This window comes from Lentzea terrae (genome assembly GCF_003265345.1).
GTDB classification, from domain to species: Bacteria; Actinomycetota; Actinomycetes; order Mycobacteriales; family Pseudonocardiaceae; genus Lentzea; species Lentzea terrae.
Window position 1 is genome coordinate 149,421 of record NZ_QFWW01000004.1, and the last position, 223,367, is coordinate 372,787.

Annotated in this window: 226 protein-coding genes, 2 tRNA genes, 1 pseudogene and 2 riboswitches (1 of these 231 only partly in view); of the genes and pseudogenes, 121 read left to right on the forward strand and 108 right to left on the reverse strand. The window is 68.5% G+C overall.

Going from position 1 to position 223,367, the window contains the following annotated elements:
• Positions 1 to 257, forward strand: the 3' portion of a protein-coding gene (locus DI276_RS07540; protein ID WP_112262553.1) for a hypothetical protein. Its footprint begins 100 nt before the window's first position; only the last 257 of its 357 coding nucleotides appear in the window; its start codon lies off the left edge, out of view; the stop codon is at positions 255 to 257.
• Between the two features lie 14 nt (positions 258 to 271).
• Complete coding sequence (locus DI276_RS07545; protein WP_112262554.1) at positions 272 to 1,162, forward strand: Gfo/Idh/MocA family protein; 891 nt, start codon at positions 272 to 274, stop codon at positions 1,160 to 1,162.
• Here DI276_RS07545 and DI276_RS07550 read toward each other — a convergent pair.
• Positions 1,159 to 1,584 carry a histidine triad (HIT) protein gene (locus DI276_RS07550; protein ID WP_112262555.1) on the reverse strand — a complete coding sequence of 142 codons (426 nt, stop codon included), beginning with the start codon at positions 1,582 to 1,584 and terminating at the stop codon, positions 1,159 to 1,161. The genes DI276_RS07545 and DI276_RS07550 overlap by 4 nt on opposite strands.
• A 57-nt stretch (positions 1,585 to 1,641) precedes the next feature.
• On the opposite strand from DI276_RS07550, the gene dnaN reads away from it, so the two are divergent.
• Complete coding sequence (gene dnaN / locus DI276_RS07555; RefSeq protein WP_112262556.1) at positions 1,642 to 2,733, forward strand: DNA polymerase III subunit beta; 1,092 nt, start codon at positions 1,642 to 1,644, stop codon at positions 2,731 to 2,733.
• Between the two features lie 57 nt (positions 2,734 to 2,790).
• Here dnaN and DI276_RS07560 read toward each other — a convergent pair whose 3' ends face one another.
• The 3 genes from DI276_RS07560 to DI276_RS07570 form a co-directional block, all read right to left on the reverse strand.
• Positions 2,791 to 4,047, reverse strand: coding sequence for an MFS transporter (locus DI276_RS07560; RefSeq protein ID WP_112262557.1), 1,257 nt, complete (start codon positions 4,045 to 4,047; stop codon positions 2,791 to 2,793).
• Between the two features lie 330 nt (positions 4,048 to 4,377).
• On the reverse strand, positions 4,378 to 5,052 hold the full coding sequence (locus tag DI276_RS07565; RefSeq protein WP_030469453.1) for a Crp/Fnr family transcriptional regulator: 675 nt from the start codon (positions 5,050 to 5,052) through the stop codon (positions 4,378 to 4,380).
• A 206-nt stretch (positions 5,053 to 5,258) separates the two neighbouring features.
• Positions 5,259 to 5,498, reverse strand: a complete 240-nt coding sequence (locus DI276_RS07570; protein WP_109630982.1) for a hypothetical protein — start codon at positions 5,496 to 5,498, stop codon at positions 5,259 to 5,261.
• A 136-nt stretch (positions 5,499 to 5,634) separates the two neighbouring features.
• Here DI276_RS07570 and nth point away from each other — a divergent pair, with 136 nt between their 5' ends.
• Genes nth through DI276_RS07590 form a run of 4 tightly spaced genes read left to right on the forward strand, consistent with a single transcriptional unit; the run spans position 5,635 to position 8,761 of the window.
• The gene (gene nth, locus DI276_RS07575; RefSeq protein WP_232836532.1) at positions 5,635 to 6,342 is read left to right on the forward strand and encodes an endonuclease III; all 708 of its coding nucleotides are present in this window, start codon (positions 5,635 to 5,637) and stop codon (positions 6,340 to 6,342) included.
• Positions 6,339 to 6,902 carry a TlpA family protein disulfide reductase gene (locus tag DI276_RS07580; protein WP_112262559.1) on the forward strand — a complete coding sequence of 188 codons (564 nt, stop codon included), beginning with the start codon at positions 6,339 to 6,341 and terminating at the stop codon, positions 6,900 to 6,902. The genes nth and DI276_RS07580 overlap by 4 nt, the downstream gene beginning before the upstream one ends.
• The gene (locus DI276_RS07585) at positions 6,899 to 7,558 is read left to right on the forward strand and encodes an NUDIX hydrolase (RefSeq protein WP_112262560.1); all 660 of its coding nucleotides are present in this window, start codon (positions 6,899 to 6,901) and stop codon (positions 7,556 to 7,558) included. Before DI276_RS07580 ends, DI276_RS07585 begins: the two co-directional genes overlap by 4 nt.
• A 15-nt stretch (positions 7,559 to 7,573) precedes the next feature.
• On the forward strand, positions 7,574 to 8,761 hold the full coding sequence (locus tag DI276_RS07590; protein WP_112262561.1) for a MarP family serine protease: 1,188 nt from the start codon (positions 7,574 to 7,576) through the stop codon (positions 8,759 to 8,761).
• Here the strand turns inward: DI276_RS07590 and DI276_RS07595 are convergent.
• Positions 8,739 to 9,449 (reverse strand): TetR/AcrR family transcriptional regulator, encoded by a 711-nt coding sequence (locus DI276_RS07595; RefSeq protein WP_112262562.1) that lies wholly within the window; start codon positions 9,447 to 9,449, stop codon positions 8,739 to 8,741. The two genes, DI276_RS07590 and DI276_RS07595, sit on opposite strands and share 23 nt — an antisense overlap.
• Positions 9,450 to 9,518: 69 nt before the next feature.
• Here DI276_RS07595 and DI276_RS07600 point away from each other — a divergent pair, with 69 nt between their 5' ends.
• Complete coding sequence (locus tag DI276_RS07600) at positions 9,519 to 11,003, forward strand: FAD-dependent oxidoreductase (RefSeq protein WP_112262563.1); 1,485 nt, start codon at positions 9,519 to 9,521, stop codon at positions 11,001 to 11,003.
• Here DI276_RS07600 and DI276_RS07605 read toward each other — a convergent pair.
• The 4 genes from DI276_RS07605 to acs all read right to left on the reverse strand — a co-directional run bounded on the left by DI276_RS07605 (position 10,975) and on the right by acs (position 15,603).
• Positions 10,975 to 11,892, reverse strand: coding sequence for an alpha/beta fold hydrolase (locus tag DI276_RS07605; RefSeq protein ID WP_112262752.1), 918 nt, complete (start codon positions 11,890 to 11,892; stop codon positions 10,975 to 10,977). The two genes, DI276_RS07600 and DI276_RS07605, sit on opposite strands and share 29 nt — an antisense overlap.
• The gene (locus tag DI276_RS07610; protein WP_232836507.1) at positions 11,889 to 12,329 is read right to left on the reverse strand and encodes a phage holin family protein; all 441 of its coding nucleotides are present in this window, start codon (positions 12,327 to 12,329) and stop codon (positions 11,889 to 11,891) included. The genes DI276_RS07605 and DI276_RS07610 overlap by 4 nt, the downstream gene beginning before the upstream one ends.
• A complete protein-coding gene (gene nhaA, locus DI276_RS07615) occupies positions 12,326 to 13,492 on the reverse strand; it encodes a Na+/H+ antiporter NhaA (protein ID WP_112262564.1) in 1,167 nt (388 codons plus the stop codon). The genes DI276_RS07610 and nhaA overlap by 4 nt, the downstream gene beginning before the upstream one ends.
• A 128-nt stretch (positions 13,493 to 13,620) precedes the next feature.
• Positions 13,621 to 15,603 carry an acetate--CoA ligase gene (gene acs / locus DI276_RS07620; protein WP_112262565.1) on the reverse strand — a complete coding sequence of 661 codons (1,983 nt, stop codon included), beginning with the start codon at positions 15,601 to 15,603 and terminating at the stop codon, positions 13,621 to 13,623.
• A 259-nt stretch (positions 15,604 to 15,862) separates the two neighbouring features.
• Between acs and DI276_RS07625 the strand changes: the two genes are divergently transcribed.
• Positions 15,863 to 16,591 (forward strand): Fic family protein, encoded by a 729-nt coding sequence (locus DI276_RS07625; protein ID WP_112262566.1) that lies wholly within the window; start codon positions 15,863 to 15,865, stop codon positions 16,589 to 16,591.
• Here DI276_RS07625 and kynU read toward each other — a convergent pair.
• Positions 16,581 to 17,681, reverse strand: a complete 1,101-nt coding sequence (gene kynU, locus DI276_RS07630; protein WP_232836508.1) for a kynureninase — start codon at positions 17,679 to 17,681, stop codon at positions 16,581 to 16,583. The two genes, DI276_RS07625 and kynU, sit on opposite strands and share 11 nt — an antisense overlap.
• Positions 17,678 to 18,493, reverse strand: coding sequence for a tryptophan 2,3-dioxygenase (locus DI276_RS07635; protein WP_112262568.1), 816 nt, complete (start codon positions 18,491 to 18,493; stop codon positions 17,678 to 17,680). Before DI276_RS07635 ends, kynU begins: the two co-directional genes overlap by 4 nt.
• 106 nt (positions 18,494 to 18,599) lie before the next feature.
• On the opposite strand from DI276_RS07635, the gene DI276_RS07640 reads away from it, so the two are divergent.
• Both DI276_RS07640 and DI276_RS07645 read left to right on the forward strand, forming a co-directional pair.
• A complete protein-coding gene (locus tag DI276_RS07640; protein WP_198680504.1) occupies positions 18,600 to 19,040 on the forward strand; it encodes an Lrp/AsnC family transcriptional regulator in 441 nt (146 codons plus the stop codon).
• A 113-nt stretch (positions 19,041 to 19,153) separates the two neighbouring features.
• Positions 19,154 to 20,371, forward strand: coding sequence for a cytochrome P450 (locus tag DI276_RS07645; protein ID WP_232836509.1), 1,218 nt, complete (start codon positions 19,154 to 19,156; stop codon positions 20,369 to 20,371).
• On the opposite strand, the gene DI276_RS07650 is transcribed toward DI276_RS07645, so the two are convergent.
• The 3 genes from DI276_RS07650 to DI276_RS07660 all read right to left on the reverse strand — a co-directional run bounded on the left by DI276_RS07650 (position 20,360) and on the right by DI276_RS07660 (position 22,741).
• Positions 20,360 to 21,271, reverse strand: a complete 912-nt coding sequence (locus DI276_RS07650; RefSeq protein WP_112262570.1) for an N-acetylmuramic acid 6-phosphate etherase — start codon at positions 21,269 to 21,271, stop codon at positions 20,360 to 20,362. The genes DI276_RS07645 and DI276_RS07650 overlap by 12 nt on opposite strands.
• Positions 21,268 to 22,188, reverse strand: coding sequence for a MurR/RpiR family transcriptional regulator (locus tag DI276_RS07655; protein WP_232836510.1), 921 nt, complete (start codon positions 22,186 to 22,188; stop codon positions 21,268 to 21,270). The genes DI276_RS07650 and DI276_RS07655 overlap by 4 nt, the downstream gene beginning before the upstream one ends.
• 106 nt (positions 22,189 to 22,294) lie before the next feature.
• A complete protein-coding gene (locus DI276_RS07660) occupies positions 22,295 to 22,741 on the reverse strand; it encodes a carboxymuconolactone decarboxylase family protein (protein ID WP_198680505.1) in 447 nt (148 codons plus the stop codon).
• A gap of 50 nt (positions 22,742 to 22,791) precedes the next feature.
• Between DI276_RS07660 and pdxR the strand changes: the two genes are divergently transcribed.
• Positions 22,792 to 24,129 carry a MocR-like pyridoxine biosynthesis transcription factor PdxR gene (gene pdxR, locus DI276_RS07665; RefSeq protein ID WP_198680506.1) on the forward strand — a complete coding sequence of 446 codons (1,338 nt, stop codon included), beginning with the start codon at positions 22,792 to 22,794 and terminating at the stop codon, positions 24,127 to 24,129.
• Here pdxR and DI276_RS07670 read toward each other — a convergent pair.
• From DI276_RS07670 to DI276_RS07685, 4 genes are all read right to left on the reverse strand, one after another.
• Positions 24,112 to 25,635 (reverse strand): serine hydrolase domain-containing protein, encoded by a 1,524-nt coding sequence (locus DI276_RS07670; protein ID WP_112262573.1) that lies wholly within the window; start codon positions 25,633 to 25,635, stop codon positions 24,112 to 24,114. The two genes, pdxR and DI276_RS07670, sit on opposite strands and share 18 nt — an antisense overlap.
• Before the next feature lie 7 nt (positions 25,636 to 25,642).
• Positions 25,643 to 26,848: an exo-beta-N-acetylmuramidase NamZ family protein gene (locus DI276_RS07675; protein ID WP_112262574.1), complete on the reverse strand. Its 1,206-nt coding sequence runs from the start codon at positions 26,846 to 26,848 to the stop codon at positions 25,643 to 25,645.
• On the reverse strand, positions 26,845 to 28,503 hold the full coding sequence (locus DI276_RS07680) for a glycoside hydrolase family 3 protein (protein WP_112262755.1): 1,659 nt from the start codon (positions 28,501 to 28,503) through the stop codon (positions 26,845 to 26,847). Before DI276_RS07680 ends, DI276_RS07675 begins: the two co-directional genes overlap by 4 nt.
• A 630-nt stretch (positions 28,504 to 29,133) precedes the next feature.
• Positions 29,134 to 29,928 carry an HAD-IB family hydrolase gene (locus DI276_RS07685; RefSeq protein ID WP_112262575.1) on the reverse strand — a complete coding sequence of 265 codons (795 nt, stop codon included), beginning with the start codon at positions 29,926 to 29,928 and terminating at the stop codon, positions 29,134 to 29,136.
• A gap of 448 nt (positions 29,929 to 30,376) precedes the next feature.
• Between DI276_RS07685 and ssd the strand changes: the two genes are divergently transcribed.
• The 8 genes from ssd (at position 30,377) to DI276_RS07725 (ending at position 36,573) form a co-directional block, all read left to right on the forward strand.
• Positions 30,377 to 31,411 carry a septum site-determining protein Ssd gene (ssd, locus tag DI276_RS07690; RefSeq protein WP_112262576.1) on the forward strand — a complete coding sequence of 345 codons (1,035 nt, stop codon included), beginning with the start codon at positions 30,377 to 30,379 and terminating at the stop codon, positions 31,409 to 31,411.
• Positions 31,412 to 32,446: 1,035 nt separating this feature from the next.
• Entirely contained in the window at positions 32,447 to 33,562 is a 1,116-nt protein-coding gene (locus tag DI276_RS07695) for a TadA family conjugal transfer-associated ATPase (protein WP_112262577.1), read from the forward strand.
• A complete protein-coding gene (locus DI276_RS07700) occupies positions 33,559 to 34,326 on the forward strand; it encodes a type II secretion system F family protein (RefSeq protein ID WP_112262756.1) in 768 nt (255 codons plus the stop codon). Before DI276_RS07695 ends, DI276_RS07700 begins: the two co-directional genes overlap by 4 nt.
• Complete coding sequence (locus DI276_RS07705) at positions 34,323 to 34,850, forward strand: type II secretion system F family protein (RefSeq protein ID WP_232836511.1); 528 nt, start codon at positions 34,323 to 34,325, stop codon at positions 34,848 to 34,850. The genes DI276_RS07700 and DI276_RS07705 overlap by 4 nt, the downstream gene beginning before the upstream one ends.
• 13 nt (positions 34,851 to 34,863) lie before the next feature.
• The gene (locus DI276_RS07710) at positions 34,864 to 35,025 is read left to right on the forward strand and encodes a DUF4244 domain-containing protein (protein ID WP_112262578.1); all 162 of its coding nucleotides are present in this window, start codon (positions 34,864 to 34,866) and stop codon (positions 35,023 to 35,025) included.
• Between the two features lie 10 nt (positions 35,026 to 35,035).
• Positions 35,036 to 35,335 (forward strand): TadE family type IV pilus minor pilin, encoded by a 300-nt coding sequence (locus tag DI276_RS07715; protein WP_112262579.1) that lies wholly within the window; start codon positions 35,036 to 35,038, stop codon positions 35,333 to 35,335.
• The gene (locus DI276_RS07720) at positions 35,332 to 35,757 is read left to right on the forward strand and encodes an Rv3654c family TadE-like protein (RefSeq protein ID WP_112262580.1); all 426 of its coding nucleotides are present in this window, start codon (positions 35,332 to 35,334) and stop codon (positions 35,755 to 35,757) included. Before DI276_RS07715 ends, DI276_RS07720 begins: the two co-directional genes overlap by 4 nt.
• Before the next feature lie 195 nt (positions 35,758 to 35,952).
• Positions 35,953 to 36,573, forward strand: a complete 621-nt coding sequence (locus tag DI276_RS07725; RefSeq protein ID WP_112262581.1) for a bifunctional DNA primase/polymerase — start codon at positions 35,953 to 35,955, stop codon at positions 36,571 to 36,573.
• Between the two features lie 449 nt (positions 36,574 to 37,022).
• Here the strand turns inward: DI276_RS07725 and DI276_RS07730 are convergent, their stop codons facing one another.
• Positions 37,023 to 37,790, reverse strand: coding sequence for an aminoglycoside adenylyltransferase domain-containing protein (locus DI276_RS07730; protein WP_112262582.1), 768 nt, complete (start codon positions 37,788 to 37,790; stop codon positions 37,023 to 37,025).
• Positions 37,791 to 37,969: 179 nt separating this feature from the next.
• Positions 37,970 to 40,267 carry a DEAD/DEAH box helicase gene (locus DI276_RS07735; RefSeq protein WP_232836512.1) on the reverse strand — a complete coding sequence of 766 codons (2,298 nt, stop codon included), beginning with the start codon at positions 40,265 to 40,267 and terminating at the stop codon, positions 37,970 to 37,972.
• Between the two features lie 217 nt (positions 40,268 to 40,484).
• Between DI276_RS07735 and DI276_RS07740 the strand changes: the two genes are divergently transcribed.
• From DI276_RS07740 to DI276_RS07790, 11 genes are all read left to right on the forward strand, one after another.
• Entirely contained in the window at positions 40,485 to 42,794 is a 2,310-nt protein-coding gene (locus DI276_RS07740; RefSeq protein ID WP_112262584.1) for a sodium-translocating pyrophosphatase, read from the forward strand.
• Between the two features lie 67 nt (positions 42,795 to 42,861).
• Positions 42,862 to 43,434, forward strand: a complete 573-nt coding sequence (locus tag DI276_RS07745; RefSeq protein WP_112262585.1) for a hypothetical protein — start codon at positions 42,862 to 42,864, stop codon at positions 43,432 to 43,434.
• Between the two features lie 29 nt (positions 43,435 to 43,463).
• Positions 43,464 to 44,036, forward strand: a complete 573-nt coding sequence (locus tag DI276_RS07750) for a hypothetical protein (RefSeq protein ID WP_112262586.1) — start codon at positions 43,464 to 43,466, stop codon at positions 44,034 to 44,036.
• 83 nt (positions 44,037 to 44,119) lie between these two features.
• Positions 44,120 to 44,725 carry a hypothetical protein gene (locus DI276_RS07755; protein WP_112262587.1) on the forward strand — a complete coding sequence of 202 codons (606 nt, stop codon included), beginning with the start codon at positions 44,120 to 44,122 and terminating at the stop codon, positions 44,723 to 44,725.
• Positions 44,726 to 44,880: 155 nt separating this feature from the next.
• Positions 44,881 to 45,483, forward strand: a complete 603-nt coding sequence (locus DI276_RS07760) for a hypothetical protein (protein ID WP_157984573.1) — start codon at positions 44,881 to 44,883, stop codon at positions 45,481 to 45,483.
• A gap of 61 nt (positions 45,484 to 45,544) precedes the next feature.
• On the forward strand, positions 45,545 to 46,087 hold the full coding sequence (locus DI276_RS07765; RefSeq protein ID WP_112262589.1) for a hypothetical protein: 543 nt from the start codon (positions 45,545 to 45,547) through the stop codon (positions 46,085 to 46,087).
• Positions 46,088 to 46,152: 65 nt separating this feature from the next.
• Complete coding sequence (locus DI276_RS07770; protein ID WP_112262590.1) at positions 46,153 to 46,725, forward strand: hypothetical protein; 573 nt, start codon at positions 46,153 to 46,155, stop codon at positions 46,723 to 46,725.
• A gap of 129 nt (positions 46,726 to 46,854) precedes the next feature.
• Positions 46,855 to 49,620 carry a type I DNA topoisomerase gene (gene topA, locus DI276_RS07775; protein WP_112262591.1) on the forward strand — a complete coding sequence of 922 codons (2,766 nt, stop codon included), beginning with the start codon at positions 46,855 to 46,857 and terminating at the stop codon, positions 49,618 to 49,620.
• Positions 49,621 to 49,811: 191 nt separating this feature from the next.
• Complete coding sequence (locus tag DI276_RS49780; protein ID WP_157984574.1) at positions 49,812 to 50,066, forward strand: hypothetical protein; 255 nt, start codon at positions 49,812 to 49,814, stop codon at positions 50,064 to 50,066.
• A 99-nt stretch (positions 50,067 to 50,165) separates the two neighbouring features.
• Positions 50,166 to 52,172, forward strand: coding sequence for a bifunctional MFS transporter/dTMP kinase (locus DI276_RS07785; protein WP_232836513.1), 2,007 nt, complete (start codon positions 50,166 to 50,168; stop codon positions 52,170 to 52,172).
• A 24-nt stretch (positions 52,173 to 52,196) separates the two neighbouring features.
• The gene (locus tag DI276_RS07790) at positions 52,197 to 53,393 is read left to right on the forward strand and encodes a DNA polymerase III subunit delta' (RefSeq protein WP_112262593.1); all 1,197 of its coding nucleotides are present in this window, start codon (positions 52,197 to 52,199) and stop codon (positions 53,391 to 53,393) included.
• A 159-nt stretch (positions 53,394 to 53,552) separates the two neighbouring features.
• On the opposite strand, the gene DI276_RS07795 is transcribed toward DI276_RS07790, so the two are convergent.
• Positions 53,553 to 54,290: an IclR family transcriptional regulator gene (locus tag DI276_RS07795; protein WP_112262594.1), complete on the reverse strand. Its 738-nt coding sequence runs from the start codon at positions 54,288 to 54,290 to the stop codon at positions 53,553 to 53,555.
• Positions 54,287 to 55,015, reverse strand: a complete 729-nt coding sequence (locus DI276_RS07800; protein WP_198680507.1) for an SDR family oxidoreductase — start codon at positions 55,013 to 55,015, stop codon at positions 54,287 to 54,289. Before DI276_RS07800 ends, DI276_RS07795 begins: the two co-directional genes overlap by 4 nt.
• 138 nt (positions 55,016 to 55,153) lie before the next feature.
• Here DI276_RS07800 and DI276_RS07805 point away from each other — a divergent pair, with 138 nt between their 5' ends.
• Positions 55,154 to 56,362 carry a glycoside hydrolase family 88 protein gene (locus DI276_RS07805; RefSeq protein ID WP_232836514.1) on the forward strand — a complete coding sequence of 403 codons (1,209 nt, stop codon included), beginning with the start codon at positions 55,154 to 55,156 and terminating at the stop codon, positions 56,360 to 56,362.
• Here the strand turns inward: DI276_RS07805 and DI276_RS07810 are convergent.
• Positions 56,316 to 57,668, reverse strand: coding sequence for a hypothetical protein (locus DI276_RS07810; RefSeq protein ID WP_112262597.1), 1,353 nt, complete (start codon positions 57,666 to 57,668; stop codon positions 56,316 to 56,318). The two genes, DI276_RS07805 and DI276_RS07810, sit on opposite strands and share 47 nt — an antisense overlap.
• Before the next feature lie 108 nt (positions 57,669 to 57,776).
• On the opposite strand from DI276_RS07810, the gene DI276_RS07815 reads away from it, so the two are divergent.
• Positions 57,777 to 57,850 (forward strand) — tRNA-Thr (locus tag DI276_RS07815).
• Positions 57,851 to 57,869: 19 nt separating this feature from the next.
• Here the strand turns inward: DI276_RS07815 and DI276_RS07820 are convergent.
• On the reverse strand, positions 57,870 to 58,292 hold the full coding sequence (locus DI276_RS07820) for an NUDIX hydrolase (RefSeq protein WP_112262598.1): 423 nt from the start codon (positions 58,290 to 58,292) through the stop codon (positions 57,870 to 57,872).
• A 23-nt stretch (positions 58,293 to 58,315) separates the two neighbouring features.
• Positions 58,316 to 58,897 (reverse strand): HNH endonuclease family protein, encoded by a 582-nt coding sequence (locus tag DI276_RS07825; protein WP_157984575.1) that lies wholly within the window; start codon positions 58,895 to 58,897, stop codon positions 58,316 to 58,318.
• A gap of 133 nt (positions 58,898 to 59,030) precedes the next feature.
• On the opposite strand from DI276_RS07825, the gene DI276_RS07830 reads away from it, so the two are divergent.
• Together DI276_RS07830 and DI276_RS07835 are read left to right on the forward strand one after the other, a co-directional pair.
• Entirely contained in the window at positions 59,031 to 60,611 is a 1,581-nt protein-coding gene (locus tag DI276_RS07830; protein ID WP_157984576.1) for a DUF885 domain-containing protein, read from the forward strand.
• Positions 60,604 to 62,043, forward strand: a complete 1,440-nt coding sequence (locus tag DI276_RS07835; protein ID WP_112262600.1) for a DUF885 domain-containing protein — start codon at positions 60,604 to 60,606, stop codon at positions 62,041 to 62,043. Before DI276_RS07830 ends, DI276_RS07835 begins: the two co-directional genes overlap by 8 nt.
• Here DI276_RS07835 and dctA read toward each other — a convergent pair.
• Entirely contained in the window at positions 61,933 to 63,267 is a 1,335-nt protein-coding gene (gene dctA, locus DI276_RS07840) for a C4-dicarboxylate transporter DctA (RefSeq protein WP_232836515.1), read from the reverse strand. The genes DI276_RS07835 and dctA overlap by 111 nt on opposite strands.
• An 86-nt stretch (positions 63,268 to 63,353) precedes the next feature.
• On the opposite strand from dctA, the gene DI276_RS07845 reads away from it, so the two are divergent.
• Positions 63,354 to 64,172, forward strand: a complete 819-nt coding sequence (locus DI276_RS07845; protein ID WP_112262602.1) for an endo alpha-1,4 polygalactosaminidase — start codon at positions 63,354 to 63,356, stop codon at positions 64,170 to 64,172.
• On the opposite strand, the gene DI276_RS07850 is transcribed toward DI276_RS07845, so the two are convergent.
• Together DI276_RS07850 and DI276_RS07855 are read right to left on the reverse strand one after the other, a co-directional pair.
• On the reverse strand, positions 64,148 to 64,876 hold the full coding sequence (locus tag DI276_RS07850) for an SRPBCC family protein (protein WP_157984577.1): 729 nt from the start codon (positions 64,874 to 64,876) through the stop codon (positions 64,148 to 64,150). The genes DI276_RS07845 and DI276_RS07850 overlap by 25 nt on opposite strands.
• A complete protein-coding gene (locus tag DI276_RS07855; RefSeq protein WP_198680508.1) occupies positions 64,873 to 65,469 on the reverse strand; it encodes an ArsR/SmtB family transcription factor in 597 nt (198 codons plus the stop codon). Before DI276_RS07855 ends, DI276_RS07850 begins: the two co-directional genes overlap by 4 nt.
• Before the next feature lie 143 nt (positions 65,470 to 65,612).
• Between DI276_RS07855 and DI276_RS49785 the strand changes: the two genes are divergently transcribed.
• A complete protein-coding gene (locus DI276_RS49785) occupies positions 65,613 to 65,786 on the forward strand; it encodes a hypothetical protein (RefSeq protein ID WP_157984578.1) in 174 nt (57 codons plus the stop codon).
• Here DI276_RS49785 and DI276_RS07860 read toward each other — a convergent pair.
• The 4 genes from DI276_RS07860 to DI276_RS07875 all read right to left on the reverse strand — a co-directional run bounded on the left by DI276_RS07860 (position 65,768) and on the right by DI276_RS07875 (position 68,747).
• Positions 65,768 to 66,730, reverse strand: a complete 963-nt coding sequence (locus DI276_RS07860) for a TIGR03617 family F420-dependent LLM class oxidoreductase (protein ID WP_112262604.1) — start codon at positions 66,728 to 66,730, stop codon at positions 65,768 to 65,770. The genes DI276_RS49785 and DI276_RS07860 overlap by 19 nt on opposite strands.
• On the reverse strand, positions 66,727 to 67,458 hold the full coding sequence (locus DI276_RS07865; protein WP_112262605.1) for an alpha/beta fold hydrolase: 732 nt from the start codon (positions 67,456 to 67,458) through the stop codon (positions 66,727 to 66,729). The genes DI276_RS07860 and DI276_RS07865 overlap by 4 nt, the downstream gene beginning before the upstream one ends.
• Before the next feature lie 16 nt (positions 67,459 to 67,474).
• Positions 67,475 to 68,194: an excalibur calcium-binding domain-containing protein gene (locus tag DI276_RS07870; RefSeq protein ID WP_157984579.1), complete on the reverse strand. Its 720-nt coding sequence runs from the start codon at positions 68,192 to 68,194 to the stop codon at positions 67,475 to 67,477.
• Positions 68,195 to 68,294: 100 nt separating this feature from the next.
• A complete protein-coding gene (locus tag DI276_RS07875) occupies positions 68,295 to 68,747 on the reverse strand; it encodes a DUF4442 domain-containing protein (protein WP_112262607.1) in 453 nt (150 codons plus the stop codon).
• A gap of 174 nt (positions 68,748 to 68,921) precedes the next feature.
• Here DI276_RS07875 and DI276_RS07880 point away from each other — a divergent pair, with 174 nt between their 5' ends.
• Both DI276_RS07880 and DI276_RS07885 read left to right on the forward strand, forming a co-directional pair.
• Entirely contained in the window at positions 68,922 to 69,434 is a 513-nt protein-coding gene (locus tag DI276_RS07880) for a MarR family winged helix-turn-helix transcriptional regulator (protein WP_112262608.1), read from the forward strand.
• A 2-nt stretch (positions 69,435 to 69,436) separates the two neighbouring features.
• Positions 69,437 to 71,077 (forward strand): MDR family MFS transporter, encoded by a 1,641-nt coding sequence (locus DI276_RS07885; protein WP_112262609.1) that lies wholly within the window; start codon positions 69,437 to 69,439, stop codon positions 71,075 to 71,077.
• Between the two features lie 49 nt (positions 71,078 to 71,126).
• On the opposite strand, the gene DI276_RS07890 is transcribed toward DI276_RS07885, so the two are convergent.
• The gene (locus tag DI276_RS07890) at positions 71,127 to 71,633 is read right to left on the reverse strand and encodes an inorganic diphosphatase (protein ID WP_109631135.1); all 507 of its coding nucleotides are present in this window, start codon (positions 71,631 to 71,633) and stop codon (positions 71,127 to 71,129) included.
• A 123-nt stretch (positions 71,634 to 71,756) separates the two neighbouring features.
• Between DI276_RS07890 and dacB the strand changes: the two genes are divergently transcribed.
• From dacB to hpt, 4 genes are read left to right on the forward strand one after another with little or no spacing between them, the layout of a single operon-like run.
• Positions 71,757 to 73,808 carry a D-alanyl-D-alanine carboxypeptidase/D-alanyl-D-alanine endopeptidase gene (gene dacB, locus DI276_RS07895; RefSeq protein ID WP_112262610.1) on the forward strand — a complete coding sequence of 684 codons (2,052 nt, stop codon included), beginning with the start codon at positions 71,757 to 71,759 and terminating at the stop codon, positions 73,806 to 73,808.
• Positions 73,809 to 73,836: 28 nt separating this feature from the next.
• A complete protein-coding gene (locus DI276_RS07900; protein WP_112262611.1) occupies positions 73,837 to 74,880 on the forward strand; it encodes a zinc-dependent metalloprotease in 1,044 nt (347 codons plus the stop codon).
• 10 nt (positions 74,881 to 74,890) lie between these two features.
• Positions 74,891 to 75,802 carry a tRNA lysidine(34) synthetase TilS gene (tilS, locus tag DI276_RS07905; protein ID WP_112262612.1) on the forward strand — a complete coding sequence of 304 codons (912 nt, stop codon included), beginning with the start codon at positions 74,891 to 74,893 and terminating at the stop codon, positions 75,800 to 75,802.
• A gap of 17 nt (positions 75,803 to 75,819) precedes the next feature.
• Entirely contained in the window at positions 75,820 to 76,368 is a 549-nt protein-coding gene (gene hpt, locus DI276_RS07910; RefSeq protein WP_109631147.1) for a hypoxanthine phosphoribosyltransferase, read from the forward strand.
• Positions 76,369 to 76,426: 58 nt separating this feature from the next.
• Here hpt and DI276_RS07915 read toward each other — a convergent pair whose 3' ends face one another.
• A complete protein-coding gene (locus tag DI276_RS07915) occupies positions 76,427 to 78,124 on the reverse strand; it encodes a substrate-binding domain-containing protein (protein ID WP_112262613.1) in 1,698 nt (565 codons plus the stop codon).
• Between the two features lie 326 nt (positions 78,125 to 78,450).
• Here DI276_RS07915 and ftsH point away from each other — a divergent pair, with 326 nt between their 5' ends.
• Genes ftsH through DI276_RS07950 form a run of 7 tightly spaced genes read left to right on the forward strand, consistent with a single transcriptional unit; the run spans position 78,451 to position 84,995 of the window.
• Entirely contained in the window at positions 78,451 to 80,643 is a 2,193-nt protein-coding gene (ftsH, locus tag DI276_RS07920; RefSeq protein WP_112262614.1) for an ATP-dependent zinc metalloprotease FtsH, read from the forward strand.
• A complete protein-coding gene (gene folE / locus DI276_RS07925; RefSeq protein ID WP_112262615.1) occupies positions 80,640 to 81,287 on the forward strand; it encodes a GTP cyclohydrolase I FolE in 648 nt (215 codons plus the stop codon). Before ftsH ends, folE begins: the two co-directional genes overlap by 4 nt.
• Positions 81,288 to 81,319: 32 nt before the next feature.
• Positions 81,320 to 82,105 (forward strand): dihydropteroate synthase, encoded by a 786-nt coding sequence (gene folP, locus DI276_RS07930; RefSeq protein WP_112262616.1) that lies wholly within the window; start codon positions 81,320 to 81,322, stop codon positions 82,103 to 82,105.
• Entirely contained in the window at positions 82,098 to 82,487 is a 390-nt protein-coding gene (gene folB, locus DI276_RS07935; RefSeq protein WP_112262617.1) for a dihydroneopterin aldolase, read from the forward strand. The genes folP and folB overlap by 8 nt, the downstream gene beginning before the upstream one ends.
• The gene (gene folK, locus DI276_RS07940; RefSeq protein WP_112262618.1) at positions 82,484 to 82,978 is read left to right on the forward strand and encodes a 2-amino-4-hydroxy-6-hydroxymethyldihydropteridine diphosphokinase; all 495 of its coding nucleotides are present in this window, start codon (positions 82,484 to 82,486) and stop codon (positions 82,976 to 82,978) included. The genes folB and folK overlap by 4 nt, the downstream gene beginning before the upstream one ends.
• Positions 82,975 to 83,427, forward strand: a complete 453-nt coding sequence (locus DI276_RS07945) for a DUF3180 domain-containing protein (RefSeq protein WP_112262619.1) — start codon at positions 82,975 to 82,977, stop codon at positions 83,425 to 83,427. Before folK ends, DI276_RS07945 begins: the two co-directional genes overlap by 4 nt.
• A 50-nt stretch (positions 83,428 to 83,477) precedes the next feature.
• Positions 83,478 to 84,995, forward strand: coding sequence for a DUF6779 domain-containing protein (locus tag DI276_RS07950; RefSeq protein ID WP_112262620.1), 1,518 nt, complete (start codon positions 83,478 to 83,480; stop codon positions 84,993 to 84,995).
• 219 nt (positions 84,996 to 85,214) lie between these two features.
• Here the strand turns inward: DI276_RS07950 and DI276_RS07955 are convergent, their stop codons facing one another.
• The 4 genes from DI276_RS07955 to DI276_RS07970 all read right to left on the reverse strand — a co-directional run bounded on the left by DI276_RS07955 (position 85,215) and on the right by DI276_RS07970 (position 88,144).
• Complete coding sequence (locus DI276_RS07955; RefSeq protein ID WP_198680509.1) at positions 85,215 to 86,300, reverse strand: NADH-quinone oxidoreductase subunit D; 1,086 nt, start codon at positions 86,298 to 86,300, stop codon at positions 85,215 to 85,217.
• Positions 86,301 to 86,313: 13 nt separating this feature from the next.
• Complete coding sequence (locus tag DI276_RS07960) at positions 86,314 to 86,709, reverse strand: hypothetical protein (protein WP_112262622.1); 396 nt, start codon at positions 86,707 to 86,709, stop codon at positions 86,314 to 86,316.
• Positions 86,710 to 86,786: 77 nt separating this feature from the next.
• On the reverse strand, positions 86,787 to 87,209 hold the full coding sequence (locus tag DI276_RS07965) for a DUF1203 domain-containing protein (RefSeq protein ID WP_112262623.1): 423 nt from the start codon (positions 87,207 to 87,209) through the stop codon (positions 86,787 to 86,789).
• A 17-nt stretch (positions 87,210 to 87,226) separates the two neighbouring features.
• Positions 87,227 to 88,144 (reverse strand): SAM-dependent methyltransferase, encoded by a 918-nt coding sequence (locus DI276_RS07970; RefSeq protein ID WP_198680510.1) that lies wholly within the window; start codon positions 88,142 to 88,144, stop codon positions 87,227 to 87,229.
• Between the two features lie 30 nt (positions 88,145 to 88,174).
• On the opposite strand from DI276_RS07970, the gene DI276_RS07975 reads away from it, so the two are divergent.
• From DI276_RS07975 to DI276_RS07995, 5 genes are all read left to right on the forward strand, one after another.
• Positions 88,175 to 89,320: a PrsW family intramembrane metalloprotease gene (locus tag DI276_RS07975; RefSeq protein WP_232836516.1), complete on the forward strand. Its 1,146-nt coding sequence runs from the start codon at positions 88,175 to 88,177 to the stop codon at positions 89,318 to 89,320.
• Positions 89,321 to 89,422: 102 nt separating this feature from the next.
• On the forward strand, positions 89,423 to 90,313 hold the full coding sequence (locus tag DI276_RS07980) for a Rossmann-like and DUF2520 domain-containing protein (RefSeq protein WP_112262625.1): 891 nt from the start codon (positions 89,423 to 89,425) through the stop codon (positions 90,311 to 90,313).
• Between the two features lies 1 nt (position 90,314).
• Entirely contained in the window at positions 90,315 to 91,205 is an 891-nt protein-coding gene (gene panC / locus DI276_RS07985; RefSeq protein WP_232836517.1) for a pantoate--beta-alanine ligase, read from the forward strand.
• Between the two features lie 10 nt (positions 91,206 to 91,215).
• Positions 91,216 to 91,686 (forward strand): aspartate 1-decarboxylase, encoded by a 471-nt coding sequence (gene panD, locus DI276_RS07990; protein ID WP_112262627.1) that lies wholly within the window; start codon positions 91,216 to 91,218, stop codon positions 91,684 to 91,686.
• A gap of 11 nt (positions 91,687 to 91,697) precedes the next feature.
• On the forward strand, positions 91,698 to 92,489 hold the full coding sequence (locus DI276_RS07995; protein ID WP_112262628.1) for a type III pantothenate kinase: 792 nt from the start codon (positions 91,698 to 91,700) through the stop codon (positions 92,487 to 92,489).
• Here DI276_RS07995 and DI276_RS08000 read toward each other — a convergent pair.
• Positions 92,479 to 93,234 (reverse strand): class I SAM-dependent methyltransferase, encoded by a 756-nt coding sequence (locus tag DI276_RS08000; RefSeq protein ID WP_112262629.1) that lies wholly within the window; start codon positions 93,232 to 93,234, stop codon positions 92,479 to 92,481. The genes DI276_RS07995 and DI276_RS08000 overlap by 11 nt on opposite strands.
• Before the next feature lie 233 nt (positions 93,235 to 93,467).
• On the opposite strand from DI276_RS08000, the gene lysS reads away from it, so the two are divergent.
• Both lysS and DI276_RS08010 read left to right on the forward strand, forming a co-directional pair.
• Positions 93,468 to 94,922: a lysine--tRNA ligase gene (gene lysS / locus DI276_RS08005; RefSeq protein WP_112262762.1), complete on the forward strand. Its 1,455-nt coding sequence runs from the start codon at positions 93,468 to 93,470 to the stop codon at positions 94,920 to 94,922.
• A gap of 115 nt (positions 94,923 to 95,037) precedes the next feature.
• A complete protein-coding gene (locus tag DI276_RS08010) occupies positions 95,038 to 95,385 on the forward strand; it encodes a histone-like nucleoid-structuring protein Lsr2 (protein ID WP_030471050.1) in 348 nt (115 codons plus the stop codon).
• A 68-nt stretch (positions 95,386 to 95,453) separates the two neighbouring features.
• On the opposite strand, the gene DI276_RS08015 is transcribed toward DI276_RS08010, so the two are convergent.
• Positions 95,454 to 96,422, reverse strand: a complete 969-nt coding sequence (locus DI276_RS08015; RefSeq protein ID WP_112262630.1) for an ABC transporter substrate-binding protein — start codon at positions 96,420 to 96,422, stop codon at positions 95,454 to 95,456.
• 73 nt (positions 96,423 to 96,495) lie between these two features.
• Between DI276_RS08015 and DI276_RS08020 the strand changes: the two genes are divergently transcribed.
• From DI276_RS08020 to DI276_RS08030, 3 genes are read left to right on the forward strand one after another with little or no spacing between them, the layout of a single operon-like run.
• Positions 96,496 to 97,491 carry a FecCD family ABC transporter permease gene (locus DI276_RS08020; protein WP_232836518.1) on the forward strand — a complete coding sequence of 332 codons (996 nt, stop codon included), beginning with the start codon at positions 96,496 to 96,498 and terminating at the stop codon, positions 97,489 to 97,491.
• 47 nt (positions 97,492 to 97,538) lie between these two features.
• Positions 97,539 to 98,534, forward strand: a complete 996-nt coding sequence (locus DI276_RS08025) for a FecCD family ABC transporter permease (RefSeq protein ID WP_232836519.1) — start codon at positions 97,539 to 97,541, stop codon at positions 98,532 to 98,534.
• On the forward strand, positions 98,531 to 99,325 hold the full coding sequence (locus tag DI276_RS08030; protein WP_112262633.1) for an ABC transporter ATP-binding protein: 795 nt from the start codon (positions 98,531 to 98,533) through the stop codon (positions 99,323 to 99,325). The genes DI276_RS08025 and DI276_RS08030 overlap by 4 nt, the downstream gene beginning before the upstream one ends.
• A gap of 4 nt (positions 99,326 to 99,329) precedes the next feature.
• On the opposite strand, the gene DI276_RS08035 is transcribed toward DI276_RS08030, so the two are convergent.
• Positions 99,330 to 100,115, reverse strand: a complete 786-nt coding sequence (locus DI276_RS08035) for a (2Fe-2S)-binding protein (protein WP_232836520.1) — start codon at positions 100,113 to 100,115, stop codon at positions 99,330 to 99,332.
• A gap of 332 nt (positions 100,116 to 100,447) precedes the next feature.
• Here DI276_RS08035 and DI276_RS08040 point away from each other — a divergent pair, with 332 nt between their 5' ends.
• From DI276_RS08040 to DI276_RS08065, 6 genes are all read left to right on the forward strand, one after another.
• Positions 100,448 to 103,009 (forward strand): ATP-dependent Clp protease ATP-binding subunit, encoded by a 2,562-nt coding sequence (locus tag DI276_RS08040; RefSeq protein WP_112262635.1) that lies wholly within the window; start codon positions 100,448 to 100,450, stop codon positions 103,007 to 103,009.
• 118 nt (positions 103,010 to 103,127) lie between these two features.
• Positions 103,128 to 103,643 carry a hypothetical protein gene (locus DI276_RS08045; protein WP_112262636.1) on the forward strand — a complete coding sequence of 172 codons (516 nt, stop codon included), beginning with the start codon at positions 103,128 to 103,130 and terminating at the stop codon, positions 103,641 to 103,643.
• A 103-nt stretch (positions 103,644 to 103,746) separates the two neighbouring features.
• A complete protein-coding gene (locus DI276_RS08050) occupies positions 103,747 to 104,418 on the forward strand; it encodes a YbaB/EbfC family nucleoid-associated protein (protein WP_332874623.1) in 672 nt (223 codons plus the stop codon).
• The gene (locus tag DI276_RS08055; protein ID WP_112262637.1) at positions 104,415 to 104,729 is read left to right on the forward strand and encodes a WXG100 family type VII secretion target; all 315 of its coding nucleotides are present in this window, start codon (positions 104,415 to 104,417) and stop codon (positions 104,727 to 104,729) included. The genes DI276_RS08050 and DI276_RS08055 overlap by 4 nt, the downstream gene beginning before the upstream one ends.
• A 5-nt stretch (positions 104,730 to 104,734) precedes the next feature.
• Positions 104,735 to 105,850, forward strand: coding sequence for a hypothetical protein (locus DI276_RS08060; RefSeq protein WP_112262638.1), 1,116 nt, complete (start codon positions 104,735 to 104,737; stop codon positions 105,848 to 105,850).
• Positions 105,850 to 106,689 carry a hypothetical protein gene (locus DI276_RS08065; protein WP_157984580.1) on the forward strand — a complete coding sequence of 280 codons (840 nt, stop codon included), beginning with the start codon at positions 105,850 to 105,852 and terminating at the stop codon, positions 106,687 to 106,689. Before DI276_RS08060 ends, DI276_RS08065 begins: the two co-directional genes overlap by 1 nt.
• 30 nt (positions 106,690 to 106,719) lie before the next feature.
• Here the strand turns inward: DI276_RS08065 and DI276_RS51880 are convergent, their stop codons facing one another.
• On the reverse strand, positions 106,720 to 106,884 hold the full coding sequence (locus DI276_RS51880) for a hypothetical protein (RefSeq protein ID WP_232836521.1): 165 nt from the start codon (positions 106,882 to 106,884) through the stop codon (positions 106,720 to 106,722).
• Between DI276_RS51880 and DI276_RS08070 the strand changes: the two genes are divergently transcribed.
• Together DI276_RS08070 and DI276_RS08075 are read left to right on the forward strand one after the other, a co-directional pair.
• Positions 106,874 to 107,893 carry an endonuclease/exonuclease/phosphatase family protein gene (locus DI276_RS08070; RefSeq protein ID WP_232836522.1) on the forward strand — a complete coding sequence of 340 codons (1,020 nt, stop codon included), beginning with the start codon at positions 106,874 to 106,876 and terminating at the stop codon, positions 107,891 to 107,893. The two genes, DI276_RS51880 and DI276_RS08070, sit on opposite strands and share 11 nt — an antisense overlap.
• Positions 107,894 to 107,916: 23 nt before the next feature.
• On the forward strand, positions 107,917 to 109,002 hold the full coding sequence (locus tag DI276_RS08075) for a hypothetical protein (protein WP_112262640.1): 1,086 nt from the start codon (positions 107,917 to 107,919) through the stop codon (positions 109,000 to 109,002).
• Here DI276_RS08075 and DI276_RS08080 read toward each other — a convergent pair.
• Genes DI276_RS08080 through DI276_RS08090 form a run of 3 tightly spaced genes read right to left on the reverse strand, consistent with a single transcriptional unit; the run spans position 108,962 to position 111,544 of the window.
• The gene (locus DI276_RS08080) at positions 108,962 to 109,768 is read right to left on the reverse strand and encodes an SIR2 family NAD-dependent protein deacylase (protein ID WP_112262765.1); all 807 of its coding nucleotides are present in this window, start codon (positions 109,766 to 109,768) and stop codon (positions 108,962 to 108,964) included. The genes DI276_RS08075 and DI276_RS08080 overlap by 41 nt on opposite strands.
• Entirely contained in the window at positions 109,768 to 110,079 is a 312-nt protein-coding gene (locus DI276_RS08085) for an antibiotic biosynthesis monooxygenase family protein (RefSeq protein WP_112262641.1), read from the reverse strand. The genes DI276_RS08080 and DI276_RS08085 overlap by 1 nt, the downstream gene beginning before the upstream one ends.
• A gap of 10 nt (positions 110,080 to 110,089) precedes the next feature.
• Positions 110,090 to 111,544, reverse strand: coding sequence for a M1 family metallopeptidase (locus DI276_RS08090; protein ID WP_112262642.1), 1,455 nt, complete (start codon positions 111,542 to 111,544; stop codon positions 110,090 to 110,092).
• 16 nt (positions 111,545 to 111,560) lie between these two features.
• On the opposite strand from DI276_RS08090, the gene DI276_RS08095 reads away from it, so the two are divergent.
• A complete protein-coding gene (locus DI276_RS08095; RefSeq protein ID WP_232836523.1) occupies positions 111,561 to 112,307 on the forward strand; it encodes an alpha/beta fold hydrolase in 747 nt (248 codons plus the stop codon).
• On the opposite strand, the gene DI276_RS08100 is transcribed toward DI276_RS08095, so the two are convergent.
• From DI276_RS08100 to DI276_RS08110, 3 genes are read right to left on the reverse strand one after another with little or no spacing between them, the layout of a single operon-like run.
• Positions 112,256 to 112,765 carry a 2'-5' RNA ligase family protein gene (locus DI276_RS08100; RefSeq protein ID WP_112262643.1) on the reverse strand — a complete coding sequence of 170 codons (510 nt, stop codon included), beginning with the start codon at positions 112,763 to 112,765 and terminating at the stop codon, positions 112,256 to 112,258. The genes DI276_RS08095 and DI276_RS08100 overlap by 52 nt on opposite strands.
• Complete coding sequence (locus DI276_RS08105) at positions 112,765 to 113,634, reverse strand: HhH-GPD family protein (RefSeq protein ID WP_112262644.1); 870 nt, start codon at positions 113,632 to 113,634, stop codon at positions 112,765 to 112,767. Before DI276_RS08105 ends, DI276_RS08100 begins: the two co-directional genes overlap by 1 nt.
• Positions 113,635 to 113,657: 23 nt before the next feature.
• Positions 113,658 to 114,170 carry a beta-class carbonic anhydrase gene (locus tag DI276_RS08110; RefSeq protein WP_112262645.1) on the reverse strand — a complete coding sequence of 171 codons (513 nt, stop codon included), beginning with the start codon at positions 114,168 to 114,170 and terminating at the stop codon, positions 113,658 to 113,660.
• Between the two features lie 153 nt (positions 114,171 to 114,323).
• On the opposite strand from DI276_RS08110, the gene DI276_RS49790 reads away from it, so the two are divergent.
• Complete coding sequence (locus DI276_RS49790; protein WP_157984581.1) at positions 114,324 to 114,995, forward strand: hypothetical protein; 672 nt, start codon at positions 114,324 to 114,326, stop codon at positions 114,993 to 114,995.
• On the opposite strand, the gene DI276_RS08125 is transcribed toward DI276_RS49790, so the two are convergent.
• Together DI276_RS08125 and DI276_RS08130 are read right to left on the reverse strand one after the other, a co-directional pair.
• A complete protein-coding gene (locus DI276_RS08125) occupies positions 114,992 to 116,095 on the reverse strand; it encodes a LacI family DNA-binding transcriptional regulator (protein WP_112262648.1) in 1,104 nt (367 codons plus the stop codon). The genes DI276_RS49790 and DI276_RS08125 overlap by 4 nt on opposite strands.
• A 124-nt stretch (positions 116,096 to 116,219) precedes the next feature.
• Positions 116,220 to 117,257, reverse strand: a complete 1,038-nt coding sequence (locus DI276_RS08130) for a LacI family DNA-binding transcriptional regulator (RefSeq protein WP_112262649.1) — start codon at positions 117,255 to 117,257, stop codon at positions 116,220 to 116,222.
• Between the two features lie 221 nt (positions 117,258 to 117,478).
• Here DI276_RS08130 and DI276_RS08135 point away from each other — a divergent pair, with 221 nt between their 5' ends.
• The 3 genes from DI276_RS08135 (at position 117,479) to DI276_RS08145 (ending at position 120,613) form a co-directional block, all read left to right on the forward strand.
• On the forward strand, positions 117,479 to 118,735 hold the full coding sequence (locus DI276_RS08135; protein ID WP_112262650.1) for an extracellular solute-binding protein: 1,257 nt from the start codon (positions 117,479 to 117,481) through the stop codon (positions 118,733 to 118,735).
• Between the two features lie 64 nt (positions 118,736 to 118,799).
• A complete protein-coding gene (locus DI276_RS08140) occupies positions 118,800 to 119,717 on the forward strand; it encodes a carbohydrate ABC transporter permease (RefSeq protein WP_408610503.1) in 918 nt (305 codons plus the stop codon).
• Positions 119,717 to 120,613: a sugar ABC transporter permease gene (locus tag DI276_RS08145; protein ID WP_112262768.1), complete on the forward strand. Its 897-nt coding sequence runs from the start codon at positions 119,717 to 119,719 to the stop codon at positions 120,611 to 120,613. Before DI276_RS08140 ends, DI276_RS08145 begins: the two co-directional genes overlap by 1 nt.
• Here DI276_RS08145 and DI276_RS53240 read toward each other — a convergent pair.
• Entirely contained in the window at positions 120,556 to 120,984 is a 429-nt protein-coding gene (locus DI276_RS53240; RefSeq protein WP_332874628.1) for a dihydrofolate reductase family protein, read from the reverse strand. The two genes, DI276_RS08145 and DI276_RS53240, sit on opposite strands and share 58 nt — an antisense overlap.
• A gap of 142 nt (positions 120,985 to 121,126) precedes the next feature.
• Entirely contained in the window at positions 121,127 to 121,471 is a 345-nt protein-coding gene (locus DI276_RS08155; RefSeq protein ID WP_112262651.1) for a winged helix-turn-helix transcriptional regulator, read from the reverse strand.
• A gap of 85 nt (positions 121,472 to 121,556) precedes the next feature.
• Between DI276_RS08155 and DI276_RS08160 the strand changes: the two genes are divergently transcribed.
• The 5 genes from DI276_RS08160 to DI276_RS08180 all read left to right on the forward strand — a co-directional run bounded on the left by DI276_RS08160 (position 121,557) and on the right by DI276_RS08180 (position 126,123).
• A complete protein-coding gene (locus DI276_RS08160; RefSeq protein WP_112262769.1) occupies positions 121,557 to 122,318 on the forward strand; it encodes an NAD(P)H-binding protein in 762 nt (253 codons plus the stop codon).
• A gap of 82 nt (positions 122,319 to 122,400) precedes the next feature.
• Positions 122,401 to 123,495, forward strand: coding sequence for an ABC transporter ATP-binding protein (locus DI276_RS08165; RefSeq protein ID WP_112262652.1), 1,095 nt, complete (start codon positions 122,401 to 122,403; stop codon positions 123,493 to 123,495).
• A gap of 98 nt (positions 123,496 to 123,593) precedes the next feature.
• Positions 123,594 to 124,523, forward strand: coding sequence for a metal ABC transporter solute-binding protein, Zn/Mn family (locus tag DI276_RS08170; RefSeq protein ID WP_112262653.1), 930 nt, complete (start codon positions 123,594 to 123,596; stop codon positions 124,521 to 124,523).
• Entirely contained in the window at positions 124,520 to 125,311 is a 792-nt protein-coding gene (locus DI276_RS08175; protein WP_112262654.1) for a metal ABC transporter ATP-binding protein, read from the forward strand. The genes DI276_RS08170 and DI276_RS08175 overlap by 4 nt, the downstream gene beginning before the upstream one ends.
• A complete protein-coding gene (locus DI276_RS08180) occupies positions 125,308 to 126,123 on the forward strand; it encodes a metal ABC transporter permease (protein ID WP_112262655.1) in 816 nt (271 codons plus the stop codon). Before DI276_RS08175 ends, DI276_RS08180 begins: the two co-directional genes overlap by 4 nt.
• A gap of 152 nt (positions 126,124 to 126,275) precedes the next feature.
• Here DI276_RS08180 and DI276_RS08185 read toward each other — a convergent pair whose 3' ends face one another.
• From DI276_RS08185 to DI276_RS08210, 6 genes are all read right to left on the reverse strand, one after another.
• Positions 126,276 to 127,613 carry a GGDEF domain-containing protein gene (locus DI276_RS08185; protein ID WP_232836525.1) on the reverse strand — a complete coding sequence of 446 codons (1,338 nt, stop codon included), beginning with the start codon at positions 127,611 to 127,613 and terminating at the stop codon, positions 126,276 to 126,278.
• Positions 127,614 to 127,953: 340 nt separating this feature from the next.
• Positions 127,954 to 129,177 carry an MFS transporter gene (locus tag DI276_RS08190; protein WP_112262656.1) on the reverse strand — a complete coding sequence of 408 codons (1,224 nt, stop codon included), beginning with the start codon at positions 129,175 to 129,177 and terminating at the stop codon, positions 127,954 to 127,956.
• A 568-nt stretch (positions 129,178 to 129,745) separates the two neighbouring features.
• On the reverse strand, positions 129,746 to 130,717 hold the full coding sequence (gene rlmB, locus DI276_RS08195; RefSeq protein ID WP_112262657.1) for a 23S rRNA (guanosine(2251)-2'-O)-methyltransferase RlmB: 972 nt from the start codon (positions 130,715 to 130,717) through the stop codon (positions 129,746 to 129,748).
• Between the two features lie 5 nt (positions 130,718 to 130,722).
• Positions 130,723 to 132,117 carry a cysteine--tRNA ligase gene (gene cysS / locus DI276_RS08200; RefSeq protein WP_112262658.1) on the reverse strand — a complete coding sequence of 465 codons (1,395 nt, stop codon included), beginning with the start codon at positions 132,115 to 132,117 and terminating at the stop codon, positions 130,723 to 130,725.
• Positions 132,114 to 132,737 carry an HAD family hydrolase gene (locus DI276_RS08205; protein ID WP_112262659.1) on the reverse strand — a complete coding sequence of 208 codons (624 nt, stop codon included), beginning with the start codon at positions 132,735 to 132,737 and terminating at the stop codon, positions 132,114 to 132,116. Before DI276_RS08205 ends, cysS begins: the two co-directional genes overlap by 4 nt.
• A gap of 24 nt (positions 132,738 to 132,761) precedes the next feature.
• Entirely contained in the window at positions 132,762 to 133,706 is a 945-nt protein-coding gene (locus DI276_RS08210; protein WP_157984582.1) for a toll/interleukin-1 receptor domain-containing protein, read from the reverse strand.
• 53 nt (positions 133,707 to 133,759) lie between these two features.
• Between DI276_RS08210 and DI276_RS08215 the strand changes: the two genes are divergently transcribed.
• Complete coding sequence (locus DI276_RS08215) at positions 133,760 to 134,041, forward strand: DUF6191 domain-containing protein (protein WP_112262661.1); 282 nt, start codon at positions 133,760 to 133,762, stop codon at positions 134,039 to 134,041.
• Here DI276_RS08215 and DI276_RS08220 read toward each other — a convergent pair.
• The 4 genes from DI276_RS08220 to DI276_RS08235 are packed head-to-tail and all read right to left on the reverse strand — an operon-like array spanning position 134,038 to position 136,110.
• A complete protein-coding gene (locus DI276_RS08220) occupies positions 134,038 to 134,430 on the reverse strand; it encodes a PPOX class F420-dependent oxidoreductase (RefSeq protein WP_112262662.1) in 393 nt (130 codons plus the stop codon). The genes DI276_RS08215 and DI276_RS08220 overlap by 4 nt on opposite strands.
• Positions 134,394 to 134,888 carry a 2-C-methyl-D-erythritol 2,4-cyclodiphosphate synthase gene (gene ispF, locus DI276_RS08225; protein ID WP_112262663.1) on the reverse strand — a complete coding sequence of 165 codons (495 nt, stop codon included), beginning with the start codon at positions 134,886 to 134,888 and terminating at the stop codon, positions 134,394 to 134,396. Before ispF ends, DI276_RS08220 begins: the two co-directional genes overlap by 37 nt.
• Entirely contained in the window at positions 134,885 to 135,577 is a 693-nt protein-coding gene (ispD, locus tag DI276_RS08230; protein WP_112262664.1) for a 2-C-methyl-D-erythritol 4-phosphate cytidylyltransferase, read from the reverse strand. The genes ispF and ispD overlap by 4 nt, the downstream gene beginning before the upstream one ends.
• A 44-nt stretch (positions 135,578 to 135,621) precedes the next feature.
• The gene (locus DI276_RS08235; protein WP_065915127.1) at positions 135,622 to 136,110 is read right to left on the reverse strand and encodes a CarD family transcriptional regulator; all 489 of its coding nucleotides are present in this window, start codon (positions 136,108 to 136,110) and stop codon (positions 135,622 to 135,624) included.
• A 230-nt stretch (positions 136,111 to 136,340) separates the two neighbouring features.
• Between DI276_RS08235 and DI276_RS08240 the strand changes: the two genes are divergently transcribed.
• Positions 136,341 to 137,141, forward strand: a complete 801-nt coding sequence (locus DI276_RS08240) for a hypothetical protein (protein WP_157984583.1) — start codon at positions 136,341 to 136,343, stop codon at positions 137,139 to 137,141.
• Positions 137,142 to 137,200: 59 nt separating this feature from the next.
• Here DI276_RS08240 and DI276_RS08245 read toward each other — a convergent pair whose 3' ends face one another.
• Positions 137,201 to 137,623, reverse strand: coding sequence for a DoxX family protein (locus DI276_RS08245; RefSeq protein ID WP_157984584.1), 423 nt, complete (start codon positions 137,621 to 137,623; stop codon positions 137,201 to 137,203).
• Positions 137,624 to 137,734: 111 nt separating this feature from the next.
• Between DI276_RS08245 and radA the strand changes: the two genes are divergently transcribed.
• The 3 genes from radA to DI276_RS08260 are packed head-to-tail and all read left to right on the forward strand — an operon-like array spanning position 137,735 to position 140,169.
• Entirely contained in the window at positions 137,735 to 139,117 is a 1,383-nt protein-coding gene (gene radA / locus DI276_RS08250) for a DNA repair protein RadA (protein ID WP_112262667.1), read from the forward strand.
• Positions 139,110 to 139,667, forward strand: coding sequence for a hypothetical protein (locus DI276_RS08255; RefSeq protein WP_112262668.1), 558 nt, complete (start codon positions 139,110 to 139,112; stop codon positions 139,665 to 139,667). Before radA ends, DI276_RS08255 begins: the two co-directional genes overlap by 8 nt.
• Positions 139,639 to 140,169 (forward strand): hypothetical protein, encoded by a 531-nt coding sequence (locus tag DI276_RS08260; RefSeq protein ID WP_157984585.1) that lies wholly within the window; start codon positions 139,639 to 139,641, stop codon positions 140,167 to 140,169. The genes DI276_RS08255 and DI276_RS08260 overlap by 29 nt, the downstream gene beginning before the upstream one ends.
• On the opposite strand, the gene DI276_RS08265 is transcribed toward DI276_RS08260, so the two are convergent.
• Positions 140,141 to 140,938 (reverse strand): helix-turn-helix domain-containing protein, encoded by a 798-nt coding sequence (locus DI276_RS08265; protein ID WP_112262670.1) that lies wholly within the window; start codon positions 140,936 to 140,938, stop codon positions 140,141 to 140,143. The genes DI276_RS08260 and DI276_RS08265 overlap by 29 nt on opposite strands.
• 106 nt (positions 140,939 to 141,044) lie before the next feature.
• On the opposite strand from DI276_RS08265, the gene DI276_RS08270 reads away from it, so the two are divergent.
• Positions 141,045 to 141,392, forward strand: coding sequence for a VOC family protein (locus DI276_RS08270; protein WP_112262671.1), 348 nt, complete (start codon positions 141,045 to 141,047; stop codon positions 141,390 to 141,392).
• Complete coding sequence (locus DI276_RS08275; protein WP_112262672.1) at positions 141,392 to 141,787, forward strand: SRPBCC family protein; 396 nt, start codon at positions 141,392 to 141,394, stop codon at positions 141,785 to 141,787. Before DI276_RS08270 ends, DI276_RS08275 begins: the two co-directional genes overlap by 1 nt.
• Positions 141,788 to 141,849: 62 nt before the next feature.
• Here the strand turns inward: DI276_RS08275 and otsB are convergent, their stop codons facing one another.
• The 3 genes from otsB to DI276_RS08290 form a co-directional block, all read right to left on the reverse strand.
• A complete protein-coding gene (otsB, locus tag DI276_RS08280) occupies positions 141,850 to 144,378 on the reverse strand; it encodes a trehalose-phosphatase (RefSeq protein WP_112262673.1) in 2,529 nt (842 codons plus the stop codon).
• 48 nt (positions 144,379 to 144,426) lie between these two features.
• On the reverse strand, positions 144,427 to 145,860 hold the full coding sequence (locus DI276_RS08285; RefSeq protein WP_112262674.1) for an alpha,alpha-trehalose-phosphate synthase (UDP-forming): 1,434 nt from the start codon (positions 145,858 to 145,860) through the stop codon (positions 144,427 to 144,429).
• Between the two features lie 69 nt (positions 145,861 to 145,929).
• Positions 145,930 to 147,276, reverse strand: a complete 1,347-nt coding sequence (locus DI276_RS08290; protein WP_232836526.1) for a threonine/serine exporter family protein — start codon at positions 147,274 to 147,276, stop codon at positions 145,930 to 145,932.
• A 260-nt stretch (positions 147,277 to 147,536) separates the two neighbouring features.
• Here DI276_RS08290 and DI276_RS08295 point away from each other — a divergent pair.
• Positions 147,537 to 147,609 (forward strand) — tRNA-Thr (locus tag DI276_RS08295).
• 62 nt (positions 147,610 to 147,671) lie between these two features.
• Here DI276_RS08295 and DI276_RS08300 read toward each other — a convergent pair.
• Positions 147,672 to 149,354, reverse strand: a complete 1,683-nt coding sequence (locus tag DI276_RS08300) for a hypothetical protein (RefSeq protein WP_112262675.1) — start codon at positions 149,352 to 149,354, stop codon at positions 147,672 to 147,674.
• Positions 149,355 to 149,394: 40 nt separating this feature from the next.
• On the opposite strand from DI276_RS08300, the gene mgrA reads away from it, so the two are divergent.
• The gene (mgrA, locus tag DI276_RS08305) at positions 149,395 to 150,423 is read left to right on the forward strand and encodes an L-glyceraldehyde 3-phosphate reductase (protein WP_112262772.1); all 1,029 of its coding nucleotides are present in this window, start codon (positions 149,395 to 149,397) and stop codon (positions 150,421 to 150,423) included.
• Between the two features lie 59 nt (positions 150,424 to 150,482).
• On the opposite strand, the gene DI276_RS08310 is transcribed toward mgrA, so the two are convergent.
• Both DI276_RS08310 and DI276_RS08315 read right to left on the reverse strand, forming a co-directional pair.
• Complete coding sequence (locus DI276_RS08310) at positions 150,483 to 151,886, reverse strand: sensor histidine kinase (protein WP_112262676.1); 1,404 nt, start codon at positions 151,884 to 151,886, stop codon at positions 150,483 to 150,485.
• Positions 151,883 to 152,599 (reverse strand): response regulator transcription factor, encoded by a 717-nt coding sequence (locus DI276_RS08315; protein WP_109631358.1) that lies wholly within the window; start codon positions 152,597 to 152,599, stop codon positions 151,883 to 151,885. Before DI276_RS08315 ends, DI276_RS08310 begins: the two co-directional genes overlap by 4 nt.
• Positions 152,600 to 152,983: 384 nt before the next feature.
• Between DI276_RS08315 and DI276_RS08320 the strand changes: the two genes are divergently transcribed.
• The 3 genes from DI276_RS08320 to DI276_RS08330 are packed head-to-tail and all read left to right on the forward strand — an operon-like array spanning position 152,984 to position 155,342.
• Entirely contained in the window at positions 152,984 to 154,084 is a 1,101-nt protein-coding gene (locus DI276_RS08320) for a ferredoxin reductase family protein (RefSeq protein WP_232836527.1), read from the forward strand.
• A gap of 14 nt (positions 154,085 to 154,098) precedes the next feature.
• Positions 154,099 to 154,599, forward strand: coding sequence for an FMN-binding protein (locus DI276_RS08325; RefSeq protein ID WP_112262677.1), 501 nt, complete (start codon positions 154,099 to 154,101; stop codon positions 154,597 to 154,599).
• A gap of 8 nt (positions 154,600 to 154,607) precedes the next feature.
• Positions 154,608 to 155,342, forward strand: coding sequence for an FAD:protein FMN transferase (locus DI276_RS08330; protein ID WP_112262773.1), 735 nt, complete (start codon positions 154,608 to 154,610; stop codon positions 155,340 to 155,342).
• Between the two features lie 171 nt (positions 155,343 to 155,513).
• On the opposite strand, the gene DI276_RS08335 is transcribed toward DI276_RS08330, so the two are convergent.
• Both DI276_RS08335 and DI276_RS08340 read right to left on the reverse strand, forming a co-directional pair.
• Complete coding sequence (locus DI276_RS08335) at positions 155,514 to 157,031, reverse strand: purine-cytosine permease family protein (protein WP_112262678.1); 1,518 nt, start codon at positions 157,029 to 157,031, stop codon at positions 155,514 to 155,516.
• A gap of 82 nt (positions 157,032 to 157,113) precedes the next feature.
• Complete coding sequence (locus DI276_RS08340) at positions 157,114 to 158,184, reverse strand: ADP-ribosylglycohydrolase family protein (protein WP_332874624.1); 1,071 nt, start codon at positions 158,182 to 158,184, stop codon at positions 157,114 to 157,116.
• Positions 158,185 to 158,250: 66 nt separating this feature from the next.
• On the opposite strand from DI276_RS08340, the gene DI276_RS08345 reads away from it, so the two are divergent.
• The gene (locus tag DI276_RS08345; protein WP_112262679.1) at positions 158,251 to 161,016 is read left to right on the forward strand and encodes an AfsR/SARP family transcriptional regulator; all 2,766 of its coding nucleotides are present in this window, start codon (positions 158,251 to 158,253) and stop codon (positions 161,014 to 161,016) included.
• 139 nt (positions 161,017 to 161,155) lie between these two features.
• On the opposite strand, the gene DI276_RS08350 is transcribed toward DI276_RS08345, so the two are convergent.
• The 7 genes from DI276_RS08350 to DI276_RS08380 all read right to left on the reverse strand — a co-directional run bounded on the left by DI276_RS08350 (position 161,156) and on the right by DI276_RS08380 (position 169,525).
• Complete coding sequence (locus tag DI276_RS08350; protein ID WP_332874625.1) at positions 161,156 to 161,944, reverse strand: SGNH/GDSL hydrolase family protein; 789 nt, start codon at positions 161,942 to 161,944, stop codon at positions 161,156 to 161,158.
• Between the two features lie 855 nt (positions 161,945 to 162,799).
• Positions 162,800 to 163,819 (reverse strand): N-acetylglucosamine kinase, encoded by a 1,020-nt coding sequence (locus DI276_RS08355; RefSeq protein ID WP_112262681.1) that lies wholly within the window; start codon positions 163,817 to 163,819, stop codon positions 162,800 to 162,802.
• A 5-nt stretch (positions 163,820 to 163,824) separates the two neighbouring features.
• Complete coding sequence (locus DI276_RS08360) at positions 163,825 to 165,093, reverse strand: 6-phospho-beta-glucosidase (protein ID WP_112262682.1); 1,269 nt, start codon at positions 165,091 to 165,093, stop codon at positions 163,825 to 163,827.
• Positions 165,090 to 165,983 (reverse strand): carbohydrate ABC transporter permease, encoded by an 894-nt coding sequence (locus tag DI276_RS08365; protein WP_112262683.1) that lies wholly within the window; start codon positions 165,981 to 165,983, stop codon positions 165,090 to 165,092. The genes DI276_RS08360 and DI276_RS08365 overlap by 4 nt, the downstream gene beginning before the upstream one ends.
• Positions 165,980 to 166,954 (reverse strand): carbohydrate ABC transporter permease, encoded by a 975-nt coding sequence (locus DI276_RS08370; RefSeq protein WP_112262684.1) that lies wholly within the window; start codon positions 166,952 to 166,954, stop codon positions 165,980 to 165,982. Before DI276_RS08370 ends, DI276_RS08365 begins: the two co-directional genes overlap by 4 nt.
• Before the next feature lie 11 nt (positions 166,955 to 166,965).
• Complete coding sequence (locus DI276_RS08375; protein ID WP_112262685.1) at positions 166,966 to 168,294, reverse strand: ABC transporter substrate-binding protein; 1,329 nt, start codon at positions 168,292 to 168,294, stop codon at positions 166,966 to 166,968.
• Between the two features lie 16 nt (positions 168,295 to 168,310).
• Positions 168,311 to 169,525 (reverse strand): ROK family transcriptional regulator, encoded by a 1,215-nt coding sequence (locus DI276_RS08380; RefSeq protein ID WP_112262686.1) that lies wholly within the window; start codon positions 169,523 to 169,525, stop codon positions 168,311 to 168,313.
• Positions 169,526 to 169,652: 127 nt separating this feature from the next.
• Here DI276_RS08380 and DI276_RS08385 point away from each other — a divergent pair, with 127 nt between their 5' ends.
• Entirely contained in the window at positions 169,653 to 170,297 is a 645-nt protein-coding gene (locus DI276_RS08385; RefSeq protein WP_112262687.1) for a DUF3159 domain-containing protein, read from the forward strand.
• On the opposite strand, the pseudogene DI276_RS08390 reads toward DI276_RS08385, so the two are convergent.
• Together DI276_RS08390 and DI276_RS08395 are read right to left on the reverse strand one after the other, a co-directional pair.
• Positions 170,294 to 170,806, reverse strand: a pseudogene (locus DI276_RS08390) (DUF3558 domain-containing protein); the annotation flags it as partial. The gene DI276_RS08385 and the pseudogene DI276_RS08390 sit on opposite strands and share 4 nt — an antisense overlap.
• Positions 170,807 to 170,845: 39 nt before the next feature.
• Complete coding sequence (locus DI276_RS08395) at positions 170,846 to 171,004, reverse strand: DUF397 domain-containing protein (RefSeq protein ID WP_112262689.1); 159 nt, start codon at positions 171,002 to 171,004, stop codon at positions 170,846 to 170,848.
• A 73-nt stretch (positions 171,005 to 171,077) separates the two neighbouring features.
• Between DI276_RS08395 and DI276_RS49800 the strand changes: the two genes are divergently transcribed.
• On the forward strand, positions 171,078 to 171,221 hold the full coding sequence (locus DI276_RS49800; RefSeq protein ID WP_157984587.1) for a hypothetical protein: 144 nt from the start codon (positions 171,078 to 171,080) through the stop codon (positions 171,219 to 171,221).
• Positions 171,222 to 171,226: 5 nt separating this feature from the next.
• Here the strand turns inward: DI276_RS49800 and DI276_RS08400 are convergent, their stop codons facing one another.
• The 6 genes from DI276_RS08400 to DI276_RS08425 all read right to left on the reverse strand — a co-directional run bounded on the left by DI276_RS08400 (position 171,227) and on the right by DI276_RS08425 (position 178,110).
• The gene (locus DI276_RS08400) at positions 171,227 to 172,405 is read right to left on the reverse strand and encodes a hypothetical protein (protein WP_112262690.1); all 1,179 of its coding nucleotides are present in this window, start codon (positions 172,403 to 172,405) and stop codon (positions 171,227 to 171,229) included.
• Between the two features lie 101 nt (positions 172,406 to 172,506).
• Complete coding sequence (locus DI276_RS08405; protein WP_112262691.1) at positions 172,507 to 173,679, reverse strand: hypothetical protein; 1,173 nt, start codon at positions 173,677 to 173,679, stop codon at positions 172,507 to 172,509.
• Positions 173,676 to 174,005, reverse strand: a complete 330-nt coding sequence (locus tag DI276_RS08410) for a hypothetical protein (RefSeq protein WP_112262692.1) — start codon at positions 174,003 to 174,005, stop codon at positions 173,676 to 173,678. Before DI276_RS08410 ends, DI276_RS08405 begins: the two co-directional genes overlap by 4 nt.
• Positions 174,005 to 174,526 (reverse strand): YbaB/EbfC family nucleoid-associated protein, encoded by a 522-nt coding sequence (locus tag DI276_RS08415; protein WP_112262693.1) that lies wholly within the window; start codon positions 174,524 to 174,526, stop codon positions 174,005 to 174,007. The genes DI276_RS08410 and DI276_RS08415 overlap by 1 nt, the downstream gene beginning before the upstream one ends.
• 68 nt (positions 174,527 to 174,594) lie before the next feature.
• Positions 174,595 to 175,512, reverse strand: a complete 918-nt coding sequence (locus DI276_RS08420; RefSeq protein ID WP_112262694.1) for an N-acetylglucosamine kinase — start codon at positions 175,510 to 175,512, stop codon at positions 174,595 to 174,597.
• A 51-nt stretch (positions 175,513 to 175,563) separates the two neighbouring features.
• Positions 175,564 to 178,110 carry a S8 family peptidase gene (locus DI276_RS08425; protein ID WP_198680512.1) on the reverse strand — a complete coding sequence of 849 codons (2,547 nt, stop codon included), beginning with the start codon at positions 178,108 to 178,110 and terminating at the stop codon, positions 175,564 to 175,566.
• A gap of 383 nt (positions 178,111 to 178,493) precedes the next feature.
• On the opposite strand from DI276_RS08425, the gene DI276_RS08430 reads away from it, so the two are divergent.
• From DI276_RS08430 to DI276_RS08470, 9 genes are read left to right on the forward strand one after another with little or no spacing between them, the layout of a single operon-like run.
• Positions 178,494 to 179,348 (forward strand): fumarylacetoacetate hydrolase family protein, encoded by an 855-nt coding sequence (locus DI276_RS08430; RefSeq protein ID WP_112262696.1) that lies wholly within the window; start codon positions 178,494 to 178,496, stop codon positions 179,346 to 179,348.
• Positions 179,349 to 179,350: 2 nt separating this feature from the next.
• Positions 179,351 to 180,661 carry an enolase C-terminal domain-like protein gene (locus DI276_RS08435; protein ID WP_112262697.1) on the forward strand — a complete coding sequence of 437 codons (1,311 nt, stop codon included), beginning with the start codon at positions 179,351 to 179,353 and terminating at the stop codon, positions 180,659 to 180,661.
• Positions 180,654 to 181,406: an SDR family NAD(P)-dependent oxidoreductase gene (locus DI276_RS08440; protein WP_112262698.1), complete on the forward strand. Its 753-nt coding sequence runs from the start codon at positions 180,654 to 180,656 to the stop codon at positions 181,404 to 181,406. The genes DI276_RS08435 and DI276_RS08440 overlap by 8 nt, the downstream gene beginning before the upstream one ends.
• A 15-nt stretch (positions 181,407 to 181,421) precedes the next feature.
• Positions 181,422 to 182,456, forward strand: coding sequence for a sugar ABC transporter substrate-binding protein (locus tag DI276_RS08445; RefSeq protein WP_112262699.1), 1,035 nt, complete (start codon positions 181,422 to 181,424; stop codon positions 182,454 to 182,456).
• Complete coding sequence (locus DI276_RS08450) at positions 182,456 to 183,931, forward strand: sugar ABC transporter ATP-binding protein (RefSeq protein WP_112262700.1); 1,476 nt, start codon at positions 182,456 to 182,458, stop codon at positions 183,929 to 183,931. The genes DI276_RS08445 and DI276_RS08450 overlap by 1 nt, the downstream gene beginning before the upstream one ends.
• Positions 183,928 to 184,944 carry an ABC transporter permease gene (locus DI276_RS08455; RefSeq protein WP_112262701.1) on the forward strand — a complete coding sequence of 339 codons (1,017 nt, stop codon included), beginning with the start codon at positions 183,928 to 183,930 and terminating at the stop codon, positions 184,942 to 184,944. The genes DI276_RS08450 and DI276_RS08455 overlap by 4 nt, the downstream gene beginning before the upstream one ends.
• Before the next feature lie 6 nt (positions 184,945 to 184,950).
• Positions 184,951 to 185,262, forward strand: a complete 312-nt coding sequence (locus tag DI276_RS08460) for an L-rhamnose mutarotase (protein ID WP_112262702.1) — start codon at positions 184,951 to 184,953, stop codon at positions 185,260 to 185,262.
• The gene (locus DI276_RS08465) at positions 185,259 to 186,215 is read left to right on the forward strand and encodes an aldo/keto reductase (protein WP_198680513.1); all 957 of its coding nucleotides are present in this window, start codon (positions 185,259 to 185,261) and stop codon (positions 186,213 to 186,215) included. The genes DI276_RS08460 and DI276_RS08465 overlap by 4 nt, the downstream gene beginning before the upstream one ends.
• Complete coding sequence (locus tag DI276_RS08470; protein WP_112262704.1) at positions 186,212 to 187,042, forward strand: amidohydrolase family protein; 831 nt, start codon at positions 186,212 to 186,214, stop codon at positions 187,040 to 187,042. The genes DI276_RS08465 and DI276_RS08470 overlap by 4 nt, the downstream gene beginning before the upstream one ends.
• Here DI276_RS08470 and dapA read toward each other — a convergent pair.
• Complete coding sequence (dapA, locus tag DI276_RS08475) at positions 187,039 to 187,899, reverse strand: 4-hydroxy-tetrahydrodipicolinate synthase (RefSeq protein ID WP_112262705.1); 861 nt, start codon at positions 187,897 to 187,899, stop codon at positions 187,039 to 187,041. The two genes, DI276_RS08470 and dapA, sit on opposite strands and share 4 nt — an antisense overlap.
• A 71-nt stretch (positions 187,900 to 187,970) precedes the next feature.
• Between dapA and DI276_RS08480 the strand changes: the two genes are divergently transcribed.
• Positions 187,971 to 188,849, forward strand: coding sequence for a LysR family transcriptional regulator (locus DI276_RS08480; protein ID WP_112262706.1), 879 nt, complete (start codon positions 187,971 to 187,973; stop codon positions 188,847 to 188,849).
• Here the strand turns inward: DI276_RS08480 and DI276_RS08485 are convergent.
• Both DI276_RS08485 and DI276_RS08490 read right to left on the reverse strand, forming a co-directional pair.
• Positions 188,835 to 189,383: a hypothetical protein gene (locus DI276_RS08485; protein ID WP_112262707.1), complete on the reverse strand. Its 549-nt coding sequence runs from the start codon at positions 189,381 to 189,383 to the stop codon at positions 188,835 to 188,837. The genes DI276_RS08480 and DI276_RS08485 overlap by 15 nt on opposite strands.
• A gap of 3 nt (positions 189,384 to 189,386) precedes the next feature.
• Positions 189,387 to 190,061, reverse strand: a complete 675-nt coding sequence (locus DI276_RS08490; RefSeq protein WP_112262708.1) for a FadR/GntR family transcriptional regulator — start codon at positions 190,059 to 190,061, stop codon at positions 189,387 to 189,389.
• A 189-nt stretch (positions 190,062 to 190,250) separates the two neighbouring features.
• On the opposite strand from DI276_RS08490, the gene nagA reads away from it, so the two are divergent.
• The gene (nagA, locus tag DI276_RS08495) at positions 190,251 to 191,450 is read left to right on the forward strand and encodes an N-acetylglucosamine-6-phosphate deacetylase (RefSeq protein WP_112262709.1); all 1,200 of its coding nucleotides are present in this window, start codon (positions 190,251 to 190,253) and stop codon (positions 191,448 to 191,450) included.
• A 188-nt stretch (positions 191,451 to 191,638) separates the two neighbouring features.
• Positions 191,639 to 192,679, forward strand: a complete 1,041-nt coding sequence (locus DI276_RS08500) for a serine hydrolase domain-containing protein (protein ID WP_112262710.1) — start codon at positions 191,639 to 191,641, stop codon at positions 192,677 to 192,679.
• 40 nt (positions 192,680 to 192,719) lie between these two features.
• Here DI276_RS08500 and DI276_RS08505 read toward each other — a convergent pair whose 3' ends face one another.
• From DI276_RS08505 to DI276_RS08525, 5 genes are read right to left on the reverse strand one after another with little or no spacing between them, the layout of a single operon-like run.
• Positions 192,720 to 193,763 (reverse strand): SIS domain-containing protein, encoded by a 1,044-nt coding sequence (locus DI276_RS08505; RefSeq protein ID WP_112262711.1) that lies wholly within the window; start codon positions 193,761 to 193,763, stop codon positions 192,720 to 192,722.
• A complete protein-coding gene (locus DI276_RS08510; protein WP_112262712.1) occupies positions 193,760 to 195,178 on the reverse strand; it encodes a glycoside hydrolase family 3 protein in 1,419 nt (472 codons plus the stop codon). The genes DI276_RS08505 and DI276_RS08510 overlap by 4 nt, the downstream gene beginning before the upstream one ends.
• 3 nt (positions 195,179 to 195,181) lie before the next feature.
• Complete coding sequence (locus tag DI276_RS08515; RefSeq protein WP_112262713.1) at positions 195,182 to 196,000, reverse strand: carbohydrate ABC transporter permease; 819 nt, start codon at positions 195,998 to 196,000, stop codon at positions 195,182 to 195,184.
• The gene (locus tag DI276_RS08520; protein WP_112262714.1) at positions 196,000 to 197,001 is read right to left on the reverse strand and encodes a carbohydrate ABC transporter permease; all 1,002 of its coding nucleotides are present in this window, start codon (positions 196,999 to 197,001) and stop codon (positions 196,000 to 196,002) included. Before DI276_RS08520 ends, DI276_RS08515 begins: the two co-directional genes overlap by 1 nt.
• 10 nt (positions 197,002 to 197,011) lie before the next feature.
• On the reverse strand, positions 197,012 to 198,286 hold the full coding sequence (locus tag DI276_RS08525) for an extracellular solute-binding protein (protein ID WP_112262715.1): 1,275 nt from the start codon (positions 198,284 to 198,286) through the stop codon (positions 197,012 to 197,014).
• A 223-nt stretch (positions 198,287 to 198,509) separates the two neighbouring features.
• Between DI276_RS08525 and DI276_RS08530 the strand changes: the two genes are divergently transcribed.
• From DI276_RS08530 to DI276_RS08540, 3 genes are read left to right on the forward strand one after another with little or no spacing between them, the layout of a single operon-like run.
• Positions 198,510 to 199,265: a GntR family transcriptional regulator gene (locus DI276_RS08530; protein WP_030470948.1), complete on the forward strand. Its 756-nt coding sequence runs from the start codon at positions 198,510 to 198,512 to the stop codon at positions 199,263 to 199,265.
• A 10-nt stretch (positions 199,266 to 199,275) separates the two neighbouring features.
• Entirely contained in the window at positions 199,276 to 200,736 is a 1,461-nt protein-coding gene (locus DI276_RS08535; protein WP_112262716.1) for an MFS transporter, read from the forward strand.
• Positions 200,733 to 201,515: a class I SAM-dependent methyltransferase gene (locus tag DI276_RS08540; RefSeq protein ID WP_112262717.1), complete on the forward strand. Its 783-nt coding sequence runs from the start codon at positions 200,733 to 200,735 to the stop codon at positions 201,513 to 201,515. The genes DI276_RS08535 and DI276_RS08540 overlap by 4 nt, the downstream gene beginning before the upstream one ends.
• Here DI276_RS08540 and DI276_RS08545 read toward each other — a convergent pair.
• A complete protein-coding gene (locus DI276_RS08545) occupies positions 201,489 to 202,394 on the reverse strand; it encodes a threonine ammonia-lyase (RefSeq protein WP_112262718.1) in 906 nt (301 codons plus the stop codon). The genes DI276_RS08540 and DI276_RS08545 overlap by 27 nt on opposite strands.
• On the reverse strand, positions 202,391 to 203,323 hold the full coding sequence (locus DI276_RS08550; protein WP_112262719.1) for a threonine ammonia-lyase: 933 nt from the start codon (positions 203,321 to 203,323) through the stop codon (positions 202,391 to 202,393). The genes DI276_RS08545 and DI276_RS08550 overlap by 4 nt, the downstream gene beginning before the upstream one ends.
• A 63-nt stretch (positions 203,324 to 203,386) precedes the next feature.
• Here DI276_RS08550 and DI276_RS08555 point away from each other — a divergent pair, with 63 nt between their 5' ends.
• Positions 203,387 to 203,887, forward strand: coding sequence for a hypothetical protein (locus DI276_RS08555; protein WP_112262720.1), 501 nt, complete (start codon positions 203,387 to 203,389; stop codon positions 203,885 to 203,887).
• Positions 203,888 to 204,403: 516 nt separating this feature from the next.
• A complete protein-coding gene (locus DI276_RS08560) occupies positions 204,404 to 205,399 on the forward strand; it encodes a S1 family peptidase (RefSeq protein WP_332874626.1) in 996 nt (331 codons plus the stop codon).
• Positions 205,400 to 205,402: 3 nt separating this feature from the next.
• On the opposite strand, the gene DI276_RS08565 is transcribed toward DI276_RS08560, so the two are convergent.
• A complete protein-coding gene (locus DI276_RS08565; protein ID WP_112262722.1) occupies positions 205,403 to 206,164 on the reverse strand; it encodes a dioxygenase family protein in 762 nt (253 codons plus the stop codon).
• 31 nt (positions 206,165 to 206,195) lie between these two features.
• On the reverse strand, positions 206,196 to 206,837 hold the full coding sequence (gene thiE / locus DI276_RS08570; protein WP_112262723.1) for a thiamine phosphate synthase: 642 nt from the start codon (positions 206,835 to 206,837) through the stop codon (positions 206,196 to 206,198).
• Between the two features lie 26 nt (positions 206,838 to 206,863).
• Positions 206,864 to 206,975: riboswitch (TPP riboswitch) on the forward strand.
• Here thiE and DI276_RS08575 point away from each other — a divergent pair.
• From DI276_RS08575 to DI276_RS08590, 4 genes are all read left to right on the forward strand, one after another.
• Positions 206,970 to 207,926: an FAD-dependent oxidoreductase gene (locus tag DI276_RS08575; RefSeq protein WP_112262724.1), complete on the forward strand. Its 957-nt coding sequence runs from the start codon at positions 206,970 to 206,972 to the stop codon at positions 207,924 to 207,926. It overlaps the preceding riboswitch by 6 nt.
• Positions 207,923 to 208,123, forward strand: a complete 201-nt coding sequence (thiS, locus tag DI276_RS08580; protein WP_112262725.1) for a sulfur carrier protein ThiS — start codon at positions 207,923 to 207,925, stop codon at positions 208,121 to 208,123. Before DI276_RS08575 ends, thiS begins: the two co-directional genes overlap by 4 nt.
• 1 nt (position 208,124) lies before the next feature.
• A complete protein-coding gene (gene thiG, locus DI276_RS08585; RefSeq protein WP_112262726.1) occupies positions 208,125 to 208,880 on the forward strand; it encodes a thiazole synthase in 756 nt (251 codons plus the stop codon).
• 9 nt (positions 208,881 to 208,889) lie between these two features.
• Positions 208,890 to 211,313, forward strand: a complete 2,424-nt coding sequence (locus DI276_RS08590) for an ATP-binding protein (protein WP_112262727.1) — start codon at positions 208,890 to 208,892, stop codon at positions 211,311 to 211,313.
• Here DI276_RS08590 and DI276_RS08595 read toward each other — a convergent pair.
• Positions 211,297 to 212,109: an NAD(P)H-binding protein gene (locus DI276_RS08595; RefSeq protein WP_112262728.1), complete on the reverse strand. Its 813-nt coding sequence runs from the start codon at positions 212,107 to 212,109 to the stop codon at positions 211,297 to 211,299. The genes DI276_RS08590 and DI276_RS08595 overlap by 17 nt on opposite strands.
• Before the next feature lie 159 nt (positions 212,110 to 212,268).
• Between DI276_RS08595 and DI276_RS08600 the strand changes: the two genes are divergently transcribed.
• Both DI276_RS08600 and DI276_RS49805 read left to right on the forward strand, forming a co-directional pair.
• Positions 212,269 to 212,712: a MarR family winged helix-turn-helix transcriptional regulator gene (locus DI276_RS08600; protein WP_232836528.1), complete on the forward strand. Its 444-nt coding sequence runs from the start codon at positions 212,269 to 212,271 to the stop codon at positions 212,710 to 212,712.
• Positions 212,712 to 212,870 carry a hypothetical protein gene (locus DI276_RS49805; protein WP_157984588.1) on the forward strand — a complete coding sequence of 53 codons (159 nt, stop codon included), beginning with the start codon at positions 212,712 to 212,714 and terminating at the stop codon, positions 212,868 to 212,870. Before DI276_RS08600 ends, DI276_RS49805 begins: the two co-directional genes overlap by 1 nt.
• Here DI276_RS49805 and DI276_RS08605 read toward each other — a convergent pair.
• Positions 212,867 to 213,283: an SRPBCC domain-containing protein gene (locus DI276_RS08605; RefSeq protein WP_112262729.1), complete on the reverse strand. Its 417-nt coding sequence runs from the start codon at positions 213,281 to 213,283 to the stop codon at positions 212,867 to 212,869. The genes DI276_RS49805 and DI276_RS08605 overlap by 4 nt on opposite strands.
• Positions 213,284 to 213,341: 58 nt before the next feature.
• On the opposite strand from DI276_RS08605, the gene DI276_RS08610 reads away from it, so the two are divergent.
• The gene (locus DI276_RS08610; protein WP_198680514.1) at positions 213,342 to 213,887 is read left to right on the forward strand and encodes a TetR/AcrR family transcriptional regulator; all 546 of its coding nucleotides are present in this window, start codon (positions 213,342 to 213,344) and stop codon (positions 213,885 to 213,887) included.
• Here the strand turns inward: DI276_RS08610 and thiD are convergent.
• From thiD to DI276_RS08630, 4 genes are all read right to left on the reverse strand, one after another.
• On the reverse strand, positions 213,830 to 214,648 hold the full coding sequence (gene thiD, locus DI276_RS08615; RefSeq protein ID WP_112262731.1) for a bifunctional hydroxymethylpyrimidine kinase/phosphomethylpyrimidine kinase: 819 nt from the start codon (positions 214,646 to 214,648) through the stop codon (positions 213,830 to 213,832). The two genes, DI276_RS08610 and thiD, sit on opposite strands and share 58 nt — an antisense overlap.
• Positions 214,645 to 216,300 carry a phosphomethylpyrimidine synthase ThiC gene (gene thiC / locus DI276_RS08620; RefSeq protein WP_112262732.1) on the reverse strand — a complete coding sequence of 552 codons (1,656 nt, stop codon included), beginning with the start codon at positions 216,298 to 216,300 and terminating at the stop codon, positions 214,645 to 214,647. The genes thiD and thiC overlap by 4 nt, the downstream gene beginning before the upstream one ends.
• A riboswitch (TPP riboswitch) is annotated at positions 216,290 to 216,414 on the reverse strand. It overlaps the preceding gene by 11 nt.
• A gap of 172 nt (positions 216,415 to 216,586) precedes the next feature.
• Positions 216,587 to 216,979: a hypothetical protein gene (locus tag DI276_RS49810; RefSeq protein WP_112262733.1), complete on the reverse strand. Its 393-nt coding sequence runs from the start codon at positions 216,977 to 216,979 to the stop codon at positions 216,587 to 216,589.
• Between the two features lie 145 nt (positions 216,980 to 217,124).
• Positions 217,125 to 217,727, reverse strand: coding sequence for a LysE family translocator (locus DI276_RS08630; RefSeq protein WP_112262734.1), 603 nt, complete (start codon positions 217,725 to 217,727; stop codon positions 217,125 to 217,127).
• A gap of 72 nt (positions 217,728 to 217,799) precedes the next feature.
• Here DI276_RS08630 and DI276_RS08635 point away from each other — a divergent pair, with 72 nt between their 5' ends.
• Positions 217,800 to 218,735 (forward strand): aldo/keto reductase, encoded by a 936-nt coding sequence (locus DI276_RS08635; protein WP_112262735.1) that lies wholly within the window; start codon positions 217,800 to 217,802, stop codon positions 218,733 to 218,735.
• On the opposite strand, the gene DI276_RS08640 is transcribed toward DI276_RS08635, so the two are convergent.
• Positions 218,732 to 219,313, reverse strand: a complete 582-nt coding sequence (locus DI276_RS08640; protein WP_112262736.1) for a peptide deformylase — start codon at positions 219,311 to 219,313, stop codon at positions 218,732 to 218,734. The two genes, DI276_RS08635 and DI276_RS08640, sit on opposite strands and share 4 nt — an antisense overlap.
• A 108-nt stretch (positions 219,314 to 219,421) precedes the next feature.
• On the opposite strand from DI276_RS08640, the gene DI276_RS08645 reads away from it, so the two are divergent.
• A complete protein-coding gene (locus DI276_RS08645) occupies positions 219,422 to 219,700 on the forward strand; it encodes a DUF3263 domain-containing protein (protein ID WP_112262776.1) in 279 nt (92 codons plus the stop codon).
• A complete protein-coding gene (locus tag DI276_RS08650) occupies positions 219,700 to 220,296 on the forward strand; it encodes a LytR C-terminal domain-containing protein (RefSeq protein WP_112262737.1) in 597 nt (198 codons plus the stop codon). The genes DI276_RS08645 and DI276_RS08650 overlap by 1 nt, the downstream gene beginning before the upstream one ends.
• Before the next feature lie 4 nt (positions 220,297 to 220,300).
• Here the strand turns inward: DI276_RS08650 and DI276_RS08655 are convergent, their stop codons facing one another.
• Positions 220,301 to 220,747 (reverse strand): MarR family winged helix-turn-helix transcriptional regulator, encoded by a 447-nt coding sequence (locus tag DI276_RS08655; RefSeq protein WP_112262738.1) that lies wholly within the window; start codon positions 220,745 to 220,747, stop codon positions 220,301 to 220,303.
• A 64-nt stretch (positions 220,748 to 220,811) separates the two neighbouring features.
• Here DI276_RS08655 and DI276_RS08660 point away from each other — a divergent pair, with 64 nt between their 5' ends.
• Positions 220,812 to 221,180: a VOC family protein gene (locus DI276_RS08660; protein WP_112262777.1), complete on the forward strand. Its 369-nt coding sequence runs from the start codon at positions 220,812 to 220,814 to the stop codon at positions 221,178 to 221,180.
• Between the two features lie 3 nt (positions 221,181 to 221,183).
• Here DI276_RS08660 and DI276_RS08665 read toward each other — a convergent pair whose 3' ends face one another.
• Positions 221,184 to 223,337 carry an AAA family ATPase gene (locus DI276_RS08665; protein ID WP_112262739.1) on the reverse strand — a complete coding sequence of 718 codons (2,154 nt, stop codon included), beginning with the start codon at positions 223,335 to 223,337 and terminating at the stop codon, positions 221,184 to 221,186.
• Between the last annotated feature and the right edge of the window lie 30 nt (positions 223,338 to 223,367).

The window sequence follows — 223,367 nt, forward strand, 5'->3', positions numbered from 1 at the left end:
TCGTGCCCGACCGCACGACCGTCAGCAGCGTGGCTCCGACCTCCACCGCACCGGGCGTGTACGTGAAGAAGGTCGAACGGCTCGTCGGCGGCACCTACTACGAGATCTGGCTGGGCCCGACTGCGGACCGCGGCCACGTCGTGACGGTGCCGGCCGGCTGGGAACACGACCCGGACCGCGAGACGACCTCCGACGGCATGCGCCTGAAGTTCGACAACGGAGGCGAGATCTTCGTCCCCAAGGCCAGTTACTCCTGAGGCAGGATGTGCGAGTGGACGAACAACTGCGCGTAGGACTTGTCGGTGCGGGCCCGTGGGCTCAGATGATCCACGCTCCCGGCATCGCGAACCACCCCGGCACGACGCTGACCGGCGTGTGGGCGCGCCGCCCGGAAGCAGCAGCCTCCCTGGCCGCTGCTCACGGCGCCGAACCGTTCGCGGACTACGCCTCCCTTTTGTCCACTGTGGACGCAGTCGCGTTCTGCGTGCCGCCGGACGTCCAGGGCCCCATGGCTCTCGAAGCCGCGCGTGCGGGCAAGCACCTGGTCCTGGAGAAGCCGATCGCGTCGTCGGTGGAGGAGGCTTCGAGGTTGGCTGAGGCGGTGTCCGACGCCGGCGTCGCCTCGCTGGTCGTGCTGACCCGCCGCTACGCCCCGGAGACCAAGGAAATGCTGGCCCAGCTGCACCGCACCGGCGGCTGGACCGGAGCCGACAGCCGCTGGCTGGCGGGCGCACTGCTGGACGGTCCGTTCTCGAACTCCCCGTGGCGCCACGAGAAGGGCGCCCTGGACGACGTCGGCCCGCACGCGTTCGACCTGCTGGACGCGGCCCTGGGCGAGATCACCGACGTGATCGCCGCGAACGTCTCGTCGACCGGCCTGTGGCAGCTGATCCTGCAGCACGAGGGCGGCGCCACGAGCACGGTGTCGCTGTGCCTGTCGCTGCCGATGCAGCCGCCGTTCGCCGATTTCACGATCTTTGGAACCAACGGCCACCGAACGCTGTCCAACCGTGACACCCCTGCTTTGGACTGCTTCACCAACCTGCTCGACGACTTCGTGGCCATGGTGCACAGCGGCACCACGACCCACGAGTGCGACGTGCGCCGCGGCCTGCACCTGCAACGGATCATCGATCTCGCGAGGCGCAAGGCCGCGCGCTAGAAGTACCCGCGAAGGATTGTGCTGAGTGCGTCGGCGTCACCGGTCGGCGCATCCGGCCAATCCTCGTGCCACGCCAACGCTTCCGGCGTCCCGCGATGCCGCACGAACACGTGCTGGTGGAAGTGCGCCGCCACCGCACGCCCCACAACGGCCGAGAACACGAACTCGGGATCCAGCTCGGCCCGCAGCCCTGCCGCCGCCAGCCGTACCGCGCGAGCCACCGCCTCTGCCTCCGCGACCGTGAGCAAGTCCAAAGTCGCGACATGCCGCCGCGTCTCCACGAACAGATGCCCGAGCATCCCCACGGGCCGGTGCGAGACGACAAGCAGATCAGACGACCACACCACTGGTCCGACCAGCGGCCCGAACCCTCGGTGCTTGGCGCAGACCAGGCATCCGTCCGTCACCGACTGAGACGACATGCTTGCGCTCCGTTCCCACGTCCGAAATTGTCAGACCCGCTCGCTAGCGTCCCAGGCATGGATCTCACCGTCACGACTGCCGAGCTGGCCGGTGCCGCCGCCGAGGTGGCGCGGCTGTTGCCCGCTCGCGTGCTCGACCCCGTGCTGGCTGGACTCCGCATCAAGGCCAGCCAGGGCGTGGAGATCGCAGGCAGCGACCGCGAGCACGGCGTGCGGCTGACCGTGCACGCCACCGTCCACACCGAAGGCGAGGTGCTCGTGCCCGCGAAGCCGCTGGCGGCGACCCTCCAGGCGCTGGACGAGCAGCAGGTGCGGCTCAAGGTCGAAGGTCAACGGCTGGCGATCCGCACGCCGAACTCGAGGTTCGCGCTCCCGCTCCTCGACCTGCACGACCATCCCGGCATCCCGGACCTGCCACCGCGACAGGGCTACGTCGAGGCCGACCACCTGAAGATCCTCGCCGCGGTCGCGACAGCCGCGAGCAAAGAGGACGCGTTGCCGATCTTCACCGGCGTCCGGATCCAGTCGGACGAGCACCGGCTGCACGTCATGGCGACCGACCGCTACCGCATGGCCTACGCGACGCTGCCGTGGGAACAAGCAGGCCACCTGGACCTGTTGGTCCCAGCGAAGCCGATCATCGAGGCGGCCCGGCAGGCCCAGGGCAGGGTCGCGCTGCACGCCAACGAGGACCGCATCGGCCTCGCCTGGGACAACAACGAGATCTCCACCGCACTGCTGGCCGCTCCGTTTCCGGACGACCGGGCGCGCCGACTCCTGGAGGCAGTCATCGACAGCACGGTCCTCGTGGACGCGGACGCCCTCGCCCGCGCCGTTCGCCGAGCCACGCCCTACGGAGGCCCGCACCAGGCGGTCACCCTCCAGGTCGAGGACAGCGAGATCAGGGTCAAGGGCAGCGACCCGCAGCAGGGCGAGTCCGAGGAGTTCGTCAAGGCCACCGTGGAGGGCGACCGGCTGACCAAGACGTTCCAGGCCCGCTACCTCGCGGACGCGCTGAAGGCGTTCGCAGGCCGCCGGATCGAGTTGAAGATCCAGGACGGCCTGCGGTCCACCGTGCTCACCTCGACCCCGGGCGAAGACGGCGTAGAGCTGACGTACCTCGTGGTGCCCGTGCGCTCGGTTGCTTAGGAAACGCAGGGCCCCCGCGTTCCCCTGACGGAAACGCAGGGCCCCCGTGTTCCGCGGTCAGCGAGCGGCGAGGTCCATCTCGGCGCGCGACGGCAGCGGCTCCTCGGAGCGAGGCACGCCCCGGCGGACCGTGCCGCGCAGCAGCCACACCGCCGCGGCGATCAGCAGCCCGGCCACGCCGGAGGCGATGAACGCCGGCCGCGTGCCGAAGTGCTCGATCAGCTGACCGGACAGGCCCTGGCCGATGGCGAGGCCGACGGTCACCGAGGTGATCACCCAGCCGAACGCCTCCGCGGCCATGCCGTTGGGCGTGACCTGCTCGATCGCGGCGGAGTGCGCGGTCGACTGCGGCGTGATCAGCGTGCCGACCACGAACAGCGCGATGCCGAGGCCCACGAGCGTCAACGGAATAGCCAGCAGCAGCGACAGCAGTCCGAACCCGGCCAGCAGCACCGGCAGCCGCAGGTGCATCGGGCGCGGCCACGGGCGCATGCCGTAGAGCACGCCGAAGACCACCGAGCTGATCGACCACAGCGACAGCATCAGGCCGCCCATCGAGGCGTGGCCCGCGGCCTTCGCGAACGCCGGCACGGCCACCTCGACGAAACCGATCGTCACGCCGAAGCCCAGCGCCGCCAGTGCGACGGTCCGCATGCCGGGGTAGGCGAACGCACCGAGCAGTGGGCGCGGGGCCTGAACGACGGGACCCCAGGCGCGCACGACGGGGTTGAACGCGAACCACAGCGCACCGAAGACCATCATCACGGCCCCGGCGACCACACCGGTGCCCGCCCACGGCGCCGCCAGCAGCAGACCGGCGAGACCCGGCCCGAGAATGAAGAAGACCTCCATGCTGATCGACTCGTAGGCGTAGGCCGCCATCCGCGTCGCGCCGGCGGGCACCATCCGCTCCCACAGCGCACGAGAGGCCGAGCCCACCATCGGTTCCGAAGCTCCGACACCGAGGGCCAGCGGGACCAGCACGAACACCGAAGCACCAGCCTCGACGGCGAGCACCGAGGTGGTGACGAACAGAGCGAACAGCCCGGTCACGAACATCAACGGCCGGGTGGGGCCGAAGCGGTCCATCAGCCGGCCCTGGACGACGGAGCCGAGAGCAACGCCCACCAGCGCCGCCGCCGAGACCATGCCGGCGACCGCGAACGAACCCGTCGCGCGCTCGACGTAGAGCAGCAGCGAGAGCCCGACCATCGCGATCGGGAGGCGGGCGAGCAGAGACGCGACCACGGGGCCGCGCATGCCAGGGGTCGTCAGGGCGGCACGGTAGTCGGAGAGACGGGCGGAGTGGGACATGCGTACCAGTATGCCAAACTTGGTACGGATGTACCAGATCGGGTGCGCGGGGTCACCATGGTTGCGATTGGGTCACAGGAATGGGATGACCGGGTGAAACATGCAACGAATCGGCCACTCAGGAGGTCCTTGAGGGTGAAAGGGCTTGAGTGGTCGGGGTGGAGACGTGCGAAAGTTGACTCATCCACCGAGACCAACCTCTGGCTTGAGGGTCGGGGCCTGCGCGCCAGAGGGATGGAAGGCACGGTTCGTCGGGGGATGGGCCGTGCAACACAAAGGACCGGTGCGCCACGTCGGGGGTGGCGCCCGGTCCTTTGTGTGTAACCAGCCTTAACGGGCCCGGCGAGCCAACCGCTCGGGGTCCAGGATCAGCACGCTCTTGCCTTCGAGCCGCAGCCAACCGCGGTGCGCGAAGTCGGCGAGCGCCTTGTTCACGGTCTCGCGGGACGCGCCGACGAACTGCGCGATCTCCTCCTGCGTCAGATCGTGCGTGACGCGGAGCAGGCCGGCCTCCTGCGAACCGAAGCGCTGTGCGAGCTGCAGCAACGCCTTGGCCACGCGGCCGGGCACGTCCGTGAAGATCAGGTCGGCCAGCATCGAGTTCGTCCGGCGCAGCCTGCGAGCCAGGGCCCGCAGCAGCTGCTCGGCGATCTCCGGCCGGTTGGTGATCCACTGCCGGAGCGCGGGGCGGTCCATGGACACCGCGCGCACCTCGGTCACCGTCGTCGCGGTCGACGTGCGGGGGCCGGGATCGAAAATGGACAGTTCGCCGAACATGTCGGAGGGTCCGAAGATCCCCAACAGGTTCTCGCGGCCGTCCGGCGACTTGCGGCCGATCTTCACCTTGCCGGACTGGATGATGTACAGGCGATCGCCCGGCTCACCCTCCGCGAAGATCACGTGGCCACGCGGGAACTCCACCGTCTCCAGAGTCTGCGCCAGCGCCTCTGCGGCTGCCGGGTCAACTCCCTGGAAGATGCCCGCTCGCGCCAGGGTCTCGTCCACCTCGTCCCTCCTAATCGACGCGACGGCACGCCTACCACCATCTTTGGTGGAGTCAGCGCCGTGCCGCCGATCACTGCGTTGCAGTCTAAGGGCTGCGTTGTGGATCGCCGCTCGGCTCGCCGTCTTACTAGGAACAACCCGACTGACTCGATCCAGAGCCCGACGAACCAGTTTACGCCATTCGGGTGGCTGTCAGGACACCGCCGTCAGCGGACGCGCTTGCGCACCGAGCCGCGGCCACGCCGACGCAGGCGGAACAGTTCCAGGGCGCGACCGATGCCGTGTCCGTAGAGCGCCTTGACCTCATCGGGCCTGGCGGACTCCAGGAACTCCTCGACCTCGTTCTCCTGCACGGCGACGTGCCGGAGCTTCGCTTCGACGCGCTCCATGAAGAGCGCGAAGAACATGATCACGATCGGGACGACGATCACAAACCAGGCAGTCATGATGCTCCGCAGTGTGGCGCATGTGGGATTCGAGTACGCGTCTAGGGGGTCGTGTCGGCGTGTTGACTACGCTGAATCAGTGCCCGCAACCAAGAAACCGGAAACCAAACTCGGCTTGACCCGCAGGGCCCGCCGGATGGTGCGCGTGCTTGCCGAGGGGTATCCCGACGCGCACTGCGAGCTGGACTTCACGACGCCACTCGAACTGATCGTGGCGGTCGTGCTGTCCGCGCAGTGCACCGACAAGAAGGTCAACGAGGTCACTCCCGCGCTCTTCGCGAAGTACCCGACGGCCGCCGACTACGCCGGCGCCGACCGGGTCGAACTCGAAGAGATGATCCGCCCGACCGGTTTCTACCGGAACAAGGCAACGTCTCTGCTCGGTCTCGGTGCTGCTCTGGTGGAGCAGTACGACGGTGTGGTTCCCGGCACTCTGGAGGAGCTGGTCAAGCTCCCAGGTGTAGGACGCAAGACCGCCAACGTGGTTCTGGGCAACGCGTTCGATGTGCCCGGCATCACAGTCGACACCCACTTCGGCCGGCTCGTCCGCCGCTGGGGCTGGACCGACCTCGAGGACGCGGTCAAGGTCGAGCACGCGGTCGGCGAGCTCATCGAGAAGCGCGACTGGACGATGGCCTCGCACTGGATCATCTTCCACGGTCGCCGCGTCTGCCACGCCAAAACCCCTGCGTGCGGTGCATGTCTGCTGATGAAGGACTGCCCCTCGTACGGCCTCGGCCCCGAGGACCCGGTCAAGGCCGCGAAGCTCGTGAAGGGTGACGAGAAGCCGCACCTGCTCGAGCTCGCCGACCGGGTCCGGTCCGGTGAGAAGCTGGTGGGGTGAACAACCGCAAGCGCTGGCTCGTCCTCGTGCTCGTCGTGGGTGTGGCGGGCGTCGTGGCGCTGTGGCCCCGTGACAGGTCACCGGAACCGCCGCCCACCTCGACCCGCCCGTCCCAGGACGTCGTCGCGTTGCGTCAGCAGGCACAGCTGCGGCCGTGCGTCCCAGGGGGCGAAGGCGGCGTGGACGTGACCTGCCTCGGCGACGGCACCCGGACGGCCCTCGCGCTGAAGGGGCCGCTCCTGATCAACTTCTGGGCGACCTGGTGCCAGCCGTGCCAGGAGGAGCTGCCCGTGCTCGAAACGTATGCGAAGCAACCAGGTGCGGTCCCGGTCGTCCCAGTTCTTGTGGACAGCAGGGAAGCCGACGGCCTGGAGCTGCTCGCGCGGCTCGGCGTGCGGCTGCCCTCGGTCTACGACAGCTCGGACGAGCTGCGCAAGCGCGTCAAGGCGCCGATAACGCTGCCCGCTACGTACTACGTGGCAGCGGACGGTTTGGTCCGGCGGATCACGGATCCGCCGGTCTTCACGGCGCCGGAGCAGGTGGAGAAGGCGGTTCGATGACGGAGGCAACAGAGCCACCCGACTGGATGCAGCGCCTGGCCAAGGCCACCGAGACGATCGACGCTCGATCGTTCATGCGGGACCCGCGGGCGCCGACGCGCGCCTACCGCGAGGCGGCCGTGCTGATGTTGTTCGGCGAGGACGAGGTCCACGGGCCGGACGTGTTGTTGCTGCGTCGCGCGGACACCCTGGGCTCGCATCCCGGCCAGGTCGCGTTCCCCGGCGGGGCGTCCGACCCGACCGACGACGGACCCGTCGCCACCGCATTACGCGAGGCTTACGAGGAGACCGGTGTACTTGCGTCAGGAGTGAGACCGCTCGCCCTGTTGCCGGAGCTGTACGTGCCGGTGTCGGGGTTCGTGGTCACACCCGTGCTCGCCTACTGGGAACAGCCGAGCCCCGTCGCACCTGTCGACCCGGCGGAGACCGCCGCCGTCGCACGGGTGCCGGTCGCGCACCTCGCCGATCCTGCGAACCGGTTCCGGGTGCGCCACCCTGCGGGTTACGTCGGAGCGGCCTTCTCCGCGCCGGGCATGCTGGTGTGGGGCTTCACCGCGGGGTTGATCAACGGCCTGATCGCACTCGGCGGCTGGGAACAGCCGTGGGATGCGACCGATGTGCGTGACCTTGAACTAGCGTTGCGCGCTACACAGTGAGGCGGAGGTTCTGGGTTGAACTGGGTTGACCTGCTGGTGCTGGGCCTTGCCGCGATAGCCGCGGTGTCCGGGGCCAGGCAAGGCATGGTCGTCGCGCTGCCCGCGTTCGTCGGTGTGCTCGTCGGCCTGATCCTCGGCACACAGATCGCGCCGCTGCTGGTGTCCCAGTTCGAGAACGTCGTGACCAAGGTCGTGTTCGCGGTCGGCATCGTCGTGCTGCTCGTGGCGCTGGGCGAGACGATCGGCGTCTACATCGGCCGGACGATCAAGGCGCGGGTCAACGCGTCGCCGTTGAAGGGCGCGGACAACGCGCTGGGTGCGATCGTGCAGGGCCTGGTCGTCTTCATCGTGGCGTGGATGATCGCGCTCCCACTGACCTCGGTCGTCGGCCTGCCGGATCTGTCCAAGTCGCTGAATCAATCGGTGATCCTCGGCAAGGTCAACGACACCATGCCGCAGGCCGCCAGGGTGCTGTCGAACGACCTGCAGAAGCTCTTCGACGTCTCGGGCTTCCCGGCGGCGATGGACCCGTTCAACCGCACGCCGCTCAAGGCGGTCGAGCCGCCGGACGGCAACCTCGCGAACTCCCCGGTGCAGCAGCGGCTGAAGTCCTCCGTGCTGAAGATCCGCGGCCGTGCGCCGTCGTGCTCGCGCGCCCTGGAAGGCACCGGGTTCGTGATCGCGCCGGAACGCGTCATGACCAACGCGCACGTCGTCGCCGGCACCAACGAGGTGACGGTCGAGGTCGGTCGCGGCCAGTTCGACGCGACCGTCGTCGCCTACGACCCGCGCATCGACATCGCCGTGCTCGCCGTGCCGGACCTGGAGGCCACGCCGTTGCAGTTCCGCACCGACGCGGTGCAGCCGGGCGAGGACGGCATCGTGCTCGGCTACCCGCTGGACGGCCCGTACAAGGCTTCCCCTGCCCGTGTCCGCGAGCGGATCGAGCTGCTGCGCGGGCCGGACATCTACGACGCCCAGACGGTGACGCGCGATGTCTACACGGTTCGCGCCGAGGTCCGGTCCGGCAACTCCGGTGGCCCGCTGGTCGACCCGAGCGGCCGCGTGATGGGCGTGGTCTTCGGTGCCGCCGTCGACGATCCGGAGACGGGCTTCGTGCTCACGGCCCAACAGGTGCAGTCGATGGCGCAGAAGGCGCCGACGCTGACCAGACGCGCCTCTACGCAGGGGTGTGCCTCGTAGCGATACCGTCGAGCACGTAGCTCAGGCCGATGTCGAACAACGGCCCGGCGCTCGTGTGCTCTGCCTCGTACATGACCTTGGCGAGCGTCGGAAACCTCCCAGTGGCCAGCATCCGCTGCATGTAGGGGCCGGACGCCGCCTGCCACTGCTCCTCGGTCATACCGCTGGCCTGCTCCTCGCGGGCCTCGGTGATCTCGTTGCGGACCGCGCCGTGGACGAACGCCATCACCGCGCTGACCGCGCCGAGCACGTGGTCGATGGTCGGGAACTCGGGCTTGCCGTCGAGGGTCGCCAGCGTCGCCTCGATGTACGTCAGCGAGTTCGGGCCGCGGTGCGGGCGGCCGCCGAGGAGGTCGACGAACCACGGGTGCCGCTTCGCCGCCGTGCGCATGCTGTGGGCGATCCGGGTGAGGGCGGCACGCCACTCGGTGCCGGGCTCGGGAAGCGCGATCTCTCCGTAGACGTCGTCGACCATGAGGTCGAGCAACTCGTCCTTGGTCTCGATGTAGCCGTAGAGGCGCATCGGACCGGCGTTCAGCGCGGCGGCGACCTTGCGCAACGACACCTCGTCGAGCCCACCCTCGTCGGCAAGCCTGATCGCGGCGCTCACGATCAAATCCCTGCTCAACGGGGTCGGTGACGGCCTGCTGGGCGGCTCTGGGCGGTCCCACACGAGTTCGTTCGACATCGAGCTGGACAATACAACGTCTCGTGGCGATACAGTGTATTGAACGATACGGCGTATCGAGGAGATGAGATGAAGACTTCGGTGTTGATCGTCGGGGGAGGGCTGGCGGGCACGTCGGCCGCGTTGTTCCTGGCCTGGCGCGGGGTGGACGTGACGTTGGTCGAGAAGCATCCGGGCAGCTCACCGCACCCGCGAGCGGTCGGCTTCACGGCGCGGACCGGCGAGTTGCTGCGCGCTCTCGGTCTTACCGCGGAGTTGCCGCCGAGCAAGGTGGCGAAGGGCTTCGGCGTCCGGCGGGTCCGGGTCGAGAGCCTGGTCGGGGAGCGGTTCGAGGAGACCTTCTGGTCGCCGCCCGCGGAGGTGTCGGAGATCGAGTACTCGCCCAGCACGGGCGTGGCGCTGGCCCAGGACCGGATGGAGCCGATCCTGCGGGACAAGGCCCGTGAGCTCGGCGCGGACATCCGGATGAGCACCCGGATGCTGGAGTTCTCCCAGGACGACGAGGGCGTCACGGCGATCGTGCGGGGTGACGGCGAGCCGTACGAGATCCGGGCGGACTACCTCATCGCGGCGGACGGGCATCGCAGCCCGATCCGGGAGGCGCTCGGCATCACCCGCAGCGGCCGCGGCTACATGCACACCTCGCGCAGCGTGCTGTTCCGCGCACCGTTGGAGGAGTACCTGAAGGACGGGATCGGTCAGTTCATCGTCGACGGCGTCGGCTTCCTGACCACGTACGGCGACGGCCGCTGGGTCCTGATGCTCGAAGATCGCGAGTACACCGAGGCCGAGCTGGTGCAGCAGATTCACCGGGCGATCGGCCGCGACGACCTCGATGTCGAGATCATCACCACCGGCCGCTGGACGATCAGCGCGGCGGTCGCGGACCAGTTCTCGAAAGGCCGGATCTTCCTGGCCGGCGACTCCGCGCACACGTTGCCGCCGAGCCGCGGCGGGTTCGGGGCGAACGTCGGCATCGAGGACGCGCACAACCTCGCGTGGAAGCTGGCCGCCGTGCTGACCGGCGAGTCACGTCCGTCCCTCTTGGACACCTACGACGCGGAACGGCGGCCGGTCGCGCTCCTGTGCCACCAGCAGATCTTCGCGCGCAACGACGGCCACAACCGCGACGGCGAACCGGAGGACGCGCCGTTGATCGACAACAACGCGATGCACTACGGCGTGCTCTACCGGTCGCACGCGGTGCTCGGCGCAGGCTCGGAACTGCCGCCGGCCCAACTCCCCGAGCAGTGGCACGGCCAGCCGGGCACGCGGGCTCCGCACGTCTGGATCGAGCCGGGGAAGTCCACTTTGGACCTGTTTCAGCGCAGCTGGGTGCTCGTCGCGGACCACCCGCAGTGGGAGGAAGCCGCTCAACAAGCCGGTGTCCAGTACGAACGCGTCGACCAGTTGGACGTGTTCGGACTGTCCGAAAAGGGCGCTTCGCTGGTGCGGCCCGACGGCTACGTCGCCTGGCGCTCGGTGGACCTGCCGGATGACCCGGCCGGCACCTTGCAGGCCGCGTTCAGGACGTCTTCTGCAGGAACTCGGTGATCAGCCTGCTCGTGGTGTGCGACGCCTCCTGGTTCGGGAAGTGCCCCACCTCGGGCAGGCACCGGAACTCCGACCCCGGCCCGAGCCACGGCCGCGAGTCGCGGGCGGACGACTCCAGGGTGATCGGGTCCAGCGCGCCGTGGATCTGCAGCACCGGCACCTGCATCGGTTTGTCGACGGCCTCGGTGAACCGGCGGCCGTCGCTGCGGATCTGCGAGCGCACCGCCCAGCGGTAGTACTCCATGGCGCTGTGCGCGACGCCCGGCACCATCATCGCCTGTCGGCAGCGGCGGATCACCTCGTCGAACTCGGGCGCCGACCGCCACTTCTGGCCGGACCACGCCGACAGCAGCCGGGCGACCTGCATCGCGTTCTGACCGGTCAGCCAGCGTTCGGGGTAGATCGGCAGCTGGAAGCGCAGCACGTGCGAGTTGACGCGGGGATGCCTGCGGAACGCCCGGCGCATCGCCAGCGGGTGCGGTGCGGCCAGCACCGAGATCGACGAGACCAGGCGCGGGTGGATCGCACCGACGGTCCAGGCCGTGGCGCCGCCCCACGCGTGACCCACCAGGTGTGCGCGTTGGGCGCCGAGCGCCTTGATCAGCCCGGCGATGTCACCGGCGAGCGTGAAGCCGTCGTAGCCGCGCGGTGGTTTGTCCGAGTCGCCGTACCCGCGCAGGTCGACCGCCACCGCGCGGTAACCGGCCTCGGCCAGTGCGGTCAGCTGGTGCCGCCACGACCACCAGAACTCGGGGAAGCCGTGCAGGAGCAGCACGAGCGGTCCCTCGCCGAGCTCGGCGACGTGCAGGCGGATGCCGTTGGCCGAGACGTCGCGGTGCGTCCAGGGACCCGCGACCCGCACCACCGACGGGTCGGGTTTGCGGCTCAGTGGTCGTCGCCCCTGCGAGTCAGGGCCGCGACCGTGTCCCTCGCGGCCGCGATCGACTTCTCCGGCGCCCTGATCTTGCGCACCTTGCGGTAGCCGAGCAGCGCGCAGAGGACGGCGGTCAGGAACATGACCACGAACACCAGGAGGAAGCCGCCCCACGTGTGCCAGCCGAACCACTGGGCGAACCCGTACCCGAGGAACATGAAGAAGAAGAACAGGCTGAAGCACAACACCGTCAGCGCGACGATGAAGAAGACGCTGCCCTTCACGCCCTTCTTGATCTCGGCGGCGATCTCGCCCTTGGCGAGCTCGACCTCTGCTCTGACCAGAGTCGACATGTGCGAGGTCGCGTCACGGACGAGACCGCCGATCGACGCCTCGGCCGTCGGGTCGTCTGCGGTCAGCGGAATCGACGCGATGTGCTCCCTGGTGGTCACCCGGACATGGTGCCATGCGCCCGGCTGCGACGAATGAGCAACACCGCGGCGAGCAGCGACGCGATCATCGAGGCGAGCAGAACGGCGGCCTTCGCGGTCTCGGGCTCCTCGAGGGACAGCTCGGCGATCAACAGGCTGACCGTGAACCCGACCCCGCCGAGCACCGCCACCGCCACGATGTCCCGCGGCCCCGCACCCGACGGCCAGACCGCGGCCTTGAACCACACCGCGAGTGCCGACGCCCCGACGATCCCGATCACCTTGCCCACGACGAGCCCGACGATCACACCGATGGCGATCTTGTCCGCGAAGAGCTTCCCGAGGGCCTCGGCGCCCACCGGCACACCCGCCGCGAACAGCGCGAACACCGGCACGGCCACGCCGGCCGACCACGGCTGCAGCCGGTGTTCGAGCCTGATCGCGGGCGCCTCCTGCTCGTACGGGTCGCGCCTCACCCGCGTCAGCAACGCCAGCGCGACGCCGGCGATCGTCGCGTGGATGCCCGACTCGTGCATGAACCACCACGTGGCCAACGCGATCGGCACGTAGAGGAACGGCGAGGTGATCCTCTTGTGCTGCAGGAACCAGTACAGCGCCAGCAGCAGCACGACCGCGCCCGCCGCGAGCAGGTTGAACTTCGCCGTGAACAAGACCGCGATCACGATGATCGCGCCCAGGTCGTCGACCACGGCCAGCGACAGCAGGAAGACCCGCAGGCTCGACGGCAGCCCGGACGCGGTCAGTGCCAGCACGCCGAGCGCGAACGCGATGTCCGTCGCGACCGGAATCGCCCACGCCTTCTCGATCCCCGGCTGTCCCCAGCCGATCGTCAACGCGATCAGGGCGGGCACGATCATGCCGCCGATCGCCGCGGCCACGGGCAGGATCGCGGCCTTGAACTCCGACAGCTCCCCGACGACGAGCTCGCGCTTGAGCTCGAGCCCGGCGACGAAGAAGAAGAGCGCCAGCAACCCGTCCGTGGCCCACTCACCGACGGACAGCGGTCCAGCGTGGAGGTCCCGTAGTCCGAAGTAGGCGGGAGCCCACGGCGAGTTGGCCCACAACAACGCAATGGCCGTTGCTCCGAGCAGCACATAGCCACCGACGGTTTCCGTGCGGAGGTAACGGGCGAACTCGGCGACAACGGCCTTCTTGCGCGACAACAGGGCTCCCGGGGCGGTCAGCAGGTACGACGAATACTCGTGCCGACCAGACTTCCCGGCTCACCCTGATGGGATCTTAACGCGAACGGGCGCCCTCCACCGAGGGCGCCCGTCACGGTTTGTGCAGATCAGTCTTCGGACTTGCCCGACTGCAGACCCGCGGAGATCAGGTCCATGACCGACGAGTCGGCCAGCGTCGTCACGTCACCGACGGCGCGGTTCTCGGCCACGTCGCGCAGCAGGCGGCGCATGATCTTGCCGGACCGCGTCTTCGGCAGCTCCGGCACGACCATGATCTGACGCGGCTTGGCGATCGGGCCGATCTCCTTGGCCACGTGGTCGCGCAGCGCCTTGATCGCCTCGGCGCCACCGGCGTCGGAACCCGCGCCACCGCGCAGGATCACGAACGCCACGATGCCCTGGCCCGTGGTCGCGTCGGACGCGCCGACGACGGCCGCCTCGGCCACGGTCGGGTGCGAGACCAGCGCGGACTCGACCTCGGTCGTGGAGATGCGGTGGCCGGACACGTTCATCACGTCGTCGACGCGGCCGAGCAGCCAGATGTCGCCGTCGTCGTCGTACTTGGCGCCGTCGCCGGCGAAGTAGAAGCCCTGGTCGGCGAAGCGCGACCAGTAGGTGTCGCGGTAGCGCTCCTCGTCGCCCCAGATGCCGCGCAGCATCGACGGCCACGGCTCGTCGAGCACCAGGTAACCGCCGCCACCGTGCGGAACCTCGACGCCCTCGTCGTTGACGACCTTCGCGCCGATGCCGGGCAGCGGGCGCTGCGCCGAACCGGGCTTGGTCGACACGACGCCGGGCAGCGGCGAGATCATGATCGCGCCGGTCTCGGTCTGCCACCACGTGTCGACGATCGGGGCCGAGCCACCGCCGACGTTCTCGCGGTACCAGATCCAGGCCTCGGGGTTGATCGGCTCGCCGACCGAACCCAGCACGCGCAGCGAGCTGAGGTCGAACTTGGCCGGGATCTCCGCGCCCCACTTCATGAAGGTGCGGATCAGCGTCGGCGCCGTGTAGTAGATCGAGACGCCGTACTTCTGCACGATCTCCCAGTGGCGGCCCTCGTGCGGGGTGTTCGGCGTGCCTTCGTAGACGACCTGCGTCACGCGGTTCGACAGCGGGCCGTAGACGATGTAGCTGTGGCCGGTGACCCAGCCGATGTCCGCGGTGCACCAGTAGACGTCGGTGTCCGGCTTGAGGTCGAACACGTTGTGGTGCGTGTACGACGCCTGCGTGAGGTAGCCGCCGGACGTGTGCAGGATGCCCTTCGGCTTACCCGTGGTGCCCGAGGTGTAGAGGATGAAGAGCGGGTGCTCGGAGTCGAACGCCTCCGGGGTGTGCTGGTCGGACTGCGCGTCCACCAGCTCGTGCCACCACACGTCCTTGTCGGTCCACGCGACCTCGGTGTCGGTGCGCTTGACGACGAGCACCTTCTCCACGGACGGCGCGCCGGCGACGGCCTCGTCCACGGCGGGCTTCAGCGGAGCCGGGGTGCCGCGGCGGTACTGGCCGTCGGTGGTGATGACGAGCTTGCAGGACGAGTCCTCGATGCGGGTGCGCAGCGCCTCGGCGGAGAAGCCGCCGAACACGACGCTGTGCATCGCGCCGAGCCGGGCGCAGGCGAGCATCGCGAAGATCGCCTCGGGAACCATCGGCATGTAGATCGCGACGCGGTCCTCGGCGCCGATCCCCAGCGACTTCAACGCGTTGGCGGCCTTGGAGACCTCGCGCTGCAGCTCGCCGTAGGTGATGGCGCGGGAGTCGCCGGGCTCGCCCTCCCAGTGGATCGCGACCTGGTCACCGTGGCCGGACTCGACGTGCCGGTCGACGCAGTTGTAGGCGACGTTGAGCTTGCCGCCCACGAACCACTTGGCGAACGGTGCGTCCGACCAGTCCAGCACCTGCGTCCACTTGGTGTCCCAGTGCAGCCGTTCCGCCTGCTTCGCCCAGAACGCCTCGCGGTCGGCCTTCGCCTCCTCGTACAGCTCGGGCTGCGCGTTCGCCTGCGCCGCGAACTCCGCGGAGGGCGGGAACGTCCTGCTCTCCGTGAGCAGGTTGTCCAGAGCTTGGCCCTGGCCTGGCGACTGCGTCATGGTGCGAGACCTCCTGGAAAATCCAGACCGGTTGGGGATGCGGGTACTGACCGTAGTGCGAGCCAGTTCACTTCCAACAGGCTCCTCCCCCGAAAGGTTCAGACCAATCTGGGGTGGATGGAAACACGGCTGTCATTGTGTAACCCGTTTTGTCTGGTCTAGGCACGTGTGGCGCGATGAACGGGCGAAGTTGCGCGCTCAACGGTCCGGCGAGTGAGCTGGATCACGCGTTTCACCTGGTCAGGTACTCTGCGCGACCGTGACCGATCCGCTTGCTCCGCTGCTTTCCTTGCCCGGTGTGGCTGACGCCGCCAACGCGGCCAAGGACGCCGTCTTCCAGGTGCACCGCCATCGGGTGAATCTGCGCGGCTGGGCCACGACCGCGGCGGAAGCGTCCGTCCGCGCGGCCCGTGCGTCGGCGGCGCTGGAGGGCGGGCCGACCGAGATTCCATCGTCGGGTGAGGTCTCAGACCCCGTCCTGGCAGGGTCTTTGCGGGTCGCCGAGGCGTTGGGCGGTCTGGTCGGCACGTGGCAGCGCGCGCCGTTGCAGGCGCTCGCGCGGTTGCACGTGCTGGCCGCTGCGGACCTGACGTCCGAGGTCGGCCGGCCGCGGGTGGCCGCGGACGTGTCGCAGCGACTCGACCTGCTCGGGTCGTTGGTCACCGGCGGAACGTCCGTGCCGGCACCGGTGCTGGTCGCGGTGGTGCACGGCGAGCTGCTCGGCCTGGCGCCGTTCGACGTGGCCAACGGCGTGGTGGCACGTGCGGCCGCGCGGCTGACGTCGATCTCCACCGGCCTCGACCCCAAGGGTCTCGGTGTGCCGGAGGTGGCTTGTTTGAGGAGGTCCGCCGAGTACGAGGCCGCGTCCGTGGCGTTCGCGTCCGGGGAGCTGGACGGGCTGGCTCAGTGGATCCTGTTCGTCTGCTCGGCGTTGGAGGCGGGCGCCCGCGAGGCGAAGAGCATCGCGGACGCCGCACTCACCGGGTGATTTCAGCCAGGACCTCGGCCGCCTTGATCGCGTCCTCGTCGGTCACGTAGAGCGGCGCGAACCCGAAGCGGAGGACGTCCGGCGGCCGGTGGTCGCCGATGACTCCGCGTGCGATCAGTTCGTCCATGACGTTCTTCGCGTCCGGGCAGCGCACCGAGATCTGGTTGCCGCGGACCTCTGGCGTGATCACTTCGAGGTTCGTGAGCTTCTCGACGTGCTCGCGGAACAGGGCCGTCAGCGCGAGGCCGCGTTGCCGCAGCTCGGCCAGGTCGACGTCGTCCCACACGTCCAGGGCAGCGTCGAGGGCGAGCATCGACAGGATGTCCGGGGTGCCGACGCGCGCCCGCACGATGCCGGGGTCGGGTTCGTAGCTCGGCTCCATCGCGAACGGCTCGCGGTGGCCGTTCCACCCCGACAGCGGGTTCTCGAAGGTGGCCTGCTTGTGCTTCGGCACGTAGATGAACGCCGGTGCGCCCGGTCCGCCGTTGAGGAACTTGTAGGTGCAGCCGACGGCGAAGTCGACGTTCAGCGCGTCCAGCTCGATCGGCAGCACGCCCGCGCTGTGGCAGAGGTCCCAGACCACCTGTGCCCCAACACCGTGCGCCTGCTCGGTCAGCGCCTTCATGTCGTTGAGCGCGCCGGTCCGGTAGTCGACGTGGTTGACCAGCACCACGGCGGTGTCCTCGGTGAGGTCCAAAGAGGACGGATGCGCGGCCCGGATCTTCAGCCCGCTCAGTTCCGCGACCGACTGCGCGATGTAGCCGTCGGTCGGGAACGTCGACTCGTCGCACACGATCTCGGTGCGACTCGTCCCCTTCACCGCGCCCATCAACGCCTTGAAGACGTTGACCGACGTGGAGTCACCGACGACGACCTGGCCTTCTGCTGCTCCGATCAGCCGGCCGATCCGGTCGCCGATCCGTTGCGGCGCCTCCCACCAGCCCTCGGACCACGACCTGATCAGCCGCGTGCCCCACTGGTGTTGCACGACCTCCTGCACGCGTTCGGCGACGTGCTTCGGCGGTGCGCCGAGCGAGTTGCCGTCGAGGTAGATGACGCCTTCGGGAATGTCGAACAGCTCGCGCTTCACACGTAGCTCCTGGCAGTCCACAGCTCGGGGAACACCGCTCGTTGGGTGCGCTTCTCCAGCCAGGCAACACCAGCGGACCCGCCGGTGCCCACCTTCGCTCCCATCGACCGCCGGGTCGCGAGCAGGTGGTCATAGCGCCACCGCGCGAACTCCTCGGCGATGTCGGTCAGCGCCTCGCCGAGCTCCAGCAGGTCGCGGTCGTCGCCGCGGTAGATCTCCGCCCACACCTGCTCGACCTCTGCCGACGCCTCGTACGCCTTGGTCAGGTCGCGGTCGAGGATCTCCTGCGGGATGGCGAACCCGCGGCGTTTCAACGCAGCCAGCACGTCGTCGTACAGCGAGGGCTTCGCGAGCGACTCCTCCAGCTGCGCGTGCATCGCCGGCACCGCGCGGTGCGGCACGAGCATCGACGCGGACTTCTCGCCGAGCAGGAACTCCATCTCGCGGTACATGCCCGACTGGAAGCCGCTGCCCTCGCCGAGCGCGTCGCGGAACGAGTTGAACTCGGTGGGCGTCATCCGCGCGATCGGCCGCCATGCCGCCGACAGCGCCTGCAGGTGCAGGTCGGACCTCCGCAGCGTGCGGACGGCAGCCCTGAGGTCGTCCTGGCGGAGCTCGGTCTGGGCCTGCCGCCACTCGAAGCAGAGCAGGCCGAAGTACAGCTCCATCACCTGTGTGATGACCAGGAACGACATCTCGCGCGGATCTTTGGACCACTGCTGTTGAAGGGTGTGCAGCACCGACGCGTGCACGTAGTCCTCGTACGGCGTGGTGCCGCCGAAATCCAGCTTGGGGGACACGGGGCAGCTCATGCCGTCAATCCTCCTAGCTGCGCCGCATCACCTGAATGGACGACGAAAGGCGTTCGGCCCGAACTTCTTTCAAACGCAAAGCAAGACGCGGAGTAGCTTTGCGTTCATGCTGGACGACGTCGACAAGGCCCTCTTGGAGGCACTCCAAGAAGATGCGCGCCTGTCGTACAACGAGCTCGCACGCCGCGTGCACGTCTCACCGCCGACGGTCGCCCAACGCGTCCGCAGGCTGGAGAACATGGGCGCCATCACGGGCTATCGCGCCGTGGTCGACCCCACCGTCGTCGGCCGCCCAGTCGTCGCGTTGGTGCGCATGAAGTGCTACGGCCCGCGGTGCATCACGGTCCACCCGGAGCTGCTCGACGACGTGCCGGAGGTCGTCGAGGTGGTGCGGCTGACGGGGGAGATCTGCTCGGTCGTGAAGGTCGTCACGACGTCGATCGTCGAGTTGGAACGGCTGCTGGTCCGATTGGCCGCGCATGGGGAGACGTCCAGCGCAATGGTGCTGTCGACACCCATCCCGTGGCGTCCGGTGCTGCCGGGGTGACGAACCGGATCTTCGTGAGATGCGGATTGACCTGGTTGTCGCGCCACGGTAGCTACAGGAGTGGTGTTGCCCGTCTGTCCTGACAGACGTCGAACCACGAGACGGAGCATATGGTGGGAGATAGTGTCCAGGACCGGATCCGTAGTTTCGATCACCACGATCCTGCTGTCGCACCAACGATTCACACCACCCTGGCCGAGCTGCGCGAGGCTCACCCGGTCGCACGCAGCGACGCCTACGACGGCTTCTACCTCGTGACGAAGCAGGACGACATCGTGGCCGTCGCCAAGGACGGGCAGACCTTCAGCGCGGCGGTGCAGGGTCTGGGTGCGGTGACGATGGTGCCGGACGCCGAGACCACCCGTGCACCGCTGTTCGAGTCCGATCCGCCGGTGCACTCGGCGTGGCGCAAGATCCTCCACGACTACTTCACGCCGCCCGCCGTCCGGGCGCACGAACAGTTCATCCGGCAGGTGACCGATCGGGTCGTCGACGAGCTCGCTCCGCGCGGCGGCTGCGAGGTGGTCGGTGACCTGGCGGCACACATCCCGTCCCTCGTGATCGCCGAGGTGATGGGTGTCCCGCTGGAACGCCAGGACGAACTCGCCGCGTTGACACGCAATCTCGTCGTGCCGCCATCAGGGCCGGACGCTCCCCGGCCAGGTGACGGACTGGTCGAGTTCCTGCGCGACGAGATCGCGGAGCGCCGAGACCGGGAAGATCAGCACGACGTGCTGACCGCGATCGTCCACGCGGAGGTGGACGGGCGCCCGGCAACCGACGCCGAACTGCTCAAGTACGCGTTCCTCATGATCAGCGCTGGATTTCTCACCACCGTCGACACCATCTCCAGCCTGATGCTGCAGCTGGCGCGGGATCCCGGGACGCGCCGCGGAGTCGCCGAGGACCGCGCACTGCTGCCGGCGCTGATCGAGGAGGCCGTGCGCCACGAGTCCGCGGTGGCCGCGACCGGCCGCACCGTGCTCGCCGAGACCACGCTCCGCGGTGTCGCTCTGCAGCCAGGTGACCGGCTGCTGCTGGCCTGGGGTTCGGGATGCCGCGACGAGCAGTACGTCGACGACCCTGACGCGTTCCGGCTCGACCGGCAGCGGCGGGGACGCGATCTCGGCTGGGGCGCGGGCGTGCACCGGTGCCTGGGCATGCACCTGGCCCGCCTGGAACTGGGCATCGTGTTCGACAAGGTCCTGACCACGATCGGTGAGTTCGAGGTGGCGCCCGGAACCGAGCCCACCCGCACCTACGGCGTGCTGCGCGGGGTCCGCAACCTGCACCTGACGTGGCCCACCGGCGCCGACACGTCAGCCGGCTAGTCGATCGAGCGCGTTGCGGACGTGGCCCTTCGTGTCCTCCAGGGCAGCGGCCGCACGTTCGGTCGGCACCCCGGACAGCAGGTGCACCAGCGCCACCTTGAGGTCGCCGGACGCGTCCGCCAACGCCTGCGCGCAGTCGTTCTCGGGCAGCCCGGTGGCCTCGCGCAGGATCCGGACCGTCCGGCCGCGCAGCTTCGCGTTCGTCGCCCGCATGCTGACCATCAGGTTCGAGTAGGTGCGGCCGAGCTTGACCATCACCGCCGTCGAGAACGACGTCAGCACGAGCTTCTGCGCCGAGCCCGCCTTCATCCTGGTCGAACCCGCGATGGCCTCCGGGCCGGTGTTCAGGGTCACGAGCACGTCGGGCGTGATCGGCACCGAGGCGTTGTTCGACACCAGCACCGTGTGGGCGCCAAGCGCTTGCGCCTCTTCCAGCGCGCCGATCACGAACGGCGTGCGTCCGGACGCCGTCACGCCCACGACCAGGTCTTTCGCCGTGGCCGAGCGGCGGATCTGGGACGCGCCGGAGTGGTCCTCGACCTCCTCGACCGCGCGGACGAGGGCCTCGGAGCCGCCCGCGTGGTGGGCGACGAACCACTCGGCCGGCGCGTTGAACGTGGGCACCAGCTCGGCGGCGTCCAGCGTGGCCAGGCGGCCGGACGTGCCGGCGCCGACGTAGTGGACGCGACCGCCCGACATGATCGCGGTGACGCCGAGGTCGACGGCGCGCGCCAGTTCCGGCAGTGCCGCGGCGACCGCGGCCGGGACCGTGCGGTCCTCGTCGTTGATCATCCGCAGCACGTCGATCGTGGGGACCCGGTCGATGTCGGCCGTGCGAGGGTTCCGCTGCTCCGTCGGAGATTCCACGCGCACCACCACACCGTTCCGGGGGGAGATCATTTAGTCGTCTCCCGCGGCCGTCGGCGACCGTCTGGTCTCGCTCCCAGCCGGTGGCCGGACACCGCTTCGTAGGTCGCCTCCAGCGCCGTCTTCGCCGTCTCCACGTGGTGTTGGGCGACGCCGATGAACAGGCAGTCGATCACGGTCAGCTGGGCGATGCGGCTCGCCATCGCGCCGGAGCGGAACGTGGTCTCGCGCGCGGCCGTCGTCAGCACGTGGTCGGCGACCTCGGTGATGGGCGAGCGCGGGAAGTTCGTCAGCGCGACGGTGGTGGCGCCGGTCTCGCGGGCCACCCGCAGCGCCTCGACGGTCTCCGCGGTCGAGCCGGTGTGCGAGATGCCGACGGCGACGTCCGCGCCGGTCAGCACGGCGGCCGAGGTCAGCGCGATGTGCGTGTCGTTCCACGCGAAGCAGGTCAGGCCGATGCGGTGCAGCTTCTGCTGCAGGTCGAACGCGACGAACGCGGAGGCGCCGAAGCCGTAGACGTCGACGCGGCGGGCGCCTGCGACGGCTTGGACGACCTTGTCGAGCGACTCGATGTCGAGCTGCTCCGCGGTCTCCTCGACGGCGCGGGCGTCGGCGTACGCGACCTTGCCCACGACCTGCTTGAGGTCGTCGCCAGGCAGGATGTCGCCGCCCATGTCGTGGTTGGCCCTGGCCTGGCTGCGTGCGGTGTCGGCGGCGAGCGCGATGCGCAGCTCCGGGTATCCACCCACACCGATGGCCTTGCAGAAGCGCGTCACCGTCGTCTCACTCGTGCCCGCCTGCTCGGCGACCTCGGTGATGCTGCGGTGCGCGACCGTCGCCGGGTTCTCCAGGACCACCTTCGCGACGCGCTGCTCTGCGCGTGCGAGACCCGGCAGCAACGACCGGATCTTCACCAGCGGACTGGACTCGGCACTGCTCTCAGTGGACACGTGGGAAACTTACTAACCGCTACTCCTAGGGTCAACGGAGTGTGGGCGCAACTCACCCCAACTGTGTCCGAAAGTCACCCCGTACGGGCGAATCTGCGGCGGCGTGTCACCGGACGTGGAAGGGCTTCCTGGTAGAGACGGCGATCCGGTTCCACGAGTTGATGGTGAAGATCAGCGCGATGAGCTGAGCCAGCTCCTCTTCGTCGAAGTGCTTCGCGGCCCGTTCGTAGACCTCGTCGCTGACGTACTCGTGGCTGCTCATCACCGTGATGGCCTCGGTCAGCAGCAGCGCGGCCTGCTCCTTCTCGGTGTAGACGTCGCCGGCCTCCTCCCACGCGTTGAGGAGGTAGATGCGCGCCTCGGACTCACCACCCTTTCGGGCGTCAGCCGTGTGAATGTTGATGCAGTAGGCGCAGTGGTTCAGCTGGGACGCCCGGATGCGGACGAGCTCAGCGAGCCGCTCGTCGAACCCTTCGCGGGTGGCGGCGTCGAGAGCGATCATGGCGCGGTAGACCTTCGGGGCCTTCTTGGCGAGGTCGATTCGGTTTGTCATGTCTGCAAAGTTAGGCCGCTGATTGGCCCTGGGCATGGTGCAATCTGAGCGTGGAATCGTGGGCCAATCTGGACTTCCACCTGGACCTGTCCGGGCCGGGTGGCCTGCGCCACCGGTTGACGGCGTCGCTGCGGGAAGCGGTCCGTTCGGCGCGCCTGCCACCGGGTACGCGGTTGCCGGCTTCCCGGTCGCTCGCCGCTGACCTGGGGATCGCGCGGAACACCGTCGCCGAGGCATACGCGGAGTTGGTGGCCGAAGGGTGGCTCACGGCCCGTCAGGGCTCCGGAACCGTTGTCGCGCAACGGGTCGCACCACCTCCGCCGGTGAAGCGCTCCGCTCGTGGGCCGGATGTGCGGTTCGACCTGTCGGTGTCCACACCGGACATCACCGAGTTCCCGCGCACCGAGTGGATCCGCTCGACGCGGCGGGCGTTGCTGGCGGCGCCGTCCGAGGCGTTCGGGCCCGGTGACCCGCAGGGGCGGATCGAGCTGCGGACCGCCTTGGCCGAGTACCTGGCGCGGGCGCGTGGGGTGCGTGCGGACCCCGAGCGGATCGTGGTGTGCTCTGGGTTCGCGGGAGCCATCCAGATGTTCAACCAGCTGCTGAAGTCGCCCGTGGTCGTGGAGGAGTACGGGCTGGGCTTCCACCGGTCGTTGTGGAAGTCGACGGTGCCGTTGGCGGTGGACGACCACGGCGCCAATACCGAGCAGCTGCCGGACGACCGGCGTGTTTGTGTGCTCACGCCGGCGCACCAGTTCCCGTTGGGCGGTCCTCTGCACCCACTGCGGCGCGCGTCGGCGGTGGAGTGGGCACGGCGCGTTGACGGCCTTGTGCTGGAGGACGACTACGACGGCGAGTTCCGCTACGACCGGCAGCCCGTCGGCGCGGTGCAGGGGCTGGATCCCGAGCACGTCGCCTATCTCGGGACGTGCAGCAAGGCGCTGTCGCCGGCGTTGCGGATCGCGTGGATGGTGGTGCCGGACCGGTTCGTGGATCCGATCCTGGCGTTGAAGACCGATCGCGAGCAGTACATCAGCATGCTGGATCAGCTGACGTTGGCTGATTTCCTGGAGTCCGGCGCGTACGACAGCCACGTGCGGCGGATGCGGTTGAAGTACCAACGGCGGCGTGACCGCCTCGTGGAAACCGTCTCGCCGTACGCGTCGGTGTCCGGCATCGCGGCCGGGATGCATGCCGTGCTCGACACACCGCACGAGACCGCCATCGTGCAGACGGCGCGCGAACGTGGGATCGAGGTCAGTGCTCTCTCGTGGTTCCGGCACGAGCTGAGCGACGACGACCGCACGGGGATCGTGGTGAGCTTCGGAGCGCCCGCGTTTCCACGGGCGCTTCCGTTGTTCACCGAGGTGCTAGCGGCGTGCCAGTGACCAGCCCACGGCCGTGACGGCGCCGCGTGCGTGCACGTAGACGCCACGGCCGTTGTACTGGCCTGCCTTGGTGTAGACGAACCTGGTCTTCTTCTGTTCTGTGGCAACCCAACGACGTTCAGTGGTGGTGATCGTGCGGACGTCCTGCCACTGCGTGCCGTCCCAGTGCTGGACGGTCAGCTTGTCGCCCTTGTCGACGTCGACGAAGACCTCGACCGGGCGTTCCGCCGTGAGAGTGCCGCCGGAAGTCGTTGCGCGCCACTGCTTTCCACGTGACTTGACCGCGAGCGCGTTGGCCAGGCCGTCGGCGACCACCCGACGGGCGGGGTTGACGCTGCCCCAGTCGCGGGACGGGTGCACGCGGTTGGACAGCAGGATCGCGATCGACCGCGAGACCTTGTCGATCACGAACGACGTGCCCGTGTAGCCGGTGTGGCCGGCCGTGCCCGGACCGCTCAGCCCGCCCATGTACCAGCGCTGGTCGAGCTCGAACCCGAGGCCGTGGGCGTTGTCGGGGAACTGCTGGTTGAAGTTCGTCAGCATCAGCTCGACGGAGTGCTCGGTGAGGATCCGGCGGCCGTTGTACGTGCCGCCGTTGAGGATCGTCTGACCGAGGACGGCGAGGTCCCTGGCCGTGCCGAAGACGCCCGCGTGGCCGGCGACGCCGCCGAGCGACCACGCGTTCTCGTCGTGCACCTCGCCGCGGACCATGCCGCGCGGCGGTGCCGACTGGAACTCCGTCGCGGCGGTGCGGTTCTTGTTCTTGGGGTTGTAGCCGGTGTCCTTCATGTTGAGCGGCCTGGTGATGCCGTCCCGCACGGCTTCGTCGAGGCGCTTTCCGCTGACCTTGTGGACGAGTTCGCCGAGCGTGATCAGGTTCAGGTCGGAATAGACGTACGTGGTGCCGGGCGTGGACTTCGGCTTCACGTCCATGACGGCTTTGATGCGGCTCGGGGCGTCCGGGTACAGCTTCCACAACGCGATGAACGGTTCGAGGCCGCTCGTGTGGGTGAGGAGCTGCTTGACGGTGATGTTCTCCTTGCCGTTCACGCCGAACTCGGGCAGGTAGCGGGCGACCCGCTCATCGATGTCGATCTTGTTCTGCTCGACCTGCTGGATCACCGCGATCGACGTGAAGAGCTTGGAGATCGAGGCGAGGTCGAAGATCGTGTCCTTCTGCATCGGGACGCGGTCTTCTTCCGGCAGCTGGGTTTGCTGGTCTTCGTAGAGGACCGCGTAGCCGGTGCGGTCGTGCGTGACGATCTTGCCGTTGTGCACGTACATCGTGACGGCGCCGGCGAACAGCGGTTTGCCGTTGGCCTGGGGTTTCTGGAAGTCGCGGAGCTGGCGCAGGGTCGCGTTGATCGGCTCCGGATCGAGGTTGGCCCAGTACGGGTTCGAGTCGCGCAGGGTCGTCCACGGCTGCGCGAAACCGTCCTGTGGCTGGTCGAAGTGGCCTGGGACCGCGGTCGTCACGAGTGCGACGGCCAGCGCGGGGATGAGCATGGCGTCCTCACCGGTAGCGCAGGTAGGGCAGGCGGGTGCGGCGGAACTGCTGCAGCTCCTGGTGCCACGCGCCGACGACCTCGTCCAGCGGCGCCTGGGCGTCGATCATCTTGCGCAGCCGGTCGGAGCCGCTGAGCTTGTCGATCCAGAAGTCCTGCCGCCACGCGAACACGCTCGGGTACAACGACTTCGCGGTGATCAGCATGGCCACGGAGGCTTCGATCGCGTCGAACTCGGCCGCGTTGGTGACGTGCAGGGTGACGCCGCCGCAGGTCTTGCCCTGGAACTTGTTGAACGTCGGCGCGAAGTAGGTCTCGCGGAACCTGATTCCCTTGAGGTCGAGCGTGTTGAGGGATTCCGCCCAGCGCCAGTCGATGCCCGGTGCGCCGACGGTCTCGAACGGGCGGGTGGTGCCGCGGCCTTCCGACAGCACCGTGCCCTCGAACAGGCACGTGCCGGGGTAGACGAGCGCGGTGTCCTGGGTGGGCATGTTCGGGCTCGGCGGCACCCACGGCAGACCGGTGTCGAGCTGGTTGCGGCGCCAGCCTTTTACGTTGACCACTTCGAGGTCGGTCTTGAGGCCGAACTCGCCCTTGAAGAACCTGGCCAGCTCGCCGACGGTCATGCCGTGTTGCTGGACGATCGGCTTCAGGCCGACACCGGTGGCGTAGGCGGGGTCGAGCTGCGGGCCGTTGGGGGTTCCGCCGATGGGGTTCGGGCGGTCGAGGACGATGAAGTCGAGGTTCTCCGCCGCCTGCATCGCCGTGTACATCGACCAGATGTAGGTGTAGAAGCGCGCGCCCACGTCCGCGATGTCGAAGACGACCGTGTCGATGCCCGCCTTGGTGAACATCGACTGGAGCTTGGTGGCGTTGGCGCCGTACGCGTCGTACACCGGGATGCCGGTGCGTGGGTCCTGGTAGTCGCCCTCGGAGCCGCCGGCCTGGGCCGTGCCGCGGAAGCCGTGTTCGGGGCCGAAGACGGCGGTCGGCTTGGCGTTGTGCTCCACCATCGAGTCGACGATGTGGGTCTGGTTCTTCAGGACGCCCGTCGGGTTCGTCAGCACGCCGGCCTTGCGGCCCCTGAGCTTGCGCCAGCCGTCGTGCGCGAGTTGTTCCGCGCCGGTGGCGAGCTTCGGGGCCGCGTTGGCGGTCGTGGTGCTGACGAGTGGGACGGACAGTGCGCTTGCCGCGAGGAAGCTCCGCCTTCTCACCAGGTCACCCCGTGTCCGAACGGGTAGGGGATCGGACCTGGCACGTCGACCGGGAGCTTGCCCTGCGGCTTGGTCTCGCCGAGCAGGACCTTGGCCAGTGCCTCCATGGAGACCGTCGTGGCCGAGTAGGTGGCGAGCCACGTCTTGGCGCCGCTGTGGGCCACGTCGTACGGGTTGCCGGTGGCGACCGCGATGACCGGCTTGCCGGTGGCGACGAGCTTGTTGAGCAGGTCGAGCTGGGCAGGCCTGATGGTGAGGTTGTTGGTCAGCACGACGATCTTGTCCGCGTTCGCCGCGGCGGCCAGTGCCTGTTGTGCTTGCGCCGGGGTGGGGCTCGTGGCGGTGACGACCTTGGTCGCCTTGAGCCTGGTCGCCAGAGCCGTGGCCGGGGCGTCACCGGTGCCGACGACCAGGGGAGCTGCGGCGTTCAGCGGAATGGCCTGGCCGTCGTTGCGGACCGCGGTGATCGTGCGGTCGGCGATCTTCTGCGCGCTTTGATTGTTGGAGCCGACGATCTGGTCGACCCGGTTCACGTCGACCTCGGCGTTGAGCATGACGCCGCGCAGGAGCTTCATCTTGAGGATGCGCAGGACGCTCTGGTCGATGCGCTGCTCGGAGATCTCACCGCTGCGGACGGCCTTGATGACGCTGTCGATCGCGAGGCCGAGGTTCGGCGGCATCAGCAGCTGGTCGACGCCCGCCTTGATGGCGAGGACCGGGATCTCCGCGTCGTTGGGGTGCAGCTTGCGGACGCCTTCCATCTCCAGCGAGTCGGTGACGATGACGCCGTCGTACTTCAGCTCTTCGCGCAGCAGGCCGGTGATGATCTTCGGGGAGAGCGTGGCCGGCTCGCCGGACGGGTCGATCTTCGGAACCTGGATGTGCGCGGTCATGATCGAGTCGATCTTGGCGGCGATGGCGGCCTGGAACGGCGGCGCGTCGATCTGGCGCCACTGGTCGAGGGTGCGGTTGGAGACCGGCAGGCTGGTGTGGCTGTCCTCGGACGTGTCGCCGTGGCCGGGGAAGTGCTTGGCCGTGGACGTGACCGAGTTCTGGTCGAACCAGCGGTGGCCTTCGTAACCCGTGACCTGGGCCTTCGTCATTTCGGACGTGAGCTTCGGGTCGCTGGAGAAGCTGCGCACGCCGACGATCGGGTTCGCCGGGTTCGAGTTGACGTCGGCGTCCGGGGCGAAGTTCTGGTTGATGCCCATCGCGCGGAGCTCCTGGGCGGTGATCCGCGCGGCCTCTTCTGCGTCCTGCGTGCTGCGGCCGGCGCCCAGGGCCATGCTGCCCGGCAGCTGCGTGGCGGGCGGGCCGATGCGCGTGACGAGGCCCGTCTCCTGGTCGGTCGAGATGAGCAGCGGGATGCGGCTGGCCTTCTGCAGGCCGTTGGAGAGCTGCGCGATCTGCTTGGGGGTGTCGATGTTGTCGCGGCTCGAGTTGTTGAAGTAGATGACGCCGCCCGGTTGGTACTTGCGCACCATCTCGGCCGGCGTGCCGACGCCGAAGTCGGTCTGGTTCTTGGGGTGCGGGACGTCGGCGGCCTGGCCGTTGACGTACGTGACGAAGAGCTGGCCGACCTTCTGTTCCAGCGACATCCCGCGCAGGGTGGTCACCGAGGCGTCCGCTCTCGCCACCGGCGTGAGGGCGACCATGGCAGTGACCAGCGTCAACGCGGCAATCTTCCGCACTTTGCAGTGCCTCCCGGTGATGTTCCCACAGATAACTGGCGTATTTCGCAAGTTACTCACGGCTGCGTGATGGGTCAACGGGTGGCCATTGTGCCGTTCGGCGGCACTTTTTCACCGGACAAGCAAACGGGGCACCCTCGAAAGGGTGCCCCGTCGACAGCGCGGGCTTGCGAGTTACCAAGCGTGCAACTCTAGTCGTACAACCCTGGCCTCGGCGTCCGGCGTCCCGGTACGCAGGCCCTAGACGACAAGCCTCCCGCGGCGTGCTGCGCGTGGGTACTCGAAGTCCGCGCACGGAGCCCCGCCGGGGTGGAGTCTGGCTTCTCTTCGCCAGGTCCCTGGCCGACCCGAGTTCCGCACCACCCATTTAAGTGCGTGCCGCCGGTCACAGCAAGGGCTCGGACGGGTGCACCGTTCAAGCCACGTTCAGTAGTGAAAGTACTGCCGTTTCAGCGTTTGTGAGGTTTTGTACAGGTTCGGGTACCGCTGACAGGGCGTGCTCGTGCACTCACGCGGGCACCACGTGTGCGCGCGGTTGCCGCTACTCGCCGGTACAGGTCTCTAAGGGCTTTGGTTTTGGTCTGGGACTTGACTTCAGTCGCGGCTGCGCTTGCGCCTGAGGCCGTACCAGGCGGCGCCGGCGGCGGCCACCGCACCGAGGCTGATGGCCGTCACGGCGACCGCCTTGCCCGACGGGGTGGGGATGCGGGAGCGCAGGCTCACCGGGTCGGAGAACTGCTGCACCGGCCAGCTCTTCTGCGCGGCGATCTTGCGCAGGCCGCGGTCCGGGTTCACGACGTTCGGGTGGCCGACGACCTCGAGCATCGGCAGGTCCGTGACGCTGTCCGAGTAGGCGTAGCTCTTGGCGAGGTCGTAACCGTGCTCGGCGGCGAGCTGTTTGATCGCGACGGCCTTGTTGTCGGCCGCGCAGTAGAAGTCGACATCGCCCGTGTAGCGGCCGTCCAGCACCACCATCTTGGTTCCGACGCTGTAGTCCGCACCGATCATCTGTGCAATTGGGGCGACGAGCTCTTCCCCGGACGCACTCACGATGACGACGTCGTGACCCTCCGCCTTGTGGTCGGCGATCAACTGTGTCGCCTCTTTGTAGACAAGCGGGTCGACGATGTCGTGCAACGTCTCGTTGACGATACTGCGGATCTGCTCGACGTCCCAGCCCGCGGCGAGCGCCGTGATGTGCGCGCGCATGCGGTCCATTTGGTCCGCGTCCGCGCCGGCCAGCATGAACACGAGCTGCGCGTATGCGCTCTTCAGCACCGCGCGGCGGTTGATCAGCCCCTCCTGGAAGAAGGGACGGCTGAACGCCAGCGTGCTCGACTTCGCGATCACGGTCTTGTCGAGGTCGAAGAAGGCGGCGATCCGACTCATGTAGCTCAGCTTAGGTGTACTCGTCAGTAGGCCGTTCGGTCGGCATTTCGTTTGTGTACGAAACCGTTGTGCGACACGGTTACCGAAACTTGGCACGCAGCTGTTGCCGAAGTTGCGCGCAGCACTGGCGCATGGGGATACAGTAGGAGAGTCCGGTTCGACGGACGGGTTCAGTCCGACCCCCCGGGACTGAACCATTGACGACCCCCGTCCCTCCCCCCTGGCGGGGGTCGTCCCATATCCAGGCCCGGATTCCGGGTGGGCGTGACTGGACCTCTGCCGCCCTTTGTGCGCCATTTGCCGCCCAACCCCTCAGATTCGCACGCACCCCTGACACTTCCCGGGTTTCAGGTGCTTCAAGATCGCGACTTGTCCACACCCGGCGATTTGTCCACATCTGGATCTTCGCTCGTTGTGTCGTTCATCACGACCCACCAGCGTGGACCCCATGACCCACCCCATCGCCCTGCTCACGGACCCGGACCTCCTCGACGAGGTCCTCCGCATGGCCGCCGCCGCAGACTGCGAACTGCTCCGCGCCCCCGACGTGACTTCGTTGCGCTCGCAATGGCACGACGCCCCTCTCGTGCTGCTGGACCCAGCCGCCGTCTCCGCCTGCCTGGACGCGAACTTCCCACGCCGCTCCGGCGTCTTCGTCGTCCACGGAGGCGACCCGCCCTGGGCGCCCGCAGTGGCCCTGGGCGCCGACGGAGTCCTGGAACTGCCGTTGGACGGCCGCATCCTGGTGAGCGCTCTCACCGACGTGCGCGAGGGCCCACCCTCCGACCGAGGCCGCGTGGTGTCGTTCGTAGGCGGCCGAGGCGGCTCCGGCGCCTCGATCTTGGCCATAGCCTGCGGCCGCGAGGCAGTGGCTCAAGGCGGCGAAGCGATGCTCGTCGACTGCGACCCCCTGGGCGGCGGCATAGACCTGGCCCTGGGCACCGAGTCCGTCGAGGGCGCCCGCTGGCCGGGCGTCCACTGCACCGGCGGCCGAGTCCCGATGTCAGCCCTCCGCGCGGCCCTACCGGTCTCCGGCAGCCTGAGCGTCCTGGCCTGCGACCGCACCGCACCAGACCCAGAACCCGCAGCAGTGGCCGCCGTCCTCGACGCAGGCCGCCGCTCAGGCTGCACCGTGATCTGCGACCTCCCGCGCCACCCCACCTCCGCAGCCTCAGCAGCCCTCGACCGCACCGACTTGACGGTCCTGGTCGTCCCAGCCGAAGTCCGCGCAACCGCAGCAGCCACCCGAGTCGCCTCCCGCCTCCTCACCCAGGCCCGCAACCTCCGCCTGGTAGTCCGCGGCCCCTCCCCGGGCAACCTGCAAGCCCCCGAGATGGCCGAGGTCATCGGCATCCCGCTGCTGACCCAGATGCGCCCAGAACCGGGCCTGCCCGAAACGCTCGAACGGGGCCGCTTCCCACGCAACGCCAAGGGCCCACTGGCAGCCGCAGCCCGCCAGGTGCTGAAGGAGCTACGCCCATGACCCGCCAGTGGCTAGCAGGCGATGGCTGCCTGCCCGGCGCCGAAGGAGTGGCGCGCGGCGGGTTCGGTGGCGGTTCGCCGGGTGTTGAAGTAGCCGCGCCCGCGACGCGCCAGGGGATCGCAGGCGGTGGCTGTCCGCCTGGTGCTGGAGGCGTGGCGCCCATGACCCGCCAGGAGTCCGGAGGCGATCGCAGTTCGCCTGGTGTCGGTGGAAAGGCGCTGGTTCCGCGCCGCAGGTTCGGGGGCGATGGCAGTTCGCCGAGCACTGCGCCCGTGACACGCCAGCGGTTCGATGGCGGTTTGCCAGGTGCTGGAGCAGTGTCGCCGGAGAGCTGTCCCCACTGTGCCCGCAGAGCGGTGATTCTCCGGGTGGTCGAAGGACTCCAGTCCAAGCCGCCGACGGGTCCACAACGAGCCGCAGCCGGCGCAATCGTTCGCGGCATCCTCGCTTGCAGTTGCCAGGCCGACGCTTCCCCAGCGCGGCAGGACCTCGCACTCCCAACACCGTCGCGCGGGAACGCCATGTCCCTGCCCCGCCGAGCCGAGCTGCCCCGCCGCGCGGCAGGAGCGGTGCCCCTGCGCCCGATCGAGGTCCCATTTGCGAGAGCGGAGTCGCAGCCATGATCAACCGCCGTTTCTGGACGACGTGCTGCCAGGGCGAGGTTCCCGTTGCCAGAGCGAAGTTGCAGCCACGACCCACCTCCGCGCCTGCACGACGTGTCGCCGGGCTGGGATTCCCGTCGATGCGAGCAGGGCTGTGGCCATGACCCACATCTGCACGACGCGCCGCCAGACCGAAGTCCCCCTCCCGAGAGCGGAGTTGCAGCCATGACCAACCTCCGCATCCGCGTCGGCATCTGGTTGCGGATGGTGCGCAACCTCTTCGTCTACGGCCGCCCCTTCCCACCTCGCTACATCTTCAAGAAGGAGCCGCCGGAATGAGCCGCTTCCTCGCCTGGTGCCACGAAACCTGGCTGCGCCTGACCGGCCGCGAGATCACCTACGGCCGCCACGCCCAACGCCCGGAGGCCGCGACATGACCGCCACCCTGATCGACCGCGTGAGACACCGGCTGGCGGGCGCGGACAGAGAAATGACCGCCGCGGTCGTGGCCCACGCAGTCCGCTCGGAAGCTGGCGGCGTGCTGGCCGACTCGGATGTCCTGCAAGCCCTCGAGGTCCTCCGCCAGGAGTTCAGCGGCACCGGACCGCTCGACCCGCTGCTCGCCGATCCCGGCACTACCGATGTCCTCGTCACCGCGCCGGACCAGGTGTGGGTAGACGGATCCGCGGGCCTGCGCCGCACCAGCGTCACCTTCCCCGACGAGGACGCCGTCCGGCGGCTCGCCCAACGCCTGGCGGTCGCTGCGGGCAGACGCCTGGACGACGCCTCGCCATGTGTCGACGGCTGGCTACCGGGCAGCGGAGTCAGGTTGCACGCGGTCCTTCCGCCCATCGCCGACAGCACCTGCCTGTCGCTGCGCGTGCTCCGGCCGGCGACGCACGACCTCGAAGCACTCCAGGAGCTCGGCACGTTCGACGCCGAGATCGCCGGAGTGCTGAGAGCCATCGTCAAACGGCGCAAGGCGTTCCTGGTGATCGGCGGGACGGGCTCGGGCAAGACGTCGTTGCTGTCGGCGCTGCTGGGTTGTGTGCCTGCGACCGAACGCATCGTGTGCGTGGAGGACGCCGGCGAGCTGCATCCGGACCACCCGCAGTTCGTGCGGCTGGTGGCGCGGCCGGCGAACGTCGAAGGGGCCGGCGAGATCACCGTCAGGGAGCTGGTGCGGGAGGCGTTGCGCATGCGGCCCGACCGGATCGTGGTCGGCGAGGTGCGAGGTGCTGAGGTTCGGGAACTGCTCACGTCGTTGAACACCGGGCACGAAGGTGGTGCCGGGACCCTGCACGCCAACTCGCCGGCCGAGGTTCCGGCGCGGCTCGAGGCGCTCGGGGCGTTGGGCGGGCTCGATCAGCAAGCGCTGCACAGCCAGGTCGCCGCGGCGGTGCAACTCGTGCTGCACATGCGCCGGGCGGAGAACGGTGCGAGACACCTCGAAGAGATCGGGGCGTTCGCGCGCACCAAAACCGGACTAGGAGTCCGTCCAATCTGGACAAGAGCAGAAGGCTGGCACGAGAAGGAGTTGCTGTGTTGACCCTCGCGCTCCTGGCGGCAGCCCTGCTGGTGTGGCCGCAGCTCAAGCCGATACGTCGGCTCAGGCCGAAAGGCAAGCGGGAAGTCGTTGTGCCGCAATGGCTGTGGCTGATCGCCGCAGTCACGGTCACCTACCTGGTGGCTGGCGTCGGCGGACTGATCGCCGGAACGGTCCTCGCCGCGGTGACTTACCACATCATCAAGCAGGGCAAGCGAAATCGGGCGCTCAGAGCGGCGACCGAAGCGCTCAGCAACGGCCTGGGCGGCGTGGTCGACGAGCTGCGGGCGGGAGCGCATCCCGCCGCAGCGGCAGAAGGTGCCGCCCAGGACACCCCGAAGCCGGCCGACGAAGTGTTGAAGGCGGCCGCGGCCACCGCGCGTCTGGGCGGCGACGTGGAGCGAACTCTGAAAGAGCTCAGACAGCCGCTCCTGAAAACAGCCGTGGACCAGTTGGCCAAGGCGTGGCACGTGTCGGCGAAACACGGTGTGGCGCTGGCTGACGTTCTGGACGCCACAAGAAGTGACCTCGATCAGCGGGCGGCGTTCGCGCGACAGGTGCACGCGCGCATGGCTGGGCCGAGAGCGAGTGCGGCGGTTCTTGCCGGGCTGCCGGTGTTCGCGATCCTGCTGGGCGAACTGAGTGGCGCCCGACCACTTCACACGCTCATCGAGACCACGGCAGGTCAGCTGTTGCTCGTGCTGGGCGCGCTGTTCCTCGCCGCCGGCCTGTGGTGGACGAAGCGGATCACCGAGGTCGAGCCGTGACGTTCCTGCTCCTGGCGCTGGCGATCCTCGTCGCACCGACGCCGCGAGAGGCGATCGACCGCCTGAGACCGAAGGCGCCCGATCCGCCGAACAACAACGCCGAACCAGACGGTCCGTTCGAACGGGCCGCGGCGCTCGACCTGATGGCCGCCTGCCTCAAGGCCGGGTTGCCGGTGCCGACGGCGATCAAGGCGGCCGGCATGGGCGAACTGAGCCAGGTCGCCGAACTCCTGGTGCTCGGCGCGGATCCGAACGCCGCGTGGGCAGAAGCCCTCAAGAATCCCGCGACGGCCGCGCTCGCGAGAGCGGCCAGGCGAACCGCGCGATCCGGAGCCGCGCTGGCCAGGCAGGCGGCCGAACTGGCGGAGCGGACCAGGGCCGAGGCCAGGGACCAGGCCGAGGCGACGGCGCAACGAGCGGCTGTGGCCGTGGCGGCACCGCTGGCGCTGTGCTTCCTGCCGGCGTTCCTGTGCCTCGGCGTGGTGCCGGTGGTGCTGGGGCTCGCCGACCAATTCCTCAACTGAGAAGGACGAAGACATGGAACTGCTGAAGGACGACAGCGGTATGAGCACGGTTGAGTACGCGATCGGGACGTTGGCGGTCGCCGCGTTCGCCGCAGGGCTGTACGCGCTGCTCTCCAGTGACTGGATGCAGAACGTGTTGCAAGGACTGATACAGCGTGCGCTGTCGTCGGTCTGATGACCGGGGCATGGTCACGGTGGAGGCGGCCATCGCGGTGTGCGCGCTGGTGGTGTTCATGGCGCTTGCTGCCGCTGGGCTGACGGCGGTCATCGAGCAGATGCGGTGCACCGACGCGGCGAGAGAGGCGGCGCGGCTTACGGCGCGCGGTGAGCGGCAGCGTGGTGAGGAGGCGGCCGGGCAGATCGCGCCCGGAGCGAACCTCGCGTTCCGGCACGAAGGTGACGCCGTTCGGGTGATCGTCACTAAACGCGGACCGCTGGGCGTGCCGCTCAGCGCGGAGGCGTTCGCCGTCGTGGAGCCGCGATGAACGGCGAACTGCCTGGTGATGAGTGCGGTTCGGCTGCGGTGAGCGGTGTGGTGGCGATGTTGTTGCTGATCATCGTGGCGGTCGTCGGCGCGCAGGTCGGGGCGGCGGTGGTCGTGCGGCATCGGGTGACCGGTGCGGCTGATCTGGCGGCGCTCGCGGGTGCGGCGAGTCTGCCCGACGGCGATGAAGTTGCTTGTGAGCAGGCGAAACGCGTGGCGGAGAGCAATCGGGCCGGGCTCGAGAGCTGCTCGGTGAGCGGTTGGGAGGTGGTTGTGCAGGTGTCGGCCACTACGCCGTTCGGCCCGGTGAGCGCGCGGTCGAGAGCAGGTCCGGCTGAAGATCGAAGCGTTTGGAGCGCGACGAGCGGTCGCCTCGGGGCGGTGAGCGGACTCACACCGGCGCCGGGACATGCTGAACGGTGATCGAACTAAACGCGCGGAGTTCAGTGGCTCTTTCTGGCAACGGACGTTCGCCGTCTCGTAGCTACCAGTTGTCGAGCGGGGGTTACGGAGGCCGGGGCCGGTGTCGTTAGTTGTAGTGGCGGCACCGACGCGGTGTCTCACGAACACCGGCACCACGTCGATGTCGAGTAAGAACTGGGAAGAAGGCGACGGAAGATGGATTGGTCGGACAGCTGGCGCGGGGCCTTCCGCATCGAACTGCGTGCCGAGGCCGTGAGCCTCGCGTACCGCGGTTGGCCTGTACTGCCCGGCACCTACCCGGCCGGTTCTGAGCAGGGCGTGACGCAGTGGGCGGGCCGCAGCGGGCTCGAGCTGCACGGCCCGATCCCGGTGCACCGCGACTGGGTGGACCGCATCGGCACGCGCCCCGACCAGGTCGCCACGTGGTGGACCGGTCGTTCCTACAGCCTGCTCGTCGCCACCGGCCACGTGGTGGACGCGATCGAGGTCGGCACCGACCTCGGCCGCCGCGCGGCCGTCGCACTGCGCTCGATCGGTGTTCCCGTGCCGATCGCCGCGACCCCGTCCGGGCGGTGGATGTTCCTCGTGAAGTCCGGCTCGAAGCTCAACACCGAGCTGGCCAACAACGCGGACGTGCACCTCTACGGCCAGGGCGAGTACATCCCGCTGCCGCCCACCCCGATGGCGCACGGCGTCGTGCACTGGAGGGTCAAGCCGTCGATCTGCGGCTGGAACCTCCCGAACGCGCACGTCGTGCAGGACGCACTGGCCGAGGCGCTGCACGCCCCGGCCGGCTACCAGCTCGAAACCGTCTGACACAACTAAAAGAAGAGCCCGGCCGTGCTGGGTGTCGTCGTGGACTCTCCCCGACAACCCCGAAGGCGATGCCCTGCACGGCCGTTCCACCCCAGCCCGATCCGATGGTCGGCCTCCCCACCCCGCACTTGGGGGGCCACGGAGGAACGGGCGAAAAGCCGAACACGCACCCCGAAGGACAGCCTCCCGCGATAAACGACCGGGCCGAGGAACGTTAGTGGCAGGGCAACCGCTCTGCCGCGGTCGGTGAAGCCGGCTCCTCCCCGGAGTTCGTCCCAAGACAGTCGACACCGTCGCCTCCCGCGTGTCCTGTCGAGACGAACAACCAGATTCCACCGATGTTCCAAGGGATCCGGTCGCGAAGCGGTAGCAGGCGGGAAAACAGTGTTCGGCACGTGGAGAGCGCGCGCCGCAGGTACCCGTGAGCCTGCGGCGCGCGCCCACGAAAGTCAGAGAAGCTCGCAGTAGGCCGCGAAAGCCCTGGTCTGCTCCATGCTTCCCGGACGCGGGGCCACGTCGGCGTCCCAGCCGAGGTCCCGGTCCTCGATGGCCTGCTCGATCAGCGGGTGCCACCGCTGATCGAGCATTTTCAGTCCCCACTCCAGCGCGCCGCGCTTCGACGTCACCTTCGCGGTGTGGAGCGTGTAGAGGGTTCGGCAGTACTGCGACACGATGTAGCGCTGGGTCCACGCGACGTCCATGGGTGCCCACGACTTGATGCCCTCCCACAGGAGTGGCAGGTCGGCTCGCATCGTCGAGCGCAGCACCGATTCCGGTACCTCGTCGACCAGCGAGGTGATCGGCGGGCCGTCCAGCACGATGCCGTGGTTGCGCAGGATCCAGCGGGCGTGCGCCGAGTTGCAGTGGGTGTCCCAGATCAACGTGCGGTGGCCGTGGTCGTTGAACAGCCAAGGAACCCCGAGGCCTGCCACCGAGCGCAGTGACTCGACGTCCGCGTAGGAACCTTCGATCTCGGTTGACCAGTGGCCTGGCCGCAGAGGGATCTCGTCGTGCAGCGCTCGCAAACCAGCCTCCCGCTCGCCGGACGGCAGTTCGGTGCAGGCGACGATGAAGTCGCAGTCGCTGTGGATGTCACCGGCTCCCAGGGCGAACGAGCCCTGGACGTACGTGCCCACGTAGGTGGGGCCGAGGATCTCGCGGACCGACGAGACGAGGTCGGCGAGCAATGCGTTCAGATCAGCAAAAGGCGTGAACATGGCAACTCCTGAAGAACCCGTGACCAGATGGGGACGGGGGCGGCGGAGTGATCAAGCTCGGCCGCGCGAGGGCGCGGCGAATATCCGGCTCAGCCGCACCTAGAGGTGACGGGTCCGGTCAGTTGCGTTGCAGCTGCATGCGTTCACGGCACCACGGTAACCGGGCAGGACCGGACAAGTCAGGCGATTTTGCCGAGCACGACGTCCAGCACCAGCACGGCACCGGCCTTGTCCAGCGGCTCGTTGCCGTTGCCGCACTTGGGCGACTGCACGCACGACGGGCAACCCATCGGGCACGAGCACGCGCTGATCGCCGAACGCGTCGCCGAGAGCCACGCCCGCAACGCTTCGAAGCCGCGGTCCGCGAAGCCCGCGCCGCCGGGGTGGCCGTCGTGCACGAAGACCGTCGGCACGCCCGTGTCCGGGTGCGCGGCCGTCGACACACCGCCGATGTCCCACCGGTCGCACGTCGCGAACAGCGGCAGCAGACCGATCGCCGCGTGTTCGGCCGCGTGCAGGGCGCCGGGGATCCGTTTGCCCTCAACACCTGCGGCGACCAGCAACGACTCGTCGACCGTGTACCAGACGGCGCGGGTGTGCAGCCGTTGTTCCGGCAGGTCGAGCGGGATCTGGTCGAGCACCACGCCGGACGGCAGCCGCCGCAGGTAGCCGACGACCTGCGTGGTCACCTCCACCTCGCCCAGACACACCGACACACCGCCGAAGTCGGTGCGTTCGACCTCGCGCACCACCGTGATGTCCACGCAGTCACGCGGCTGCGTCGTCCACTCCGGGTCTTCGCGGTGCACCATCGCGAGGCCGCTCTCCAGGTCGAGCTCGTCGACCACGTACGCCCGGCCCTGGTGCAGGTAGACGGCACCGGGATGCACCTGCCAGCAGGCGGATCCGGGGTCGACCGTGCCGAGCATCCGGCCGGAGTCGGCCTCCACGACCGCGACCTGGTCGCCGCCGGAGCCGCGGATGTCGACGCCGGCGTGCGGGCGGTCGTGCGACGCCCAGTACCAGCCGGCCGGGCGACGACGCAGCAGCTTCTCCGCCACCAGCTCGGCCAGCACGGACTCGGCCAGCGGACCGCCGAAGTCGTCCAGGCAGGCGTGCGTCAACGGCATCTCGGCCGCGGCACAGGCGAGCTGCGGGCCTAATACATAGGGGTTCAACGGATCCAGCACGGTCGCCTCTACCGGCCGGTCCAACACAGCAGCCGGGTTGTGCACCAGATAGGTGTCCAACGGGTCGTCGCGCGCCACGAACACCACCAGAGCACTGTCACCCGACCGCCCGGCGCGACCGGCCTGCTGCCAGAACGACGCCAAAGTCCCCGGGAAGCCCGCCACCACCACGGCGTCCAGCCCGGCGATGTCGACGCCCAGCTCCAACGCGTTCGTGGTGGCCACGCCCAGCAGGTCGCCCGTGGACAGCGACTTCTCCAACGCGCGGCGCTCCTCCGGCAGGAACCCGCCCCGGTACGCGGCCACCCGCGCAGGCAGCTCACTGTCCACTTCGGACAGGATCCGCTGGGTGCCCAAAGCGGTCAGCTCGGCGCCACGACGGGAACGCACGAAGGCGAGCGAGCGCGCGCCCTCGACCACGAGATCGGCCAGGATCCGAGCCGTCTCCGCACCGGCCGACCGGCGCACGGGCGCGCCGTTCTCGCCCTCCAGCGAGGTGAGCGGCGGCTCCCACAACGCCACGGTGCGCGAGGCACGCGGCGAAAAGTCGTCGACGACCGCGGAAACGGGGACCCCGAGCAGTCTTTCCGCGGACGAAGAAGGATCAGCCACAGTGGCCGATGCCAGCACGAAGATCGGATCCGCGCCGTATTTTCGGGCGACCCGCCGCAGTCTTCGCATCAACAACGCGACGTGCGACCCGAAAACGCCGCGGTAGGAATGACACTCGTCGATCACCACGTACTTCAGCCTGCGGAAGAACCGCAGCCATTTCGGGTGCTGCGGCAGGATTCCGCGGTGCAGCATGTCCGGGTTGGTGAAGACCCAGTTGGCGTGCGCCTTGACCCAGTCGCGTTCGGCCATCGGGGTGTCGCCGTCGTAGGCCGCCGCGCGGATCCCCTTGATCCCGAGCTCGTCGAGCGCGCGGAGCTGGTCCGCCCCAAGGGCTTTGGTCGGTGACAGGTACAGCGCGGTGGCCTTCGTGTCCGCCAAAAGAGTGGAAAGTACCGGCAGTTGGTAGGCAAGCGACTTGCCGGACGCGGTGCCCGTCGCGAGCACGACATGTGATCCAGACCACGCAAGGGATGCGGCCTCGACCTGGTGCCGCCACGGCTCTCGCACACCGCAGTCCACCAACGCGGCGACCACCGCGGGAGCGGCCCACGAAGGCCATTCGACGTGATCAGCTTGCCGCAACGGCAGATCACGTGCGTGTGTGAGAGGCGACTCCCCGGCGGGCACTCCCGCCAGCACGCGGTCCAGCAACCGCCGTCCCTGATCCACCACGAGGTGGAGCTTCGCATACACCACCGACAGTGCCGACCGTGCCGTACTCGACTTCCTGCGCAGATAACGGTGTGTGCACGGATCGGGACAGTTTGTTGCCTCGTTGCAACCACCCCCTAGACTCCCCGCTCATCGCATCCAATGAGGGATGCGTCACGTCGCGCGAGGGCGGCTGGTCTGCCTTGGCGCTGCACATGGCAACTCACCAGGAGGACGGATGTCCCGGCAATTCCTCGCGGAGAGCCTCGAGCTCTCCGGGGGTGATCGCGGCGTCGTAGCCGTGGTCGCCGTGGTCGCCCTGGCTGCTCTCGCCGTCGGGTACGTGCTGCTCAAGGAGGTGCTGGCCGCCGGCCAGGGCACCGACAAGATGCAGGACATCGCCAAGGCGGTTCAGGAGGGCGCAGCGGCCTACCTCAACCGGCAGTTCCGCACGCTCGGCATTTTTGTCGTGATCGTGTTCGTGCTGCTGTTCGCGCTACCGGCAGATGATTTGGCCGAACGAATCGGCCGGTCTTTGTTCTTCATCGTCGGTGCCGCGTTCTCGGCGACTATCGGCTACCTGGGCATGTGGTTGTCCACGCGCGCCAACGTGCGTGTCGCCGCCGCCGCGAACGAAGAAGGCGGTCGCGAAAAGGCGACGCGCATCGCGTTCCGCACCGGCGGCGTGGTCGGCATGACCACGGTCGGTCTCGGCCTCTTCGGTGCGGCGCTCGTCGTGCTCGTGTACGCGGGTCAGGCTCCGAAGGTGCTGGAGGGCTTCGGCTTCGGCGCCGCGCTGCTCGCGATGTTCATGCGTGTCGGTGGCGGCATCTTCACCAAGGCCGCCGACGTCGGCGCCGACCTGGTCGGCAAGGTCGAGCAGGGCATCCCCGAGGACGACCCCCGCAACGCCGCCACCATCGCGGACAACGTTGGTGACAACGTCGGTGACTGCGCCGGTATGGCCGCGGACCTCTTCGAGTCCTACGCCGTCACGCTGGTTGCGTCGCTGATCCTCGGCACCGCCGCCTTCGGCGTGCAGGGCCTGCTGTTCCCGCTGATCGTCCCGGCGATCGGCGTGCTGACCGCGGTCATCGGCGTCTACACGACCAGGGCGAAGGCGGGCGAGGGCGGCCTCGTGGCCATCAACCGCTCCTTCTACATCTCCGCGGTCATCTCCGCAGTGCTGTGCACGATCGCGGCGTTCGCGTACCTGCCGAGCTCCTTCGCGGACCTCAACGGCATCAGCGACTCGGTCAAGGCCACCAGCGGCAACCCGGCGCTGATCGCGTCCGTCGCGGTGATCATCGGCATCGTGCTGGCCGGCGTCATCCTCTGGCTGACCGGCTACTACACCGGCACCGAGCACAAGCCGGTGCAGGAGGTCGGCAAGACCTCGCTGACCGGTGCGGCCACGGTGATCCTGTCCGGTATCTCGGTCGGTTTCGAGTCGGCCGTCTACACCGCGCTGGTCATCGGTGCCGCCGTCTACGGCGCGTTCCTGCTCTCCGGTTCGGTCGTCGTCTCGCTGTTCGCGATCGCGCTGGCCGGTTGTGGTCTGCTCACGACCGTCGGCGTCATCGTCGCGATGGACACCTTCGGCCCGGTCTCCGACAACGCGCAGGGCATCGCCGAGATGTCCGGTGACGTGCACGGCGAGGGCGCGCAGATCCTCACCGAGCTCGACGCGGTCGGCAACACCACCAAGGCCATCACCAAGGGCATCGCGATCGCGACGGCCGTGCTCGCCGCGACGGCGCTGTTCGGCTCCTACAAGGACGCGATCGACCAGGCCGTGATCAAGGTCGGCAACGTCGCGGGCGACCTGCCGATCTCGTTCACCAACGTGGTGTTCAGCCCGAACGTGCTCGTCGGTGTCGCCATCGGCGCGGCCGTCGTCTTCATGTTCTCGGGCCTCGCGGTCAACGCCGTGACGCGCGCCGCCGGTGCCATCGTGTTCGAGGTGCGCCGTCAGTTCCGCGAGAACCCCGGCATCATGGACTACTCGGTGAAGCCGGAGTACGGCAAGGTCGTCGACATCTGCACCAAGGACTCGCTGCGTGAGCTGGCGACTCCGGGTCTGATGGCCGTGCTCGCCCCGGTCGCCGTCGGCTTCGGCCTCGGCGTCGGCCCGCTGGCCGGCTACCTCGCCGGTGCGATCGCGACCGGCACGCTCATGGCGGTCTTCCTGGCCAACTCCGGTGGTGCCTGGGACAACGCCAAGAAGCTGGTCGAGGACGGCAACCACGGTGGCAAGGGCTCCGACGCCCACGCCGCGACGGTCATCGGCGACACCGTCGGCGACCCGTTCAAGGACACCGCGGGCCCCGCCATCAACCCGCTGATCAAGGTCATGAACCTGGTCTCGGTGCTGATCGCGCCCGCCATCGTCACCTTCACCATCGGTGACGCCGCGTCCGACCCGGTCCGCATCGCGATCGCCGTGGTCGCGGTACTGATCATCGTCGGTGCGGTGGTCGTGTCGAAGCGTCGCGGTACCGCCATCGCGGACGCACCCGCGGAGACCGTGAGCAACGGCGCCGCGTAGTTCCACACCTCCGGTCGGGGTACGTTCCGGGTATCCCCCCGACGTACCCCGACCGAGGAGTTACGACATGAGGCTCAGCCTCATCGCCACTGCCGCTGTTGCCGCCCTGGCGCTTGCCGGGTGCACCAACGGCGGCAACTCCGGCACTTCCACGACGCCCACCAGCGGCGCGGCCAGCCCCGAGGCCGTCGCCTACATGGACAAGGTGTGCGGCGCTGCTTCCGAGTTCGCCAAGATCGAGAAGTCGGCTCCCAAGCTCGACGCAGGCGATCCCGCCAAGCTGAAGGCCGAGATGGCCGCCTACATGGGGCAGCTCGCCGACGCGTTCAGCAAGTCGGCAGAGGGCCTCAAGAACGTCGGCCCGTCGCCCGTCGCGGGCGGCGAGGAGGCCGTCAACAAGATGGCCGAGACCTTCACCTCCCTGGGCGCGGTCTTCGCCGACGCCAAGGCCAAGGTCGAGCAGGCCGACGCGAACAACGCCACCGGAGGCCTCCAGGCGGCCGGAGAGGCCATCGCCAAGCTCTCCGAGCTCGCCGACCCGCTGAAGGACCTCAAGGGCGTTCCCGAGCTGCAGAAGGCCACGCAGACCGCGCAGAAGTGCCAGGACATGCAGCGCCTCAACATCACGCCGACGAGCTGAGCGAGGCCGTTCGGAGTAGTTTCCGGGCCATGCGTCACACAATCATCGCGCTGTTGACGAGCCTGCTCGCGCTCAGCGCGTGCACCGGCGGAGGTTCCTCCACGTCCCCGACGTCGGCCACCCCGGACGACGACGCCGACGTCGTGGCGTGGATGGACAAGGTCTGCGGTGCCGTCGGCGGCACCGTCAAGGCCATGTCGGACGAGCCGAACATCGACATGAACGACCCGTCGAAGCTCAAGACGGGACTCTCGGACTGGCTCGGCACCAAGGTCGCCGCGGTCGACAAGTCGATCGCGGACCTCAAGGCGCTGGAGAACGGCCCGCACCCGAAGTCGAAGGAGCTGGTCACGGCCGCGGAGGAGGGCATGGGCCAGATCAAGACCCTGCTCGCCGACACCAAGTCGAAGCTGGACTCCTCCACCGACGCCACGCAGGTCGTCACCGCGTTCACCGAGATGATCACCAAGGCGCCGTCGCTGGAGACGACCGGCGCCGACGTGCAGAAGAAGTTCGACGAGACGGGTCTCGCCCCGGCCGCCCAGAAGGCCGCGAACTGCAAGGAGCTGCAGGCCTCGACGTCGCCCACGCCGACGTCCTGAATTCCCCTCGCAGGCAACGAACCAGATCGCCCGAACGTGTACCGTTCGGCCGATTTGGTTCGACGTTTCTGGGGGAAATCACCGTGAACGCACGTTTGTCGCTCGTCACCGCCTGCGCGGGTGCGGCACTCGCACTGACCGGGTGCTCGGGTGGTGCCGCGCCGTCGACGCAGAGCGCGGCGCCCACGACCACCACCACGACCCAGCCGGCCGGCGACCCGGTCAAGTGGGCCGGCGCCTTCTGCAGCGGCACCACGCCGGTGCTGACGGGCGCGTTCGAGCTCGTCACCCTCGCCGCGGCCAACGCCGACAACCCGGCCGCGCTCAAGGAGGGCATGCTCAAGCTCCTCGACACCGGCTCGAAGTCGCTCGCCGCCGCCGAGCAGAAGCTCAAGGAGGTCGGCGCACCGGGCCCCGACGCCAAGGCCCTGCACGACGAGCTGGTCAAGATGTTCGGCGACGGTGCCAAGGAGTACGTGACGGTCGCCGAGCAGGTGCGCAAGATCGACGCCAACGCGCCCGACTTCCTGGGCCAGGTCGAGAAGCTCGGCGGTGAGTCGGCCGACCCGACGAGGCTCTCCGAGCAGATCAAGCAGCTCGACGCCGACCCGAAGTACAAGGACGCCATCGCGAAGGCGCCGGAGTGCACCGAGATGCGCCAGAAGCTCGGCAAGCTGATCGGCCAGTGACGACGTTTCGCCTGATGGCGGCCGTGCTGCACGGCCGCCAGCCGCGAATCTCGGCAAGTGCTGGCCGAATTTCGTAATAGCACGGAACTTCTCCGTCTCAATCACCCGAATGGGTACCTTTGGGCGTCCCCTCAGATGCTCTTGGGAGAAACACCGTGAACGCACGTTTGTCGGTAATTGCTGCCTGTGCTGGTGTCGCACTTGCCGTCACCGGCTGCTCGGGCGGCGCCGCGCCGTCCACGCAGACCGCGGCACCGACTACGACCACCACCGCGCCCGCCGCCGACCCCGTCAAGTGGGTCGGCACGTTCTGCGGCGGCACCACGCCGGTGCTCGCAGGCGGGGGCGAGCTCACCTCCATCGTCACTGCCAACGCCGGCAACCCGGCAGCGCTCAAGGAGGGTGTGCTCAAGGTTCTCGACGGCGGCGCGAAGTCGCTGGCCGAGTCCGCGAAGAAGCTCACGGACGTCGGCGCGCCCGCCCCCGAGGCCAAGCCGCTGAACGACGAGCTGGTCAAGTTGTTCAGCGACGGCGCCGCGGAGTCCCAGGCGATCGCCGAGCAGGTGCGCAAGCTCGACGCCACCGCGCCCGACTTCATGGCCCAGATCCAGAAGCTGGGTGCCGCGGCGACCGGTCCGGCGAAGCTCTCCGCCGCGATCGCGAAGCTCGACGCCGACCCGAAGTCGAAGGACGCCCTCGCCAAGGCGCCGGAGTGCGTGGAGATGCGCACGAAGCTCGCCAAGCTCATGGGGCAGTGACGATCTTCGTCTGATCGCGGCCGTGCTCAGCGCGGCCGCGATCGTGAGGAAAATAGCCGGAATGAGGATGCGTCTGCTCGCTGTGCTGACCGGTGTCGTCGTGCTGACCGCCTGCGGTTCCGACGAGGACAAGCCGCTGAGCGACGCGCAGGGCCGCTGGGTGGACACCATCTGCGGCGGCCTGCTGCCCGGCGTCAAGGCGGGCGCGGACCTGCGGGCACAGGACCCGGCCAACCCGGCCGCGGTCAAGACGGCCTACCTCGAGCTCATCACCGCCAACACCACCGCTCTGACGGACGCGGAGAAGAAGCTCAAGGAGCTGGGTCCGCCGTCCGACGAGCTGGAAGACGTGCACGAACGGCTGACCAAGTACGTCGGCGAGTCGGCCAGGTCGTACGCGGCGGCGGAAGCACCCGTCAAGGCGCTCGAGCCGAACGCGCAGTTCTGGGAGAACGCCGAGAAGGCGCTGGCTGACACCTCGCAGGTGACCAAACCGGAAGAGCTGCGCGCGACCTTCGACGCGCTGGAGAAGTCGCCCAAGTACGCGGCGGCGATGGGCGAGTCCACCCCGTGCACCGAGCTGAAGAGCGTCGGCAGGGCATAGCTCGACCGGCGTAGTCACACACGCACCACTGGTCACAGTCGAACGTCTGTTCTACTCTGTGGGCCGTGGTTGGGCAGCTGTCCTTCTTCTCGGCCGAAGCGCGCACGCCGGCCAAGGCGGACCTCGCCGGCTTCCTCTGCGGGCCGGGCCAGGCCGTCAGCTTCGCGCGCGGTACGGCGGCCCGCGTGTACGTCGAGCTCAGGGACGAGTGGCGGCACCGGCCGCTCAAGCAGGCCTGCGACGAGCGCGGGGTCACCTCGGAGCTGTGCGTCAACGAGGAGGGCACGCGGTTCGTCCGCACGCCGTTCCGCACGGATCTCACCCCACTGGCCGCCCGCTGGCTGGACGGATCTGTCAAAAAGGTCCCGGACGACTTCGAGCTGAACGGAGCAGTGCTGCGGGTCTGGGCGCTGGCCGCGGGCAGCTGGATGGAGTCGGCGTACCTGCTCGGTTTGGACCCCAACGCACCGCAGACACACCTGCCGTTGCAAAATGCCCTGCTCGCATCCGGACTTCCGTGCACCCTGGTAGGGGCTCCGGCGTTGCGGGTAACCGGCCGACGACGGCTGGCACGGCTCGCTGAGCTGGTCGGAAGCCCTCCGCACGGGGTGGCGTGCAGCACCTGGCCGGCGGCCTGAGCGGGCGGTCCGGCAAGGTTGTGTCACTCTGTCTCGTCGTACAGGCGTCGCGGATGGTGTGCTTTTCGGCCGACGCTGGGCAACACTGGCGGGCCTGGGAACCGGGTTTGGAAGAGAGCGGGACGGCGAGTGGCTGGATCGACACGGACGAGAAAGAGCAGCGGAGGAGCGGGTAGCACCCGACGACTGGTGATCGTCGAGTCGCCCACGAAGGCGCGCAAGATCGCGTCCTACCTCGGCAGCAACTTCGTCGTGGAGTCCTCCAGGGGACACATCCGGGACCTGCCGCGCGGTGCCGCCGACGTCCCCGCGAAGTTCAAGGGCCAGGCGTGGGCCAGGCTGGGCGTGGACGTCGACCACGACTTCGAGCCCCTCTACGTGGTCTCCGCCGACAAGAAGTCGCTGGTCACCGAGCTCAAGGAAGCGTTGAAGGACGTCGACGAGCTCTACCTCGCGACAGACGGTGACCGCGAGGGCGAGGCCATCGCGTGGCACCTGCTGGAGACGCTCAAGCCCAAGGTCCCGGTCCGCCGGATGGTGTTCCACGAGATCACCGAGTCCGCGATCCAGGCCGCCGCCGCCAACCCGCGCGACCTCGACCAGGACCTGGTCGACGCCCAGGAGACCCGGCGCATCCTCGACCGCCTCTACGGCTACGAGGTCAGCCCGGTGCTGTGGAAGAAGGTCATGCCGAAGCTCTCGGCTGGCCGCGTGCAGTCCGTGGCGACGCGTCTGGTCGTGGAGCGCGAACGCGAGCGCATGAAGTTCGTCAGCGCGAGCTACTGGGACATCTCCGCGCAGATGGACGCCGGTGCCGAGGCCACGCCGCGGCAGTTCGGCGCGCGTCTGGTGGCCGTCGACGGCACCCGGCTCGCCACCGGTCGCGACTTCGGCTCCGACGGCAAGCTCACCGGCAAGGCCGACGTCGTCGTGCTGGACGAGCAGCAGGCCAGGGCCATCGCGGCCGGACTGGAGAACGCGCCGGTCAAGGTCTCCTCGGTCGAGGAGAAGCCGTACAGCCGCAAGCCGTACCCGCCGTTCATGACCTCGACGCTGCAGCAGGAGGCCGGTCGCAAGCTGCGGTTCTCCGCCGACCGCACGATGCGCACGGCGCAGAAGCTGTACGAGAACGGCTACATCACCTACATGCGTACCGACAGCACGACGTTGTCGGAGACCGCGATCAACGCGGCCCGCACGCAGGCGACGGACCTCTACGGCGCGCAGTACGTCTCGCCGCAGCCGCGCCAGTACAACCGCAAGGTCAAGAACGCGCAGGAGGCCCACGAGGCGATCAGGCCGGCGGGAGAGGTCTTCCGCACGCCCGGCCAGGTGGCCGCCGAGCTGGACGCCGACGAGTTCAAGCTCTACGAGATGATCTGGCAGCGCACGATCGCGTCCCAGATGGCCGACGCGCGGGGCAACACGACCAGCGTCCGGATCGTCGGCAGGGCCGCGACGGGCCAGGAGGTCACGTTCGCCGCGTCCGGCCGCACGATCACGTTCGCCGGCTTCCTCAAGGCCTACGTCGAGACCGTCGACGCCGAGGCCGGTGGCGAGTCGGACGACGCGGAGTCGCGCCTGCCACAGCTGGTCAAGGACCAGGCCCTGACGATCGCGGAGCTGTCCGCCGACGGGCACACCACCTCGCCGCCCTCGCGCTTCACCGAGCCGTCGCTGATCAAGACGATGGAGGAGCTCGGCATCGGCCGTCCCTCCACCTACTCGTCGATCATCAGCACCATCCAGGACCGCGGCTACGTGTGGAAGAAGGGCGCAGCGCTGGTCCCGTCGTGGGTGGCGTTCGCCGTGGTCGGCCTGCTCGAGGGCCACTTCGGCCGGCTCGTCGACTACGACTTCACCGCCGCGCTCGAGGACGAGCTGGACGGCATCGCCGCAGGTCGCCAGCAGCGCACCACGTGGCTGTCCGGCTTCTACTTCGGCGGCAGCATCGGCCCGGACGGCTCGATCGGCCGTTCCGGTGGCCTGAAGAAGCTGGTCGGCACGGGTGTCGAGGACATCGACCCGCGCGAGGTCAACTCGATCCCGCTGTTCAGCGACTCCGAGGGCCGCACGGTCGTCGTGCGCGTCGGCCGGTTCGGGCCGTACCTGGAGCGCGAGGTCGACGGTGCCGCCCAGCGCGCGAACCTGCAGGACGACCTGCCGCCGGACGAGCTGACCGCGGAGATCGCCGAGAAGCTGTTCTCGACGCCGCAGGAGGGCCGTTCGCTCGGCACCGACCCGGTCTCGGGCAACGAGATCGTGGCCAAGGAGGGCCGCTTCGGTCCGTACGTGACCGAGGTCCTGCCCGAGCCGGCCGAGAACGGGACGTCGTCGAAGTCCAAGGCGCCGAAGCCGCGCACCGGCTCGCTGTTCAAGTCGATGTCGCTGGACACGGTCACGCTGGACGACGCGCTGAAGCTGCTGTCGCTGCCGCGCGTGGTGGGCAAGGACCCGGAGACGGGCGCCGAGATCACCGCGCAGAACGGCCGCTACGGCCCGTACCTGAAGAAGGGCACGGACTCGCGGTCGCTGACCGACGAGGCGCAGATCTTCACGGTCACGCTGGAAGAGGCCCTGAAGATCTACGCCGAGCCGAAGAAGCGCGGTCGCGCGGCCGCCGCACCGCCGTTGCGCGAGTTGGGCAACGACCCGGTGTCCGGCAAGCCGATGGTGATCAAGGAGGGCCGGTTCGGCCCGTACGTCACCGACGGTGAGACCAACGGGTCGCTGCGCAAGACCGACAGCGTCGAGACGATCACCGACGAGCGCGCGGCCGAACTGCTGGCCGAGAAGCGCGCCAAGGGGCCGGTCAAGAAGAAGGCTCCTGCCAAGAAGCCGGCGGCGAAGAAGCCCGCCGCGCCGAAGAAGGCTCCTGCCAAGTCGAAGAGCTGATGGTCTAGGAGGCGGCGGTGCCGACGAACGAGTTCGGTCCGGACGGGACTCAGGCCCCGCCGCCTCCTCGGCTTTTCCCGGATCCGCTGGCGGGATTGGTGACGGCCGACACCTTCATCGCTCCTCAGTGGACTTCCGGATACTCCGCGTCACGTGTGTCGGTGCCTGTTCCGCCGACGCCGACGGAGGAGATGCGGCAGGCCATCTGGTCCGCGATGGAGCAGGAGCAGCGCCGCCCTCGTGGCCGCCGGCAGCGGGCACCTCAGCACGTGCCGCCGCCGCAGGGGCTGCAGCAGTTCATGCCGGCGCAGCAATTCCCTGCGGCGCAACAACAACAGCCGGCCAAACAGGCGAACGGCGTGGCCGCGTTCATCGGCTGCCTGATCGTGATCGGCTTCTTCGTGCTGGTGCTCGTCAACATCCTCGGCGCGATCTTCAGCAGCTGACGCTGAGAGTCCGGCGTCGTGGGCTGTCAGCTCCGGTTACCCTGATTCCACGGGCTGGGCCGATCAGGGGAGATTGAGATTCAGGACGCGGACACATCAGTGACCGAGGCTGGCCAGGCAGGGTCGGCCCAGTCCAGCGTGTCCACGGTCCACCGGCTGCGCTCGGTGCTGGCGATCAGGCCGTTCCGCCGGCTCTGGCTCGTGACCTATCTGTGCAGTGTCGGTGACTGGCTGTCGCTGCTCGCGTTGACCGGTCTGGTCTCCGAGATGATGAACAGCTACCAGTGGCAGTCGTTCGCGCTGTCGCTGGTCGTGCTCACCCAGTTGCTGCCGGGCATCCTCTTCGCGCCCATCGGCGGCGTGCTCGCGGACAAGTTCGACCGCCGCAAGGTGATGGTGGCCTGCGACGTCCTGCGCGGATCGTTGTTCATCTCGATCGCCCTGATCGGCTCACCGATCTGGCTCTTCGTCGCGAACTTCCTGGTCGGCTGCTGCGCGATGCTGTGGATCCCGGCCAAGGAGTCGGCGGTCCCGAACCTGCTGCGTCGGCCCGACCAGGTCGAGTCGGCGAACCAGCTCGGCCTGGTGATGACCTACGGCATCTCGACGATCAGCGGCTTCGGCCTGTACTCGCTGATCGCCGGCATTCCCTCCTACCTGAACCTGCAGGGCGGGAACCTCGAGTTCAACATCGCGACGATCGCCGTGATCATCAACGGGCTGCTGTACTTCACGTCCGCGATCCTGATCGCGACCAGGCTGCCGGAGCTGTCCGGTCGCGCCACCGCCAAGAAGAAGGAAGTCGAGGCCGACAAGCCCGGCTTCGTGGCGATGTTCCGCGAGGGCATCAAGTTCGCCGCCGCGACGCCGCTGGTCCGCGGCCTGGTGATCGGCATGATCGGGGCGTTCGCCGCGGCCGGTGTCGTGATCGCGACCGCGAAGCTCTACGCGCAGTCGCTGCTGGGCGGTGCCTCGACGTTCGGCCTGCTGTTCGTGGCCGTGTTCGTCGGCCTCGCGCTCGGCATGGCCACCGCACCCAAGCTGGCCCGCCGGCTCGCCTACAACCGCCTCTTCGGCGTGACGATCGTGGGCGCGGGCATCACGCTGGTCCTGGTCGCCCTGGCCCCGCACCTGTGGATCGCGCTGCTGACGGTGGCGCTGGTCGGTGCCTGCGCGGGCGTGGCGTTCCTGACCGGTCTGACGATCGTGGGTTCGCAGGTCGAGGACGAGATGCGCGGCCGCACGGTCGCGCTGATCCAGTCGTTGCTCAAGATCGTGCTGTTCGGCGCCTCCGCCGGTGCCCCACTGCTCGTCGCGCTGCTGCAGAAGCGCGAGGTCAGCGTCTTCGGCCACCCGATGGAGGTCGACGCGACCCGCCCGGTGATGCTCGGCGGTGCGGTGATCGCGATCGTGCTCGGCCTCGTCGCGTACCGGCAGATGGACGACCGGCGCGAGGAACCGGTGCTGTCGTCGCTGTTCGCGGCCATTCGCGGGCGCAGGCAGAACAAGGGCATGCTGATCGCGGTCGAGGGCGACACCCGCGAGGACACGTCGGTGCAGGCCCGGCGCCTGGCTGCCGCGTTGCGCGCAGAGGGGCTCGACGTGCTGCTGGCCGCCGACCCCGAGCACGACGAACGCCGCCTGCGCACGATGCTCTCCTCCGCCGAACTGGCCGGCGTGCGCGCGCAAGCCCTCGTGGCTGCTGCTGTCCGCGCCGATGTCGTCGAACGGCAGGTGCGACCCGCGCTGGACGAGGGTTCCGTCGTGGTGATGGAGCGCTACGTCGACTCGCCGCTGGCGCACTTCACCGCGACCTCGTCGTTGGAGCACCAAGAACTCGAAGGCCTGGTCGACTGGGCCACCGGCAGGCTGCGCCCGGACCTGACGATCCTGCTGGACCGGGCCGTCGCGGACGGCAAGTCGATCGCGCTGGAGCACCACTGGCGGGTGCAGCGGTTGCTGAGCGAGATGGCCGCCGCCGACCCGGACCGCTACGTCGTGGTCGAGGCCGACGGCGACGTGGACGAGGTGGCCGATCGGGTCCGCTCCGCCGTGGTGCCGTTGCTCGCGACCCGCAAGCGCGCGGTCCCCGAAGCCGCGGTCTGACCGCTCGCTGGAAGACTGCAGTCCATGAGCGTGTGGGACGAGGTGGTCGGCCAGCCGGACGCGGTGGCGACCCTGTCTGCGGCTGCCGAGGCCGCTGCCACGATCGTTGCGGGCGGCACTCCCGCTCCCGGCGTGATGACGCACGCCTGGCTCTTCACCGGACCGCCCGGCTCCGGCCGTTCCTCCACTGCGCGTGCCTTCGCCGGCGCCCTGCAGTGCGTGGTGACGGACGACCGGCCCGGCTGCGGGGAGTGCGCCGGCTGCCGGACTTCGTTGCACGGCACCCACGCCGACGTGCGGGTGGTGGCCCCCGAAGGCCTGTCGATCTCGGTCGCCGAGATGCGGTCACTGGTGCAGATCTCGGCCCGCCGTCCCACCTCAGGACGGTGGCAGGTGGTGATCATCGAGGACGCCGACCGGCTGACGGAGGGTGCGGCCAACGCGCTGTTGAAGGCAGTCGAGGAGCCGCCGGAGCGGACCGTGTTCCTGCTCTGCGCGCCTTCTGACCACCCCGACGACGTGTCGGTGACCATCCGGTCGCGTTGCCGGCTGGTGTCGCTGGGTTCGCCTCGCCCGCCGGCCATCGCGTCGGCGCTGGAGACCGTCGACGGCATCCCGCCGGAGATGGCGCAGTGGGCGGCCTCGGTCTGCGGTGGGCACGTCGGCCGGGCGCGGCGGTTGGCCGTCGACGCGGAGGCGCGCGGGCGTCGTGAGGCCGTGCTCCGGATTCCGCTGGGGTTGCGCAAGCCCGCCGATGTCTTCACCTGTGCCGACGAGCTGATCAAGGCCGCCGAGGAGGACGCCACCACCGCCAACGAGGCCCGCAACGAGGCCGAGCGCGAGGCGTTGGAAACCGCGATGGGAGCGGGCGGAACCGGAAAGGGGACCGCTGCCGCCACCCGCGGGGCCAAGGGGGCGTTGAAGGACCTGGAGAAGCGGCAGAAGTCCCGCGCCACGCGGACGCAGCGCGACTCGTTGGACATGGCCCTCGTGGACCTGGCCGGGTTCTACCGGGACGCGTTGGTGACCAAGACCGGGTCCGAGGCCGCGTTGATGCACCCGGACCGAGCTGGGGACTCGCGCACCGCGGCTGCCCAGTGGTCGCAGGAGTCGATCCTGCGGCGGTTGGAGGCGGTGCTGGCGTGCCGCGAGGCGATCGAGGTCAACGTGAAACCGCGGATCGCGATCGAGGCGATGGTCACCACCCTGCACCGGGGCTAGTGGCGCGTCCCGGAGCGTTGGCGAGGTAATCCACGCTCAGCAGGGCGCCTCGCGGCACCGCCCCCGCGCCCCCGTACAACCAGTACGAGGACGCGGGGGCGGCACCACGATGCACCCGTCTGACCGCGAATTCCCCCGGCAACGCTCCGGGCCACACCACTAGACCCAGCCGAGTGCGCCTGACACCTCTTCCGCCGCCTGCACCACCCGCGGCCCGAGCGCGATCAACTCCTGCAGCGAGTGCTCCATCGCGAGCGACGAAGCCGAAAGCCCGCCGATCACCACGCCGGCGTGGTCGCGGATCGCGGCACCCACGCACCGCACCCCGACCTCGTTCTCCTCGTCGTCCAACGCGAAGCCGGACCGCCGCACCCGTGACAGCTGCGCCTTCAGCCGGGACGCCGACGTGATCGTCTGCGGCGTGCGGCCGGGCAGACCGGTGCGCGAGAGGTACGCCTCCAGTTCGGAGGCGGAGAGCGAGGCCAGCACCGCCTTGCCGATCGCGGTCCCGTGCGCAGGCAGGGACATGCCCAGCCGGGACGCCATGCGGTAGGGCTTGTTGGCCTCGATCTTGTCCACGTAGACCAGTTCGTCGCCGAAGAGCACGGCCAGGTGCACCGTGCAGCGGGTGGATTCCTGCAGCGCGCGCAGGAACGGCCGGGCTCGTTCCACCGTGTCCATGGGGCGGAGGACCTTGCCCGCCAGGGCCAGCACCCGCGGGCCCGTCAGGTAACCGTCCGAGCCCGGGGTCGCGAAGCCGCGCTCCACCATCGTCTGGAGCAGGCGGTGGACGGTGGACTTCGGCAGGCCGGTGACCCGTGCGATGTCGGTGATGCGCGTGTGGTCGGCCAGCGCCTCCAGCACGGCGAGCGTCTTCTCGACGGCGGTATCGGTCATCTCGACAGCCAGCCTCCATCGACCACGAGCACGTGTCCGGTCACATAATCGGACGCCGCGGAGGAAAGGAACACCGCTGGGCCGACGAGATCTTCCGGCGTGCCCCAGCGGCCGGCCGGGATGCGGCCCCTGATCGCCGGTTCGCGGTCGGGGTCGGCCCGCAGCGGTGCCGTGTTGTCGGTTTCGATGTAGCCCGGCGCGATGGCGTTGACCTGCACGTTCGACGCCGCCCACTCGTTGGCTAGCAGTTTGGTCAGGCCGGCCAGGGCGTGCTTCGAGGCGGTGTAGGCGGAGACGAGGATGCCGCCCTGAAAGGACAGCAGCGAGGCGATGTTGACGACCTTGCCGCTGCCGTTCGCGATCATCTGCCGGCCGCACAGCTTCGAGATCTCGAACGCCGAGTCGAGGTTCACCGCCATGATCCGCTGCCAGTCGGACAGCGAGACGTCGACGGCGGCGCTGCGGTGGATGGTGCCGGCGTTGTTGACCAGCACGTCGACCCGGTGCTCGGCGAGCACCGGGGCCAGCGCGGGCTCGATCGACGCCGGATCCGACAGGTCGATGGGCACGGTGGCGAGCGCGGGCGCGACGTCGGACAGGTCGCCGCGGCCCACCAGGATCAACTCGGCGCCGGCTTCGTGCAGACCGCGGGCGATGGCTCGGCCGATACCGGTGCGGGCGCCCGTGACCACTGCCGTTTTGCCTTCGAGCGAGAAGTGTTGCACCGACGGACACCTTCCGATCGCGGCGGCGGAGTGACACGATGTGCGCCGACCGACATGGAACTACGTTCCGTGGACTGGAACAAGACCCTCCCGGACACCACGCCGCCGGTGCCGAGAGGCGATGAAAGGCGGCTATTGGTGGACCAGAATTCGACGACGTTCAGTCGCAGAACCCTGCTCGGCGCAGCTGCCGCGGGTTCGGTTGCGGTGGGACTGCCGGGCGAGGCTTCGGCGTCGTCCAACCGGCTCTTCCGCGAGTCACTCGACTACGCGCTCGGCAAGCTGCGCCAGGTCGCGCCGAACGTCACCTCGTTCCCGGAGGAGACGAAGTTCGAGAAGTGGATCTACGTCAACTCCGGTGGCTGGGTCGGTGGTTTCTGGCCGGGCATGCACTGGCTCGCGCACCTGGACAGCGGCGACGAACAGTTCAAGAAGTGGGCGGTGGAGTCGGCGCTGCGGCTGTCCCCGCGGCGCACCGACACGTCGATCCACGACCTCGGCTTCCTCTTCTACCCGTCGTGGGTGACCGCGTACCGGCTCACCGGCGACGTCTCCTGGCGTGATGGCGCCGTGCAGGCCGCGTCGTCGTTGATCCAGCGCTACAACGAGAAGGGCCGCTTCATCAGGGCGTGGGGAGCGCTCGGCACGCCCAACAACGCGGGCCGCGCGATCATGGACACGATGATGAACCTCGACCTGCTGACGTTCGCGTCGGAGCAGACAGGGGACCCCAGGTACGTCGACATCGCGGTCGCGCACTCGTTGACCACGCGCGCCAAGTTCATCCGGCCGGACGGCTCGACGCCGCACGTCTTCGACTTCAACCCGGAGACCGGCGAGGACATCGGCCCGAACACGAACCAGGGCTACAGCCCGACGTCGTGCTGGTCGCGCGGTCAGGCGTGGGGCATCTACGGCTTCACGACCATGTACCGGCGCACGCGCCGACGTGAGTTCCTCGACTCGGCGCGCAAGCTCGCGGACTTCGCGCTGGATGCCCTTACGCCCGACCACATTCCGGTGTGGGACTACCGATCACCGTTGGCGCCCAACGACGTCAAGGACTCGTCGGCGGGCGCCATCATGGCGTGCGGGTTGATCGACCTGGCTCGCGCTTCGGGTCGTGCGTCCTACCACGTGGCTGCGTTGCGGATCCTGGACGCGTTGTGCCGCACGTGTTTGACGACGCGATCCGAACGGCACGAGGCCGTCCTGGCGCGCGGCACCCGCAACCGCCGGATCGAGGTCGGCATCGAGGTCTCCCTGCCCTACGGCGACTACTACCTCATGGAGGCGTTGCTCAGGGTTCTGAAACCTCGGGAGCTGGGACGCGCGATCGGCCTCTGACCGGCAGCGCGGCCACCAGGACCACGCCCGCGAGCAGCAGTCCCGTGCCGGTCCAGAACAGCGGGATCGACTGGTACGCGGCGTTGGTGCGGGCGAGCGGCGGCGCCTTCTGCGCGGGAGGTGCCGCCGGTCCGCCTGGTTCCTGCGTCGCGGTCCCGCAGATCACGCCACCCTGCGGCGCCGCGGCCCGCACGATCTGCTCGCCGAGCGAGATCTGCGCCAGCGCGGTCGGCAGGTTCGGCAGCTTCAGCTTGTCCGTCGGCAGCAGCTGCACGTCGAGCATCCGCGCCGTCGCCCCGAGCTGGAACCCGCTGAACCCGTTGCCGGTGAAGCTCGCCTTCTTCTCGTTGACCCCGGCGATCTGCAGCCTGACGACCACCAGGTCGAGCAGCAGCGGGATGTCCAACGTCGGGTGCGCGGCGTCCAGCGTGCCGAGCTCCTTGCCGTTCTGGCTGACTTTGAGGATCGGCGCGGTGTAGGTGATCTTCGACGTCTTCTCGTCCCCGGTCGCCGTGGCCGTGAGCGTCGGCGGAGTGGCCACGTCGATCTTGATGCCGCCCGCGATCTCCACGCTGACCGCGCGCATGGTCGACGTCGACTGGACCGCCTTGTTCTTGCTGCCGGGCAGGTCGACCAGCTGCACGTTGGAGTTCGCCTCGAACGTGTCCGGAATGCTGAGCAGGCTCTTGGACGGCAGCGGCACCTCGGCCGGCAACGCGCTCAGCAGCTCAAGCCCGGCCAGCGAGGTCCTCGCCGTCGCCAGCGGACTGACGCACGGCCCGAGCTTCTCGTCCCACCGCGCGTGCACGCTGCCGTTGAGCACCCTGAGCTTGCCCAGCGGCGTCTCGGGAATCGGCAGCCCACCGTTCGTCGGCTGCGGGTTGTCCGGAATCGCCGTCTGCACGAGCGTCCCCGGCGTCTGCGGCGACCGCCCGGCCACCGCGAACCCGAACGGGTTGGCCTGCGTGACCACCCGCTCGGTGCTGAGGAACGCCTCGGTGTTGACCTGAGCGCTGGCCAGCCCCAGCCCGAACTCGGTGATCGACTGCTTCGGCAGCTGGTCGCCCAGCCCGGGCAGGATCGTGTTCGTGGGCACCCCCTGCGGCCCGAGCCTCACGACGGTGAGCCCGGTACCGGCATCCCCAACCGCGTGCGCAAGCGGTTGCGGCCCGTTCGGCGCCGACGCGGGCGGCTGGTTCGGGTCGCGCGGGCCGGGCACCGGCGTGGTCGGCGGCTGCGCGAGCGCGGGTGCCGCGACGAGCGCGAGCAGGAACCCGGCCAGCGGCACGGACAACGATCGGCGCATGGACCACTCCTCGGCGGTTAGGAGGTGGTGACATCGGTCACGGTCCGTACAACGAAGCCGACCCCCGTGAGTGACGGGTCTTCGGGTCGGCTATAGTTGTCTCGTCTCGCCGCCTTAGCTCAGTCGGCCAGAGCGGCTCACTCGTAATGAGCAGGTCATCGGTTCGATTCCGATAGGCGGCTCGGTGAGATAAGACCCAGGTCAGGCTTCCTGACCTGGGTCTTTCTGTATCCGCAAGCGTTCGAACCAGATCGCGATCGAGCGCTTGTAGCCCTCTGGCATGTGCAAGCCCGGCACCTCGTCCTCGGCGAACAACCCGGCTTCCTTGTGTTCGTCGGAATGCACCGGCTCGCTGTCGCCGTACGAGTGGCACCCGTAGGTCACGATGAACACGCTCTTATCGGCAGCGCTGATGTAGTACATCCACGCGTCGAGGATCGGCCCTGTGGTCGCCTCCCACTGCGTCTCCTCGGTGATCTCGCGGGCAACGCACTCCTCCGGGGTTTCTCCGGGCTCGATGCGGCCACCTGGCAGCTCCCACTCCTCGCGCTCGTTCTTCAGCAGCAAGACCTTGCCGTCGCGGATCACCACGCCCTTGATCGAGACGGGGTATGTGGTCGCCATCCGTCAGATCCTGCCGAACAACGTCACCCGCAGGTCGTGAGGGCGTGCTCCAGCGCCGAACGTTCGGCCGGCGCCACGCTCAGCCCGTACGCCGCCTTGACCGTCACGTAGATGCGTCCGTACGAGCACGCGTACGAAGCGTTGGGCGGCATCCACTCGTCGGGCGTCTTGTCGCCCTTCGACTGGTTGATCTTGCCGGACACCGCCACGAGGTTGCGCAGGTCGTTGGCTGCCTGAACCCGTTGCTCCGGGGGCCACGCGGCGGCACCGCTGCGCCACATCTCGGCCAGTGGCACCACGTGGTCGATCTGGATCTTCGACACGCCGGTCACGCGCGAGCCGGTGTACGGGTCGTCGAGCGTGCCGGACTGCACGCCGCACCGGCCGGGTTTGCGTTGCACGTCGGCGAGGTCGCGGGCGAGGACCTGGCTGCGTTGGTCGCAGCCGTCGCCGTCGGTGTCGAGCCACGGCTGACCGAACACGCACGCCCCGCCAGAGCAGTCGCGGGAGTAGCCGTCCAGACGGCCCGGTGCGCGCAGTGGCAATGCTGCGAGAGAGGTGCGCGCTGCAGTGGCGTCGAGGGTGCCGGTGGGCACTCGGTCCACTTGTGGTGAAGGTGAGAGGGGTAGAGCGGAACAGCCGGTCAGCAGGATGATCAGCAGTAACCACCGCATGGAAGGGGCATACCCGCTACACAGGACGGGGAAGGCCGCTCAACGGCGTAACTCTGGGGGACAGATGTCTGAAGTCAACGCACTTGCCGACCGACTCTTCGACACCATCCTCGACCGCTATCCGGTCGACGCCACCTTGATGGGGTTCGACCTGGACCACGAGTCGCTCGTGGACCACAGCGAGGAGGCCGACCAGCAGTACGCAGTCAGGTTGTGGGCCATCGGTGACGCCGCCGAACGGCTGGAGCCCGCGAACCTCTCCGAGCGCATCACCCTGGGGATCGTCGACCACGAGGTGCGCACGCAGCTGGACGAAATCAACGGTCGCCAGATCGAGTTCGGCATCAGCGCCAACATCCGCACGACGGTTCCCGGCACGCTGGCGTTTCTGCCGCGGCTGCCCGTCGACACGGACGAGCGCAAAGCCGGTTATCTGGAACGGCTGCGCAGGATCGACGGGTTCTTCGCGACCATGATCGAGCGCCACCGCACCGGGTTCGCGAACGGCCGCACACCGGTGAAACACCTGGTGGAGCAGGCCATCGAGCTGTTGAACGGCCACTTGGAGAACCTCGGCGCGTTCGACGTCGTGGCCGGCGCGAGCGAGGTGATCGAGGAGAAGCTCAAGCCCGCCATCGAGAACTACCGCGACTTCCTCCAAGAAGAAGCCCTGCCGAGAGGACGCGACAGCGAGCATCCCGGCCTCTGCTGGCTGCCCGAAGGAGACACGTTGTACCGCAAAGCAATTCGCGCGTACACGACCGAAGATCTCGACCCGGAAGAGCTGCACGCCATCGGCCTGAAGCTCATCGGGGACCTCAAGCGCGAGTTCGCCCAGTACGGCGACGACGTGTTCGACCGCATCCGCACCGAACCTGAGTTCCGGCACCGCACCGCCGAGGAGATGATGGAGGCCGCCCGCACGGCCGTTGCGAAGGCCGAAGCCGCTGCGTCCCAATGGTTCCGCACGGTGCCGAGCCAGAAGTGCGCCATCGAGGAGACGCCGCCTGCCGTGCCCGCGCACGTGCCGCCGCACTACCTGGCGGCCGCCGAGGACGGCAGTCGGCCCGGCACCTACTACGTCAACACCAAGGAACCGCAGAACCGCCTGAGGATCGAGGACGAGGCGACGGCGTACCACGAGGCCGTGCCCGGTCATCACTTCGAGAACAGCAAGGCGGCGCTGCTCGAGGACCTGCCCGTGATCCGCCGCAAGACCCCGATCAGCGTGTTCGGTGAGGGCTGGGCGTTGTACTGCGAACGTCTCGCGGACGAGATGGGCCTGTACAGCAGCGACGAGTCGAGGCTTGGCATGCTCACGTTGGACGCCATGCGCGCGGGACGCCTCGTCGTCGACACCGGCTTGCACGCCAAGGGGTGGGGCCGACAGCAGGCCGTCGACTTCCTCGTCGGGAACACCCCGATGGCGCTGATGCAGATCGAGTCCGAAGTGGACCGCTACCTCGGCGAGCCGGGGCAGGCGCTGGCGTACATGGTGGGGCGTTTGAAGTTCCAGGAGCTGCGGGAGAAGGCCACCCGGCAGGGCAAGGACGTCCGCGACTTCCACGAGGTCGTGCTCAGCCAGGGCAGGCTCACGCTGGCGCTGCTCGAAGAGGTCGTCGACGAGTGGCTCGCCGATGCGTGACCTCGGCGACCGGCTGTTCGACCTGACGCTGGAGCACCGCACGATGCGGGCGACCCTGATGGGCCTGCGCGACGACGGCGCGTTGCAGGACTACAGCGAAGAGGCGGAGCAAGGCTTTCTGCAGCGCTACCAGGACATCAAGAGCGAAGCGGAACGGCGAACGCCGGAAACGGAGGACGACCGCATCGTCCAGGGCCTCGTCCTGCACCTGGCCCGAGCGGAGTCCGACACCATCGAGTCGAGGGCGGTCGAGTTCGGCGTGAGCGGCTACCTCTCGGCCCCCGTGCCCGAGCTGCTCTACTTCCTGCCCCAGCTGAAGAGCCACCACGCCGTGCCGCGGTTCCTCGCGACAGTGGCCGAACGGCACCGCGCTGGCATCGCGGCAGGCCTGACACCAGTGCGCCACCTCGTCGAGCAGGCGATCGCCCTCGTGGACCGCTACGACGTGCCGGGACTGCAGCACTACCGCGACGTGCTGCGCAACGACGTGCTGCCACACGGCAGGGACACCGAGCACGTCGGCCTGTGCTGGCTGCCCGACGGCGAAGCGTTGTACCGCAAGGCGATCCGCACGCACACGACACTGGAGCTCGATCCGCACGAGCTGCACGCCACCGGCCAGGAACTCCTCGAAAACCTCAAGGGCGAGCTCGGCGGGCACCGAAGCCGCGCGTACACCAGCGCCGAGGAGATGATCCAGGACGCCAAAGCAGCCGTGCGCAGGGCTGAAGCCGTTGCACCGCAATGGTTCCGAACCATCCCGAACGAGCCGTGCGCGATCACCGCGATGCCACCGTCGGTACCGGCGAGCACGCCACCGCACTACGTGGCCGCCGCGCTGGACGGCAGCCGTCCCGGCACGTACTTCGTCAACACCAGAGCCGGGCTGCGCGGCATCGCGGAGGCGACGGCGTTCCACGAGGCCGTGCCCGGCCACCACTTCGAGGCGGAGAAGCTCGCGTTGCGGACGGACCTGCCACTGCTCCGGCGCAAGGCCCGGATCACCGCGTTCAACGAGGGCTGGGCGCTCTACGCGGAACGCCTCGCCGACGAGATGGGCCTCTACCGCACCGAAGAGGCCCGGCTCGGCATGCTCACCAACGACGCCAAACGTGCCGGTCGGCTCGTCGCCGACACCGGCCTGCACGCCAAGGGCTGGAGCCGGCGGCAGGCCGTTGACTACCTGCTCGACAACACACCGATGCCACGAGACCTGGCGGAGGGCGAGGTCGACCGCTACGTCGCTCAACCGGGCCAGGCTCTCGCGTACATGGTGGGGCGCCTGAAGTTCGACGAGCTGCGCAGCAGAGCCGAACGAGCGTTAGGAACGGCGTTCGACGTCCGCGACTTCCACGAGGTCGTGCTCGGCCACGGCCGGCTCACCCTCGGGCTGCTCGACGACGTGGTCACCGCGTGGATCGCCGAGCACTGACCGCATCCGATCCACATCCAGCATGCCCTCCCACCGCGACACGACGAACGTCGCCACGCAGTTGCCCAGCAGGTTCGTGAAGACGCGCATCGAGTCCATGATCCGGTCCGCGCCGAGCAGCAGTGCGACCGCCGCGGCCGGGATCGAGCCGACCGCGGCGACCGTCGCCGACAGCGCCAGGAACGCCGAGCCCGGCACTCCGGCCATGCCCTTGGAGGTCAGCACGAGCACCAGCACGATCGTCAGCTGGTCGCCGAGGTCCAGCGGCACGTTCAACGCCTGGGCGAGGAACACCGTGGCCAGCGACAGGTAGATGGAGGCACCGTCCAGGTTGAACGAGTACCCGGTCGGCAGCACGAGGCCGACCGACGTGGGCGCGCACCCGGCACGCTGCAGCTTCACCATCATCCGCGGCAGCACGGCCTCCGACGACGCGGTGCCGAGTGCCAGCAGGAACTCCTCCTTCGCGTACCTGATGAACTGCAGGATGTTCACCCGCGCGAACGCCCACGCGATCACGCCGAGCACCACGCAGAACAGCAGTGCCGCGCCGTAAGAAGCCAGGATCAGCCACAGGTACGTGCGCAACGAGCCCAGCCCGTACTGCCCGACCAGGAACGCCATCGCGCCGAACGCACCGAGCGGCGCCAGCTTCATCACGTAGCCCAGCACGGTGAAGAACGCCAGGTTGACGCGTTCCAGGAGGTCCACCACGGGCTTCACGCGGTCGCCGAGCTGGGCCAGCGCGCAGCCGAACAGCACCGCGAACAACAGCACCTGAAGCAACGCGTTGCGTGCCAACGCGTCCACCACACTGGAAGGAATGAGATCCAGGAGGAACTGCACGACACCGGGGAGGTGACCGCCCTGCGTCTTCGCCTCGACGGCGGAGGCGTCCAAGGTGGACGGGTCGACGTTCATGCCGTCGCCAGGTCGCACGACGTTGCCGGCCAGCAGGCCCAACGCGAGCGCGGCCGTCGACACCACCTCGAAGTAGATCAGCGCCTTCACGCCGATCCGGCCGACCGCGCGCAGGTCACCGACCTTCGCGATGCCCGTCACCACGACGCAGAAGATCAGCGGCGCGATCACCATCTTGATCAGCTTGATGAAGCCGTCCCCGATCGGCTTCAGGTCGGCACCGAAGGCCCGGAAGAAGTGGCCCACGAGCACGCCGGCGACGACAGCGACGAGAAGCTGTAGAAAGAGGGATCGAGTTTTCACATCCCGGAAGCTAAATCTCATTTATGAGCGATGGAGTGCCCTGAGTGTTACGCCTGCGCTATCCGGCGAGTGACAGACTGCCGCGCATGAAGCCAGTCGCGGTGGCTGCCGCCCTGCTCCTGCTCGTCGCCTCCTGCAGCACGAGCGAACCCGAGGGGCCGCCGGTCGAGTTGCCGCCCGTCGGTGGCAAGTTCGACTACCAGATCGGCGGCGTCTACCAGCCGGACGCGCGGGTCAAGATCGTTGTGCGGGACCGCGGCAAGCTCCCCGTCGGCGACCGCTACAACGTCTGCTACCTCAACGCACTGCAGACGCAGCCGGACCCGATGGACGGCAGCCTGAGCTGGTGGAAGCAGAACCACGGCGACCTGCTGGTCAAGAAGCCGGACGGCGAGCCGGTGATCGACCCGGAGTGGGACGAGGGCATCCTCGACATCTCCACCGCCGACAAGCGGAAGAAGATCCTCGAGATCCAGAAGAAGTGGATCGAGGGCTGCAAGACGTCGCGCTACCAGGCCATCGAGGCCGACAACCTCGACTCGCACATGCGCGCCGGCGGGGCGTTCGACATCAACGCCACCAAGGAGTTCATGAAGGCGTTCGTGAAGCACGCCCACGGGAAGGGCCTCGCGGTCGCACAGAAGAACGGCGGCGAACTGGGCGACTCCGGCAAGAAGTACATCGGCTTCGACTTCGCGATCACCGAGGACTGCCAGGCCAACGACGAGTGCAAGCCGTACGCGGAGGCGTTCGGCGACAACCACTTCCAGATCGAGTACACCGAGGAGGCGTTCCAGAAGTCGTGCGCCGATCGCGGCGGCAAGGGGTCGATCATCCGCCGCGACCGGAACGTGGTGCCGTACGGGCACTCCGACTACGTCTACGAGGTCTGCCCGGCGAGCTGATTCAGGAACGCCTGCCACTTCTCGGCCTGACCGGTCGCGTCACCGAAGAGGTGGTGGCCGACGGCGTTCGTGCCGTGGAAGCGGTAGAGGCCGTCGTCGCCGCGCACACCGAGGAAGTTGTGCAGGTCGTGCTCGACCACGTAGTCGACGACGCCGGTGATGCCGAACGGCTCGAGGGCGACCTCGTCGCCGACCCGCGCACCCGCGGGCACGCCGAGCGCGTCCAGCAGTGCCGGCCAGCTCTTCTCGCCTTCGGGCCACTGCGCGAACACGTACGTGCCGGGACGGCCGGCGAAGTACCGCACGTACTGGGCCATCGTGAACAGGTACATGTCCCAGCCCTTCGACTGCTGGTCGACGAACTCGTCGCCCCAGCCGTCGCCGAGGATGCCGCTGTGCACGAACCGCAGCACCGTCGAGCCCTGCTCACGGCCCTCGATCAGGTACTCCATCGCGTGGAACGTGCCGTCCTCGCCCTTGTCGCTCTCGTACGCGAGGTGCTTGCCGGGCTCCCACGCGGTGATCGTCGAGGCTTCCTGGAAGAAGCCCATGTCGAGCGACATGCGGCCGCCGAGGCGTCCGTCGACCGTGTGCGGGCCCATGAACCACGAGTCGATGCCGGGCCCGGTCGCGATGGCGTCCCAGACCTGCTCCGGGCTTCCCTCGACCTCGACTTCCTTCTTGATCTCGAACTCGTGGGTCACGACTCTTCCTCCTTGGCAACGACGCTGGGGTGAAGGGCGACGACGACTCGGTGCGCACGCCCTCCTTCGGCCTGTTCGTCGTGGTACTTGGCGACGAGCTGCGTCACGCACGACCCGAGCTCCTCGGCGAACGCCGCGCGGTCGGCCGCCGTGGCGAACCGGACCTCGCCGTCCAACGCGAACGTCGCGAGCCGCTTCTTGGCCCTGGTCGCTCCCGTGATCAACGTGCCGACGTCGCGCACCAGCCTGGCCGAGACCGCCAGCAGCCACCGCGCGGACAGCCGATCGGGTGAACGCGCCGGGTCTGGCTGCACGGCCGCGAGCGCCGTCGGCGAGATGACGTACGACGCCGCGGTCGCCTGCAACAGGCGCTCGTTCACGTTGCCCTTGCGCCGTTCCTCGACGAGCTCCACCAGGCCGTGCTGCTCCAGCGTGCGCAGGTGGTAGTTCACCTTCTGCCTCGGCAGACCGACCTTCGCGGCGAGCATCGTCGCCGATCCCGGCTCTGCCAGCTCCGCGAGCAGCCGCGCTCGCACGGGGTCCAGCGACACCTCGGCCGCTGCCGGATCCTCGATCACCGCCACTTCGAACATGGCTCCACCGTCGCACCGAAAACAAAATTAGTCAAGAACTGAGTTGCTGTCGGTGACTTTGCTCCACCTGGGTGGCTTTGGACCCGGTACCGTAAGCGGTGTCTCGATTGGTCGTTGCTTGTTCGCAACCCTTGAGGAGACACATGATCACGATGTTGGTCCTGACCCTGCTGGCCCTGCCGTTCGCGCTGACCGCTGCCAACGTGGGCAGACGCAGGTGGATTCGCAAGAGGGGCGTCGCCAGGGTGTGCGCCGAGCTCGACGCGTTCCACGCCGAGCTGGCACGGCAGGGCCTCAGTCACTTCTCCGGCCGCTGAAACACGTTCTTCGACGGTGAGAGCCGTGTGACCACGTCGCCGTACCGGTCCAGCAGCGCGGCCGTGACCGTGTCGGCCGGCCCGACGACGGCGAACTCGGCCAGCACGTCGTCGTTGATCAGCTCGCTCATCTCCGCCCACTGCTGCCGCCGGGACATCCGGTGCAGCTCCTCGTGCAGCGCGCCCCAGCCGTGCAGGTCCAGCACCGGCTTGTACGCGGGCGTCGACCCGTAGAACGCGATCTGCCGCTTGACGTCGGCGATCTCCTCGTCCGTCGAAGCGGTGAACACCGGCCCGCTGATCTCGAAGCCCACCAACGTCTTGCCTGCCTTCGCCCGGCCGCGTTCGAGCGCGGGCAGCGTCACCTCGCGCAGGTACCGCTCGGTCGTGAAGTTGTGGCACAGGAAGCCGTCCGCGACCTCGCCGGCCACCTCGGTCATCAGCTCGCCGACGCCCGCGAGGTAGATCGGCGCGGTGCCGTGCGGGTTCGGGCCGGGGTCGAAGAACGGGGTCATCAGCGTGTGCTTGTAGAACTCGCCGCGGAACGCCAGCCGTTCGCCGGTCGCCCACGCGTGCCAGATCGCCCGGATCGCCAGCACGAACTCCCGCATGCGGGCCGCGGGCCTGCTCCACGGCATCGAGAACCGCTTGGTGATGTGCGCTTCGATCTGCGAGCCGAGCCCGAGGTTGAACCGGCCGCCGGACAGCAGCTGCAGGTCGTTCGCCGTGGTCGCGATGGTCATCGGGTTGCGCGCGAACGCCACCGCGATCGCCGTGCCGAGTTCGATCCGCTCGGTCGCAGCGGCGGCCCCGCTCAGTGCGAGGAACGGGTCGTGCTTGGTCTCGGCGAGCCAGAACCCGTCGTAGCCCCGGTCCTCCGCCCGCTTCGCGATGTCCCCGACGTTGCCGGGCGTGTAGTCGACGGCACTCCTGTCCAGCTTCATGCCGATGAGGTTAGAAAACTCTCCAGCAGCGCGTTGAACTCCGGAGCGTCCTGCACCAGGTGGCCGCGTCCTGGGCAGACGGCCCGGCGGGCGCCGGTCTCGCGGGCGATCGTGTCGCAGATGATCTCGTTGGCCTCGCTGTGGCCGCCGGAGACGACCAGGACCGGGAACCCCGCCTCGCGCAACGCGGCCAGCGGCGGCTCCGCCTCGTCCGGCGGGCGTCCGCCGAGCAGCTGCCGCATGCCCTCGACCAGCGTCTCGTGCGGCTGGTCCGGTACCTCGATCGGGACGCCCGCGATCGGGAAGAACCGCTGCAACGCCGCAACCGGCTCCAGGTCCGACGAGATCAACGCACGAACGGCGGTCCCGTACTCGTCGACGGCCGGCACGCCGCCGGCCACCCCGGTCGACGGCGGTTCGAGGATCGTCAACGACCGCACGTGCTCCGGTCGCAGGGCCGCGGCGTACATCGAGACGATCGCGCCGTAGGACAGCCCGACGAGATGGCTCGGCTCGTCCAGCAGCTGGTCGGCGACGAGCGCGGCCTCCGGTTCGAAGTCCTGCCGCGCGGGTGGCGACTGCCCGTGGCCGGGCCGGTCCGGTGCGAGCAGGGTCCACCGCGCGGTGAGCGGTCGCTGAGCGCGCCAGGTCTCCCGGCCCCCGAGCACACCGCCGTGCACCAGCACCACGCGCGGACCTCGGCCCCACTGGTGGACGTGCAGTCGCATCGTCCGAGCGTATGGGCTAGCGGTAGGTGTACCGGGACTCGCAGGCGATTCCGTTCCGGTTCTGGTCGAGCTCGACGCGGTAACCCGGCTGACCCCAGTAGATCGGAGCCACGCCGGCGCGCCGGGCGTCCTCGCAGGTCGCGTAGAAGACGGGCTTCGGCTTGGGAGTGGTGGTCGGCTTGGGCGGTGTGGTCGGCTTCGGCGCGGGCGGAGGTGGCGGCGGCGGGGGAGTCGGCGTCTCGGTGGTGTCCTTGCCGGCGCACGGCGCGCCCCACAACCCCATCGGAACCCGCTGCGCGGCCCCTTCGGCTTCGCGCTGCGCCGGCGTCGGGCTGCCCGCGGTGCGACCGGCACCGTTGCCCAGGGCGAGCAACGCGTAGTCGGTGCCGTCCGCGAGGCTCAGCGCGCCCGTGGTCCGGTCGTAGCGCACCTGCTGTTTCAGCAGCATGGCGTTGGCGAAGGCGGTCGCCGCCGCTGCCCAGCACGGACCCGGCTGGGCGAGGCCTGCCACCTCCGCCTTCGAGCCGTCGGACAGCATCACGACACGACCGTCCACGACCGACGCCACCGTGATGCCCAGCTGGGCCGGCGGCACGGTGGCGGTCGTCGACACCACCGGCACGTCCTCGACCGGCTTCTCCACGGCAACGGGAGTCGACTGCTGCACCTGCGCCGAACACCCGGTGGTGAGCGCAACCAGCAGGACTCCGCAGCCCACAGTTCTCCACCCCGACATGAACCCGAATGGTGCTCTGTCTGCGCAGAGTGGCCAAGGTTACGTATTTGACCAGGATCGGTTCACGGGGAGACCGAACTGAAATACGGAGATGCCCAGTTCAGCGCGCGGGCTTCAGCGTCCAGACGACGGTCATCTCGCAAGTGGTCACGCCGGCGGCATCGGTGATCATGATATTCACCGGGAACTCGGGGCGCGTCCCGGCCTCCAGTTCGGCGAGCACCTCGTCGGCGGGCCTGCCCAGCACGGCCTCCGCGCGGACGACGCCCATCGCGATCTTCTTGTAGGCGATCTCCGCGCGGACGGCGAGCGGAGTGGCCTTGCCGAGGTGCGCGGCGAACGCGGCCATCACGACGGCGCCGGACGCGCTCTCGGCGAGGCCGAACATCATCGCGGCGTGCGGCCCGCCGATGTGGTTGTGCAGGTCCGGGTTGTCCGGCAGCACCGCCACGATGCGGCTGGGGGAGACCTCCTCGAACTCGATGCCGGTGGTCTTCACGTACGGCACGGCCTGCTTCATGGCATCGGCGACGAACGACACGTCTTGGCTCATGAGACGGATGCTACCGGCGAGTAACCCACTGGGCTACCCGTCGGTAACCACCACTCGCCGTGCCTCTACCGCTCCGCTCTGGAGTGAGACTCGGAACTCACTTGCAAACCGGCGGACCGAGATGGATGCTTGTAGCGAGCAACTAGTTGGGTGATACAAGCAATGAGGTGTGTGATGGTCGAACCGGGGAGGTGCCACGTCGATCCCGGGCACGAGCGCGCCGATCGCGTGAGCATGGCGATGGTGCGCCTCAACAAGATGCACGCCCAGCTCACCCATCAGATGGCCAAGCAGGGCATCGACAAGTCGGCGTTCATCCTCCTGGCGACCCTGGCCGGCCTCGGCGAGTGCCGGTCCAGCGCGCTCGCGGAGGCGGTGTTCTCCGACCCGTCCACGGTCAGCAGGCAGGTCGCCGCGCTGGTGAAGGACGGGCTCGTGGAGCGACGGGCTGATCCGGCCGACGGGCGGGCCAGCGTGCTCGCCGTGACCGAGTCGGGACGAGGGCTGCTCGCCGAGCGGAGCCGCATGCGCATCGAGGCGTTCGAGCGGCTGTTCGCGGACTGGTCAGAAGAGGACTACCAGGCCTTCACGGAGCTGTTCGAGCGCTTCGTCCAGGACTACGAACGCACGATTCCGGCGCTCATGACCGAACGCGGGCTGGGGATCCGCGCAGGAGGGGAAAAGTAGAGATGTCATCGACAACCGAGGCGACACCCACACCAGGCGTGTCCCTGACGCACCGGCAGATCATGACGGTGCTGTCCGGCCTGCTGCTGGGCATGTTCCTCGCGGCGCTGGACCAGATGATCGTCGCCAGCGCCATGAAGACCATCGCGGACCAGCTGCACGGCCAGACGCTGCAGGCGTGGGCGACCACCGCTTACCTGATCACCGCGACCATCACGACCCCGTTGTACGGCAAGCTTTCCGACATCTACGGGCGCAAGCCGATGTACCTCGCGGCGATCTCGTTGTTCCTCGTGGGCTCGCTGCTCTCCGGCATCGCGACGTCGATGTACGAGCTGGCCGCGTTCCGCGCGGTGCAGGGGCTCGGCGCCGGCGGTCTGATGTCGCTGGCGTTCGCGATCATGGCGGACATCATCTCGCCGCGTGAGCGCAACAAGTACTCGGCGTACTTCATGGCGGTGTTCGGTTCGGCGAGCGTGCTCGGGCCGGTCATCGGCGGTGTGTTCGCGGGCCTCCCCTCGTTCCTCGGGGTCACCGGCTGGCGCTGGGTGTTCCTCGTGAACGTGCCGATCGCGCTGCTCGCGCTGTTCGTCGTCGGCCGCGTCCTGAACATCCCGCACAACCGGGTCGACCACCGCATCGACTACTTCGGCGCGCTGACGCTGACCGTCGGCCTGGTGCCGCTGCTGATCGTGGCCGAGCAGGGCCGCGAGTGGGGCTGGGCGTCCGGCACGTCGATCGCCATGTACGTGACCGGTGTGCTCGGTCTGCTGGCGTTCGTGTGGGTCGAGAGCCGCATGGGCGACGAGGCGCTGCTGCCGATGCGGATGTTCCGCAACCACACGTTCGCGCTGGGCAACTCGATCAACTTCGTGCTCGGCATCGGCATGTTCGGCGGCATGGTCTCCATCCCGCTGTACCTGCAGATCGTGAAGGGCGTCTCGCCGACGGTCTCCGGTCTGATGCTGCTGCCGATGACGTTCGGCATCATGACGGCCACGGCGATCGCGGGCCGGATCACGTCGAACACCGGGCGCTACAAGATCTTCCCGATCATCGGCGCCGGACTGATGTCGATCGCGTTGTTCCTGTTCAGCACCATCGGCACGGACACGCCGAACTGGCTGACCATGATCTACATGTTCGTCATGGGCGCCGGGCTGGGCCAGTGCATGCAGACGCTGCTGCTGGCGATCCAGAACGACGCCGAACCGCGGGACATGGGTGTGGCGACCGCTTCGGCGACGTTCTTCCGCCAGATCGGTGGCACGGTCGGCACCGCGGTGTTCCTGTCGATCCTGTTCAGCACGGTCGGCGACAAGATCGCCGAGGGCCTCAAGGCCGCCGGGCAGACCGACGCGTTCCGGGCCGCGCTGGCCCAGAACCCGGAGTTCGCCAAGACGCTGCAGGCCGGTGGCGGGTCCGGAGTGGACATCAACAACACCGAGTTCCTCAACCACCTCGACCCGGTGCTGGCCAAGCCGTTCCTCGACGGCTTCTCCGGTGCGATCGACACGGTCTTCATGACCGGCGGGATCGTGATGGTGGCGGCGTTCGTCCTCGTGTGGTTCCTGCGCGAGAAGCCGCTCTCCACCAGGTCGGGCCTGGAACGAGTCGCGGACGCCGAGGCGCTCGCGGTCTGAGACGGGCAACAAAAAAGGGGCCGCTGCGTGCGGCCCCTTTTTGGCGTGCTCAGTGGTGAACTTCGCCGTTCGCCTCGGCGTCCTTGAGACGCTGGTAGGAGCGGACGATCTCGGCCTCGGCCTCGGTGCGGCCGACCCAGGTCGCGCCCTCGACGCTCTTGCCGGGCTCGAGGTCCTTGTAGACCTCGAAGAAGTGCTGGATCTCCAGGCGGTCGAACTCCGCCAGGTGGTGGATGTCGCGCAGGTGCTCGTGGCGCGGGTCGTAGGCGGGGACGCACAGAACCTTGTCGTCGCCGCCCTTCTCGTCGGTCATGCGGAACATGCCGATGGCACGCGCCGCGATCAGGCAGCCCGGGAACGTCGGCTCCTGGACGAGAACGAGGGCGTCCAGCGGGTCGCCGTCCTCACCCAGGGTGTTCTCGATGAACCCGTAGTCGGCCGGGTACTGCGTCGACGTGAACAACGTGCGGTCGAGGCGGATGCGACCAGACTTGTGGTCCACCTCGTACTTGTTGCGCACGCCCTTGGGGATCTCGATCAGGACGTCGAACTCCACTGGTCCTCGCTCATGTAGCCCATTCGTGACGCCACTAGTGTGGACCACGACGCCCTGTCAACCCTCATCGGAGTGGCGGCTTGAGGGTGTGAGATTGCCCGTACAGAGCTGACGGAGGCCCTCTTGCCGGACGAGCCCCAGTGGCCGACCGACGATGACGACGCGGATCTGAACGAGCCGCTCGCCGAGCCAACGGTGCAGGTCAGCCGCCCGTCACTCGATCAGCCGACCATGCGGTTCCCGGTCGCGGCGGTGCTGAAGCCACCGTCCACTCCGGAAGCGCCGCGCTCGTCCCCGGTTCGTTCCGCTCCGAACGGTGCCGCAGCCGCGGCGGGCGGCACGACTGTGCCTTTGAACGGTTCCGGCGGTCTTCCGGCGTCTCCCGGTGGATCTTCGGGTGGGAAGTCTCACGGGCAGGTTGGGCCGGACGGTGGCCAACCTGCGGAGCCGCCGCGTGCGGCGCCGGTGCGGATCACGCCGGGCGACCACGGCAAGCCCGCGCCGGTGGTCGAGCCGAAGAACGACCAGACCCGCGTGGTGCCGAAGCCCGAGCAGAAGACGACGGAGCTGTCCGTTCCGCCCGGCAAGACGGCGCGGGTCGACCAGTTGTCGGAGAAGTCGTGGTTCGACCAGCCGGTCAGAACCGAGGCACCGGCCCCGCGACCGCAACCGCCTCGCGTCGAGCCGGTACTGCCGCCACCCCCGCCGCCACCGCCTCCTCCGGCACCCAAGGAAGAGCCGGTTCGCGAGACGCTCCCCGTCTCCGGTTACGACGAAGAGCCGCAAGACCGGCTGACCGGCTCCGACGAGCCGAAGAAGGGTCGCAAGCCGCTCGCGGTCGTCCTCGGTCTGCTGGTCGTCGCGGCACTCGCCGGCGCCAGCATCTACGCGGTCAACGAGTTCGGCGGACCGGCGGCGATCCAGACCAAGCCCCCTGCCGCGCCCGCCAACGTCCAGCCGCTGGTCAAGGCGGCGACGGCAGGTGCGCCGGCGGCGACTGCGGCCGGTGTGCGGGCCGCGCTCGCCGGTCCCGCGGGCAACTCCGCGCTCGGCACCCTGAACGGCACGGTCGTCGACCCGGCCAGCGGCGCCGTGCTCTGGCAGCAGGGCGACACCACGCCGTCGACCCCGGCGTCGAGCCTCAAGATCCTCACGGCCGCAGCGGCACTGCTCAGCCTGGAGAAGACCGACCAGCTGTCCACCAAGGTCGTCCAGGGCGCGGAGCCCGGCACCGTGGTGATCGTCGGCGGTGGCGACCCGACGATCTCCGGCACGCCCGGCAGCTCCGTCTACCCCGGTGCGGCCACCCTCGACGACCTGGTCAACCAGGTGAAGCAGAAGGGCGTGGTCACCAAGGTCCAGTTCGACCTCAGCCGGTACGCGGGCGAGGCGCTCGGCCCGCAGTGGGAGAGCGCGGACATCGCCGGCGGCTCGGTGGCGCCGATCGTGCCGTTCATGATCGACGGCGGCCGGTTCGACCCGAAGAAGGACGTCTCGGCGCGCACCGGCAGCCCGGCCCAGTCGGCGGCGGACGCGTTCGCGCAGCGCATCGGGGCTCCCGGCGCGACCATCGGCACGGCTCCGCCCGGCGCGCAGGTGCTCGGCGAGATCAAGTCGGCGCCGATCGAGCAGCTCGTCGACAACATGATGCAGATCTCGGACAACGTCCTCACCGAGGCGATCGCCCGCGAGATCGCGATCAAGTCGGGCAACGAGCCGTCGTTCACGGGCGGGGTCAAGGCCGTCCGGGACGTCCTGACCAAGAACGGGTTCGACCTCACCGGGGCGAACTTCGTCGACGGCAGCGGGCTTTCCGCCACGAACAAGCTCCCCGCCAAGCTGCTCACCGACGTGCTGACGACCGCGGCCAAGCCCACGCTGGACGACCCGCGCACGGCGAAGCTGCGGCCGTTGCTGACGGCACTGCCGGTGGCGGGCGGCAGCGGCACCCTCGCCGGTCGGTACGCCGGCAGCGCGGCCGGCGGCAAGGGCTGGGTGCGGGCCAAGACCGGCACGCTCACCGGCGTCAACGCGCTCGCCGGCATGGTCGTCGACGTGGACGGACGGGTGCTCGTGTTCGCGTTCATGTCGGCGAGCAACCGCAACCCGGAGACCGAGGTGCGGCCCGCGCTCGACGTGATGGCCGCTGCGTTGCGGGGCTGTGGCTGTTCGTAGCGGGGCGTGCGCAGGTAGCGTCGGCAGGGTGAACGGCGCGACGGAGGCAGAGCTCGGCCCGGTGGACTGGGAGCTGGCGGTTTCGACCGCCGTGCGGCTCGTGCGACCAGGTCCGGTGATCGGGAAGGACGAGGCGGACCACGTCGTCGGCAGACTTCGCGAGCTTGCGCCTCAGGCCGAGGTGCACGTCCGCGAGCTGACGGGCCTCGGCCAGGGTCTGCCGTTGCTGCCCGGTGAGGTCGTCGACCGTCCCGCGTGGGTGCGCGCGGCCGCCCAGGGACTGGCGGCGTTGACGGGCCCCGCGATGCCGCGGCAGGCCGGTGCGATGGCGAGCATCCTCGCGGGCACGGCCGGTGTGCAGGCCGGTGTCGTGATGGCGTTCCTGTCGTCGCGCGTGCTCGGCCAGTACGACCCGTTCAGCCCCAACGACCAGCTGGCAGGACGCCTGCTGCTCGTCGCACCGAACATCGTTGGCGCGCAACAGGCTCTGGACGTCCCGGCGGACGACTTCCGGATGTGGGTGTGCCTGCACGAGTGCACGCACCGCCTCCAGTTCACCGGTGTGCCGTGGCTGCGCAGGTACTTCTCCGACCAGGTCACCACGCTGCTCTCCACAATGGACGACGACCGCGCGCCGCTGCCGGAGGTCATCCGCGACTTCCGGCACAAGCTGCGCGCCGGCGACGGTCCGATCGGCCTGATCGAGCTCATCCAGTCGCCGCAGCAGAAAGCCGTGCTGGACCGGCTGATCGCACTGTCCACTTTGCTCGAAGGCCACGCGGACCACGTGATGGACGCGGTCGGCCCGTCGGTCGTGCCGTCGGTGGGCACGATCCGGAGTCGCTTCACCGCGCGTCGCAAGGGCGGTGGCCTGCTCGACCGGGTGCTGCGCACGTTGCTCGGCGTGGACGCGAAGGTGCGCCAGTACGAGGAGGGCGCGGCGTTCACCGAGTACGTCGTGGAGCGCGTCGGCATGGACGGCTTCAACGCGATCTGGACCTCCGCCGAGACCCTGCCGACCCGCGCCGAGATCACCGAGCCGATGACCTGGCTGCGCCGCGTGGCCCCATGAGCGTGGCACCGTGAACGGTCCGGTCGCCGAGGTCAGGACGGCGGTTCGCAGGTTCCTGGACGAGGTGCGCCCGGACGCGGTGACCGTCGCGGTCTCCGGCGGCGCCGACTCGTTGGCGCTGGCTTGCTGCGTGGGCCGGCTGGTGCCCGGCGCGTCCGCGGTGGTCGTCGACCACCGGCTGCAGCCCGGTTCCGACGAGGTGGCGTTGCGCGCGGCCCGGCAATGCGCGGAGTTCGGTCTCGTGGCGCGCGTGGAGGCCGTTGAGGTCTCGGGGCCTGGTGGTCCCGAGGCGGCGGCCCGCAACGCCCGCTACGCCGCGCTGAGGCCCTCGTCCGGCGTCGTGCTGCTCGGCCACACCCTGGACGACCAGGCGGAGACCGTGCTGCTCGGCCTCGGCCGCGGCTCCGGTCCGCGTTCGATCGCCGGCATGCGTTCGTGGGACCCGCCGTGGGGACGACCACTGCTCGGTGTGTCGCGCGCGGTCACCCGTGCTTTCTGCGCGGAGCAGGGCATCGAGGTGTGGGAGGACCCGCACAACTCGGATCCGTCGTTCACCCGCGTGCGGCTGCGTTCGGAAGTCCTGCCGTTGCTGGAGGACGTGCTGCAGGGCGGCGTCGCGTCGTCGTTGGCCCGCACGGCGGCCCAGCTGCGCGAGGACTGTGACGCACTCGACTCGCTGGCCGCGGCGTTCGCCGGCGACTGCTGTGCCGTGGACGACATCGCCGAGTTGCCCGTCGCACTGCGACGCAGAGTGCTCAGGTCGTGGCTCATCGACGAAGGTGTGCCGGAACTGTCCGATTCGCACCTGCGTCGTGTTGACGCACTGGTGAGTGAATGGCGCGGTCAGGGCGGTGTCTGGCTACCTGGCGGCTTTGTCGTGCGGCGTGCGCATGGCAGGCTCGTTGTGGAACCACAGTCTTAAGCAGAGGGGACCTGTCCGTGTACGACGGCGACATCGCATCCGTGCTCATCACCGAGCAGGAGATCAGCGACAAGGTCACCGAGCTCGCCAAGCAGGTCGCGGATGATCACCCAGAAGGTGACTCCGACCTCGTGCTGATCACCGTCCTCAAGGGCGCTGTGATGTTCATGGCCGATCTCGCCCGCGCGCTGCCCGTTCCGGTGCAGCTCGAGTTCATGGCCGTTTCGTCCTACGGCTCCTCCACGTCCTCGTCGGGCGTGGTGCGGATCCTGAAGGACCTGGACCGCGACATCGCCGACCGCAGGGTGGTGATCGTCGAGGACATCATCGACTCGGGGCTGACGCTGTCGTGGCTGCTGAAGAACCTGCAGTCGCGCAGGCCGCGGTCGCTCGAGGTGTGCACGCTGCTGCGCAAGCCCGACGCGGTGAAGGTCGAGGTGCCGGTGAAGTACGTCGGCTTCGACATCCCCAACGAGTTCGTCGTCGGCTACGGCCTCGACTACGCGGAGCGCTACCGCGACCTGCCGTACATCGGCACGCTGGACCCGAAGGTCTACTCCAGCTGAAACGACGAAGGGCTCCTTCATCGACATCGCGTCGATGAAGGAGCCCTTCAGCGTTTGATCAGCAGTTCGGACGGCAGCGGCGCTGGGAGACCGCGTCCAGCAGCACGCCGCGGATGTCCTCCGGGTTCGGCGCCTGGTAGGCCTTGCCACCGGTCGCGGCGGCGATGGACCGCAGTGCGTCCATGTCGACCTCGTCGCCGAGGCCGACCATGATGATCGGCACCGGCTTGGCGGGGTCTGCTTCCCGCTTCAGGGTCTCGATCAACGCGGCCGTGTCGATCGACGAGACGTCGTCGTTGCGGCCGTCGGTCATCAGGACCACCGAGTTGACCTTCGACGGGTCGTAGCCGGACAGCACGTGCCGGAACGCCGCCAGCGTCGTGTCGTTCAGCGCCGTGCCACCGCCGACGAGCCCTGGCAGCTGCGAAGCGCCCGCTTCGAGGCGCTTGCGGCGTGTGACGCCCTGCAACGGCTCGCCCAGCGGACCGATCGGCACGAGCTCGATCCAGTCGTTCGGCGGCTTCTTGTCGGTCGAGAACGCCCACAGGCCGATCTGCGTGGTGTCCGGCAGCATCCCGAGCGCGAACATGGACGCCTGGGTGGCGGCCTCGACGCGGGTCTTGCCGTTGCCGCTCTTCTCGATCATCGAGCCGGAGACGTCGATGACGGTGAGCATCCGCATGTCGAGGCTGATGGCGCCCCACGTGCGCAGCAGCTCGGACACCTGGTCGGCGTTCGGGGTCTCGATCAGCTTGACGTCGCCTGCCTGCACGCCCTCGACGTCGGTCGACCACTTGGCCGGCGCGGCGCCCTGGGCGGTGCGGAAGCCGGCCTCGCCGAAGCGCTTCGAGGTCTCCGCGGAGCGCAGCACCCGCTCGAACTGGGACGCGGCCTCGCCGATGCCCTCGGCCTCGTTCTGACGCGAGACCCGGACCAGCGGGAAGTCGAAGGAGAGCGTGCCCTCCTTGGGCGGGGCGCCCAGGACGGCGTTGTCCTTGACCGAGCGGTTGTTGGCCACGACGGACTGCTCGGTGGCGGCGAAGAGCGGTGCCTTTTCCGCGTCCGTGGTGACCTTGCCGAACGAGTCGCGCACCGACGGCACGGCGCTGCGACCCACGCGCAGCAGGGTGCCGACCAGTTCCGGTTTGGGTGTCCCGTCCGGGTTGCCCAGCAGGGTGCGGATCACGAACAGCGAGGCGAGGCCCTCCGAGGTCATCGTCGGGTCGCTCATCGAGATCTGGACCTTCGGGTCCACGACCTTCGACCAGGAGACGGGCGAGACCGGGAAGCCGATCTTGGACATCGCCTGCTGCGAGCCGGCCATCACGAGCGGGCTGGACGCGAGCGACGGCTTGATGTCGAGCTTCGGGGCCTCGGGTCCGGTCTCGGCGGCCTGCCGCTGGGCCTCCGCGGCCCACATCGACGAGTCGGGGATCCAGAGGGAGTGGGGGTTGATCTGCGCGGTCGGCAGCTCGTTGGCCACGTCGGCCGCGTTGCGCGACTCGACCTGGACCTGGACGCACCGGCCGTTCACGACCGGTTGGGACCGCTGGTAGTCCTGCGCCGCGGCGTTCACGACATCTAGCGCGGCGGGTGTGACGGCGACCTTCAACGGCAGTGCGCCGGAGCAGTCGGCGCCGCTGGTGACACGCAGTGCCACGACCGTGACGCCCGCCGCCGCAATCACTCCGAGCAGGGCGCCCACGGGCAGGGCGACCCGCCGGAACAATCCGGGGGACGTGTGACGTGCTGACATACAGTTACTGACCTTCGGTCACGTGTTCACTCTTTCGAGTGGCGGGGGAACACTCGGGGGATGCATGAGGATGACATAGACCCCCAAACGTAGTGAGACGGCGTGACCTGCGTCACTCATCCGGACGGCCGTATTTGTTCCGGATGAACCAAACTGCGTGAACGTGCGTGGCGGGGGTCACGCGAGGGAACCAGAGGTCGCTGCCGACCGTTGGTTGCTCAGTACCCGACCAGCGGGCGGTAGGCTGGTCGGACGCGGTATGTGGGTCTTCCACTGCCCGACGCGCAAGTCAGGGAGGGTCGAGGCCGCCCGCCGGCCGTAAGTGCATGGACCGCAAGCGCCTGCTTCGCAACCCGCTGCTGTGGATCGCTGCGGTGTTGCTGCTCTACTTCGTCTTCACCGTGCTCTTCGACGACTCGCGGGGATATCACCCCGTGAAGACCTCCCAAGCACTGCAACAGGTGCGGGACGGCAAGGTCAAGGAAGCCACGATCGAGGACAAGGAGCAGCGTCTCCGCCTCACCCTCACCGACGGCACCACCTTCGAGGGCAGCAACCGCCTCATCACGCAGTTCCCGGCCAGCGCGACGGACGAGATCTTCGACGTCCTCGACAAGGCCACCAACAAGCCGGTCGTCGAGACCAAGGTCAGCCAGGAGTCCATCCTGATGCAGATCTTGATCTACCTCGTGCCGCTCGGCCTGCTGTTGCTGCTGCTGATGTGGATGATGAACAACGCTCAGGGCGGCGGTAACCGCGTTCTGAACTTCGGCAAGTCCAAGGCCAAGCAGCTGTCCAAGGACATGCCCAAGACGACGTTCGCCGACGTCGCCGGTGCCGAGGAGGCCGTCGAGGAGCTCGAGGAGATCAAGGACTTCCTCCAGAACCCCGGCCGTTACCAGGCGCTCGGCGCGAAGATCCCGAAGGGCGTGCTGCTGTACGGCCCGCCGGGAACCGGTAAGACGCTGCTCGCCAGGGCCGTCGCCGGTGAGGCCGGCGTGCCGTTCTACTCGATCTCCGGTTCGGACTTCGTCGAGATGTTCGTCGGTGTCGGTGCCTCACGTGTGCGCGACCTGTTCGAGCAGGCCAAGCAGAACGCGCCGTGCATCATCTTCGTCGACGAGATCGACGCGGTGGGTCGTCACCGCGGTGCCGGTCTCGGCGGTGGTCACGACGAGCGCGAGCAGACGCTGAACCAGCTGCTCGTCGAGATGGACGGCTTCGACTCGCGCGGCGGGATCATCCTGATCGCGGCGACGAACCGTCCCGACATCCTCGACCCCGCGCTGCTGCGCCCCGGCCGCTTCGACCGCCAGATCCCGGTGTCCGCACCGGACCTGAAGGGCCGCAAGCAGATCCTCCGGGTGCACTCGAAGGGCAAGCCGCTGGCCGCGGACGCCGACCTCGACGGCCTCGCGAAGCGCACCGTCGGGTTCTCCGGCGCCGACCTCGCGAACGTCATCAACGAGGCAGCGCTGCTCACCGCGCGGCAGAACGGCCACGTCATCACGGCCGGTGCGCTCGAGGAGTCCGTCGACCGCGTGATCGGCGGTCCGGCCCGCAAGAGCCGGATCATCTCCGAGAAGGAGAAGAAGATCACCGCGTACCACGAGGCAGGGCACGCCCTGGCCGCGTGGGCGATGCCGGACATCGACCCGGTCTACAAGGTCACGATCCTCGCCCGCGGCCGCACCGGTGGCCACACCCTCTCGGTGCCGGAAGAGGACAAGGACCTGATGACCAGGTCCGAGATGATCGCGCGACTGGTGTTCGCACTGGGTGGTCGTTCGGCCGAGGAGCTCGTCTTCCACGAGCCCACGACCGGTGCGTCCAACGACATCGAGCAGGCGACCAAGATCGCCCGCGCGATGGTCACCGAGTACGGCATGAGCGCGCGGCTGGGTGCCGTCAAGTACGGCCAGGAGCAGGGTGAGCCGTTCCTCGGCCGCTCGGCGGGCCGGCAGGCGGACTACTCGCTCGAGGTCGCGCACGAGATCGACGAGGAGGTGCGCAAGCTCATCGAGGCGGCGCACACCGAGGCGTACGAGGTGCTCGTCACCTACCGCGACGTCCTCGACGACCTCACGCTCGAGCTGATCGAGAAGGAGACGCTGCACCAGAAGGAACTGGAGCGGATCTTCGCCCGCGTCGAGAAGCGGCCGCGCATCACCCAGTTCAACGACTTCGGTGACCGCACGCCGTCCGACATCCCGCCGATCAAGACCCCTGGCGAGCTCGCCAAGGAACGCGGCGAGCCGTGGCCGCCCGTCGTGGAGGACACCCTCGACGACGAGCCGGAGCCGCAGCAGGCGGAGCCCGCTGCTGCGGAGCCGACCGAGGAGCTGCCGTCGCCGAACGGTTCCAACGGCGTGCACCAGCCGGTCCAGCCGACCAACCAGGCAGGCCCGCCGAACTACGGCGCCCCGCCCGGATGGACCCCGGCGACCGTGCCCGGCGGCAAGCCGCAGAACGTCTGGGAGCCGAAGAAGCCGCAGTCGGACCAGGACGAGCGGCAGTGACAGAGCACCACCAGCTCGACGCAGACGCCGGTCTCACCCGCAACGGGGAGGCCGGCGTCTCCGCGCGGCGGGTCTTCGACCAGGCGCGGGCGGAGGCGGCGGTGCGCGAGCTGTTGATCGCGTGCGGTGAGGATCCGGAGCGGGAAGGCCTGCGCGAGACACCCGCTCGGGTGGCGCGGGCTTACCGGGAGTTGTTCGCGGGCCTCTACACGGACGCGGACAGCGTGCTCGCGAAGACGTTCGACGAGAGCCACGAGGAGCTCGTCCTCGTCACCGACATCCCGATGTTCAGCTTCTGCGAGCACCACCTGCTGCCGTTCCACGGCGTGGCGCACGTCGGGTACATCCCGAACGAGGCCGGCCGCGTGACGGGGCTGTCGAAGCTCGCGCGGCTCGTCGACCTCTACTCGAAGCGGCCGCAGGTGCAGGAACGTCTCACGTCGCAGGTCGCCGACGCGTTGGTGCGCAGGCTCGAGCCGCGCGGCGTGATCGTCGTGATCGAGGCCGAGCACCTGTGCATGGGCATGCGCGGTGTGCGCAAGCCTGGTTCCCGCACGACCACCTCCGCGGTGCGCGGGTTGCTGCGCACGTCCGCCTCGTCGCGGGCGGAGGCGATCGAGCTGATCAGGGGCCGGTTGCGGTGAGCCGTTTGCCGAAGCCCGGTCGGTGTGTGGTGATGGGCGTGCTGAACGTGACGCCCGACTCGTTCTCCGACGGCGGCCGGTACCTGGACCGGCAGGACGCGATCACGCACGGCGTCGAGATGCACAAGCGCGGCGCCGACCTGATCGACGTCGGCGGCGAGTCCACCAGGCCAGGGGCGCAACGGGTCGAGCCCGCCGAGGAGATCTCGCGGGTGGTGCCGGTGATCCGCTCGTTGGTCGCGGAGGGCGTGCCGGTCTCCGTGGACACGATGCGGGCTTCGGTGGCGTCCGCGGCGTTGGAGGCGGGCGCGTCGATCGTGAACGACGTCTCCGGTGGCCTCGCGGACCCGGAGATGGCTCGGGTGGTCGCTGCTGCTGGTGTGCCGTACGTGCTGATGCACTGGCGCGGCCACAGCACGGAGATGGACTCGTTGGCGCAGTACGACGATGTCGTTTCGGATGTGCGCGACGAGTTGCTGCAGCGCGTCGAGGCGGCGATGGCGGCCGGTGTCGCGGAGTCGTCGATCGTGCTCGACCCCGGGCTGGGGTTCGCGAAGCTCGGCGACCACAACTGGGAGTTGTTGCAGCGCCTGGACGAGCTGGTCGAGCTGGGCTTCCCGGTGCTGGTGGGGGCGTCGCGCAAACGCTTCCTCGGCACGTTGCTCGGCGAGCGTCCACCGGACGGCAGGGAGGACGCGACCGCGGCGGTGTCCGCTTTGGCCGCGTTCAACGGAGCGTGGGGTGTGCGGGTGCACGACGTCGACCGGACCTTGGACGCAGTCGCCGTCGCCGGTGCGTGGAGGCGGGGACATGGCTGACCGGATCGCGTTGACGGGGCTGCGGGTGCGCGGCAACCACGGCGTCTTCGAGCACGAGAAGCGCGACGGCCAGGAGTTCGTCGTGGACATCACGCTCTGGCTGGATCTCTCGTCCGCGTCACGGAGCGATGACTTGAAGGAGACCTATCACTACGGCGAGCTCGCCGAGATGGCCGCCGCGATCATCGGTGGCGAACCGTGCGATCTCATCGAGACGGTGGCAGGCCGCATCGCCGACGCCGCGATGACCGACACGCGGCTGCACGCGGTCGAGGTGACCGTCCACAAGCCGTCCGCGCCGATCCCGCTGACGTTCGACGACGTGTCGGTGACGATCCGCCGCTCGCGCCGGTTGGCGGCGCCGCTCAAAGAGGCGAAATGACCCGCGCGGTGCTCTCGATCGGTTCGAATTTGGGCGACCGGTTCGCGTTCCTGCAGTCCGTGGTGGACGGGCTTTCCCCTTACGTGGTGGCGGTTTCGCCCGTCTACGAAACGGCCGCCTGGGGCGTGGAGGACCAGCCTGACTTCCTGAACGCCGTGGTGATCGTTTCCGCTGACGGTGTCGACGAATGGGGCTGGCTGCGGCGCGGTCAGGAGCTGGAGAACGCCGCCGGGCGCGTGCGGGAGAAGCGCTGGGGGCCGCGCACGTTGGACGTGGACGTGGTTTCGGTGGACGGGGTGACCTCGGACCACCCGGAGCTGCTGCTGCCGCATCCTGGGGCGTTTGAGCGCGCAACCGTCGTGATCCCGTGGCTCGATGTCGAACCGGACGCGGTGTTGCCGGGCCACGGCCCCGTTTCCGCGTTGCCGATCTCCGCTGAGGGCGTGCGGCGACGTGGCGATCTCGTGCTTTCGGGTTGGATGGACTCGTGAAGTTCACCCGTCCGCGTGACCTGGCCACGGTCGCGATCATCGCCGGGCTGCTGACCCACCTGCTGCTGCGACTCGCGTACGACTCGTTGCCACCGCTGCCACAGCTGGCCGGTTCGACGCTTCTGGTGATCGCCGTCGTGGAAGTCGTGCTCGCGTTCTCCTTGCGGGCCAGGATCCAGCACCGGCCGGGCGCGAAGCCCGTGCAGCCGCTCACCGCGGCCCGTGCCGTTGCGCTGGCGAAGGCTTCGTCGGTTTTGGGCGCGTTGATGTTCGGTGCCTGGACCGGGTTGCTGATCTACACGATCCCGGTGCGGGACGAGTTCGCCGCCGCCGGGAACGACCTGTTCGCGGCCGTTGTCGGGATGATTTCGGCGGCCGGTCTGACGGCGGCCGCGCTCTGGCTGGAGCACTGCTGCAAGACGCCGACGGAGACGCCGGGGAAGGATTAGATACCCGGCCGTAGGTCTCAGTCACATAACTTGGCGGTACCGTAGGGCGCATGACCGGGCGAGGCGCGTCGATCGACGACGAGCAGGAAGATCACGGTCGTGGCTCCGGGCGATTGCTGTTGGTAGCGGCATTGGCGCTCGCCCTGGTGGCCGCGGCGGTGCTCGTTGCGAGCGACAGCGCCCGCATGCTGCGCCTGGCCGTGGTGGCCGCGCTGTGGGCGGCACTGGTGGGCGCCTTCCTCGCCGCGCGGTACCGCAGACAGGTCACCGAGCGCGACGAAGAGGTGGCCGACCTCCAGTCCGTCTACGAGCTGGAGCTCGAGCGGGAGGTCGCGGCCCGCCGCGAGTACGAGCTCGAGATCGAGTCCGAGACCCGCAAGCGGATCGAGGAGGAGTCGCGCGCGGACATCGAGGCCCTGCGCGCCGACCTGCACGCGTTGCGCGACAACCTCCAGGCGTTGCTGGGCGGCGACGTCCTCGTCGAACGCGTGGCCCTGCGCGCCGAGTCGACCCGCCTGCGCTCCCTCGCCTCCGATGCCGCGCGCCTGGCCTCGTTGCCCGAGAACCGCGTCATCAACGCCAAGCCCGCGATCACGGCTTCGGTCTCCTCCTCGATGGAGAAGCCGTCCGAACGCACCGAACTGATCGAGCGCGTGGCCCACGAGGCCAAGGTGCAGCCACCGCGCCGTGAGCAGGCCCGCCCCGAACCCGCGCGCCCGGAGCCGACCAGGACCTCGCCCCGCCCGCAGCCGGCCGTGGTGCGCCGCGAGCCGGTGAAGGCCGCGAAGCAGGAGCCGGCTCGCCCGCAGCGCCCGGCTGCCGGCGGCGTGGCGGCCCGGCTGGGCGGAACCCCTCCTCAGGTGGCGCAGCCCCAGACCGTGAAGGCGCCACCCGCCAAACCTCAGCCCGCGCAGGCGCAGGCGCACCGAACCGAACGCGTGCCCCGGCCGCAGCCCCAGATCCGCACAGAGGCGCTGTCCCGCCCGGCAGAGCAACCGAAGGCCCCCACCGCGGTCGCCAAGGCCGTCGAGACCCCCAAGCCGACGCCTCGATCCCGCGTGGCCGAGCGCACCGAAATGATCAACCCGAAGGCCCTGGCCGCCGAGACGCGATCCCAAGCCGGCGGCGGTCGCCGCCGCGCCGACGACCGCGCGGCCGACCAGGACAGCGGCTCGTGGGAAACCTTGAAACCGTCGAGCGGCGGCTCCAGCTCGTCTTCGTCCTCGTCTTCGTCCGGCGGCCGTCGTCGAGCCGAGGACACGCCTTCCCGCCCGCCAGAGGACTCCCTGGTCTCGCTCCCACCGTCCGGCCGCAGGTCCGCCGACCAGTCCTCGGCCAGGCTGCCAGTCGTGCCCACGGGCCGCCGCGCCGCCGCAGACGACGCCCCGGTCTCCGGCCGTCGCGTGGCCGAGGACTCGTCGACGCGCCTGCCAGCGGTCTCCACGGGCCGCCGTGCCGCGCCAGAAGACCCGTCGGGTGCGCACGCGGACGGCAAGTCCGTGAGCGAGCTGCTGGCGTCTCTCGGCGGTGGCGATGCGCCTCGTCGTCGGCGTCGGCGCGACGACTAGCCAGACGTCGGCGCGCCTGTGGTCTTCGCGCCACCGTTGGGCCGCGCCGAGGGCTCTGTTGGGGTGTGTGACGGCAGGCCAGATGTCGAGGTGCCTGCCTGTGGTCTTCACGGTTGTCGGGCTGTGCGGGAGATCCGTTGGGTGTGTGACGGCAGGCCGGAATCGGGGTGCCTGCCTGTCGGGCTGCGCCGAAGCACCCGTCGAGTGCGCGGCGACCAGTTACTTGTCGATGTCCCCGACGATCACGGCGAACGAGCTCAGCACGGCCGGCAGGTCGTCGACCTTGGTACCGGGCAGCAGCGCCGAAAGCGCCTGAACGTTGTTGAACGACGGCGTGCGCAGCTTGAGCCGCCACGGCGTCTTCTCGCCGCGCGACGACAGGTGCACGCCCGACGTCCCGAGCGGCGCCTCAACGCGCGTGTAGACCGAGCCTTCTGGTGCCTTGATGGCCTTGGGCAGCCGAAGGTTCACCGGCCCCGACGGCAGCTGGTCGAGGCATTGCCTCGCCAACGCGACAGACAGCCGCGCCTCGTCCAGAAGGTTCCGCACGCGCGCGGCGGCGTCACCCTCGGTCCGTACGACCGGAGCAAAGTCCAACGACCTGTACGCGGGCAACGGGTCGTCGCGCCGCAGATCGAAGTCCACCCCGCTGGCGCGCCCGATCGGCCCGGTCACCCCGTACGCCAGCGCATCGGCGTGCGGCAGGACGCCCAGGCCTTCCAGCGCAGCGAAATCGATCGAAAGCCCGTCGACGTCCACAGTGGACAAGAACGCCGCGACCCTGGACGTCCAGCCTGCCGGGACGTCCTCGCGCAGGCCGCCGATCCGGTTGAACATGAAGTGGATCCGGCCGCCGGAAGCCTCCTCCATCAGCGCCTGCACGCCCTCGCGGTACTGCGCGGCCGCACCGCACAACGGGGTCAGGAACACCATGTGCGCCATCAGGCGGTTCAGCTCGCACAGCAGGGCGCGCAGCCACTGGGCGCGGGCCGGGACGTCCATGCCCGTCATGCGTTCGACGGCCAGCGCGACGGCCAGCTCGTTGCAGAAGGCGGACAGCCAGTCGTGGCGGTTGGCGAGCGTCAGGACCTGGCGGTAGTCGCGCACCTCGAACAGCTTCTCGGCGCCGCGGTGCAGGTGGCCGACGAGCGGTTCGGCCGCGGTGATCACCAGGTCTGGCGTGACGGTCAGGCGCAGGCGGTAGGCGCCGTGGGCGGACGGGTGCAGTGGGCCCAGGTCGATCACCCGGTCCACGCCCAGGTACTGGGCACCAGCGCCCACGCCGACGGTGATCTGCTCGCTCACGCCGGCAATCGTGTCACGTCGGCACCGGAGCGGTTCGACGTGGCAGAGCCAGGGCGGCGGCGTTGATCAGGACGCCTGCCAGTGCGAGAAGTGCGCCGAACGACGAGCCGGCCGCGACGGCCGGGACCGGGGAGTCCGTGCCGCCGAACGGGGAGGTGGCCCAGCCGGGATTGACGAGCAGGAGGACGGCCGTGGCCGCTGCGGTGCAGGAGGCGACGGCGCCGGCGACGCGGCCGGCGGTCGAGTCGAGCAGGACGCAGCCGTGCATGGCCAGCGCGGCGGCGACGTAGACGTACCAGGCGGGAAAGCGGTACAGCGAGACGTCTGTGTCGCCGTACCGGGCCCACGGGAGGAGGAGCGCGAGTGCGGTGCAGCAGATTCCGACGCTAAAGGCGATCCACTTGGGCATCGTGTCTTCCTCCCGTGGGTGAGTGATCGGTGAACTACGACGATGCCGTAGCCGCCGCGCCCCCCCCAATCACCGCCTCAGGCCCTCGTGACCGCGAAGAGGAAGCAGCCGTGCGACACGCTGCGCACCTGGAGCGACTCGATCGCAGGATCGTCGAACAACCCCTCGATCACCCGATCGAACGATCCTGGCTCGACGACCGAGCCGTCGTGAATCTGACCCGCAGCGTTGTAGGACCGCAGAATCCGGGGAGCGTTCAACAGCGATGCGGGCAGACGATCCAAGGCAGGCGGGGCAGGGCACTCCACGTGCGTGAAGATCGGCCCGACCTCGGCGTACGGCCCCTTGCCCGCAGCAGGCGAGTACCGGAACAGCCAAACCGGCTCGCCGTCCAGCGACTTCCGCAGACAGCACCGCAACGGCACCCCGGGCTCGGAGTCGCGGTACTCACGACCGGCGTCGGACCAGGCAGCGGACGGCAGAACGTGGTGGATTCGCATGCCGAGAACGATCGTCGTCAGCCAGGAGAAAAGCTGGCGGGATTCGGACGCCAGGGCGGCAACGCCGGCAGCAGGTCCGAGACCGCCACCCCGCGCCCGTGCAACAGCCAGCCAAAAGCACCCAGCCCGGCAGGATCCCGCAGCTCCGCGATCCGCCCGGCCCGAGCAGCCGACTCCAGCCAGTCCCACCCGGAACCGGACACAGCACCGGTCAACCCCAGCGCGGCCAAGGCATCCCGTTGCGACACCAGCACGTACTCCCCACCGGCCGCCGCAGCAGCCGAGTCGAAAGCCACGTGCGCGGTGATGTCGCACGACCCGTCGAACACCGGCGGCACCTGACGTCCACCCCGATACCCGGTCAGCGTGAACCGCCGGGACGACACCAGATGTCCGTAGTCGATCGCCAACGCGGCCCCACGAGAAACCGAGGCAACCGCAGCAGCCCAAGCCGCATCCCGAGGTGCCCCTACCTCAGCCTGCTCGGAAACACCCAGCGAAGGCCACCACCGGGTGATCCACGGATCGGAGGAAGGTCCGCGAACCACCGGACAGGGGATCGAGTCGAGCCACTCGTGCCCGACCAGCAGCCCGACGCACGAAGGCACCGAGGTGGTCCACCGAACCCCAGGCAGCGAAACAGGAGGACCGAGCTCGACCGCCGTCACCCGCAGCCGCGCAGCCAACGATCCGGAAGCCAGCGAACGCACGGCGAACGCCAGCTCACCACCGCCGGCACCCACGTCCACGAAGTCCACGACCGGGGGAAATCCCAGCGCGGCGTCCACCCGCGACAACAGCTCCAGCAAGCCGACGGCGAGCTCCGGCCCCACCAACGGCGACGTGCGAAAATGCGAGGAAGGCTTCTCTCCGCGCGCGAAAAAGCCGGACGGCCCGTAGAGAGCGGCGTGCCAAGCGGCTTCCCAGTCGAACACCGGACAAGTGTGCATCTAAGGTCATTTCCCGTGAACGACGCCGACCTCACGCCGACGCCGACCCGCAAGCGCATCGAGCAGCGCCGCTGGACCGTCCTGTTCCCCGTCGTGGCGCTGATCGCCCTCGCCGCCGCGGGTCTCGTGCTGTTCGCGCTGGGCACCTCGGCCATCGGCATCGAGCCGTTGCTGGTCGGTGCCGCCGCGGCGCTCATCCCGGTCGCGTTCGTGGTGAGCGCGTTCCTGTGGATCGACCGCTGGGAGCCGGAACCGGCGAAGATGCTGCTCTTCGCGTTCGTCTGGGGTGCGTGCGGCGCGACGATCAGTTCGCTCGCGTTCAACCAGACGACCAGGGTGCTCAGCGATCTGCTGGGCCAGGACGGCGCGACGTTCACCGCGGTGGTCGGCGCGCCGATCGTCGAGGAGGCGACCAAGGCCGCGTTCCTGCTGGCCGTCTTCCTCCGGCGCAGGCACGAGTTCGACGGCGTCGTGGACGGCATGGTCTACGCGGGCATCACGGCGGCGGGCTTCGCGTTCACCGAGAACATCTGGTACTTCGGCCGGGTCTTCCTGGAGAACGGGCTCGGCAACATGAGCGGCGGCGTGATCGCGCTGTTCGTGCTGCGCGGGGTGCTGTCGCCGTTCGCGCACCCGCTCTTCACGGCCATGACCGGCATCGGCGTCGGCATCGCGGCGAGCACCAGCAACGCCACGGTCCGGATCCTCGCGCCGATCGGCGGCTACCTGACGGCGGTCGGTCTGCACTCGCTGTGGAACTTCTCCACGACGGTCGGCACCGGCGCGGAGTTCATCAACCTCTACTTCCTGATCATGGTCCCGGTGTTCGCCGGCGCGGTCACGATCGTGGTCTGGCAGCGGCGCCGGGAGCAGCGGATCGTGGCGGGGCAGCTGGCCGCGATGGCGCAGAACAGGTGGATCGCCAACAGCGAGGTGGCGCTGCTGGCCAGCCTCAACGGTCGGCGGAACTGGCTGCGGGCGGTCAAGCGCAAGTCCGGTGAGCCGGCGGTCAAGGCCGTCAAGAGCTACCAGATCGCGGTGACCGAGCTGGCCTTCCTGCGGCACCGCATCGAGCAGGGCACGGCGGGGCAGAGCGCCGAGCACCGCCACGGGGTGCTGCTCGACACGCTGCACGCCGCCAGGGCGGCCGCCCGCCGGTGAGTCCCGTCACCGACCGGCCTCAGGCCAGGATCGGCGGGATTACCCTCGGCGGCGTCGTCTGGTACCCGAACCGGGACTGGAACGTCAGAAGGAGTTAGTCGCATGGACGCGACCCCACGTCCGGCCAGGCTCGCCGTCGGTGTCATCTCGGCAGGCCGGGTCGGTTCGGTGCTCGGCGCCGCGCTGGCCAGGACCGGTCACGTGGTGGTCGGCACGTCCGCCGTCTCCCAGGCCTCCCGCAACCGCGCGGAAGAGCTGCTGCCCGGCGTCCCGATCGAGGACCCGACCGAGGTCGCCCGCCGCGCCGACCTGGTGCTGCTGGCCGTTCCGGACGACGCACTGGAAGGCCTGGTCAAAGGCCTCATCGCCACGGATTCGCTGCGTGCCGGCCAGATCATCGTGCACACCAGTGGCGCTCAGGGCGTCAAAGTCCTCGAACCCGCAGCTCAGCTCGGTGCCCTCACGCTCGCGCTGCACCCCGTCATGACCTTCACCGGCCGCTCGGAGGACCTGCAGCGGATGAGCGCCGCGTGCGTCGGCGTGACGGCGGCCGACGGCGACGAGGTGGCGTGGAGCGTCGGCGAGGCGCTGGTCGTGGAGATGGACGCCGAGCCGATCAGGGTGCCAGAGGCCGTCCGCCCGCTCTACCACGCGGCACTGGCCCACGGCGCGAACCACCTGATCACGCTGGTCCGCGACGCCGCGGACCTGCTCACCAACGCCGGCGTCGCCAACGCCGAACGCCTGCTCGGGCCGTTGCTGTCCGCGGCGCTCGACAACGCGCTGCGCCACGGTGACCGCGCCCTCACCGGTCCGGTCGCCCGCGGCGACACGGGTACCTTGCGCAAGCACCTCGGCGTGCTCGCCGAGCAGGCACCCGAAATCCTGCCCAGCTACCGCGTGCTCGCCCGCCGCACCGCCGGCCGGGCCGAGCACTCCGGGCTGCTCAAGCCCGATGCGGCCGACGACGTTCGCACCACTCTCGAGGACTGACGTGACCAAGCCACTGACCAAGGACGACTACCGCCCGGACGACGTGACGGTGCACCGCGATCCGGTGCGCCTCAACCGGGTCATCAGGGCGCTGCGCAACGCCGGCCGCAACGTCGCGCTGGTGCCCACCATGGGCGCACTGCACGCGGGCCACCGGCAGCTGATCCGCGAGGCCCAGGTCATGCAGAACACGGTGATCGTGGTGTCGATCTTCGTGAACCCGTTGCAGTTCGGGCCGCAGGAAGATCTCGCCAAGTACCCGCGCCAGTTCGAGGCGGATCTGGACGTCTGCCGCGAGGAGCGCGTCGGCATCGTCTTCGCGCCGTCCGTCGAGGACATGTATCCAGAGGGTGCGCAGGTCACCGTGCACCCCGGACCGCTGGGCGACGAGCTGGAGGGCGTGGTTCGCCCCGGCCACTTCGCCGGCGTGCTGACCGTGGTGTCGAAGCTGTTCAACATCGTGCAGCCCACGTACGCGGTGTTCGGGCAGAAGGACTACCAGCAGCTGCAGCTGATCCACAAGATGGCGCGGGACCTCAACTTCCCGCTCGACGTCGTCGGCGTGCCGACCGTCCGCGAGCACGACGGCCTGGCCCTGTCCTCGCGCAACGCCTACCTGAGCCAGGAGGAGCGCCAGCACGCCGTCACGCTGTCGGCCGCGCTCACCGCCGGTGCCCACGTGTCCGCACAGGGCGCCGACGCGGTGCTCAAGGCCGCGCACGACGTGCTGGCGCAGACGCCCGAGGTCGAGCTCGACTACCTGGAGCTGCGCGGGCCCGACCTCGGTCCCGCACCGGAGAACGGCGACGCCCGGCTGCTCGTGGCCGCCCGCGTCGGTGCCACCCGACTGATCGACAACATCGCGGTGTTGCTCGGCGAAGGCGACGAGTAGGGGGAATGACATGTTCCGCACGATGCTGAAGTCCAAGATCCACCGGGCCACCGTGACGCAGGCCGACCTGCACTACGTCGGCTCGGTCACGGTGGACGAGGACCTGATGGAGGCCGCCGACCTGCTGGCGGGCGAGCAGGTCGCCATCGTCGACGTCACCAACGGCGCGCGGCTCGAGACCTACGTCATCCCCGGCGAGCGTGGCACCGGTGTGCTGGGCATCAACGGCGCGGCGGCGCACCTCGTGCACCCCGGCGACATCGTCATCCTCATCGCGTACGGGCAGATGGACGACGCCGAGTCCCGCACCTACCAGCCGCGGGTCGTCTTCGTGGACGCCGACAACAAGGTCGTCGACCTCGGTGCCGACCCCGCGCACGCACCGGAGGGTTCGGGTCTGGTGAACGGCTCCACGAGCGCGCCCTCTTCTGAAACCGTTGAGGCGACCGCGCTCGACGCGCTGATCCAAGCCGAGAACTGAGGAATCGCACCGTGCTGCTCGCCATCGACGTCGGCAACACCAACATCGTGCTCGGTCTCTACGACGGGGTCGGCGACACGGCCCCGCTCGTGCGCGACTGGCGCATGCGCACCGACGCCAGGATGACCGCCGACGAGCTCGCGCTGACCATGCGCGGCCTGCTCGGCGAGTACGCCGACAAGATCACCGGCATCTCCGCGCTGTCCACCGTGCCCGCGGTGCTGCGCGAACTGCGGGTGATGCTCGGGCGCTACTACGACGCGGTGCCGAAGATCCTGGTGGAGCCGGGCGTGAAGACCGGCGTGCCGCTGCTCGTCGACAACCCGAAGGAGGTGGGCTCGGACCGCGTGATCAACACGCTGGCCGCGCACCACCTGTACTCGACCTCGTGCATCGTGGTCGACTTCGGCACGTCCACGAACCTCGACGTGATCTCTTCGCGCGGCGAGTTCCTCGGCGGCGCGCTGGCGCCCGGCATCGAGATCTCGGTCGACGCGCTGGCCGCCCGTGCCGCCCAGCTGCGCAAGGTCGAGCTGGTCAGGCCGCGCAACGTGATCGGCAAGAACACCGTGGAGTGCCTGCAGTCCGGCATCGTCTGGGGATTCGTCGGCCAGGTCGACGGGCTGGTGCGCAAGATCACCGAAGAGCTCCAGCAGACCGATCCCGGTCCCGTGACCGTGATCGCCACGGGTGGTCTCGCCCCGCTGGTCGTGGCGGAGTCCGCGGAGATCGCGCACCACGTGCCCGACCTCACCCTGCTGGGGTTGCGGCTCGTGTTCGAGCGCAACATGTCTACTCGCTGACGCGCACCATCCGGAAGACCTGCGCGCGCAGGGGGACGTCGAACGGCCGGTCCGACGTCCCCCTGCGGGCGCGGAGGAACGCGAGCATCTTCTCGGTGAGCGCGGCCCGCTCCTCGTCGTCGATGACGAGCATGCGCGAGTGCGTGTTGACCCAGGCGACGACCGCTTCCGGTGAGTCCCGGTGGTGCACGTGCGGGAACACGGCTTGCTCGACCGGTCCGAACGACGGGTGCGTCATGATCTCCGTCGGGTTCTGCCGCTGCGACTCGACGCTGGACGCCGCCACCCGCTCGAACTCGGCGAGCCACTCGACGTCCGGGTCCGGTTCGGCCCACATCGCCGCCAGCACACCACCGGGCCGCAGCACGCGGGCGATCTCCGGCAGTGCTTTCTCCTGGTCGAACCAGTGGAACGCGGTGCCGACGAACACGGCGTCGACCGACTCGTCGCGCACGGGGATGTGCTCGGCGTGGCCCGGCAACGCGCGCACATCGTGAACGCGGCGCACCAGCTCGGACAACATCTGCTCGTTGGGCTCCACCGCTGTCACCCGGTGGCCTTCCTCGACCAGCCCCGCGGTCAGCTTGCCGGTGCCGGCGGCGAGGTCGAGCACTTCTAACCGCTCTGAGCTGCCCAGAGGCTCCAGTGCCCACCGGATCGCCGCCACGGGGTAGTCAGGCCGGTGTTCGGCGTAGGCCTCCGCCTGCGCGCCGAACGAGTCCGCGCGCCTCGCGTGTAGATCCATCACCCCAACCTAGTTCGTGGCCACTTGTCCGGAATGGTCTGGTGCGGATCTTCGCGACGATGGAGGAACCGGTTCGCACGTCTGCCGTAGTGCTCGCGGCGCTCGAATCCGTGATCACCTGGTGAAACGGGTATCCGGTTCGCTTTGCCGAAACGTGGAACCGTACCCTTCTCGGCGTGAGTGAGCAGCCGAAGCAAAACCTCGTGACCAGCGAAGAAGACCTGCCAGAGCAGATGCGCGTGCGCCGGGAGAAGCGTGCGCGGCTGCTCGCTTCCGGCAAGGAGCCGTATCCCGTCGAAGTCGAGCGCACGCACACGTTGCGCGAGATTCGCGACGCCCATCCCGAACTCGAACCCGACACGCAGACCGGTCAGCTGGTCGGCGTGACCGGGCGCGTGATGTTCATGCGCAACACCGGAAAGCTGTGCTTCGCGACGTTGCGCGAAGGCGACGGCACCGAACTGCAGGCGATGCTGAGCCTCGCGGGTGTCGGTGAGGAAGCACTTTCCGAGTGGAAGACCGACGTCGACCTCGGCGACCACGTTTTCATCCACGGCGAGGTCATCAGCTCGCGCCGCGGCGAGCTTTCCGTGATGGCCGACGCGTGGCAGCTCACGTCGAAGTCGTTGCGCCCGTTGCCGGTCGCGCACAAGGAACTCGGCGAGGAAACCCGCATTCGCCAGCGTTACGTCGACCTGATCCTGCGGCCGTTGGCGCGCGACACCGTTCGGACCCGCGCGAACGTCGTTCGTTCTCTGCGCGAGTCGTTCCACCGGCGCGGATTCCTCGAAGTCGAGACGCCGATGTTGCAGACGCTGCAGGGTGGTGCGTCCGCGCGTCCGTTCATCACGCACTCGAACGCCCTCGACATCGACCTGTTCCTGCGCATCGCGCCGGAGCTGTACTTGAAGCGCTGCGTCGTCGGTGGCATCGAGAAGGTCTTCGAGATCAACCGGAACTTCCGCAACGAGGGCGTGGACTCGTCGCATTCGCCCGAGTTTTCGATGCTCGAGTACTACGAGGCCTACGCCACGTACGACACGAACGCGAAGCTGACTCGCGAGCTCATCCAGGAAGCCGCGGAAGCGGTGACGGGATCTCAGGTCGTCACGTTGGCGGACGGCAGCGAGTACGACCTCTCGGGTGAATGGACGACGATCAGCATCTACGAGTCGTTGTCCGGAGCCGTCGGTGAGGAAATCACCCCCGAGACGCCGGCCGAGGTGCTGCGCAAGCTCTGCGACCGGCACGAACTCGAGGTCAACCCGAAGTTCGGGCACGGCAAGCTGGTCGAGGAGCTGTGGGAGCACCTGGTGTGCGACTCGCTCTACCTGCCCACCTTCGTGCGCGACTACCCGGTGGAGACGTCGCCGCTGACCAGGCAGCACCGCACCAAGCCGGGTGTCGCCGAAAAGTGGGATCTCTACGTCCGCGGATTCGAACTCGGAACCGGTTACTCCGAACTGGTGGACCCGGTGATCGAGCGGGAACGGCTGGAAGCGCAGGCCCGTCTTGCCGCGGCCGGTGACAACGAGGCCATGCCCGTCGATGAAGACTTTCTGCGATCACTGGAGTACGGAATGCCACCGAGTGGTGGTGTCGGAATGGGTATCGATCGGCTGCTGATGGCCCTCACCGGTCTGGGTATCCGGGAGACCATCTTGTTCCCGCTCGTTCGCCCTGAATGAGTAACTTTCCGGATGTCGATAGGTGCAATGCGGCACCTGTGCGCTAACCTGCCTCGCAGAAGGCTTTAGTTGGCGACGCGGGTGCACCGCGCATTCGATGTCCAGGAGGATACGCATGGCGCAGAAGGTCACCGTGACCCTCGTCGACGACCTGGACGGCTCCACTGCGGAGGAGACCGTCGAGTTCGGGCTGGATGGTGTCAGCTACACGATCGACCTTTCCTCGGGCAATGCGGGCAAACTGCGGGACGCTCTTGCCGACTTCGTCGGTAGTGCACGTCGCGCGGGTGGTCGGAAGCGTGTTGGTCCAGGTCGTCCGGCTGGTGTGAAGGCACGCCCTGCATCAGCGGATCGTGAGCAGAACCAGGCCATTCGAGAGTGGGCTCGCAAGCAGGGCATGAAGGTGTCGGATCGCGGCCGCATCCCGGCCGAGGTGCTCGACGCGTACCACCAGCAGGGCTGAAATTCGGCAAATCACGAAGGGGTTCCGGGACGATTCCCGGAACCCCTTCGTGTTATTTAGGTGACTGTTCAACTACGCACTGGATCGACACCGAATCCCTTGGCGAGGTCGTCGAGCATCGCGTGTGCGCCCTGAAGACTGACCGATGAGACCCAAACGACATCGGAGATGTCCTGCTTCTGACCTTTTAGTTGACCCCACAACGGGTTGGCCGAATATTGTTGCTTGATCTTCTCCGTTTCGCCCTTCGGGTCGGTCCAGGCGGAGACGAAGATCCGCTCGGCGTCGAGCGACGAGATCTGCTCCTGGCTGAGGTCGACCGCGATCTTCTCCGAGGTCGGCTGCCCCTGCGGGCGAGCGAGGCCGGCGTCGGCGAACAGGACACCGCCGGGGAACGACTTCTCCGTGTAGAGCCGCACGGTCTGCTCGCCGCCGACGAACCGGGCCAGCGAGATCGACGGGTTGTGGCCGACCTTGGCGCGCACGGCGTCGCCGACCTTCTTCGCCCGCGTCTCGTAGGCGGCGATCTTCTGGTTCGCCAGCTCCTCCTTGCCCAGGGCCTTGCCGAGCAGGCGGATGTTGTCCTTCCAGGTCGGCCCGGTCGTCACGCTGAACACCGTGGGGCCGATCTTGGACAGCTTGTCGTAGATCGCCTCGTGCCTGACCTTCGCGGAGACGATCAGGTCAGGGCCGATGGTGGCGAGCTCCTCGAGGTTCGGGTTCGCCAGCTCGCCGACCGCCTTGGCGTTCTTCGCGTACTTCGCCCCGTCCGCCGCCAGGTAGTCGGGCAGGCCGTCGGTGCGGTAGCGGGTGTACGCGACGACCTCGGTCTCCAGCGCGAGCGCGGCGTCCACGTAGCTGCTGTCGAGCGCGGCGACCTTCACCGGCCGTTGCTTGATCTCGGTCTTGCCCATCGCGTGCTCGATCGTCACCGGCGTCCAGGCCTGGTCGGCAGGCGTGCTCGGACTCGACGTGGTCGCCTGACCACAAGCCGTGAGCGCGAGTAGCGCCACACTGATCAGACCAGCTCTTCGCATCGGTGACTCCTGAGATTCGGTTAGGCTTACCTGTCTTTCGCGGAGCATATGTCGGGCATTTGGAGGGTGGGCGTTGGGCCGTAAGTCGTTGGTCGGCCTGCTCTTCCTGCTGATCGTGCTGGTCGCCGTGGCGTTGGCGAGCATCGCGATCGGCTCGAAGGAGATCCCGCTGTCCGGGGTGTGGCACGGCCTCTTCGCGCCGACCGGCGTCGAGGACGACGTGGTGATCCGCGAGCTGCGCATCCCGCGGACGTTGCTCGGCATCGTCGTGGGCATCGCGCTGGGCGTCGGCGGCGCCCTCATGCAGGGCCACACGCGCAACCCGCTGGCCGACCCCGGCATCCTCGGCGTCACGCACGGCGCCGCGCTCGCCGTCGTTCTCTCGATCTTCCTGCTCGGCGTCTCGTCGCTGGTCGGCTACATCTGGTTCGCCTTCGCCGGCGCGCTGATCGCGAGCGTGGTGGTGTTCCTGCTCGGCTCGGCCGGCAGAGGCGGGCCGTCACCGGTGACGCTGGCGCTGGCCGGTGCCGCGGTCTCCGCGCTGATGCACGGTCTGGTGTCGGCGATCGTGCTGCTCGACCAGCAGTCGCTCGACGCGTTCCGGTTCTGGCAGGTCGGCGCGATCGCCGGCCGCGACCTGTCCGTGCTGAACCAGGTGCTGCCGTTCCTCGTCGTCGGGCTCGTCGTGGCGGCGTTCAACGCACCGGGGCTCAACGCATTGTCGCTGGGCGAGGACGTCGCCAAGTCGCTCGGCGTGCGCGTCGGGATGACCCGGTCGTTGGGCATCTTCGCCATCACGCTGCTGGTGGGCGGTGCCGTCGCCGCGTGCGGGCCGATCGGGTTCATCGGCCTGGTGGTGCCGCACGTGGCGCGCGCGTTCACCGGCCCGGACTACCGCTTGCTGCTGCCGTTCTCCGCGCTGGTGGGCGCGATCCTGCTGCTGCTCGCCGACATCCTCGGCAGGGTGGTGGCCCGTCCGTCCGAAGTGGAGGTCGGCGTGATGCTGGCGCTGCTCGGCGCGCCGTTCTTCATCTTCCTGGTGCGCCGCAGGAAGCTGGTGAAGATTTGACTGCGCTGAGGGTGGGGGCGGCGTCTTTTAGGATGCGCCGTCGGCCGTTGACGGTCGCGGCGGTCGCGTTGGTGCTGCTGGCCGTCGTGCTGGTCGTGGACATCATGATCGGCGACTTCCCGCTGACCGCGGCGCAGGTGGTCGACACCCTGTTCGGTGGCGGCACCCGGCGCGACCAGTTCGTGGTGACGGAGCTGCGGCTGCCGCGTGCGCTGACCGGGCTGCTGGTCGGTGGCGCTCTCGGGCTCTCCGGGGCGATCTTCCAGGCGATCGTGCGGAACCCGTTGGCCTCGCCGGACATCCTGGGCGTGACCTGGGGAGCCGGCGCCGGTGCGGTGTCCGTGATCACCTTCGCCGGCTCGCTGGGCGTGGTGACCGGCAGCGCGGCCTCGGTCGGGCTGCCGCTGGCCGGGCTCGCCGGTGGGCTGGTGGCCGGGCTGCTGGTCTACGCGCTGGCCTGGCGGCAGGGCATCGAGGGCTTCCGGATGGTGCTGATCGGCATCGGCATCACCGCGGTGGCCGGCAACTTCACGCACTACCTGCTGACGGTCGGCGACGTGCAGGACGCCGGACGGGCGATGGTGTGGCTCACCGGGTCGCTGAACGGGCGCGGGTGGGAACACGTTGTGCCCGTTGCGCTCGCGCTCACCGTGCTGATTCCGGTGGCGTTGATCGGCGGGCACGTCCTCGGCGCGCTGCAGTTCGGCGACGAGACCTCGCGCGGGCTGGGGGTGCGGGTCAACCTGGCGCGGTCGTTCCTGATCATCGTGGCGATCGTGCTGGCGTCCGTGGCCACCGCCGCCGCCGGGCCGATCGCGTTCGTCGCGCTGGCCACGCCGCAGATCGCGTTGCGGCTGGCCGGGACCGCGCAGCCGCCGTTGTTCGGGTCGGTGCTGCTCGGCGGCGTGCTGGTGATGTTGTCGGATCTCGTCGCCAGGACGATCTACCGCATCGAGCTGCCGGTCGGTGTCGTCACCGCCGTGCTCGGTGCGCCTTATCTGATGTACCTGCTGGTTCGGAGTCGCCGGGAGGCGCGGGTATGAGTGTGCGTCTTGAGGCTTCGTCGTTGTGCGTCGGCTACGGCGAGCGGCTGGTGGTCGACACGCTCGACCTGTCGATCGTCGGCGGGACGGTCACCGCGGTGATCGGGCCCAACGGGTGCGGGAAGTCGACGCTGCTGCGGGCGCTGGGGCGGTTGCTGCCGGCCAGGTCCGGTGCGGTGCTGCTGGACGGCAAGCAGATCGACCGGATGTCCACCCGTGAGGTGGCGCGGGTGCTGGGACTGCTGCCGCAGGCGCCGTCTGCTCCGGAGGGCCTGACGGTGGCCGACCTCGTTGCGCGAGGCCGGCATCCGCACCAGTCCTGGTACCGGCAGTGGTCGTCGGACGACGCGGCCGCCGTCGACGCCGCGTTGGCGATGACCGGGATCTCGGACCTGGCCGAGCGGACCGTGGACGAGCTGTCCGGTGGGCAGCGGCAGCGGGCGTGGATCTCCATGGCGCTGGCCCAGGGCACGGACCTGTTGCTGCTGGACGAGCCCACGACCTACCTGGACCTCGCGCACCAGATCGACGTCCTGGACCTGGTGCAGGAGCTGCACGCGTCCATGGGACGCACGGTGGTGATGGTGCTGCACGACCTGAACCTGGCTGCGCGGTACGCGGACAACATCGTGGCCATGCGCGATGGGCGGATCGTGGCTCAGGGCGCGCCCGCCGCGGTGCTGACCGAGTCGTTGTTGCTCGACGTGTTCGGGCTGGACGCTCGGGTGGTCGAGGATCCGGTGGCCGGGACGCCCCTCGTCGTGCCGGTCGGGTCGCGGCACCGGGCCTAGGTTCCTAGGAACAGGTGCGCGGGCAGGCCGTGCAGGGCTCCGCTTCCGGGAGCACGTAGTGGAAGCAGCAGCTGTTGCGCTTGCGCTTCCAGCCTTCGTCGGAGAGGTGCAGCGTCGAGGCGGAGACGAACGGGTACAGCTTCTCCGGCAGGATCAGCGCCGCGTCGGTCACGCCGCCGGTCTCGTCGCCGCAGGCCCGGCCCGCGGCCCAGGCGCCGTACTCCAGCATGTCGGTCGCGGCTGCCCAGAGGGTGCGGCGGCCGAAGCGGACCACCTGGCCGAAGGAAGCGACGAACTGCGCGGCGTGGGCGGCGTAGCGGGCGCGCAGCAGGGCGGCCAGCGCGGCTTCGTTGGCGACGACCGTGGCGGCCGGGTGGTTCGAGGCCGGGTCGTCCGGGAGGCACGCGAACTCGTCGCACAGCACCGAGATGCCGTCCGGGTGCGGGCGGCCCTCCGCGTTGAGGCGGAAGGCGAGGTCGTTCGGCTTGAGGGTCGGGACGCGGCGGGCGGTGTGGAAGAGCAGGCCCGCGATGGTGCCGGGGACGTGCAGGTACCAGCCCATGATGTAGCCGGCGGTGGCCCGGTCGTCGGACTTGCCGTACTGCTCGACCATCCACTCGGCCAGGTCCTTGCGCCACAGGTCGAAGCGCGCAGGCTCGGCCAGCAGGTCCGAGCAGATCGTCCAGTCCGGCGACGGCGTGCCGAACCTGATCTCGGATCCGGCTTGCAGGCGGGCGATGGACTCGGCCAGTGGCGTGAGCGCACGCGGGTTCTGCTGTGAGACCCTCACCGGTACGGTCAACGCAAGTCCAATCTCATCTGAGCAATGAGGCTTGCCTAACCTTACCGAAGATCGCCCCGGTGGCGCGCGTTGTGGTGGCCCCGGTCACACGAGTATCGCTCAACGGTTGGTTGTTCGCGCTGAGCGGACATCGCCCGATCTGTGGAATCCGTTGGTCCCGACCTGCGTTGATGCCGGTGTCAGGGTTGCCCGGACGCCACTGTGCGCTGATGGGAGCCACAGGCCTCGGAACCGCCCACTACAGTGGAGCCACGGTGCCGCGCTCACCAGGGTAGATCGGTGGAGCCGAGGACCGCCGACGCAGCAGTCAGGGAGTGCGAATGTTCGAAAGGTTCACCGACCGCGCGAGGCGGGTGGTTGTCCTTGCCCAAGAAGAGGCACGGATGCTCAACCACAACTACATCGGCACCGAGCACATCCTCCTGGGTCTGATCCACGAGGGTGAAGGTGTCGCCGCCAAGGCGCTCGAGTCGTTGGGGATTGCGCTGGAGGGCGTCCGCCAGCAGGTCGAAGAGATCATCGGCCAGGGCCAGCAGGCTCCGAGTGGACACATCCCCTTCACCCCCCGTGCGAAGAAGGTCCTGGAGCTCTCGCTGCGCGAGGCGCTTCAGCTCGGCCACAACTACATCGGCACCGAGCACATCCTGCTCGGCCTGATCCGCGAGGGCGAGGGCGTTGCCGCGCAGGTCCTCGTGAAGCTGGGTGCCGACCTCAACCGGGTGCGCCAGCAGGTGCTGCAGCTGCTGTCCGGTTACTCGACGGAGAAGGGCGCGTCGGAGTCGACCGGCCGCGGCGAGGGCACCCCGTCGTCGTCCCTGGTCCTCGACCAGTTCGGGCGCAACCTCACGGCTTCGGCCCGTGAGGGCAAGCTCGACCCGGTGATCGGGCGCACCAAGGAGATCGAGCGGGTCATGCAGGTGCTGTCCCGCCGCACCAAGAACAACCCGGTCCTCATCGGCGAGCCCGGCGTCGGCAAGACGGCCGTCGTCGAGGGGCTGGCGCAGATGGTCGTCAAGGGCGAGGTGCCCGAGACGCTCAAGGACAAGCAGCTCTACACGCTCGACCTCGGCTCGCTGGTCGCGGGCTCGCGTTACCGCGGTGACTTCGAAGAGCGCCTGAAGAAGGTCCTCAAGGAGATCCGCACGCGCGGCGACATCATCCTGTTCATCGACGAGATCCACACGCTCGTCGGTGCGGGTGCCGCCGAGGGCGCGATCGACGCGGCCTCGATCCTGAAGCCGATGCTCGCCCGCGGTGAGCTGCAGACGATCGGTGCCACCACGCTCGACGAGTACCGCAAGCACGTCGAGAAGGACCCCGCGCTGGAGCGCCGCTTCCAGCCGATCCAGGTGGGCGAGCCGTCGCTCGAGCACACCATCGAGATCCTCAAGGGCCTGCGTGACCGGTACGAGGCGCACCACCGCGTCTCGATCACCGACTCCGCGCTGGTCGCCGCCGCCACGCTGGCCGACCGGTACATCAACGACCGGTTCCTGCCGGACAAGGCGATCGACCTCATCGACGAGGCCGGCGCGCGCATGCGCATCCGCCGGATGACCGCGCCGCCGGACCTGCGCGAGTTCGACGAGAAGATCGCCGACGTCCGTCGCGACAAGGAGTCCGCGATCGACGCGCAGGACTTCGAGCGCGCGGCCAAGCTGCGTGACGCGGAGAAGCAGCTCCTGGGCCAGAAGGCCGAGCGGGAGAAGCAGTGGAAGGACGGCGACCTGGACGTCGTCGCCGAGGTCGACGACGAGCAGATCGCCGAGGTCCTGGCCAACTGGACCGGCATCCCGGTGTTCAAGCTCACCGAGGAGGAGACCACGCGTCTGCTCCGCATGGAGGACGAGCTGCACAAGCGGATCATCGGCCAGGTCGACGCGGTCAAGGCCGTGTCGCAGGCGATCCGCCGCACCCGCGCCGGTCTGAAGGACCCGAAGCGCCCGTCCGGCTCGTTCATCTTCGCCGGCCCGTCCGGTGTCGGTAAGACCGAGCTCTCGAAGGCGCTGGCGAACTTCCTGTTCGGCGAGGACGACGCGCTCATCCAGATCGACATGGGCGAGTTCCACGACCGCTACACCGCGTCGCGGCTCTTCGGTGCCCCTCCCGGTTACGTCGGCTACGAAGAGGGCGGCCAGCTCACCGAGAAGGTGCGCCGCAAGCCGTTCTCGGTCGTGCTGTTCGACGAGATCGAGAAGGCCCACCAGGAGGTCTACAACACGCTGCTCCAGGTGCTGGAGGACGGCCGCCTGACCGACGGTCAGGGCCGGACGGTGGACTTCAAGAACACCGTCATCATCTTCACGTCGAACCTGGGCACGTCCGACATCAGCAAGGCCGTCGGCCTCGGCTTCACCTCGGGTCAGGACACCGCGTCCAACTACGAGCGGATGAAGAACAAGGTCAACGACGAGCTGAAGAAGCACTTCCGCCCCGAGTTCCTCAACCGCATCGACGACATCATCGTCTTCCACCAGCTGACTCAGGACGAGATCATCAAGATGGTGGACCTGATGATCGCCCGCGTCGAGACGCAGCTGAAGAACAAGGACATGGCCCTCGAGCTGACCGACAGGGCGAAGTCCCTGCTGGCCAAGCGCGGCTTCGACCCGGTGCTGGGCGCCCGCCCGCTGCGCCGCACGATCCAGCGCGAGATCGAGGACCAGTTGTCGGAGAAGATCCTGTTCGGCGAGATCCAGCCGGGCCAGATCATCATCACCGACGTCGAGGGCTGGGACGGCGTGTCCGACGAGCACGACAAGGCGCGCTTCGTCTTCCGCGGCGAGGCCAAGCCGAACCGCGTGCCGGACGCTCCGCCGGTCGACCTGGCAGCCCCCGCGGCCACCGAGCCGCAGGACGCTCCGGCGACCGAGACCGAGTGAGCTAGCTGAGTTCCACGAAAGCGGCCCCCAGGCTTCCTGGGGGCCGTTTTTCGTCTGCGCGTTCGACATTCTCTGCCCAGCGCGACTCTTGAAGTGAGAGGCTTCCGCTGGAGGACACGTGGAGATTCTCGTGATCGTCGTTGCCGTGGCCGTGATCACGGCCCTGGTGCTTCGCGGGCCCAGGCAGGCCAAGGCACGTACGCAGGCAGCGGCCTCACGGACCCCTTCCCTGATGCCCCTCGCCGAAAGCCTCGGCGGCAAGCTGGCCGGTCCCGGCGAGGCGAGCGCGTGGTCTCGGGCACTTCAGCGCGCGCAGCACAAGCCGGGCCTGTCCCTCGAGTTCCACCGTGGACCGTGGCACGTCCGGGTGACCGAGGCCTCCTACGCGCCAGACGCGCTGCTGCCCAACAACCAGATGTCGTTCGAGCACTGGATCGAGGTCGCCACGATTCCCCTGCCACGGCGGCGGGTTCCGCTGGAGTTCTTCACGCTGTACTTCGAGGACGGTTTCGCCCGCGTGGAGTGCGACGGGCAGATCCGGCCCGACGAGCTCGAGTTCCTGGTCGACATGATCCTGGAGACGCTCGACCTCATGCCGGGCGTCGAACCTCGTGACCCCACAACGGTCATCTGACGATCGCATCACTTCCACGACCTGTTCGGCCCGTTTTGCCGCGAATACACGTCTCGTCCTGACACCATGGCGGCCGCTCGGTGATCTAGCCCGAGCGGAGTCCTTGCAGGAGGTTCTTGTGCCGTCGGCGGCGTTCGAGCAGCTGGTCGCTCAGTTCGAGCGGTTCCAGTCCCAGATGCAGCGCGTTGACCAGCAGTTCGCCAACATCGGCGAGATGCAGCAACAGCTGACCGACCTGGAAGCGGTGGCCACCTCGGCCGACCGCGCCGTGACAGTCGTCGCGGGCCCGTCCGGCAGCATCAAGGCCATCCACCTGACCGACCAGGCCATGCGCAGACCACCCCAAGCCCTGGCCGCCGAACTGATGACGACCCTGCAACGAGCCGTGGCCGAAGCCGCGCGCCGCCAGGCAGGCATCGTCGAGGGCGCGATCGGCGACGACATGAAGCTCTCCGACCAGGTCCTGGAAACCCAGTCGCAGCTCTTCGGAATGTCCAAAGAGGAACTCCGCGCCGTCAGGACCGACGAAGCCGCGCCCCAGTCGCCCGCCCCGCAGCGTCCACCGATGCCTCCCATGCCGCCTGCACCCCAAGGCGGCCCGGCCCGGCCTCCCGCACCGCCCCGCAGGCCTGCGCCCGAGCCGCAGGACGACTTCGGCGACCAGAACATCATGCGCGGCAACGCCTGGAACGACAGGTCGCAGCCGCCGCCCACCGCACCGCCCAAACAGGACGGCAAGTTCCTGAACCTCTACGACGACGAGGACGGCCGATGAGCGGGTTCAGCGTCAACCCGGAGGAGCTGCGCGAGTACGCCGGCAAGCTCGACGGCCACCGCGCCACGGCGAGCGCCATCAAGGGCCTCGTGGACCAGGCGGACGTGTCCGACAAGTCGTGGGGCGTGGTGGGTCTGTTCGTCTTCGACAACTACAAAGATCTGCTGAGCGACCTCAAGGACACGTTCCAGGCCATGGAAGAAGGCCTCCAGTCCGGTGCGGACAAGTTCCGTGACACCGCCCAGGGCTACGCGGACCAGGAAACCGCGTTGAAGGCGATTCTCGAAGGCATCCAGGTCGACAGGGGGTAGACGGCATGGCAGAGGAGGACATCGAGGCCGGCGGGGTCAAGATCACCGTTGGTGAGAAGACCACCGGTGAGAAAGCCGTCGAGGCGATCCCGATCTACGGCAACTTCGTCAAGGCGAAGGACGCGATGGGCGACGCCGGCGACACCGGCGGCGCGGCGGCTCTGTCGGCCGAGGGCAGTGCGCTGGTCAGCGGGTTGGTCGAGGCCGGGCAGGGTCTGGTCATGGACCCGCTCGGCTGGTTGGTCGGACAGGGCCTCAACTTCCTGATCAGCGTGGTGCAGCCGCTCGAGGACGCGATCCACTTCGTCAGCGGCGACGGTCCCGCGTTGCAGCAGGCAGGTGAGAACTTCAGTGCCATCGCGACCGGTGTCGCCGAACTGCGCACGGCGTTCGCCGATGACCTGGGGAGCACCGTCCAGACCTGGGGCGGCAGTGCTTCGGAGGCGGCAGGCACCAAGCTCGGGGAGTTCGCCCACGGGATCGACGGCGTCGCAGCCCAAGCAGGAGAACTGGCCGAGCTGCTGCTGATGTCCTCGATGATCATGCAGATCATCGAGGACGTCATCAAGGCGATCCTCACCGAGCTGATCACCTGGCTGATCATGATCTGGATCCCGGCGCTCGCCGCCGCGGTGCCGAGCTGTGGCGCCTCGACGGCCGCTGCCGGCGCCGCGACGGGTGTCCGGGTCGCCACGACGGTCGGCCGGGTGTCGCGCATCGTGGCCAAGCTCCGCGGGCTGCTGACGAAGATCATGGACTTCCTGCGGAACCTGGCGAGCAAGGCCAAGAACCTCGGCACCGCGTTCAAGAAGGCCATGGCGGACAAGAAGGTCACCAGCCAGCAGGCGACCGACGCGCTGGCCGGCAAGACGAAGTGGGAGCGGTTCAGGAGCAACCCGGTCACGCGGATGAACAGCCATGACGGCATCGTCGGCGAGCGGATGCAGAACGGCTTCGGGAAGTCGATGCTCGACGCGGTGGGCAACGAGGCGTTGGCCCAGGTCAACCCGTACCACGAGAAGGGCCTGCGCAACACGTCCATCCAGGAGAAGGCCGCCGAGTCTCGCGACACGGGCACCGACTACTCGAAGCAGCGCATCGAAGGGTTTCTGGACATCTGATGATGGACCATCTACTGAAGTTCTGGCACGGGTACGTCCTCGCCCCGTACGTCCTGACGTGGATCGCGTGCGCGATCGTGTTCCTGGTGGTGCGGCGCTGGCTCCACTTCCGCGGCCACGCGAAGCGACGGGATGCGCAGATCGCGGCGCTGACCCCGTTGGCGCAGCGGCTGGGCGGCAAGGTGCTCGGCCCCGGCGAGGCAGGCATGTGGACGGCTGAGCTCTGCAAGCCGTTCGTGAACGAGTTCTCGATCGCGTTCCGGTCGAAGAGGCAGTTCGACCTGTCGTTGGACTTCCAGCGCGGTCAGTGGCACGTCAGGGTGACAGAGGCGTCGATCCGCTACGACTCACGCGGTTTTGGCGTGCGGTGGCTGCAGGAGCACCGCATCGAGATCGCGACTGCGCGCCTGGCGCCGCTGAAGGTCAGGCGGCCGAACAAGTACAGCATCAACAACGGTCAGCCGTTGTCACCCGGCCAGCTCGAGTCCGAGTGGAAGTCGATCGTCGAGCACAAGCCGGCGACCGTCCAAAGCGACGCCGAGTGGCTGCCGGTGCCGTTGTCGCCGCCCATGGACAAGGAGTTCTCCGCGTACGGCAACGATCCCGCGACGGCCGCCAGGGAGCTGAACTTCGACGCGCTGCACTGGCTCATCGACCAGCAGGAGAGCCTGCCGCTGTGGGCCAAGCGGATGACGCTGACCTTCGAGTCGGGCTTCGTCTACCTGATCGCGTACGACCACATCTACCCCGATGACCTGATGGGCGTGGTCGACACGATCTGCGGGCTGCTCGACCGCATGCCGGGCGCCCGGCCGAGGCACCCCGCCGCCGCAGTCTGAGCCCAACGCGAGGCCGCGCTGCCGACACGGTCAGCGCGGCGTCACGGCATAGCCCGCCAGGTAGGTCTCCTCGAACGGCAGCGGCGTGCCGATGTTCTCGATCACGCCGCTCTCGGGGGGAGAGCGGAAGTGGGTCCGACATTCCGGGACGCAACGGGACGACGCCGCCGACCGTCCTTCAATCGTGGCGACCACACCGGAGACTGACGAGCACTCGGCGACACTGCACGACGTGGTCACCACCGAGGTGAAGCCGCAGAAGAGCGGGTTCGCCACGTTCTTGCTGGTCGTGTGCGCGTTTTTGTTCGTCGCCGCGGCCATGGTCAGGCTGCTCGGCATCGACGGCAACCGGTACATGATCGCCTCGACGTCGTTGATCCCGTACATCACCGTGGTTGGGCTGCTCATCGGGCTGTTGGCGCTCTTGCGCAAGCGGTGGGTGGTTGGGCTCACGATGACACTGGTGGCGGTCGTGCTGGTGGGGACCGTGGCGCAACGGGCGTTCCCGGACTCGCGGCCGAACGGGGTGGGGCAGCCGGTTCGGGTGATGACCTCGAACCTGCTCGTCGGCATCGCGGATGCCGAGGCGGTCGTGCGCGAAGTGAGGAATCGCGACGTCGACGTACTGGCGCTGCAGGAGTTGACGCCCGACATGGTGCGCGACCTCGAACGGGCCGGGCTGAACCAGGTGTTGCCCAACCGGGTCTTCCTGGCCGAACCGGGTGGGTCGGGCAGTGGCATCGCCTCGAAGTTCCCGCTCACGCAACGGAATCTGACTCCGCCTGGCACGTTGCAGCAGGCCGGGGCGCTCGTCGACCTGCCGGGCAGGGACATCGAGGTCGTGTCGGTGCATCCGTTGCCGCCGGTCGTGACGGAAGGGCCGGAGGCGTGGCAGCGCGAGCTGGCCGGGCTGCCGACGCCGGACTCGACCGGCGCGATCAGGATTCTGGCCGGCGACTTCAACGCGACGCTCGACCACGTCGGCCTGACGAGGTTGCTGAACAAGGGCTATGTGGACGCCGCCGACCAGGTCGGCAAGGGGCTGATCCACACGTGGCCGAGCAAGAGCGGGATCTGGCCGCCGCCGGTCACCATCGACCACGTGCTGGTGGACACGCGGTGCCCGGTCGACACGGTGGACGTGTTCGACGTGCTCGGCAGTGATCACCGGGCCGTTGTCACGCAGTTCGTCGTACCCCGGTAGCCGGTTCTTGGTAGACAGGTCGCATGAAGATCCTCGCCATTGCGGCCTTGCTGGGGGGCATGCTTTCGCCCGCTCAGGCCGAGGAACCCACCGTCACCTGTCCACCGTCACCTGAGCCTCAGGACATGCGCAACGAGGCCTATTACCAGTTCGTCATGACGTACAAGTCCGAGTGCGCCGAACCCACGAACTGGGGGACCTACTACCCGGACCTGACCATCTCCTCCGACCAGGTGTCCGTCACGGCGTCGACGGCGCTCGCCGGTGCCATCGCCTCGGTCAGGTACGGCGGCAAGGAGTACATCGGCAGCGGCGGGCACGGCGCCGCGTTCCAGTGGGCCGTGCGGCCGTTCGTCCGGCCGATCGGCGCGTCGGACACGGTGCAGCCCAAGGCGACCGAGTGCTACAACCCGACGCAGGCCGGGTCGCAGAAAGACGACGACGGCAAGACAGCGCCCTACCACTGGCCGTCCACCAGCGCGTTGTCGCAGTTCGAGAAGGTCGGCGGCAGCCGCTACCTCGCGGCCAGCAGGCTCGCGATGTACGTGCCGATTCCGCAGCAGACCAAGCTGCCCGACGACAACTGCAAGGCGACCGACTACCAGCCAGACCAGAGCCCGATGAGCCTCGGCCTTTCGCACTACTGGCTCAACCCGGACGTCAGCGTGTCCGGCAACGTCATCGAGCTCCGCGCCGGGCTGCACGTCGAGGACCAGGAACCCGCCGCGAACGTCGGTGAGGTCCACAGCACGATCGTCGCCTACACCCAGCGCGACTTCACCAAGGAGTACGCGTACCTCAACGGGCAGCTCGTGCCGTTCGACGCCACGCGGTGGGACCACAAGAAGAGTCCGTCGCTGCGCTGCACCGAGAACGGTACCCACTGCCTGGGCATGTACCTGCCGAACAGCCAGACGCGCGAGGACGCGTACGTCTACCTGGAGAGCAGGGCGCCGGACGAGTACACGGCCTGGGGCGGCTCGTACACCATCGAGGCGACGTTCGTGAGCAGGAACTCCCGGCACGTCGACATGCAGGCGTACGCGGTCGTCGGTGACAAGCAGAAGGTCACCGAGACGTTCGATCGACTGAGCTCGCCAGTGCGGTAAGTGCTTCGAGGGCGTTCATCGGCAACGAGACGCCTCGGCCGTGCCTGACGTCGGGTTCGCGGACGTTGATCCGGATCAGCGAGCCGTTGGCGGCTGACGCCAGTTCAGCCTGACGTCGCACGGTCGGCACCGCGGTGCCGGCACCGATCTCGAGCACGACCAGGTTCCGCACGGACCGCCGCCAGGTCGTCAGCGCGTCGAGCTGCGCCTGGCTGCGGTGCGGCACCCAGCCCCAGTCGCCGAACATCAGGATGTTGGGCCGCGCCAGGCCACCGCACGACGGGCACGACGGCAACGGGCCGACCGCGCGCATCGAGTCCGGGTCCACGGTGACGTCGAACGTGCACTCCCAGATCTCGTCGGTGCACGGTTCCACGCACTGGGCGTGGTGGATCGAACCGTGGACCTCGGCGACGTCGGTGAAGCCCGCCTTCTGAAACTGGCCGTCCACATTGGACGTGAAGACGCGCGCACCCCACGAGCGCAGGATCGAGAAACCCTCGTGCGGCACGGTCGCGCGGTACAGGCCGAGCCGGTGGCCGTAGAAGCCCCAGGCCAGCGCCGGATCGTCGGCGAAGTGCACCGGGTCGGCGATCTCCTCGAACTTCAGCCCGAGGCGTTCGTACGGCGGATAGGCCCGCCAGAAGCCCTCGGTGCCGCGGAAGTCCGGCAGTCCCGAGTCGACCCCCATGCCGGCACCGGCGCAGACGAGCAACGCGTCCGCGCCGGCGATCAGCTCGGCGGCCCTGTCGTAAGCCTCTTCGATCACTGCTTGGGCTTGCTCCCCAGCACGACCTCGAACTCCAGCAGGTCGGCACCGGTCGACACCGGCTTCGCCCGCTCACCGGAGTGCGCAGCGGCACCGGCCTGGCCGTCGCGCCACGCCACGAAGTCCTCGTGGGTCTCCCAGTGCGTCACGACGAAGTAGCGGTCCTCGCCGGCGACCGGGCGCAGGAGCTCGAAGCCGAGGAAACCGGGCTGGTCGTCGACCGCGCCGAGGCGGGCGGCGAAGCGCTTCTCCAGCTCGGGGCCGGCGCCCTCGGGGACCTTGATCGCGTTGATCTTCACGACTGCCATGACACCGACTCTAGCGGCGCACACCGACAGGCAGCAGGTACTGGTCTTCCGGGATGCCCGAGCCGCGGAACCACGCCGCGAAGAACCCGTCCAGCTGCTGGCCGGAGGCCTCCTTGAAGTGGTTCTCGAACTCCGGCCACGAGGCGTTCGAGTCACGATGCTTGGCCGTCCACGACCGCAGGGCCTTGAAGAACACGTCGTCACCGACCTGCTTGCGCAGCGCGTGCATCGCCATGATGCCCTTGTCGTAGACGCCCCTGAACTCGTTGCCCTTGCCCATGTCGTAGAGCTTCGGCGCCCAGAACGACGAGCGCGTGCGCAGCTCCTCGATCCGGCCGCGGTAGCGCTCGTCGAGGTTCGTGCCTTCCTTCTCCATCCACAGCCACTGCGAGTAGGAGGCGAGGCACTCGTTCAGGCAGATGTCCGCCCAGTTCGAGATCGTCACCGAGTCGCCGAACCACTGGTGCGCGTTCTCGTGCACGACCGTCTCCAGGTCGGCCCACGACGCGTAGATCGGCCTGGTCTGGGTCTCCAGCGAGAACCCGATCTGGTCGGCCACCCAGATGCTGCCGGCCGCGCGCTGCGGGTACGGGCCGAACCTCGTCTCCAGGTATGCCAGCACCTCGGGCAACCGCGCCTGGATCGGCTTCTTCTGCCCCGATGTGCCGGGTGCGTAGGCGTCCAGCACCGGCGCGCCACTCGGCAGGCGAGAGCGCACGATCTCGAACTTGTCGATCGCCACCGTGGCCAGGTACGTCGCGAGCGGCGTCTCCTCCGACCAGTTGAACGTGGTCCAGCCGCCGTCGCGCGTCACCGGGCCTTCCAGACCGTTCGACACCACCGACCAGCCGTCCGGCACGCGGGCCGCGACCTTCAGCGCCGCCTTGTCGCGCGGGGTGTCGTTGGCCGGGAACCACGTCGTCGCGGAGTGTGGCTGACCTGCGGCGAAGGCACCGCCGGTGGACGAGATCTGCCAGCCGCTGCGGCCCAGCGAGGCGTCGTTGATCGTCGTCGGGTTGCCGCCGTAGGTGACCACCGCGGTGAACGGCTTGCCCTTCGCGAGCGGCGCGGTGGGCGTGATCACCAGCTCGTGGTCGCCCTCCTGCGCGAACTTCGCGGGCTTCCCGCCGACGGAGACCGCGCTGACCGTCAACCCCTCCAGGTCCAGGTTGAAGCGCGACAGGTCAGCAGAGGCGGTTGCGGTGACGGTGGCGACGCCGTCCAGCTTCTTCGAGCCGGGGTCGTAGGTGATCGCCAGGTCGTAGAGCGTCACGTCGTAGCCGCTGTTGCCGTCCGTCGGGTAGTACGCGTCGCCCGCACCCGCACCGGCCTCCACGGCTGCCTGCGGTGACGTCTCCTGGCGTTGCTGCTGTGCCGGGTCGCCGCCAGGCGTGCGGAACACGACGAGCAGACCGGCGACGAGCACGAGCAAGACCAGGGCGATCAGGTACGGACGGGCCTTCATGCGTTTAATCATCCCTGTGTCGGTGGTGGAGTTCGGCGGAACGGGACAAGGCGTGCTGCTCCTGCACGGCCTGATGAGCAGGGCCACCGCCTGGTGGCCGGTCGCGCAGTGGCTCACACCGTTCGGCCGCGTCGTCGGGATCGACCAGCGCGGGCACGGCCGAAACCCGCAGCGGGGACCGTTTCGCACCGAGGACTTCGTCGCCGACGCCGCGAAGGCGATCGAGGACCTCGGCCTCGGACCCGCTGTGGTGATCGGGCACTCCATGGGCGGGCTGCACGCGTGGTGTCTCGCGGCGACCCGTCCGGACCTGGTCCGCGCGATTGTGGTCGAGGACTTCGCCCCGGACAACAGGGGAAAGACGGTCGACGAGTGGAAGTGGCTCTTCGACGCGTGGCCGGTGCCGTTCCAGTCGCTCGCGCACGTCACCTCGTACTTCGGCGCGCCGGTGTTCGCCGAGTACTTCGAGGAACGCGAAGACGGCTGGCACCTGATCGCCGAGATGGACGACCTCTACGAGATCGCCGCCGAGTGGGGCACGCGGGCGTACTGGGACTTCATCGACGAGGTGAAGTGCCCGTCACTGGTCATCGAGGCAGGTCAGGGCGGCCAACAACGCAACCAGATGGCCGAGGCCGCGCGCCGGTCCAACGGCCAGTACCTGTTCGTGCCGGAGGCGGGCCACGTCGTGCACGCCACCGCGCCGTGGGTCTACCGGGGCGCCGTGGAGGCCTTCTTGAGCACGTCGATCTCGCCGGTCTGAGTGTCGACGATCGAGACCTCGCGGACCTTCGCGCGGATCGGCTCGACCGGGAACACCTTCGCGAACGCGGCCTTCATCGCCTCGTCGTCCACGCCCTGGACGAGCGTGCAGTGCGGCACCCAGTTGCCGGGCAGGTAGTAAGCGCTGGGGTTCTTCACATGGCCCGCCAGCACGTCGTGGATCGCCGAATGCACGGCCAGCAGTTCGGCGTCGACCACGGCGGCGAGCATCAGCACGTTGTCGGCCGTCGAGAACGTGCTGAGCATGTGCAGCCAGAGGTCCGGCATCCACAGCCGTTCCAGGTCCTCCCGCAGCTCCTTGCGGACCTTCGGGCCGATGGTGCTCGCGACGGCGTAGGTCAGGTGTGGCGGGTACTCGTGCTTCGCGCCGATGCGCTGCTGCAGCTCGCGGACCTTCTTGTCCGCCTCGTCGTCGAAGAACGCCACGAGCGCGTGCATCAGTGCTCCCCAGGTAGCGCGAACAGGCCGTCCCGCGTCTGCTCGACCAAGCCGTCGTCGAGCAGCGAGACCAGGCACTTCTCTCGTTGGGTGAGGTCGTTCCAGACGAGGTCGAGCTGCGCCTTGGGCACCGGGCCGGGTGCACCCCGCAGCACGTCCAGCAGCTTGCCCCGCACCTGACGATCGGTGCCGGCGAACTTCTGCACTTTCTTCTCCGGCCCCGCGTACGCAGGACGGCCGGCCAGCTGCCACGCGCAGACGTCGTACAACGGGCAGTCGGCGCACTTCTGGTTCTTGGCCGTGCAGATCAACGCGCCGAGCTCCATCAACGCCGCCGAGAACACCGCGGCGTCCTCCTGCGACGAGGGCAGGATCGCCTCGACGTCACGGAGATCGCGCTTGGTCGACGGCGGACCCGCATCGCCCGCACCGTGCACAGCGCGCGCGACGACCCGTCGGACGTTCGTGTCGACGACAGCGCACTTCTGCCCGTAGGCGAACGTGGCCACCGCACGGGCCGTGTAGCTGCCGATGCCCGGCAACGACTCCAGCACCTCGACGTCCGACGGCACGACATCGCCGTGGTCGCGAGCGATGGCCGTCGCCGCCTCGTGCAACCGCAGAGCGCGCCGCGGATAGCCGAGCTTGCCCCACATGCGCAGCACTTCACCCTGCGACGCGGCGGCCATCGCGCTGGGTACGGGCCAGCGCGACAGCCACTCGTGCCAGATCGGTTCCACGCGCGACACCGGCGTCTGCTGCAGCATGATCTCGCTGACCAGCACGCCCCAGGCGGTGCACTCAGGACGGCGCCACGGCAGGTCGCGGGCGGCGGTGTCCCACCAGCCCAGCAGCAACTCGTGATTCATCGTGCGCCATTCTGGCGCACGGCTCAGGCGGCTTGAGTGCCCACCGCGTCGACCTCGCGCAGTTCGCCGGTGTGCACGTCGTAGACGAACCCGCGGATCTTGTCGGTGTGCGGGATGAACGGGCTGCGCCGCAGCCGCGCCATCGAGCCGCGCACGCTCTGCTCGACCACCTTGAACGCCTCGACGGCCCAGGTCGGGCGCAGGCCGGTGTCGGCCTCGAGCTCGTCCTTGAAGTCGTCCTCGGTCACCATCTCGAGGCCGCAGTTCGTGTGGTGCACGAGGAGGACCTCGCGCGTGCCCAGCTTGCGCTGGCTCAGCGCCAGCGACCGGATCATGTCGTCGGTGACGACACCACCCGCGTTGCGCAGGACGTGCGCCTCACCCTGCTTCAACCCGAAGATCTCGAACACCCGGATGCGCGAGTCCATGCAGGTCAAGATCGCCACCTGCAGGGATGGCTTCGCGGACGAACGGTCTCCGGGAACCACGTTCCCGAGCTCGTAGTTCCGCTTGAGCAGTTCGTCGATCGCGGTCATGACTACCTCCATGGCCTACCGGCGGACCTCGCGCGTCGATTGGAACCGGAGTTAGCGGCCGTTCACAAGGGGTTTCCGCTCAATGTCACGTTCAACCGATCGAGCGATGCTCGCCTACCGCTCGATTCCACCCCGTCCGGTTACCTTCGGGCCGTGATCGAGCCCACAGGACCGTTGCCGTCCACTGTGTACTGGCGCCGCCGCCTCGCCGCGATCGCTGCCGCGCTGGTCGCACTGGTGCTCGTGATCTGGATCGTCGGTCTCTTCGGCTCGGACGATCAGCCCGCCCTGCCCACCAACGCGGCCGCGGCGTCCTCCTCGAACCCGCCGCCGAGCATCTCCGAGTCACCCGTCGCGTCGTCCTCCACGACGCCGCCGGCACCGACGGAGACCACGCCGCCGCCACCACCGCCCCCGCCGCCCGGACCGCCGCAGCCGTGCCCGGACGACGCGATCGCGGTCGTGGCGAAGGCGAACAAGCCCTTCTACACCATCGGTGACCAGCCGGAACTGTCGATGGACGTGGTCAACAACGGGCCGGCGCCGTGCATCAAGGACATCGGCCGCCAGCACCGCGAGCTCACCGTGCTGACCGCGGACGGCGCCACGCTGCTGTGGTCGAGCAACCACTGCCTGGCCACGGCCGGGTCGGAGGTGCGGGTCATGCAGCCGAAGGAGCTGTTCAACTTCGGCACGAAGTGGGCGGGCTCCACCTCGAAGCCGGGGTGCGGTGCGCACACCCGGCTGGGGGCCGGCGACTACCTGCTGGTGGCGAAGCTGGCCGGTAAGGCCAGCTCACCCGTTGTCTTCCGACTTGAGAACTAAGGACCGAACCAGCGCTCTTCCGCGCCACCGCGCGGTGCCGCCGAGGTCTTGCCGATGATCAGCTCCGTCGCGAGGTTGACCGACCGCGGCCGGGTCCGCTCGTTCGCGTCGAGCAGCAGCTTGCCCGCCGCCCGGCCCTTCTCCAGCACCGGCTGGCGGACCGTCGTGAGCCCGGCCTCCTCGCCCGGGCGGATGCCGTCGAAGCCGGTCACCGTGATGTCGTGCGGCACCCGCAGGCCGCGCCGGGCGGCCTCGGTCAGCGCACCCAGCGCCAGCACGTCCGAGGTGCAGATCAACGCGGTGACCTGCGGGTCGCGGTCCAGAACCTGAGCCGCGCCGGACGCACCGGAAGCCATGTTGTGGTCGAAGCGCTCGACCACGGGAACCTGCGACCAGTCGACGCCGGCCTCGCTGAACGCCTCGGCCAGGCCGGACAGGCGGTTGCGCTGCACGTGGAAGTGCGCGGCGTGCTGGCGTTCGGCGGTCACGAAGCCGTCGTTGCGGTCGCGCGCGAGGCGCATGCAGACGACGCCGACGCGACGGTGCCCCAACGAGATCAGGTGTTTCGCGAGCTCGTACATCGCGCCGCGGTCGTCGATGCCGACCCGGTCGACCGTGCCGAGGTCGGGCTGGTCGCAGACGACCGTGGGGACCGGACGCTCCAGCACCGCGGCGAGGTGCGGGTCGTCGTCCGGCACCGAGTAGACGACGAAGCCGTCGACGCCGGCGCGGTGGACGGACGCGACGTCCTCGCGTTCGGGATTGGCCGGGACGAGCAGCAGACCGGTGCCCGCGTCCTCGCACGCCAGCGCGAGGCCCTCCAGGAAGCCGATCGCGGCCGGGTCGCGGAACGCGTACGAGAGGTTCTCGGTGAGCAAGAGGCCCACCGCGCCCGCCTTGCGCGTGCGCAACGAGCGCGCCACAGGATCCGGGCCGGGGTAACCCAGCCTTCGGGCCGTGTCCAACACCCGCCGCCTCAGCTCGGGGGAGAGCTGGTCGGGACGGTTGTAGGCGTTGGACACCGTTGTCCGGGAAACGCCCAGCTCAGCGGCCAGAGAGGCCAACGTTGCCGGACGTCGCACATGCATCGACCGCGCCATGAAAGGACCGTAACGGTTCAGAACCAATTCGTGAAGCGAGGGTGACCTGTGTCCCTCAAATGACGCATCCGCCCTGGTTGACCCATCTGCCTTGTTCAGAACATGGTCCAGACCACTAGGAATCTCACTTGGGCGGCGCCGTCGACTCCCGCACGACCAGACGTGGCCGGAACACGCGGGTGTAGTTGTCCCTCTCCTGCCTGCGGCGATCCGGATCCAAGCGGAGTACCAGCTCGTCGATGGCGGCTGCCGCCATCTCCTCGATCGGCTGCGCGAGGGTCGTCAAAGCGGGCGACGAGTAGGCGGCGAGCGGGATGTCGTCAAACCCGACGACCGAGAGCTCTCCCGGTACGGAAATCCCTCGTTGGTGTGCTTCCCGCATGACACCGAGCGCCATGTGGTCGGACGAGCAGATCACCGCGGTCGGCTTGACCGTGTCGAGCAGCTGGCTCATCGCCACGCCGCCGCCTTCCGCGCTGAACGGCCCGTGCGCGACGTACTCCGAGCCGGCCGGCAGGTGGTTCTCCTCGAGGGCAGCCGCCCACCCGGCGCGCTTCAGGCGTGACGGCAGCGACCGCGCCGGACCGGAGACGAACCCGATCCGCTCGTGGCCCAGGTCGATCAGGTGCTTGGTGGCCATGTAGCCCGCGAGCTGCTCGTCCACCGTCACGTCGGGCACGTCCAGCGCGGGCGTGGCGCCGTTCAGGAAGACCATGTGGACGCCGTCCGCGACGAGCTTCGCGTAGTAGCTCGGCCGGGGGGCCTGACCGAGCGGCACCTCGACGTTGGTGATCTCCGGTGACACGAACACCATGCCCTCGACCCCGCGGGCCAGGAGCATCCGGACGTACTCCTCCTCACCCATCGGGGCGCCGCTGCGCGTGTTGCACAGCAGCGACGAGTAGCCGAGGCGCGCGGCCCGCGTCTCCAGTGCTTCGGCGAACGCGGGGAAGACCGGGTTCGAGAGCTCCGGCACGAGCAGGCCGATCACGCCGGTGCGTTGCAGCGCACCGAGGCCGCGCGGGGTGTACGGCATCTCCGCGAGGACCGACAGCACGCGCTGCCGGGTCTCCTCGTTCACACCTGCGCGCCTGTTGAGGACACGGCTCACGGTCGAGATGGACACCCCGGCTGCCCTGGCGATCTCGGACAGTCCGGACACGTTGCCTCCCTGGTCACGCTCGGTTCGGCGCAAGCCTGCCGCGTTCGGAAAAATTTTGCAACGCGCGTTTGCAAGACGGTGCCGTTACGGCTTGGTTACGGTGCACGTCTTGACCTGACCATGGTTCTGGTAGTGAAATCGCCCGCAACATTCTCGCAAAAACTTGCAAGACCTCTCCTCATTCCGAGGCGAGGCCCCAGCTGGAGGGAACGGCAGCAACGATGCGACGGACAACCCTCGTGACCGCCATGGCGACGGGTGTCGCCCTCGTGCTCACCGCCTGTGGTGGCGGTGGATCGAGCAACAGCGGATCCGACTCGGGCGAAGTGACCTTCTGGGACACCAGCGGCCCCAACGAGAGCCCGGTGTTCAAGAAGATCGCGGAGGACTGCGCCACCAAGGGCGGCTTCAAGGTCAAGGTCGAGACGCAGGCGTTCGACACCGCGCTCGCGAACTACAAGACCGCCGCGCAGGGTGGCCAGGGTCCGGACGTGTTCCGCGCCGAGGTCGCGTGGGTGTCGCAGCTCGCCAAGCTGAGCTACATCGCCGACCTGTCCGACACCGACCTGGCGAAGGACACGTCCGACTTCCTGGAGGCACCGCTCGGCTCCACGAAGTACGACGGCAAGACCTACGCCGTGCCGCAGGTGACCGACTCGCTCGCGCTCTTCTACAACAAGAAGAAGCTCGCCGACGCGGGTGTCGAGCCGCCGAAGACCTGGGACGAGCTCAAGACCGCCGCTGCCAAGCTGGGTGGCGAGAAGTCGTTCTTCCTCAACAACGACGCGTACTACGCGCTGCCGTTCATCTACGGCGAGGGCGGTGACCTGGTCGACGCCTCGGCGAAGAAGATCGTGGTCAACTCCGACAAGAACGTGAAGGCGCTGCAGACCGCCAAGGGCCTGCTCGACGCCAAGGCCGCGTTCACCTCGCTCGACGCGGGCAACTCGTACACCACCATGCAGGCCGCGTTCACCAGCGGTGACGCGGCGATGGTGATCAACGGTCCGTGGTCGGTCGCCGACTACCTCAAGGGCACGGCGTTCACCGACAAGTCGAACCTCGGCATCGCGCCGGTGCCCGGCCCCGCCGCGGGCAAGGGCAGCGCGCCGGTCGGCGGCCACGACTACACGATCCGCCAGGGCACCAAGGCGAAGCAGTCGTCGATCAAGCTGATCCAGTGCATGGCGTCGGTCGAGTCGCAGGCCGCGATCGCCAAGGACCTCGGCCTCCTGCCGACCCGCAAGTCGGCCTACCAGAACGCCGACGTCAAGGCCAACGCCGTCGTGGCCGCGTTCGAGCCGGTCACCAAGGTCGCGCACGAGCGGGCCTGGATCCCCGAGGGCGGTCAGCTGTTCGACCCGCTGAAGATCGCCTACGCCGACGTGCTCGCCGGCAAGAAGGAGGCCAAGGCGGCGCTCGACGAGGTCGCCAAGACCTACAAGGACAACGTCGTTTCCGAGTACTCGATCGGCTGATTGGTGTTGAACGGCCGGGGCTTTCACGAGCCCCGGCTGTTCGCCTGAGGTTCGGAGGAGTTCGGTGCGTCGGTTCCTGGACCGGTACTGGTACGCGTATGCGATGGTGCTGCCGGTCGTGGTGGTCATCGCGGTGTTGGTGCTCTACCCGCTCGCCCAGGGCGTGTTCTTCACCTTCACGAACATCAACGAGGGCAACATCGCCAACCCGGTCCTCGACCGGCCCGCGTCCTACGACGTGGTGGGCTTCAAGAACTACCTGAACATCCTGTCCGGCGGCGAGTCGTACGGCGCGTTCTGGGACACGCTGGTCCGCACGCTGATCTGGACGTTCGCCTGCGTGTTCCTGCACTACGTGGTCGGGCTCGGCCTGGCGTTGCTGCTCAACCGTCAGGTGCGCGGCCGCTCGTTCTACCGGGTGCTGCTGATTCTGCCGTGGGCCGTGCCGGCGTTCATCAGCGCGTTCGCGTGGAAGTACATGTTCAACGCGCAGTACGGGATCATCAACCAGGCCCTGCGCGCGTTCGGACTGCCGGACCCGGTGTGGCTGGGGCAGAACAACTGGGCACTCGTGTCCGTGATCATCGTGAACGTGTGGCTGGGCGTGCCGTTCATGATGGTGGCACTTCTCGGTGGCCTGCAGTCGATTCCGGGCGATCTCTACGAAGCGGCCGAAATGGACGGTGCCACGCCGTGGCAGCGCTTCCGGCACGTGACGTTGCCCGGTCTGCGGTCCGTGTCGTCCACGGTGATCCTGCTCGGCATCATCTGGACGTTCAACATGTTCCCGGTGATCTACCTGGTGGCGGGCCCGAACCCGAACGCCAGGATCCTGGTGACCTACGCGTTCGAGCGCTTCTTCTCCGGCGCGTCGCGTGACTACGCCATCGCGTCGACGTACGGCGTGCTGATCCTTTCGGTGTTGTTGGTGTTCGCCACGATCTACCGGCGGGCGCTGCGCAAGCAGGGCGAGGTGTGGTGATGACGCTCGATGCTTCGTCTCTCCAGGTGGTGCAGGCGCAGGACCGGCGGCTGCGTCGCGCGCACCGTTCCACTGGTGCTTCCGTTGCGCTGCACGCGACTCTGATCGTCGCGTCGATCATCTCGGTGTTCCCGATCTTCTGGGTCTTCGTGACGTCCCTGAAGCCGGACGCCCGCGCGGTCGAGCCCACGCCCAAGCTGGTCAACGAGTCCTCTTTGGACAACTACACCCGGATCCTGGCCGGTGAGAAGGGCGACTTCCTGGCCTGGTTCGGCAACTCCGTGCTGATCGCGTTGATGACGACCGTGCTCGGCGTCTTCATCTCGGCGACCGCGGGCTATGCGGCGTCGCGGTTCCGGTTCCCCGGCAAGCGCGGCCTGATGATGTCGTTCCTGCTGGTGCAGATGTTCCCGTTCGCGGTGCTGATCGTGCCGCTGTACAACATCCTGATCGCGTTGGGGCTCAACGGAACCTCGATCGGCCTGGTGCTCGTCTACTGCACCACCGCGGTGCCGTTCTGCACCTACATGTTGAAGGGCTACTTCGACACCGTGCCGGCGGACATCGACGAGGCCGGTCGCGTGGACGGGCTGTCGCCGTTCGGCGTGTTCTGGCGGCTGATCCTGCCGCTGGCCAAGCCGGGTCTCGCGGTCACGTCGTTCTACGCGTTCCTGACCGCCTGGGGTGAGGTGGCGTTCGCGTCCGCCTTCCTGTCGGCGGCGGACGAGTCGAAGACGCTGGCGGTCGGCCTGCAGGTGTTCGTGCAGCAGAACCGGACCGAGTGGGGGCACCTCGCCGCCGCGTCGATCCTGGTCGCGATCCCCGCGATCATCGTGTTCTACCTGGTGCAGCGCTTCCTGGTGCAGGGCCTCGCCTCGGGCGCGGTCAAGGGCTGACGGTCTCCCGCACCGGCCGATACCGGACGTCCACCTCCGAGTGGGGGTCGTCGGTGTCGAGCCGGTGCAGGTGGATCGGTGGCCCACCCGGGGTTGTCGAAGAACCTGAGGCCGTGGCCGAGGATCACCGGTGTGATGTGCAGGGCGATCTCGTCGACGAGTCCCCGTTCCAGCAGTTGCCGGCCGATGGTCGGCGACAGCACCTCCAGGTCCTTGCCATCCGCCGCTTCGGGGCCGATCCCCGCGTTGGGTACCGCCGGGCGGGCGGGAACGCTGGCGTCAGCCGGACAATCCTGTGGAGACCGTGTAAGACCACCTTGCGTGGCTGTGGTCGCTGAAGCAGGAAGCTGTGCCACCTGCGAGGGCGGCACCGAAACGCGGCGCAGCTGCGTGGGAATCCCAGCCGTTCGCGGCAGGGAGCACGTCAAATCGAGAAGTGCAGTCGCACTTCGCTCATCGGCTTCCTCCTGCGTCAAGTGTTCGCTGGAGGTCGACCGGTGAGCTTCGGAGAACTCATCGGTCGTAGCGCGCCCTGGCCTTCTCGACCTTCGGCAGGTTGTGGTTCGACCACTCGGCGAGGTTGTGGAAGATCGGCGCGAGACTGCGCCCCAGCTCGCTGATCTCGTACTCCACCCGTGGCGGAACTTCCGGGTGGTACGTCCTGGTGATCAGCCCATCTCTCTCGAGCTGCCGCAGCCGTTGCGTGAGGACCTTCGGCGTGATGGTGCCGATCCGCCGTTCCAGCTCCACGAATCGCTGGCGGCCGTGCTGGTTCAGCGTCCACAGGATCGGTGTCGTCCACCGGCTGAAGACCAGGTCGACGACCGGGGCGATCGGGCAGGCCAGCTCCGGCTCCATGGATAGTCACTTTCCTCTAGGTACCTACTAACTTCACGATGTTAGCTTTCCTCGCGATACCGAATCAATCGTCGAGGAGATGCTCGTGATCGTGGTGACTGGGGCGACCGGAAACGTGGGACGCCCGTTGATGGAGTTGTTGGGGGACAAGGCTGTGGGGGTGTCGCGGCCGCAGGTTGATCTCGCCCGGCCGGTGACGTTGGAGCCGGTGCTGGAGGGTGCGGAGGCGCTTTTCCTCTTGTTCGCGGGAGAGTTGCTCGGGCCGGACACGGACATCGCTGCCGTTCTGGACGTCGTGAAGGCTGCGGGTGTCCGTCGCGTGGTGCTGCTGTCGTCGCAGGGTGCCGGCACGCGGCCGGGGATGATTCCGCACTCGCGGTTGGCGTCGTTCGAAGAAGCCGTGCGGCAGTCGAGTCTGGAGTGGACGATCCTGCAACCGAGCGGGTTCTTCACCAACGTCTACGCGTGGGCCGGTCGTGGGGTGGCCGCGGCGCCGTTCGCGGACGTGGCGCTGCCGTTCGTCGATCCGGCGGACATCGCTGCCGTTGCGGCGGTGGCGCTGCAGGGCGGCCACGAGGGGCAGACGTACGTGCTGACCGGGCCGGAGGCGATGACTCCGCGGCAACGGGCGGAAGCGCTCTCATTGCCGTTCGTCCAGCAGTCCGTTGAGGAGGCTCGCGCGCAGATGCGGCAGTTCATGCCGCCGCCCGTTGTGGACGGAACGCTGACCGTTCTCGGTTCGCCCACGCCGGAGGAGCAGCAGGTCAGCGGCCATGTGGAGCAGGTGACCGGACGTCCGGCGACCCGTTTCGCCGACTGGGCTGCCCGGAACGCGCACGCCTTCTGAAACGTAAGCGCTTACGTCTGTTCCCGTAAGCGCTTGCAATGCCTAACGTCGCGCCAAGACAAAGCGGTGAAAGGTGCGTCACATGGCTGAGGTGTCCTACGTCAAGGCGTCGCGGGTGTTCTCCGGCAACCCGCCGGTCCGCGCGGTCGACGAGCTGTCGCTCGACGTGTCCGACGGCGAGTTCCTGGTGCTGGTCGGCCCGTCCGGTTCCGGCAAGTCGACCGCGCTGCGCATGCTCGCGGGCCTCGAGGACGTCGACGAGGGTGCCATCCAGATCGGTGGCAAGGACGTCACCAACGTGCCGCCGAAGGGCCGGGACATCGCCATGGTGTTCCAGTCCTACGCGCTCTACCCGCACATGACGGTCGCGGAGAACATGGGCTTCGCGCTCAAGCTGCGCGGCGTCAACAAGGCCGAGATCAAGGCGAAGGTCGAAGAGGCCGCCAAGATGCTCGACCTCACCAAGTACCTGGAGCGCAAGCCGAAGGCGCTGTCCGGTGGTCAGCGGCAGCGTGTCGCGATGGGTCGCGCCATCGTGCGCGAGCCGTCCGTGTTCCTCATGGACGAGCCGCTGTCCAACCTGGACGCCAAGCTGCGCGTCGAAACCCGTGCGAACATCGCGGCGCTGCAGCAGCGTCTCGGCACCACGACGATCTACGTCACGCACGACCAGGTCGAGGCCATGACGATGGGCCACCGCGTCGCGGTGCTCAAGGACGGTCTGCTGCAGCAGTGCGACACGCCTCGCGCGCTGTACGACCGCCCGGCCAACGCGTTCGTCGCGGGCTTCATCGGTTCGCCGGCCATGAACCTCAAGACCGTGCCGATCACGTCGGAGGGCGCGAAGCTCGACGGCGTCATCGTGCCGCTGTCCCGTGCCGCGCTCGACGCCGCCGGTGGCCTGGACGAGGTCACCTTCGGCATCCGGCCCGAGGCGCTCGGGCTCGTGCCGTCCGGTGACGAGGGCATGGACATGACGGTCGAGCTGGTCGAGGAGCTCGGCGCCGACGCGCTCGTGCACGGTGCGGTGAAGATCGGCGACTCGTCGCAGCGCTTCGTCGTCCGCGTCGACGGCCGTACGCCGCCGACCCTGGGCCAGCACGTCAAGGTCGCCGTCCGCGACACCACCGAGATCCACCTGTTCCACCCCGAATCGGGCGAGCGCCTGGAGGCGTGATTCACACGCGAAAGCCCCCGGCGTGACCGTCGGGGGCTTTTTCATGTCGTAAACTGAACTCGACAACGGTTTCCATTACCTGATCGAGGGATGGCGTGATGACTCTCCGCAACGCTCTGGTCGGCACTCTCGCCGTCGCGAGCCTCGCCGCCTGCGGCACGACCACGCCGTCCGCGGACAGCGGCAAGATCCAGGTCGTCGCCTCCACGAACGTGTGGGGCAGCGTGCTCAAGGCCGTCGGCGGCGACGCGGTCGAGGTCAAGGCGCTGCTGGACGACCCGTCCGCCGACCCGCACTCGTACGAGAGCAAGCCCGCGGACGCCGCGCTGGTCAAGGACGCCAAGCTGGTCGTGTTCAACGGCGGCGGCTACGACAACTTCTTCGCCAAGCTGATCACCAGCGACGCCACCAAGAAGATCGAGGCCTTCCCGCTGCGCGACAACCACGCCGAGCCCACCACCAGCGAGGCCCCCAAGTCCGAGGCGCCGGACGCCGACGGCCACGACCACGACGAGAACGAGCACGTCTGGTACGACTTCCACACCGTGCAGGCGGTGGCCGAGGCGGCCGCGAACGAGCTGGGTGCCCTCGCGCCGGACAAGAAGACGACGTTCGAGAAGAACACCGCGGACTTCACCGCGAAGCTCGAGGAGCTCGAGAAGAAGGTCGACGGCATCGGCAAGGGCAAGAAGGTCGCCGCGACCGAGCCGATCGCGCACTACCTGCTCGACGAGACCGAGGCCGAGGACGTCACGCCCGAGGCGTTCAGCAAGGCGATCGAGGAGGAGGCGGACGTCCCGGCCGCCGCGCTCGCGTCGATGAACCAGCTGGTCGAGGGCAAGCAGATCAACGTGCTGGTGGAGAACACCCAGACCGAGAACCAGGTCACGAAGCAGGTCGTGGAGAAGGCCAAGGCGGCCGGCGTGCCGGTCGTCCAGGTCACCGAGACGCTGCCGGCCGGCGTGACCAGCTACCTTGACTGGATGAGCAAGCAGGTGGACGCGCTTTCGCAGGCGCTCAAGGCATGACCGCGATCTCGCTGCGCGGGGCCCGGCTGTCCTACGGGGACAGGGTGCTGTGGGACGGGCTCGACCTCGACGTCGAGCCCGGTGAGTTCCTCGCGGTGCTCGGCCCCAACGGTTCGGGCAAGACCAGCCTGATGAGGGTGCTGCTGGGTTTGCAGCCGCTCTCTTCCGGTTCGGTCACCGTCGCCGGCGGCAACAACGCCGTCGGCTACATCCCGCAGCAGCGAGCGCTCGACCAGTCCATGACCCTGCGCGGCCGCGACCTCGTCGGCCTCGGTCTCGACGGTTTTCGCTGGGGTCTTGGCCTGCGCAACAGCCGTGCGCGCCGGATTCGCGTCGACGCGGCCATCGAGTCCGTCGGCGCCACTCGGTACGCCGACCAGCCGATCGGCCTGCTGTCCGGTGGTGAGCAGCAACGGCTGCGGGTCGCTCAGGCGCTCGTCGGCGATCCTCGCGTGATGCTCTGCGACGAACCGTTGCTGTCGTTGGATCTCGCGAACCAGCGCATTGTTTCCGAGCTGATCGACAAGCGGCGCCGTGAGGCTGACACGGCGGTTTTGTTCGTGACGCACGAGCTGAATCCGGTGCTGCCGTTGGTGGATCGGGTGCTGTACCTGGTGGGCGGACGGTTCCGCGTCGGCACGCCGGATGAGGTCATGAACTCCCGCACGCTGTCCGAGTTGTATCGCACGCCCGTTGAAGTTGTCCGGGTGCGTGACCAGATCTTGGTTGTGGGCGCTGGGGCCTGCGAGGAGCAGACGCATCACCTGACCGCTGAGGCGGCGTCGTGACGATCTTCGATCTGCTCGAGCTCGACTTCGTGCAGACCGCGTTGATCGCGGCTGCTGTGCTCGGTCTCGTCGCTGGGGTGCTTGGGCCGTTCATCGTCACCCGCAAGATGGCTTTTGCTGTGCATGGCACCAGTGAGCTTGCGTTCACCGGTGGTGCCGCTGCGTTGCTGCTCGGGGTTGGGGTTGGGTACGGCGCACTCGCCGGGTCGATTCTGGCCGCTGTGCTGCTCGGGGTGTTGTCTCGGCGGGAGAGTGATCGCGACTCGGTCATCGGGGCGATCCTCGCGTTCGGGCTCGGTATGGGGATTTTGATGCTCGCGCTCTACAAAGGGCGGGCTGCCAACAAGTTCAGCTTGCTGACCGGTCAGATCGTCGGGGTCGACTCGACCGACCTGAGGCTGCTGGTGGTCTCCTCCGTGGCCGTTCTGGCTGTGCTGGCGTTCATCTACCGACCGTTGTTCTTCGCTTCTGTCGATCCGGATGTGGCGATTGCGCGCGGGGTTCCGGTGCGCACGCTGTCGATCGTGTTCGCTGTGCTGGTCGGGGTTGCCACTGCGCTGTCTGTGCAGGTTGTTGGGGCGTTGCTGGTGCTGGCGTTGATGATCACGCCTGCCGCTGCTGCTATGCGCGTCACCGCTTCGCCGTTGCGGGCTACCGTGCTGTCGGTGGTTTTTGCCGAGGTTGCAGCTGTTGGGGGGATTTTGTTGTCGCTGCAGCCTGGGTTGCCGGTTTCTGCTCTGGTCACTGCGGTGAGCTTTGTGATTTACCTGGTTTGTCGTGGGGTTGGGGCTGTTCGGCGGCGGGCTGCTTGAGGGGTCCGGCGGTTCCGCCGTTCCGGCGGTTCGCTTGGGGTCCGTAGGTCGGGCTGCGCCATCGCCGTGAAGATCGCCAGCAGTTTCAGGCCCGCTCGGTACCTTGGGTCGCGGGGGAGCCTGAGCTCAAGGGGACCCTTGCGGCAGTCTGCTTAGGCTGTGCGCGAGGTGATCGGCTTGGTGATGTCGTCTGCTCGTGGCGCCGGCATCAGGCGCGGCGGGATGTCCAGGCCTGCTACGCGGACCTGGTTGCGGCCGTTTTCCTTTGCCTTGTACAGGGCGGCGTCTGCGGAGTGTTGGGCCGTGGCCATGTCCGGCCCGTTGTCCGGGATTACCGCCACGCCGATTGAGGCCGAGATCGCTTGCAGCGACTCGCCTTCTGGCTCGGAGGGTTTGGTTTCGCGGCCGTAGAGCGTGACCACGTTGCGGTGCTTGTCGGTCGTGGGGACGGCCAAGGAACCGATGGCCTCGCGGATGCGTTCGGCGATGGTCACGCCTTGGGCCACCGGGGTGTCCTTCAAAGCGACGACGAATTCCTCGCCGCCGTCTCGGCCCGCTACGTCGCCTGGGCGGAGCTTTTCGCGGAGGATTCGGCCCACTTCGGCCAGGACGGCGTTGCCTGCTGGGTGGCCCCAGGTGTCGTTGATGCGCTTGAAGTGGTCGAGGTCGATGACCAGGACGGTCATCGGTTCGCCGTCGATTCGGCAGCGCTCGGCCAGGCGGCCTGCGTACTCGGCCAGGCCGTTGGTGTTGAGCAGACCCGTTCGGTAGTCGGTGTGGGCGTCTGCGGCCAGGCGCTGGTGGAGCTGTTCTTGTTCGCGCAGCAGGCGTTCCAGGTGGGCTCGGCGTTCGCCTGCGCGGGAGAGCAGGGCGTTCACGAGGATCACCGGCACGACCAGCAGGAGCGGGCCTACCCAGTGCGACGTCATGAGCATGCCCAGCATGGCGCCGGCGCCGAGGGTGCTCATTTCGAGCATGTTGTCGACTTTGGAGCCGAGGAAGTCGAGGACCTTCGAGTTCGGGGTGACGATTTTGAAGGCGACCGCGACGGTCATCACCTGGATGAACCAGTAGAGGACTGCGGTGATGGCCAGTACGAGGACGAGGCCGAGGTCGGTTGGGACGTTGCCGGTGGCTGCCAGGGAAACACCCGAAAGGTGGACTACTGCCCACGAGAGGAGGGTGGAGGCGAGCATCGAGGCGGTGCCGAAGACGAAGCGGTAGGGCTGGCGGCGGGCGATCGGCTGGATCAGGATGCGCATCCAGATCGTTGCGATCACGGCCAGGCCGCCGGGGAGGGCCACGGCTGCGGCGAAGGTCCAGACCGAGGTCAGGTCGATGTGCGGGCCGGAGGCTTCGTTGCGGCGGGCCTCTTCTGCGCGGCGGACCACGGTCAGGTGAATTGTGATCGCGGCGATCAGCGCGCCGAAGCGGAGCCAGTCGGAGGTGCTGACTGAGGTCAGCCTCGTCAGCAGCCAAATGGAGGCCACGGCTACGGCCGCTTCGAGCACGAAAAAGTATGCGATCGCACTAGGCGCAACGGTCCAAAGGTCCCAGTTGCGAATCGGAGTCAAGCCGAGTGCCCGCGATCGCCTGCGATCAGTCAAACTGTTCTTCACCACGACCCCCTACGCTCATGGCACATCATGAGCAAAGCCGCCGCTGACCAGGTCGTAGACCTACCGCGCTGCTGCTCGTTGCAACGAGGAGGTGCCTTCCATGTGCAACCGTGACTTCTGACGCCGCCTTCCTCTTCGCGACCCGACTTCTAACGCACCTAGATCATCAGGTGCCTCTAGTACGGATATCGCTATTGGTGACTGTTCTGTTTCAGATTGCCACCGCCTTCGTGTCGTTGCGACCGCGAGCGCGTCGCCAGGCGATGGTGGCTTGGGTCGCCAGCAGCAGTCCGATACCGCCCGCTCCCGCGATCGTGGCCGTGACCGATCCGATCGAATGGGCGACGACACCGGCCAGCGCCATTCCTCCGCCCTGGCTCGAGCGCAACGCCGCGCGGCCAATGCCATAAGCCCTTCCTCGGTACTGATCCGGTAGCAGCCGCATCCAGGCTGAACGAGCAGGCGTGTGATAAGCCCCGCCTATACCGGCAATCACCAGCAAAACGATCGTCCACGTCAGGTTCGGGTTGAACGCGAACATGATCAATGGTGCCAGCGACAGGATCGCGAGTGGACCGATCAGCCGTTCTCGCTTCGCCGGATCTCGCACGAGGCGGAAGAGCAGTGCCACGCCCAGGACGTTCGCAGCCGGCTCGATCGCCAGGATCAGGCCCACCGCCCACACGGCGTTGAGGCTGGCCGCCAACGGGACCGCGAGTCCTTCCGGGACCATCGCGAGGCCCGCGAGCAGGCGGACGCCCAGCAGGGTGCGCAATCGCGGCTCGGAGACCATCAGCGTCAGCACGCCGCGTGGTTCGTCGTCCTTCTTCTTGCGGCCCAGCGGATCCGCGGCGGGACGGTGCTTCACGGACACCTGCACCAAGATCGCCAGGAGGGCGAACGTGCCGGCGTTGATCGCGAGTGCCACGCCCGGGTTGGTGTGGGCGACGAGGAAGCCTGCGGCGGCGAGGCCGGCCATCTGAGCTATGTCGACGGACGTGCCGAACAGTGCCACGCCGTCGTCGTAGCGGTGCTTCGGCAGGACGTGCGGGAGGCTGGCCTCCTGGGCCGCGAGGTAGGGCGAGGAGATCGCCAGCACCGCCACGAGCAGCACGATCATGGCCCAGAGCGGCATGCCCGGAATGGCCATCGCGGCCATCAGCACGGCCTGTGACCACGCCGTCGTCACCATTACCGTGCGTCGCGGGAAGCGGTCGGCGACCCAGCCGAGCAACGGGCCCGAAATCAGCGGCGGGAAGAGCGTCAGCGACCAGGTGAGGGCTGTCCAGGCAGCGGATTGTGTTCGTTCGAATACGAGCAGTGACAATGCCACTGCCGCGAGTTGGTCACCGGCGGTCGAAGCGGTCGAACCGATCCACATGGCGCGGAACTCGCGCAAACCGACGAGGTCGCGGAGAGCGCCGCGGGTCGTCATGCGGGTCCTCGGCGCACCGCGGCACAGGCGCGACGAATCAGCAGGTCCTGATTCGCTCTACGCCGAGTCACGTCGCCCCCGCCGGTGGTAATCAATTTCTATCGACAATCACGGTAGAAGCTGCCTGACCGTTCAACGTCTGTCCTACCACAGTGTGTACCTAAACGGAGCAGGCCAGTTACCTAAAGTAGTTACAATAGCGAAACGTAGAGCTGATCTTCTTCACAGTTGACCTCGGGTTCGCCTGATTGGACCCCAAATGGTCACAGGCTGTGTCAACCGGTGCCAAACGGGTGTCACCTGCTCGGCCAACCGGTGCAACGTGGTCCGACTCCTGCCTGCAGAGCCGGCAATTAGCCAACGGAGGAGAACGTACCCGCGCTCGGGAGTGCCGCGGAATAGGCCACGCCGTTTGTCATGCCAGTCACCTGCAAACTTCTGGCAACTGTGGAGATCGCAGTTTCCTGGCTGCGAAACCTAAACCGGTTTCGCAGCCAGGAAACGATCACTAACGTCGGCGAATGAACGCGCTTGGCGTCGAGAACCAGCCGATAACGTCAGGCTGTTCTCAGCCCTTGGCCGCGATCCGGCGGCGTCGTGCCACCTCGGCCAGCACGACACCCGCGGCAACGGACGCGTTGAGCGACTCCACGCCCGTGGCCATCGGGATCGACACGGTCTGGTCGCAGGTCTCCTTGACCAGACGGCCGAGGCCGCGGCCCTCCGAGCCCACCACGACGACCAGCGGGCCGGTCGCGAGGTCCAGACCGTCGACGTCCACGTCGCCGTCGGCGTCCAGGCCCACGATCATCAGGCCTGCCTCCGCCCAGTCGCGCAGCGTGCGGGTGAGGTTCGTGGCCATCGCGATGGGCAGCTTGGCCGCCGTGCCCGCGCTGGTCCGCCAGGCGACCGCCGTCATCGACGCACTGCGCCGTTGCGGCAGCACCACGCCGTGCGCACCGAACGCCGCGGCCGAACGCACGACGGCACCCAGGTTGCGCGGGTCCGTCACGCCGTCGAGGGCCACCAGCAGCGGCGGCACACCGGCACGCTGAGCGAGCTCGAGCAACTCATCGGGTGACGCGTACTCGAACGGGGGAACTTGCAGCCCGAGGCCCTGGTGCATCGCGCCGCCGGTGATCCGGTCGAGCTCGCCGCGGGCCACCTCCAGCACGGAGATGCCCCGGTCGGCGGCCAGGCGCACGGCCTCGGCCACGCGGTCGTCCGCGTCGATCCCGAGCGCCACGTACAGCGCCGTCGCCGGCGTGCCCGCGCGCAGGCACTCCACGACGGGGTTGCGGCCCGCGACGGTCTCCGCCTGGGCCTTCTCGGTCTTCTGGCGCCGCTGCGTCTTGACGGCCTCGGTCTTCGCCACCACCTTGGCCCGCTTGTAGGCGGGGTGGTTCGGGCGGTCCGACGCCTTCGGGGTCGGACCCTTGCCCTGCAGCCCCTTGGACTTCTGCCCGCCGGAGCCGACGACCGCGCCCTTCTTCGAGCCCGGATTGCGCATCGCGCCCTTGCGCTTGGAGTTGCCAGCCACGGAAGTCAGTCGTCCTTCAAAGTCCACTGCGGACCGTCGGGGGTGTCCTCGACGGCGATGCCCGCTTCGTCCAGTTGGTTCCGCAACGCGTCAGCGCGGGCGAAGTCCCTGGTCTTGCGGGCTTCCTGGCGCTCGACGAGCAGCCGATCCACCAGCGTGGTCAACGCCTGCCGCATGCCGAGGTCGGCAGACGACTGGTCGTTCCACTTCGGCGACAACGGGTCGACGCCGAGGATGTCGGCCATCCGGCGCACGCACTCGGCCGCCTCGCGGGCCTTGTCGTGGTCGCCGTCGGCGAGCGCCGTGTTCCCCTGCCGCACCTTGTTGTGCAGCGCGGCCACGGCCTGCGGGGTGTTCAGGTCGTTGTCCATCGCAACGACGAAATCCGGGCACATGTCGCCACGCAACTGGATCTGGCCCACGCGTTCGGCAACGCGGCGCAGGAACGACTCGATGCGCCCGTACGACGTCACCGCCTCCTGCAGAGCCTCTTCCGAGTACTCGATGTGCGACCGGTAGTGCGGTGCCACGAGGTAGTACCGCAGTTCCTGGGCGCGCACCTTTTCCAGCATCACCGGGATGGACACGGTGTTGCCGAGCGACTTGGCCATCTTCTCGCCGGACAGCGTCACCCAGTAGTTGTGCATCCAGTAGTTGGCGAAGCCGTCACCGGCCGCGCGCGACTGGGCCTGCTCGTTCTCGTGGTGCGGGAAGATCAGGTCGAGCCCGCCCCCGTGGATGTCGAACGTGCTGCCGAGGTACTCCGTGGCCATCGCCGAGCACTCGAGGTGCCAGCCGGGCCTGCCGTGGCCCCACGGCGTCGGCCAGGAGGGCTCACCGGGCTTCGCGGCCTTCCACAGCGTGAAGTCGCGCGGGTCGCGCTTGCCGCGCACCGCCGTCTCGCCCTGCTCCACGGAGTCGAGCTTCTGCCCGGACAACGCGCCGTACTCGGGGAACGAGCGCACGTCGAAGTAGACGTCGCCGTCGACGTCGTACGCGTGGTTCTTGTCGATCAGCCGCTGCATCAGCTCGATCATCTGCGTGATGTGGCCGGTGGCGCGCGGCGCGTACGACGGCGGCAGGCAGCCCAGCGCGTCGTAGGCGTCCTCGAAGGCGCGCTCGTGCGTGTACGCCCACTCCCACCACGGCCGGTTGTGCTCAGCGGCCTTGGTGAGGATCTTGTCGTCGATGTCGGTGACGTTGCGGACCAGGATGACGTCGGCACCGTCGCGGGCGAGCCAGCGACGGAGCACGTCGAAGTTCAGGCCGCTGCGGACGTGCCCGATGTGCGGCACGCCCTGCACGGTCGCCCCACACACGTAGATCGACGCCGTTCCGTTGACCTGCGGGTGGAACTCCCGCAGAGACCGGCTCGCCGTGTCGTAGATGTGGAGGCTCACACGGGAATGGTACGGGCCACATCCAAAAGAGCGTTGGGGCGGTCACTCGTCGGAACCGGGTTGACGAGCCGGAAGGAGCAGCCGATGGCCTCTGCGCCACCGTCCGCCTCCTCGCTGTCGCCGACCATTACGGCGTTGCGGGGATCGACGCCCAGCCGTTCGCACGCGCTGGTGAAGATCTTCGGATCCGGCTTGATCACGCCTTCCTCGTAGGAGAGCACGAACTCGTCCACCAGGTGCGTCAGCCCGAACCGCTCGAACACCGGGCGGATGTCCCAGCCGATGTTGCTGACGACCGCGACCGGGATGTCGGCGAGATGTTCCAGCGCCGCCCTCGTGTCCGGGTACGGCTGCCACGACTCGGCGTCGATCAGCTGGTCGTACAGCACCTCTGCGTCTGGCACCAGCGAGTCGTTCAGCACTCGGACGTGCACCCAGCGGTGGACGTCGGGGTCGAGGTCGCGGCGGTGCCACGCGTCGACCAGTTCGGGGTCCATGCCGTCGGCGATGCCGACAGGGGCGGTGAGCGCACGCATCAGGTCCGCGTTGGACGCCAGCTCGGGGTGTTCGAGCCGGAAGAGCGTGCCGGAGAAGTCGAAGAGCGCGGCGCGGATCGTCACGCCCCCGACTCTACGTGCTGATCGCTAGGTGGTCTGGACCTTTTTGAGCTCCGCCTCGACCGGCGCCGGGTCCCAGGAGAGGTTCAGGTGCAGGTCACCGGCGCCGCGTTCGGAGGCGGCCGCGAACTCCTCGATGAACTGCTCGATCTGCTTGAGCGGCTGGTCGGCCAGCTGCGCACCGGTCTTGTAGAGCTGCTGGAACCGGTCCGGCACCACGGTGGCGCGCAGGTCGGCGGCCCAGTCGAGCAGGTTCTCGTACTCCTCGACGAAGCTGTTGGCCAGATGCCGGATCCGGTCGCTGTCGCCGGGCCGTCCCGCCGGGCCGAACGCCCACTGCAGCCTGCCCGGCGCGAGCAGGTTCGTGATGCCGTTGACGTAGCCGTCGAACGTGCGGCTGCGTGCTTTGAAGTAGTCGAGGGCGTCGGTGTCCGAAGTGATCTCGCGCTTGGGCGAGGCGTAGCCCATCTCGTGGCTGATCTGCTTGTCCTTGAGCTTGCCCAGGTGCAGCGCCACGCTGTCGGCGAACAGCTGGTACTCCCAGCCCGGCTTCGGCCCGTCGACCTCGACGCCCACCTTCTCCGCGATCATCTTGGCCAGCTCGCGCGGCGTGCGGTGGCGCAGGTCGATGTAACCGGTGCCGACGCGCAGGGCCGGAATCACCGTGTCGTCGAACCGCGCGGGCAGCACGTACTCGGTGTCCGAGACCAGCGCGCGGTCGAACGCGGCCTGCCGCTCGTGCTTGGTCCACATCTTCCGCGCGTAGGCCTCGGAAACGAACATCACGCAGAAGCGGGAGTCGTGCCGGTAGATCTGGTCGAGGTGCTCGACCAGGTTCTTGCCCCACAGGTCGGCCTGCTCGTCGGTGTCGTAGAAGCGGGAGACGCCTAGTTCGGTGAGGTGGCGGGCCACCTCTTCGACGTAGTCGCGGTCTTCGCCGGCGAAGGAGAGGCAAACGTCGTACTTGGGCACCTGGTGGAGCTTAGTGGCGGGAACCACAGTCGCTGCGGGGGAGTTGTCCAGGTATGAGCCTGGGGTTCCTGTTCGCGATGTCGTTACCGGCGTTGGTGGCGGCCCTGTTCTTCCTCGCGCTGGTGGAGCGGTTCGTGCGGAAGCGGGGCAGCGGCACCCCGTTGGCCACGGCCGGGATCGGCGAGCTGGGTGCGACGTTCGAGGCGGGCAAGCGGCAGGAACTGGAGTACCGCAAGGAGGAACGGCAGCTGCGCGACGAGGAGGGCGACGGGGCGCCGCCGCGAAGCCGGATCGACCTCGACGGCGGCACGGCCGTGCTCAAGCTGCCGGGCTAGAGGTTGCCGGTCGTCTTGCTGACGTTCACGCGGACGACGACGCGCACGTTGTCGGTGCCGACGTCGCCCTTGTAGTCGTCGCCGGTGTACTTGTTCGCCAGTTCGTTGATGAGGTCGTCGCCGCCCTCGGTCGTCAGCGCCGCCTCACCGCGGAACTCCGTGTAGTGGTACGGGTTGTCCTTGTCGATCACGGTGATGCTGACCCGCGGATCGCGCTTGAGGTGACGCTCCTTCGCGCGACCGACGACCGTGGAGAACAGGACGTCGTCGCCGTCGCGCTTGATCCACACGACCGAGGTCTGCGGGCTGCCGTCCTTGGTCAGGGTGGCGACGGTGGCGTAGTTCGCGCTGTCTAGGAGACCGCGCTGTGGTTCGGAGAGGGTGGCCATGCGATCAACAACGCCGTCGCGATCGCCGCGATTCCCTCGTTCCGGCCGGTGAGACCGAGGCCGTCGGTCGTGGTGCCGGCGACCGAGACGGGGCCGCCGACGGCTTCGGAAAGCGTTTTCTGGGCTTCGTCGCGGCGCTTGCCGACGCGCGGGTGGTTGCCGATCACCTGGACTGTGGCGTTTCCCACACGGAAGCCGGCCTCCTCGATGAGCCGGCGGACTTCGGTGAGCATCACCACGCCGTGCGCGCCGGACCAGCGCGGGTCGGACGTGCCGAAGACCTCGCCCAGGTCACCGAGACCGGCGGCGGACAGCAGCGCGTCGCACAGTGCGTGGGAGGCCACGTCGCCGTCGGAGTGACCAGCGCAACCGTCGACGCCCTCCCACAGCAGTCCGGCGATCCAGCACTCGCGACCTGCTTCGATCGGGTGGACGTCGACACCCTGGCCGATTCTCACGGTTGTTCTCCTGCGAACAGTGCTGCCGCGACCGCGAGGTCGAACGGGGTGGTGATCTTGATGGCGTGCGCGTGTCCGGGAACCGTGTGCACTGTGCCGCCGTTTTTCTCTACGAGAGCAGCGTCATCAGTCGCGGCAATACCGGAGCAATAGGCGGCTTTGAGAGTCTCGGCGCGGAAACCCTGCGGGGTCTGGACGACCCGCAGACCGGCCCGGTCAGGTGTGGAGACGACTACTCCGACCTCGTCCACCTGCTTGATCGTGTCGGTCACCGGAAGCACCGGGATGACTGCGTCGTGCCCGTCGCGCACCGCGGCGACGACGTCGGCGATCACCTGGGGAGGTGTGAAGGCACGGGCGGCGTCGTGCACCAGCACGATGGAGGTGTCCGGAATCACGCGGAGCGCGTGTTCGAGGGCGAGGCGCACCGAGTCCGTGCGCTCCTTGCCCCCTGAAAGCACGTGCACCGCCCCGCCGGCCGGAGCCAGCGAGGCGGTTGCGGTGTGCACTAGATCCACATCGGACGGTGGAGCGGCGATGACGACGTGCTGAACCTGGCCTGACGCGAACAGACCTTGAACGGCACGGGTCAACAGCGGTACCCCGTTGACCGGCACGAGCGCCTTGGGCATCCCGTAGCCCAGACGCTCACCCCGCCCTGCCGCGGGCACGAGCGCGACCACACTCATGTTCGCGGCTTACGTCCGATGCTCTGATGATGTGATTGTCAAAACTACGACGCGGTGGCGAGAACTTCGTCGAGAAGAACCTCGGCCTTGTCCTCGTCGGTGCCCTCGGCCAGCGCCAGCTCACTGACCAGTATCTGCCGCGCCTTCGCCAGCATCCGCTTCTCACCGGCGGACAACCCGCGATCCTTCTCGCGCCGCCAGAGGTCGCGCACCACTTCCGCAACCTTGTTCACGTCGCCGGAGGCGAGCTTCTCAAGGTTGGCCTTGTACCGCCGAGACCAGTTGGTCGGCTCCTCGGTGTGGGGAGCACGCAAGACCTCGAAGACCCGGTCGAGCCCTTCCTGGCCGACAACGTCACGCACGCCGACGATCTCGGCGTTGTCAGCGGGAACCCGAACGGTGAGGTCGCCCTGCGCCACCTTGAGAACGAGGTACTTCTTCTCCTCGCCCTTGATAACGCGGGTCTCGATTGCTTCGATGAGAGCGGCACCGTGGTGCGGGTAGACGACGGTCTCTCCGACCTTGAAAACCATGTGTCCTCTGCCCCTTTCGCTTCCTCCATCCTAACACGTCCGGCAAGGCTTCGAACGCAGGTCGATGATCCGTTAGTGCTGGTCAGGGCCATGCGGGGGGTTGACAAACCACCTGTTTGCGTGCAACGTACGGCCTTGTCAAGATCGATTGGCACCACGTCGCGTCCCCTTTCCGGGCCCCGGTTAGGCTCTTTGCCTGGTGGTTGTTCCCTAGGAAGGACGCTGGAGCCGTGAACTCAGGAGTGTCTCGCCGGTTGATCGCGACGGCAGCGCTGGCCGCAGGCCTCGGCCTGGTGGCGGTCGGCTGCAGCGCCGGTCAGGTCACCCAGACCGACACCCAGGTCGCCGCCGTCGACGGTGCGAGCGGAAACGCGGGCCCGATCGCGGTGCGCAACGTCATGCTGGCGTTCCCGCACGACGGCAACCGCTACCACGAGGGTGAAGACGTGCCGATGACCTTCGTCATCGCGAACACGGGCGAGAACCCCGACAAGCTGCTGTCGATCAAGTCCGAGGCCGCCGAGGGCGAGGCTGAGGTCGTGGGCGGCAAGGACATCCCGGCGCGTTACGCACTGCGGGCCGAGTACGACGCCTCGAAGGCGCCGACGAAGACCTCCGCGCCGTCGTCTTCCGGACACGCGCCGTCGTCCAACGGGCACGCGCCGTCCGACTCGCACGCGCCTACGTCGACGACGGGCTCGCCGACGTCCGGTGCGCCGAAGTCCACGTCGGTCGCCCCGACCTCGACCACGGGCTCGGTGCCGACGTCCGGCTCGGGGGCGCCGTCGTCCACCGGTCGTCCGAGCGGCTCGTCGTCGGTGTCGCCGACCTCGTCGTCGGCCGCGCAGGACCAGTCGCTCGAGGTGCTGCAGATCCGCTGCACGTTGAAGAAGATCAACCGGGACGTGGTGGCCGCGCAGACCATCAAGATCACGTTCCTCTTCGAGAAGGCCGGCTCGGTCACGCTCGAGGTCCCGATGGCACCGTCCGAGCACAAGCGCGTGAGCGAGGGCAACGGCGGCGGCCACTAGGTCGTCGTGCACGAAAACGCCGCTCCCTCTTCGTGAGGGGGCGGCGTTTTCTTTGGTGCTCAGGCGGCCTTGAGCATCGGGCGGAACCTGTCGCGGTAGGCCCACGCGAGGCCGATCTCCGCCGCGACGACGAGCACGGCCATGGTCATGCCCGACGGCTCCAGGAACACGTGGAACAAGAAAATGTTCACGACCATCGGGGCCAGCATCGCGAGCGCCAGCGGCACGAACCGGCCGACGATCAGCAGCAGGCCGGAGAGCAGCTGGACCCCGGACGCGAGCTGCAGCATGTATCCGGTGGCGTAGAGCGCGCCGCTGAAGGCCACGCCCTCCGGCGCCAGGGTGCTGGGGTCCGGTGCGGGCATGAACATCAGGAAGCCGTTCAGGCCGGTGGTGGCGAACAGCAGGCCGGTCAGCACGCGGGTGACGACGGTGGCGTAGCGGCCGAGCTTGCGGGTCTTGGGCGCGGTTGCGTTGGTCACGGTGTCCTCCAGGCTGTGGTGTCCTTCCACTGATGCGTCGAACGGGCACCACGACGGATCGACAAACCCTCTGAAGATTTTTTGTCGGTGGTGTGCTCTAACGTTCGTCGCGTGGCGAAGACAGCGCGGCCGATCTTCCGTTGTGCCGAGTGCGGGCACGAGGTGGCGAAGTGGTTCGGCCGCTGCCCCGAGTGCCAGGCCTGGGGCAGCATCGAGGAACGTGGCACGGCGTCGGTGACCCGTGTGGTGGCAGGCGCGCCGACGTCGGCGGCGCGGCCCATCGGCGAGGTCGACATCGAGTCGGCGCGCGCGTTGTCGACGGGCGTCAGCGAGTTCGACCGGGTGCTGGGCGGCGGCCTGGTGCCGGGCGCCGTCGTGCTGCTGGCCGGCGAGCCGGGCGTGGGCAAGTCCACGTTGCTGCTGGAGACCGCGCACCGCTGGGCCGAGTCGCACGGGCGCTGCCTCTATGTCACGGGTGAGGAGTCGGCGGGGCAGGTGCGGTTGCGGGCGGAGCGCACCGGCAACCTGCACGCCGAGATGTACCTGGCGGCGGAGAGCGAGCTCAGCGCGTTGCTCGGGCAGGTCGACCAGGTGAAGCCGTCCATGCTGATCGTCGACTCGGTGCAGACCATGTCGACGGTGAGCGTCGAGGGCGTGCCGGGCGGCGTCACGCAGGTGCGGACCGTGGCGTCCGGGCTGATCGCGATGGCCAAGGAGCGCGGGCTGCCAGTCGTGCTGGTCGGCCACGTCACGAAGGACGGATCCGTTGCGGGGCCCCGAGTCCTGGAACACCTCGTCGACGTGGTGCTGCAGTTCGAGGGCGACCGGCACTCGTCGTTGAGGCTGCTGCGCGGCATCAAGAACCGCTACGGCGCGGCCGACGAGGTCGGCTGCTTCGAGCTGCGCGACGACGGCATCGTGGGCGTGCCGGACCCGTCCGGCCTGTTCCTGACGCGCCGCGAGAAGGCCGTCGAGGGCACCTGCGTCACGGTGATCGTCGAGGGCAAACGGCCGATGCTCGGCGAGGTGCAGGCGTTGGTGGCCAAGACGAACCTCCCCGCGCCCCGCCGTGCGGTGAGCGGGTTGGACTCCGCGCGGATCTCGATGGCCCTTGCGGTGCTGGAGAAGCGCGGCAAGGTCAACCTGTTCCAGAAGGACGTCTTCACCGCGACCGTGGGCGGAATGCGCCTGGTGGAGCCGGCCGCGGACCTGGCCGTGGTGCTGGCGGTCGCCTCGGCCGAACGCGAGATCGCCCTGCCGGCCGACCTGGTGGTGCTCGGCGAGGTGGGGCTCGCCGGCGAGATCAGGCGCGTCAACGGCGTCGGCAAGCGCCTGCAGGAGGCCGCACGGCTCGGCTTCAAGAAGGCACTGGTGCCGCCGGACCACGGACCGCTGCCCGACGGCGTGCGGGCGCTCGTGGCGAACGATCTGGTGTCGGCGCTGGACGTGCTGGGCCTGAACCGCCGGCGGGCGGGTAAGAGCGAGGATGACTGAGCTGCTGCGCCGGGCCGCGGCGCTGGTGCCCGCCGATGCCCGCAGCAGCAGTGGCTGCACGGCCGAGGACGTGCTGACCTGCCTGGCCGACGACGAGTGGGAGTTCGCGCTCGAGGTGCTCGGCGACTTCGACGGCATCGGCTGGCAGACGGCGGAGTACTGGCAGCTGCTGGCGGCCGCGGCGGCGGAGCTGTACCTGCCGTCGAAGTGGTTCCACTGGCGCGAGGCCGAGACGCGGCTGGGCCTGCTCCGCGTCGACCTCCAGCTCGTGCCGAGCACTCGCAAGCCGATTCCGGCCGCAGGTGTGCTGCGGCCGTTGTGGGACGTGGGTGGTGGCGATCTGCGGGTCGCCGGGATGTGGCTCGAGTCGACCTCCGAACTCGAGGCCGGTGGCCGCGCGACGGTCCGGCTGCTGGCGATGTCACCGGCAGCGTGGCGTCACCTCGCGCCGGGAGACGTGATCACCATGCACGAGGGACAGCCGGTGGCCGGTACGGCGACTGTGATCGAATACTGGGGTGTTGGGGAGGCACGACCGCGAGATAGGTGAGTTGTTGCGGTTCGCGGCGGGCATGGTGCCGGCGGAGGTGCAGAGCGAGGACGTGCTCGACCACCTCGACCACGAGGAGTGGGAGCTGGTGCTCGACCTGCTGGGGGAGTTCGGCGGCAACACCTGGCAGACGCCGCGCTACTGGGCTCTGCTGGCTGAGGCGGCCCTTCAGTTGGAGGCGGACGACGCCTGGTTCCAGTGGCGGTGCGTGGAGTCGATCCAAGGCCTGCTGCGGGTGGAGCTCACCCTGGCGCACGACGCGGAACCCCTGCAGGCCAGGGGAGAACGGCCGACCTGGGACCTGACCGGCAACGACCGGCGGGTCGCCGCGCTGTGGATCGAGTCCAAGCCGGTGCTGGGTCCTGGAGAGCGCGCGTCGGCTCGGTTGCGGCCGTTCCTGCCGACGGCGTGGACGCATCTGGCCAGGGGTGACCTGATCGCCCTGCACGGCAGGTCGCCAGGGACGGCGAAGATCATCGAGAAGGTACCGCCGCGGCCGTAAGCAGCCTGCGCAGCGCGGTCGGCGTGTACCCGACGTGCTCGCGCACAGTCCGCGACAGGTGCGCCTGATCCGCGAACCCGAGATCGGCCGCCAGCGCCGCCAAACCGGTCTCGCCCGATTCCAGGCGGTCCAGCGCCGCAGCCACCCGGACCCGGTTGCGGTACCGGGTCAGCGACACCCCCAACTCCCGGCTGAAAACCCTGCTGAGTCGGTACGGCGAGACGCCCAGCAACCCAGCCAGGGAAATCAACCCGGCTGCGGCGGGATGACCGGCAAAGATCACCTCGCGGGCCCTGGCCACCAGCGCCCGATCGCCGGCACCGCCAGAAGCAGGGAGAGTCGTCGTCACCACCTGCGAGACGACCGAACCCACCAAGCCGACCAGGTCCTCCGAACCACGAGCGGCCAGCAACCGCCGGTGGGCCAGATCGAGCCTGCCGTCGACGTACACCGACGAACCGTTCAGCCGCGGTTCCTCGCCTGCCACAGCACGCCACAGATCCCCAGAAATGCTGATCGACGTGCACACGTCGCCGCCAACCGGATGGGCGAACTGCTCCTCCTCGCCGGGCAGCCCGACGTAGCCGACGGTGCGGTCGAGGTCCACGGACACCCCGCGAACGCGCCGGCGGAAACCGCCGCGCTGCACGAGCACCAGCCGGACGTCCGAGCGCGGTGGCTCGGCCGACCAGTCGCGGTGGTCGGCCGAGCAGTCCACCGCAGAGACGGCGAACTCCGGACGGGCCGCCAGGTCGACGAACGAGAGCACCCTCGCAGGCTAGGCCGGCGGTCTGACAATTTCGCGCAAGGATCTTCAAGACCGCGGGGGCACGCCAAAGCCAGGCTGGAGGCCGACAAGCACAGGAGGAGACATCATGGCCAAGCTCACCGCGTTTCTCGTCGACTGCGCGGACCCGGCGCCGCTCGCCGACTTCTACCGCGAGCTCACCGGCTGGGAGGAGACGTACCGCGACGAGGACAGCGTCTACCTGGGCAAAGACGGCGGCGTGCAGCTCGCGTTCGTTCGGGTCGAGGGTTACCAGCCGCCGAGCTGGCCCAGCACGGCCAAGCAGTCGCACCTGGACTTCAACGTCGCCGATGTCGACGAGACCGTCACGCGCCTGCTCGCGCTGGGTGCCACCAAGCCCGAGTTCCAGCCAGGCGGCGACAAGTGGACGGTGCTGGCCGACCCGCAGGGCCACCTGCTCTGCCTGGTCGCCTGATGGCCTCCATCAGCAGGGAGGTCGTGATCGAGTCCAGTGCCGACGACGTGTGGAAGGTGATCGGCGAGTTCGCCACGGGCCCGACGCGCATGGCACCGGGGTTCATCACGGACACGAAGGCCGAGGGCGACGAACGGGTCGTCACCTTCGCCGACGGCACGGTTGTGCGGGAGCGGCTGGTCACGGTCGACCACGACGCGCGCCGGATCGTGTACTCGATCGTCGGCGGCGTCATCCAGCCCGAGCACGACAACGCGGCCATGCAGGTCATCGCAGCAGGCGATCGGTGCAGGCTCACCTGGATCCGCGACGTGCTGCCCGACGAGCTGGCCGCACCGATAGCCGAGTCGATGTCGCAGGGCATCGAGGTCATCCAGAAGACGCTCGACAACTGAAAACGCACGCGGGGAGCTTTCGCACTCTCCTACAGTACGAAAGATCCCCGCGTGCGTTCAGATCACTGCGAGAGCAACTGGGCGCAGCGGATCAGGCCCAGGTGCGAGTACGCCTGCGGGTGGTTGCCCAGCGAACGCTCGGCCACCGGGTCGTACTCCTCGGGCAGCAGACCCGTGGGACCCGCCGCCGCGACGATCTGACCGAACAGCTCCTCGGCCTCCGTGCGACGACCCGTCAGCAGATAGGCCTCGATCATCCACGCCGCGCACAGGTGGAAGCCGCCCTCGTCGCCCGGCAGGCCGTCGTCGCGGTGGTAGCGGTAGACGGTCGAGCCGGACCGCAGCTCGGCCTCGATGGCGGTGACCGTGTGCTGGAACCGCTCGTCGGCCGGGTCGATCAACCCCGACAGGCCGACGAACAAAGAAGCCGCGTCCAGGTCGTCGCCGTCGTAGGCCGTGGTGAACGACTGGACCTCGTCGTTCCAGCCGTTCTTCAGCACGTCCGTGGCGATCGTGTCGCGCAACGGCACCCACGAGGGGTCCAGAGCGCGGCCGAACTGCTCGCCGAGCTTGATCGCGCGGTCGATGGTCAGCCAGCACATGACCTTCGAGTACACGTGGTGGCGCGGCGCGTGCCGCTCCTCCCAGATGCCGTGGTCCGGCTCGTGCCAGCGCCGCGAGACGGCCTCGGCCATCGCCTGGACCATCTTCCAGTCCGCATCGGAGAGCGACCCGCGGGCCGAAGCCAGCGAAACCACCAGGTCGACCACCGGACCGAACACGTCGAGCTGCACCTGCTGGTTCGCGAGGTTGCCGACGCGCACCGGGCGTGAGCCCGCGTAGCCGGGCAGCGTGTCGATCACGGCCTCGGCACCGAGCTGCGTGCCGTGCAACGTGTACAGCGGGTGCAGGCGCTCGGGACCGGGGATGGTCTCCAGCACGCCGTGCAGCCAGGCCAGGAAACCGTCGGCCTCGGCGAAGGACCCCACCGACACGAGCGCGGACGCGGTCATCGCGCCGTCCCGCAGCCAGCAGTAGCGGTAGTCCCAGTTGCGGACACCGCCCAGCTCCTCCGGCAGCGACGTGGTGGCCGCCGCCATGATCGAGCCGGAGTCCTTGTGCACCAGGCCGCGCAACGTCAGCGCCGAGCGCAGCACCAGGTCGGTCTGCACGGTCGGCAACCGGAGGCCCGCCGCCCAGTCCGCCCAGTAGCCGGACGCACGGTCCCGGCGCACGGACTCGGGCAGCGCGTGCTCGGAGAGGTCGTCGGTGCCGCAACGCAGTTCCAGCAACACCGGCGCACCCTCACGCGGGCGCACGACGGCCCGTGCGGTCTCCTGCACGCCGTCGGAGGTGATCTCCCAGTCGACGCCCGGCGAACGCAGCACCATCGGGTCGGACGTGCCGACCACGCGCAGGCCGTCGCGCTCGCGGATGAAGCGCACCGGCACCTGGCCGAACTCGGGCCGCGGCGCGAACGTGATCACCGCGTTGGTCGAGCCGGAGATCCGCCGCACGAGGTCCGTGCGGTGCGAGGCGAGGTCGTGCTCCAGGTAGTCCGTCACCAGGAGCCGCGACCAGCGGGTCTCCACGATCATCGTGCCCGGCAGGTAGCGCTGGCCCAGCGGCAGCGACCCGTGCTCCGGCTTGATCGAGAAGTGGCCCGCGGCAGGACCACCGAGCAGGTCGGCGAAGATCGCCGCCGAGTCCGGCTCGGGGTGGCACAGCCAGTTGACCTTGGCGTCCGGCGTGACCAGCGCGACCGAACGCTCGTTCGCGAGCATGGTCAGCCGCTCGATCGGCACGGCCTGGTCGCCGTGCAGCCAGGCGCGCCGTTCCTCGAGCAGGAACGCGAGCACCGTGGCCACGTCGGCGGGGTCGTTCACGTAGTGCTCGGCCAGCGACTCACCGGCACCCACGCGGATGCCGACGTCCGGGCCGGACAGGCGCGCGAACGCCTTCTCGTCCGTCACGTCGTCGCCCAGGAAGATCGCCGCGGTGGCGCCGACCTGGTGGCGCAGGATGTCCAGCGCCTGGCCCTTGTTGGTCTCGACGACCGCGAGCTCGATGACGGCCTTGCCCTCCGTGACCTGCACACCTTCCCAGGTGCACGGGCCGGAGCGGACGGCGGCGAGCACGGTCTCGCCGACCGCCGCGTCGGCACGCCGCACGTGCACGGCGACCGACGCGGGCTTCACCTCGAGGTGCACGCCCTCGTGGCTGTCGACGATCTCTTCCAGCTCGGCCTCGATGCGGCGCAGCAGCGCCTTGGCGGTCGCGTCCAGCGCGTGGACGAAACCGACGTCGAACTCCGAGCCGTGTGATCCGACGAGGTGAACCTCACCGGGTAGGCGGGACAGCGTGGCGAGGTCGCGCAGCGCGCGACCGGAGATCACGGCTGAGGTGGTCTCGTGCAGGCTCGCGAGCGAACGCAGCGCGTTCACCGACTCCGGGAGCGGGCGGGCCTGCTCCGGGTCGCTCACGATCGGCGCGAGTGTTCCGTCGTAGTCGCTGGCGACCAGAAGTCGCGGGGTCCGCGCGAGCTGGCAGATGGCTCGGCGCAGTTCGGCGGGGAGGGCCTCGGCGGTCAACGCCCCTCCTGGAGCACTCGTCGGGTCAAAAATGGGATCTGAAAGGATTCAGACCGAGGTCTGCGTGCCCAACGCCTCCAGGAACGACCTCGCCCAACGGTCAACGTCGTGGGTGAGGACTTGGCGGCGCAGCGCGCGCATCCTACGGCGGCCTTCAGCAGGATCGATGTCGAGGGCGGCCTGCAGTGCGTTCTTGACACCGTCCAGATCATGGGGGTTCACCAGGAACGCACTGGTCAGTTCTGCGGCAGCGCCGGCGAACTCGCTGAGCACCAGAGCTCCACCAAGATCATATCGGCAGGCCACGTACTCCTTGCAGACGAGGTTCATACCGTCACGAACCGGCGTCACCACCATGACGTCCGCGGCGCTCATGAACGCCACCAGTTCTTCGCGGTTGACCGATTGGTGGAGGTAGTGGACCACCGGTTTGCCAACCCGCCCGAACTCGCCGTTGATCCGGCCGACGGACTGCTCGATGTCCTTGCGCATCGTCTTGTAGTGGTCGACGCGCTCCCGGCTGGGCGTGGCGAGCTGGACCATCGCGACGTCCTCCGGGTCCACGCGTCCGTCCGCGATCAGCTCGTACAGAGCGCGGATCCGGACGTCGATGCCCTTCGTGTAGTCGAGACGGTCCACGCCGAGCAGGATGCGCTTCGGGTTGCCCAGGTCCTCTCGAATCTGCCTCGCGCGGGCTTGCGTCTCCTTGCGCCGCGCGACGGCGTCCAGGCCGGCGCTGTCGATCGAGATCGGGAACGCGCCGACCCGCACGGTCCGGTCACCGACCTGCACGACACCTGGCCGGGTGCGGACACCAACGGTGCCGCGGCTCGGCTCCAGGCCGACCAGCCGGCGGGCCAGCCAGAGGAAGTTCTGCGCGCCGCCGGGCCGGTGGAAGCCCACCAGGTCGGCGCCGAGCAGGCCGCGAATGATCTCCGTGCGCCACGGCAGCTGCATGAACAGCTCGACCGGGGGGAACGGGATGTGCAGGAAGAAGCCGATCTTCAGGTCGGGCCGCTGCTCGCGCAGCATCGCCGGGACGAGCTGCAGCTGGTAGTCCTGCACCCACACGGTCGCGCCCTGCGCGGCGATCTTCGCGGTCGCGTCGGCGAACCGCTGGTTGACCTGCCGGTAGGAGTTCCACCAGTGCCGGTGGAACGCGGGCTGCGCGACGACGTCGTGGTAGAGCGGCCAGAGGGTGCCGTTGGAGAAGCCTTCGTAGTAGTCCTCGACCTCTTTGGCCGACAGCGGGACCGGGTGCAGCAGCAGGCCGTCGTCCTCGAACGGCGACACGTCCGCGTCGGCCACGCCCGGCCAGCCGACCCATGCGCCGCTGTGTGAGCGAAGAAATGGTTCGAGCGCGCTCACCAACCCCCCAGGGCTGTGCTTCCACCGCTCTGTCCCGTCGGGCAAGCGCTCCAGGTCAACCGGGAGCCGATTGGCCACGACTACGAATTCCGCCCCGTTCTCGCCAATGTCCATGCTCACATTTCTGAGGCTAGTGCGGACGCGTGTCCGGGGCGTGTCGTGTAACCCCCGTCACAGCAACGTTCACTCCAACCGACGCTCGGTGGGTTTGAGCGGGCCGGACATGCGTGGACCTGCGAACTTGCGCTCCAACCGGCCCAGTCCGGTGCGCACCGGCTGGGCCAGGTACTCGCCGAACACCACCCCTCCGGCCAGAGCGAGAGCAATACCACTCGCGAACATCAACGTGCTCAAACCGGCCGGATCGCCCTCCGCGGTGAGCTGGAACAGGCCTCGGTAGGTGGTCCAGCCGGGCAGCAGCGGGACCACGCCGGCCTGCACGACGACCAGCGTCGGGATGCGCAGCCTTCGGGTCATCGTCGCGCCGCCGAACCCGGTGATCGCGGCGGCCACCGCGGAGGAGAACAGCACGTCCAGGCCGAAGCTCGTGACGAGACCGTAGGAGGCCGTGCCGATCGCGCCGGAGATGGCGGCGGCGACGAGCGCGCGCGGCTGGGCGTAACAGGCGAGCGCGAAGCACGCACTGGTCGCCGCACCGGCTGCGAACTGCATCGGCACCGCGGAGATCAACGGCGGCAACGGGTCGGTGAGCCGGATTTCCAGTCCGAAGTGGAGGGCCGTGCGGATGGCGATCGCGACGCCCGCGATCAAGCCGGCGCTGAGCAGCACGGTCTCCACGGTGCGGCCGGCGGCGGTGACGTTGTAGCCGGAGATCGCGTCCTGCACGGTGCTCACCAGCGCGAGGCCGGACAGCAGCACGACGATCCCGACGGCGACCAGCAGGCTCGGCCGGACGTTGGGCAGCAACCCCGTGGCGAAGACGGTCAGCGCCGCACCGGTCGCGAGCGCACCGCCGACGAGCTGCTGGAAGAAGAACGGCAGCGCACGGCGGTTGAGGACCCGGCCGACCCGGTCGATCACGGCGGTGACGATTCCGGCGGTGATCGCGAGCTCCCACCCGCCACCGACGAGGAACGCGACGGCCGCGGCCATGCCGGCCCAGGCGGCGGTGGCGACCCAGCGCGGGTACGGGTGCTTGGCGTTGGTGATGTCCTCGAGCTGCGCGTGCGCGTCCTCGATCGGGCCGAGGTGCCGCACGAGGTGTTCGACGGCAGCCAGTCGCGTGTAGTCGAGGCTGCGCTGCCGGACCACGCGCACCGCGGTGATCGGTGGCGCGTCCGTGCCCCGATGGCACGAGACGCTGATAGAGGTGTAGATCACGTCGACTTCCGTGTGCGGAAGTCCATAGCTCTCGGTGACCGAAAGAATCGTGGCAGTTACGTCGGCTGCGCCCGCCCCACTGGCCATTTGGACCTCACCGATCTTCAGTGCGAGATCGAGTACCAGGTGAACAGTGGTGTCGTCGGGCAGTGCGGGGCCGTGCAGGTTGTTCGTGGAAATCTCGCGCACCTCCGTCGTGTGATCGTGCGGAGCACTTCGACTGTTGCTGTGTCGTCTGCCACCTCCGATCGGGCTACCCGAAAAGGAGGACATGATCACTATCCGTTGGTTACCCTCCTGACCTGGTCAAGGCGGCCGGTCCGGCGCTTTGACCCACTCAGTTGGTTGGTCTGCCTCCGACAGGAGCAATCCGATCACACTGAGAGCAGACCGTTCGCCGCAGGTAGCACCCGCAACGGGCGCTTACCATGTTCGCGAACACGAGCCAGGCCGGCGTAGCTCAATTGGCAGAGCACTCGCCTTGTAAGCGAAAGGTTAGGGGTTCGATTCCCCTCGCCGGCTCTTATCCGACGAGGGTTCGCCCAGGTGGGCGGGCCCTCGTCGCAATTCGACGTGACTGTTCGTCAGCTTTTGCGAACGAGTCCGGTAAAGCCCGCGACACTCAGCGTGGCGAACGACCAGCCCAGGATCTGCACCACCCAGCCTGCTCCGGTCGCCCACTGGCCGGCTGGTCCGTTCGCCAGTTCGCATCTCGGTGTGCCGCCGAACTTCACCAGCGGGATCGCCAGATCCGCCGCAAGACTGATTCTGTTCACGGGTGAACAGGCGTCAGCTGGGCGATCTTTGGCCGGGGTCAGGCCGCCGAACTGTCCGGCTGTCCACACGAGACAGATCGACAACAGGAACGTGACCAGCAGGCCCGCCACGGCTCTCGACGGCCGGTAGCCGTAGCCGAGGGTGACGCCGAGAAACCGGTGCCACAGCAGGTTGCCGGGATCGCCGAAGTCGTGGAGGTCGTCCTGCTGCGCGATGAGGATCTTTCGCGCCGTGTGTTCGTGGCCCACCGCGCGGTGCACGCCAGCCAGTTGCTGATAGGGCTGAGGGTGGTAGCGGAACGTGTGGTGCCGCAGCATCTTGAGCCACGCGTCGGTGTCGTCCGGCGGTTCGGGGTAGGTCAGGCCGTTCACCGCCACCAGGAAGAACTCGGCCTTGATCAGTTCGGGCACGTTCAGCACGAGGGAGTCGCCGACGTCGGTGCCGGACAGGTCCAGTTCGTGGCCGGCGCCGTGGTTGATCAGCTTGTCCGGGCGGAAGTCCAGGTCACCGGCCACAAAGGTGTCGGCGATCTGCACCGCCGACGCCGCGGTGTCCGACTCGAAGGCGATCTCGACGAGGGCGAGGCCCGCTTCGATCTTCGTCTTGTGCATCAGGAGGGCCACGCCCTCGCGTGCGCGCACCGAGCCACCCATGACGAGGTCGGACCCGAACCAGGTGCCGACCACGCGAATCGCCGCCTCGGCAGCTCCGGAGCGCAGGTCGAAGCCGTCGGCGAGCGTCACGAGGGAGCGGAAGTGCGTGCCGTCGAAGCTGATCGCGTTGCCCTTGTCACTGCGCAGCACGACCCACCTCGCGATCACGCCGTCCACCGCAGCGTCGACCAGTTCGAGTGCCATGCCCTCGCCGTTCGCTTTCAGCAAGGCGTGGTCGAGCGTGATCGTGCCGCCGATCCTCGCGTTGACGGCGGTCACCGCCGCGCCCGAGTCGTTGACGACCACTGCTCCTGTCAGGTCGAGATCGCCGATCTCGCAGCCGCCGAGATCCAGCGCCGCGCCGTCGTGGTCCGCACAGACGTACAGCCCGTCGGCTTTGACGTTTCTGCTGACCTGCATTCCGACGCCGCTGAACGACCACATGCTGCTGCCCGAGAGCAGCAACGGGCCGTCGATGCGCGCGTTGTCGAGGTCGACGAGCCCGGTGCAGCGGGCGTCCGTCATCCCGAAGTAGCGGGTGCGGAGGCCTTCGGCGTCGAGTTCGGGCATCGTCGACCCGTCGAGCGTCAGCGAGTACAGCTCCGTGTCGCGGAGCAACAGCGGCTCGTCGAACACGCACTCGTCCAGTTCCAGCGAGGTCGAGGCCTGGACGTTCATGAGATCGAGCTGACCGGTGATCCGCGCGCTGGTCACCCGTATTCCGACCGGGTCGAGCTCGTTCGCCCGCAGCAGGTCGCGGATGGCCTTCGCGCGCAGCCGGTTGTCGCCGCGGCGCGAGAGGTCGAGCATCTCACCAGCCTCGGCGGCGCGTTTCATGTCCTGCTCTGTCTCACTAGGACGTGACATTGTGGGCACCATGTCCTACCTCGCGGATAGCGCGCGCTACGAGCAGATGACGTATCGGCGGACGGGCCGCAGCGGCCTCAAGCTGCCGGCCATCTCGCTCGGTCTGTGGCACAACTTCGGCGGCGACCGGCCGTACGAGCTGGGTCGCGGGATTGCCCGGCGGGCGTTCGACCTCGGTGTCACGCACTTCGACCTCGCCAACAACTACGGCCCGCCGTACGGCTCGGCCGAGATCACGTTCGGTCAGATCCTCAAGGATGATCTCAGGCCGTACCGCGATGAGCTCGTCATCTCGACCAAGGCGGGTTACGACATGTGGCCTGGGCCGTACGGGGAGTGGGGCAGCCGCAAGTACCTGCTGAGCTCGCTCGACCAGTCGCTGACCAGGATGGGTCTCGACTACGTCGACATCTTCTACTCGCACCGGTTCGACCCGGAGACGCCGCTCGAGGAGACGATGGGCGCGCTGGTCAGCGCGGTGCAGCAGGGCAAGGCGCTGTACGTCGGCATCTCGTCGTACTCGCCCGCCAAGACCCGCGAGGCGGCCGAGCTGCTCAGGTCCGCGGGCGTGCCGCTGCTGATCCACCAGCCGAGCTACTCGATGCTCAACCGCTGGATCGAGCCGGAGCTGCTGGACGCGCTGGAGGAGGTCGGCGCGGGCTGCATCGCGTTCTCGCCGCTCGCGCAGGGCATGCTGACCGACCGCTACCTCAACGGCGTCCCGGCGGACTCGCGTGCCGCGCAGGGCAAGTCGCTGTCGACGGACCTGCTGAGCGAGGAGAACCTCGGCCGGATCCGTGCGTTGAACGACATCGCGAAGTCGCGTGGGCAGTCGCTGGCCCAGCTCGCGCTGACGTGGACGATCCGCGACCCGCGCGTCACGTCGGCGTTGATCGGCGCCTCGTCGGTGGCCCAGCTGGAGCAGAACCTCGCCGCACTGCAGGCGCCGCCGCTGACCGACGACGAGCTCGCCGAGATCGACAAGCACGCCGTCGAGTCGGGCATCGACCTCTGGGCGACGAGCTCTCAATCCGAGTAGCCGAGCGCATGCGGGGAGCTTTCGTACGCTCCTGGAGTACGGGAGCGCCCCGCGTGCGGTCAGTCGAGCAGGCGGCGGGGGAGGCGGATCGTGAAGGTCGTCGAGCCGGGATGGCTGGTGAGGGTGATCGTGCCGCCGTGGGCTTCGACGAGTGACTGCACTACGGCCAGGCCCAGGCCGCTGCCGCCGCGCTGGCGGGTCCGCGAGTTGTCGACGCGGTAGAACCGGTCGAAGATCCGCGCCTGGTCGGCCTCCGGGATGCCGGGACCGGTGTCGCTCACCTGCACGACAGCCCAGTTGTTCTCGGACCGCACTCGCAACGACACCGAGGTGCCGGCCGGCGTGTGGACGGCCGCGTTGGTCAGCAGGTTGTCGAGCACCTGCCGCAACCGGGTCGCGTCCGCGCGCATGGTCACCGTGTCGGCGTCGACCTCCAACGAGTGCGACGGACGGACCGCGCGGAATGCGTCGGCGGCCGCCTCGGCGATCATCGCCAGGTTCGTCTCCTCCGGGCGCAGCGGTGGTTCGGACTCCGCGGAGTCCAGGCGTGCCAACAACAACAGGTCGTCGAGCAGCACGCTCATCCGCGACGCCTCCGACCGCAGCTTCTCCAGGTGCTTCTCGCGTTCGCCCGGCTCGTTGGCCGCGGCGTACCGGAAGAGGTCCGCGTAGCCGCGCAACGAGGTCAAGGGCGTGCGCAGCTCGTGTGACGCGTCCGCGATGAACCGCCGCAGCCGTTGCTCTGCGGCCGTGCGGGCGGCCAAAGAAGAGTCGATGTGCGCGAGCATGTTGTTGAACGCCTCGCGCAGCTCTTCCACCTCGACGCCGCCGCCCTTGCCCTCCACCCGCGCCGCGAGAGCCGAGTCGGTCAGGTCGTGCGACGAGATGTCGTGCGCGGTGTCGGCCATGTGCGACAGCGGCTGCATGCCCTTGCGGATCAACGCCTGGCCGCCGACGACCAGCGCGACCAGCGCGGCCAGGAACGCGATCACGCTGACCGTGATCAGCTGGGAGATCGTGCCGTCCCTGTCGTTCATCGGGGCCGCGCTGACCAGCACGACCTCGCCCTGGACGATCTGGCAGGCGCGCAGCCGGAACTTGCCGTCGCCGCGCAGGTACTCGGTCTCGAACAGGTCGCCGTTCAACGCCTTCTTCGCGATGGCGTCGAACTCCTCCCGGTCCTCCGGCTGCTGTTCACCCGGCTGGGGACGCAGTTCGCCGTTCTGCATCTTGTAGATGACCGCGAACCAGTCCGGCGGCAGCTTGCTGACCTTGTCGTAGTGCTCGACCTCGTAGGCAGCGCCCTTCTGGCTGATCTCCATCTGCTGGTCCAGGCGCCGGTCCAGGAAGTCCTTCATCGACGTGACCATGACCCAGCCGACGATCACGAACACCGTCAGCGCCAGCGCGCCCAGACCCAGTGCGAGGCGCGTGCCGAGCCGCCACTGACCGACGGGCTTCATTCTGCTGCTCGGCGGAGCACGTACCCCACACCGCGCACGGTGTGGATCAACGGCTCGCGGCCGTCGTCGAGCTTGCGGCGCAGGTGGGAGATGACCAGCTCGACCACGTTCGAGCGGCCGCCGAAGTCGTACTCCCACACGTGGTCGAGGATCTGCGCCTTCGTCAGCACGGCCGGTGAGCGGCGCATCAGGTAGCGGAGCAGTTCGTACTCGGTCGGGGTCAACGTCACGAGCTTGCCGCCGCGCCGGACCTCTCGGGTGTCCTCGTCCATCACGAGATCGGACACCTTGAGCACCGAGCGCTTCCAGGACGGACCGGTCGAGCGGCGCAGCACGGCCCGCAACCGGGCCATCAGCTCCTCGACGGAGAACGGTTTTACGAGGTAGTCGTCGCCGCCGCGAGTGAGTCCCGCCACACGGTCCGCGGTGCCGTCACGGGCCGTCAGGAACACCACGGGGACCATCGCCCCGGCTGCGCGCATTCGATCAAGAACGGTGAATCCGTCCAGGTCAGGCAGCATGAGGTCGAGCACGACGATGTCCGGCTGGAACTCGGCGGCCTCTCTCAGGGCGTCCTCGCCGTTGAGCGCGGTCGCGGCCTGCCAGCCCTCGTACCGGGCGACCGTCGCGACCAGGTCTGCGATGTGCGGCTCGTCGTCCACGACGAGCAATCGAACCGAGTTCCCCTTGTCCACGTGCTCATGGTGCGTCACCTGGTGCTCCACTCGCTCGATCGACAGGAAGTCGACAGCCCGTGCAAAGCGGAGCCACAGCTCAGACGCCCAGGATCGAGAAAGACCGAACGACCGCCACAGACCGCCCGACCGAGGAGTCCGCCGTGACGACCACCCTGCAGCAACCCGTGCGACCGGCTGCGGCCGGGCGCGCGACGCCGCACAAGGTGCTGGCCAAAGCCGGCCTCTACGCGTTCCTGCTGGCCAACGCGGCGTTCGTGACCTACCTGTTCAACGCGGCCGGCGTCGGGTCGAACAAGCTGGTCAACTTCGGTCGCCTGACCGGTCTCTACGGCGCGCTCGCCATGGCGTTCCAGCTGCTGCTGGGTCGCGCGGCTGCCGTGGCTCGACCGCAGGCTCGGCATGGACAAGCTGACCTCGTGGCACCGCTGGGTCGGCTTCACGATCTTCTGGATGCTGATCGGCCACCTGGTCTTCATCGCGTTCGGCAACGCCGGTGCCGACGGCCCGATCGCCGAGGTCGTCCGCCAGGCCACCGAGCTGGAGGGCATCCTCCGCGCGCTGGTCGCGTGGGCGATCATCATGATCGTCGGCGTCGTCTCGGCCCGGTTCGCGCGGCGGAAGCTGGCCTACGAGACCTGGCACTTCATCCACCTGTACACCTACATCGCGATCTTCCTCGCGTTCACGCACCAGGTGGCGGTCGGCAGCACGTTCCGCAAGTCCGCGCTCGCCACCGGCTACTGGTGGGGTCTCTGGGCGTTCGCGATCGGCTCCGTCGTGATCGGACGGTTGGTGCTGCCGTTCTGGCGCAACTGGCGTCACCAGTTCCGGGTCGCCGCGGTCGTGCCGGAGGCGCACAACGTCGTCTCCGTCTACATCGAGGGCAAGGACCTGGACCAGCTGGGCGCCAAGGCCGGTCAGTTCTTCCTGTGGCGCTTCCTCACCAAGGACCGCTGGTGGCAGGCCAACCCGTTCTCGCTGTCCGCGGCGCCGAACGAGAAGTACCTGCGGCTCACCGCGAAGGCGTTGGGTGAGGGCAGCGCCGACATCCGCAACATCAAGGTCGGCACCCGAGTGTTCGCCGAGGGCCCGTACGGCGCCTTCACGACCATGCACCAGACCAAGCCGAACGCACTCCTCGTCGCGGGTGGTGTCGGCATCACGCCGATCCGCGCGCTGCTGGAGGAGATCAAGGGCCACGTCGTGGTGCTGTACCGGGTGAGCGACCCGCGCGAGGCCGTGCTGCTGCGCGAGCTCGAAGGTCTCGCCAGGGCCAAGGGCGCGGTGCTGCGCCTGGTCACCGGTTCCTCGAAGACGATCACCGCGAACGGCCCGTTGCTCGGCCCGGAGAACATCGCCGCGCTGGTGCCGGACGTGCAGGACCGCGACGTCTTCATCTGCGGCCCCAACGGCATGACCGACGCGGTGGTGCGCAGCCTCGACGAACTGGGAGTGCCCAGCAACCAGGTCCACGCCGAGCGCTTCGCGCTGGCCAACTGAGAGGGTCCGACGACGTGAAGAGGGCAATTCCCGTACTGGCGCTGAGCGTGGCCGGCCTGGTTCCGGTCTGGCTGTACTCGCCGGGTGCCGCGCACGAGGGCGAGATCAACGAGGCCGCCGCCGCACCGGAAACCCAGCAGCAGCCCCAAAAGCAGGCCGCTCCGCAGACCACGGCTCCGAAGACGACCGGGTCCGCGCCCAAGGCGACCGGATCCGCGCCGACGACTCAGCCCCAGCAACAGCAACAGCAGGCCCAGACCAGGACCGTGTCCGGTCCGGCGGTGAACACGGAGGAAGGCACCGTACAGGTCCAGGTCACCTTCCAGGGCACCAAGATCACCGACGTCAAGGCGTTGCGGGCACCGAACAGCAACCCGACCAGGATGGCGCTGCCGATCCTGCGGGAGTCCGCGTTGAAGGCGCAGAGCGCGGACATCGACACGGTGTCCGGCGCGACCTACACCTCCGAGGGCTACAAGCAGTCGCTGCAGGCGGCGATCGACGGAGCGCAGTAGGAATGTCGGTGCGGCGCGTCGAACAGATCATGGGCCTGCCGATCTCGGTGGACCTGCGTGACGGGGACGCCGTACTGGCCGAGCGGGCGTTCGCTTCGCTGCGGCAGGCGGATGCCCAGTTCTCGCCCTTCAAGCCGGACAGCGAGGTGTCCCGGCTGGACCGGGGTGAGCTCACCAGGGAAGAGCTCACCCCGGACCTGGTCGAGGTCCTCTCGCTGTGCGACTGGTACGAGGAGTCGACGGGCGGTGCGTTCACGGCACAGGTACCGGGACGCGGGCTCGACCCGTGCGCGGTGGTGAAGGGCTGGGCCGTGCAGCGTGCCGCGGATCTGCTGCGGAAGGGCGGCGCGACGACGTTCTGCCTCAACGCGGGTGGCGACGTCGTCACGGCCGGCGAGCCGGAGCCCGGAAAACCTTGGCGCGTGGGCGTTCGGCATCCTGATCTGGAGGACCAGCTCTGCGTCGTGCTCGGCGTGCGCGACGGAGCCGTTGCCACGTCAGCGTTGTACGAACGCGGCCAGCACATCCTGGACGGCCGTACCGGTCAGCCCGTCTCAGGACTCTTGTCGGTAACGGTTTTCTCCGACGACCTCGCGATCGCGGACACCACTGCCACAGCAGCGTTTGCGCTGGGCAGGGACGGAATCGAGTGGGCGGCGGCACAAGAGGACTGCGAGGTCTTCATCGTCGACGAAGATCGTCGCGTGTTCTCGAGCCCTGGACTTCCGGTACATGTCTGTTAACATGCCCGCCCAACGGAGCATCGACTCCGGGGCACGGATTTCGTTGATCAAGAGCTGGATCGGAGCTCGCGCTCGGGGCAAGACCCGGCCTGCTGTCGACCAACACCTCGTGCGGAAGAGCCTGCAGGCGAGCGAATTCGGGAGCGCGCGCCGGCGGGCTCTTTCTGTTTTCTAGGCCGGGACGGGCACCACGGGGCTGGTGATCGGCGGGACCGGCACGTCGGCAGCGCGCACCAGCCGCGGGCCCTCGGGACCGTAGACCGCGCGCGGTTCGGGAAACACGAAGAGCAGCGCCAGGAACAGCACGGCGGCGACCGCGATCGACAGCGGCAGACTGATGTCCACGCCGCCGGCGAGATTCCCCAGCGGTCCGACGAACTGGCCGGGCAGGTTGGTGCACAGGACACCCGTGACCGCCGCGACCCACCAGGCCGTCATGCCACGCCAGTTCCAGCCGTGCGCGAACCAGTACCGGCCGCCGCGCTGACGTCGGTTGAACACCTGCAGCGCCTCCGGGTCGTACCAGCCGCGCCGGGTGAACAGGCCGAGCAACATCACCACCATCCACGGGGTGGTGCAGGTGATGATCAGCGTGGCGAACGTCGAGATGCTCCGCACCAGGTCGAACCCGAAGCGGCCGACGAAGATGAACACCACGGCCAGCGCGCCGACGAGCACCGTCGCCTGCACGCGGGACAGCCGCGGGAACACGCTCGAGAAGTCCAGGCCGGTGCCGTAGAGCGCGGTCGTGCCCGTCGACATCCCGCCGATCAGCGCGAGCAGGCACACCGGCAGGAAGAACCACTGCGGTGCGATCGCCAGCAGGCCGCCGACGAAGTCCTGGCTCGCCGGATCCACATAGGACGGTGCTTTGGCGGCGATGATGCTCGCGGTGGCGAGGCCGAAGACGAACGGTACGAGCGTCGCGATCTGGGACAGGAACGCCGCCGCGACCACCCGGCGGTGCGGGGTGGTCGCCGGGATGTAGCGCGACCAGTCGCCCAGGAAAGCACCGAACGACACCGGGTTCGCCAGCACGATCAGCGCCGACCCGATGAACGCCGGCCAGAACAGGTCCTGCGTGACCGTGCCCGCGTACGCCGGGTCGAAGTCACCCGCGAAGGCCACCACGCCGAGCACGAAGAGCAGCGTCGCCGAGACGACCGCGATCTTGTTGACGAAGAGCATGAACCGGAACCCGTACGTGCACACGACGAGCACGAGAACCGCGAACACCCCGTACGCGATCGCGTAGGACAACGTGCTGCGCGGCATCCCGAACAACCGGTGCGCGCCGCCTACCAGCGCGTCGCCCGAGCTCCAGACGGCAATGGAGAAGAAGGCCACCGCGGTCAGCAGCGACAGGAACGAGCCGACGATCCGGCCGTGCACGCCGAGGTGCGCCGACGAGGAGACCGCGTTGTTGGTGCCGTTGATCGGGCCGAAGATCGCCATCGGGCAGAGGAGCAACGCCCCGGCGAGCACGCCGAGCACTGTCGCGCCCAAGCCCTGCCAGAACGAGAGTCCGAACAGGATCGGAAACGCTCCCAGCACGCAGGTGGAGAACGTGTTGGCACCGCCGAAGGCCAGGCGGAACAGGTCGAACGGGGTCGCGGTGCGTTCGTCGTCCGGGATCCGCTCGATCCCGTTGGTCTCGACCTGGGTGAGCGGCGGCGGTTGCGCTGGCATGCGCCGACGCTACAAACCCACGAGTGACCTGGAACACTGGATGAATCGTCCAATCCCTGGTTGAGGATTGGACGATTCAACCTCAGGCGTAGCGGTCCTCGTTGAAGTCGAGGTTCACCGCGGAGCAGCCGAGATCGCGGCCCATCGCGTCCAGCACGTCCACGAGCTCCAGCCCGCTCAGCCAGTCGCGAGGCAGTGCTTCCGTGCCGTGCAAGGCGCCGAGGATGTTGCCGGTCAACGCCGCCGTGGCGTCACTGCCGCCGGAATGGTTGGCAGCAGCGCGCATCGCGTCCACGAACTGCACGGGCTTCGGATGCGTCAGCACGGTGTAGACCGCGATCGCCAGCGCTTCCGGGCCGGTCCAGCCGCTGCCGAGCCGGTCGACGCGCACGGACGACGAACCGTCGTGCTCCTCGGCCAGCACCACGGCGCGCGTCAGCACCGTCGCGGTGTAGGTGTCGTCGCGCAGCACCCGGCCGATGACCTGGTCGATCGCCTCGCGCAACGGCCTGCCCTTCACGGCGAGCAGGTGGACCAGCAACGCCAGTGCGCCACCGGACACCCAGCCGCCCGTGCCGCCGTGGGTGAGCGCCGCGAACCGGCAGCCCAGGTCGTAGGCGATCGCTGCGGACGGCGCGAAACCGGCGGGCGCGGTGCGCGTGACGCCGTTGCAGCCCGACGACTCGTTGTGCGGATCAGTCGGCGTGGACATGGTGTCGGCGGCGAGCGCGCGCAGGCACGTCAAACCCGGCGAACGGCTCTCGTACAGCCGTTCGTCTGCGAGCAGCCCCACCGCACCCCGTTCCGGGGCCGGCTGCTGCTGGGTGACCAACCAGCGCCGGTAGCTGTGCCACACCATCTCCGACGGCTCCCACTCGCCGGTGCGCTTCCCGCGCACCCAGGCGCGCAGGTAGCCGTCGGCGGTGAAGAGCGTCAGCTGGGTGTCGTCGGTGAAGAGCGCGGGCTTCGGTGGAGCGAGCACACCTTCTGGACCGTGTTCACGCTGGATGTCGGCCAGACCGAGGTACTGCACAGGCGCGCCGAGCGCATCACCGAGAGCGCCGCCGAGGAGGCACCCGGCGCCGCGGTCAACCACGGAATTCCGATCTCGCGGCACCCGTGAACAGTAGCGTCCCGCGAACTTCGGCCGCACTTGTATCTGAGACGTCGCGTCTCACACCTGTTGAAGTAACGAGGTCAGCGGGTGCGAGGGAGGGGCATGCGGAGCAAAACCGGACTCGAGTTCGGCGTGCTCGGTCCACTCCAGGTGCTCGCGGACGGACGGCTGATCCAGCTCGGCCGCCGCGGCATGCGCGGACTGCTGGCCATGCTGGTCGTCGAGGCGAACCGACCCGTCTCGATCGACCAGATCGTCGACGCGCTGTGGACGGAGTCGCCGCCCGCCACGGCGCGGACGATCGTGCACGGTTACGTCTCGCGGTTGCGCAAGGTGCTGGAGGAGGCCGACCCGTCGGCGTCCGCGACCATCCGCACCACGCCGACCGGGTACCAGCTGACCGTGGACCCGTGGCGTCTCGACCTGCACCGCGCCCGGCAGCTCGTGGCGTCTTCCCGCGGCAAGCCCGCCGCCATCAGGGCGGGCTTGTTGCGCGAGGCGTTGGGTCTGTGGCGCGGGCCGGTGCTCGCCGACGTACCGGGCGACCCGATGACCTCCGACCTCGAAGAGCTCCGGCTGTCGGCGTTGGAGGAGCGCATCGACGCCGAGCTCGAGCTCGGCCGGCACCTGGAGCTGGTGGGCGAACTGCGCGGGCTGTGCACCGAGTACCCGTACCGGGAACGGCTGGTGGCGCACAGCATGCGGGCGCTGTACCGGTCCGGGCAGCGGGCCGACGCTCTCGAGGCCTACCAACGGTTCCAGCGTCGTGCGGGCGAGGAGCTGGGCATCGATCCCGGGCCGCAGCTGCGGTTGCTGCAGGAGCAGGTGCTGCGCGACGACCCGGCGCTGAGCCTGATCGGCCCCGTCGAGTCGCGTCCCGTCGCGCCGCGGGCGGGGATCGTGTCACCGGCGCTGCTGCCTGCTGCTGCTTCGCGCCTGTTCGGCCGGGACGACGACAAGGCGTGGCTGGACAACGTGTGTGCCGCGCGGAACCTGCTCGGCACGACCGTGGCTGTGCTGACCGGTGCGCCCGGTGTCGGCAAGAGCGCGCTGGCGATCACGTGGGGCCACGAGAACTCCGAGATGTTCCCGCACGGCGTGTTGTTCGCTTCTTTGGGAGACACCGAACCGGGCGAGGTGCTGACCAGGTTCCTGGTGGCGCTGGGGGTTCCGGCGGACGGGGTGCCGGTCGCGGTGGAGGACCGCGTCGGGCTGTACCGGTCGTTGCTGCACCGCCGCCGCGTGCTGGTGGTGCTGGACGACGCGACCGGCTTCGAGCAGGTGCAGCCGTTGCTGCCGCCGGGTTCCGGCTCGGTGGTGCTGGTGACGTCGCGGTCGAAGCTGGAACGGCTGGTCGTCACCAACAGCGCTCGCGTGCGCAAGCTCGGGCCGTTGGACGACGACGCCGCGCGTGAGCTCGTGGACGACGTGCTGGGCAAGCCGCTGTCCGCGGAAGACCCGGTGGCCGCGCGCAAGCTGGCCGAGCTTTGCGGCGGACTGCCGCTGGCGCTGCGGGTGGCCGCGGCCAAGCTCGTGATCAGTCCGGAGTGGACGGTCGAGGAGCTGGTGGGGGAGCTGGCCGACGACGGGCACCGGTTGCGCGGCTTGGACCTACCTGAGGCAGGCGTGGGGGTCTCGCGGGCGCTGGACCTGTCGACCCGCGACCTGCCGTCCGAGCTCGGCGAAGTCTTCACGTCCGTCGGCATGGCGCCCGGCCGGTGGATGTCGTCGCACGCCGTCGCCGCGTTGACCCGGACTCGCATCGACTCCGCGCGTTCGCGGCTGGCGCAGCTCGTCGAGGTGAACCTGCTGGTCGAGCCGTGGCCGGACGGGTTCACGATGCACGAGCTGGTGCGGCTGTACGTGCGTGGAGCCGGCCGTGCGGACCTGGACTCGTTGCGGCGCCTGGTGAACTACTACCTCGTCGCGTGCGACCACGTGCGCCGCGCCATCCGACCGGCGCGCGACGGCCTGGACTTCGCGTTGGGGGACAACGGTTCCACGTCGCTGCCGGCGTTCGGCGACCCGGTCGCGTGGTTCGACCAGGAGTGGCCGAACATCGTGGCGATCGTGCACGCGGCCGCGGAGTCGGGCCTGCACGACCAGGTGTGGCAGCTGGTTCGGCTCCTGCACACCTACGCGACCGTGCGCGCGCTCACCGGGGAGTGGGTCGCGCTGGTCGGGTTCGGCCTGGCCGCGGCCGAGGTGACGGGGAGCCGCCTCGGCCAGGTCCTGATGCTGGACACGACCTACACGACGAACGCCAGGCTGGGACGTCCTGTCCTGCTGCCGGACGCTCGCCGCGCGCACCGGCTCGCTTCGGAACTGGGCGAGCGTCAGTACCTGGTGCTGACACTCGCCCAGCTCGCGGATGTGTTGTTCCGCCTGAAGCACCACGACGAGGCGTTGCTGCACTTCTGGGAGTCGGTGCAGCTCGCGCAGCAGTCCGGTGACGTCGTCGGTGAGGGCCACGGCCTGAACAACGTGGCGCAGGTCGAACAGGCCCGCGGCCGGGTGGACGTCGCGCTGCAGCACCAGGCGCACGCGGTCGAGGTGTACCGGCGTTCCGGCGACCAGGTCGCGTTGATCCGAGGTCTCGCGAACCTGGCGGAGCTCAGCCTGGAAGCCGGCCTGCTGGACCAGGCGGAGTCGTTGGCGCGCCAGGTCGTCGACCAGGCAGCCGTCGCCGAGGTGACGCACCTCGAAGGCTTTGGCCGCCAGGTGCTCGGCGGGGTGCTGCTCCGGCGGGCGGAATGGGTTGCTGCGGCAGCGGAATTGACGGAGGCGCTGCGCCTGTACGCGCAGGTCAACTCCGCGCGGGCGGTCGAGGTCCGTGCTGCTTTGGACTCGCTGTCGTCCGAGGTTTAGCGGCTGTTTAGTCGTCTGGTCCCAAAACATGGGAATGTGGAACGTGCAGGCCGCCGAGTGGGGGATTGCCGAGGGGGTAAGGCGCCTGCATTGAGAGGCCCGACCGGCATTCGGGGGAGAGTGCCGGTCGGGCTTTTCGTCATTGGAAGTTCTCTTCGGTGCAACGGGCGAGCGGCAGCAGCTCCGGCCGCTTCGGCGCCAGTCCGTCGCCCATCGACTCGCCCCGCAACGTCCGGCCGATCCACGGCACCACGTGCTCGCGCGCCCACTTCAGGTCGGCCTTGCGCTGGGTGACCCAGTCCGCCTGCTGCAGCGCGGGCCACGGCGCGTCCCACGAGTGGTCGTCCGTCAGCCCGAGAACCTGCGCGGCCTTCAGCGCGACCCGCTGGTGCCCCTCCGGCGACAGGTGCAGCCTGTCCTCGCTCCACGCACGCCGGTCGTGCAGCGCGTGCATCGACCAGAGATCGACCATCCGGCAGTGGTAGCGCTCGGCGATCGACCACAGGTGCGAGTTGTAGATGGCGATCTTGCCGCGGAGGCTCCTGAGCAGCGGGGTGGAGCGCGTGTCGAAGCCGGTGAAGATGAGGACGTCCGAGCCGGCCGCCCTGAGGTCGGCCACCGCCACCTCGTAGACCTCGGCCAGCGCGTCCGGGTCGCTGTTCGGGAGCATGAGGTCGTTGCCGCCGCCGCAGAACGTGACGAGGTCCGGTTTCAGCTCGGTCGCCAGGGTGACTTGCTCGTCGATGATCTCCTGCAGCATCTTGCCTCTGATCGCGAGGTTGGCGTATCTGAAGTCAGGTGCCTGTTGGGCGATCAATCCGGCCAGGCGGTCGGCCCAGCCCACGTAGGTGTCTCCAGGGCCCGGATCGTCCATGCCCTCGGTGAAGCTGTCCCCCAGGGACACGAGACTGTTCCATCGCAGCAGCACAACATCCCCCTTTGCGTCGCTTCCTGCTCTGCCCTGCCCGCCTGCGGCTCCCGTTCGCAGGCGACTGGTTAGCATGCACAATCAACGGGTGGTTACGCCACCGTCGGTTACGCAATCGTAGGTTTTGTCGCTGTGGGTGACGATCCTTTTACCACCCGATCGAGGGAAGCTTGAGGCTCGTCCGGGCGATCCCTGGGCCGATCATGGGGTGATCCTGGGGTTTTGTCTCAATCGGTCGCTAGCTTCTGGTGCCGTGCGTTCTGGTTTGCCGCTTCCTTCCATTTCGGTTGGTGTCGCGCTGCTCACGGTCGGCGTGCTGGCTGGGGTGGCCATGACTGCTGGGGTGGTTCCTGTGCCTGGGCCTGGGGCCGAGCCTGGAGGTTCGTCTGTTGAGCCCGAGATCGCGCAGATCGGCGGGGATCAGCCGCCCATGGAGTTCACCCCGGTGCCTTCTGCCGTGAAGGTGGCGCCCAGTTCCAGGGCTGGGTCTCGGGTCGTGGTCACTCCGCCGCCGCACTCGAATCCCGTGGTCACGCCGGAGGGCGAGCCTCGGACGAGCGTGGTCGGCACGACGGTGGTGCCTTCGGTGGACTTGCCTTCGATCTCGTCCGAGCCGTTGACTTCTGCGCCTTCTTCGTCGGAGCACGTGGAAAACCCCCGCAGCGACGTCGGCGCGTGACGTCTCTGCGGGGGCCGTGGGACCTTTCCGAAGGGGAGCGCCGCCGCCGATCAGCTCCCCCTCGGAAAGGGGTGGGACCACTGCTCGGGACGCCGCCGCCGATCTGCCCCGAGCAGTGGGGTTGGGACCGTCTCAGGGGGCGCCGCCGCCGATCTACCCCCTGAGACGGGGTCTGGTCACCCGCTCGCTATCGCGTCCAGAGTGGACGGAGTGGCGGGAAGGTGGTCGTTGTAGGCCGAGCGCAGCCTCAGTTCTGCGCCCGGCGACGCGCCGATGGTGTCCAGGCCGAGCAGTGCGGCGCCTACCACCGGGGGGACGTCCACCACTCGTACCTGGGCCAGCGGGGCCTGCTTGAGCACGCGTTCGCGGACTGGGCCCACCACTACTTCGCCTGTGTTGGTCAGGACGCCGCCGCCTAGGACGATGTCGACGGGCTCGTCCAACAGGTCGAGCTTCGTCAGCGAGACGGTTGAGAGGAGAACGATCTCCTCGATCAGGCGCTCGATCTGGGCCAACGCCACGGAGTCGCCGCGTGCCGCTACCTCGAAGACGATCGGGCAGAGGGCGTGCGGGTCCAGTTCGAGTTCCTCGAAGTGGATTTTCTCGACCACCTTGAGGATTGAGGATTCGCCGTAGTGCGCGAGTAGAGCTGGGAGGAGTTCGGTTGGCTTGCCTCGGCCGTCTTCGGCTCGGACCGCGTGCCACAGGGCGTCGTTGCCCAGTTGGCCGCCGCCTCCCCAGTCGCCGGAGATTGCGCCCAGGGCTGGGAAGCGGTGGGTGCGGCCGTCGTGGGCCACGCCTACTGCGTTGATGCCTGCGCCGCAGACCACGGCCACGCCTACGCCTGAGCCGGTGCCTGCGCGGAGGAGGGCGAACGTGTCGTTGCCTACCACTACGGAGGAGGACCAGCCTCGTTCGGTGATTGCGCGGGTCAGGTCTTCTTCTTCGCGTGGCAGGTCGGCGCCTGCCAGGTAGGCGGCTGTGTGTGCGGCGATCGGTTCGTTCGGGGACAGTCCCGCTTGCGCTGCGGCTTCGCGTGCCAGGCCGTCGAACACGTCCAGTCCGCGCTTCATGCCCACTGTCTGCGGCGGGGCTCCTGGGCCGCGCACCTGCGCGAGCACCTTGCCGTCCGCGTCGACCAGTAGGACTGCGGTTTTGCTGTTCCCGCCGTCGATCGCGAGCACACGGTCGGTCATTGGTGTCAGGCTCCCTTCACCCACGGCAGCAGATCGCGGTTCTGCGCGATCAGCTCGTCGGCCAGCTGGTCCGCGATGGCGTGCTGGCCGATCAGCGGGTGGGCGAGCAGTGCGTTCGCCACTCGGTCGCGGCCGCCGTGCAGGGCGGCCTCCAGTGCGAGGTATTCGTAGGCGGTCACGTGTGAGATGAGGCCGGAGATGGAGGGTTCCACCGGGCGGACTGGCAGCGGGGTGCCGCCGTTGTTGTCCACTGTGGACGAGACCTCGATCACGGCGTCGTCGGGGAGGAAGGGGAGCGTGCCGTTGTTCTGCACGTTCACCACGTGCTTCTCGGCGCCTCCGCCGCCCGTCAGCGCGTGCACGAGTTGCACGGCGGCTTCCGAGTAGTAGGCGCCGCCGCGTTGGGACAGCTGTTCTGGCTTTGTGACGACTGAAAGGTCGCTGTAGATGTCGAGCAGTTCCTTCTCGACTGTTGCGACCACCTCGGCGCGCGGCGGTTCGGTGCGCTGCTTCTTCACGACCTGGTCGTGGTTGTAGAAGTAGTTGAGGTAGTACGAGGGAACCATGTTCAGGCGCTGCATGAGGGAGGCGTCGATGCCGATGTGCTCGGCGAGGCCTTCCGCGTGCTGGGAGAGCAGCTCGGGAAGGCGGTCCACGCCGTCGACGTGGACGCCGCGTTCCCACGTGAGGTGGTTCAGGCCGACGTGTTCGAGTTCCACAGTGGACGGATCGACGCCCAGCAGGCCGGAGGTCCAGCGTTGGAAGGTGATCGCCACGTTGCACAGGCCGATGGCCTTGTGGCCGGCTTGGAGGAGGGCGCGGGTCACGATGCCGACCGGGTTCGTGAAGTTCACGATCCAGGTGTTCTCGCCGGCGATCGAACGGACCTTGTCGGCGATGTCCAGGACGACCGGGACAGTGCGCAGGGCCTTGGCCAGGCCGCCGGCGCCGGTCGTCTCCTGGCCCACGCACCCGCAGGTGAGCGGGAACGTCTCGTCGGAGGCGCGGGCCGCCTGGCCGCCTACCCTGAGCTGGAGGAGAACCGCTGACGCGCCCTCTACGCCCTGTTCCAGCGACGTTGTCGTGCGCACCTTCGCCGGGTGGCCGGCGTGCTCCAGCAAGCGCTGGCAGAACGGGCCGATGATCGACAGGCGGTGCTCGTCCGGGTCGACGAGGACGATCTCGTCCACCGCGAGGCTGGTGCGGCGTCCGGCGATGCCGTCGATCAGCTCCGGTGTGTAGGTGGACCCGCCACCGACGACGGTCAGTTTCATCCCTTGACTCCTGTGAAGGTGATGCCCTTGACGAACGACTTCTGGGCGAAGATGAAGAGGATGATCGCCGGGATCATCGTCAGGAACGTCACCGCCATTGCTGAGTTCCACTGCACGATGTGCATGCCCTTGAACGTCGCCAGTGCCAGCGACAACGTCCACTGCTCCTTCACCTCACCGGTGTAGAGCAACGGGCCGAAGTAGTCGTTCCAGGTGAAGAGGAAGCAGAACAGCGCCGTGGCCGCGATGCCGGGCTTGGCCATCGGCACGATGATCCGCACCAGTGTCTGGAACTCCGAGCAGCCGTCCACCCGTGCGGCGTCCACATAGGACTGCGGGATGGTCAGCATGAACTGACGCAGCAAGAAGATGCTGAACGCGTCGAAAAGGAAGTACGGCGCGATCAACGGCAACAGCGTGCCGGTCAGGCCGAGCGACGACCACGTGTCGTACAGCGGCACCGCGACGACCTGCGGTGGCAGCATCATCGCGCCGATCACCAGCAGGAACGCCACGTTGCGGCCGCGCCATCGGAGCTTCGCCAGTGCGTAGGCGGCCGGGATCGACGAGAGCAGCATGCCCGCGGTCGCGAGCAGCGAGTACGTGAGGCTGTTGAACAGGTACTGGAACAGCGGGGCCTTGTCGAAGACCTCGACGAAGTTCTCCCAGTGCCATTCCGTCGGCCACAGGTTCGAGGTGAAGGCCTGGTCGTCGGACATCACGGCGGTGAGGAAGACGAACAGCACGGGCGTCGCGAACATCAGGCCCAGCGCGAGGCCGATCGCGTGCGTGGCGACCCAGTTGAGGATTCCCCTGACGTCACGGGGTTTCTTCGGCAGCTCCGGCTCGGCCGGGACGTCCAGCGGTGGCTTGGCGAGCGTGGCGGTCATGCTCCCGGGCCCCCTTCCTCAGCGGCGGAGCCCTTGCGCATCCGCTGCACCAGCACGATCGTCACGCCGAACGAGATGATGAACAGGACCGTCGCCATCGCGGCGGCGTAACCCATGTCGAAGTAGCGGAAGCCTTGTGTGTACAGGTAAACCGGGAACGTCAGCGTGGAGTTGTCCGGGAACCCGAGGTACTTCGTCGATCCCGTCGAGTCCGCTGAACCCGAGCCCGCCGACCCCGCGACGACGGCTTGGGTGAAGAGCTGCAACGCGAGGATCACCGAGTTCACGATGCCGAAGAGCAGCACCGGGGAGATCGTCGGCAGCGTCACGTGCCACCACCGGCGGATCGGGCCGGCGCCGTCGAGCTCGGCGGCCTCGTACTGCTCCTGCGGCACGTCGAGGATCGCGGCCAGGATGATGATCATCAGGTCGCCGGAGATCCACAGCATGATCGCGGTGATGCCGGGCTTGGCCCACATCGGGTCGGAGAACCACAGCGGTGAGTCGAGCCCGAACCAGCCGAGCACCGTGGCGAACGGGCCGCCGTTGGGGCGCAACACCATGAAGAACACGAGGGTCGCGGCCACCGGCGGTGCCAGCGACGGGAGGTAGCAGAGCGTGCGGATCAGGCCGACGCCGGATTTGAGACGTGCGATGACCGACGCCACGCCCAGCGCGAACACCGTCCGCGCGATGGTCAGCACCGCGACGAACCACAGCGTGTTCTGGATCGCCTTGGTGAACAAGGGATCCTTGAACATGAAGAGGTAGTTGTCGAGGCCGGTGAACTCCGGTGCGTTGATCAGGTCGTACTTCGTGAACGAGAAGATGACCGTGGCGACCAGCGGATAACCGAAGAACAGGACGAAGCCGATGATGGCCGGGGCCATGAACCCGAGCACGGCGAGACGGTGGCGGGCACGAGCCCGCCCCCTGCCGGGGGCGGGCCGAGCTCCGAGCGTGGCGGTCATCTTGCGAACCCCTACTTGCCGCTCTTGGCGAGCTGGTCGTCGATGTTCTGGTCGACCTTCTTCAGGCCCGCAGCCAGGTCCGGCTCCTTGCCCGAGGTGTACGACACCGCGAAGTCGGTCACGGCCTTGATGTGCGCGTCACCGATCGGGGTGACCGGGTTGCCCTTGAGCTTGTCGCTCTTGGCCAGGTCGATGAACGTCTTGAACTGCGCGTCCACCTCGAGCTTCGGGCTCTCCATCGCGGCCTTGGTGCTCGGCACGTTCTTGATGGCGTTGGACAGGTCGACGATCGTGTCGGTGTCGAACGACAGGTGCTTGATCAGCTCCCACGCGGCGCCGGGGTTCTTGGCGCCCTTGGGAATGCCCATGATCGTGCCGGTGGTGAAGGCGGTGCCGTAGTCGGCGGGCTTCCAGGTCGGGAACGGAGCCGTGCCGAACTTGATCTGTGGCGCCTGGGCCTTGAGGAAGGCGGTGCGGTACTCGCCGTCCATCATGATCGCGATCTTGCCCTGGTGGAACGCGTGGTCGGCCGAGTACTCCTGGCCGAGACCGGCGCGGAAGCGCTCCAGCGCGTCGAAGCCGTAGAAGTCCACGAGCTTCTTCTGGAACGTCATCATCTCGGTGAAGCCGGGTGAGGTGGCGAGCGCCGACTTGCCGTCCGGGGTCGTCCACTCGGCACCGAACGACGGGCCGAGGATGGTCGGGCGGTTGGCGTAGAAGCCCATGGTGGGCAGGTAACCGGCGCGCTCGATGTCGCCGTTCGGCGCCTTCTTGGTCAGCTTCTTCGCGGCCTCGAACAGCTCGTCCAGCGTCTTCGGCGGGGCCGCGACGCCGGCCTCCGCCATCATGCCGGTGTTGTAGTACATGGCGTACACGTCGGTGAGCATGGGCATCGCGCAGCGGTTGCCCTTGTACTCGGTGTACTCGCGCACGGCAGGCGAGATCTGGTTCAGGTCGACCTTGTCGCGGTCGATGTAGGGCTGCAGCTTCTGGAACGCCCCGGAGGAGCAGAACTGGCCGATGTTGTCGGTGGTGAACGACAGTGCGACGTCCGGCGTGTTGCCCGACCGGATGCCCGCGGTGATCTTGTCGTCGTCCTGCGAGCCCTCGTGCTTGATCTCGATGTTCGGGAACTTCTTGTTGAACGTCTTGAGGGCCTTGGTGACCTCTTCGAGCTCGCGGTCGGAGTAGTTGCTCCAGACCGTGAGGGTGAGCTTGTCGTCCTTGCCGGGAGCGGCTGCGGCTTCGGAACTCGCGCCGCCACCCTTGCCCGCCGCACATGCGGTGAGGGTCAGCGCTGCGGCGACACAGAGCAAGGCAGCACGGGTGTGCTTGCGCATGTGCACTCCTTCTCGATCAACGTGGGGACCCGGCGACCGACACAGGGCCGCGGAATGGAGCCGTGGTGGCTGCCGGCAGACCGAAAACCGTCTCGCGGGCCACCGCCAGTGCCGAGTGCAGTGCGCCGCTGCGCACCGGCTTCCCGGTCACCAGAGCCAGCTGGACGGGCGTCCTCGGCACCACCAGTTGCCGCAACTCCGCGGCAACGAGATCGTTCAGCGTCGTTCCGCCTGCCTGGGCGATGTCGCCGGACAGGAGGATGAGTTCCGGGTCGAGCACCGCGACGACGCTGGCCACACCCGTGGCGATGCGCCTGGCGAGATCACCCAGGAACTCCCGGCCCGCAGGTCCCGCGGCCAACGCCTTGCGCACGGCACCGTGACCGTTGCGCGCGGCGAGCCCGTGGGCCCTGGCGAGCTTGCAGATCGATGCGTTGCTGAGCAGCTCACCGAACGTGCCGCCGGAGCGGTCCGTGTCGGTGTCGGCAGATGCGCGGTCGGGGATCATCAGCCCGTCGATCTCGCCCGCGCCACCGGAGGCGCCGCGCAGCAGCACCCCGTTGATCACGACAGCGGCACCGACGAGGTCGGCGGGCCAGATGACGACGAAGTCGCGCACCTCGGTGGCCCTGCCGGCGACCATCTCCTCCAGTGCGACCAGGTTGACGTCGTTCTCGACGCTCACCGAGGTCGCGAGCTGCTCCCGCAACCGGCCGGGCATGTCGAAACCGCTCCAGCCGGGCAGATGTGGTGCGTAGGCGAGCTCGCCGTTCGCGGGGTTCACCGCTCCCGGACAGCCCACCACGGCGTGCAGCAACTGGTCGGGTTGCAGGCCTGCCTGCCCGCACGCCTTGCCGACCGCGCTCACGAACGCCTCGAGCACTCCGTACTTCGCGGGCATCGGCGCCTTGTGCTCGGTGAGCACGGTGCCGGAGATGTCCGCGATCGCGATGTCGACCGTCTCGGGGGTGAGGTCGATGGCCGCGATGTGCGCGAGGGCCCCGTTGACCGACCACAGCTGGGCACGCGGCCCGCGTCCACCGCCGCGCAGTCCGTTGCGGACCACGGTGTCGGCGGTTTCCAGCCGGGTGAGCAGCTGTGCGGTCGCCGGCTTGGAGAGGCCGATCAGGCCCTCCAACTCCGACCTGGTCAGCGGCCCGTTGCGCAGCAAAGCCTCGATGGCTGCGCGGTCGTTGATCTCCCGCAGCAGTCGTGGGCTTCCGGCACGCATTAGGTCCGCTCCTGTCTGTTAACTTTCCAGACGATTTCGTGGAGACGGTAGTGACCTGGTTCACCGCGGTCAATCCCCGATATGGGTCCGTTACCTGACTTAGGTTCACCTAAGGCAGTCTGGAAGCATGACCGACGTGCGCCAGGAGTCGCTCGCATCACTGCTGGGAGGCCGGGGCGGCGCCCTCGACGCCTCCCTGCCGCCACTGGCGTTCGTCGCGGGCTGGCTGATCTGGGGCCACTCGATCGGCGCCGGTGCCGTGGTCGCCGTCCTGTGCGGCGTCGTGATCGGCGTGTTCCGTCTCGTACGCGGCGAGAAACCCCGCGCCGTGGTGCTGTCCGTGCTGCTCGTGGTGGCAGCCGCACTGATCGCTTTGTACACCGGGCGCGTCGAGGACTTCTTCCTCATCCAGCTGCTGTCCAACGTGGCCTCGGCCCTGGCGTGGGCGGGCTCGATCGGGGTGCGCTGGCCGTTGCTCGGCGTGGTGGTGGGAACGCTGCTCGGGCAGAAGACCCGGTGGCGGCGAGATCCTGCCCTTTTGCGCGCCTACTCAGTCGCGTCGTGGGCTTGGGTCGGTCAGTACGTGCTGCGGGTCGCCGTGTTCACGCCGTTGTGGCTCAACGCCGAGGTCATCTGGCTGGGCACGCTCCGCGCGGTGCTGTCGTGGCCGCTGCAGATCGTCTGCATCGTGGTGTCGGGGTGGCTGCTTCGTCGCGCGCTGCCTTCGGACCACCCCGGCTTCCGGCACCCGCAGGTGCCGGAGCAGGCTTAGGCCTTCAGCTTCTCGACGACCCGTCCGGCGAGCTTCTCGCTGAGTTCGCAGGCGATCGGGTATTCGGGTTCTGCCCGGAAGTTGGTGGTGATGCGCACTTCGACGGCAGCCCCACCCGACGCGCTGATGGTGGTGTCGCAGGTTCCCTGGCCATCTCCGGCATTGCTGACGAAAGCCGGGTATCCGGCGACCGTCGTCTCCCGGAACGTCTTGCCCTTCCTGGCCTGCTCCTTCAACGCCTCGAACGTCTTCCTCGTCGAGAGGGTGACGGAGTAAGCCGGCCGCGTCATGGCCTTCGGATCCCAGAAGCAGTGCGGCCCCTGCGATGTGTCCTTCAGCTTGGGGTCGTGGAACTCGTCCTCGGAATTGAGTTCCTTGCTGGTGAACAGCCGGCACGGATCGTCCACGAACTTGCTCAGGTCGAGGTCGGACGAGGTGGAGCAGCCGGACACGACAGCCGCGGTCGTCAGCAGGATCAGAGCGTTGAGCTTCACAGTTCCCGTAGACGATGGCGGCGGAGAGTCGGTTCCGCAATCAGGCGAACTAGCTCAGCGGCTGGTCGCCAGCCGCAGGAAAGCCGACCACGCGTCCGCCGAGACAGGGATGTGGGTGGCGGCGGCCTTGCTGTCCCGGATGCCGACGCTCCTGCCCACTTCGACGCAGTTGTCGCTGTTTGCGCTATAGCTGCTCTTGCGCCAGGTGGTCATCAGAGACCCTCCAAGATGGGATCGCGCCCGCGCCCGCGCCAGGTCGGATGAGATGCAGGAACAGGTTCAAACCGTGCAGGATCAACCGTTCGCGGACGTGTGCCAGTCGATGTTGCGGCAGGCGTTCAGCCCAGGTGCCGACGTCGTGTTCAGCGACTCTCCGGATCTTCTCGCGCTCCTGCGTACCGATGAACTCCGTGCCGCGCTGCTGAGGTAGGCAGATCAGCGCTTCTTCCGCTTCTTGCCGGAACCGGGCACCGTGCCGGTCTTGGGCGGCGGGGGAGGCGGTTCGGGGAAGGCCTCGAGGTCGTCCTGGTCCTTCATGAACCCCAGGAAGGCCTTGAAGCAGAACCGATAGGCGAGGTAGAGGAAGCCCACGGCGACGAGTCCAAGCCCGGCGACGATCACCTGGTACTGCTTGTCCAGACCGCCGACCGTGTCCCAGTCCTCCTGCAACTCCGCTGAGCCCGTGACCACGGACAGCGTGATCATCGTCAGCATGTAGAGCGGCATGAGCAGGAACGCGCCGACGAGGAGCAGGACGTACGGGCGGCTGTCGGTGCGGAACTCCCAGTTCGCGGGGCGGAGGTCGCTCTTCCTCTTCGGCCGGGTAGACCAGAACGGCTGCTCGACGAGTTCGACGCCCGCGGAACGCGCTCGCACCACGGCCAGCGCAGTCGTGCCGACCTTCTCGGTCACCGGGATCAACAGTTCGCGCGCCGTGCCGACGACGTGCAGAGCAGGCCCAGGAAGCACGTCGAACGAACGTGGTCTCCCCACGTCACCATCAGCGTAGATGATCACCTGGCAGGTCATCTCCTGCTCGACCTCGATGAGCTCGATCGACCGCATCGCCGTCCACGGCACAGCGACCACGTCACGCGACCGCTTTCGGCGTGAGACCAGGCTGTCCAGCACCAGGCGGTCCTCCCTGACGCACAGCCGAGCCTTGAGATCCCTGGTGGGGAACGGGATTTCGAGCCTCGAACCGATCAACGCGGACGTGACCGGCCGAGTGGTGACCAGCACGACCAACTCACCGAGTGCCCAGACCACCACGAGCAGACCTGCTGCTACCAACAGCGCAATCGGGCGGTCGCGATCAGCCACGAGCGCGAAGGTCTTGAGCAGTGCGGCGTAGATGCCGGGGAACGCGGCCCAGCGGGTCCAGACTCTCCACATCGGCATCCGTCGGCGGTGCCAGAGCAGTCCAGCGGTCGTGATGATCCAGAACGCCACCGCTCCAGCAGCGATGTCGTCGATCCCCAACGGCTGGACGGACTTTCGTCCGGCGAGCGCGTGCTCCCAGACCCCCAATCGCTCGGCCGTGACGAGAGAAAAGGCAGCGGTGAACGCGATCAGCGCAAGCCCTGCTGTCCGGCGCAGGAACAGCTCGATCACAGTTCTCCCACCATCCGTTGCTTTTCCCAGTACTCGCGCCACTCCCGGTCCCGCTCGTTCTGCTTCACCTGAGCATCGGCCTCGCGATGGGATTGGTCGCTTCACTCCTGAGCCATCGCGTTGCCGAGGATCTTCGGGGCCAGGGGCACCGAGATCTCGGGATATTCCTTCCCCCTGAACTTGGGGACGATCCCGCCGTCGAGCATGTCGGCCGCGTTGTCGAGTCGCCGGTCGCCAACGCCCAGGTTGTCGCGGAGGTTGCGGTTGACGTTGTCGCCCAGGTCCGCCTTGACCTTGCTGTAGTCCTTGTCCAACTTGTCTCCGCGCTGACCGAGCTCCTTGAGCTTGTCGACGTCCTTGGCGTCGAGCTTGCCCGCCTGCGCTTTTTTCGCCATGTGCAGGGCTTGCTGGGCGTGCTTGGCAGCGTCCTGGTTGTACGTCTTGACGCTGTCGCGGAGGTTGCGGGTCGTTCCCTTGATCATGTCCCGCGACTTCTTGGCGTCGTCGGCGACCTTCTCCAGCTGCTTGACGACCTTGCTGATCTTCTTGGCGTTCTTGCCTGCCGTGATCGTGCCCTGCACGACCGTGTCTGCGATGAACGCGGCTTGAGAGGCACCGAACGTGATCGGGGTGAGGGCACTGGCGGCCGCGAACTTGATGATCGCGTTGGAGACGAAGCTCGCGATGGCGTCGCGGACCGCGCCGCGGACGACACCGACCGCCGACGCCGCAACCGTCATCGCGGACGCGGCGGAGGTGGCATGGCTCGCGCCACCGGCCACGACGTTGGAGAAGTCCTGCACGGCTTTCCGATAACCGTCGATCGCGGCGCCTTGGGACTGGCTCAGTGCACCGACAGTGCCGCTGTACTTGTCGGCGGTCTCCTGCATGCGCTTGGCGATGTTGCTCCACGTCAGTGCCATCGCGTTCACGGCGTCCGGGTCGCCCGCAAGGAGGTCGAGTCCCTCCTTGAGGAAACCGATGTGCTCGATCAGCCATCCGATGCCCGCAGACAGGAGGCTGCCCATCGGATTCGTCACGAACCCGAGCAGGTCCATGCCGAACGCCGCCAGGTCTCCGGCGACCGCACCCCAATCGCCTTTGATGCCGTCGTAGATCAGGTTGGCGGAGCTGCTGAAGATGCCCGCCGCGTCCCAGGCCTGGGTAGGACTGTCGAAGTTCGACCTCTGGACGAGGCTCTCCTTCTCGAACCCCTCGGTGGCGTTGACCGGGTTCAACTGCTCGACGGACTTCGGCTTCTCCTCGGCGGTCAAGGCTTCACCCCGTCAAGGCCCTCTCGGAGCTTCTTGAACGCCTGGGCCATTGCGTCTTCCTGGTCGGCGTAGGCCTGGCGCATGTCCGCGAACCGTTCGACGACGTCGTCGCCGGCAGCCTTCACCGTGTCGACGTACTCCCGTGCGTCATTCGTCCAGCGCTCCATGATCTGGGCGAAGAACATGCCGACAACGCCCCAAGCCTGCGGGTTGCCGACGTAGTCCGCACCGGCGTCTGCTGCGGAGGGCAGCCCCGCGATGAGGGCTTTCAGTTCGCGCTCGTGCGCTTCGAGTGCTGACAGGTCGACCTGGTAGCCGCCGGACATCACCAGCCACCTTCCTTCTTGAAGGGGCTGCGCTGGTCGAAGTCCGTGTCGTCGTCCTCAACGGGACGACGCACCGGGCGCGGCGCGGGCGGCTGGGTTGCGACGGCGTCCTGTTGTTCCTCGTTCACCACGAACTGCCGAGGCGCAGGAGCGGGGGCGAGGTCCTCGTCCGGGACGTCGATCTGCGGGATCTGCGACTGCACGAACTGCATCGCGTCGCTGTTCTCGCCGATCACCGGCGCCATGATCGTGGCGATCTGGCCGACGGCTTGGGCCTGGGCGCGCTTCGCGGTGGACAGCACCAATGCGGCCAGGCGGTCTTTGGGCATCTCGTCGGCCTTCGTGCCGAAGGACAGGCTGAGCAGCGCACCCCCGGCGCTCACGCTCACCGTCACGGCGCCATCCGAGCTCGTGGCCGAACCGGTCAAACCAGCGATTTGCGACTTGGCTTCCTCCGCCTTTTCGAGCAGTGCGGCGGTGCGCTGCTCGTAGTCCTCGACGAGCTGGTGTGGATCAGTCATGCAGGCCCCCTTGCACGTACGTGAGGGGGACGTTACCGAGAGCGACCGGAGGGCGCTGGCGAAACGGGCTAAGTGGGACGCGGGGCGGAGGGTCCGAGCACGTCAACGGCCGCGAGCCAGGCCGCGCCCGCCGCTCCCTCGGTCGCCATGATCACCTGGGCGTTGCAGCGTGTGAGCAGTTCCTGTTTCAGGTGCGTGCCGACGGGGGTCTTGATCAGCGAGCCCACCAGCACGATCGGTGAGGTGTCGGAAGGCTCGCGCACGGCCGACGCGGTGTCGGCCAGCAAACGCGCGGCCGAGGCGACCATCGTCAGCGCTTCGGGGTCGCCGTGGTGGTAGGCGGCGCTGACCAGTGGGGCGAACTGGGCGAGTTTGATCGGTGGCTGGTTGTTCACGGCGTTGATCAGCTGGCCGCGGTTCCGGGCGCCGGCGGCGGTCAGGACGGCGGTGGCGAGGCCTTCGAGGGGTGCGTCCAGGTCCAGCAGGCGGAGCGTTGCGCGCACGGCTTCGCGGCCCAGCCAGAACGCCGAGCCGTCGTCGCCGATCAGCCAGCCGTAGCCGCCGGACTGGCCGACCATGCGGTGGTCGACGATGCGGGCCGCGATGGAACCCGTGCCCGCCACCAGGACCGTGCCGTCGGGGGACGAGGTGCCGGTGGCGAACGCGGCCTCGCAGTCGGTGATCACGCGCATCGGGCAGTGCAGACCCGCGCTTTCCCACGCCTGTCGAAAAAGCGAGAGGACCGCCGGGTCGGTCATCTTCGACGCGCCGGCCATGCCCAGGACGCCGGAGCGGACCTTGCGGGAGTCCAGGCCGTCCAGGGCCGCGGCCAGGGCCTCGCCGATGTGGGCCGCCGCCACCGAGGGCGGGTGCGAGTTCGGGTTCGCGCCGCCCGCCACGCCCTGGCCCAGGCGGGCGCCGTCGAGATCGAGCACCAACGCCCTGGTCGACGTGCCGCCCGCGTCGAGTCCCACCACCAGATCCATACCGACCGAGTATGCCGAGCAACGCTCAGCTCGGGCACGCCCAACCGGGTATCACCGGATCAGCGTGCGGTTACCGGTTGCGTTGTGGTGGAACAACACCATCGATCCAGCGGGAACTTGATCACCCGGATGGACCACAGTGGACAGTGACGGCACGGTCACGCCGTAGTCGAAGACGGCAGAAGGAGCAACGTCGACCAGCTCGTCGGAGTCCGCCGGTGCGGTGTACGGGCCGGCCACGCCGACGGTGTAGGTCACCGGGCCGGGTGGCAGCACGGACCGCGAGACCGGCAGGACCACGACATCGCTGTCGAACACGTTCGTGTCGAAGGAGCCGTCCAGGCCGTTCAGCGGCTGCTCGTCCACCACGTCCTCGGTGCCGGCCACGACGGTGCGCGCCAGCCAGATGTCGGCGGTCACGTTGTCGTCGGCGTTCGTCGGCTTGACGGCGGTGGTCACGAAGTTCTTGCCGCCCACCGAGAACCGCACCTCGGGTTTGGTGTTGCTGCCGAGGTTGGTCCAGGTGTTCCAGGTCGCGACGCCGAACGCCAGCAGCTCCGGGGTCGCCGTGGCGCCGACGTAGCGGAGGTCGCCGCCGCGCGCCGTGCGGTTGACGGCGCAGTTGTCCTGCACGTCCTGGCCGCAGTCGGGCAGGCGGCCGGAACGGGCGCCGAGCTGCAGCACGGTCATGCGAGCCTGGTAGTCCTGCTGGTCAAGGCCGCGGCCGAAGACCCGGCCCGCCACCACAGTCAGCCGGGACACCGGCTTCGGCGCCGCGTAGACGGGCACCCGCAGCGAGCGGTCGCCCTCGAAGATCAGCAGGCCGGACGCCTCCGCCAGGAACTGCCGCCCGTCGGCCAGCGACACGGTGGGGTCGGGGGACTTCCGCAGCGCCGCCGGGTTCGAGATCAGCAGGTACACGGTCACCGACGCCGAACCGCCGGGCGGCAACGCCACACGCGGAGCGCTGACCAGGAACGACACGCCCGGAACCGACGTGATCGGCTCGTATCGCGCCTGCAGACGAACCCAAGTCGCGCCCTTGTTCACCACACGGATCGTTCGACCGGTCAACACCGGTCCGCCCACCTCGACCGTGCCGAACGACGCATCCCCCAGCGCCAGCACGTCCGTTGACAGCGCCGCGAGCCCGTCCACCCGACCGGCACCGACCCGCATCGGCGCTTCCCGAACGCCCTCTCCATCACGAACGACCCCGGAAGCGGTGTTCATCAAGGCGGCTTTGATCTCTGCGTGAGTCCACTGTGGATGCATCTCGCGCAGCAACGCCGCGATCCCGGCGACGTGCGGCGAAGCCATCGACGTCCCGCCCAGCGAGACGCCGTCCGAGGCGGTTCCGGAGGCGGCGGAGAAGATCGTGTCACCCGGCGCGGCCACCGAGATCGACGAACGAGACCGCGAAGAAGACGGAGTGATCGTGTCCGCGATCGAGGGTTCCACCGAAGGCACTGCCTGCTTCAACGCGGAGGACAGGTGCACGGTCAACGTGCCGGCCTCCAACGCCGGACGCAGAGCAGCCGAAGCCGCCGACGTCAGCTGGAACACCGGGATGTGGGCGTTGCCGGCGATCTTCGCCGCGAACACCGGCAGCGAGGTCGGCAGCAGGACACCGGCCGCCCCGGCCTTCCACGCGTTGTCCGTGCGAGCCCCGGAACCGCAGGCGCGAGTGGCGTCGTTGTCGTCCCACTCCAGCCAGACGATCTTCCCGGCGAGCGGCGCCGAGATCGGCTTGCAACCGTCCACATCGGACGTCAATCGCACCACGGGCGCAGTCAAGTCGATGGGGCCCTTGAAGTTGAGGCTGTACTGCCCAGCCCACTGCTTGCCGAGCGCCTCCAGGCCGTCCAACTGGGAGAACGAGTCCCGGCTGTTGGCCACCGAGATCGCCTCGACAGCGTTGCCCGGCGACCCGGCCACGTCGTAGAAGTCCCCGCCGTTCCCGGCCGCCGCGACGACGATCACGCCGTGCTGCGTCAGCTTGCGCACGAACAGCGCGTCCGGGTCGTCCGAGGCACCGAAGTCGCTGCCCAGCGACAGGTTCACCACGTCGAGCCGGTCGGAGAAGTCGCCGTCGCCGTTGGGGTCGAGCGCCCAGTCCAGCGCCTGCGCGGTCAGGTTCGTCCCGCCCTCGCACCCGAACACCTTCAACGCGTAGAGCAACGCCCGAGGCGCGGTGCCCGGTCCGATCTTCAGCGAGTCGAGATCGACGGAGGAGTAGGACCCACGATAGGTGGAGCCGTCCCGGTTCACCCCGAACCCGGCCGCGGTCCCGGCGACGTGCGTGCCGTGGCCCTCGCAGTCCAGCGGGTCCGCGTCCGGCTCCGGCAGCGAGCCGGGCTTCCCGGTGTACGCGTCGCCCGCGAAGTCGTGGCCGCCGACGACCTTGGCCGTGGGGAACGAGCCACCGCCGAAGTCCGCGTGGCGATAATCGATCCCGGTGTCGATCACCCCGATCCGGACGCCGTCGCCGAACCGTCCGAACGACTGCCACGCGGCGGAAGTCCGGGTGAGACGAACGGCGTGCGCGTTGGTGAGCTTTTTCGGCTCCATCCGGTGGACCGCACGGACCTCTGGCATGCGGAACAAAGCAGACAGTCGTGATTTCTCCGTTGCGAGGACGACGCCCGGCACCGCGTTGGACGTTCGGGCAGCCTCCCGGCCGCCAGACCGGGAAACCACTCGAGAAGCCTGCGCCGAAGTGCGGTCCCGGGCCGAACGGGCCTGTGAAACAGAGGCCGTGTCGACGGCGGCGACCGAGGTCAGCTCCACGAAAACGGTTACGGGCTCGACTGGGCCGGACGGCGTGGTCAGTGCGCCCGCCAGGAGTGCTGCGGCTACCAATTTCATGATCAACCTCTCCTAGTCATCGGACGACTTCACTCAGGGACCTAGACGTACGTGCCCTCCCGGGGCTATACATCCGATGTATTTCGTGCGGTGTGACCAGAGGAGGAACGGCCGTGCAGCTTTTGCGCCTCGGGCCGGTCGGCGATGAACGTCCTGCAGTGCGGACCGACGACGGGACCACATACGACCTCCTGCCGATCACGCCGGACGTCGACGGCGCGTTCCTCGCGAACGACGGCGTCAACCGCGTGCGCGCGGCGCTGGAGGCCGGTGAGCTGGCCGCGATCGACGCGGACGGACTGCGCGTCGGGCCGCCGCTCGCACATCCCGGCAAGGTCATCTGCATCGGCCTCAACTACCGCGACCACGCGGAGGAGACCGGCGCGGACATCCCCGGCGAGCCGGTGATGTTCCTCAAGACGCCGGACACGATCGTGGGCCCGTACGACGAGGTGCTCGTCCCGCGCCGGTCGGTGAAGACCGACTGGGAGGTCGAGCTCGGCGTCGTCATCGGGCGCACCGCTCGTTACCTCGAGTCCGAAGAGGACGCTCTGGCCTGCGTCGGCGCGTACGTGCTCTCGCACGACGTCTCCGAGCGCGAGTTCCAGATCGAGCGCGGCGGGACGTGGGACAAGGGCAAGAACTGCGAGACGTTCAACCCGCTCGGCCCCTTCCTCGTGCCCGCCGACGAGATCGCCGACCCGCAGAGCCTGGAGATGCGGCTCTGGGTGAACGGCGAGATCAAGCAGAACTCGTCCACCAAGAACATGATCTTCCCGGTGGCGGAGATCGTGCGCTACCTCAGCCAGTTCCTTGTCCTTCGACCGGGTGACGTCATCAACACGGGTACACCCGCGGGGGTGGCGCTCGGGCAGCCGGAGCCGAAGCCGTACCTGCGCGCCGGCGACGTGGTCGAGCTGGAGATCGAGGGCCTCGGCAAGCAGCGTCAGACGCTCGGGCAGGCGTGACCATGCCCAAGATCATCGAACTGGACGTGCTGGACATCAGGTTCCCCACCTCGCGTGAGCTCGACGGCTCCGACGCGATGAACCCGGACCCGGACTACAGCGCCGCGTACGTGGTGCTGCGGACCGACGGCGGACCGGAGGGCCACGGGCTCGCGTTCACGATCGGACGCGGCAACGACGTGCAGGCCGCCGCGATCAAGGCGCTGGCACCGCACGTCGTCGGCAAGGACGTGCCGGAGACCGCGAAGGCGTTGGCGGAGCTGTACTTCGAGCTCATCGGCGACTCACAGATCCGCTGGCTCGGCCCGGAGAAGGGCGTCGCGCACATGGCGATCGGCGCGGTCGTCAACGCCGCGTGGGACCTCGCCGCCCGCCGCGCCGGGCTGCCGGTCTGGCGGTTCCTCGCCCAGATGACGCCGGAAGAGATCGTCAGCCTGGTCGACTTCCGCTATCTGAGCGACGCCCTGACGCCCGACGACGCGCTGCAGATCCTGCGCAAGATCGAGCACGGCAAGGCCGAACGCGTGGAAACCCTGGTCCGCGACGGATATCCGGCCTACACGACGTCGCCGGGCTGGCTCGGCTACTCGGACGAGAAGCTCGCCGGCCTCGCCCGCCAGGCACTCGCCGACGGCTTCGACATGATCAAGCTCAAGGTCGGCGGCAGCCTCGACGACGACGTGCGCAGGATGAAGCTCGCCCGCGAGGTCGTCGGCGACGAGGTGCGCGTGGCGGTGGACGCGAACCAGCGCTGGGACGTCGACACGGCGGTGCGCTGGATGCGTGAGCTCGCGCCGTACAACCCGTACTGGATCGAGGAGCCCACCTCGCCGGACGACGTGCTGGCGCACCGCGCGATCGCCGACGCACTGGCCCCGATCAGGGTCGCGACCGGCGAGCACGTGCAGAACCGCGTGGTGTTCAAGCAGCTGCTGCAGGCCGGCGCGATCGACGTCCTGCAGCTCGACGCCTGCCGGGTCGCCGGCGTGAACGAGAACATCGCGATCCTGTTGCTGGCCAAGAAGTTCGAGGTGCCGGTCTGCCCGCACGCCGGTGGTGTCGGCCTGTGCGAGCTGGTGCGGCACCTGTCGTTCTTCGACTACGTCGCGATCTCCGGCGAGGTCGGCGAGCGCGTGATCGAGTGGGTCGACCACCTGCACGAGCACTTCCTGGACCCGGCCGTCGTCGAGCGCGGCCGTTACCTGGCACCCACCGAGCCGGGATTCTCCGCTCAGCTCAAGGACGAGACGCTGTCCGACTACCGCTTCCCGGAGGGTCCGGTGTGGACGGCACTGGAGGGCGAGGATGACTGACTTCGAAGGACTTGTCGCCGTCGTCACGGGTGGCGCGTCCGGCATCGGGCTCGCCACGGCGAACCTGCTGGCCGGCAGGGGTGCCACGGTCGTGGCGCTGGACCTGAACCCGGACGTCAAGGATCCCCTGGTCGGGATCCGCGCGGACGTGTCGGACGACGAGAGCGTCAAGGCTGCGATCGCGGAGGTCGTGCAGCGGTTCGGCCGGCTCGACGTCGTCGTCAACAACGCGGGCATCGGCGCCCAGGGCGACGTCACGGCCAACGGCGACGACGAGTGGCAGCGGGTCATGAACGTCAACGTGCTCGGCATGATGCGTGTGTCGCGGGCCGCGTTGCCGCACCTCAGGAACTCGCCGGCCGCGGCGATCGTCAACACCTGCTCCATCGCTGCCTGGGCCGGGCTCCCGCAGCGCGCTCTCTACTCGGCCAGCAAGGGCGCGGTGTACTCGCTGACGCTCGCCATGGCCGCCGACCACGTCCGCGAAGGCATTCGCGTCAACGCGGTCGCTCCCGGCACGGCGGACACCCCGTGGGTGGGCCGCCTGCTCGACTCGGCGCCGGACCCGGTCGCCGAACGAGCCGCGTTGGAGGCACGCCAGCCGCACGGGCGGCTGGTCTCCGCCGATGAGGTCGCGGGCGCGATCGCCTACCTGGCGAGCCCGCTTTCCGGTTCCACCGCAGGCACCATCCTCGCCGTCGACGGTGGCATGTACGGCCTGCGCTTGCGCCCGAAGCAGTCATGAAAGGCAAATGACACGATGAAGCGTCGCAACCTCACCGCCGCGGTGTGCCTCGCGCTCGCCGGTGCACTCACACTGACCGCCTGTGGCGGTGGCGCCACCGGCTCCGGCAGCGGTGGCGTCGGCCCGATCGGCGCCGACCACCCGCGGGCCGACACCGACTTCTGGAACTCGTACATCAAGTACTTCCCGGAGAAGGCCAAGGAACTCGGCATCAACCTGCTGAACCCCACCAACTCGCAGAACAAGGTGGAGAACCTGGTCGCCAACGCCCAGTCGCTGCAGTCGCAGGGCGCCAAGGCGATCGTGATGGCCCCGCAGGACACCGGCGCGATCGCGTCCACTTTGGACCGACTGGACAAGGCCGGCATCCCGGTGGTCACCGTCGACACCCGTCCGGACAAGGGCAAGACCTACATGGTCGTGCGCGCGGACAACAAGGCCTACGGCGAGAAGGCGTGCAAGTTCCTCGGCGACAAGCTGCAGGGCAAGGGCAAGGTCGTCGAGTTCCAGGGGTCGCTGTCGTCGGTCAACGGTCGTGACCGCTCCGAAGCGTTCGCCGCCTGCATGAAGCAGAACTACCCCGGCATCACGGTGTTCGAGGAGCCGACCGAGTGGGAGGGCACCAAGGCGTCCGCGGCCCTGCAGACGCGGCTCAACCAGCACCCGGACATCAACGGCATCTACATGCAGGCAGGTGGCGCGTTCCTCGCGCCGACGCTGCAGCTGCTGCGGCAGAAGAACCTGATCGTCCCGCCGACCGACCCGAAGCACATCTTCATCGTCTCCAACGACGGCATCCCGGCGGAGCTGGAGGCCATCCGCAAGGGTGAGATCGACGCGACGGTGTCGCAGCCGGCAGACCTCTACGCGAAGTGGGCGCTGTTCTACGCCAAGGCGGCCGTGGAGAAGCAGACGTTCAAGCCCGGCAAGACCGACCACGACTCCACCATCGTCGACGTCGGCGATGGGCGCCTGGAGGACCAGCTGCCCGCGCCGCTGATCACCAAGGAGAACGTGGACGACAAGGCCTTCTGGGGCAACCAGATCTGATGAACGACTTCGCTGCAGTCGCGCGTGGCGTGACGAAACGGTTCGGGCGGACGCTCGCGTTGGACGACGTGGGCATCGAGATCCGGGCCGGTGAGTCGCACGCGCTCGTGGGCCGCAACGGCGCGGGCAAGTCGACGTTGGTCTCCGTCCTCACCGGCATGCAGGTGCCGGACGCGGGCGAGGTCAGCTTCTTCGGCGAGCCCGCGCCGTCCGTCGCCGACCGCGCGGCGTGGCGGCGTCACGTCGCGTGCGTGTACCAGAAGTCGACGGTCGTGCCCGAGCTGTCGGTCGCCGAGAACCTGTTCATCAACCGGCAGGACCTCGGCGGCGGTCTGATCAGCTGGAAGAAGCTGAAGGCCGAGGCTGCCGCGCTGCTGGAGACCTACGACGTGGCGGTGCGGCCGGACGAGCTGGTGTCCGCGCTGACCGTCGAGCAGCGGCAGCTCGTCGAGATCGCGCGGGCGTTGTCGGTCGGCTCCCGGTTCGTGATCCTCGACGAGCCGACCGCGCAGCTCGACGGTCCCGCGATCGAGCGGCTGTTCGACCGGATGAGGTCGTTGCAGGACAAGGGAGTGACGTTCCTGTTCATCTCCCACCACCTGCAGGAGGTCTACGAGGTCTGCCAGACGGTGACGGTCTACCGCGACGCGCGGCACATCGTCACCGCTCCGGTGGCCGAGATGTCCAAACCGGACCTGATCGAGGCGATGACCGGTGAGGCCGGTGGGCTGAACGTGCCCAGCGGTGCGGACCGGCCGTCGTCTTCGGACGAGGTCCTGCAGGTGAAGTCGTTGAGCGGTGACCACTTCTCGGACATCTCGCTGTCGGCGACCCGTGGCGAGGTCATCGGGCTCGCGGGCAGTGCGTCGTCAGGCAAGCACGAGTTCGCCGAGACCGTCTACGGGCTGCGCAAGCCGGCTGCCGGGTCGATCTCGGTCGACGGTGCGGTGGTGCGCGGCGGGGACGTTCCGGCGGCTTTGCAGGCCGGAATCGGCTGTGTGCCTCGGGATCGCCACCACCAGGGCCTCGTGCTGGACCTGTCGATCGCGGAGAACGCGACGATGAGCACGGCGAGCGCGTTCGTGTGGCCGTCGGCGCAACGGTCTGCGGGCGCCACCGCGATCGCCTCGTACGACGTCAAGGCGTCCGGACCGGACCAGCCGGTGTCCGACCTGTCCGGCGGCAACCAGCAGAAGGTCGTGATGGCGCGGGCACTCGCCGGCGACCCGTCCGTGCTGGTGCTGATCAACCCGACCGCGGGTGTGGACGTGAAGTCCAAGGAGTCGCTGCTCGGGGTGGTCGACGCGCAGGCCCGCCGGGGCAAGGCGGCGATCGTCGTCTCCGACGAGCTGGACGACCTGCGGGTCTGCGACCGTGTTCTGGTGCTGTTCCACGGCCAGGTCGTGCGCGAGTTCGCACGCGGCTGGCGCGACCAGGAACTCATTGCGGCTATTGAAGGAATGAGCTCGGAATGACGAAAGCCATGACTCCGCCGGTCTCGGCTCCCACGCCGCCTGGGAAGCAGAAGTTCCAGTTCGCGCGGTACCAGGACCTCGCGCTGGTCCCCGTGATCATTCTTTTGCTGATCATCGGTGCGATCCTGTCGCCGATCTTCCTCACGCCCGGCAACCTGATCGCGGTGCTGACCCAGCAGAGCGAGCTGTCGTTGCTGGTGCTCGGCCAGGCGATGATCCTCATCGTCGGCAAGATGGACCTGTCGCTCGAGTCGACGGTCGGTCTCGCGCCCGCGCTGGCGGTCGCGTTGATCATCCCGGCGACGTCCGGCGGGCTCGACGTCGGGCTGGCGGCGTGGATGGCGCTGCCGTTGTGCCTGCTCATCGGCGTGGTGGTCGGTGGCCTGAACGGGTTCCTGATCCTGAAGGTCGGGCTGTCCGGGTTCATGGTGACCCTGGGCATGCTGACCATGCTGCGCGGTCTGCAGCTCGCGATCACCGAGGGCAAGTCGCTGATCGACGTGCCGGAGTCGTTCCTGTACCTGGGATCCACGTCCTGGCTCGGACTGCCCGCGGCGGTGTGGATCTGCGTCGTCTGTTACGCGGTGGGCATCTTCGTGCTGAAGTACCTGCGTGCCGGGCGGTCGCTGTACGCGATCGGCGGCAACTCGGAGGCCGCCCGTGCCGCCGGTATCCGGGTGGACCGCGTGGTGTGGACCGTGCTGATCATCGGTTCGGTGCTGGCTGTGGTCGCGGGCATCCTGATGACCGGCCGGCTCGGCTCGGTGGCCGCGACGCAGGGCGAGGGCATGATCTTCCAGGTCTTCGCGGCCGCGGTGATCGGCGGGATCTCGTTGCAGGGAGGCAAGGGCACGCTGTTCGGTGCGCTGTCCGGCGTGCTGATGCTCGGCCTGGTCGAGCAGATCCTGCGCCTGCAGGGTGTTTCCGGCTTCTACATCAAGGCCTCGTACGGTGCCGTGATCATCCTCGCGCTGATCGTGACCCGGTTCGCGACCGGGCAGAAGCAGGAGTGATCTTCGTTGGAAACCGTTGCGCTGCACACCCGGCTTCGTGAGGGGAAAGAAGCTGACTATGACCGCGTTCACGCCACCATTCCTGCGGAACTAGACGTCGCTCTGCGCGAGGCCGGGGTGCACTCGTGGCGGATCTGGCGGTCCGGTCGCGAGCTCTTCCACCTCGTGGAAGTGGACGACTATCGCGCGATGCGCGCCCATCTGGCTGAGCACCCGGCGAACATTCCGTGGCAGGCTCAGATGGCAGAACTGCTGGAGGTCGAGGACGACTACTCCGGCGCGGAACCCGATGTGCGACTCGTGTGGGAGCTGCCGTGAAGGTTGCTGTTTCTCGTCTGGGCTTCGGTGCCGCGCCGATCGGCAACCTGTACCGGGAGATCTCCGACGAGGAGGCGTTCGGTGCGGTCGAGGCGGCGTGGCAGACAGGTGTCCGGTACTTCGACACCGCGCCGCACTACGGGCTCGGGTTGTCGGAACGGCGGTTGGGCGTCGCGTTGGCCGGCCGTCCGCGCGACGAGTACGTGATCTCCACGAAGGTCGGGCGGTTGCTGGAACCGTTCGACGGCTCGGGGCTCGATGACGAGGGTTTCGCGGTACCGCGGCACTTCCGGCGGATTCGGGACTACTCGGCGGACGGTGTTCGGCGGTCCATCGAGTCCTCTTTGGAGCGTCTGGACACGGACCGGGTGGAGATCGTCTACATCCACGATCCCGACGACTACTGGGACGTGGCTTTTGGCGAGGCCTATCCGGCGCTGGAAGAACTGCGGTCGCAGGGTGTCGTGGGCGCGATCGGCGTCGGCATGAACCAGTGGGAGATGCCGGAGCGGTTCGTCCGCGAGACCGACATCGACGTGGTGATGCTGGCCGGGCGCTACACGTTGCTGGAACAGCCTGCGCTGGCGTCGTTCCTGCCTGCGTGTGTTGAGCGTGGTGTCTCCGTGGTGGCCTGCGGTGTCTTCAACTCCGGGCTGCTGTCCAAGCCGCTGGTGGCCACCGACGCGAAGTACAACTACGAGGACGCGCCTGCCTCGTTGGTTGCCCGTGCTCAGTCGATCGCCGAGGTGTGCGCGCGGCACCGCGTGACGTTGCCGGAGGCGGCGATCCAGTTCGCGCTGGGTCACCCCGCGGTGGTGTCGGTGGTGATCGGGTCGCGCACGGCCGAGCAGATGAACGCCAATGCCACGTACTTCTCGGCGTCGATTCCCCCGGACCTGTGGACCGAGCTGAAGGCCCTCGGGCTGCTCGACCAGGAGGTGCCGACGCCGTGATCGTCGACGCGCACCACCACCTGTGGGACCTGTCGGTGCGGGACCAGGACTGGATCACCGACCCGCCGATGGGTGCGATCCGGCGGTCGTTCCTGGAGCCGGACTTCGTTGCCGCGGCTCCTGAGGTGTCGGCTTCGGTGCTGGTGCAGACGGTGTGCGTGCCGGAGGAGACGCCGGAGTTCCTTGCCGTGGCGGCTTCTTCTTCCGTCGTGGGTGCGGTGGTGGGCTGGACCGATCTGACTTCTGCGGCCGTCGGCGATGAGCTCGCGGCGTTGACCGGCGGCCCTCATGGCGCGTGGCTGCGCGGGATCCGGCACCAGGTGCAGAGCGAGCCGGACCCGGAGTGGCTGTGCCGCAAGGACGTCTGGCACGGGCTGGCGGCGGTTGGCGCTCATGGGTTGAGCTACGAGCTGTTGACGTTGCCGCACCAGCTGCCGGCGGCACGTCGCACGGTGGCGGCGTTGCCTCAGGTCTCTTTTGTGGTGGACCACTGCTCGAAGCCCGCGATCGGGTCGGATGTCGGCGAGTGGGCCGAGCTGATCCGGTCGATGGCGGCGCACGAGAACGTGACGTGCAAGCTGTCCGGGCTGGTCACCGAGGCTGACTGGAAGTCGTGGACCGTTGCCGACCTGCGGCCGTACTTCGAGGTCGTGCTGGACGCGTTCGGTGTCGATCGCCTGATGTTCGGCTCGGACTGGCCGGTGTGCCTGTTGGCCGCTTCTTATTCCGAGTGGCTGGGTGCGGCTCAGGAGCTGGTGTCGGAGCTGTCACCCGACGAGCAGGCCGCGATCTTCGCGGGCACTGCTCGCCGGGTGTACGGGCTCTAGACGAACAGCGCCTGCAGTTCGTCGATGAGCTTCGGCGTGGCCTCGGCGAGCGGTTCGCGGACCGGGCCCGCCGGCAGCCCCAGCAGGTTGAGCGCGGCCTTGACCGCGACGGCACCCGGCTCGCGGGTCATGATCGCGGTGATCACCGGCAGCATGGCCTGGTGGCGGCGCAGGGCTTCCTTGTTGTCGCCCTCGTCGTAGGCGTCGAGCATCGCCTTGATCTCGCTGCCGACGACGTGGCCGACGGTGCTGACCGTGCCGACGCCGCCGATCGAGTACAGCGGCAGGATCAGCTCGTCGTTGCCGGAGTAGAAGTCCAGCCCGGTCTCGGCGATCACCCGTGCGGTTGCCAGCAGGTCGACCTTGCAGTCCTTCACGCCGACGATCCGCGGGTGCTCCGACAGTCGGAGCAGCGTCTCGGTCTCGATCGCGGTGGCCGTGCGGCCGGGGATGTCGTAGAGCAGCGCCGGGAGGCCGCTCGCGTCGGCGACCTGCCTGAAGTGGTTCTCGACGCCTTCCTGCGTGGGCTTGCTGTAGTACGGCGTGACGACGAGCAGGCCGTCCGCGCCGTTCTCCTCGGCCTGCCTGGCGAGCTCGATGGTGTGGCGGGTGGAGTTGGTGCCGACGCCGGCGAGCACCTTGGCCTTCTGCCCGACTGCTTCGGAGACGGCCTTGATGACCTGCGCCTTCTCGGCGTCGGTGGTCGTCGGGGCCTCGCCGGTCGTGCCGTTGACGACCAGCCCGTCCACGCGTTGTTTGTCGACGAGGTGCGCCGCCAGCTCCTGCGCACCCTTGAGATCCAGGTCACCGTCGGGGGTGAACGGGGTGACCATCGCTACCAGCACTCGTCCGAACATGATTCCAGCGTGGCTCTAGTCTTCGCAAAGTTCCAGTTAGAAGTTCTGCTCGGAACGTTAAGCTGAGCTTTGTGTTGGACGTTCGACGGCTACGGCTGCTCCACGCTCTGTCGGTCCACGGCACGGTCACGGCCGCTGCCGAGGCGCTGCACGTGACCTCTCCAGCGGTCTCCCAGCAACTGGCCGCGCTGGAACGCGAGGCCGGCGTCGCCCTGGTCGAACGGGACGGCCGTCGGTTGACGTTGACCCGCGCCGGGCACGTGCTGGCGGCCCACACGCAGCTGGTGCTGGATCAGCTGGCTGCGGCTGAGGCGGACTTGGCTTCGCTGCGAACTTCCGTGTCCGGCGTCGTGCGCATCGGGGCGTTCGTGTCTGTCGCCGCGTTGCTGCCGCGCGTGATCCAAGTGTTGCGATCGGCGCACGGGTCCGATGTGGACCTGTTCGTGCACGAGATGGAACCCGAGGCTTCGCTGCCTGCGTTGCGGCGCGGGGACATCGACGTCGCGGTCATCCACTCGTACAACATCATGCCGCGGTCGCTGCCCACGTCCTGCGAGTCCTTCGAGCTGTTCGTGGAGCCGGTGAACGTGGCGCTGCCGCTGTCGGATCCGTTGGTGCAGCAGGATTCCGTGGACCTGTCGGTGCTGGCGGATCGGCCGTGGATCATGCCTCGCACCGACGCCTCCTGCCACGAGCTGACGCAGCGCGCCTGTGGTGCCGCCGGGTTCGTGCCGCGGGCGCAGGCTTACTGCGACGACTTCAGCGTCACGTGCGGGCTCGTCGAGGCCGGGCTCGGTGTCGCGTTGGTGCCGTCCGTGGCTCGGCGGCCAGGGGTGGCGTTGCGGCCGTTGAAGCAGCAGGTGTTTCGGACCGTGTCGGCTGTGGTGCGGCATCGGGCGGACGGGCAGCCTGCCGTGCGTGCGGTGCTGGAGCAGCTACGCCAGGTCTGAGTTCAGGTGGTGACGGCGGAATCCTGGGTCGGGTTCGCCGAATTCCAGGAGGTTTTCGTCGAGGCCGTTGGAGATGGTCACTCGTCCGTCCGGGAACGTGAAGCTGACGGCCACCATCCCGTCGGCGATGTTTCCGGCGGCGTATTCGAGCAGTTCGACCGCCTGGAGCCGTTGATCCTGCAGAGCGACGGTCTCCGCTCGCGCGTCGTGTCGCCAGGCGAGCCGGAAGATGTAGTCGTCGGGGTGGCCTGAGTCGCCGGAAGTCCAGGCCGTCCGCGCGACCGGGTCGATGGCGTTCCAGGTGATGGACAGGGCGTCGAACTTCTGGTGGCTGATCTCGACCTGTTCGTGGTCGAAGTCGAGCAGGACTGGACCGTCGGCGAACCACTCGTCGTCGGCGAGGTCCCAGAGCAGCCAGGTGCGCCGCAGGTGGCGGCCCGCCAGCGCCTGGAGCCGTGGGCCGTGGGCGGCGGCGATCGATGACAAGCCGTTGAGCCACTGGGGTTCGTAGCCCTGGATGTCGAAGTAGGACACCGATCAGGCCAGGTCGGAAAGCCACTGCTCGACGCCGGCCACGTGCACCGTCGACCAGCTGCGCGCGAGCTCCGGCTGGTGCGCGGCCAGGGCGTCGACGATGGCGCGGTGCTCGGCGACCGTGCGGTCGACGGCGTTGGACTGGGTGATGCCGCGCCAGATGCGCACGCGGACCGTGGGGCCGGCCAGCGTGTCGAGCAGCTGGGCCAGGTAGGCGTTGCCCGAGCACTGGGCGATGGCGCGGTGGAAGTCGAGGTCGTGTTCGACGAGCTCCTCGACGGACTTCGCGGACTCGGCGGCGTCGCACAACGCCCGCAGCTTGACGATCTCGTCCGCGTCGACCCGCTGGGCGGCCATGGCGGCTGCGGCGGGCTCGAGGATGCGGCGGACCTGGAGCACTTCGAGCACCGAGTCTTCGCCGCGGTGCAGGTCGAGGACGAACGAGAGCGCGCCGAGCAGGTCGTCGGCGCGCAGGGAAGAGACGTACGTGCCGTCGCCCTGACGCACGTCGAGCACTCGAACGAGTGATAGCGCCTTCACGGCCTCGCGCAGGGAGTTGCGCGAGAGACCGAGACGTTCGGCCAGGTCAGCCTCACGCGGGAGGCGATCGCCAGGCTTGAGCTCGCCCGAAACGATCATCTCCTTGACGCGCAGGATCGCATCGTCAGTGACTGCCACGGCACCCTCAACTCGTCGTAGACCTCGGATGTCTGGCGTCCAGTATGCGCCACGGTTGGTCATCTTCCGCGCATCCCGGTTCGAATGGCCGTGGTTCACGAGTTGGGATGTGAGATGGTTATCTACTAACGATACGTGACGGGAACCCGTGTTGTCGCCATAATGGTCTGGACCATTCTAGGAGGGATCTTGGACGCCGTTGTCGCAGCGCCGCGCGCTTTGCTCGGTCGCACGATCGTCGGTCCTGCCTCGGTGCGGATCAGGGACGGCCGCATCGTCGAAGTGACCACCGGTGAGGCACCACCCGGCGCGGAGGTCCTGTCCGACGGACTGCTCACACCCGGACTGGTGGACGTGCAGGTGAACGGCGCTGTCGGCGTCGACTTCGCCGAGGTGGACGCCGCCGGAATGCGTTCTGTCGCCGAGGCTTTGCCTGCCACCGGAGTGACCCGCTTCTTGCCCACGCTGATCACCGCCCCCGTGGACGTGGTGATCCGCCAGGCTCGCGCCGTGCTGGCCGCGTCGGCCGCGTTGCCGGACGGGGTGGGGGCTCGGCCGCTCGGGGTGCACCTCGAAGGGCCGTTCCTGTCGCCGAAACGGGCCGGTGTGCACGATCCGTCGTTCATGGTCGAGCCCGGGCCGGACCAGATTTCGGCTCTGCTCAACGACGACACGCTCCGCCGCGCCCTGCGGATGGTGACGATGGCGCCTGAGCAGCCTGGTGGGCTCGAAGCCGTCCGGCGGCTCGTCGAGGCCGGAGTTCTGGTCGCCGTGGGCCATTCCGACGCCACTGGTGAGCAGACGCGCGCCGCCGCCGACGCCGGTGCGCGCATGGTCACGCACCTGTTCAACGCGCAGCGTCCGCTCGGCCACCGCGAACCAGGTGTGCCCGGCGTGGCGCTGGTGGACGACCGCTTCACGTTGGGGCTCATCGCCGACCTCGCGCACGTGGGGCCGGACGTGTGCCGGTTGGTGTTCAACGCGGCCGGTTCTCGGGTTGCGCTGGTCACAGATGCCGTTGCGGCCGCAGGAATGCCGCCGGGTCGGTACCACCTCGGTGGCGCCGACGTGCTGCTGACCGAAGACGGTGTGCCGCGCTCGCCGGAGGGGACGATCGCCGGGTCCGCTCTCACGCTCGACCGCGCGGTGCGCAACATCGTGTCCGTGGGCGTGCCGATGGCGGACGCGCTCGCTTCGGCCACGATCGTGCCGGCCGAGGTCATCGGGGAGTCCGGACTCGGTCGTCTCGCGCCAGGCGCGGTCGCCGACCTGGTGTGGTGGGACGACGATCTGCGCCCGAAGAAGGTGTGGGTCGACGGCCGGATCGTGTTCGACGCCGAGGTGCCCGCCCAGCCGGTCTCCGCCGGGTACGCCACCGCGGGCCAGTAGCGTTCAGGTCAAGCTCATTGCAACGAGGCTGAACGATGATCGTTGCATTGAAATCAGAGCCGTTGCAACAATATCGCGGCCTTGAACTGCGTAAACGTTGATCAAAGCCTTGGTGCTCGTTGTCTCTGCTTGTGAACGCAACGTAGCGTTTTTCGCATCGGAAACAACGAGCACTGGGGTTGATCACAATGCAGAAGACCATCGAGGAGATCGTCGAGACGGGCTTCACCGGCCTGCAGCTGCGGATGCACGACGAGCGCGGCGAGTGGGTCGGCTCGGCCGGGCTGAGCGAGCTCGGGAAAAGCGGTGCGCCACCGCTCGACGGACGGGTCCGGATCGGCAGCAACACCAAGACCTTCGTCGCGACGGTCGTGCTGCAACTGGTGGCAGAGGGCAGGATCGACCTGGACGGCCCGGTGGACGACCACCTGCCCGAGTTCGGGATCGACCGGCGGATCACGGTGCGCATGCTGTTGCAGCACACCAGCGGGATCTTCAACTTCACCGGTGAGGTCTTCGAGGACGGCTCGGTCGTGCCCGGAATCGCCTGGCAGGGCGAGGAATGGGTGGACAACCGGTTCAAGACGCACCTGCCGGAGGACCTGGTGCGGCTGGCACTCGCCAAGCCCGCGCGGTTCGAGCCCGGCGCCGACTGGAGCTACTCCAACACCAACTACGTGATCGCCCGGCGGCTGGTCGAGAAGGTGACCGGCCGCTCGCTCGCCGAGGAGATGCAGCGGCTGATCTTCGAGCCGCTCGGGCTCACGGACACCGTCGTGCCGACGACCGAGACCGAGGTCGGCGAGCCGCACGCCCACGCCTACTACCGGTACGAGACCGGCGGCGAGGAGAAGACGATCGACGTCACCAACCACAACCCGTCGTGGATCTCCAGCGGTGGCGACATGATCTCGACGACCGCCGACCTCCACACGTTCATCACCGCGCTCGTGAGCGGCAAGGTCGTGCCGGCCCCGCTGCTGGCCGAGATGTTCGAGCCGCACCCGAAGGTGCCCTACGGCTTGGGCGTGTTCGTGCAGGAAACGGGCAGCGGCAAGGTCATCACGCACAACGGCGGCATCATGGGCCACGCGGCGTTGATGTACTGCACGGTCGACGGCAGCAAGACCCTGACCGCCGCGCTGAACTACGTGGACGACGCCGGTCTCTCCCTGGCGGTGCCGTTCCAGCAGGCAACGGCACGGCTCATCGAAGAGATCTTCGGCTGAGAAAGCGAAAGGGCCGCTCGGGGAGCGGCCCTTTCGGCGTTCACAGTGTCCTGGTGACCTTGTTCAGGCCGCGCGGGCTGTCCGGATCGCCGCCGCGTGCCAGCGCCAGCCCGTAGGCCAGGCGTTGCACGGGAAGGATTTCCAGCACCGGGGCCACTTCCTCCGCCGTTTCCGGGATGGTGATGGAGAGGGTGGCGCCCATCTTCTCGGAGGCCGAACCGACGGCCACGACGTCCGCGCCGCGCTGGTGCACCACGTCGAGGGCGTCGCGCAGTGAGTCGCCGCCCTTGCCCAGGGACGTGATCGCGAGGACCGCCGTTTCGCCGTCCACTGCGGCGACCGGGCCGTGCAGCAGGTCGGCGCCGCTGTACGCGCGGGCCGCGAGGTACGAGGTCTCGGCCAGCTTCAGGGACGCTTCCAGTGCCGTGGCGTAGGAGTAGCCGCGGCCGGTGGTCAGGACGCGGTCCACGAAGCGGTACCGGCGCACGGCCTCGTCGACGGTCGGAGCGGACTGGTCCAGCGTCACCTGAGCCAGGTCGCCCAACGAAGCCGCCGCCGCGCCATCTCCGCCGCGCACCGCGTCGATCAGCAGGTACAGCGCGAGCAGCGTCGCCGAGTAGGTCTTGGTGGCGGCTACGGCGTGTTCGACGCCTGCCGAGACGTCCACCGAGAGTTCGGCGGCCGCGTTCAGAGGCGACGAGGCCGTGTTCGTCACGGCCACGGTCAGCGCGCCGCGGCGACGATAGGAGGCGGTCACCTCCAGCAGGTCGGGGGAGCCGCCCGACTGGGACACCGTCACCAGCAACACGTCGCGCAGGTCGGGCTCGGCGCCGTACAAAGTCGTCGTCGAAGCGGAGACCAGGCCCGCCGGGAGCTGCAGCAGGATCTCGGTGAGGTACTTCGCGTAGATCGCGGCGTGGTCGCTGGACCCGCGCGCGGCGAACAGCACGAAGCGAGGTGCGCGCTCGCGGATCACGGCGGCGACCTCGGCGATCGACGAACGTGACGCGTAGAGCGACGAGAAGATCGACGGCTGTGCGGCGATCTCCGCTGCCATGTGCCGGCCTGGCTGGGGCGTGGTCATGTGGTGCCTTTCAGGATCAGCTCGGCCGCGGCTCGGAGGCTCACCCGAGAACCGCCGTGGGTGTCGATGCGGGCGACGCTGCCCAAGTCCGGACCCGGCACACCGGTTTCGACGTGCACCACGTCCAGACCCAGATTAGTTAAGTTTGTTACCAGTTGTCGAGCGGCAGTGTGGCGGTGGGCGTCTCGCGTCACCACCACAATCGTCCGGTCGCCGGCGGCTCGTGCAACTTCTTCCGCGGAGATGTCGCGGGACGCGATCACCTCGGTGCCGGGCAGCACCTCGCGCAGGTAGGGGCCCATGCCCCACGGGACGTCGCCCACCGCGATGGACGGATCCACCACCAGGTCGACGACCACCGGAGACGTACCGACACTAACCCGGCCGCGCACCTCGACCGCACGTCGAGCGGCTGTGAGACCTATCTCGGCGTCGTGGGCGTCCACCGTGGACGGTGGCAGGCCGAGAGCCAGGGAACGGGCGGCGGCCTGGGCCAGGCGTTCCTCGGAGAGCTCGCCGGACTTCACCGCTCCGACGATCGAATCGATCAGCCACTGGAGGTCGGCGTCGTCGAGCGCGATACCGCCCAGGCAGAGGGCGTCCACACCGGCGGCCAGCGCGCGGACCGCGCCGTGGGCCAGGTCGCCGCCCACCGCCTTCATGTCCAGGCCGTCGGTGATCACTGCGCCGGTGAAACCGAGCTCGGTGCGCAGCAGGTCGATCGCGTGCTTGTTCAGCGTGACGGGAGCGCTGCCCCACTCCGGCACGACGAGGTGGCCGGTCATGATCGAGCGGACGCCCGCGTTGACGGCCGCCTGGAACGGCACCAGTTCGACGGCGCGGAGTTGTTCCTCGGTGCGCGGGAGCACGGGGAGCTGCTCGTGCGAGTCCTCTGTGGACGCTCCGTGGCCGGGGAAGTGCTTGGCGCAGGCCGCAACGCCGACGGCCTGGAGGCCCTCGACCCACGCGGCCACGTGGCGTGCGGCCAGGACCGGATCCGAGCCGAACGCGCGGACGCCGATGATCGGGTCGTCCAACGTCAGCACCAGATCCGCGGACGGCGCGAGGTTCAACGAGATGCCACAACGAGCCAAACGCGCACCGATCGACACAGCGACCGAGCGGGTCAGGTCGAGGTCGTTCGCCGCGCCCAGGGCGTGGTTGCCCGGCACCTCGGAGCCGCGGCCCGCGTCGAGCCGCGTGACGTCGCCGCCCTCCTCGTCGATGCCGATCACCACGTCCGGGCGCACCGAGCGGAGCTCACCGCAGAGCGCGGTCACCTGAGCGTCGTCGACGACGTTGCGCCCGAAGAGCACCACGCCGCCGAGGCCGTCAGCAACCCGCCGCAGCAACCAGTCGGGGGCGGTCGTTCCGTGAAATCCGGGCAGCAGAACGGCAGCGGCCAACTGATCCACGTGTCATCCCTTCACTGCACCGGCGGTGACGCCGGCGACCATCTTGCGCTGCACGATCAGGAAGAAAACGAGTGCGGGCACGGTGAACAGGACGGACGCGGCCATCGCGCCACCCCAGTCGGTGCCGAAGGCGGTCTGGAAGCCGGACAGCCAGACGGGCAGGGTTTCCCTGTCCTGGCTGCGGATCAGCACCTTGGCGAACAGGAACTCGTTCCACGCCGTGATGAACGCGAAAACCGAGGTGGCGACCAGACCCGGTCCCAGCAACGGCAAAGTCACCTTCTGGAACGCGCCCCAGCGGCCGCAGCCGTCGACCATCGCGGCCTCTTCGAGCTCGACCGGGATGCCGTTGACGAAGCCGCGCAACGTCCACGCGCAGAACGGCAGCGTCACCGCGAAGTACACCAGGACAAGAGAAGTCAGGTGTTCGTAGAGCTGGAGATCCCGCATCATCAGGAACATCGGGATCAGCAGCGCCTCGAACGGCGCCATCTGCGCGACGAGCATCAGCAGCACGAACGATTTGCGGCCGCGGAACGCGAAGCGCGACATGGCGACCGCCGCGGTGATGCCGACGACCACAGCGGCGAGCACCGCGGTGAGCGTCACCATCAGGCTGTTGCCCAGTGACGACAGGAAGCCCGGCTTGGTCCACGCGGTGACGAAGTTCGTGAAAGTCACGGACAACGGCACGAGGTCGTAGTCCGACGTGATCGTCGAGCCCTTGGGCTTCAACGCGGACGTGATCATCCAGTACGTCGGGAAGAGGAAGAACAACGCGAGCAAGACGCCCGCGACGTTCGCAGCAGACTTCTTGAGCATCAGATCTTGCCCTCCTCCGTCTGCAGCAGCCGGCGCAGGTACTGGAACGTGATCAGGCCGAGGATGAGCATCATCAGCACGCTGATCGCGGCCGCGACGCCGAAGTGGCTCTTCGCGATGCCTTCCAGGTACTGCAGCACGGAGAGCGTCGTGCTCTCACCGCTCGGACCGCCCTCGCGCATCACCCAGATCTGGGCGAAGACCTTGAAGTCCCACAGCGTCGACAGGAACGTCACCATCATCAGCAGCGACCGGATCTCCGGCCACGTGACCGCGCGGAACGTCTGCCAGCCGGAAGCCCCGTCGATGCCCGCCGCCTCGTAGAGGTCACGCGGAATGCCGACGACTCCGGCGTACAGGGAGAACGCGAGGAACGGGATCGCCTGCCACACGATCAGCAGGCCGACGACCGACAGCGTCGAAGTGCCAGAGGAGAACCAGGAGTAGCCGGCGAACGAGTCGAACCCGAGCTGCACCAGGGTCTTGTTCAGGATTCCGTAGTTCTGGTCGAACATCCACTGGTAGACCGTGGTGGACGCCAGGATCGGCATGGCCCACGCGCACAGCATCGCGATCTGCAGGGCGATCCGCACCCACGGCGTGAGTGCGCGCATCAGCAACGCGATCAGCAGGCCCGCGCCCACCGACGAGCCGACGACGGCGACGGTGAACACGACGGTCCGCAGCGTGACGGTCCAGAAGCGCTCGTCCTGCAGCACCGTCACGTAGTTGTCGATGCCGGTCCACACGATCTCGCCGCGGACCAGTTCACCGAGGTTGAGCTGGCGGAAGCTCGTCACGAAGACCGAGACGACCGGGAACCCGATCAGCCAGAGGATCGCGATGAGCGCCGGAGCCAGCAGCAGGTAGGGCAGCGCCCGGTCGAAGGCGCCGCCCCGGCGGCGACGCTTGCGCGCCCCACCCGTCACGGCAGGCGGCAGCGCCGGCGGGGTGGTGCCCCCGGCCGGCGCTGCCGTTTCGGTCGTCTTGACGGCCGTCATCTCAGCTGGGCTAGCCCATCGCCTTGGTGACGGCTTCGCTCGCGTCCTTCGTAGCCTGGTCCAGCGACTTGGCGCCGGTCAGGTACGCGGTCAGCGCGTCCTTCAGCGGGTTCTGGCCCGCCTCGACGGCCGCCCACTTCGGCGTCACCGGGGTGACCTTGCCGTTCTGGGACGAGCTGGCCATGGCCTTGCCGAGCGGCGTGGTGGCGAGCTTCGCGGTGTCCTTCGAGGTGCCGGGCACAGCGCCGCCCTCGGCGAGCTGCTCCTGGTACTTCTTGGACGACAGCAGCGCCAGGTACTTCTTGGCCGCGGCGGAGTTCTTGCTGGCCGCCGGGATGGCGAGGTTCGAGCCGCCGAGGAACACCGGCGCGGTCGAGCCGGCCTTCTTGGACGGGATCGGGAACGCCGCGGTCTTGTCCTTCAGGTCCGGCTTGGCCTTGACGGCACCGGCGAGCTCCCACGGCAGACCGACCATCATGCCGACGTTGCCCGTGCCGAAGACCTCCATCTGCTGCGGCTTGGCCTCGTCGGTGTCGGCCGGCGCCTTCTTGGTGGCCGAGGCGTCGTACAGCGCCTTGTAGGCCTCGAAGCCGGCCTTGGCCTGCGCGGTGTCGAGCGCGCCCGCCCACTTGCCGTTGTCCTGCTTGGCGACGTCACCGCCCTCGTCCCAGAGCAGCGAGAGCAGGAAGTACCAGGACTGACCGGGCAGGTAGAGGGCCTGGAAGTCCGGGTTGGACGCGTTCGCGGCCTTGAGCTTGTTGATCGCGTCGATCCACTCGGCCCGTGAGGTCGGCGGCTGCGCGATGCCGGCCGCCTGGAACAGGTCGGTGCGGTAGATGACGGTGCGGTTCGCCGCGTAGAACGGCACGCCGTACTGCTTGCCGTTGAGCGTCAGCGAGTCCTTCAGGCCGCCGAGGTACTCGGCCTCGTTGAACTGCTTCGCGTCCGCGGTGAGGTCCATCAGCGTGCCCTGGTCGGCGAAGCTCGCCGTCTGGGTGTTGCCGAGCTCGATGACGTCGGGCGGGGTGCTGCTGGCCAGCGCAGTGGTCAGCCGCTCCTGGATGCCGCCCCACTTCTGGACCTCGTACTTGACCTTGATGCCGTTCGCGCTCTCGAACTCCTTGTTCAGAGCGTCGGTCAGGGTCGTCGGCGCGGAGCCGTCCATGAGCCACACGGTGATCTCTTTGGTCTCCGTGCCGCTACCGCTGTTCGTGCTCGTGCCACATCCCGACACGGCCACTGCCAGTGCGGCGGCACCAGCAGCGAGTCCTCTCCAGCCCTTCACAGTCGCGCCCTTTCAGCAAGCCCGGCCCCTCGGCCGGAACGCCCAAGTGGTGTAGACCAATGCGGAACAGCGTGTGCCGCGTCACCCCTCCTGTCAAGCACGTTGCCAAAGCGTTGCGGAGTCGTCCGACCAATTTCGTGTCGATTGGCGGGGGTTCGAACGCACGAAAGGACCCGGACAAGGCATCCTTGTGATGCGTGACATGGAGTGCGAGGAGGAGGCCATGCTGGAGACGACGCCTGCATCAGGCGTGGACGCCAGGACGCGTGCACAGCGCGAGCCGAAGTACTGGGGTCTCAAGCGGCACCTGCTCGACCTGCTGAGGGCATTGCCGCCTGGTTCGCCGATCCCAACGGAACGGTCGCTGGCCGCGGAGTTCGACGTCTCCAGGACCACGGTCCGCCAGGCGCTCGCCGAGCTGACGGTCGAAGGGCGACTGCTCCGGGTGCAGGGCAAAGGCACCTTCGCGGCCGAACCCAAGGTCGCCCAGAGGTTGCAGCTGTCTTCGTACACAGAGGACATGCGGGCCCAGGGCCGCGTGCCGTCGTCGAAGCTCATCGAGGCCTCCGAGATGCCTGCGGAGGCAGAGCTGGCGCGGCTGCTCGGCGTGCGTCCCGGTGCCAAGGTGCTGCGCCTGCACCGCCTGCGCCTGGCCGACAACGAGCCGATGGCGATCGAGACGACGCACCTGGCGCTGGGCCGGTTCCGCGGACTCCGCCGCTACCTGGCGCCCGGTGCCTCGCTGTACCAGGTGCTGTCCGAGCGGTTCGGCGTCGAGATGGGACACGCCGAGGAGACGATCGAGACCGCACTCGCGTCGCCTGAGGAGGCGGAGCTGCTCGGCGCCGACATCGGCCTGCCGATGCTGCTGCTGTCGCGGCACTCGTTCGACACCGAGGGCAACCCGATCGAGTGGGTCCGGTCCGTCTACCGCGGTGACCGGTACAAGTTCGTCGCCACGCTGAACCGGCCGTCTTGATCGGCCGGGCATGATTTCGTGGGGCACACCGCGCGCCCGCGCGGTGCTGGCCACGACGATCCTCGGTTCGGGCATGGCGATGCTCGACGGCACGATCGTCAACGTGGCACTGCCCCGGATCGGCGCCGAGTTCACCGCGTCGGTGACCGATCTGCAGTGGATCCTGAACGGCTACATGCTGGCGCTGGCCTCGCTGATCCTGGTCGCGGGATCACTGGGCGACCGGTTCGGCCGCCGCCGGGTCTACATGATCGGCGTGGTGTGGTTCGGCGTCGCGTCGCTTTTGTGCGGCGTCGCGTGGGATGTCTGGGTGCTGGTCGCCGCGCGCGTGCTGCAGGGCGTGGGCGCGGCGCTGCTGACGCCGGGTGCCCTAGCGATCCTGCAGTCGTCGTTCAACCGCGAGGACCGCTCGCGCGCGATCGGCGCCTGGTCGGGCCTGTCCGGCGTGGCCACCGCCATCGGGCCGTTCGTCGGCGGGCTGCTCGTGCAGGCGTGGTCGTGGCGGCTCGCGTTCCTGGTGAACCTGCCGGTGGCCGTCGTGTGCGTGTGGCTCGCGCTGCGGTTCGTGCCGGAGTCGCGCGATGCCGAGGCCGGCCACCCCAACTACCTCTCGGCGCTGGTCGGCGCGGTCGGCCTGGCTCTGCTGACCGGCGGCCTGGTCGAGCAGTCGTATCTCGTGGCCGGGCTCGGGCTCGTCGCGATGATCGCGTTCGGTGTGCTCCAGGTGCGCTCGGCCGACCCGCTCGTGCCGCCTTCGTTGTTCCGCGACCGCACGTTCCTGGTGGCGAACCTGCTGACGTTCCTGGTCTACGCGGCGCTGGGCGGCGTGATGATGCTGCTGATCCTCCAGCTCCAGGTGTCGCTCGGCTACTCGCCGACGGCGTCCGGCCTGGCCAGTGTGCCGATCACGATCATCATGCTGCTGACCTCGTCGACCTCCGGCAAGATCGCGCAACGCCACGGCCCGCGCTGGCAGCTCGTCATCGGCCCGATCCTCGTCGGCCTCGGCATGCTGCTGCTCCGCGGCGCCGTACCCGGCTCGACCTACCTGACGGGCGTCCTGCCCGGCATCGTGGTCTTCGGCATCGGCCTGGCCGTGGTGGTCGCGCCGGTCACCGCGACGGTGATGGCCGCCGCACCCGACCACCACGCGGGCGTCGCGTCCGGCGTCAACAACGCCGTGGCGCGCACCGGCAGCCTGCTCGCGATGGCCGTGCTGCCCGCGGCGATCGGCCTGACGGGCGACGACTACACGAACCCGGCGATCATGACCTCCGCGTGGGAGATGGCGCTCGTGCTGTGCGCGGTCGCGTCGATCATCGGCGGCCTGCTCGCGATCGGGGTGGACAACGGGGTGCTGGCCAAGGAGCACGAGCAGCCGGACAACCCGCACCCCGGCGAGTGCCTGCACTGCGGGGTGGAGGGGCCGCCGACGCACGTCCGCTCCGGTGGTGAGCACGCTCGCTCGTGACTGGTTTCGCTGCGGGTGAGGAGCAGTGGCGGGCGCGACTGGGCGCGTTGCGGCAGGTCGTTCGGCAGGAGCTGGTGTCCCGGCAGCTGGCGGCTCACTTGCCGCGTTCGACTCCGTTGCGCGTGTTGGACGTCGGGTGTGGTCAAGGCACGCAGATGCTGCGACTGGCTCGGGCCGGCCACGACGTGACCGGGGTGGACTCATCGGCGGTCTTGCTGGGCGAGCTCAGGCGTGCCGTGTCCGACGACGTCCGCGTGCGGGTGCGCACGGTGCAGGACGACATCCGGAACCTGGCTTCGCTGTTCGACCCCGGAAGCTTCGACGTCGTGCTGTGCCACGGCGTCCTGATGTACTTCGCCGATCCCGAGCCGGTGCTGGACGACCTGGCGCGGCTGGTCGCACCGGACGGCGTGCTGTCGCTGCTGGTGCGCAACGGTGATGCGCTGGCGATGCGGCCAGGTCTGCTCGGCGACTGGGACGCGGCGCGACGGGCGTTCGAGAGCTCGTCCTACGACAACCGCATCGGGGTCGAGGCTCGCGCCGATCGCCTCGACGACCTGGTCGCCTCGCTGGCGGGCCGAGGGATGACGGTGCGCGCCTGGTACGGAGTGAGGGTGTTCACCGACACTGCCGCCACCGACGCGGCGTTGCCCGACGAACCTGAGCTAACAGCATTGCTGGCGTGCGAGGAGAGGGCCGGATCGTCCGACCCCTACCGTCGGGTGGCGGCGTTGACCCACGTGATCGCGAGTTCAGGCGGTCAGCACGCGAGCGAGTAGCGCGGCGTCGACGTTGCCGCCGGACACGATGGCGACACCACCCCCGAGCTTCGCCTGCGCCGCCACCGCCACCGCCCCACTCGGCTCGGCGACCAGCCGTGCCCGCCGAGCCAGATCGGCCATCGCAGCCAAGATCTCGTCCTCGGACACCGTGATCACATCGTCGACGAACTTGCTGATGTGCGCCCAAGTCAGCTCCGAGGGCTCGTCCCGCAGCGCGTCAGCGACCGTCTGAGCGCGCTCCACAGGGTCCCAGCGCACCAACGAGCCCACCTTCAAAGACGCCGCGATGTCGGCGGCCAGCGCGGGTTCCGCACCGATCACGCGGACGTCCGGCCGCAGCGACTTGATCGCCGTGGCGACGCCCGAGATCAGTCCGCCACCCGACATCGGCACGACGACCGCGTCGACCGACGGCAGGTCCGAGAGGATCTCCAGGCCGATCGTGCCCTGGCCGGCGATCACGTCCGGGTGGTCGAACGGCGGAATCAACGCGGCCCCGCGTTCGGCGACAAGAGCCTCGGCCCGCTCGACGCGTTCGGTGATGCCGACGATGAAGACCTCGGCCCCCAGCGCGCGAGTGGCCTCGATCTTGACCGTAGGGGTGTTCGAAGGCATCACGATCGCCGCCGGGACGCCGTGCAGACGGGCCGCGAACGCCACCGCCTGGGCGTGGTTGCCGCTGGAATAGGCGACCACGCCACGCGAACGGTTCTCCAGGCGTGCCAACGCGTTCAGCGCGCCGCGGAGTTTGAAGGCGCCGATCGGCTGCAGCGACTCGGGCTTGAGCCAGCCCGAACCGAAGGGCAGCAGCGGCGTGCGCACCACAAAAGGCGCGATCACCGAGGCGGCCGCACGAACGTCATCGAGCGAGATCATTCGGACACCAGGGACGCGAACAGAGCGGGTTCGATGTTGCCGCCCGACACCACGGCCACGGTCGGGCCGGTGGGCAGCGAGCGGTTCAGGTACGCCGCAACGGGAACCGCGCCGCTCGGCTCGGCCACCACGCGGGTGCGGCGAGCGATTTCCCGCACGGCCGAACGGATTTCGTCCTCCGAAACAGTGATGATGTCGTCCACGTGCTCGCGGATGTGCGCGAAGGTCAGTTCGGACGGTTCGGCGCGCAGGCCGTCGGCGATGGTGCGGGCGCGGTCGTGCGCGTCCCAGCGGACCAGCGAGCCCGCGGCGAGGGAAGCAGCGGCGTCGGCGGCCAGCTCCGGTTCGACGCCGATCACGCGGACGTTGGGGCGCAACGACTTCACGGCAACAGCCACGCCGGAGATCAGGCCGCCGCCGCTGACCGGGACCAGCACCGTGGCCACGTCGGGCAGGTCCGCGCAGATCTCCAGGCCGACGGTGCCCTGGCCGGCGATCACGTCCGGGTGGTCGAACGGCGGGATCAACGTGGCACCGCGTTCCTCGACCAGTTCGTGAGCGCGCGACTCGCGTTCGGTGATGCCGACGACGAACACCTCGGCGCCGTGTGCGCGCGTTGCGTCGATCTTCAACTGAGGGGTGTTGTCCGGGACGACGATCGCCGCTGGCATGCCGAGATGCTTGGCGGCGTAGGCGACTGCTTGCGCGTGGTTACCGCTCGAGTACGCCACGACACCACGGGCGCGGGCCTCGGAAGGTATGCGGGACAAGGCGTTCACCGCGCCGCGTTGCTTGAAGGCCCCGATGGGCTGCAGCGACTCCGGCTTGATCCACAAAGAGGAATCGAACGACAGCAGCGGCGTGTGCACGACATGCGGGGCGATCGCGGCGGCGGCCGCGTGGATGTCTTCGAGAGTCACCAGGCGCATATGTCGATGATGCACGTCACCGGGGCACAACCGGTGAACTGTGCCCGACGTCCTACAAGTGTCATGTCTGAAAAGGAGAAAATCACCCCCGTCAAGCTCATCGCGAGTGTGCTCGCCGCCGCTACCGCGGCTGTGCTGAGCCTTCGCCTCAACGTCGCCGGCACCATCATCGGTGCGATCCTCGCGAGCGTGGTGACCACAGTGGGCGCCGTGTACTACCAACGTTCGATGGAGCGCGAAAAGCGTTGGCAGGTCATCGCGGTCGGCGGCCTGCTCGTGTTCGTGCTGACCGTCCTCACCGTCACGAGCGTCCAACTCGTCACGGGCAAACCGACGTCGGCGGATCCCGCGCAGACCACCACGAGCACGAGCGTCCCGACGAAGACCGAGACCCGCACCGAGACCACGAAGATCGAAACGATCACCGTTACGGCTCCGCCGAGCACGTCCGGTCAGTCGCCCGCCGAAAGCACCACGACGACCGGACCGCCCAGCACGTCGACAGAATCCCGACAGCCGACCGACAGCCCGGCACCGACGTCAACTGTCGACCCCATTCGGTGATCACGTCACTACTTTGAGCGATAGTTAACTGTCAATTGCTACGCACCGCAGTTGATCTGTCGTGAGCTGTGACACACTTCGTCCACGGTCGAGGCGGGGCGTCATAGATAACGGGCCCATAACGTCACTCGAACGGGCGAACGATTCGGTCCGAAAGAGACCGGGAGGAGGGCGCAATGAGGCTCGTGGCGCGACCACTTGAGCGCGGCGCCCTCGCACGACGCGAGAAAGAACTGGGGATTGGAGGGGTGGGGCGACCCCTGCCGCCGCCCCACCACCCGTCCCCCTAGAGCCCCCGAGAGAGGTCCCTGCAACCGATCTCTCGGGTTCCCCTGCACCCGAAAGTGAGGGAGACGTCTGATGAACCGCACGAGTGCGGCCCGTATTACCGGTGCCGTTCTGCTCGCCACCGGAGTCGTGACTGCTCTCAGCGTACCGGCGTTTGGCGCCCCTGCCGCACCAGTCGCCCCAACCGGTTCCGACACGGAGAGCTACCCGGCCGAATTGCTCCAAGCGGTGGAACGTGATTTGGGCCTGAACGCTGACCAGGCACGCGTCCGGTTGGCCAGTGACCAGAAGTCGAGCGAACTCGCGGAGCAGGCGAAGGCCTCTCTCGGCGACGCGTTCGGCGGATCGTGGATCGACCAGGCGAGCGGCAGACTGACCGTCGCGGTGACCAAGTCGGGACTCTCCGTGAGCGGCGCGGACACCAAGGTCGTCCAGAACTCGCTCACCCAGCTCAACGGAACCAAGTCGGTGCTCGACCTCATGAGCGCCCCCGCGAGCATCACCAGCTGGCGCGTGGACGAGAAGTCCAACGCCGTCGTGGTCGAGGTCAACAAGAACACCAGGGACGCGGCCGCGGACAAGTGGATCGCCACGGCCAAGGGCATCAGCGGCGCCGTCCAGGTCGCCGAGGTGACCGAGAGCCCGACGCCGCTGTACGACCTGCGTGGTGGCGACGCCATCTACATGGGCGGCGGCCGCTGCTCGCTCGGCTTCTCCGTGTCCGGCGGCTACGTGACGGCAGGCCACTGCGGCCGCGCCGGCACCGCGGTCTCCGGCTACAACCGCGTCGCGCAGGGCTCGTTCGCCGGCTCGGTCTTCCCGGGCAGCGACATGGCGCACGTCCGCACCAACGCCAACTGGACCCCGCGTCCGTGGGTCAACCGCTACGGCGGCGCGAACGTGATCGTCCGCGGTTCCACCGTGGCGGCCATCGGCGCGCAGATCTGCCGTTCCGGTTCCACGACCGGTTGGCGTTGCGGCACGGTCCAGGCCTACAACCAGACCGTGAACTACCCGCAGGGCACCGTCCGCGGCCTCACCCGCACCAACGCGTGCGCGGAGCCCGGCGACTCCGGCGGTTCGTGGGTGGCGGGCTCCGGCTTCGGTCAGGCCCAGGGCGTGACGTCCGGTGGTTCGGGCAACTGCTCGTCCGGCGGCACCACGTTCTTCCAGCCGGTGAACCCGATCCTGTCGCGCTACGGCCTGACCCTCACGCGCGGCTAGGCCTCAGCTGAACTGAACAGACCGTTTCGAGAGCCCGTACCAGAAGCCTTCAACGCTGGTACGGGCTTTCTCGTCGCTCGCAGCGCCGAGCGCCACGAACAGCGGCGCGAAGTGCTCGGTCCGCGGGTGGGCGATGCCGGCCGCAGGAGCCTTCTGCTGGAAGTCCAGCAACGCGTCCACGTCGCCGCTCTCCAGCTGCTGGTGCGCCCAGTCGTCGAACTCCTTCGACCACGACGGCGGCTCGTAGTCCGTGCCCCGGTCGAAGTGCACGCAGCTCAGGTTGTGCGTCATGAACCCGCTGCCGACGATCAGGACGTTCTGATCCCGCAACGGCGCCAGCTTGCGGCCGATCTCGTGCAGCTCGCGCGGGTCGAGCGTGGGCATCGACAGCTGCAGCACCGGCACGTCCGCGTCCGGGAACATCTCCTTCAGCGGCACATAAGCGCCGTGATCGAGACCGCGCTCGGCGTCCTGCTCGACGTGCCCGCCGAGGAGCTTGCGGACGTCGTCGGCGAGCTGCGGCGCACCCGGTGCCTCGTACGTGACCTCGTAGTACCGCTGCGGGAAGCCCCAGAAGTCGTAGACCAGCGGCACGGTCGTGGTCGCGCCGATCGTCGTCGGCGCCTCCTCCCAGTGCGCGGAGACCATGAGCACGGCCTCCGGGCGCGGGAGCGTGGCGGACCAGTCCTTGAGCTCTCTGGTCCACGTCTCGTCATCGGCCAGCGGGGGTGCCCCGTGGCTCAGGTACAGCACTGGTGCGCTCACGTCATCGAGCGTACGCCGGTTTGTTCAAATTTCAACGACTAAGTTCAGTTTTGAACAACTCGGCGGCCTTGCGCGGGTCCTCCGCCTCGGTGATGGCCCGCACGACGACGACGCGGGTGGCTCCCGCCGCCTTGACCTCGTGCAGGTTCTGCAGGTCGATGCCGCCGATCGCGAACCACGGCCGCCGCATGCCCTTGGTCGCCTTGACCAGGTCGAGGCCCGGCGCCGGACGTCCCGGCTTGGTCGGCGTCGGCCAGCACGGGCCGGTGCAGAAGTAGTCCACGCCGTGCTGCGTCGCCGCCGCCTGCATCTGGTCGACGTCGTGGGTGGAGCGGCCGATCACCGGGTGCTCGCCGATGATGTGGCGCGCGCACGAGACGGGCAGGTCGTCCTGGCCGAGGTGCAGCACGTCGGCCCGGAGCGCGTGGGCGATGTCCGCGCGGTCGTTGACGGCGAGCAGCTTCCCGTGGCTGTCCGCGGCCTCGGCGAGGATTTCCAGCGCCTTCAGCTCCTGCTTCGCCTCCAGCGACTTGTCCCGCAGCTGGATGATGTCGACCCCGCCGGCGAGCGCCGCATCGGCGAACTCGGCCAGATCAGGCCGGTTCGGCGTGCAGAGGTAGAGCGTCGCGTCGGCGAGTCGTTGCCTGATCAGGTTTCCGTCGAGTCCTGGCACGCTCGCACGGTAACCGTTATGTTGGTGTCGGTCCGCACGGGAGCCTGGAGAACACCGGGCTGAGAGGGAGCGTGGTTCGCTCCGACCGTCGAACCTGATCCGGGTCATGCCGGCGCAGGGAGCGTGAATGCCTTGAGCAGTGTGGAAGTGGCCGTCCGGGGTGGCGGTGTCATCGGCCTGTCCGTCGCGTTGTTCGCGGCACGGGCCGGCTATTCGGTTTCCGTTTTCGACCACGCGTCGCCGCACGCCGGCTCACGGGTCGCGGGCGGCATGCTCGCGCCGTTGACGGAGGCCTGGCCGGGCGAGGAAGCCGTGGTGGCGCAGGGTGTCGAGGCCCTGGCGAGGTGGCCTGCGTTCGCCGAGTCGATCGGGGTCGAACTGTTCACCGCGGGCACGCTGGCCGTCGGCACGCAGCCAGGTGATCTCGCCGACCTGCGGCACGCGGGGGAGTTGCTGACGTCACGGGAGATCCGTGCTCTGGAACCGTCGCTGGGGCCTGCGGTCCGTGGCGGCGTGTACGCGTCGGGTGACCTCGCCGTCGACAACCGTGCGCTGCTTTCCGCACTGTGGAAGGCATGTCGCGAGGCCGGAGTCGTGTCTGATGTGGACGGACGGGTGCAGGTGATCGCGGCCGGGGCGTGGAGCGGGCAGCTGCATCCCGCGTTGCGCGACGTCATCCGCCCGGTCAAGGGCGAGATTTTGCGGCTGACACATCGGCCTGGCGCGTTGCCACCCCCTCGCCACACGATCCGCGCACTCGTTTCCGGTCGCCCGGTGTATCTCGTGCCACGGGAGGACGGTCTCGTCGTCGGTGCCACTCAGTACGAGGCCGGGTTCGACACCGACGTCTCCGTGGCAGGTGTGCGGGACCTGTTGCGGGACGCGGAAACCGTGCTGCCGGGCATCGCCGAGTACGCGCTGGCGGAGGCCGCTGTCGGGTTCCGCGCGGGCAGCCCGGACAACGTCCCGATCGTGCGCTGGCTCGAACCGGGCGTGATCGCCGCGACGGGCCACCACCGCAACGGTCTTCTGCTCGCCCCGCACACCGCTCGCCAGGTGGTCGAGCTGCTCGAGGGAGGAAGCTCGTGAAAGCACAGGTCAACGGCACTTCTCGCGACTTGGCCGACGGCACGTCGGTTGCCGCGGTGGTGTCGCTCGTGGGGGCACCGGACAAGGGCGTGGCCGTGGCGCTGGACGGCGCCGTGGTGCCCAGGGCGTTGTGGGACAAGACGATCGTGCCGGACGGCGGCGTGGTCGAGGTGCTGACCGCGGTCCAGGGAGGCTGACGTGGACGATCCGCTGATCATCGCGGGCCGGGAGTTCCGGTCCAGGCTCATCACCGGCACCGGCGGTGCCGCGAACCTCTCCGTGCTGGAACGGGCCCTGGTGGCTTCCGGTACCGAGCTGACCACCGTGGCCATGCGCCGGGTCGACGCGGCCGGGCAGACCGGCGTGCTGGAGTTGTTGCGGCGACTGGGAATCGAGGTCCTGCCGAACACCGCGGGCTGTCGCACGTCCGCCGAGGCCGTGCTCACCGCACAGCTGGCGCGCGAGGCTCTGGAGACGAACTGGGTCAAGCTCGAGGTCGTCCACGACGAGGAGACCCTGCTACCGGACCCGGTCGAGCTGCTGGACGCGGCCGAGCGGCTGGTGAACGACGGGTTCGTCGTCCTGCCCTACACCAACGACGATCCGGTGCTGGCGTTGAAGCTCCAGGACATCGGCTGCGCGACCGTCATGCCGCTGGGCTCGCCGATCGGCACGGGTCTCGGCATCCGCAACCCGCACAACATCGAGCTGATCACCTCACGGGCCACGGTTCCGGTGGTGCTGGACGCCGGTATCGGCACGGCGTCGGACGCGGCGCTCGCGATGGAGCTCGGCTGCTCGGCAGTGCTGCTCGCGACGGCCGTGACGCGCGCCCAGGACCCGGAACGGATGGCCGCCGCAATGCGGTGTGCGGTCGAAGGCGGGCGGCTCGCGCGGTTGGCCGGCCGGATTCCACAGCGGTTCTGGGCCCAGGCTTCCTCTCCCGCCTTGTAGAAAGAACAGGTGCTGATCGGTAGAGCCGGCCCTGTCGCGCGGCTGCGCGAGGCCGTCGACGCCGCCGAGAGCGGTCGCGGTGGCTTGGTGCTGGTCGCCGGCGAGGCCGGCATCGGCAAGACCGCGCTGGTCACCGAGGCCACGACGGGCTGTTCCGCCGTCGGTGCGGCGTGCTGGTCGGACGGCGCGCCGGAGCTGTGGCCGTGGCACCAGGTCGTGCGTGCGCTGGGAGCGGAGTTCCCGGCGCAGGACCGCGAGTTCGACGTTTTCGCCGCCGTGACCGAGGTGCTGCTGGACGCGTGCCGCGACCGCGCGCTCGTCGTGGTGATCGAGGACCTGCACTGGGCGGACGAGGCGTCGTTGCGGTTGCTCGACTTCGCGGTGCAGCACACCGGGTTCGCCCGGCTGCTGTTCATCGGCACCTACCGCGACGACGAAGTGTCGTTGGCGCTCAAGGCGTCCACCGTCGTGCTGTCCGGTCTCAGCCGGGACGAGGTCGCGGAACTGGTGCACGCACCGGACGACGTCGTCGACGAGATCACGAAACGCAGTGGCGGCAACCCGTTCTTCGTCGAGCAGCTCGCGCGGCTGTGGCAGGGCGGCAGTCTGCTCAGCACCATTCCGCCCGGTGCGGCGGCGGTGGTCGAACGGCGGCTCTCCCGGCTGGCCCCGGCGACGGTGGAGGTGCTGCGTCAGGCCGCCGCACTCGGCCACGAGTTCAGCCTGTCGCCGCTGGGCTCGCCAACCGGACTCGACCAGGCGGTCGCGGCCAGGCTCATCCGGTCGCTGGGTGGCGACAGGTACGCGTTCGTGCACGACCTCGTCCGTGCGGCGCTCCACAGTGGACGGGTGGACGTGCAGGTCTTCGTCCGGGCGGGCGAGGACGCGAACCGGCGGCTCGCCTGGGCGGAAGCCGCGCGGTATTACCGGCACGCGCTCGACCTGGCCGACCACGGCCGCGCGGAGATCGCGCTGGAGCTGGGCAACGCCTTGCACGCCTTGAAAGATCTCCGGGGCAGCAGGGAGGCGTTCCGGATCGCCCTGGCGGAGGCTGATCCCGCGCTGGCCGCACGTGTGGCCGTCACGGCTCAGTTGCTGGAAGGAGATCACGACGAAGCGGCGCGCGAGCTCAGCGACACGGCCGTCGAGCTCGCCCGGCAGTCCGGCGAGCACCTCGAGCAGAGCCTGACGTCGCGGCTCGGCTCGATCTACGGCCTGGGCACCGCCGCCGAACGGCTCGCCATCACCGACGAACTGGTGCGGCTGCCCGATCACGACGTGCGGGTCGGGGCGTGGCGGGTGCTGTCGTTCGTCGAGCTCGGCGATCCGCGCTATCTGGCGGAACACCAGGCCTTCCTGGCCGCGGCGCGAGGCGGATCGCCGGTGCTGCGCCACGATGCCGCCGTCACCGAGGTGCTCGTCGCGACGCTGCAGGGCCGCTACGACGACGCCCGCGCCGCCGCCGACACGGCGCGGGAACTGGGGGAGCACCCGTACCTGGACCGCATGCACCTGTGGTGGCTGCATCGGTGGTCGATCGCGGTGCGCGCGGGCGAGGACACCGGCCGGTGGCTGGCCGAGATGCGCACGGATCCACCGCCGTTCCTGCCGCTGGTGGAGGGGCGGGAAATGCCCGGCAACCGGTGGCTCGCGCCGATGTCGTTGCGGCTGCGGGTCGAGGCCGCGGTGCGGTCCGGTGATCGGCGGCGCTGCGCGGAGGTGCGGAAGGAGGTCGAGCCGTTCGCAGGGCAGTGGGCCGTCACGGCCACGCTCCTGTTGGAGGGCCCGGTCGACGGCTGGCTGGCCCGGCTCGACGCGGCAACGGGCGACTGGGAAGCCGCGGCCGCGCGGTGGGCCTCGGTGGCGGAGGTCGCCGATCGGATGGGAGCGCGGCCGTGGGCCGACGAGGCGCGTGCCCAGCTCGACGGCGGTGGGACGTTCCGGCGCGCGGGCAAGGTGTGGGAGCTGGGGTTCGCCGGCCGCACCGCGCACGTGCCGGACTCGAAGGGCCTGCGGGACCTGCACGTTCTCGTGGGATCGCCCGGTGCCGACGTCGCGGCCACGGTGCTCGCGGGTGGCGTGCCGGGCGCGGATCCGGTGCTCGACGACCAGGCCCGTGCCGCGTATCGCCGTCGGCTGACCGAGCTGGACGAGCACATGGCTGTTGCGTCCGACGCCCGTGCCGTCGAGCTGGATCGCGAACGTGAGGCGTTGCTGGACGAGCTCCGCGCGGCGACCGGGCTGGGCGGCCGGTCCCGCCGGCTCGGTGACGAGACCGAACGCGCCCGCAAGGCCGTCACGAACCGCATCAACGACGCGTTGCGCCGGCTCGACGGGCAGCACGAGGAACTGGCGCGGCACCTGCGGGAGTCGATCACCACAGGTGCCGCGTGCCGGTACCGCCCGACGCGACCGATCAGCTGGCGGCGCTGAACTTGCCGGCGTGCTCGGCCGCCCACTGCGCGAACGTCCTGGCGGGCCTGCCGGTCACCTGCTCGACCGTGGGCAGCACCGTGCCGCCCTCTTCCGGAGGGTTGGTGCCGAGCATGATGGCGAACTCGACGTACTCCTGGTCCCAGCCCTGCGCGGCGAGCCGCGCACGTTCCTGCTCCTCGGTCAGGAACTCGATTTCGACCGCGTTCCCGGAGGCCTTCGCGAGCAGCCCGATCCGTTCCTCGGTCGTCAACGCCTCGGGCCCGCTCACCAGACAGGTCTTGCCGCCGTGGCCGTCCTGGGTGAGTGCGGCGACCGCGACGGCGGCGATGTCGGCCTCGTGCACGACAGCGCTCGGCTGGTTGCCGAACACCTGGACCGCACCACCGCGAAACGCCTCGGCCCACTCCAGCGCGTTGGCCATGAACTCCATCGGCCGCACCCAGGTCCACGGCAGATCGCTCGCGTCGAGCGCGTCCTCGACCCCGGTGCGGTCGAAGCCGGAGAGCACGCTGACCCTGCGCACCCCTGCCTGCCGCGCCAGTTCGACGAGCTGCGGTCCCGTTTCCAGCGCTGCGTCACCGCCGAAGGTGATCAGGTGCAGTCCGGTGACGCCCTCCAGCGCCGGAGCAACGCTCTCCGGATCGGTGAGGTCGCCCTTGGCCACCTCGACCCCGGGGAAGAAGTCCGCGTTCAGTGGATTTCTGGTCAGCGCCCGCACGCGGTGGCCTGCCTCGGCGAGCTGCCGCACGATCTCGCGACCGACGGTCCCGGTGGCTCCGGCGACGAGGTACATCGGTTTTCCTCCTTTGTGAGTGGGAAATTCACCAGGGAGGCGCTAGATCAGTTCTAGCTCTTCGCCAGAACTGCACGGGCAGGAGCCGCTACCTTGGGTACACACGTGCTGGGGGATGATTGAGCATTGCCTGAATTCCGCCGAGGAGGACGACTAGCCGTGACGGCCCCCATTGACGCCGAGGTCGAGGACGCGACCGCGCGCCTGTACCTGGCGATCGGCCGGCTGGCCCGGTTGCTGCGACGCACCGGTTCCCCCGGACTCGGCCCCGGCGCGGTCTCCGCGCTGGCCACCCTCGCGCGCTGCGGCCCCATGCGCCTCGGCGACCTGGCGAACAAGGAAGGCGTGGCGCCTCCCACGTTGTCCCGCATCGTCGCGGCCCTGGTCGAAGCCGGGTACGTGAAGCGCGAGCCCGACCCGCAGGACGGCCGCGCCTGGCTCGCCACCCCCACGCCGGAGGGCGAGACGATGGTGTCCGGGGTGCGGTCCGCGCGGGTGCGCGAGCTGCAGCGCCGGATCGAGCAGCTGTCGCCCGAGCACGTGGCGGCGCTGGTGAACGCGTTGGACGCGCTGGAGACGCTCGTCGGAGAAGAGTCGAAGTAGTGCTCGAGCCCGCGGAGCTGGAGCAGTTCGTGACACTGGTTCGGGCGTGCCTCCCGGTGTGGGACGACCGCCGGGCGAGCGACGAAGCGTTCCACGAGTCGCTCGTCCGCGGTCTCGACGCCCTCGCCGAGCAGGGCGAAGGAGAGATCAACCCCTAGGCGGCGAAGACCTGCCGCAGCGCCTGGTTGAAGGCGTCGAACTCCGCGACCAGCACGTCGCGGGTCTGCGCCAGCACGCCGGCGGCCATCGTGCCGCTGAACTCCTCGACGTTCACCAGGCGCGTGCCGCTGTCCGTTGCCGTGAGCTCCCAGCGGTGGCGACCGAAGAACGTCTCGGGGTCGCCGCCCTGGGACGCCAGCACGTGCGGCTCCATCGAGGTGATCTCACCCTCGAAGTCCCGCTCGAACGGCGTGCCCTTGGCCGCCTTCACCTTCGTCTTGGCCCCGTCCACCTGCGTGTATTCCATGACGGGGTTCCAGTCGGCATAGCCGCCGAAGTCCACCAGCACCCGCCACACGGCGTCGATCGGCGCGGGGATGACCAGCTCTGTCCTGACCTCATTTTCCTGCATGGTTGTTCAGCATAATGACGCCAGCTAGTCTTTTTCCATCGTTGGGATCAAGGGGCAGGTGCAGCAGCGCGGCGTCGAGCGACGTCGCGAGATCGTCGACGCCGCGATCGAACTGTTCGGCGTCAACGGGTACGCGGGCACCGGGGTCGCGGCCATCGCCAAGAAGGCGGGCGTCACGCCGTCCGCGGTGATCCACCACTTCGGGTCCAAGGAGAACCTGCTCAAGGCGGTCCTGGACGAGTTCGACGCACGGGCGGCGGCGCGGGTGTCGTCGAAGGACCTCGTGACGGCGTTGCTCGAAGACGCCGAATACACGATGGCGCACAAGGGATTGGCGACGCTGCACACGGTGTTGCAGGCCGAGCACCTCGCGCGGGACGACGAGATCACGCGGCGGTTCCGGGAACGCAATCGGCTCCTGCGCCGGCACTTCGCCGAAGTGCTCGGTGACGCAGGAGCCGTGGAGCTGATCGCGTTTCTCGAAGGCGCGTTGACGGTCTGGCTGCTCGATCCCGAGACCACCGACCTGACGGCGATGTACGCCCGTTACTTGTCGAGCCTCCAGAACGGTGACACCGGGCCGACGCCGGCGCCCAACGGGTAGGCGGCGGCGACCGAGCGCACGATGAAGTCCTTGCCGAACCGCACGGCTTCCGGCACCGAGGCGCCCTTCGCGAGCGCGGAACTGATCGAGGACGCGAGCGTGTCACCGCTGCCGTGCGTGTGCTTGACGTCGTAACGCGGGCCAAGCAGTTCGATGAACTCACGACCGTCGTAGAGCAGGTCGAGGCACTCCGGGTCGTCCCACATGTGGCCGCCCTTCACGAGCACCCACTCCGGACCCATGGCGTGCAACGCTTCCGCCGCAACCCGTTGGTCGGCGCGGTCCTTCACGGCGATGCCGGTGATCAACCGCACCTCGTCGAGGTTCGGCGTCACCAGCGTGGCGCGCGGGAAGAGCAAGCCCCGCAACGCATCCAGTGCCGAGTCGGCCAGCAGCTGGTCGCCGTGCATCGACGCGGAAACCGGGTCGACGACGAACGGGGTGCGACCACCACGCCCGATACCGACGCGGTCCAGCGCGGGCGTGATCGCCTCGATGATCTGCGCCGATGCCAGCATGCCGGTCTTCGCGGCCTGCAGCCCGATGTCCTCGGCCACCGCGATGATCTGCGCGGCCACGGTCGATGCCGGAATTTCGGCGACTCCCGTGACACCGAGCGAGTTCTGGACCGTCACCGCGGTCAGTGCGACGCAGCCGTGCACTCCGCACGCGAAGAGCGTGCGGAGGTCGGCCTGGATCCCCGCACCACCGCCGGAATCGCTTCCGGCGATGGTGAGGACCCGCGGAGGTGTTGCTGTCACGTCGTTTCCACCACTGGCAGGTAGACCTTGTTCCCGGTGTCGGCGAACTCGTCGGACTTCTCCGCCATGCCCGCCTCGATCGCCTCCACTGTGGACAGTCCGCGTTCCTCGGCGTAGCGCCGCACGTCCTGCGTGATCTTCATGGAGCAGAACTTCGGCCCGCACATCGAGCAGAAGTGCGCCGTCTTCGCCGGTTCCGCGGGGAGCGTCTCGTCGTGGAACGAGCGCGCGGTGTCCGGGTCGAGCGACAGGTTGAACTGGTCCTCCCAGCGGAACTCGAAGCGCGCCTTGGACAGCGCGTCGTCCCAGTCCTGGACGCCGGGGTGACCCTTGGCGAGGTCGGCGGAGTGCGCCGCGATCTTGTACGTGATCACGCCGGTCTTCACGTCGTCCCGGTTCGGCAGGCCGAGGTGCTCCTTCGGCGTGACGTAGCAGAGCATCGCGGTGCCCAGCCAGCCGATCTGCGCCGCGCCGATCGCGGACGTGATGTGGTCGTACGCCGGCGCGATGTCCGTGGCCAGCGGCCCGAGGGTGTAGAACGGCGCCTCGCCGCACCACTCCTCTTCGAGTCGGACGTTCTCGGCGATCTTGTGCATCGGCACGTGGCCGGGGCCCTCGATCATGACCTGGACGTCCTTGGCCCGCGCGATGTGCGTGAGCTCGCCGAGGGTCCGCAGTTCCGCGAACTGCGCCTCGTCGTTGGCGTCCGCGATGGAACCCGGCCGCAGCCCGTCACCCAGCGAGAACGTCACGTCGTAGGTGCGCAGGATGTCGCAGAGTTCCTCGAAGTGCGTGTAGAGGAAGCTCTCCTTGTGGTGCGCGAGGCACCACGCGGCCATGATCGACCCGCCGCGCGAGACGATGCCCGTCACGCGCTTGGCTGTGAGCGGCACGTACCGCAGCAGCACGCCCGCGTGCACGGTCATGTAGTCGACGCCCTGCTCGCACTGCTCGATCACGGTGTCGCGGTAGACCTCCCACGACAGCGCCGCCGGGTCGCCGTTCACCTTCTCCAGCGCCTGGTAGATCGGCACGGTGCCGATGGGCACCGGCGAGTTGCGCAGGATCCACTCGCGCGTCTCGTGGATCCGCTTGCCGGTGGACAGGTCCATGATCGTGTCGGCACCCCAGCGGGACGCCCACACCATCTTCTCGACCTCGTCCTCGATCGACGACGACACGGCGGAGTTGCCGATGTTGGCGTTGATCTTCACGAGGAACTTCTTGCCGATGATCATCGGCTCGGCCTCGGGGTGCTTGCGGTTCAACGGAATCACCGCACGCCCGATGGCCACCTCGTTGCGAACGAACTCCGCGTCGAGGTTCTCGCGCACCGCGATGTACTTCATCTCCGGGGTGATGATCCCGGCCTTCGCGTACGCGAGCTGGCTGACAGCTCCGTTGATCGGTTCCCGTGCGGCGACCCACCCCGACCTGAGGTCAGGAAGTCCACTGTGGACGTCGATCACCGCGTTGTCGTCGGTATACGGACCGGAAGTGTCGTACAGATCGACATGTTCGCCGTTGGTCAGTTCCACCCTGCGGAAAGGCACCCGGATGTCAGAAGCGACTTCGCGGTACACCTTGCGGGAGCCCGAGATCGGGCCGGTGGTCACACTGGGCTTGACCGAACGGTCGTCAAGTGCCGTCACGACATTCCTCCCTACGCCGGCATTACCCGGTCAGGTTCAGGCGGTCGGTGACACCGGCACTACTGCCAGTCACCCTCTCAGCCCGCTCAGGCGCGAGCTCCCGCGTTGTGTTGAGTTGTCGAGACCCGACCATAGTCAGCGCGCGCCGTAGCTGCCAAGGCCGTCGTTTGCCCCTAATCTTCTCTACCGTGGCGGATCATCAGCCGTTCCCGCCCGGCGCGCGTCGCGGTCAACGTCCCGCCGTGGTCTCTGCATGCCCTTCCTGCGGTGAACTCGCAGGTCGCGGCTACCCCGACTGCGGTTTCTGCGCCGAGCTGCTCGACCAGTTCTGGCTCGCGGACTGGGAGGCGCTGCGCACGTCGTCCCAGCTGGCGGACCGGGAGCTGGCCGAGCTGGTGACATCCGCCGACGTCGGCGAGTACCCGTGGACGTGCGTCGACTGGGCGATGACGCTGCTCGCGTGTTCGAGGTGCGGTGCCGAGCTCGGCACCGGGCCGGTCGAGTGCGTGCGGTGCGCCGTCACGGAGGAGCGCCGGTGGAACTGGGACCACTCGGCGCACCCGTACACGATGAGCGCGAACGAGCACCTGTTACGGGTCGCCCGCGCGGCCATGCGCGCACCCCACCGGCGCCGGCCGGCGGTGGTGCAGGCCTGGCAGCTGGTGCTGCCGTTCCTCATCGCCGGTGAGGTGATCGAGTTCGGCCGCCTCGACCGAATTCGCGCGCACGTGCTGGCCGGTGGCTACGCCTCCATGGCGGCGTGCCACACCTTCGCCGAGCTGGCCGGGTTGCCCGAGCTGTTCTGGCGCCGGGGCAACCCGATCTCAACGCGGGTCGAGTACCAGCCGGACTCCGAGCGCCAGCAGCACGCCGCCCGACAGCTTCTCGAGCGCCGGACGGACCCGCGGGCGGCTCAGCCAGCCGCGGATCGTGTGCAGGATCGACACGATGATCAGGTACCAGAAGGTGTCGATGACGACCCAGCCGATGGCGAGGAAGAGCAGAACCCCCTGGCCGGCCTCCCCGGCAGGCACGAACTGCGGTAGGAACGAGATCGCGAACACGCCGAGCTTCGGGTTGGCCAGGTTCACGATCAGCCCGCTGCGGAAGGCGTGGCTGGCGGGCGGCGGCTCGTCGGTCGGCAGGCTCTTGCTGATCAGGGCCCTGACGCCCAGGTAGATCAGGAAGAGGGCGCCGCCGATCCGCAGCGCGTGGTAGGCGATCTCCGACGCCGTGAGCAGGACGGACAGGCCCAGAGCTGCGGCGATGGCCCAGCACGCGACGCCGACCTCCATGCCGAACACCGTCGCCAGCGCGGCTTTTCGCCCGTGCACCGACTGTCGCAGGACCATGGCCGTGCCAGGTCCGGGCGACAGTGCGATGAGGAACGAGGCCGCTACGAAGGCGACGATGTTTTCCAGTGGCATGCCTCGATGGTCGCTGACTCTCGCAAGTTGTTTCTTGACCTGGAGTGCGCTCCAGGATGTTCGCTGACGCCCATGACGGATCTGGGCAAGATGGGTTTCGGCACGTGGGCCATGGGTGGACCGTTCTCGGGCCCGGACGGTGCGCCGGTCGGCTGGGGGCCGGCCGACGACGCCGAGTCGATCAAGGCGTTGCAGCGGGCGGTCGAACTGGGCGTGACGCTGTTCGACACGGCGGACGTCTACGGCTGCGGACACGCCGAAACGGTGGTTGGGCAAGCGTTTGCGTCAATGCGTGACGACGTGCTGATCGCGTCGAAGTGGGGTTGTGGGTTCGACGCCGTCTCTCGGCGGATGACCGGCAACGAAGGATCGGTTTCCTACCTGCGCCGTGCCGTCGAGGGGTCGTTGCGGCGCTTGGGCACTGATCGGATCGACCTGTACCAGCTGCACATCGGCGACCTGCCGCTGGAGGAGGCCGCGCTGCTGCGGGACGAGTGCGAGGCGCTGGTCGCCGCGGGCAAGATCCGCGGGTACGGCTGGAGCACCGACGACGCCGAGCGGGCCCGGTTCTTCGCCGCCGGTGAGCACGGCATCGCAGCTCAGGCGGACATCAACGTGCTGTTCGACAACCCGGAGATGTACGCGGGGGAGTACGCGGTGCTGTGCCGTCGTCCGCTGGCGATGGGGTTGCTGGCGCGGGAGACGTTCTCCTCGTTGCCGGCTGACGACGTGCGCGTCACGAACCCGTCCTGGCTGCGGTTCTTCGTCGACGGGAAGCCGTCGCCGGAGTACTTCCAAGCGCGCGAGGCCGTTCGCGACGTGCTGACGTCAGGCGGACGGACGCTGGTGCAGGGCGCGCTGGCGTGGTTCTGGGCGCGTTCTCCCCGGCTGATCCCGATTCCGGGCGTCCGGACGGTGGCTCAGGTCGAGGAGAACGCGGGCGCGCTGGCGTTCGGTGCCTTGACGGCTGACGAACTGGCGCAGGTGGAGTCGGTGCTCCGCCCCTAGTCCTCGTCTTCGTCCACGAAGTTCTCGGGGTCGGCCGGGTCCCACGACAGGCCCGGCTGACCCCATTCGTTGTCGCGGAGCATCCGCTTGGATTCCTTCTTGTACCGGCCGATGAGCCGGTCGATGTACAGATAGCCGTTGAGGTGGTCGGTCTCGTGCTGCAGGCAGCGCGCGAAGAACCCGGTGCCCTCGACCTCGATCTGCTTCCCGTCGACGTCCTGCCCGGTCACCTTCGCCCATTGGGCGCGTCCGGTCGGGTACGCCTCACCGGGCACGGACAGGCAGCCCTCGAAGTCGTCGTCCGGATCCGGCATGGTCTCCGGGATCTCGGACGTCTCGAGCACGGGGTTGCAGATGACACCGCGGTGCTGAACGCCCTCGTCGTCCGGGCAGTCGTACACGAAAACCCGCAGGTCGATCCCGATCTGGTTGGCCGCGAGCCCAACTCCGCGAGCAGCTGCCATCGTCTCGAACATGTCGTCGACGAGCGTCTTCAGCTCGGTGTCGAACTCGGTGACCTCGCGCGTCGGGTGGTGGAGCACGGGGTCGCCAACGATGCAGATGCGGTGCACGGCCATGGTCAGACCTTAAGCCGTCCAAAACTGTCGGTGTCGCGCGGTAGGTTGGAACGATCACGTGATTGAATTGCCCGCACCTGAGATGGTGTGGCGACCGTGGGGAGCCAGATGGATCACGCCGAGACGCTCACTGCCGCTGACGGGCTGACCAGCCGCGAACGCACGATGCTCGCGTTCGAGCGTCAGTGGTGGAAGTACTCGGGATCCAAGGAACAGGCCATCAGGGAACTGTTCGACATGTCGGCCACCCGCTACTACCAGCTGCTCAACGGCCTGATCGAGTCCGAAGCCGCACTGGCTGCCGACCCGATGCTGGTCAAGCGGCTGCGCGGCGTGCGGACCGGCCGCCAGAGGGTTCGCGCACGCGCCAGGAGCACCGAGGACTGATGACCTCCCCCGAGTCCGCCAGCCCGTCCCGTCCGGCCAAGGCCGCCGGCTTCGCCCTGCTGGGTGTCGCCGCGGTGGCCCTGATCATCGGCGTCGTCAGCCTCTTCGGTGGTGGATCTGACGCGCCGCCTGTTGCCGAGGGGAGCTCTACTACTCCGCCTCCGGCGCAGACCACGTCCGAGTCGCCGACTTCGGCTTCGTCGGCCCCTCCTGCTGCGACTACGACTACCACTGCTCCGCCTGCGGCGTCGTCTTCTGCTGTGGTGCCGCCTCCGCCTGTTACGCAGCCCGGTACTGCGAAGGTGCCGGTTCGGGTTTACAACAACTCGACCATCAGCGGGTTGGCGGTCAAGGCTGCTGACGAGGTTCGGGCCAACGGGTGGACTGTCGAGGGGACTGGGAACTACTCGCAGGGGACTATTCCCACCACCACTGTGTATTTCCGGCCTGGGACTGAGGAAGAGGCTTCGGCCAAGGAGCTGGCTGGGGTTTTGCGGGCTCGGGTTGAGCCTCGGTTCGACGGGATCCAGTCTTCTGCGCCTGGGTTGATTTTGATTGTCACCAACGACTTTCAGGGTGCTTCCAAGAACAAGTAGCGTGCTATTCGTTGTCACCGCGCAGCGAATGGACCATGCTCTGCAGGATCCGGAACGCGGCTGACTGGTCGGTCTCGGTCAGGCTGGCCAGCATTCTGGCCTCGACGGACCGGACGGCTGCGCTCGCCTTCTCCAGGCTTCGCCTGCCGCGAGCCGTGAGCCGCGTCGGAAGCACCTTCCCGACGGCCGCCTCCGCCGGCCTCGTCACGTAGCCGTCTCGTTCCAGGGCCTGGAGCAGCACGTTCATCGTCTGCCGTGTCACGAACGCCCCCCGCGCGAGCTCGGAGTTCGACAAGCCCGGTCGTTGCGCCAGCAGTTCGAGGCAGGCGTAGTGCGTCACGCTCATCCCGAGCGGTCGCAGCACTTCCTCCATGGCCGCGCGGAGGGCACTGGACGCTTCCTTGAGCAGATAGCCCAGTGACGTCTCCAGGTCGACCCCTTCTTGACTCATGTCAGTATCCTGACATAGGTTCGTGCGTGTCAGAAAACTGACACGATGAGAAGGAGTGTCGTCCATGCCCGCCACCGGCCCCGACTTCATCTCGCTGCAAGTGCGCGACCTCGACACTTCGCAGGCGTTCTACGAGCAGTACCTGGGCCTCGTCCGCTCGTCGGCCGGACCTCCGCACGCCGTCGTGTTCGAGACGAAGCCGATCGCGTTCGCACTCCGCGACGTCATTCCCGGCACCGACCTCGCATCCGTCGCTCAGCCCGGCATCGGTGCCGCGATCTGGCTCCACGCCACCGACGTCCAGGCCATCCACGACGCGCTCGTCGCCGGCGATCACACGATCGTCTCCGCGCCGATCGACGGCCCTTTCGGCCGGACCTTCACCTTCGCCGACCCCGACGGCTACCAGGTCACGCTGCACGACCGCGCTTGATCATCAGCGGTCGGCTGCGTAGAGCACCAGCGATGCCAGCTGTGCCGGGTCCAGGGACGGGCGGACCACCTCGCGCGCCTTGGCCAGGTGTGCCCGCGTGACCTCGGCCGCGTCCAGCGACTCCCGCATCGCGGTCAGCGCTGCCTCCCGCACCAGTGCCGCGCAGTCCGCCGCCGAGTACATCTCCAGCTCACGCGCCAGCGCGGCCAGGTCGACGTCTGCGGCCAGTGGCGTGTTGCGCGAAGCCGACTTCAGGATCTCGGTGCGTGCGTCGGCGTCCGGTGGTGGCACGTAGACGAGGCGCTCCAGCCGTCCCGGCCGCAGCAGTGCGGGGTCGATCAGCTCCGGGCGGTTGGTCGCGGCGATCACCACGACGTCTCGCAGGGGTTCGACGCCGTCCAGTTCGGTGAGCAGTGCTGCCACCACGCGGTCCGCGACACCGGCGTCCGACGACTGGCCTCGCCGGGGTGCCAGGGCGTCGACCTCGTCGAGGAACACCAGGGCTGGGGCGGCGTCGGCGGCACGGCGGAACAGTTCGCGGACTGCGCGTTCTGATTCGCCCACGAACTTGTCCATCAGTTCGGCGCCCTTGACGGTCAGGACGTTCAGCTGGCCCGAGCCTGCCAGGGCGCGGACCAGGAAGGTCTTGCCGCAGCCGGGTGGGCCGTAGAGCAGGACGCCGCGCGGCGGTTCCACGCCCAGGCGGGCGAAGGAGTCCGGGTAGCGCAGCGGCCACAGTGCGGCTTCGGTCAGGGCCTGCTTGACCTCGGTCATGTCGCCCACGTCGGCGAAAGTCAAGCCGCCGGTCTGCACTGTGTCGGAGGCGGACATGGAGATCGGGCGGACGGTGTTCAGGGCGCCGAGCAGATCTTCTTGGCCGACGCGGGGTTCTGCCACTTCGCGTTGGCGCAGGGCGGCCCGGACGGCGGCTTCGCGGCGCAGTGCGCAGAGGTCGGCCGCCACGAAGCCCGGCGTGCGGGCGGCCACTTCGCCGAAGTCCACATCGGACTCCAGTGGGACGTCGCGCAGCAGGACGCGCAACAGTTCTGTGCGTCCAGCGGCGTCGGGGAGCGGGAGGGTCAGTTCGCGGTCGACCAGGTCGGGGGCGCGCAGGCGGGCGTCCACGGACTCGGCGCGGGCTGAGGTGACCACCAGCGCGAGGTTGGGGCGGGACACGGCCGTGCGGAGGATGTCCAGCACGACGGTGGCCACGGGTGGCGGCGCGGTGGGCAGCAGGGCGTCGATGTCGGTGAGCAGCAGAACGGTGGGTTCTGAAGGGACGCTGGCGATCGCGTCGCCCAGCTGCTTGGCCATCGCGCCCGGTTCGAGCACGGAGATGCTCGGCGCGGCCAGTTCGACGATCGAGGCGTCCACCGAACGTGCCACGGCGCGGACCAGGGTGGCCTTGCCCACGCCTTCCGGGCCGCTGACCATCGCGGCCAGCCTGGCCGTGGCGCCGAGCTTGGTCAGGAGCTCCGGCTGGCGGAACATCAGGTCCAGCCACTCGGTCAGGCGGCGGGCTTGCTCTTTCTGGCCCACGAGGTCCGTCAGCGGCAGGGCGTCGTGCTTTTCCTGCACCACAACGGGAGTCACCTCGGCGGCAGGTGCCGAGGCCGAGCGCCAGCCGACAACGCTGGACGGTTGGACGGCCACCGGGCCCGCCGGGTCGGTGGACGTGATGGTGATCAGCTCGTTGGTCCACGTCATGCCGATGGCGTTGGACAGCCTGCGCCGGGTCTCGGAGACGTTGGCGCCGGGCGGCGGGGCGAGGTCCTGGGGGAGCAGCGAAACGCTGTCGCCGACGGTCAACACCTTGCCGGTCAACGCCATGCGGACGTGGTCGGGCGTCAAAGCGGTGGTGGCCAGGCGCGAACCCGCGACGGTGATCGAGCGGGCGCCCGCCACCTGGACCGGGGCCACGACGATCTCGGAACCCTCGACCACGCCGAGGTTCGTCAACGTGACGTCGTCGACGAGCACGATGCCCGGTGGGTGTTCGCCGGCGGCGGCCAGCGCGGCGCTCACGCGGGCGCCGGTGAGCTTCACGGCGTCCCAGGCGCGCAGGCCCAGGGCGTCGAGCACCTCCGGGTGGAGGCGGACGACGCCGCGGCGGGTGTCCAGTGCGGACGGGGACAGGCGAGCCGTCAGCGTGATCACGACGACGACTCTAGTGCGGCGGTTGCGCCG

What these genes read in the sequence shown, in the direction of transcription:
- DI276_RS07550 (WP_112262555.1), bottom strand. Translation starts at nt 1,584, where the DNA reads ATGTCGTCTCAGTCGGTGACGGACGGATGCCTGGTCTGCGCCAAGCAC.
- dnaN (WP_112262556.1), top strand. Translation starts at nt 1,642, where the DNA reads ATGGATCTCACCGTCACGACTGCCGAGCTGGCCGGTGCCGCCGCCGAG.
- DI276_RS07560 (WP_112262557.1), bottom strand. Translation starts at nt 4,047, where the DNA reads ATGTCCCACTCCGCCCGTCTCTCCGACTACCGTGCCGCCCTGACGACC.
- DI276_RS07570 (WP_109630982.1), bottom strand. Translation starts at nt 5,498, where the DNA reads ATGACTGCCTGGTTTGTGATCGTCGTCCCGATCGTGATCATGTTCTTC.
- nth (WP_232836532.1), top strand. Translation starts at nt 5,635, where the DNA reads ATGGTGCGCGTGCTTGCCGAGGGGTATCCCGACGCGCACTGCGAGCTG.
- DI276_RS07585 (WP_112262560.1), top strand. Translation starts at nt 6,899, where the DNA reads ATGACGGAGGCAACAGAGCCACCCGACTGGATGCAGCGCCTGGCCAAG.
- DI276_RS07595 (WP_112262562.1), bottom strand. Translation starts at nt 9,449, where the DNA reads ATGTCGAACGAACTCGTGTGGGACCGCCCAGAGCCGCCCAGCAGGCCG.
- DI276_RS07600 (WP_112262563.1), top strand. Translation starts at nt 9,519, where the DNA reads ATGAAGACTTCGGTGTTGATCGTCGGGGGAGGGCTGGCGGGCACGTCG.
- acs (WP_112262565.1), bottom strand. Translation starts at nt 15,603, where the DNA reads ATGACGCAGTCGCCAGGCCAGGGCCAAGCTCTGGACAACCTGCTCACG.
- DI276_RS07635 (WP_112262568.1), bottom strand. Translation starts at nt 18,493, where the DNA reads ATGAGCTGCCCCGTGTCCCCCAAGCTGGATTTCGGCGGCACCACGCCG.
- DI276_RS07640 (WP_198680504.1), top strand. Translation starts at nt 18,600, where the DNA reads ATGCTGGACGACGTCGACAAGGCCCTCTTGGAGGCACTCCAAGAAGAT.
- DI276_RS07650 (WP_112262570.1), bottom strand. Translation starts at nt 21,271, where the DNA reads ATGATCTCCCCCCGGAACGGTGTGGTGGTGCGCGTGGAATCTCCGACG.
- DI276_RS07660 (WP_198680505.1), bottom strand. Translation starts at nt 22,741, where the DNA reads ATGACAAACCGAATCGACCTCGCCAAGAAGGCCCCGAAGGTCTACCGC.
- DI276_RS07670 (WP_112262573.1), bottom strand. Translation starts at nt 25,635, where the DNA reads ATGCTCATCCCCGCGCTGGCCGTCGCACTCGTGACGACCGCGGTCCCA.
- DI276_RS07680 (WP_112262755.1), bottom strand. Translation starts at nt 28,503, where the DNA reads ATGGTCGCCCTCACGCCGGTGGCGAGAGCGGACGCCTCGGTGACCACC.
- DI276_RS07685 (WP_112262575.1), bottom strand. Translation starts at nt 29,928, where the DNA reads ATGAGTCGGATCGCCGCCTTCTTCGACCTCGACAAGACCGTGATCGCG.
- ssd (WP_112262576.1), top strand. Translation starts at nt 30,377, where the DNA reads ATGACCCACCCCATCGCCCTGCTCACGGACCCGGACCTCCTCGACGAG.
- DI276_RS07695 (WP_112262577.1), top strand. Translation starts at nt 32,447, where the DNA reads ATGACCGCCACCCTGATCGACCGCGTGAGACACCGGCTGGCGGGCGCG.
- DI276_RS07710 (WP_112262578.1), top strand. Translation starts at nt 34,864, where the DNA reads ATGGAACTGCTGAAGGACGACAGCGGTATGAGCACGGTTGAGTACGCG.
- DI276_RS07715 (WP_112262579.1), top strand. Translation starts at nt 35,036, where the DNA reads ATGGTCACGGTGGAGGCGGCCATCGCGGTGTGCGCGCTGGTGGTGTTC.
- DI276_RS07720 (WP_112262580.1), top strand. Translation starts at nt 35,332, where the DNA reads ATGAACGGCGAACTGCCTGGTGATGAGTGCGGTTCGGCTGCGGTGAGC.
- DI276_RS07725 (WP_112262581.1), top strand. Translation starts at nt 35,953, where the DNA reads ATGGATTGGTCGGACAGCTGGCGCGGGGCCTTCCGCATCGAACTGCGT.
- DI276_RS07730 (WP_112262582.1), bottom strand. Translation starts at nt 37,790, where the DNA reads ATGTTCACGCCTTTTGCTGATCTGAACGCATTGCTCGCCGACCTCGTC.
- DI276_RS07740 (WP_112262584.1), top strand. Translation starts at nt 40,485, where the DNA reads ATGTCCCGGCAATTCCTCGCGGAGAGCCTCGAGCTCTCCGGGGGTGAT.
- DI276_RS07745 (WP_112262585.1), top strand. Translation starts at nt 42,862, where the DNA reads ATGAGGCTCAGCCTCATCGCCACTGCCGCTGTTGCCGCCCTGGCGCTT.
- DI276_RS07750 (WP_112262586.1), top strand. Translation starts at nt 43,464, where the DNA reads ATGCGTCACACAATCATCGCGCTGTTGACGAGCCTGCTCGCGCTCAGC.
- DI276_RS07765 (WP_112262589.1), top strand. Translation starts at nt 45,545, where the DNA reads ATGAGGATGCGTCTGCTCGCTGTGCTGACCGGTGTCGTCGTGCTGACC.
- DI276_RS49780 (WP_157984574.1), top strand. Translation starts at nt 49,812, where the DNA reads ATGCGGCAGGCCATCTGGTCCGCGATGGAGCAGGAGCAGCGCCGCCCT.
- DI276_RS07790 (WP_112262593.1), top strand. Translation starts at nt 52,197, where the DNA reads ATGAGCGTGTGGGACGAGGTGGTCGGCCAGCCGGACGCGGTGGCGACC.
- DI276_RS07795 (WP_112262594.1), bottom strand. Translation starts at nt 54,290, where the DNA reads ATGACCGATACCGCCGTCGAGAAGACGCTCGCCGTGCTGGAGGCGCTG.
- DI276_RS07810 (WP_112262597.1), bottom strand. Translation starts at nt 57,668, where the DNA reads ATGCGCCGATCGTTGTCCGTGCCGCTGGCCGGGTTCCTGCTCGCGCTC.
- DI276_RS07820 (WP_112262598.1), bottom strand. Translation starts at nt 58,292, where the DNA reads ATGGCGACCACATACCCCGTCTCGATCAAGGGCGTGGTGATCCGCGAC.
- DI276_RS07830 (WP_157984576.1), top strand. Translation starts at nt 59,031, where the DNA reads ATGTCTGAAGTCAACGCACTTGCCGACCGACTCTTCGACACCATCCTC.
- DI276_RS07835 (WP_112262600.1), top strand. Translation starts at nt 60,604, where the DNA reads ATGCGTGACCTCGGCGACCGGCTGTTCGACCTGACGCTGGAGCACCGC.
- DI276_RS07845 (WP_112262602.1), top strand. Translation starts at nt 63,354, where the DNA reads ATGAAGCCAGTCGCGGTGGCTGCCGCCCTGCTCCTGCTCGTCGCCTCC.
- DI276_RS07855 (WP_198680508.1), bottom strand. Translation starts at nt 65,469, where the DNA reads ATGTTCGAAGTGGCGGTGATCGAGGATCCGGCAGCGGCCGAGGTGTCG.
- DI276_RS49785 (WP_157984578.1), top strand. Translation starts at nt 65,613, where the DNA reads ATGATCACGATGTTGGTCCTGACCCTGCTGGCCCTGCCGTTCGCGCTG.
- DI276_RS07860 (WP_112262604.1), bottom strand. Translation starts at nt 66,730, where the DNA reads ATGAAGCTGGACAGGAGTGCCGTCGACTACACGCCCGGCAACGTCGGG.
- DI276_RS07865 (WP_112262605.1), bottom strand. Translation starts at nt 67,458, where the DNA reads ATGCGACTGCACGTCCACCAGTGGGGCCGAGGTCCGCGCGTGGTGCTG.
- DI276_RS07870 (WP_157984579.1), bottom strand. Translation starts at nt 68,194, where the DNA reads ATGTCGGGGTGGAGAACTGTGGGCTGCGGAGTCCTGCTGGTTGCGCTC.
- DI276_RS07875 (WP_112262607.1), bottom strand. Translation starts at nt 68,747, where the DNA reads ATGAGCCAAGACGTGTCGTTCGTCGCCGATGCCATGAAGCAGGCCGTG.
- DI276_RS07880 (WP_112262608.1), top strand. Translation starts at nt 68,922, where the DNA reads ATGGTCGAACCGGGGAGGTGCCACGTCGATCCCGGGCACGAGCGCGCC.
- DI276_RS07885 (WP_112262609.1), top strand. Translation starts at nt 69,437, where the DNA reads ATGTCATCGACAACCGAGGCGACACCCACACCAGGCGTGTCCCTGACG.
- DI276_RS07915 (WP_112262613.1), bottom strand. Translation starts at nt 78,124, where the DNA reads ATGTCAGCACGTCACACGTCCCCCGGATTGTTCCGGCGGGTCGCCCTG.
- ftsH (WP_112262614.1), top strand. Translation starts at nt 78,451, where the DNA reads ATGGACCGCAAGCGCCTGCTTCGCAACCCGCTGCTGTGGATCGCTGCG.
- folP (WP_112262616.1), top strand. Translation starts at nt 81,320, where the DNA reads ATGGGCGTGCTGAACGTGACGCCCGACTCGTTCTCCGACGGCGGCCGG.
- folB (WP_112262617.1), top strand. Translation starts at nt 82,098, where the DNA reads ATGGCTGACCGGATCGCGTTGACGGGGCTGCGGGTGCGCGGCAACCAC.
- folK (WP_112262618.1), top strand. Translation starts at nt 82,484, where the DNA reads ATGACCCGCGCGGTGCTCTCGATCGGTTCGAATTTGGGCGACCGGTTC.
- DI276_RS07950 (WP_112262620.1), top strand. Translation starts at nt 83,478, where the DNA reads ATGACCGGGCGAGGCGCGTCGATCGACGACGAGCAGGAAGATCACGGT.
- DI276_RS07960 (WP_112262622.1), bottom strand. Translation starts at nt 86,709, where the DNA reads ATGCCCAAGTGGATCGCCTTTAGCGTCGGAATCTGCTGCACCGCACTC.
- DI276_RS07965 (WP_112262623.1), bottom strand. Translation starts at nt 87,209, where the DNA reads ATGCGAATCCACCACGTTCTGCCGTCCGCTGCCTGGTCCGACGCCGGT.
- DI276_RS07980 (WP_112262625.1), top strand. Translation starts at nt 89,423, where the DNA reads ATGGACGCGACCCCACGTCCGGCCAGGCTCGCCGTCGGTGTCATCTCG.
- panD (WP_112262627.1), top strand. Translation starts at nt 91,216, where the DNA reads ATGTTCCGCACGATGCTGAAGTCCAAGATCCACCGGGCCACCGTGACG.
- DI276_RS08000 (WP_112262629.1), bottom strand. Translation starts at nt 93,234, where the DNA reads ATGGATCTACACGCGAGGCGCGCGGACTCGTTCGGCGCGCAGGCGGAG.
- lysS (WP_112262762.1), top strand. Translation starts at nt 93,468, where the DNA reads ATGCGCGTGCGCCGGGAGAAGCGTGCGCGGCTGCTCGCTTCCGGCAAG.
- DI276_RS08010 (WP_030471050.1), top strand. Translation starts at nt 95,038, where the DNA reads ATGGCGCAGAAGGTCACCGTGACCCTCGTCGACGACCTGGACGGCTCC.
- DI276_RS08015 (WP_112262630.1), bottom strand. Translation starts at nt 96,422, where the DNA reads ATGCGAAGAGCTGGTCTGATCAGTGTGGCGCTACTCGCGCTCACGGCT.
- DI276_RS08030 (WP_112262633.1), top strand. Translation starts at nt 98,531, where the DNA reads ATGAGTGTGCGTCTTGAGGCTTCGTCGTTGTGCGTCGGCTACGGCGAG.
- DI276_RS08040 (WP_112262635.1), top strand. Translation starts at nt 100,448, where the DNA reads ATGTTCGAAAGGTTCACCGACCGCGCGAGGCGGGTGGTTGTCCTTGCC.
- DI276_RS08055 (WP_112262637.1), top strand. Translation starts at nt 104,415, where the DNA reads ATGAGCGGGTTCAGCGTCAACCCGGAGGAGCTGCGCGAGTACGCCGGC.
- DI276_RS08060 (WP_112262638.1), top strand. Translation starts at nt 104,735, where the DNA reads ATGGCAGAGGAGGACATCGAGGCCGGCGGGGTCAAGATCACCGTTGGT.
- DI276_RS08065 (WP_157984580.1), top strand. Translation starts at nt 105,850, where the DNA reads ATGATGGACCATCTACTGAAGTTCTGGCACGGGTACGTCCTCGCCCCG.
- DI276_RS08075 (WP_112262640.1), top strand. Translation starts at nt 107,917, where the DNA reads ATGAAGATCCTCGCCATTGCGGCCTTGCTGGGGGGCATGCTTTCGCCC.
- DI276_RS08085 (WP_112262641.1), bottom strand. Translation starts at nt 110,079, where the DNA reads ATGGCAGTCGTGAAGATCAACGCGATCAAGGTCCCCGAGGGCGCCGGC.
- DI276_RS08090 (WP_112262642.1), bottom strand. Translation starts at nt 111,544, where the DNA reads ATGAAGGCCCGTCCGTACCTGATCGCCCTGGTCTTGCTCGTGCTCGTC.
- DI276_RS08100 (WP_112262643.1), bottom strand. Translation starts at nt 112,765, where the DNA reads ATGCACGCGCTCGTGGCGTTCTTCGACGACGAGGCGGACAAGAAGGTC.
- DI276_RS08105 (WP_112262644.1), bottom strand. Translation starts at nt 113,634, where the DNA reads ATGAATCACGAGTTGCTGCTGGGCTGGTGGGACACCGCCGCCCGCGAC.
- DI276_RS08110 (WP_112262645.1), bottom strand. Translation starts at nt 114,170, where the DNA reads ATGACCGCGATCGACGAACTGCTCAAGCGGAACTACGAGCTCGGGAAC.
- DI276_RS08125 (WP_112262648.1), bottom strand. Translation starts at nt 116,095, where the DNA reads ATGGCGCGGTCGATGCATGTGCGACGTCCGGCAACGTTGGCCTCTCTG.
- DI276_RS08135 (WP_112262650.1), top strand. Translation starts at nt 117,479, where the DNA reads ATGCGACGGACAACCCTCGTGACCGCCATGGCGACGGGTGTCGCCCTC.
- DI276_RS08145 (WP_112262768.1), top strand. Translation starts at nt 119,717, where the DNA reads ATGACGCTCGATGCTTCGTCTCTCCAGGTGGTGCAGGCGCAGGACCGG.
- DI276_RS08155 (WP_112262651.1), bottom strand. Translation starts at nt 121,471, where the DNA reads ATGGAGCCGGAGCTGGCCTGCCCGATCGCCCCGGTCGTCGACCTGGTC.
- DI276_RS08165 (WP_112262652.1), top strand. Translation starts at nt 122,401, where the DNA reads ATGGCTGAGGTGTCCTACGTCAAGGCGTCGCGGGTGTTCTCCGGCAAC.
- DI276_RS08170 (WP_112262653.1), top strand. Translation starts at nt 123,594, where the DNA reads ATGACTCTCCGCAACGCTCTGGTCGGCACTCTCGCCGTCGCGAGCCTC.
- DI276_RS08175 (WP_112262654.1), top strand. Translation starts at nt 124,520, where the DNA reads ATGACCGCGATCTCGCTGCGCGGGGCCCGGCTGTCCTACGGGGACAGG.
- DI276_RS08190 (WP_112262656.1), bottom strand. Translation starts at nt 129,177, where the DNA reads ATGACGACCCGCGGCGCTCTCCGCGACCTCGTCGGTTTGCGCGAGTTC.
- DI276_RS08215 (WP_112262661.1), top strand. Translation starts at nt 133,760, where the DNA reads ATGAGCCTGGGGTTCCTGTTCGCGATGTCGTTACCGGCGTTGGTGGCG.
- DI276_RS08220 (WP_112262662.1), bottom strand. Translation starts at nt 134,430, where the DNA reads ATGGCCACCCTCTCCGAACCACAGCGCGGTCTCCTAGACAGCGCGAAC.
- ispD (WP_112262664.1), bottom strand. Translation starts at nt 135,577, where the DNA reads ATGAGTGTGGTCGCGCTCGTGCCCGCGGCAGGGCGGGGTGAGCGTCTG.
- DI276_RS08235 (WP_065915127.1), bottom strand. Translation starts at nt 136,110, where the DNA reads ATGGTTTTCAAGGTCGGAGAGACCGTCGTCTACCCGCACCACGGTGCC.
- DI276_RS08255 (WP_112262668.1), top strand. Translation starts at nt 139,110, where the DNA reads ATGACTGAGCTGCTGCGCCGGGCCGCGGCGCTGGTGCCCGCCGATGCC.
- DI276_RS08270 (WP_112262671.1), top strand. Translation starts at nt 141,045, where the DNA reads ATGGCCAAGCTCACCGCGTTTCTCGTCGACTGCGCGGACCCGGCGCCG.
- DI276_RS08275 (WP_112262672.1), top strand. Translation starts at nt 141,392, where the DNA reads ATGGCCTCCATCAGCAGGGAGGTCGTGATCGAGTCCAGTGCCGACGAC.
- DI276_RS08285 (WP_112262674.1), bottom strand. Translation starts at nt 145,860, where the DNA reads ATGGACATTGGCGAGAACGGGGCGGAATTCGTAGTCGTGGCCAATCGG.
- DI276_RS08300 (WP_112262675.1), bottom strand. Translation starts at nt 149,354, where the DNA reads ATGAAACGCGCCGCCGAGGCTGGTGAGATGCTCGACCTCTCGCGCCGC.
- mgrA (WP_112262772.1), top strand. Translation starts at nt 149,395, where the DNA reads ATGTCCTACCTCGCGGATAGCGCGCGCTACGAGCAGATGACGTATCGG.
- DI276_RS08310 (WP_112262676.1), bottom strand. Translation starts at nt 151,886, where the DNA reads ATGAAGCCCGTCGGTCAGTGGCGGCTCGGCACGCGCCTCGCACTGGGT.
- DI276_RS08320 (WP_232836527.1), top strand. Translation starts at nt 152,984, where the DNA reads ATGGACAAGCTGACCTCGTGGCACCGCTGGGTCGGCTTCACGATCTTC.
- DI276_RS08335 (WP_112262678.1), bottom strand. Translation starts at nt 157,031, where the DNA reads ATGCCAGCGCAACCGCCGCCGCTCACCCAGGTCGAGACCAACGGGATC.
- DI276_RS08345 (WP_112262679.1), top strand. Translation starts at nt 158,251, where the DNA reads ATGCGGAGCAAAACCGGACTCGAGTTCGGCGTGCTCGGTCCACTCCAG.
- DI276_RS08355 (WP_112262681.1), bottom strand. Translation starts at nt 163,819, where the DNA reads ATGACCGACCGTGTGCTCGCGATCGACGGCGGGAACAGCAAAACCGCA.
- DI276_RS08360 (WP_112262682.1), bottom strand. Translation starts at nt 165,093, where the DNA reads ATGAAACTGACCGTCGTCGGTGGCGGGTCCACCTACACACCGGAGCTG.
- DI276_RS08365 (WP_112262683.1), bottom strand. Translation starts at nt 165,983, where the DNA reads ATGACCGCCACGCTCGCCAAGCCACCGCTGGACGTCCCGGCCGAGCCG.
- DI276_RS08370 (WP_112262684.1), bottom strand. Translation starts at nt 166,954, where the DNA reads ATGACCGCCACGCTCGGAGCTCGGCCCGCCCCCGGCAGGGGGCGGGCT.
- DI276_RS08375 (WP_112262685.1), bottom strand. Translation starts at nt 168,294, where the DNA reads ATGCGCAAGCACACCCGTGCTGCCTTGCTCTGTGTCGCCGCAGCGCTG.
- DI276_RS08380 (WP_112262686.1), bottom strand. Translation starts at nt 169,525, where the DNA reads ATGCGTGCCGGAAGCCCACGACTGCTGCGGGAGATCAACGACCGCGCA.
- DI276_RS08385 (WP_112262687.1), top strand. Translation starts at nt 169,653, where the DNA reads ATGACCGACGTGCGCCAGGAGTCGCTCGCATCACTGCTGGGAGGCCGG.
- DI276_RS08395 (WP_112262689.1), bottom strand. Translation starts at nt 171,004, where the DNA reads ATGACCACCTGGCGCAAGAGCAGCTATAGCGCAAACAGCGACAACTGC.
- DI276_RS08410 (WP_112262692.1), bottom strand. Translation starts at nt 174,005, where the DNA reads ATGTCCGGCGGCTACCAGGTCGACCTGTCAGCACTCGAAGCGCACGAG.
- DI276_RS08415 (WP_112262693.1), bottom strand. Translation starts at nt 174,526, where the DNA reads ATGACTGATCCACACCAGCTCGTCGAGGACTACGAGCAGCGCACCGCC.
- DI276_RS08420 (WP_112262694.1), bottom strand. Translation starts at nt 175,512, where the DNA reads ATGGATCTGGTGGTGGGACTCGACGCGGGCGGCACGTCGACCAGGGCG.
- DI276_RS08425 (WP_198680512.1), bottom strand. Translation starts at nt 178,110, where the DNA reads ATGCCAGAGGTCCGTGCGGTCCACCGGATGGAGCCGAAAAAGCTCACC.
- DI276_RS08435 (WP_112262697.1), top strand. Translation starts at nt 179,351, where the DNA reads ATGCCCAAGATCATCGAACTGGACGTGCTGGACATCAGGTTCCCCACC.
- DI276_RS08440 (WP_112262698.1), top strand. Translation starts at nt 180,654, where the DNA reads ATGACTGACTTCGAAGGACTTGTCGCCGTCGTCACGGGTGGCGCGTCC.
- DI276_RS08445 (WP_112262699.1), top strand. Translation starts at nt 181,422, where the DNA reads ATGAAGCGTCGCAACCTCACCGCCGCGGTGTGCCTCGCGCTCGCCGGT.
- DI276_RS08450 (WP_112262700.1), top strand. Translation starts at nt 182,456, where the DNA reads ATGAACGACTTCGCTGCAGTCGCGCGTGGCGTGACGAAACGGTTCGGG.
- DI276_RS08455 (WP_112262701.1), top strand. Translation starts at nt 183,928, where the DNA reads ATGACGAAAGCCATGACTCCGCCGGTCTCGGCTCCCACGCCGCCTGGG.
- dapA (WP_112262705.1), bottom strand. Translation starts at nt 187,899, where the DNA reads ATGTTCGGACGAGTGCTGGTAGCGATGGTCACCCCGTTCACCCCCGAC.
- DI276_RS08500 (WP_112262710.1), top strand. Translation starts at nt 191,639, where the DNA reads ATGCAGAAGACCATCGAGGAGATCGTCGAGACGGGCTTCACCGGCCTG.
- DI276_RS08505 (WP_112262711.1), bottom strand. Translation starts at nt 193,763, where the DNA reads ATGACCACGCCCCAGCCAGGCCGGCACATGGCAGCGGAGATCGCCGCA.
- DI276_RS08515 (WP_112262713.1), bottom strand. Translation starts at nt 196,000, where the DNA reads ATGCTCAAGAAGTCTGCTGCGAACGTCGCGGGCGTCTTGCTCGCGTTG.
- DI276_RS08520 (WP_112262714.1), bottom strand. Translation starts at nt 197,001, where the DNA reads ATGACGGCCGTCAAGACGACCGAAACGGCAGCGCCGGCCGGGGGCACC.
- DI276_RS08530 (WP_030470948.1), top strand. Translation starts at nt 198,510, where the DNA reads ATGCTGGAGACGACGCCTGCATCAGGCGTGGACGCCAGGACGCGTGCA.
- DI276_RS08535 (WP_112262716.1), top strand. Translation starts at nt 199,276, where the DNA reads ATGATTTCGTGGGGCACACCGCGCGCCCGCGCGGTGCTGGCCACGACG.
- DI276_RS08545 (WP_112262718.1), bottom strand. Translation starts at nt 202,394, where the DNA reads ATGATCTCGCTCGATGACGTTCGTGCGGCCGCCTCGGTGATCGCGCCT.
- DI276_RS08550 (WP_112262719.1), bottom strand. Translation starts at nt 203,323, where the DNA reads ATGCGCCTGGTGACTCTCGAAGACATCCACGCGGCCGCCGCCGCGATC.
- DI276_RS08555 (WP_112262720.1), top strand. Translation starts at nt 203,387, where the DNA reads ATGTCTGAAAAGGAGAAAATCACCCCCGTCAAGCTCATCGCGAGTGTG.
- DI276_RS08595 (WP_112262728.1), bottom strand. Translation starts at nt 212,109, where the DNA reads ATGTACCTCGTCGCCGGAGCCACCGGGACCGTCGGTCGCGAGATCGTG.
- DI276_RS08605 (WP_112262729.1), bottom strand. Translation starts at nt 213,283, where the DNA reads ATGCAGGAAAATGAGGTCAGGACAGAGCTGGTCATCCCCGCGCCGATC.
- DI276_RS49810 (WP_112262733.1), bottom strand. Translation starts at nt 216,979, where the DNA reads ATGAGGAACGGCAGCACCAGCTGCCAGGCCTGCACCACCGCCGGCCGG.
- DI276_RS08630 (WP_112262734.1), bottom strand. Translation starts at nt 217,727, where the DNA reads ATGCCACTGGAAAACATCGTCGCCTTCGTAGCGGCCTCGTTCCTCATC.
- DI276_RS08635 (WP_112262735.1), top strand. Translation starts at nt 217,800, where the DNA reads ATGACGGATCTGGGCAAGATGGGTTTCGGCACGTGGGCCATGGGTGGA.
- DI276_RS08640 (WP_112262736.1), bottom strand. Translation starts at nt 219,313, where the DNA reads ATGGCCGTGCACCGCATCTGCATCGTTGGCGACCCCGTGCTCCACCAC.
- DI276_RS08645 (WP_112262776.1), top strand. Translation starts at nt 219,422, where the DNA reads ATGGATCACGCCGAGACGCTCACTGCCGCTGACGGGCTGACCAGCCGC.
- DI276_RS08650 (WP_112262737.1), top strand. Translation starts at nt 219,700, where the DNA reads ATGACCTCCCCCGAGTCCGCCAGCCCGTCCCGTCCGGCCAAGGCCGCC.
- DI276_RS08655 (WP_112262738.1), bottom strand. Translation starts at nt 220,747, where the DNA reads ATGAGTCAAGAAGGGGTCGACCTGGAGACGTCACTGGGCTATCTGCTC.
- DI276_RS08660 (WP_112262777.1), top strand. Translation starts at nt 220,812, where the DNA reads ATGCCCGCCACCGGCCCCGACTTCATCTCGCTGCAAGTGCGCGACCTC.